The sequence below is a fragment of the Winogradskyella aurantiaca genome, assembly GCF_003362725.1.
Classification (GTDB): domain Bacteria; phylum Bacteroidota; class Bacteroidia; order Flavobacteriales; family Flavobacteriaceae; genus Winogradskyella_A; species Winogradskyella_A aurantiaca.
Genome location: NZ_QKTV01000001.1, coordinates 692,057 through 916,346, shown reverse-complemented (window position 1 = coordinate 916,346; position 224,290 = coordinate 692,057). Strand labels below are relative to the sequence as shown.

General features: G+C 37.4%; 201 protein-coding genes and 2 tRNA genes (1 of these 203 only partly in view). 99 read left to right on the top strand and 104 right to left on the bottom strand.

Annotated features, from left to right (window positions below; genetic code table 11):
* Positions 1-208: 208 nt before the first annotated feature.
* The 4 genes from DN064_RS04175 to DN064_RS04160 all read right to left on the bottom strand — a co-directional run bounded on the left by DN064_RS04175 (position 209) and on the right by DN064_RS04160 (position 7,868).
* The gene (locus tag DN064_RS04175; RefSeq protein WP_115461336.1) at positions 209-2,209 is read right to left on the bottom strand and encodes a putative porin; all 2,001 of its coding nucleotides are present in this window, start codon (positions 2,207-2,209) and stop codon (positions 209-211) included.
* 82 nt (positions 2,210-2,291) lie between these two features.
* The gene (locus DN064_RS04170; protein ID WP_115461335.1) at positions 2,292-3,044 is read right to left on the bottom strand and encodes a hypothetical protein; all 753 of its coding nucleotides are present in this window, start codon (positions 3,042-3,044) and stop codon (positions 2,292-2,294) included.
* 27 nt (positions 3,045-3,071) lie between these two features.
* Entirely contained in the window at positions 3,072-4,568 is a 1,497-nt protein-coding gene (locus DN064_RS04165) for a RagB/SusD family nutrient uptake outer membrane protein (protein WP_115461334.1), read from the bottom strand.
* Between the two features lie 15 nt (positions 4,569-4,583).
* On the bottom strand, positions 4,584-7,868 hold the full coding sequence (locus tag DN064_RS04160; protein WP_115461333.1) for a SusC/RagA family TonB-linked outer membrane protein: 3,285 nt from the start codon (positions 7,866-7,868) through the stop codon (positions 4,584-4,586).
* Between the two features lie 218 nt (positions 7,869-8,086).
* On the opposite strand from DN064_RS04160, the gene DN064_RS04155 reads away from it, so the two are divergent.
* From DN064_RS04155 to DN064_RS04140, 4 genes are all read left to right on the top strand, one after another.
* On the top strand, positions 8,087-8,686 hold the full coding sequence (locus DN064_RS04155; RefSeq protein ID WP_115461332.1) for a ribonuclease HII: 600 nt from the start codon (positions 8,087-8,089) through the stop codon (positions 8,684-8,686).
* A gap of 35 nt (positions 8,687-8,721) precedes the next feature.
* The gene (locus tag DN064_RS04150) at positions 8,722-11,058 is read left to right on the top strand and encodes a hypothetical protein (protein WP_157962229.1); all 2,337 of its coding nucleotides are present in this window, start codon (positions 8,722-8,724) and stop codon (positions 11,056-11,058) included.
* A 72-nt stretch (positions 11,059-11,130) separates the two neighbouring features.
* Positions 11,131-12,180: a nucleoid-associated protein gene (locus tag DN064_RS04145; protein WP_115461330.1), complete on the top strand. Its 1,050-nt coding sequence runs from the start codon at positions 11,131-11,133 to the stop codon at positions 12,178-12,180.
* 53 nt (positions 12,181-12,233) lie between these two features.
* Positions 12,234-13,166, top strand: a complete 933-nt coding sequence (locus DN064_RS04140; RefSeq protein ID WP_115461329.1) for an ion channel — start codon at positions 12,234-12,236, stop codon at positions 13,164-13,166.
* Here DN064_RS04140 and lipB read toward each other — a convergent pair.
* Positions 13,163-13,912: a lipoyl(octanoyl) transferase LipB gene (lipB, locus tag DN064_RS04135; protein ID WP_115461328.1), complete on the bottom strand. Its 750-nt coding sequence runs from the start codon at positions 13,910-13,912 to the stop codon at positions 13,163-13,165. The genes DN064_RS04140 and lipB overlap by 4 nt on opposite strands.
* Positions 13,913-13,929: 17 nt before the next feature.
* Positions 13,930-14,088, bottom strand: a complete 159-nt coding sequence (locus DN064_RS04130; RefSeq protein WP_115461327.1) for a YqaE/Pmp3 family membrane protein — start codon at positions 14,086-14,088, stop codon at positions 13,930-13,932.
* 76 nt (positions 14,089-14,164) lie between these two features.
* Between DN064_RS04130 and DN064_RS04125 the strand changes: the two genes are divergently transcribed.
* The 28 genes from DN064_RS04125 (at position 14,165) to DN064_RS03995 (ending at position 44,365) form a co-directional block, all read left to right on the top strand.
* On the top strand, positions 14,165-15,247 hold the full coding sequence (locus DN064_RS04125; protein WP_232827364.1) for a response regulator transcription factor: 1,083 nt from the start codon (positions 14,165-14,167) through the stop codon (positions 15,245-15,247).
* Positions 15,248-15,354: 107 nt separating this feature from the next.
* Positions 15,355-16,236: a thioredoxin family protein gene (locus DN064_RS14205; RefSeq protein WP_115461326.1), complete on the top strand. Its 882-nt coding sequence runs from the start codon at positions 15,355-15,357 to the stop codon at positions 16,234-16,236.
* 58 nt (positions 16,237-16,294) lie between these two features.
* Positions 16,295-17,986 (top strand): lysine--tRNA ligase, encoded by a 1,692-nt coding sequence (gene lysS / locus DN064_RS04115; RefSeq protein WP_115461325.1) that lies wholly within the window; start codon positions 16,295-16,297, stop codon positions 17,984-17,986.
* Between the two features lie 340 nt (positions 17,987-18,326).
* Positions 18,327-18,770, top strand: a complete 444-nt coding sequence (locus tag DN064_RS04110) for a hypothetical protein (RefSeq protein ID WP_115461324.1) — start codon at positions 18,327-18,329, stop codon at positions 18,768-18,770.
* 172 nt (positions 18,771-18,942) lie between these two features.
* The gene (locus DN064_RS04105) at positions 18,943-19,785 is read left to right on the top strand and encodes a DUF6896 domain-containing protein (RefSeq protein WP_198659400.1); all 843 of its coding nucleotides are present in this window, start codon (positions 18,943-18,945) and stop codon (positions 19,783-19,785) included.
* A gap of 52 nt (positions 19,786-19,837) precedes the next feature.
* Positions 19,838-20,947, top strand: a complete 1,110-nt coding sequence (locus DN064_RS04100) for a serine hydrolase domain-containing protein (RefSeq protein ID WP_115461323.1) — start codon at positions 19,838-19,840, stop codon at positions 20,945-20,947.
* 150 nt (positions 20,948-21,097) lie between these two features.
* Positions 21,098-21,832 carry a DUF6090 family protein gene (locus tag DN064_RS04095; protein ID WP_115461322.1) on the top strand — a complete coding sequence of 245 codons (735 nt, stop codon included), beginning with the start codon at positions 21,098-21,100 and terminating at the stop codon, positions 21,830-21,832.
* Positions 21,833-22,020: 188 nt separating this feature from the next.
* On the top strand, positions 22,021-23,196 hold the full coding sequence (locus tag DN064_RS04090; RefSeq protein WP_115461321.1) for a DmpA family aminopeptidase: 1,176 nt from the start codon (positions 22,021-22,023) through the stop codon (positions 23,194-23,196).
* A 78-nt stretch (positions 23,197-23,274) separates the two neighbouring features.
* Positions 23,275-23,913, top strand: coding sequence for a hypothetical protein (locus tag DN064_RS04085; protein WP_115461320.1), 639 nt, complete (start codon positions 23,275-23,277; stop codon positions 23,911-23,913).
* Between the two features lie 209 nt (positions 23,914-24,122).
* Positions 24,123-24,851 carry a DUF2071 domain-containing protein gene (locus tag DN064_RS04080; RefSeq protein WP_115461319.1) on the top strand — a complete coding sequence of 243 codons (729 nt, stop codon included), beginning with the start codon at positions 24,123-24,125 and terminating at the stop codon, positions 24,849-24,851.
* Position 24,852: 1 nt separating this feature from the next.
* A complete protein-coding gene (locus DN064_RS04075; protein ID WP_115461318.1) occupies positions 24,853-26,616 on the top strand; it encodes a carbamoyltransferase family protein in 1,764 nt (587 codons plus the stop codon).
* A gap of 54 nt (positions 26,617-26,670) precedes the next feature.
* Positions 26,671-27,135 (top strand): hypothetical protein, encoded by a 465-nt coding sequence (locus tag DN064_RS04070; RefSeq protein ID WP_115461317.1) that lies wholly within the window; start codon positions 26,671-26,673, stop codon positions 27,133-27,135.
* Positions 27,136-27,435: 300 nt separating this feature from the next.
* Complete coding sequence (locus DN064_RS04065; RefSeq protein WP_157962228.1) at positions 27,436-28,011, top strand: Crp/Fnr family transcriptional regulator; 576 nt, start codon at positions 27,436-27,438, stop codon at positions 28,009-28,011.
* Positions 28,012-28,085: 74 nt separating this feature from the next.
* A complete protein-coding gene (gene hchA / locus DN064_RS04060) occupies positions 28,086-28,940 on the top strand; it encodes a glyoxalase III HchA (RefSeq protein ID WP_115461315.1) in 855 nt (284 codons plus the stop codon).
* 4 nt (positions 28,941-28,944) lie between these two features.
* On the top strand, positions 28,945-29,577 hold the full coding sequence (locus DN064_RS04055) for a nitroreductase family protein (RefSeq protein ID WP_115461314.1): 633 nt from the start codon (positions 28,945-28,947) through the stop codon (positions 29,575-29,577).
* 161 nt (positions 29,578-29,738) lie between these two features.
* A complete protein-coding gene (locus DN064_RS04050; protein ID WP_115461313.1) occupies positions 29,739-30,527 on the top strand; it encodes a DUF6090 family protein in 789 nt (262 codons plus the stop codon).
* A gap of 276 nt (positions 30,528-30,803) precedes the next feature.
* Complete coding sequence (locus tag DN064_RS04045; RefSeq protein ID WP_232827363.1) at positions 30,804-32,060, top strand: ADP-ribosylglycohydrolase family protein; 1,257 nt, start codon at positions 30,804-30,806, stop codon at positions 32,058-32,060.
* A gap of 79 nt (positions 32,061-32,139) precedes the next feature.
* The gene (locus DN064_RS04040) at positions 32,140-33,072 is read left to right on the top strand and encodes an alpha/beta hydrolase (RefSeq protein WP_115461311.1); all 933 of its coding nucleotides are present in this window, start codon (positions 32,140-32,142) and stop codon (positions 33,070-33,072) included.
* A gap of 157 nt (positions 33,073-33,229) precedes the next feature.
* Positions 33,230-34,240 (top strand): LuxR C-terminal-related transcriptional regulator, encoded by a 1,011-nt coding sequence (locus tag DN064_RS14330; RefSeq protein ID WP_317047357.1) that lies wholly within the window; start codon positions 33,230-33,232, stop codon positions 34,238-34,240.
* A gap of 72 nt (positions 34,241-34,312) precedes the next feature.
* A complete protein-coding gene (locus DN064_RS04030; RefSeq protein WP_115461310.1) occupies positions 34,313-35,998 on the top strand; it encodes an alpha/beta hydrolase-fold protein in 1,686 nt (561 codons plus the stop codon).
* 230 nt (positions 35,999-36,228) lie between these two features.
* Positions 36,229-38,388, top strand: a complete 2,160-nt coding sequence (locus DN064_RS04025) for a prolyl oligopeptidase family serine peptidase (protein ID WP_115461309.1) — start codon at positions 36,229-36,231, stop codon at positions 38,386-38,388.
* Between the two features lie 323 nt (positions 38,389-38,711).
* Positions 38,712-39,452 carry a CPBP family intramembrane glutamic endopeptidase gene (locus DN064_RS04020; protein WP_115461308.1) on the top strand — a complete coding sequence of 247 codons (741 nt, stop codon included), beginning with the start codon at positions 38,712-38,714 and terminating at the stop codon, positions 39,450-39,452.
* Between the two features lie 178 nt (positions 39,453-39,630).
* The gene (locus DN064_RS04015; RefSeq protein WP_115461307.1) at positions 39,631-40,206 is read left to right on the top strand and encodes a helix-turn-helix domain-containing protein; all 576 of its coding nucleotides are present in this window, start codon (positions 39,631-39,633) and stop codon (positions 40,204-40,206) included.
* Positions 40,207-40,372: 166 nt separating this feature from the next.
* Positions 40,373-41,815 carry a TlpA family protein disulfide reductase gene (locus DN064_RS04010; protein WP_115461306.1) on the top strand — a complete coding sequence of 481 codons (1,443 nt, stop codon included), beginning with the start codon at positions 40,373-40,375 and terminating at the stop codon, positions 41,813-41,815.
* A gap of 59 nt (positions 41,816-41,874) precedes the next feature.
* Positions 41,875-42,879 carry a vWA domain-containing protein gene (locus tag DN064_RS04005; RefSeq protein WP_115461305.1) on the top strand — a complete coding sequence of 335 codons (1,005 nt, stop codon included), beginning with the start codon at positions 41,875-41,877 and terminating at the stop codon, positions 42,877-42,879.
* Positions 42,880-42,938: 59 nt separating this feature from the next.
* Complete coding sequence (locus DN064_RS14150; RefSeq protein WP_157962227.1) at positions 42,939-43,079, top strand: hypothetical protein; 141 nt, start codon at positions 42,939-42,941, stop codon at positions 43,077-43,079.
* A gap of 27 nt (positions 43,080-43,106) precedes the next feature.
* Positions 43,107-43,772, top strand: a complete 666-nt coding sequence (locus DN064_RS04000) for an HAD family hydrolase (RefSeq protein WP_115461304.1) — start codon at positions 43,107-43,109, stop codon at positions 43,770-43,772.
* Between the two features lie 11 nt (positions 43,773-43,783).
* Positions 43,784-44,365 carry a pyridoxine/pyridoxamine 5'-phosphate oxidase gene (locus DN064_RS03995; protein WP_115461303.1) on the top strand — a complete coding sequence of 194 codons (582 nt, stop codon included), beginning with the start codon at positions 43,784-43,786 and terminating at the stop codon, positions 44,363-44,365.
* Between the two features lie 17 nt (positions 44,366-44,382).
* Here the strand turns inward: DN064_RS03995 and DN064_RS03990 are convergent, their stop codons facing one another.
* Positions 44,383-44,817 (bottom strand): cupin domain-containing protein, encoded by a 435-nt coding sequence (locus tag DN064_RS03990; protein WP_115461302.1) that lies wholly within the window; start codon positions 44,815-44,817, stop codon positions 44,383-44,385.
* 72 nt (positions 44,818-44,889) lie between these two features.
* Here DN064_RS03990 and DN064_RS03985 point away from each other — a divergent pair, with 72 nt between their 5' ends.
* The 8 genes from DN064_RS03985 to DN064_RS03955 all read left to right on the top strand — a co-directional run bounded on the left by DN064_RS03985 (position 44,890) and on the right by DN064_RS03955 (position 53,023).
* A complete protein-coding gene (locus DN064_RS03985) occupies positions 44,890-45,486 on the top strand; it encodes a TetR/AcrR family transcriptional regulator (RefSeq protein ID WP_115461301.1) in 597 nt (198 codons plus the stop codon).
* 12 nt (positions 45,487-45,498) lie between these two features.
* Complete coding sequence (locus DN064_RS03980) at positions 45,499-46,359, top strand: alpha/beta fold hydrolase (protein WP_115461300.1); 861 nt, start codon at positions 45,499-45,501, stop codon at positions 46,357-46,359.
* A gap of 78 nt (positions 46,360-46,437) precedes the next feature.
* On the top strand, positions 46,438-47,382 hold the full coding sequence (locus DN064_RS03975) for an alpha/beta fold hydrolase (protein ID WP_115461299.1): 945 nt from the start codon (positions 46,438-46,440) through the stop codon (positions 47,380-47,382).
* Between the two features lie 32 nt (positions 47,383-47,414).
* Positions 47,415-48,137 carry a DoxX family protein gene (locus DN064_RS03970; RefSeq protein ID WP_115461298.1) on the top strand — a complete coding sequence of 241 codons (723 nt, stop codon included), beginning with the start codon at positions 47,415-47,417 and terminating at the stop codon, positions 48,135-48,137.
* Positions 48,138-48,144: 7 nt separating this feature from the next.
* A complete protein-coding gene (locus tag DN064_RS03965; protein ID WP_115461297.1) occupies positions 48,145-48,975 on the top strand; it encodes a glycoside hydrolase family 16 protein in 831 nt (276 codons plus the stop codon).
* 14 nt (positions 48,976-48,989) lie between these two features.
* On the top strand, positions 48,990-50,168 hold the full coding sequence (locus DN064_RS03960; protein WP_115461296.1) for an MFS transporter: 1,179 nt from the start codon (positions 48,990-48,992) through the stop codon (positions 50,166-50,168).
* Between the two features lie 255 nt (positions 50,169-50,423).
* Positions 50,424-50,579 carry a hypothetical protein gene (locus DN064_RS14145; protein ID WP_157962226.1) on the top strand — a complete coding sequence of 52 codons (156 nt, stop codon included), beginning with the start codon at positions 50,424-50,426 and terminating at the stop codon, positions 50,577-50,579.
* Positions 50,580-50,647: 68 nt separating this feature from the next.
* Positions 50,648-53,023, top strand: a complete 2,376-nt coding sequence (locus DN064_RS03955) for an arylsulfatase (protein WP_115461295.1) — start codon at positions 50,648-50,650, stop codon at positions 53,021-53,023.
* 72 nt (positions 53,024-53,095) lie between these two features.
* Here the strand turns inward: DN064_RS03955 and DN064_RS03950 are convergent, their stop codons facing one another.
* From DN064_RS03950 to DN064_RS03940, 3 genes are all read right to left on the bottom strand, one after another.
* Entirely contained in the window at positions 53,096-55,498 is a 2,403-nt protein-coding gene (locus DN064_RS03950) for an arylsulfatase (RefSeq protein WP_115461294.1), read from the bottom strand.
* Positions 55,499-55,732: 234 nt separating this feature from the next.
* The gene (gene groL / locus DN064_RS03945; RefSeq protein ID WP_115461293.1) at positions 55,733-57,367 is read right to left on the bottom strand and encodes a chaperonin GroEL; all 1,635 of its coding nucleotides are present in this window, start codon (positions 57,365-57,367) and stop codon (positions 55,733-55,735) included.
* A gap of 71 nt (positions 57,368-57,438) precedes the next feature.
* Positions 57,439-57,714 (bottom strand): co-chaperone GroES, encoded by a 276-nt coding sequence (locus DN064_RS03940; protein WP_115461292.1) that lies wholly within the window; start codon positions 57,712-57,714, stop codon positions 57,439-57,441.
* 202 nt (positions 57,715-57,916) lie between these two features.
* Between DN064_RS03940 and msrA the strand changes: the two genes are divergently transcribed.
* Positions 57,917-58,582, top strand: a complete 666-nt coding sequence (gene msrA, locus DN064_RS03935; protein WP_115461291.1) for a peptide-methionine (S)-S-oxide reductase MsrA — start codon at positions 57,917-57,919, stop codon at positions 58,580-58,582.
* Here msrA and DN064_RS03930 read toward each other — a convergent pair.
* A complete protein-coding gene (locus DN064_RS03930; protein WP_115461290.1) occupies positions 58,579-59,382 on the bottom strand; it encodes a class I SAM-dependent methyltransferase in 804 nt (267 codons plus the stop codon). The two genes, msrA and DN064_RS03930, sit on opposite strands and share 4 nt — an antisense overlap.
* Positions 59,383-59,422: 40 nt before the next feature.
* Here DN064_RS03930 and DN064_RS03925 point away from each other — a divergent pair, with 40 nt between their 5' ends.
* Entirely contained in the window at positions 59,423-60,103 is a 681-nt protein-coding gene (locus DN064_RS03925; RefSeq protein WP_115461289.1) for a hypothetical protein, read from the top strand.
* Positions 60,104-60,242: 139 nt separating this feature from the next.
* Here the strand turns inward: DN064_RS03925 and DN064_RS03920 are convergent, their stop codons facing one another.
* Complete coding sequence (locus DN064_RS03920) at positions 60,243-60,662, bottom strand: (4Fe-4S)-binding protein (RefSeq protein ID WP_115461288.1); 420 nt, start codon at positions 60,660-60,662, stop codon at positions 60,243-60,245.
* A 112-nt stretch (positions 60,663-60,774) separates the two neighbouring features.
* On the opposite strand from DN064_RS03920, the gene kynU reads away from it, so the two are divergent.
* The 8 genes from kynU to DN064_RS03880 are packed head-to-tail and all read left to right on the top strand — an operon-like array spanning position 60,775 to position 68,334.
* Positions 60,775-62,043, top strand: coding sequence for a kynureninase (gene kynU, locus DN064_RS03915; protein WP_115461287.1), 1,269 nt, complete (start codon positions 60,775-60,777; stop codon positions 62,041-62,043).
* Positions 62,044-63,456 (top strand): FAD-dependent oxidoreductase, encoded by a 1,413-nt coding sequence (locus DN064_RS03910; RefSeq protein WP_115461286.1) that lies wholly within the window; start codon positions 62,044-62,046, stop codon positions 63,454-63,456.
* 4 nt (positions 63,457-63,460) lie between these two features.
* Positions 63,461-63,865 carry a RidA family protein gene (locus DN064_RS03905; protein WP_115461380.1) on the top strand — a complete coding sequence of 135 codons (405 nt, stop codon included), beginning with the start codon at positions 63,461-63,463 and terminating at the stop codon, positions 63,863-63,865.
* 1 nt (position 63,866) lies between these two features.
* Positions 63,867-65,306 (top strand): aldehyde dehydrogenase, encoded by a 1,440-nt coding sequence (locus DN064_RS03900; protein ID WP_115461285.1) that lies wholly within the window; start codon positions 63,867-63,869, stop codon positions 65,304-65,306.
* Positions 65,307-66,077: an SDR family oxidoreductase gene (locus DN064_RS03895; RefSeq protein ID WP_115461284.1), complete on the top strand. Its 771-nt coding sequence runs from the start codon at positions 65,307-65,309 to the stop codon at positions 66,075-66,077. It begins immediately after the preceding gene.
* 22 nt (positions 66,078-66,099) lie between these two features.
* Positions 66,100-66,576: a 3-hydroxyanthranilate 3,4-dioxygenase gene (locus DN064_RS03890; protein ID WP_115461283.1), complete on the top strand. Its 477-nt coding sequence runs from the start codon at positions 66,100-66,102 to the stop codon at positions 66,574-66,576.
* Positions 66,577-66,608: 32 nt separating this feature from the next.
* Complete coding sequence (locus DN064_RS03885) at positions 66,609-67,694, top strand: amidohydrolase family protein (RefSeq protein WP_115461282.1); 1,086 nt, start codon at positions 66,609-66,611, stop codon at positions 67,692-67,694.
* A 1-nt stretch (position 67,695) separates the two neighbouring features.
* Positions 67,696-68,334, top strand: coding sequence for an O-methyltransferase (locus DN064_RS03880; protein ID WP_115461281.1), 639 nt, complete (start codon positions 67,696-67,698; stop codon positions 68,332-68,334).
* 2 nt (positions 68,335-68,336) lie between these two features.
* On the opposite strand, the gene DN064_RS03875 is transcribed toward DN064_RS03880, so the two are convergent.
* From DN064_RS03875 to DN064_RS03855, 5 genes are all read right to left on the bottom strand, one after another.
* Positions 68,337-68,627 (bottom strand): Sec-independent protein translocase subunit TatA/TatB, encoded by a 291-nt coding sequence (locus tag DN064_RS03875; RefSeq protein WP_115461280.1) that lies wholly within the window; start codon positions 68,625-68,627, stop codon positions 68,337-68,339.
* 79 nt (positions 68,628-68,706) lie between these two features.
* Positions 68,707-70,995: a M1 family aminopeptidase gene (locus DN064_RS03870; RefSeq protein ID WP_115461379.1), complete on the bottom strand. Its 2,289-nt coding sequence runs from the start codon at positions 70,993-70,995 to the stop codon at positions 68,707-68,709.
* Positions 70,996-71,062: 67 nt separating this feature from the next.
* Positions 71,063-71,572 carry a DUF6702 family protein gene (locus DN064_RS03865; protein ID WP_115461279.1) on the bottom strand — a complete coding sequence of 170 codons (510 nt, stop codon included), beginning with the start codon at positions 71,570-71,572 and terminating at the stop codon, positions 71,063-71,065.
* Positions 71,565-72,377 (bottom strand): carboxypeptidase-like regulatory domain-containing protein, encoded by an 813-nt coding sequence (locus DN064_RS03860; RefSeq protein WP_115461278.1) that lies wholly within the window; start codon positions 72,375-72,377, stop codon positions 71,565-71,567. Before DN064_RS03860 ends, DN064_RS03865 begins: the two co-directional genes overlap by 8 nt.
* A complete protein-coding gene (locus DN064_RS03855) occupies positions 72,367-73,176 on the bottom strand; it encodes a carboxypeptidase-like regulatory domain-containing protein (RefSeq protein WP_115461277.1) in 810 nt (269 codons plus the stop codon). Before DN064_RS03855 ends, DN064_RS03860 begins: the two co-directional genes overlap by 11 nt.
* A gap of 99 nt (positions 73,177-73,275) precedes the next feature.
* On the opposite strand from DN064_RS03855, the gene pepE reads away from it, so the two are divergent.
* Entirely contained in the window at positions 73,276-73,983 is a 708-nt protein-coding gene (pepE, locus tag DN064_RS03850; RefSeq protein ID WP_115461276.1) for a dipeptidase PepE, read from the top strand.
* On the opposite strand, the gene DN064_RS03845 is transcribed toward pepE, so the two are convergent.
* On the bottom strand, positions 73,980-74,402 hold the full coding sequence (locus DN064_RS03845; RefSeq protein WP_115461275.1) for a GNAT family N-acetyltransferase: 423 nt from the start codon (positions 74,400-74,402) through the stop codon (positions 73,980-73,982). The genes pepE and DN064_RS03845 overlap by 4 nt on opposite strands.
* 340 nt (positions 74,403-74,742) lie before the next feature.
* On the opposite strand from DN064_RS03845, the gene gpmI reads away from it, so the two are divergent.
* A complete protein-coding gene (gpmI, locus tag DN064_RS03840) occupies positions 74,743-76,269 on the top strand; it encodes a 2,3-bisphosphoglycerate-independent phosphoglycerate mutase (protein ID WP_115461274.1) in 1,527 nt (508 codons plus the stop codon).
* Positions 76,270-76,300: 31 nt separating this feature from the next.
* A complete protein-coding gene (locus DN064_RS03835; RefSeq protein WP_115461273.1) occupies positions 76,301-76,711 on the top strand; it encodes a BT0820 family HAD-type phosphatase in 411 nt (136 codons plus the stop codon).
* 1 nt (position 76,712) lies between these two features.
* Here DN064_RS03835 and DN064_RS03830 read toward each other — a convergent pair whose 3' ends face one another.
* A complete protein-coding gene (locus tag DN064_RS03830) occupies positions 76,713-77,978 on the bottom strand; it encodes an acetyl-CoA hydrolase/transferase family protein (RefSeq protein ID WP_115461272.1) in 1,266 nt (421 codons plus the stop codon).
* A 132-nt stretch (positions 77,979-78,110) separates the two neighbouring features.
* Here DN064_RS03830 and map point away from each other — a divergent pair, with 132 nt between their 5' ends.
* From map to DN064_RS03815, 3 genes are read left to right on the top strand one after another with little or no spacing between them, the layout of a single operon-like run.
* A complete protein-coding gene (gene map / locus DN064_RS03825; RefSeq protein ID WP_115461271.1) occupies positions 78,111-78,929 on the top strand; it encodes a type I methionyl aminopeptidase in 819 nt (272 codons plus the stop codon).
* Positions 78,926-79,264, top strand: a complete 339-nt coding sequence (locus tag DN064_RS03820) for a cupin domain-containing protein (protein ID WP_115461270.1) — start codon at positions 78,926-78,928, stop codon at positions 79,262-79,264. Before map ends, DN064_RS03820 begins: the two co-directional genes overlap by 4 nt.
* The gene (locus tag DN064_RS03815) at positions 79,252-80,019 is read left to right on the top strand and encodes a class I SAM-dependent methyltransferase (protein ID WP_232827373.1); all 768 of its coding nucleotides are present in this window, start codon (positions 79,252-79,254) and stop codon (positions 80,017-80,019) included. Before DN064_RS03820 ends, DN064_RS03815 begins: the two co-directional genes overlap by 13 nt.
* Here the strand turns inward: DN064_RS03815 and DN064_RS03810 are convergent.
* Together DN064_RS03810 and DN064_RS03805 are read right to left on the bottom strand one after the other, a co-directional pair.
* Positions 80,016-81,002: an FAD:protein FMN transferase gene (locus tag DN064_RS03810; RefSeq protein ID WP_115461268.1), complete on the bottom strand. Its 987-nt coding sequence runs from the start codon at positions 81,000-81,002 to the stop codon at positions 80,016-80,018. The two genes, DN064_RS03815 and DN064_RS03810, sit on opposite strands and share 4 nt — an antisense overlap.
* Position 81,003: 1 nt before the next feature.
* On the bottom strand, positions 81,004-81,381 hold the full coding sequence (locus tag DN064_RS03805; protein ID WP_115461267.1) for a Na(+)-translocating NADH-quinone reductase subunit F: 378 nt from the start codon (positions 81,379-81,381) through the stop codon (positions 81,004-81,006).
* A gap of 85 nt (positions 81,382-81,466) precedes the next feature.
* On the opposite strand from DN064_RS03805, the gene DN064_RS03800 reads away from it, so the two are divergent.
* Both DN064_RS03800 and DN064_RS03795 read left to right on the top strand, forming a co-directional pair.
* Positions 81,467-82,906 (top strand): SLC13 family permease, encoded by a 1,440-nt coding sequence (locus DN064_RS03800; protein WP_115461266.1) that lies wholly within the window; start codon positions 81,467-81,469, stop codon positions 82,904-82,906.
* A 60-nt stretch (positions 82,907-82,966) separates the two neighbouring features.
* Positions 82,967-83,419: a Na(+)-translocating NADH-quinone reductase subunit F gene (locus tag DN064_RS03795; protein WP_115461265.1), complete on the top strand. Its 453-nt coding sequence runs from the start codon at positions 82,967-82,969 to the stop codon at positions 83,417-83,419.
* A gap of 67 nt (positions 83,420-83,486) precedes the next feature.
* Here the strand turns inward: DN064_RS03795 and nqrF are convergent, their stop codons facing one another.
* Genes nqrF through DN064_RS03765 form a run of 6 tightly spaced genes read right to left on the bottom strand, consistent with a single transcriptional unit; the run spans position 83,487 to position 89,547 of the window.
* On the bottom strand, positions 83,487-84,797 hold the full coding sequence (nqrF, locus tag DN064_RS03790; protein ID WP_115461378.1) for an NADH:ubiquinone reductase (Na(+)-transporting) subunit F: 1,311 nt from the start codon (positions 84,795-84,797) through the stop codon (positions 83,487-83,489).
* Between the two features lie 6 nt (positions 84,798-84,803).
* Positions 84,804-85,544, bottom strand: coding sequence for an NADH:ubiquinone reductase (Na(+)-transporting) subunit E (gene nqrE, locus DN064_RS03785; protein WP_115461264.1), 741 nt, complete (start codon positions 85,542-85,544; stop codon positions 84,804-84,806).
* A 33-nt stretch (positions 85,545-85,577) separates the two neighbouring features.
* Positions 85,578-86,222 (bottom strand): NADH:ubiquinone reductase (Na(+)-transporting) subunit D, encoded by a 645-nt coding sequence (locus DN064_RS03780; RefSeq protein WP_115461263.1) that lies wholly within the window; start codon positions 86,220-86,222, stop codon positions 85,578-85,580.
* Positions 86,223-86,225: 3 nt separating this feature from the next.
* Complete coding sequence (locus tag DN064_RS03775) at positions 86,226-87,011, bottom strand: Na(+)-translocating NADH-quinone reductase subunit C (protein WP_115461262.1); 786 nt, start codon at positions 87,009-87,011, stop codon at positions 86,226-86,228.
* Positions 87,012-87,013: 2 nt separating this feature from the next.
* Entirely contained in the window at positions 87,014-88,195 is a 1,182-nt protein-coding gene (locus DN064_RS03770) for an NADH:ubiquinone reductase (Na(+)-transporting) subunit B (protein ID WP_115461261.1), read from the bottom strand.
* Positions 88,195-89,547: a Na(+)-translocating NADH-quinone reductase subunit A gene (locus DN064_RS03765; protein WP_115461260.1), complete on the bottom strand. Its 1,353-nt coding sequence runs from the start codon at positions 89,545-89,547 to the stop codon at positions 88,195-88,197. Before DN064_RS03765 ends, DN064_RS03770 begins: the two co-directional genes overlap by 1 nt.
* 165 nt (positions 89,548-89,712) lie before the next feature.
* Here DN064_RS03765 and DN064_RS03760 point away from each other — a divergent pair, with 165 nt between their 5' ends.
* Positions 89,713-90,963 carry a type IX secretion system plug protein gene (locus tag DN064_RS03760; RefSeq protein ID WP_115461259.1) on the top strand — a complete coding sequence of 417 codons (1,251 nt, stop codon included), beginning with the start codon at positions 89,713-89,715 and terminating at the stop codon, positions 90,961-90,963.
* Positions 90,964-91,168: 205 nt separating this feature from the next.
* Entirely contained in the window at positions 91,169-91,555 is a 387-nt protein-coding gene (gene apaG, locus DN064_RS03755) for a Co2+/Mg2+ efflux protein ApaG (protein WP_115461258.1), read from the top strand.
* Here apaG and DN064_RS03750 read toward each other — a convergent pair.
* Positions 91,548-92,558 carry a DUF6695 family protein gene (locus DN064_RS03750; protein ID WP_157962225.1) on the bottom strand — a complete coding sequence of 337 codons (1,011 nt, stop codon included), beginning with the start codon at positions 92,556-92,558 and terminating at the stop codon, positions 91,548-91,550. The genes apaG and DN064_RS03750 overlap by 8 nt on opposite strands.
* Positions 92,559-92,701: 143 nt before the next feature.
* Here DN064_RS03750 and pruA point away from each other — a divergent pair, with 143 nt between their 5' ends.
* Positions 92,702-94,327: an L-glutamate gamma-semialdehyde dehydrogenase gene (gene pruA, locus DN064_RS03745; protein ID WP_115461256.1), complete on the top strand. Its 1,626-nt coding sequence runs from the start codon at positions 92,702-92,704 to the stop codon at positions 94,325-94,327.
* Positions 94,328-94,362: 35 nt separating this feature from the next.
* Here pruA and rsmG read toward each other — a convergent pair whose 3' ends face one another.
* Entirely contained in the window at positions 94,363-94,989 is a 627-nt protein-coding gene (gene rsmG / locus DN064_RS03740; protein ID WP_115461255.1) for a 16S rRNA (guanine(527)-N(7))-methyltransferase RsmG, read from the bottom strand.
* Between the two features lie 119 nt (positions 94,990-95,108).
* Between rsmG and DN064_RS03735 the strand changes: the two genes are divergently transcribed.
* Positions 95,109-96,206, top strand: coding sequence for a fatty acid desaturase family protein (locus tag DN064_RS03735; RefSeq protein ID WP_115461254.1), 1,098 nt, complete (start codon positions 95,109-95,111; stop codon positions 96,204-96,206).
* Positions 96,207-96,227: 21 nt separating this feature from the next.
* Positions 96,228-97,421 (top strand): pyridoxal phosphate-dependent aminotransferase, encoded by a 1,194-nt coding sequence (locus DN064_RS03730; protein WP_115461253.1) that lies wholly within the window; start codon positions 96,228-96,230, stop codon positions 97,419-97,421.
* Here the strand turns inward: DN064_RS03730 and DN064_RS03725 are convergent.
* From DN064_RS03725 to trkA, 4 genes are all read right to left on the bottom strand, one after another.
* Positions 97,407-97,676: a hypothetical protein gene (locus tag DN064_RS03725; RefSeq protein ID WP_115461252.1), complete on the bottom strand. Its 270-nt coding sequence runs from the start codon at positions 97,674-97,676 to the stop codon at positions 97,407-97,409. The two genes, DN064_RS03730 and DN064_RS03725, sit on opposite strands and share 15 nt — an antisense overlap.
* A gap of 67 nt (positions 97,677-97,743) precedes the next feature.
* Positions 97,744-97,995, bottom strand: coding sequence for a hypothetical protein (locus tag DN064_RS03720; RefSeq protein ID WP_115461251.1), 252 nt, complete (start codon positions 97,993-97,995; stop codon positions 97,744-97,746).
* 107 nt (positions 97,996-98,102) lie between these two features.
* Positions 98,103-99,596 (bottom strand): TrkH family potassium uptake protein, encoded by a 1,494-nt coding sequence (locus tag DN064_RS03715; protein WP_115461250.1) that lies wholly within the window; start codon positions 99,594-99,596, stop codon positions 98,103-98,105.
* A gap of 45 nt (positions 99,597-99,641) precedes the next feature.
* The gene (gene trkA, locus DN064_RS03710) at positions 99,642-100,991 is read right to left on the bottom strand and encodes a Trk system potassium transporter TrkA (RefSeq protein ID WP_115461249.1); all 1,350 of its coding nucleotides are present in this window, start codon (positions 100,989-100,991) and stop codon (positions 99,642-99,644) included.
* Between the two features lie 132 nt (positions 100,992-101,123).
* Here trkA and ubiE point away from each other — a divergent pair, with 132 nt between their 5' ends.
* Both ubiE and porT read left to right on the top strand, forming a co-directional pair.
* Complete coding sequence (ubiE, locus tag DN064_RS03705) at positions 101,124-101,855, top strand: bifunctional demethylmenaquinone methyltransferase/2-methoxy-6-polyprenyl-1,4-benzoquinol methylase UbiE (protein WP_115461248.1); 732 nt, start codon at positions 101,124-101,126, stop codon at positions 101,853-101,855.
* Position 101,856: 1 nt separating this feature from the next.
* The gene (gene porT / locus DN064_RS03700) at positions 101,857-102,567 is read left to right on the top strand and encodes a type IX secretion/gliding motility protein PorT/SprT (protein WP_115461247.1); all 711 of its coding nucleotides are present in this window, start codon (positions 101,857-101,859) and stop codon (positions 102,565-102,567) included.
* Here porT and DN064_RS03695 read toward each other — a convergent pair.
* A complete protein-coding gene (locus DN064_RS03695; protein ID WP_115461246.1) occupies positions 102,560-103,282 on the bottom strand; it encodes a TrmH family RNA methyltransferase in 723 nt (240 codons plus the stop codon). The two genes, porT and DN064_RS03695, sit on opposite strands and share 8 nt — an antisense overlap.
* Before the next feature lie 101 nt (positions 103,283-103,383).
* On the opposite strand from DN064_RS03695, the gene tamL reads away from it, so the two are divergent.
* The 4 genes from tamL (at position 103,384) to DN064_RS03675 (ending at position 108,627) form a co-directional block, all read left to right on the top strand.
* Positions 103,384-105,960, top strand: coding sequence for a translocation and assembly module lipoprotein TamL (gene tamL, locus DN064_RS03690; RefSeq protein ID WP_232827361.1), 2,577 nt, complete (start codon positions 103,384-103,386; stop codon positions 105,958-105,960).
* Between the two features lie 96 nt (positions 105,961-106,056).
* Entirely contained in the window at positions 106,057-107,124 is a 1,068-nt protein-coding gene (fbaA, locus tag DN064_RS03685) for a class II fructose-bisphosphate aldolase (RefSeq protein WP_115461245.1), read from the top strand.
* A gap of 49 nt (positions 107,125-107,173) precedes the next feature.
* On the top strand, positions 107,174-108,034 hold the full coding sequence (gene accD / locus DN064_RS03680; protein ID WP_115461244.1) for an acetyl-CoA carboxylase, carboxyltransferase subunit beta: 861 nt from the start codon (positions 107,174-107,176) through the stop codon (positions 108,032-108,034).
* A 56-nt stretch (positions 108,035-108,090) separates the two neighbouring features.
* Positions 108,091-108,627, top strand: coding sequence for a hypothetical protein (locus tag DN064_RS03675; RefSeq protein ID WP_115461243.1), 537 nt, complete (start codon positions 108,091-108,093; stop codon positions 108,625-108,627).
* Between the two features lie 61 nt (positions 108,628-108,688).
* On the opposite strand, the gene DN064_RS03670 is transcribed toward DN064_RS03675, so the two are convergent.
* Positions 108,689-109,534 carry a hypothetical protein gene (locus tag DN064_RS03670; RefSeq protein WP_115461242.1) on the bottom strand — a complete coding sequence of 282 codons (846 nt, stop codon included), beginning with the start codon at positions 109,532-109,534 and terminating at the stop codon, positions 108,689-108,691.
* A gap of 186 nt (positions 109,535-109,720) precedes the next feature.
* Here DN064_RS03670 and rpsO point away from each other — a divergent pair, with 186 nt between their 5' ends.
* The 4 genes from rpsO to rpe all read left to right on the top strand — a co-directional run bounded on the left by rpsO (position 109,721) and on the right by rpe (position 114,379).
* Complete coding sequence (rpsO, locus tag DN064_RS03665) at positions 109,721-109,990, top strand: 30S ribosomal protein S15 (RefSeq protein WP_115461241.1); 270 nt, start codon at positions 109,721-109,723, stop codon at positions 109,988-109,990.
* 197 nt (positions 109,991-110,187) lie between these two features.
* A complete protein-coding gene (locus DN064_RS03660; RefSeq protein ID WP_115461240.1) occupies positions 110,188-112,437 on the top strand; it encodes a polyribonucleotide nucleotidyltransferase in 2,250 nt (749 codons plus the stop codon).
* A gap of 243 nt (positions 112,438-112,680) precedes the next feature.
* A complete protein-coding gene (locus tag DN064_RS03655; protein ID WP_114300575.1) occupies positions 112,681-113,544 on the top strand; it encodes a sigma-70 family RNA polymerase sigma factor in 864 nt (287 codons plus the stop codon).
* A gap of 172 nt (positions 113,545-113,716) precedes the next feature.
* The gene (rpe, locus tag DN064_RS03650; protein ID WP_115461239.1) at positions 113,717-114,379 is read left to right on the top strand and encodes a ribulose-phosphate 3-epimerase; all 663 of its coding nucleotides are present in this window, start codon (positions 113,717-113,719) and stop codon (positions 114,377-114,379) included.
* Positions 114,380-114,405: 26 nt separating this feature from the next.
* Here the strand turns inward: rpe and DN064_RS03645 are convergent, their stop codons facing one another.
* The 36 genes from DN064_RS03645 to gmd form a co-directional block, all read right to left on the bottom strand.
* Positions 114,406-114,825 (bottom strand): CBS domain-containing protein, encoded by a 420-nt coding sequence (locus DN064_RS03645; RefSeq protein WP_115461238.1) that lies wholly within the window; start codon positions 114,823-114,825, stop codon positions 114,406-114,408.
* 96 nt (positions 114,826-114,921) lie between these two features.
* Positions 114,922-117,240, bottom strand: coding sequence for a GumC family protein (locus tag DN064_RS03640; RefSeq protein WP_115461237.1), 2,319 nt, complete (start codon positions 117,238-117,240; stop codon positions 114,922-114,924).
* Between the two features lie 12 nt (positions 117,241-117,252).
* On the bottom strand, positions 117,253-118,011 hold the full coding sequence (locus tag DN064_RS03635; RefSeq protein WP_115461236.1) for a polysaccharide biosynthesis/export family protein: 759 nt from the start codon (positions 118,009-118,011) through the stop codon (positions 117,253-117,255).
* 77 nt (positions 118,012-118,088) lie between these two features.
* Positions 118,089-119,234, bottom strand: coding sequence for a glycosyltransferase family 4 protein (locus DN064_RS03630; protein WP_115461235.1), 1,146 nt, complete (start codon positions 119,232-119,234; stop codon positions 118,089-118,091).
* A gap of 147 nt (positions 119,235-119,381) precedes the next feature.
* The gene (locus DN064_RS03625; protein WP_115461234.1) at positions 119,382-120,137 is read right to left on the bottom strand and encodes a glycosyltransferase family 2 protein; all 756 of its coding nucleotides are present in this window, start codon (positions 120,135-120,137) and stop codon (positions 119,382-119,384) included.
* Positions 120,134-120,706 carry a WcaF family extracellular polysaccharide biosynthesis acetyltransferase gene (locus DN064_RS03620; RefSeq protein WP_115461233.1) on the bottom strand — a complete coding sequence of 191 codons (573 nt, stop codon included), beginning with the start codon at positions 120,704-120,706 and terminating at the stop codon, positions 120,134-120,136. Before DN064_RS03620 ends, DN064_RS03625 begins: the two co-directional genes overlap by 4 nt.
* Positions 120,706-121,641: a UDP-glucuronic acid decarboxylase family protein gene (locus tag DN064_RS03615; RefSeq protein WP_115461232.1), complete on the bottom strand. Its 936-nt coding sequence runs from the start codon at positions 121,639-121,641 to the stop codon at positions 120,706-120,708. Before DN064_RS03615 ends, DN064_RS03620 begins: the two co-directional genes overlap by 1 nt.
* A gap of 9 nt (positions 121,642-121,650) precedes the next feature.
* Positions 121,651-122,784: a glycosyltransferase family 4 protein gene (locus DN064_RS03610; protein WP_115461231.1), complete on the bottom strand. Its 1,134-nt coding sequence runs from the start codon at positions 122,782-122,784 to the stop codon at positions 121,651-121,653.
* Positions 122,781-123,776: a glycosyltransferase family 4 protein gene (locus DN064_RS03605; protein ID WP_115461230.1), complete on the bottom strand. Its 996-nt coding sequence runs from the start codon at positions 123,774-123,776 to the stop codon at positions 122,781-122,783. The genes DN064_RS03610 and DN064_RS03605 overlap by 4 nt, the downstream gene beginning before the upstream one ends.
* Positions 123,760-125,040 (bottom strand): hypothetical protein, encoded by a 1,281-nt coding sequence (locus DN064_RS03600; protein ID WP_115461229.1) that lies wholly within the window; start codon positions 125,038-125,040, stop codon positions 123,760-123,762. Before DN064_RS03600 ends, DN064_RS03605 begins: the two co-directional genes overlap by 17 nt.
* A 21-nt stretch (positions 125,041-125,061) precedes the next feature.
* Positions 125,062-125,742: a DUF1919 domain-containing protein gene (locus tag DN064_RS03595; protein ID WP_115461228.1), complete on the bottom strand. Its 681-nt coding sequence runs from the start codon at positions 125,740-125,742 to the stop codon at positions 125,062-125,064.
* Positions 125,743-126,453, bottom strand: a complete 711-nt coding sequence (locus DN064_RS14140) for a glycosyltransferase family protein (RefSeq protein ID WP_157962224.1) — start codon at positions 126,451-126,453, stop codon at positions 125,743-125,745. It lies immediately after the preceding gene.
* A 395-nt stretch (positions 126,454-126,848) separates the two neighbouring features.
* Positions 126,849-127,862, bottom strand: a complete 1,014-nt coding sequence (locus tag DN064_RS03585) for a glycosyltransferase family protein (protein ID WP_157962223.1) — start codon at positions 127,860-127,862, stop codon at positions 126,849-126,851.
* Positions 127,863-127,868: 6 nt separating this feature from the next.
* Entirely contained in the window at positions 127,869-128,900 is a 1,032-nt protein-coding gene (locus DN064_RS03580; protein ID WP_157962222.1) for a glycosyltransferase, read from the bottom strand.
* Between the two features lie 10 nt (positions 128,901-128,910).
* Positions 128,911-129,810 (bottom strand): glycosyltransferase family 2 protein, encoded by a 900-nt coding sequence (locus DN064_RS03575; RefSeq protein WP_115461224.1) that lies wholly within the window; start codon positions 129,808-129,810, stop codon positions 128,911-128,913.
* Positions 129,786-130,691: a hypothetical protein gene (locus DN064_RS03570; protein ID WP_115461223.1), complete on the bottom strand. Its 906-nt coding sequence runs from the start codon at positions 130,689-130,691 to the stop codon at positions 129,786-129,788. Before DN064_RS03570 ends, DN064_RS03575 begins: the two co-directional genes overlap by 25 nt.
* A gap of 2 nt (positions 130,692-130,693) precedes the next feature.
* On the bottom strand, positions 130,694-132,196 hold the full coding sequence (locus DN064_RS03565) for an MBOAT family O-acyltransferase (protein ID WP_115461222.1): 1,503 nt from the start codon (positions 132,194-132,196) through the stop codon (positions 130,694-130,696).
* A gap of 42 nt (positions 132,197-132,238) precedes the next feature.
* Positions 132,239-133,186 carry a glycosyltransferase family 2 protein gene (locus DN064_RS03560; protein ID WP_115461221.1) on the bottom strand — a complete coding sequence of 316 codons (948 nt, stop codon included), beginning with the start codon at positions 133,184-133,186 and terminating at the stop codon, positions 132,239-132,241.
* A gap of 18 nt (positions 133,187-133,204) precedes the next feature.
* Positions 133,205-134,053: a sulfotransferase gene (locus DN064_RS03555; RefSeq protein ID WP_157962220.1), complete on the bottom strand. Its 849-nt coding sequence runs from the start codon at positions 134,051-134,053 to the stop codon at positions 133,205-133,207.
* 17 nt (positions 134,054-134,070) lie between these two features.
* Positions 134,071-134,970: a glycosyltransferase family 2 protein gene (locus DN064_RS03550; protein WP_115461219.1), complete on the bottom strand. Its 900-nt coding sequence runs from the start codon at positions 134,968-134,970 to the stop codon at positions 134,071-134,073.
* Positions 134,971-134,980: 10 nt separating this feature from the next.
* Positions 134,981-136,303, bottom strand: coding sequence for a glycosyltransferase family protein (locus DN064_RS03545; protein ID WP_157962219.1), 1,323 nt, complete (start codon positions 136,301-136,303; stop codon positions 134,981-134,983).
* A gap of 15 nt (positions 136,304-136,318) precedes the next feature.
* On the bottom strand, positions 136,319-137,401 hold the full coding sequence (locus tag DN064_RS03540) for a glycosyltransferase family protein (RefSeq protein ID WP_115461217.1): 1,083 nt from the start codon (positions 137,399-137,401) through the stop codon (positions 136,319-136,321).
* 10 nt (positions 137,402-137,411) lie between these two features.
* Positions 137,412-138,476 (bottom strand): NAD-dependent epimerase/dehydratase family protein, encoded by a 1,065-nt coding sequence (locus DN064_RS03535; protein ID WP_115461216.1) that lies wholly within the window; start codon positions 138,474-138,476, stop codon positions 137,412-137,414.
* A 43-nt stretch (positions 138,477-138,519) separates the two neighbouring features.
* Positions 138,520-139,533, bottom strand: a complete 1,014-nt coding sequence (locus tag DN064_RS03530) for a glycosyltransferase family 2 protein (protein ID WP_115461215.1) — start codon at positions 139,531-139,533, stop codon at positions 138,520-138,522.
* Positions 139,523-140,668: a glycosyltransferase gene (locus DN064_RS03525; RefSeq protein ID WP_115461214.1), complete on the bottom strand. Its 1,146-nt coding sequence runs from the start codon at positions 140,666-140,668 to the stop codon at positions 139,523-139,525. The genes DN064_RS03530 and DN064_RS03525 overlap by 11 nt, the downstream gene beginning before the upstream one ends.
* Positions 140,669-140,681: 13 nt before the next feature.
* Positions 140,682-141,890: a UDP-N-acetyl-D-mannosamine dehydrogenase gene (gene wecC / locus DN064_RS03520; protein WP_115461213.1), complete on the bottom strand. Its 1,209-nt coding sequence runs from the start codon at positions 141,888-141,890 to the stop codon at positions 140,682-140,684.
* Positions 141,887-143,008, bottom strand: a complete 1,122-nt coding sequence (wecB, locus tag DN064_RS03515) for a non-hydrolyzing UDP-N-acetylglucosamine 2-epimerase (RefSeq protein WP_115461212.1) — start codon at positions 143,006-143,008, stop codon at positions 141,887-141,889. Before wecB ends, wecC begins: the two co-directional genes overlap by 4 nt.
* Positions 143,005-144,300, bottom strand: coding sequence for a glycosyltransferase family 4 protein (locus tag DN064_RS03510; RefSeq protein WP_115461211.1), 1,296 nt, complete (start codon positions 144,298-144,300; stop codon positions 143,005-143,007). The genes wecB and DN064_RS03510 overlap by 4 nt, the downstream gene beginning before the upstream one ends.
* Positions 144,297-145,475: a glycosyltransferase family 4 protein gene (locus DN064_RS03505; protein WP_157962218.1), complete on the bottom strand. Its 1,179-nt coding sequence runs from the start codon at positions 145,473-145,475 to the stop codon at positions 144,297-144,299. Before DN064_RS03505 ends, DN064_RS03510 begins: the two co-directional genes overlap by 4 nt.
* A gap of 152 nt (positions 145,476-145,627) precedes the next feature.
* Positions 145,628-146,713, bottom strand: a complete 1,086-nt coding sequence (locus DN064_RS03500) for an ATP-grasp domain-containing protein (protein ID WP_115461209.1) — start codon at positions 146,711-146,713, stop codon at positions 145,628-145,630.
* A gap of 20 nt (positions 146,714-146,733) precedes the next feature.
* The gene (locus DN064_RS14135; protein WP_157962217.1) at positions 146,734-147,945 is read right to left on the bottom strand and encodes an ABC transporter ATP-binding protein; all 1,212 of its coding nucleotides are present in this window, start codon (positions 147,943-147,945) and stop codon (positions 146,734-146,736) included.
* A gap of 2 nt (positions 147,946-147,947) precedes the next feature.
* Positions 147,948-148,787, bottom strand: coding sequence for an ABC transporter permease (locus DN064_RS03490; RefSeq protein ID WP_198659398.1), 840 nt, complete (start codon positions 148,785-148,787; stop codon positions 147,948-147,950).
* Positions 148,788-148,796: 9 nt separating this feature from the next.
* Complete coding sequence (locus DN064_RS03485; protein ID WP_115461207.1) at positions 148,797-149,771, bottom strand: NAD-dependent epimerase/dehydratase family protein; 975 nt, start codon at positions 149,769-149,771, stop codon at positions 148,797-148,799.
* 12 nt (positions 149,772-149,783) lie between these two features.
* Positions 149,784-151,175, bottom strand: a complete 1,392-nt coding sequence (locus tag DN064_RS03480; RefSeq protein ID WP_115461206.1) for a nucleotide sugar dehydrogenase — start codon at positions 151,173-151,175, stop codon at positions 149,784-149,786.
* Between the two features lie 9 nt (positions 151,176-151,184).
* The gene (locus DN064_RS03475; protein ID WP_115461205.1) at positions 151,185-152,138 is read right to left on the bottom strand and encodes a GDP-L-fucose synthase family protein; all 954 of its coding nucleotides are present in this window, start codon (positions 152,136-152,138) and stop codon (positions 151,185-151,187) included.
* Positions 152,138-153,253, bottom strand: a complete 1,116-nt coding sequence (gmd, locus tag DN064_RS03470; protein WP_394347473.1) for a GDP-mannose 4,6-dehydratase — start codon at positions 153,251-153,253, stop codon at positions 152,138-152,140. Before gmd ends, DN064_RS03475 begins: the two co-directional genes overlap by 1 nt.
* A gap of 349 nt (positions 153,254-153,602) precedes the next feature.
* Here gmd and DN064_RS03465 point away from each other — a divergent pair, with 349 nt between their 5' ends.
* From DN064_RS03465 to DN064_RS03445, 6 genes are all read left to right on the top strand, one after another.
* A complete protein-coding gene (locus DN064_RS03465; RefSeq protein ID WP_115461203.1) occupies positions 153,603-157,169 on the top strand; it encodes a T9SS type A sorting domain-containing protein in 3,567 nt (1,188 codons plus the stop codon).
* A 408-nt stretch (positions 157,170-157,577) separates the two neighbouring features.
* Positions 157,578-161,159 carry a T9SS type A sorting domain-containing protein gene (locus DN064_RS03460; protein ID WP_115461202.1) on the top strand — a complete coding sequence of 1,194 codons (3,582 nt, stop codon included), beginning with the start codon at positions 157,578-157,580 and terminating at the stop codon, positions 161,157-161,159.
* Positions 161,160-161,335: 176 nt separating this feature from the next.
* On the top strand, positions 161,336-161,500 hold the full coding sequence (locus tag DN064_RS14200; protein WP_198659397.1) for a hypothetical protein: 165 nt from the start codon (positions 161,336-161,338) through the stop codon (positions 161,498-161,500).
* A 14-nt stretch (positions 161,501-161,514) separates the two neighbouring features.
* A complete protein-coding gene (locus tag DN064_RS03455; protein WP_115461201.1) occupies positions 161,515-162,648 on the top strand; it encodes a hypothetical protein in 1,134 nt (377 codons plus the stop codon).
* 1 nt (position 162,649) lies between these two features.
* Complete coding sequence (locus DN064_RS03450; protein ID WP_115461200.1) at positions 162,650-163,675, top strand: nucleotidyltransferase family protein; 1,026 nt, start codon at positions 162,650-162,652, stop codon at positions 163,673-163,675.
* 59 nt (positions 163,676-163,734) lie between these two features.
* Positions 163,735-164,304, top strand: a complete 570-nt coding sequence (locus tag DN064_RS03445) for a hypothetical protein (protein ID WP_157962216.1) — start codon at positions 163,735-163,737, stop codon at positions 164,302-164,304.
* Between the two features lie 13 nt (positions 164,305-164,317).
* Here the strand turns inward: DN064_RS03445 and DN064_RS03440 are convergent, their stop codons facing one another.
* The 16 genes from DN064_RS03440 to mraZ all read right to left on the bottom strand — a co-directional run bounded on the left by DN064_RS03440 (position 164,318) and on the right by mraZ (position 181,270).
* Positions 164,318-165,178 carry a zinc-dependent peptidase gene (locus DN064_RS03440; protein WP_115461198.1) on the bottom strand — a complete coding sequence of 287 codons (861 nt, stop codon included), beginning with the start codon at positions 165,176-165,178 and terminating at the stop codon, positions 164,318-164,320.
* 36 nt (positions 165,179-165,214) lie between these two features.
* Positions 165,215-165,288: transfer RNA gene (locus tag DN064_RS03435), tRNA-Arg, on the bottom strand.
* An 11-nt stretch (positions 165,289-165,299) separates the two neighbouring features.
* Entirely contained in the window at positions 165,300-165,746 is a 447-nt protein-coding gene (locus DN064_RS03430; protein ID WP_115461197.1) for a GatB/YqeY domain-containing protein, read from the bottom strand.
* 109 nt (positions 165,747-165,855) lie between these two features.
* Entirely contained in the window at positions 165,856-167,736 is a 1,881-nt protein-coding gene (gene ftsZ, locus DN064_RS03425; protein WP_115461196.1) for a cell division protein FtsZ, read from the bottom strand.
* A gap of 36 nt (positions 167,737-167,772) precedes the next feature.
* Positions 167,773-169,107 (bottom strand): cell division protein FtsA, encoded by a 1,335-nt coding sequence (ftsA, locus tag DN064_RS03420; RefSeq protein ID WP_115461195.1) that lies wholly within the window; start codon positions 169,105-169,107, stop codon positions 167,773-167,775.
* 3 nt (positions 169,108-169,110) lie between these two features.
* Complete coding sequence (locus DN064_RS03415; RefSeq protein ID WP_115461194.1) at positions 169,111-169,827, bottom strand: cell division protein FtsQ/DivIB; 717 nt, start codon at positions 169,825-169,827, stop codon at positions 169,111-169,113.
* Positions 169,817-171,169, bottom strand: coding sequence for a UDP-N-acetylmuramate--L-alanine ligase (murC, locus tag DN064_RS03410; protein ID WP_115461193.1), 1,353 nt, complete (start codon positions 171,167-171,169; stop codon positions 169,817-169,819). Before murC ends, DN064_RS03415 begins: the two co-directional genes overlap by 11 nt.
* A complete protein-coding gene (gene murG / locus DN064_RS03405) occupies positions 171,169-172,272 on the bottom strand; it encodes an undecaprenyldiphospho-muramoylpentapeptide beta-N-acetylglucosaminyltransferase (RefSeq protein WP_115461192.1) in 1,104 nt (367 codons plus the stop codon). The genes murC and murG overlap by 1 nt, the downstream gene beginning before the upstream one ends.
* A gap of 4 nt (positions 172,273-172,276) precedes the next feature.
* On the bottom strand, positions 172,277-173,464 hold the full coding sequence (locus DN064_RS03400; RefSeq protein WP_115461191.1) for an FtsW/RodA/SpoVE family cell cycle protein: 1,188 nt from the start codon (positions 173,462-173,464) through the stop codon (positions 172,277-172,279).
* A 9-nt stretch (positions 173,465-173,473) separates the two neighbouring features.
* Entirely contained in the window at positions 173,474-174,805 is a 1,332-nt protein-coding gene (gene murD, locus DN064_RS03395) for a UDP-N-acetylmuramoyl-L-alanine--D-glutamate ligase (RefSeq protein WP_115461376.1), read from the bottom strand.
* 38 nt (positions 174,806-174,843) lie between these two features.
* Complete coding sequence (mraY, locus tag DN064_RS03390) at positions 174,844-176,085, bottom strand: phospho-N-acetylmuramoyl-pentapeptide-transferase (protein WP_115461190.1); 1,242 nt, start codon at positions 176,083-176,085, stop codon at positions 174,844-174,846.
* 27 nt (positions 176,086-176,112) lie between these two features.
* On the bottom strand, positions 176,113-177,585 hold the full coding sequence (locus DN064_RS03385) for a UDP-N-acetylmuramoyl-L-alanyl-D-glutamate--2,6-diaminopimelate ligase (protein ID WP_115461189.1): 1,473 nt from the start codon (positions 177,583-177,585) through the stop codon (positions 176,113-176,115).
* Positions 177,582-179,540 (bottom strand): penicillin-binding protein, encoded by a 1,959-nt coding sequence (locus DN064_RS03380; RefSeq protein WP_115461188.1) that lies wholly within the window; start codon positions 179,538-179,540, stop codon positions 177,582-177,584. The genes DN064_RS03385 and DN064_RS03380 overlap by 4 nt, the downstream gene beginning before the upstream one ends.
* A gap of 54 nt (positions 179,541-179,594) precedes the next feature.
* Positions 179,595-179,915, bottom strand: a complete 321-nt coding sequence (locus tag DN064_RS03375; RefSeq protein WP_115461187.1) for an FtsL-like putative cell division protein — start codon at positions 179,913-179,915, stop codon at positions 179,595-179,597.
* Between the two features lies 1 nt (position 179,916).
* Positions 179,917-180,825, bottom strand: coding sequence for a 16S rRNA (cytosine(1402)-N(4))-methyltransferase RsmH (rsmH, locus tag DN064_RS03370; protein WP_198659396.1), 909 nt, complete (start codon positions 180,823-180,825; stop codon positions 179,917-179,919).
* The gene (mraZ, locus tag DN064_RS03365) at positions 180,800-181,270 is read right to left on the bottom strand and encodes a division/cell wall cluster transcriptional repressor MraZ (protein WP_115461186.1); all 471 of its coding nucleotides are present in this window, start codon (positions 181,268-181,270) and stop codon (positions 180,800-180,802) included. Before mraZ ends, rsmH begins: the two co-directional genes overlap by 26 nt.
* A 264-nt stretch (positions 181,271-181,534) precedes the next feature.
* Here mraZ and DN064_RS03360 point away from each other — a divergent pair, with 264 nt between their 5' ends.
* Together DN064_RS03360 and yihA are read left to right on the top strand one after the other, a co-directional pair.
* Positions 181,535-182,299, top strand: a complete 765-nt coding sequence (locus DN064_RS03360) for an alpha/beta fold hydrolase (protein ID WP_115461185.1) — start codon at positions 181,535-181,537, stop codon at positions 182,297-182,299.
* Between the two features lie 30 nt (positions 182,300-182,329).
* Complete coding sequence (gene yihA / locus DN064_RS03355; RefSeq protein ID WP_115461184.1) at positions 182,330-182,944, top strand: ribosome biogenesis GTP-binding protein YihA/YsxC; 615 nt, start codon at positions 182,330-182,332, stop codon at positions 182,942-182,944.
* Here yihA and DN064_RS03350 read toward each other — a convergent pair.
* Positions 182,941-184,041, bottom strand: a complete 1,101-nt coding sequence (locus tag DN064_RS03350; protein WP_115461183.1) for an ABC transporter permease — start codon at positions 184,039-184,041, stop codon at positions 182,941-182,943. The genes yihA and DN064_RS03350 overlap by 4 nt on opposite strands.
* Positions 184,042-184,049: 8 nt before the next feature.
* The gene (locus DN064_RS03345) at positions 184,050-186,218 is read right to left on the bottom strand and encodes a carboxy terminal-processing peptidase (RefSeq protein ID WP_115461374.1); all 2,169 of its coding nucleotides are present in this window, start codon (positions 186,216-186,218) and stop codon (positions 184,050-184,052) included.
* 167 nt (positions 186,219-186,385) lie between these two features.
* Between DN064_RS03345 and surE the strand changes: the two genes are divergently transcribed.
* From surE to DN064_RS03320, 5 genes are read left to right on the top strand one after another with little or no spacing between them, the layout of a single operon-like run.
* Complete coding sequence (surE, locus tag DN064_RS03340; protein ID WP_115461182.1) at positions 186,386-187,159, top strand: 5'/3'-nucleotidase SurE; 774 nt, start codon at positions 186,386-186,388, stop codon at positions 187,157-187,159.
* The gene (locus tag DN064_RS03335) at positions 187,156-187,446 is read left to right on the top strand and encodes a hypothetical protein (protein WP_115461181.1); all 291 of its coding nucleotides are present in this window, start codon (positions 187,156-187,158) and stop codon (positions 187,444-187,446) included. The genes surE and DN064_RS03335 overlap by 4 nt, the downstream gene beginning before the upstream one ends.
* A complete protein-coding gene (gene lpxB / locus DN064_RS03330; RefSeq protein WP_115461180.1) occupies positions 187,443-188,561 on the top strand; it encodes a lipid-A-disaccharide synthase in 1,119 nt (372 codons plus the stop codon). The genes DN064_RS03335 and lpxB overlap by 4 nt, the downstream gene beginning before the upstream one ends.
* Positions 188,558-189,067: a C40 family peptidase gene (locus DN064_RS03325; RefSeq protein ID WP_115461179.1), complete on the top strand. Its 510-nt coding sequence runs from the start codon at positions 188,558-188,560 to the stop codon at positions 189,065-189,067. The genes lpxB and DN064_RS03325 overlap by 4 nt, the downstream gene beginning before the upstream one ends.
* Positions 189,068-189,088: 21 nt before the next feature.
* Positions 189,089-191,119 carry a ComEC/Rec2 family competence protein gene (locus DN064_RS03320; protein WP_115461178.1) on the top strand — a complete coding sequence of 677 codons (2,031 nt, stop codon included), beginning with the start codon at positions 189,089-189,091 and terminating at the stop codon, positions 191,117-191,119.
* A 3-nt stretch (positions 191,120-191,122) separates the two neighbouring features.
* Here the strand turns inward: DN064_RS03320 and DN064_RS03315 are convergent, their stop codons facing one another.
* The 4 genes from DN064_RS03315 to DN064_RS03300 all read right to left on the bottom strand — a co-directional run bounded on the left by DN064_RS03315 (position 191,123) and on the right by DN064_RS03300 (position 197,214).
* Positions 191,123-191,674, bottom strand: coding sequence for a thioredoxin family protein (locus DN064_RS03315; RefSeq protein WP_115461177.1), 552 nt, complete (start codon positions 191,672-191,674; stop codon positions 191,123-191,125).
* 85 nt (positions 191,675-191,759) lie between these two features.
* Positions 191,760-193,523, bottom strand: coding sequence for a peptide MFS transporter (locus DN064_RS03310; RefSeq protein ID WP_115461176.1), 1,764 nt, complete (start codon positions 193,521-193,523; stop codon positions 191,760-191,762).
* A 43-nt stretch (positions 193,524-193,566) separates the two neighbouring features.
* Complete coding sequence (locus DN064_RS03305; RefSeq protein WP_115461175.1) at positions 193,567-194,958, bottom strand: peptide MFS transporter; 1,392 nt, start codon at positions 194,956-194,958, stop codon at positions 193,567-193,569.
* Positions 194,959-194,982: 24 nt separating this feature from the next.
* On the bottom strand, positions 194,983-197,214 hold the full coding sequence (locus tag DN064_RS03300; RefSeq protein WP_115461174.1) for a S9 family peptidase: 2,232 nt from the start codon (positions 197,212-197,214) through the stop codon (positions 194,983-194,985).
* Between the two features lie 147 nt (positions 197,215-197,361).
* Between DN064_RS03300 and DN064_RS03295 the strand changes: the two genes are divergently transcribed.
* Both DN064_RS03295 and DN064_RS03290 read left to right on the top strand, forming a co-directional pair.
* On the top strand, positions 197,362-198,681 hold the full coding sequence (locus DN064_RS03295) for a hydroxymethylglutaryl-CoA reductase, degradative (protein ID WP_115461173.1): 1,320 nt from the start codon (positions 197,362-197,364) through the stop codon (positions 198,679-198,681).
* Positions 198,674-199,579 carry a GYDIA family GHMP kinase gene (locus DN064_RS03290; RefSeq protein WP_115461172.1) on the top strand — a complete coding sequence of 302 codons (906 nt, stop codon included), beginning with the start codon at positions 198,674-198,676 and terminating at the stop codon, positions 199,577-199,579. Before DN064_RS03295 ends, DN064_RS03290 begins: the two co-directional genes overlap by 8 nt.
* Positions 199,580-199,640: 61 nt before the next feature.
* On the opposite strand, the gene DN064_RS03285 is transcribed toward DN064_RS03290, so the two are convergent.
* The 7 genes from DN064_RS03285 to DN064_RS03255 all read right to left on the bottom strand — a co-directional run bounded on the left by DN064_RS03285 (position 199,641) and on the right by DN064_RS03255 (position 207,404).
* Entirely contained in the window at positions 199,641-201,791 is a 2,151-nt protein-coding gene (locus tag DN064_RS03285; protein WP_115461171.1) for a peptidylprolyl isomerase, read from the bottom strand.
* A 97-nt stretch (positions 201,792-201,888) separates the two neighbouring features.
* Positions 201,889-203,178, bottom strand: coding sequence for a hemolysin family protein (locus DN064_RS03280; protein ID WP_115461170.1), 1,290 nt, complete (start codon positions 203,176-203,178; stop codon positions 201,889-201,891).
* Between the two features lie 10 nt (positions 203,179-203,188).
* Positions 203,189-203,374, bottom strand: coding sequence for a hypothetical protein (locus DN064_RS03275; RefSeq protein ID WP_115461169.1), 186 nt, complete (start codon positions 203,372-203,374; stop codon positions 203,189-203,191).
* Positions 203,375-203,400: 26 nt separating this feature from the next.
* Positions 203,401-203,955 carry an LPS export ABC transporter periplasmic protein LptC gene (gene lptC / locus DN064_RS03270; protein WP_115461168.1) on the bottom strand — a complete coding sequence of 185 codons (555 nt, stop codon included), beginning with the start codon at positions 203,953-203,955 and terminating at the stop codon, positions 203,401-203,403.
* On the bottom strand, positions 203,956-205,260 hold the full coding sequence (locus tag DN064_RS03265) for a tetratricopeptide repeat protein (protein WP_232827358.1): 1,305 nt from the start codon (positions 205,258-205,260) through the stop codon (positions 203,956-203,958).
* 96 nt (positions 205,261-205,356) lie between these two features.
* Positions 205,357-206,679 (bottom strand): hypothetical protein, encoded by a 1,323-nt coding sequence (locus DN064_RS03260; RefSeq protein ID WP_115461167.1) that lies wholly within the window; start codon positions 206,677-206,679, stop codon positions 205,357-205,359.
* Entirely contained in the window at positions 206,676-207,404 is a 729-nt protein-coding gene (locus tag DN064_RS03255) for a type III pantothenate kinase (RefSeq protein ID WP_115461166.1), read from the bottom strand. The genes DN064_RS03260 and DN064_RS03255 overlap by 4 nt, the downstream gene beginning before the upstream one ends.
* A gap of 99 nt (positions 207,405-207,503) precedes the next feature.
* On the opposite strand from DN064_RS03255, the gene DN064_RS03250 reads away from it, so the two are divergent.
* Positions 207,504-207,576: transfer RNA gene (locus DN064_RS03250), tRNA-Phe, on the top strand.
* Between the two features lie 40 nt (positions 207,577-207,616).
* On the opposite strand, the gene DN064_RS03245 is transcribed toward DN064_RS03250, so the two are convergent.
* Positions 207,617-208,609 carry an aldose epimerase family protein gene (locus tag DN064_RS03245; protein ID WP_157962215.1) on the bottom strand — a complete coding sequence of 331 codons (993 nt, stop codon included), beginning with the start codon at positions 208,607-208,609 and terminating at the stop codon, positions 207,617-207,619.
* Between the two features lie 8 nt (positions 208,610-208,617).
* Positions 208,618-210,165, bottom strand: a complete 1,548-nt coding sequence (locus DN064_RS03240) for a sugar porter family MFS transporter (RefSeq protein WP_115461164.1) — start codon at positions 210,163-210,165, stop codon at positions 208,618-208,620.
* 345 nt (positions 210,166-210,510) lie between these two features.
* Here DN064_RS03240 and DN064_RS03235 point away from each other — a divergent pair, with 345 nt between their 5' ends.
* Complete coding sequence (locus DN064_RS03235; protein ID WP_115461163.1) at positions 210,511-211,617, top strand: hypothetical protein; 1,107 nt, start codon at positions 210,511-210,513, stop codon at positions 211,615-211,617.
* A 13-nt stretch (positions 211,618-211,630) separates the two neighbouring features.
* On the opposite strand, the gene DN064_RS03230 is transcribed toward DN064_RS03235, so the two are convergent.
* Both DN064_RS03230 and DN064_RS03225 read right to left on the bottom strand, forming a co-directional pair.
* Positions 211,631-213,982 (bottom strand): TonB-dependent receptor, encoded by a 2,352-nt coding sequence (locus DN064_RS03230; protein WP_115461162.1) that lies wholly within the window; start codon positions 213,980-213,982, stop codon positions 211,631-211,633.
* Positions 213,983-214,119: 137 nt separating this feature from the next.
* Positions 214,120-214,956: an AraC family transcriptional regulator gene (locus DN064_RS03225; RefSeq protein ID WP_115461161.1), complete on the bottom strand. Its 837-nt coding sequence runs from the start codon at positions 214,954-214,956 to the stop codon at positions 214,120-214,122.
* Between the two features lie 134 nt (positions 214,957-215,090).
* On the opposite strand from DN064_RS03225, the gene DN064_RS03220 reads away from it, so the two are divergent.
* The 9 genes from DN064_RS03220 to arsS form a co-directional block, all read left to right on the top strand.
* On the top strand, positions 215,091-216,005 hold the full coding sequence (locus DN064_RS03220) for a dihydrodipicolinate synthase family protein (RefSeq protein ID WP_115461160.1): 915 nt from the start codon (positions 215,091-215,093) through the stop codon (positions 216,003-216,005).
* A 10-nt stretch (positions 216,006-216,015) separates the two neighbouring features.
* Positions 216,016-217,599 carry an aldehyde dehydrogenase (NADP(+)) gene (locus tag DN064_RS03215; protein ID WP_115461159.1) on the top strand — a complete coding sequence of 528 codons (1,584 nt, stop codon included), beginning with the start codon at positions 216,016-216,018 and terminating at the stop codon, positions 217,597-217,599.
* On the top strand, positions 217,600-218,607 hold the full coding sequence (locus tag DN064_RS03210) for a 4-hydroxyproline epimerase (protein ID WP_115461158.1): 1,008 nt from the start codon (positions 217,600-217,602) through the stop codon (positions 218,605-218,607). It abuts the gene before it with no gap.
* Positions 218,608-218,611: 4 nt separating this feature from the next.
* Positions 218,612-219,859, top strand: a complete 1,248-nt coding sequence (locus DN064_RS03205; RefSeq protein WP_115461157.1) for an NAD(P)/FAD-dependent oxidoreductase — start codon at positions 218,612-218,614, stop codon at positions 219,857-219,859.
* A gap of 414 nt (positions 219,860-220,273) precedes the next feature.
* Complete coding sequence (locus DN064_RS03200; protein ID WP_115461156.1) at positions 220,274-221,311, top strand: methyltransferase; 1,038 nt, start codon at positions 220,274-220,276, stop codon at positions 221,309-221,311.
* 673 nt (positions 221,312-221,984) lie between these two features.
* Positions 221,985-222,872 carry a helix-turn-helix domain-containing protein gene (locus tag DN064_RS03195; RefSeq protein WP_115461155.1) on the top strand — a complete coding sequence of 296 codons (888 nt, stop codon included), beginning with the start codon at positions 221,985-221,987 and terminating at the stop codon, positions 222,870-222,872.
* Positions 222,873-222,874: 2 nt separating this feature from the next.
* Positions 222,875-223,759, top strand: a complete 885-nt coding sequence (locus DN064_RS03190; protein WP_115461154.1) for a helix-turn-helix domain-containing protein — start codon at positions 222,875-222,877, stop codon at positions 223,757-223,759.
* Positions 223,760-223,865: 106 nt separating this feature from the next.
* Positions 223,866-224,201: an arsenosugar biosynthesis-associated peroxidase-like protein gene (locus DN064_RS03185; RefSeq protein WP_115461153.1), complete on the top strand. Its 336-nt coding sequence runs from the start codon at positions 223,866-223,868 to the stop codon at positions 224,199-224,201.
* A 14-nt stretch (positions 224,202-224,215) separates the two neighbouring features.
* Positions 224,216-224,290 carry the start of an arsenosugar biosynthesis radical SAM (seleno)protein ArsS gene (gene arsS, locus DN064_RS03180; protein WP_115461152.1) on the top strand. The gene runs 981 nt beyond the window's last position, so only the first 75 of its 1,056 coding nucleotides appear in the window; the start codon lies at positions 224,216-224,218; its stop codon lies beyond the right edge, outside the window.

Sequence of the window (224,290 nt, the reverse complement as noted above, 5' to 3'; positions counted from 1 at the left end):
GTTTTTTATTCCTCACAATACTAATCCAAAAAATATTTTACTTTTTTTTCTTAGTACCTCTTCACCACTCAAAGAACTCCCCAAAACAACTACTACCTTCACCGTTTTGAGCGCGCAAATATAGAACACATTTTGTCCTTGGCAAGTAGTTTTAGGAAAAATTTTAGGGAAATTTCAAGATACTAAAATAACCCTCTGGTTCCTAATGTTATAGGAAAAAATTCCAGACCAATCCAAATCTAATTTTAAAGTCACGATACGGATGGTTGGGTGCAGAAAAATAATTAAAACCGGTCCAGGCAAAATTTACGTGCTCTGCCATTAAATAGATTCGAGCCGTCCTTACCTTGACATTTAAGAAGACATCAAACCTTGGAAAATTGCCAATCTCTACTTCATTCTGCGTATAAAACTCTGCTAGAAGTGGATCATAACGATTCATATGATATTTGGTGAAATAATTAAAAATAACACCGGTTTGCAGTGTTAGTGCCTTTCTAAAAATTTCATCTGAAAAGTAAAAGGCATTACGGGTAACAAACTCTGGGACGTTTAGCGCACTGGAACTACTATTTTGATATAGTAAGGTATTCTCTAAACCAAACTTTCCAAACTTAAATTCCTTTTGAGCTTTAATCCTAAAGTATTGTATGGACTCAGAGCTCTGTTCTGGCTTTACCACGCGAACACCACTATCTGTAGTTTCAGCTAAATTAAAATAGGTGTAATTTTGAATGTTGGATATATCAAACAAAACATTAACCCACTTATTAGACACTACCTCGGCAAAAATCTGCTGCGTATTAACATTATCATAATCCGTGGTATTATCCCAGTTATAATTGACGTAGTCACTTTGAAATAAAAGGAAATTAAAATTGGGTCTTCTTGAATTAATATTAAACCCACCAATAAACTTAAAGTCTTCCGAAAATGCATAACTCACATTGGCATCAATAAAACTCCCTTTAAACTCATTAGAAAAGTTAGTTCCAAAGCGTCCACTCAATCCAAGTTTTCCAAAATTATTGGCATAGGAGGCATTAAAATTCAAAAAGTTATTCTTGATGCGATTACCAACGCGCTGACTTTCCAGGATTACAATACTGTTATAACCGTAGTTTAAATCTTTATAGCCAATACTAGCCCTTAGCTGACCAATAGTTTCATTTTGATACGCCGCCCCCACGTTGGTGTAAAAGTCTTCCAAATTGACTCTGTCATAGGTTGAAGTAGTAAATGACGGTCCAAAATAGTCGATAGAATTTCCGGCCTCATTGAACTGATAATACTTGTCTTCATAACCAATTTGATGTGTTAAGGACAAAACATTAACAGAAACGGAATCCACTGATTTAATTAGATCATAAGAATGATCCAAATGAAACCGTCTTCCTACCAGTATATTTTCAGCAGCATTTAAACTCGGATCAAACAAAGCTCTATCTCTAAACTCTGTTTCACCATTGACGAACTTAGGTAAATCTTCATCCTTGAGCCCACCATTCTCTTCATTAAACAAATCCTGATACACCACATGTCCACGCATATGATAACGATCATTCTTTGTTTTATAATTGGTGGTGAATCTAAAATTACCAGTACTTGTTAATGTATTCTGGTAACTACCTAATGATCTTAGACCTTTATAAGCAACTGAAAAGTTCAATTGGCGTGAGGTATTCACAGTGAAAAAAGCATTTAAGGTTTGCCCCTGCTCAAATACTGTCTTCCAATACAATTGTGTAAATGGAGTGGGTACGGAGTAATAATTGATATCCTCTTTCCTATAATAATTAAAGTGTCGCGCCTGCCCTGCAAACAGAGGTAAATTATTTTTTTCACGAAACTGTAGTGTCAAAGAGTTGTAAGACTGCCCTACATTAGCAAACTGCATTAAGCCGTACGTGTCACGTCTTAAATAATTGAATTTGTATTGTTTTTGAATCGTTAGACTTGTGTCTACTGCGGTGGTATCAAGTTCATAGGATTGGTATATGTACTCAGATAACTTGGCAACCTTATCAAACTTCGCTGACTTCTTGGACTTATTAGATGAATCGGCAAGTGCCGGATTAGCCTGAAAGTTTGAAGGCCTACCAGTTAGTTTTTTTTGTGCAAGAGTAATACCTGGCAAACATAGTAGGACAATTAACCAAACGGATCTAAGAGCCTTAATACGCTCAACTATTTGATACAATAGATACATGCTACACCATTAGATACAATTGCGAAAATAAAAAAAGGCCTGCTACAAGCAGACCTTTTTTAAAATATTTAGTAAATATTAATTACTGAATTGTAAACGATGAAGTTGCGCTAGCACCAAAGCTACCGTCTCCATCAACAACTGCTTCACCGTTAACGGTTATAGAGTATTCACCTGGACCGTAGTTACAGCAGATACCATCACCGAAGGAATCAAAGATTGTAAACTCATAGTCACCTGATTCTAAACACCAGTCTAAGGTTAATACACTATTTGGATCGTCATAACCATCACCTGATGCAACAACAGCACCTCCAGTTGCTAATTCCCAGCTAGTTTCACCAGGGTAAGCATCAAAAACAATATTTAATGTAGCTGAATTTAATGGGGGGCATTCCTCGTACTGTACAGAAATTGAAATAGACGATGACGACGGGGTTCCTTGAGTAGTTACAGCCGTACCTGTATCCCCAAACTCAAGTACTAAAGTACCCCCTGCTAAAGGAATATTACTGTCTATAATTCTATATAATAATACCCCAACATTTGTACCAGCAGGAACTGTTACAGAACTTGGAACTTCGTAGGCAGATGGATCAAGCGTAGTTGCTGTTTGATTCACCATAATTTCAAAAGTTCTGTCTGCACCAGTAACATTTCCAGTATACACATTCACCTCAGCAACTCTGTTACCTTCGATTTCAACAAATTCAACAGGTGAACCTGCCTCGAAAGTTACCATATCAGCTGCCGCCAAAGGTGCATCTTCCTCACAGCTTACAACTAAGAAAGCTGTGAGTAAAAGAGCAGTTGTTAGTTTTAATAAATTTTTCATTCGTTAGATTTTAGCTAGTGTTATATATTAATTCTGTCCGTTGATCAATACGTTATCTTGGATCTCACGAGCAGGAATTTCGAACGTAAGTCTATCTTCATTATGCTGAATTGGCTCACCAACAAACGATAAGTGGTTTGCACCTCTTACGATTGTAGCTTGGTTACGCTTCATCGCTAAATAAGATCTACCTTCACCCCATAATTCAAGTCTTGTCTGCTGATAGATTTCATCTTGTAATGCAGCCCCACTTAAACCGTCGATATAAGACGTATCACCGATACGAGAGTCCACTATAGAATGTAGTACCGTTCTAGCCGCCGGATCATTATTAGCTTTTGATAATGCTTCAGCCTCTAATAATAGTAACTCAGCATGTCTCATGTAGTGGTAATCAGCTTTAACCTGAGTAGACGTACCAAATGGTACTCTGTCCTCGTCATATTGCTTGAATAATGGTTGTAAGAAGTTAACACCAGCACCAGTAAAGAACTGATTTCTTCTAATATCATCTGGTCTCATACTTTCGTATAAACCTTGGTCCATAGTCTTACTATCACCTACAGCTGCGTAGCTATAAGAGAAGTAATCTACCTGTCCCCACCATGATACTAAACCAACACCAGTATCAGTATTTAAATCAACACCCCATAACCATCCTGGGTTATTCCAGTTGTTGAATCCACCTAAGATACCAAATTGAGAGTTGTCAGCTGGCATAAGAGTTGTACCAGATTCTACTCTTGCTTCATGAGCTAAAGTAGCAACTTCATCCCATCTTGATCTTTGCTGAGCGATAGCATAAGCTAAGATAGCTTTTGCCACAGGCTGATTGATATTAGCTTTACTTGGTCTTGACCAACCGTCTAATAATTCAATCGCTCTTACAAGATCAGATTCTACTTTGGCATAGATTTCTGCCTGTGTTGATTTTGCCTTTGGAGATGCATCTGGCTGATCGTATAATGGAACAGCTGGCCCTTCTGGATTATAATCATCACAATAGTACGTTACAAGCATTAAGTAAGAGTGTGCTCTTGAGGCTAACGCCTGTCCAAGTAAGGCTCTTACATCTGGGTTCTCTGGATCAGCATCCTGACCACCTAAAGTAGCCATAGCTAAGTTAGCATTAAGAATCTGTCTGTAATAGTACGTCCAAGTCTGGAAGTTATCAGTGAATGTGAAATCCTGGGTGGCTTGCATCTCAGTAATTGAAGCTCTATACCATCCATATACACTATTTGATAACGCCATGTCACTACTTAACATATCTCCAAAGACCTCATAAGCTCTTTGTCCAAAGTCATCATGACCACCGGTACCACCAGAACCAAACGTAAACATAGTACTATAAATACCATCAATTGTTCCAACCGCAAGGTCAGGGTTCAATTCCACAGCTTCGGCCAACGTAGACTCACTTACTAATTCTGTAGGTTGCGTTTCAAGGAAACTATCCCCACAAGAAGACAAACCTAAAACAAGAAGTCCCCCGCCAATAAATTTTAAAACATTTTTTTTCATATCGCTTTTTTTAAGTTAAAATTTCAATCTCGCACCTACAGTAAGCGTTGATAATGGCGCGTAGATTGCTCTACCTGTTGCACCGTTAGCTCTAACTGTTGGATTGTAACCTTTTCTTGCTGTTGTAATCCAAAGATTATCACCAGAAACGTAAAGGTTTAAATTGTCAATACCAGACTTACCTAAAACCTTAGATGGGATGCTGTATCCTATCTGGATATTGTTTAATGCTAAGAAATCTGAACTTGTTACGAATCTATCAGATTCAAAGTTGTTTGCAGCAACAGAACCATTACCTAATCTTGGTACAGACGTAATGTCTCCTGGTTCTTGCCATGCATTTCTAGCATCTACGTGAAGTGTACCCCCACCTGTTGGGAACGTACCTTCAAATAATTCACGGTACTGGTTGTCATAACCGTACCCACCAAATTGGTAAGTGAATTGTAAATTATAAGTAAAGTTATAAATATTACCTGCAAATCTGAATGCACCAGACACATCAGGAATAGCAACTTTGTTTAGGTATAACTGAGTAGCTCTACCGTAAGTTTTTGTAATTGTTCTACGGATGTTAGCACCTGGGTTAGCTAATAAATATGGCTCTAAAGAGAAATCAGGAGTATCGTTTCCTTCTAAAGCTTCACCTGCGTCTAATACGCCGTTATCATTAGCATCATCATAGTACTCATACCACTGTGGGAAACCATCAGCTGGATCTACACCAGCACTCTGACGCATGTAGAAATCGTTGATAGATCTTCCAACAGACCATCCAAATCCACCACCTACATTAAGGAAGTTATTTGGTGTATCAACTGGTAACTGTAATAATTCGTTTTGAATCATAGCACCATTCACAGAGAAATCTAAACTAGCATTAGCAGAGTTTACTACGTGGAATGTTAAATCTACTTCTAAACCAGAGTTTCTAAGTACACCATCATTAACCAATCTGTTAGTAGAACCTGAAGAAGGTTGTACCGTTCTGTTAAAGAATAAGTTTTCAGTATCCTTAGAGAAGTAATCGATACTACCGTCTAACCAGTCACTGAAAGAGAATTCAGCACCAACCTGCCACTGCTTAGCAGTTTCCCAAGTAATATCTGGGTTCGCAATATTACCATCTAATGCGATAGCGAAGTTACCACCAAGGTTGGTTACCTCAAATAAGTTTTCACCAGCATAGTAAGATCCTGTTGCAATGTTAATACCAGCCTCATCACCAGTAGTACCATAAGAACCTTTAACTTTTAAGTATCTTAAGAAGTCACTGTCTAACCAAGACTCATTAGTCATTACCCAAGCAGCACCAAGAGACCAGAATGTCCCCCATCTGTTTTCTGGGATTTGGAACACAGAAGATCCATCACGTCTTATAGAACCTGTGAAGAATATTCTATCATCAAAGTCATAGTTTAAGTTTGCAAAGAAAGACTCAAGGTTTCTTCCTTCTTGGAAACCAACGTTTGGAGCTTGCTGAACAATATACTGTGTCAATTCTAAAGAGAAAGGAGTTACTGCCTTAGTCTTATAACCTTGAATGTACTGGAATGAAATTGAGTTACTTTCGTGAGCCGCTAATAACTCAAAAGAGTGGTTGCCAAAATCTTTCTTATATCTTAAAAGATTAAGGAAGTTAATTGTTTCACTAACGGTATTAGTTTGTGTCAACTCACCACCTGCAGAAAGACCACGACCATAGAATTGGTTCTCCATTGTCTTTCCAATATTGTTACGGAACTGTAAACTCACAGAGTTTTCAAATGTAAATCCTTCAGTGAATTTAATATCAATGTTTCCATTTCCAACAAATTCGTGTCTGTCATAACCATTGTAATCAAGAGTTACGGCACCGTATGGGTTAACCCCATCAGAAGCAGGACGACCTGCACCACCACCAATAGAAATCGCACCATAATCTGGAACGAAGATTCCTAAGAATGGATCAAACTGTCTCTCACCAGTAGCGTTATCTGTAACGAAAGCTGGGTATAACTTTGGAAACTTATCTAAGAATTCGAAAACGTTCTCAGCACCACCTAATGTAGCATTGTTTCTTGACTCTGCATATAAGTAAGATACATTAGCACCTACTTTTAACCATGGCTTAATTTGAGAAGAAACATTACTTCTAAAGTTATATCTTTTAAATGAAGAGTTAACAACAACACCATTGTCATCTAAGAAACCACCAGAAACAAAGTATCTAGTTTTTTCATCTCCACCACCGAAACGTACGTTGGCTTCGTAACGGAAACCATCACGAGTTAAAAGATCTTCAAAATCGTCTGGTGAATATCTTCTTGAAACAGCTGGGTTAAATGTTCCTGTAGCCGGATCAATCAATTGATCACCAGAAGCATTCCAGATGTTATATCTTGTTGGAATTGTACCGGTATCAGAAAATAAGTTAGCGCTAGCCTGAGCATTAGCATCGTCACGGCTAATTCCAGGGTTAAGTATTTCTAACTGGTTTCTGTTAGCTTGCCATACATACCCTAACCACTCTTCTGGAGAATTGATTAACTCGTATCTTGGTACGATTTGCGTGTTAAGACCAGTTCTTACATCTACCTCTACATAACTCTCATTAGCTGAACCTGTTTTAGTTGTAATAAGCACAACCCCGTTAGCACCACGAGAACCGTAAATAGCAGTTGCAGTTGCATCCTTAAGGATAGACGTACTGGCAATATCCGCTGGGTTAATAGCATTTAATGTTTCTTGAGCTGTAATTGGAATACCATCTACTACATATAAAGGAGCGCGGTTACCATTTACAGAACCCAAACCTCTAATTCGTACTGTAGAAACTGTACCCGGTTGTCCAGTAGTGTTAATTACTGTAACCCCGGCAGCCTCACCCGCAAGTGATTGAGTAACATTAGAGAAATTTTTGTTTTCAATATTTTCAGCAGAAACCGTCGTTACCGTACCCGCAAATGATTTCTTTGTTTGCGAACCATAACCAACGATTACAACCTCGTCTAATGCTTCAACATCCTCCTCAAGAGAAACGTCATAAACATCAGCTGCACCAACAGTGACTCTCATAGTTTTGTATCCAACGAAGGAAAACACTAATACTTCACCATTGTTGACCCCGATAGAATATTTTCCATCAAAATCAGTTTGGGTACCTCTAGCAGTACCATCAACCAGCACTGTCACACCTGCCGCAGGAAACCCCGTAGCAACTTCAGTTACAGTACCAGTTACAGTCTTCTCTTGTGCAAAAGAAAACTGCATTACAAACGCCATACATAGCGTTAATAACCATGTTAACTTTAATTTCATAAAACAATTATTTGAGTTAGTCTAGTTGCAAACATCTTAATTAAATATTAAATAAGCAAGTGTTTCTGATAAAAATATGTTAAGCTTTTTGCCGAGTTTGCAGTATATTTCACCATACGTTAACTATATGATTTTTTACGACACTCAATAAGAAGATGAGGTTTTATTAAAATGGTTGCGTCCAAAATTTAAATTATCTAAAAAAGGGGCTTAATAAAATGTTGAAACTAAGATATTCTCAATTTAAATTGGAATGTGGCACTGATGAAGCTGGCCGTGGATGTCTTGCGGGACCTGTTGTAGCCGCAGCGGTAATTTTGCCTAATGATTTTAATAACCCCATTCTCAATGACTCAAAACAACTAAGTGACACCAAACGCCAATTATTAAGGTCTCAAATAGAAGAGCAGGCATTAGCCTGGAATGTTGCCTTTATAGACGAAAACATTATAGACCAAATCAATATCCTACGGGCTTCCATTTCAGCCATGCACAAATCCATAGAAGGACTTCAACCCAAACCAGAGTTTATTGCTGTAGATGGAAACAAGTTTAGGGCTTACAAACAAATACCTTTTAAAACCATTGTAAAAGGTGATTCTAAATATTTGAATATTGCCGCGGCATCAATTCTGGCTAAAACCTACAGAGACGACTTTATGGAATCTATTCATAACGAGTTTCCCGAATATGGCTGGAAGCAGAACAAAGGGTATCCAACAAAATCTCATAGAGCGGCCATTAAAAAATTGGGGGCAAGCAAATACCACCGCCATAGTTTTAAATTATTACCAACACAATTTCGTTTACCCTTGTAACTTTTATATTTGTATAGAATCCATTGCACCCCTTAATGCGTAACTTACTTCTTCTACTTTTTCTCTCTGGTCTTCTGCAAGGCTGTATGGAGTCCGCTTTTAAAAATAAAGCGGAAACAAATTTTCTTCCAGGAACTCCTGTCACTATCATCTCAACTCAAGATTTTCAAAATCTTGATGCGCTTTCAACTAATGCCGCTCTGTTTGGACAAACCATGGGCTACATGGATATGGTGGCCACAATATTAGACTCGGTTGAAATGGATAACCCTCTAATTGCATTCTATGACCAAGACAGCACAAATGCATTTGTTATATCAGGCGCGCCCATTCTGGTAGAAGATTCTCTTGAGACTACTCAAGAAGATATAGAATTAGCAAGATTCAATATTATGAGTTTGGATACTCCTATATATATAAGGAGTCAAGATGATCATATTTTAATTGGTAATGACAGTTTACTGATAGCGGATAAAACCGCCTATAAAAATGAATTATTAAATAAGTTATCGAAGATTGAAACCCCAGATGGTGCCTCTTCCCTTTTACTCAATTCATCTCAAACATTTTTGCCACTTTCATTTATTGATAAATCGCTTACCCTTTTTTCCCCAGAAGATGGTCTGTATCTTACCAATACAACAACAAGGGATCAGATAAAATTTACAGGCTTAGCCAAACAGGATAGTTTATCCTTAGAATTATTTTCTGAACCTCAAATTTCAGAACTACTTAATGTCATTCCTGAAACATCCAACCAATGGCAATTAACTCAGATTCCGGTATCCTGGAACCCTCAAACAGCGTCTAATGCTTTTTCTGAAGAACAAGATTCCATTAATATACTGGCCAGTGCTTGCCTTGAAATGGCATCTGTATCACTTAATGATGGAGATTTGATGATTTTTCATCTTAATGACGCCTCACAAATTGCAGACCAACTAAATCTTCAGGATCCAATTGATACTTATCGCGAAACCAGTATTTATAAATATGAATGGTCGTCAAGACGCACAGGAAATCTTCAAGTATTTATTCCTGAACAGTCTTATGAATTTCTTGCTGTTACCAATAATAATGTCTTTATCTCCAACTCAAAAACATCTTTAGAATCCTGTTTAACCGCCTATTTCAACGAGCGTACCGTATCTAAATCAAATCGCTATAAAGATTTAGCTTCAGAATTACGTACTAAATTTAGCTATATGTCTTATGCTAATGGTTCTACCATTAATACCTTATTTCCGGAAAAGACTACAGCTTATAACACCTCTTTTTTTCAAATTAGTAAAGAGCGTGATTTTATCCATTTAAATGGTCTCGTTGCAAAATATAGCGCTTCCAGACGAGCACTTCCTACAGAGCAATTGGCTTCATTACAATTAGACAAGGAACTTATTACCAGTCCGCAACTAGTAAAGAATCATATTAATGGCGGCATGGACATCCTTGTTCAAGATGTTGAAAACACACTCTATTTAATCTCCAATCAAGGAAAGCTATTGTGGAAGAAAAGGCTTAATGGTCAAGTTCTTGGTGAGGTTGCCCAAATTGATATGTACAAGAATGGACGTTTACAATTGGCCTTCTGTACTCAAAATCGATTGTATGTTTTGGATAGAAACGGAAAAGAGGTAGCACCATTTTCCATTAGGTTCAATGACCCTATTACCCAACCGCTCTCTGTCTTTGATTATGACAATAAAAGAGACTATAGACTTTTGCTTACACAAGGAAGAGAGCTCTTAATGCTAAATACCAAAGGAAAACGCGTTAAAGGTTTTAACTATAAACCCAATTTAAACATAAGCTCACAACCAAAACATTTTAGGGTAGGACGTAGGGATTATATTGTCTTTAAGGCTGGCAAGTCCATGAAAATCCTAAATCGTCGCGGACAAATACGGATAAACAACAAACAGTCCATAGACTTTTCAAATAACGAGATCTTCTTATATCAAAATCAATTTAGTACCACTTCTTCAAACGGCGAACTTGTTCAAATTGACACCAAGGGCAAACTAAAGCGGTCTAGCCTAAACTTACCAGCAGAGCATCAGTTAACTACGACGAGTAAAACTTTGGTCACCCAGACCGAAAACAAGCTGAATATTAAACTCAAATCAGTGGACTTGGATTACGGCATCTATACCCAGCCAAGAATTTACTATTTGAATGACAAAATCTATATCACTACTACCGATCAACAATCGAAAAAAGTCTATCTATTTGACAGTCAAGCGAAACCCATCAAAGGATTTCCGGTTTTTGGAACCTCGTCGGGTGTGTTGGGCAACCTGGACAACAACAGAAATCTAGAGTTTGTTCTACAAACTGATGAGCGTAGCATTAGTATTTTGAGATTGCGCTAAAAGTCCAAAAAAGCTATTCAAATAGGCTTCTATTTTGTAGTATTGCAACCCATTTTATAATCGGAATTTTCCATGATCAAACGACAAAAGGCCACCCTTAAAAAATGCATCATTCATAAGGTTGGAAACAAATTCAATGAAACTAAAAATGCGTTTTCAGAACAGATTCTCAACCTTGACGATGTTACCTACGATCTTCTTTTGCCATTTACCTTAAAGCCTTTTGTAAGCGCCACAGAAAGTTACCGGTTTAACCATCATGCAGATATTAACCTCAACGAAATTAACAGCTACACTCAGTCCCTATTCGAGTCTGATGAGGATTTTATAGAGGTATCAAAGCATATGGTTCTGCATCTATTTGAACAATCCAATTCAGCTCAAATTAAGACCGGAGATGTACTCGTTTGTTTATTTGACAACATTCAATACGAAGATCAATTTGTTGAAGGCCTGGGGATTTTTAAAATTGAAACGAAAACGGAATTCTTTCAAACCTACAGAGAGGACAGTCATTACGACATCGTGGTGCAAAAAGGAATCCAGTCCAAGAAAGTAGATAAAGGCTGTCTTGTATTAAACTATTCAGATGCTGAAGGCAAAATAATCTTTAGTGTTGACAATAATTCTTACGATGCGCAATACTGGATTAAACAGTTTTTAAATATCAAATATCCAGATGATTCCAACCAGCACACCAAGAACTATTTGGAAATGTGTCGTGAATTCTCAAAAGAGGTCTTACAGCCACAATTTGGAGGTCAGGAACAAAGTGACTTTTTGGTTAAAACAGTTGACTATTTCAAAGAAAATGAAATGGTAAATGTGGAAAATTTTAAAGAAGACGTCTTTGAAGAAGAAGATCAAATTGAAATGTTTGAAGCCTTTAAAAAATCCTATGAGTCTGAAAATAAAGTCCTATTACGCAATCATTTTGAAGTCTCAAATCCCGTATTAAGAAAGCAAAAACAGAAGATTAAGACTGAAATAAGTCTGGATACACACATTAAAATCAAGATCGATGTTGACGCACCAGATGCCACTTCAGACTATCTGGAGCGCGGTTATGACGAGGATAAAAAGATGCATTTCTACAAGGTGTATTTTAATGCAGAAACCTAATCCCTCATTCTCTTTCTTTTTAGTTATTTTAGGGATGTTTATTTGAGCGCTATATGGCAACCAAACGAAAATTCCGATTCAATGATTTTGGCCTTGGCACCAAACCAACCAGCAAAGGATACCGTGCGCTTAACAAGGATGGGAGTTTCAACATAAAAAAGGTAAAAGTCCCCTTTTTTAACCGACTCAATTTCTTTCATGAACTGGTAACCCTGTCATGGACTAAATTCTTTGGTTTCGTCTTTGCAGGATACCTGGTTATCAACTTTATTTTTGCCACGCTCTATTACCTAATTGGCATAGAAAACCTAACAGGCATACGCTCTTCAGATCCTACTGAGCAATTTATGGAAGCCTTCTTTTTTAGTGCACAAACCATAACAACACTAGGTTATGGGCAAGTAGCACCCATTGGACTAGCCGCCAATATTGTTGCTGCAACGGAATCTTTGTTAGGGTTATTGTCATTTGCTCTGGCCACAGGACTCATGTATGGAAGATTCTCTAAACCCGTTTCCAATATCACCTACAGCACAAAGGCCGTCATCGCTCCCTATCGCGATATTAATGGTTTTATGTTTCGCGTTTATAATGCCAAACGAAATCAGCTGCTGGAAGTTGAGGCTGAAGTAAGTTTATCCATACAAAGAGAGAATTCCCATTTACGTGACTTTTTTTCTCTGGAACTAGAACGCTCTAGAGTGGTCTTTTTTCCTTCGGTCTGGACGGTAGTCCATCCCATTGATGAGAACAGCCCGCTCTACAATTTAACCGAAAAAGAGTTATTAGATAAAGATGCCGAGTTTATTGCTACCATCAAGGCTTACGATGAATCCTCATTAAACACAGTTCACTCAAGATCATCGTACAAGTCTCATGAACTTAGTTGGGGAGAAAAATTTGTCTATCTAGGACGTATGGAAAATGACAAGCTGTTAATTGATGTCAGTGGTATTGATAATACCGAAAAGGCCGACTTGAATTAAGATATTTTTGGTGTTGCGTCGAGTATTTTCTTAAGATCTTTCTCACTCTTTATAAAGGTAGCTTCAAACAAAGTCTCAAAATGGTTTAAGAGCTTTTCTTTAACCTCTTGTTCATCTACTTTTTCTACACCCAGCTCCACATTTAATGAGGTTACGGCCTTGCCGCGAATACCACAGGGAATTATATTATCAAAGTAGCCCAAATCGGCATTAACGTTTAAAGCAAAGCCATGCATGGTCACCCATCTACTCGCTCGAACGCCCATGGCACAAATCTTCCTGGCAAAGGGAGTTCCAACATCCAGCCACACCCCCGTCTCACCAGGACTGCGCTCGGTTTTTAAGCCATACTCAGCAAGAGTTAAAATGATCATCTCTTCCAGAAAACGCAGGTATTTATGTATATCGGTAAAAAAATTATCCAGATCTAAAATAGGATAGCCTACAATCTGTCCAGGTCCGTGATAGGTTATATCACCCCCGCGATTTATCTTGTAAAATGTCGCGCCCTTAGCTTTCAATTGTTGCTCATTGAGTAACAGATTTTCTAAATCTCCACTCTTTCCTAGGGTATAAACATGAGGGTGCTCCACAAACAAAAAGTGGTTGTTGGTGGGCAGGTTTAAATCTTGCCGTCTATTCTTGATTTTGGTATCCAGAATGTCTTTAAAAAGCACTTCCTGATAATCCCAGGTGTCTTTGTAATCTTTATATCCTAGATCTTCTAAAAATACACTCTTATTCACAGTGCAAAGATACGCTTTTATCGTTCAGGATTGTTTAAGATCACCAGGGCAGCAATAACGCCTGGCACCCAGCCGCAAAGCCAAAGTAAAAATACGATAAGAATAGACCCACAGCCTTTATCTAAAACTGCTAAAGGTGGGCAAAGGATGGACAACAGTACGCGCCAAATACTCATAGGTTTCGTTGATTGAATTTGATGTACCTATAGGTCTCACAAAATAACGTTTTGTTACATTTTATCTACCTTAACGATGTACTATTTATCAGATTTTGTAGATTCGTTTATGCGAAAACTTCTGGCGCTTCTATTCTTAGGTATTGTACTGCAGGTACATGCGCAATACCATTTTTCTGGCTATGTAGATCCTGGTGAAGACGCGCCTTCAGTATACCTGTCTGTCGTTGAAGATTACCGACAATTAAATGGCATTTATAACGATCAGATAATTACCAGAACAACTGCTGACAGCACTGGTTATTTTGAGTTTAAAGGCAACTTGCTAGAAGACGCCAATAGAATCTACAGAATCCATTCAGACTATTGTAATGAGATACAAGATGGCAAAGGTTTTGGAGGGTTCTGCCCCAATAGTTACGCGGTTGTTTTTATAGCCAAGAATACTGATACCTTAAGTTTGCCCTATGGTTTTGAAAAACAGATTTTTTGTGATATTGAATCCAATAATCCTAAAGCTACAGCATTAATAAAGATTGATTCACTTAAGGAAGAAATGCGCTTTGCCTATAGTGAATACCGCAGTGATGCCAATAAAAAACTAAACGACAAAAAGTGGTTTGCTACCCTTCAGGATTTTAGTAAGGCCGCCAATGAACCCCTGGCTGAACTGTATACCTATGCTTATTTATCTGACCGTTCTAATGATATTTATCGGTATTATGTTGAAGATTTAAAAACTAACAACTACTATCAGGACCTACATAATAAGTTGCTCAATTCCTACCCAAACACCAGCTATACAAGGCAATACGCCAGAGAGCTACAGGCAGACCGGTTCATGCTGGCCAGTACCCAAAAACCCAATTCCGAAACACAGAACCTGTTGCTCTATACCTTGTTGGCACTCTCCCTTATTCTTAATACGGTCTTATTATTTAGACTGGTGAAGAAAAAACGACATCGCAGCAAAAATTTAAAAGCACAACTCTCCAAACAAGAACAGGCAGTTCTAGAACTACTTCTCGAAAATAAGAGCAATAAAGACATAGCTGATGCTCTCTTTGTCAGTGTTAGTACTGTTAAAAGCCACACTAACAGTATTTATAAAAAGTTAGAGGTTAACTCAAGAGACGGAGTTAAATCCTTGTTTAACTGACAGTTACAAAATTCAAACCCGGTACTAGTACCAATTTCAAACCCTGATTCTTCTATTTAAGCTAGTGGTTACGCCATTTTTGATTTCAACAATTAAAAATCATAATCATGAAATCAGTACTACTTTTAATGGGTTTATGTTGTCTCCATTTTACCGTCTTTAGCCAAAACCTCAATACCGAAATTAACAATGGCAAGCAAGCCTATCTTTTAGGTAAAATTGATAAATCCGGTTTACAAGGCCCCAACTACAACGGATGGTTTGAGACCAATTATAACAACTACAGCCCAGATGCCAGCACCATTAACAACCTGTCTGGAACCATTGCCGATTATGAAATACTTTTATTCATGGGCACCTGGTGTGGAGATAGCAAGCGTGAAGTACCACGATTTCTCAAGGTTCTAGATGAATTACAGTTCCCTAATAACCAGTTGACTATGGTCGCCCTTAGTAGAGAAGCCGGGCTATACAAACAAAGCCCCCAACACGAAGAAGCTGGCCTTAACATTCACAGGGTCCCAACCTTTATCATCTTTAAAAATGGAAAGGAGATCAACAGAATAGTAGAAGAACCGGTTGAATCAATCGAAAAAGATTTGTTACAAATCGTTTCTACTAATTCTTACGAAGGTCACTACGCAGTAGTTCAGGAGGTTCATACTGTATTGCAAAAAGGTGTCAACAAACTCAAGCGCAAGGAAAACAAGCTGCTAAAAAACTATCAAGACAAGATTAGCAGTATGTATGAGCTTAACACCTACGCTAAAGTCCTTAACAATAGTCAAAAAACCGAAGAAGCTATAGCGGTGCTGGAATTAAACACTAAATTCTTTCCAGACAACCCCAAGGTATTTGTGAATTTATACCAGATGCTCAATAAAGCCAACCGTACAGAGGAGGCATTAGTAGCACTGGAAAAAGCTGTAGAATTGGACCCAAAAAACAAACAATTACAAAGCCGACTCAACCAAATAAAATCACGTTAAACAGAGCGTTACTTTTTTCTTTGAAATAGTGTAATTTTGCAGTTCAAAAATACAGAACATGCAATTGTCGGAGCAAGAACTTGTAAGACGCGAGAAGTTAGAAAAACTAAGAAATCTAGGTATCAACCCCTACCCTGCGGATCTATTCCCTGTAAAGGAATTAAGTACCGATATTAAATCGGAATTTGAGGAAGGTAAAACGGTGACCATTGCGGGTCGCTTAATGAGCCGACGTATTCAAGGGAGTGCTAGTTTTGCTGAATTACAGGATAGTGCTGGTCGCATCCAGGTGTATTTTAACCGTGATGAAATTTGCACAGGTGACGACAAAACCAAATACAACGATGTCTATAAAAAGCTACTGGATATAGGTGACTTTATAGGTATTGAGGGGACACTCTTCACTACTAAAGTTGGTGAAAAAACAGTGATGGTTAAAGACTTTACAGTCTTAAGTAAATCCTTGAAGCCTTTACCCCTGCCCAAACAAGATGCTGAAGGAAACATTTATGATGAGTTCAATGACCCAGAATTGCGCTACCGTCAACGGTATGCAGATTTGGTGGTGAATCCCAATGTGAAGGATGTATTTGTAAAACGCACCAGGTTGTTTAATGCCATGCGTCAGTTTTTTAACGATGCTGGTTACTTTGAGGTAGAAACGCCTATACTTCAGCCCATTCCAGGAGGTGCTGCTGCCAGACCGTTTATTACCCACCATAACACGCTAGACATCCCTTTGTACATGCGTATTGCCAATGAACTCTACCTCAAGCGCTTAATTGTAGGTGGGTTTGATGGGGTGTATGAATTCTCCAAGAATTTTAGAAACGAAGGCATGGACCGCACCCATAATCCAGAGTTTACCGCTATGGAAATCTATGTAGCTTACAAGGACTACAATTGGATGATGGACTTCTGTGAGCAATTGCTGGAGCACTGTGCTGTGGCTGTTAACGGCACTACCAAGGCCACCTTTGGTGATAATGAAATCGACTTTAAGGCGCCTTATAAGCGCGTGACCATGCGGGATTCTATTTTGGAATTCACCGGATTTGATATCTATGGTAAAACTGACGATGAGATTCGATCTGCCGCGAAAAATATGGATATTGAGGTGGATGATACCATGGGGAAAGGCAAGCTGATTGATGAGATCTTTGGTGAAAAATGTGAAGGCAACTACATCCAGCCCACCTTTATCACCGACTATCCAAAAGAGATGAGCCCGCTTTGTAAAGAGCATCGTGATCATCCAGAACTCACTGAGCGTTTTGAGCTTATGGTTTGTGGTAAAGAGATTGCCAATGCTTACTCTGAGTTAAATGATCCTATTGACCAGAAAGAGCGTTTTGAGCATCAACTTAAACTGGCACAAAAGGGTGATGATGAGGCCACAGAATTTATTGACTATGACTTTTTACGCGCCTTAGAATATGGGATGCCGCCAACCTCTGGAATGGGGATTGGTATGGACCGTTTAATCATGTTCCTCACTAATAACCAGAGTATCCAGGAGGTCTTGTTCTTCCCGCAAATGAAACCAGAGAAAAAGCCATTAGCCATTAGTGAGGATGCCAAAGCAGTATTAGCACTGCTTGAGAAGCAATCTAAGATGCTTTTAAGCGACTTAAAAGCAGAAGCTGGACTCTCCAATAAAAAATGGGATAAAGCCATTAAAGACCTAACTAAAAATAATGCCGCTAAAGTTGAAAAAACTGAGGAAGGCTTGTTTGTTGAGGTGGCATAAATCTCATTCTAGAGTAGGTATTTACCTCTGCAGCACATAAGCTTGATAACCGTCTGTGTTATTTCATCTAACCGAATATTATACGCATAATATACGGTTACAAATGGCAATTGTGATTTCTACTGTAATGAGAGATTTCTTCAAACCCTTATATCTATTGGGTTCAACTAGCGTCAGTAGGTTTAGCTATTAATTATTATACTTGTAGGAAATATATAACGTAAATAAACACAATGTGTTTATACAATTGTTGTGCGTCATATGACAATCGACTTAATTGAATAAAAATGGGGATGCTGAAAACCAATTAGAGTAAGCTCGTAACTTAAATTAATTAACAATGAAATCAAAAAGTAGTCTTTTCGTTACCGTAATTTATTTGACGGTATTTTCGTCCTTTTCTGTTTTTGGACAACAAACTTATTCCTACAAAACGGGTGACCCTGCAAATTGGCCTAAAGATCAAGATGCAGTTAGTGCCGCACCAGGAAATCACAAAATTCTTTTAGAAAATGATAAGGTTAGAGTGCTCGAAGTAACCGTGGCACCCGGTGAAGTTGAACCCATTCATCACCATCAGTGGCCTAGTGTTTTATATGTTATGGAAGCCGGATTTTTTATCGATAGAGACTCAGAAGGGAATGTAATAGTCGACAGTAGACAAATACCCGAGCCACTAACCTTTCCTTTGACCATGTATAAGGACCCAGAGGCCCCACATTCTGTAGAAAATCTGAGTAAAACTATAACAATGAGGCTCATACGTGTTGAAATGAAACAATAGAGCCTTCAATTCTGATAAAATACGAACGCACAACAAGGTGTATAGCTCATTGCGGCTGAATTCCTAATCGGAATTCATTGTAATTTCCTATTTTTTGGTTACGGCGGAAAATCATAGCTGATTTCCCGCAACGAGCCATACACAATACCGTTGTGCGTAAGCAGAAGAAACATTGGAACTAACCAGGAAAATACAAGTTTGTAATAATCTGAATAATATTCCAGATTTTAAAACAATCAAATCACTTGAAAGAGGAATTGAATGGAAAATTGTATTTGGCAATAAAATTAAATCCAAAAGAGAAAAAATTGGAAGTCAATGGAAATTTGAACATCCTGAATTCCAAATTGCAGTTCATACAATAGAACCTGAAATAAATATAGTCAAATTAATTACGGACAAAGAAATTGAGAAGCATCAGAAGTTCTTTGAGAAATGTGCAAAAGATTATCGGAATTTGGCAACGAAATTAATAAATGAATTTGCCGATAAACACAATGTGAAGATTGACCCCGAATATCCAATGAACACTTTATGCCACACTGAAAAGTTCGGATATAAACCAGTTGGAGAAATGAATGAATGGAGATATGCCTTTCATGGAATACATTGCGGACTTACTAATAACAAAACTGGACAAAGAATTGAAATTCCTTTAACTTACGGATTGGAATTTGGACAACTTGACCCTTATTTTTTTACTGGATTCATTAAGACGACTAAAGAGTATCAACCTTTACCAGTTGGAATATATTGCGATTATGCAGATGGCTTGAGAATTTTAGAAAAAATGGTGGAAATTGGAAAATTTGAATACGTGAATTCAAATTGGCCAAATCAAAAAGGAATTGTTGTAACTGACAGAGGTAAAGTTAAAGTAGAAGTCTATAATCCAGAAGAGGAAGAAGAAAGCCTACGCACAACAACGTATAAAAATAATGGCGGAGAAATTGCCAAAATAAATAATAATAACAAAAATACAATATGGTCTAAACTGAGAGGTTTGTGGTCTTAAAACCGCCACTATTCTTATACAAGACCGTTAGCGGTAATTAAAATCAACCAATATGAAAAATACAATCATAATATTTCTAATACTTTTTGTTTCTTGTAAATCACCTTCGGACAAAAAAGTCGAAACAAAGGATATTGAACTAGAAAAATTGCGGACAAGTATTGATTCACTATTCAATTCTAATATCGAAGAAAATGAACCTGGAGCAGCTTTACTTGTTTCTTATGACGGTCAAATGATAATCGGAAAGGGTTTTGGATTAAGAAATATAGAAACAAAAGAACCAATTACAAAAAGTACAAATATGAGGATGGGATCTGTCAGTAAGCAATTCACAGCACTTACCATCCTAAAACTTGTTGATGAAGGAAAAATATCATTAAATGATTCTGTTTATTCAATTTTTCCAGTAGAAACTTTTAAGGATGGAACTACAATCGAGCAATTAATAAATCATACTTCTGGAGAAGCAGACGCTGAAGAAGCATTTTTTACAGAATGGGATTCTACAAGAATAGCAGAGAATAAAAATATTTTAGAATGGTATTCTAAAGAAAATCGTACAATCACAAAACCAGGGGAAAAATATCAATACAATAATGGCATATATGAACTCATCCCTAGTATTGTTGAAAAAGTGAGTGGACAAGAATTTGCAGAATTTGCAAAGGAAAAGGTATTCAATAAAGCTGGAATGAATAAAACGAATTTTTTCAATCTTGCAAAACCTATCGCAATTGAAGAAAGAGCATTTTGTTATGAAAAAGACAGTTTAGGTAATTGGAAAAAAATGGATGGTCATTTTCTTAATGGCCTTTTAGGAGCTGGAGGGGTTTATACAAGTGTAGACGATTATTTCCAATATGACCTAGCATTAAGAAATAAAACAATTTTTTCCGAAAAAACTCACGAAATAATATTCAAGCCTAGTTCCACGGAGAAAAAAAATGGAGTTGAAAATTATTATGCAATGGGTTGGCATGTTACTGACAGTACCGCATTGCATGGTGGAGGCTGGTTTGGCACAAACACATTTACGAAAAGGTATTTAGATAAACCTTTAACAATTGCAATATTTATGAATCGAAATACATTATTTGCAAATGGCTTGGTTAAAAAGACGGATTCATTAGTTGTGGATTATATAAAAAACTACCGCTAACACCGTACAAAATTAATTGCTAGTGCAAGCTTGCTTACGAAAATCCTTGCGGATTTTCTATTCGGTTTGTATTTGCCAAATTAGGTGCTTAAAACACGCAACTAATCTTATACAAACACGTTGTGCTTCATTATAAACAACCAATAACCAATGATAAAATTCTTTAGACGAATCCGCCAAAACTTACTTTCCGAAGGCAAAACTGGAAAATATTTTAAATATGCAATTGGAGAAATTCTTCTTGTCGTTATCGGAATTTTAATTGCTCTTCAAGTCAATAATTGGAATGAATCACAGAAGAAGAGGCATCTCAAAAACCAATATAAGACATCATTAAAAATTGATTTGGTAAAAGACACCTTACAGTTAAAGGAAAGAATTAATCAAAACCAAAAAATACTTGAATCCTTTCTTGAAACCGCCGATGAATTCGGGGAAGAAACTTTTAATTCTTCAGATGAAGTAGTTTCAAAATTGATAGAAGTTACATTTACTAACTACAGAACGCTTAACACATACAACTCTAACACCTTTAACCTTTTAATCTCTGGAGGGCATATAAATTTACTAGATAAAGAACTTCAGGAAGCTCTAATGGAACTTAATAGACTTCAGCTTCATGAATTAAAAATATCATCAGTAATTCGAGAAGATTATACGTTGTTTGTATCTAACTTTAGAATTAAACATCCACCGCTAAATTTACCAAATGAATCGTTACTTAGAGTTTTGCAGCAAGATATAGATACTAAACATTTACCTAAAGATCTATTTACTCTTTTTGAAAGAACTGGATATGGGATATACAGATATGTAGAACTTTCCGAAGATGTTTTAAAACAAACTAATTTAGTCTTAAAACTTTTGGAAGACTCTGATGAATAACAACTATTTTGATTAAAAATTATAAGATAACACAACGAAAGCACAACAACGTGTATAGTTCATGCTGCGCAGTTGGTTAAAAGGAAGAGTTGATTTCGTTTCGTATATTCACTACTCGGAAAATTCTAACCGAATTTCCCGCACAAACCATACACGAAACCGTTGTACCACATTAAAAACAAACCAAAATGAGAAGAATATTTATAGTTTCATTATTATCACTTATTTGTTTCCAATCTTATTCTCAAAAACCAAGAGCAAGAGATTTAGGAGTTCCATTTGTTGGTGAAACTGGCGAATTTAATGCTATAACCGATGTGAAAGGTATAGAGGTTGGATACAGTACAATTATTTCTGGAAAAGGAGAAAATGCTTTAAATAAAGGACCTATTAGAACTGGAGTTACCGCCATATTTCCAAGAGGAAAAGCCAATAAATTTAGTCCAGTTTACGCCAACTGGTATAGTCTAAACGGAAATGGGGAAATGACAGGTACAACTTGGGTAACTGAATCAGGTTTTCTTGAAACGCCTATAATGATAACCAATACCAATAGTGTTGGTGAAGTAAGACAAGCTGTACTAAAATGGTTTGTTGATACAGATTGGTATAGCGGAGAGAACTGGTGGTACACCTATCCAGTAGTAGCGGAAACTTATGATGGATTTCTTAATGATATTTATGGATTTCACGTGAAAGAAAGGCACGTTTTAGAAGCAATAGAGAATTCTTCAAGTGGAAAAATTGCTGAAGGAAACGTAGGTGGAGGAACTGGTATGATGTGCTTGGGTTTTAAAGGCGGTACAGGAACTTCATCAAGAGTTTTCAAAATCAAGGATTCAACTTATACAGTCGGAGCAATTGTTCAATCCAATTTTGGAGCCAAAAGAAACCTGTCAATAGCTGGTGTTCCAGTTGGTATCGAACTAAAAGACACTTTAAATTATGAATATAAAGCACCACCCAAATCTAGAAGACAAGAAGGAGATGGTTCTATCATAGTAATTGTTGCAACCGATGTTCCTTTATTACCACATCAACTAAAAAGAATTGCTCAAAGAATTCCTTTAGGCGTTGGCATTGTTGGTGGACGAGGAAGTAATGGTTCCGGAGACATATTTTTAGCATTTTCAACTGCAAATGAAAAAGCGTTTAATCGTGATGAAATGACGACAGTCGAAGCTATGTCAAATGATTTATTGACACCAGTTTTTGAAGCTACAGTTCAAGCAGTAGAAGAAGCAATAATAAATGCTATGGTTGCCGCTGAAACAATGGAAGGAATAAATGGAAATAAGGCTTATGCTATTCCACACCAATTGCTGATTGAAACGCTTGAAAAATACAATCGAATAAAAAAATAACGTGGTACAACATTGTATATGAAATCATAGCTCTCGTGAGGTCGCTACGCTTCATATACTAGACCGTTGGCAAACATTATGAAAAAAATTCTGCAAATAATCATTCTTCTGACCACTGTTTTGATTTTTTCTCAAGAAAAATTTAGTGGAAAATATTGCTCAATACCAATCGGAGAATCTGATGTTGCTTGTATTGATTTTAAAGAAAATAATAAGTTTGAATATTCTGTTTCTGGTTGTTTAGGAACTTCACATATTGGAACTGGAATTTTTGAATTAAAAAACAAAACTTTAAAACTCACATTTGACAAAAAAGAACAACCGACAAAAAGTATAGTTAATATCAAGGAGGTTAAGGCAAATTCTGAAAAGATAGAATTCAAATTTGTAATAAAAGATGAAAATGGATTTTCTCTTTACACAAATGTAGTTGAACAACCTAATATCAAAGCATTTGAAATTTATAAAGAGAAAAATACGATTGAGGTTGAGAAAAAAGATACTAAGGTCAAATATCAAATACTTTCATTGGGCTACGAAATTATTGAATTAGAATTGGAACATAATTCAAACAAATTAATTGAAATTACTATGTTTCCTGTTCAAGCAAAAGTAATTTCAGAAAAAGTGTTTGAGTGGAAATTAACTGAAATCAGTGATGGAGAATTTAAAACTGGACCTAAAATTTGGAACACATATCGAAAAATAAAAAATTAACGATTTGCCAACAATGGCTATAATTCATTGCTACTCTCTTACTTCAATTAAAAAATCTTTTACATTTAATACTCAAAATAGATCTTGAATGATTTCGTTAAGCTGTTTGCTTCGCACCGGTTGAAAAAACGAGCAACGCTGCGCAAACTGCCAACCGCAACGAAATCATAGCCGAGACATTGTACATAATTTAGAACAAACAAAATTAAGTGGGAAGAAGCAAACATAGTAAGATTTTCTTGAAAGCAAACTGGTTAAGATTAGCTTCTGCCAATTACATCATAGACCCTTCAATACTTAATAAGCATCTGCCAAAAGGCACCGAGTTAGAATCTCATAACGGTAAATACTTTATTAGCCTTGTTGCTTTTAGGTATTGCGAAACACGACTTTTGAATGTGCGGATTCCATTTCATCAAGTATTCGAAGAAATTAACTTAAGATTTTATGTAAAACGAGAGATTTCAAGAGGAAAGTGGAGATCGGAAGTGGCATTTACAAAATTGTACTTCCCCAAAAGAGCTCTTACTTTCGTAGCAAGAACCGTCTATAAAGAAAATTATGAAACCGCTAAAATGAAACACTTTTGGCAGAATAATGGAACAGAGCTACTGACCTCCTACGGTCTCAAGAAAAACCAGTGGCATAACATTAAAATTATAAGCAGCATTGACACTCAAACAATAGACTTAAATTCTAATGAACATTTCTTCTCGAAACATTTCTGGGGAACGTCTCAAGTAAACTCCAACTCCGCCACAGTATATAAAATTGAACACCCTGAATGGCGAACTCACAGAGTTCTTGATTACGATATTTCATTTGATTTCGAAAAGGTTTTCGGTGAAGAATTCAAACAACTCAGCCTTCTTCAGCCCAATTCGGTTCATTTGTTCGATGGTTCAGAAATTGTAGTAAATCGAAAATATTTAGTGTAATATGGTTATCGTAGGATTTTCTGGGGCTCTCAATAGCCAATATTATATTGATAAATACAAAATCCGATTTGTTGGACATGATAGTTCAGTAAGCATTTTAGTTGATGGGAAATTAGTGTTTGCGGCAGAAGAAGAGAGGTATAATCTTGACAAACATACAGCAGCAATTCCGCACAATGCTCTCTCCGAGGGACTAGCCTTTTGTAATCTAAAATGGGAGGACATTGACTGCTTTGTCTTTCCTTGGTCTAGTAAAAAATTAGAGCTATTACTGACCGGATTTAACCACCTTATAAGAACACCCATAAAATATTTGCCAAAGACAACTTATGCAGGAATAAGCGTACTAAACGATGCAATGTCTTCGAAAAAGGCTGTAAAGGAAATGGAACGCCTTTTCAATAAGAAGACGAATGCTAAAATCGCTACTGTGGATCATCACATAGCACATGTAGCTAGTAGTTTTCTCTCCTCCACATTCAAGGAAGCAGCTTTTTTATCCATAGATGGATCAGGAGGATTCCTATCCGCTATGTCTGGAGAATGGAAAAATGGGACAATAAAACAGTTTAGCGTAGTCAAATCACCTAATTCGATCGGAATTCTTTATGGTATTTTCACTGAATTTCTAGGATACAGATGTGGATATGATGAATACAAGGTCATGGGAATGGCGGCATACGGCAATCCAAATGAGTACTTGGACAAATTACAATCGTTGCTTATAGATACGGATGACGGTTTTTCGACCAAGTATACTGAGTCAATTTTAAATCTTCCTTATTGCATCAAAAAGCTTGAACAACACTTCGGAATCCAACAACGGAAACCAACAGAAAAGTTGACATCCATTCATTTCAATCTTGCTGCGTCAATTCAAAGTGCTTTGGAAGTTCAACTTTTAAAAATGGTCATTAGACTCAAGGAAAAAACTAGCTGCAAGAACTTATGTCTCAGTGGTGGGGTCTTCCAAAACAGCATGGCGAATGGTAGAATACTTGATAGCAATCTTTTCGAAAAAGTATTCATACCACCTGTACCAGGAGACAATGGAATCTCTCTTGGTGCAGCTTTGTATTATTCATCTCAAATCAATCAGGAAAAAATAGACATAAAGCCAATGGATCTTGGGTTCTCAGGGCCAGAATATACAGGTGCCTCATATTTCAATGAGCTGAAAAGGTTTGAGGATCAAATTATATTTAACAAATCGGATGACATCGTGGAAGAAGCAGCCAATTTACTAGCTTCAAATAAAGTTGTTGCATGGTTTCATGGGAGAATGGAATACGGAGCACGTGCGCTTGGCAATCGAAGTATTCTTGCCTCTCCAATTAATCTGGAGATGAAAGACACGTTGAATGTTTCAATAAAGAATCGTGAAAAGTACCGCCCATTTGCAGCCTCTATCCCCAAAGAGTGCGCTTCTGAGTACTTTGATATTTCTCAGGAATCACCCTACATGCAATTCGTTGTTAAAATCAAAGAAGGCAAAGCCCAAGATCTCAGAGCAATTAATCACTTCGAAACCTGTCGTATTCAAACTGTTTGTCCAGAAACAAATCCAATATTCCATAGTCTTCTCAATAAATTCAGTCAAAAATCAGGACACCCAGTACTATTAAATACATCTTTCAATGGTAAAGATCAACCAATTGTATGTAACCCTGAACAAGCTATACAAACATTTATGAACCTTGGATTGGATGCTTTAATACTAGGGGATTATTTAGTTACTAAATCAACTATGCACAACAAAACCTAAACTGCATTAAAACGCAGCTTAGCCAAACCGTTAGCAAACATTAAAATAAACTAAATGAAATCGATATTAACATTATTATTAATTCTAACAATAGGGTTTTCTACTGATGCTCAAAATCAGAATAGAAAAAAAAGCATGTTGAAAACAGGGAGACCAATTTTAATAATAAATGATACCGTAATTGCAAGTGCTGAGATGTTAAACAAAATATCGTCTAACAAAATCTCTGAACTTAACATTTTTAAAGATCAAAAACTTGGTACTACTAACCTATTTATTGAAAGAGGTAAAAATACTGGAATCATAAAAATTACTGTTAATCAAGAGATTGAAATCAAAACGCAGAGGGAGTTGAATGATTTTTTTGGACTAGCCGAAAACAATGATATTTATGTTAACGGATACTTGATTGAAAATAAAAATCAAAATATATCGTCCGAAAGCATAGTAGAAATTGAATTAATAAAAGCTGATGATTTTAGATTGAAAAAACCTGTTTTAAATATAGAAATAGAATAAAAAACGTTTTACAACACCACCTGTAATGCATTGCTACTCTCTATTTCATTTGAAATTTATTCCTACATTTAATCAATAAACCAAAGCATGATTGTCTGCGTAATGCAACACGCTTCGCTACCGGTTAGAAAACCCAATCACGCCGGAGTGGCGCTACGCTGCGTTGCCAACCGCAACGTCATCATAGCTAAACCGTTGTGCCTAATTTGAGAAATGAAAATATTCCCAACCAAAGAACTAAACTTTAAACCCGTAAAAGACGGTTATACGAGACCGTTGTAAGTAATTCAAGAACTACAATTGCAAAACCTAATCAATAAAATAAAAAAGTCAATTTCCCTTTCTTCACAAGCTGAGGAGTATATCTATTCTATTTCCAAAGAAAAAACGGTGTCGAAAGGAGAAATTTTAATCCGAGAAGGTCAAACTGTAAACAAGACTTTCTTTGTAACACAAGGTAGTCTCCGTTCGTTTTGTATTGACAAGGAAGGCAAGGAGCATACACTGCAATTTGCAATAAAAGATTGGTGGATTAGTGATTTTATAGCAATTTTCAACAATGAGCCTGCTTCACTTACAGTGGAATGTATTTCTGATTCTGCTGTAGTTGAGTTTAACGCTCAAAAATTAAACGAGATCTACCTTCGTTTTCCAGAATTTGAAACCTTTCAAAGAAAAAATTTAGAACGGCATGTGGTTAGTTTGCACAAAAGAATCCTTAACCAATTGCAAATGAATGCTTTGGATAGATACAATTTGTTTCTTGAACAATACCCTAATATTGAACAACACGTTCCTAATTATCACATTGCATCTTATTTAGGAATCACGCAACAAAGTCTGAGTCGAGTGCGAGCCGAAAAAGCAAGAAAGTAGATTTATTACCATAGGGTAATTTTTATCTCAAAATACTCTCCTACTTTTGATATTCAAATCAAAAATACAAAGTTATGCTTAGAAAAATATTGGGTTTTGCTCCAAAATTGGAATCAGACGGATCATACAGTCCATCTAAAATGGCTTTAAAAATGGGAGTATCGGACAAAACAGATTTTGAAAATATCACCTATCAAAAATACCTAGGAAAAAAATCAAAAATTCTGATCATTTTCACAGAGGAGAAGAATCTAAAAATGAAAAACGGTAAATTCTTCTCTACAGGAAATCACCCCGTAGAAGCTTTGTTACCTATGCTTCATTTGAAAAACGCAGGATTCGATTTTGAAATTGCCACCCCAACGGGAAAACCAGTAGTTTTTGAAATGTGGGCTTTCCCGGAAAAAGATGAACAGGTAAAAGCCATCTACAATGAAAATAAAGCAAGCTTTGAAAAACCGCTTAAGCTTTCTGATTTCATCAAGTCTTCATTTGATCAATCAGATTCATATGCTGCTGTTTTTGTACCTGGGGGTCATGGGGCAATGATTGGTATACCGGAGGATAAAAATGTTGCAAAAATCCTAAGATGGGCGCACGAAAGTAATTTATTCACAATAAGTCTTTGCCATGGACCCGGAGCATTCTTAGCAACCACTTTGGATAATCAAGAATTCTTATACAAGGGATATAATATGGCTGTGTTCCCAGATTCAGTCGACAATAAAACGCCAATGTTCGGTTATCTCCCAGGTAAAATGACATATGGACTAAGTGAAAAATTAAAAAATCTCGGTGTTAATTTGATGAATACTAAAATGGATAAAACCGTGTGTGTTGATAAGAAGTTAATTACCGGGTCTAGTCCACTAGCATCTAATGAATTAGGGAAACTTGCAGCGAATACTTTATTGAAAGAATTAGACTAAGAAAATGGAATTACTAGATAAACTTAATTGGCGTTATGCCACAAAGGCCATGAATGGTCAAAAAATACCTCAAGAAAAAATTGATAATATCATAGAAGCGATATCACTGGCACCAACTTCTAGTGGACTACAACCTTTTGAAGTATATGTTATTACTAATCAAGAGGTAAAAGATAAAATTAAGCCAATCGCATGGAATCAGTCTGTTGTTTCCGATTGCTCTCACTTATTGGTCTTTGCGGCTTGGGATACGTATACTGAAGAGAGAATTAACAAGATGTTCGACCTAGTTAATGAGGTTAGGGGGTTTAAAAATGAGGGTTGGGAGAATTATAGACAGATGCTTTTGAAAGGTTATCCTCCTAGAGATCCTGAATTGAATTTCAATCACGCTGCCAAACAAGCTTATATCGCTTTTTCACAAGCGATCGCTGCCGCAGCATTTGAGGAAATTGACGCCACCCCAATGGAAGGTTTTGATGCAAATGCAGTAGATGAAATCTTAAACCTTCAAGATAAAGGGTTAAGAAGTTGTGTTTTGCTTCCCTTGGGATACAGGGACACAGAAAATGATTGGTTAGTCAACCTTAAAAAGGTGAGGAAAAGTAGAGAAGATTTAATTACCGAAGTTAAATAAAAACTACTTACAACAAGGTATAAAAGCAATGGCGGTTTGGGAGTACTCTCAAACCGTTTCTTGCTTTAATTCTCTATCTTGCTAACTGGAAGTAAATGCACATAAATCCGCAACTGCTTTTATACAAACCGTTGTGCTTCATTATGACAAACCACTAACCAATGATTAAATTCTTTAGAAAAATTCGTCAAAAAATGCTGACTGAAAATAAGTTTACTAAATATCTACTTTATGCTATTGGAGAAATTGTACTTGTTGTTATAGGTATTTTGATTGCTTTACAAATTAATATTTCTAATGAAGCCAAAAAAGCAAGAGCTGTAGAGGTTAATTATCTCGAAAATTTAAAAGCAGATTTACTCCTTGAAGCCGAAAACATTAAAGGTTTCAGTGAATATCACTTCGGAAAAGCTGAAAGTTGTGCCTTTTTACTTAACACCACAATACCAAGAACGATGGAGAGTGTAGCCACCTATACTCATCAATATGAAAATGTGTTTTTCTGGTATGACTTTGTACCGAACAATAATACTTTTAAAGAGCTATTAAGTTCTGGAAATCTAAGTTTAATTAAAAATGATGCGATTAAAAATGGATTGCTAGAAATTGACAAATTCTATTCAACAGTTTTAGGTCATGAATACCATATGCGACGAGAATATGAAAAATTCTTATATGACCAGTCTGTAGCAAACACAGAATCGATTATTTTATTTGATAAAAGCGAACCTCGATATGGCTTCCCTAAACGGATATCAGTTGAAGATATTCCAGAATCTCAACATCAACGAGTGATTTCAGATGCACAATGGCTTTACAACAATCAAACCTTCAACAATGGTTTACGACTAGCTATGATGAACAATGGTAATTTGGCAGGAGTCCACAAGGATATGGTTGAAAACGTTAATAGTTTGCTTCAATTAATTGATGAAGAGATTAAAAAATAACGAAAGCACAACAACGCATATAACTAATACCAGCCTTCCTATTCAAAAATTACCTAACTTAGAATCTAACTAATTTTTGTATAGCTTGAGCAAGCTCCAGGGCTGGTACAAGTCATATACAAAACCGTTAAAATGAACATATTTATCAGAACAAACATAATTGTTTCAATTTAGTTATTCGCAACAATCATGAAAGCCTTTGTTAAACTAGTCTTTTGCCTGATTATCATTGTTTCCTGTAGGACCGAAATCAAAAAAAATCAGGTCGCCGAACCTTTGAATAAAGAAAAAAAGGAAGTCATTATTATTTCTCGTTCAACCTATTATAATCAGTTATACGGTTTCTGGTTAGGTCAATCTATAGCAAACTGGACTGGCCTTGTCACTGAAATGGATAAGATTGGTAATATTGGAGAATTAAAGACTGGAGATTTCTATACGCGTGATGACTGGGGTAAACCAGACCAACCCAGTATCTGGGGCCAGGGTGTACCCAGTAATCTATCTCCAACTATTGATTTTGTTTTCAGGGATTCCACTGATGTATGGGGGGCCGATGACGATACCGATATAGAATATATGTATCAATATCTCATGAATAAAAATCAGACAAGCCGCCTAACACCTCAGCAGATACGTGCGGGTTGGTTAAAACATATTAAAGGGGAGGAAGAGAACTATTTATGGGTATCAAATCAAAAGGCATTTGACTTAATGAAACAAGGCGTTCTTCCTCCAGAAACCGGTAGTCCCGAAAAAAATGAACATTATGACATGATCGATGCCCAATTAACTACCGAACTCTTCGGGTTTTTTGCTCCGGGCCGTCCGGACATAGCTATTAAAATTGCCGATCTCCCTGTTAGAACTACTGCCAGCCAAGAAGCGGAATACATTTCAAAATTCTACATTACCATGTATTCATTAGCCTCATTAAACAAAGACAAAACAATAAGTGAACGTATTCACTGGATGGCAGATAAGGCTCGCAATGTACTACCCGATAGCCTGTACCCAGCAAAAATGTTTGATTATTCACGTAAATTATATGAGTTAGGTCTCCCTTGGGAGCAAACCAGGGATTCGATCTACTATCGGTATCAGGTTCAACAAAAAGATGGCTATGATATTACATCTAGAAACTTGTATTGCAATGGTTGCTTCGCTGCAGGGATTAACTTTGCATCAAGTTTGGTAAGCTTGTTTTACGGAGAGGGTGATTTAAAAAAAACCATACAAATAGGAACGCTAGCAGGTTGGGATTCCGATAATCCTACAGCAACATGGGGTGGCTTATTGGGCTTCATGATTGGAAAGAATGGAATTGAAGAGACTTTTGAAAGACAATTTTCTAATCAATTTCATATACACCGAACCAGACAAAACTTCCCTAATGAAGGAATGGATAATTTTGAAAATATGGCCCAGAAGGGTTTAATGGTAACGGATCGTGTTATTATTGAAGAAATTGGAGGAGTCCTGAACGAAGACAAAAATACCTGGGAGATCCCCATTGAGATTAAATATGATTAAATTTAGAAATTCTAACAATCTAATAATGGTATTAGATTGACCGTTAGTGTAATTTTATTTGACAATCTTATCAATTAAATTGAATTTACAAGACGATTACACAAGTCAAGACATTAAGCTTAATCCAGACTATGAGGGTGAAGTAAAAGCTGTTTTGACAGCTTCAAATAAAAACACAGGGAAGAGAAATAGTGTACTGTATCTGCATGGATATATAGATTACTTTTTTCACGCGCACCTGGGTGAAAAGTTCAACGAGAATAATTTTGATTTTTTTGCGCTTGACCTTCGCAAGCATGGCAGGTCTTTGATGCCACACCAGCATCCCAATTATTGTAAAGACCTTAAAGAGTATTTTGAGGAAATTTCAATTGCAATTAAGACAATAAAAACTCAGAATACTTCTTTATTCTTATTGGCCCATTCTACAGGGGGATTAACTGCAAGTTATTACATGAACTATGGAAACGAAAAGGACTTAGTCAGCGGATTGATATTAAACTCACCCTTTTTGGATTTCAACCTGTCAAAGCTCGAAAAAGCTATGAGTCTATTAGTCGCAAGAATCATTGGTAAAGTATCAAATTATGCGAAGATTGAAGGAACCATATCACCTGCATATGCCAAGAGTGTTCATAAAGATCATCATGGCATCTGGGACTTTAATCTGGAATGGAAACCAATTAAAGGATTTCCAACCTACTTTAAATGGTTAGAGGCTATTGCGAAAGCTCAGAAAAAATTAGATAAATCAGATATTCAAGTTCCTACTTTAATTATGCATTCCTCAGGTTCACTGAAGATGAGTAAATATTCAAAAGAGGCAATGTCTCATGATATAGTCTTAAATATTGAAGACATCAAACGCGTTGGAAAAAAATTAGGTGAGAAAGTTACAATGGTACAGATCGATAATGCACAACATGACATTTTCTTATCTCCTAAACCTGTAAGAGATATCGGTTTTGATAAAATGTTCTCCTGGATCAGAAATACTGCTTTTAATAAATAGCTCTAAAACTATTGGATTGCGAAATTTGAATTAAAACCGAGCTATGCCTCGGTTTTATATCATCGGATTTGATTATTTTTATCCGTCATCAAAAAAACATTTCCTATTCTTTATGAGCAGTTTCCCTAGGCGTATTATTCCGTTGATTCTAATCATAATGGGGAATTTCTGTTTTGGACAATATTCCATTTCCGGCTATTTAGACACGCCAAAAAAAAACAAACGCGTCTATCTAAGTTTGTTAAATTTTGACGAACTAACGTCTATTAGTCCCGATCAAATTATAACCTCTACCCTAACTGATAGTTTAGGGTACTTTTCTTTTGGAGGGAGTTTACTTTCAGACAAACACGCCTTGTATCGGATTTATGCCAATGTGGATGAAGATGTGGAAGGTGTGCAAAAATACGATATGCCGGATCTTAAGAACTTCCACAATTTTATCTTCTCCAATAAGGATACCATTGTCTTTGAAAAGAACCAAAAGTTTTGGTTTTCTAGCTATAGCAATACCAATCCAGTTGACAAAGAATGGAATGGCTACGGGTCTTATGTTGATAAACTGCGTGATGAGTTTTCAGATTTTAGCAATCAGGAAATGATCAAGCAAACGACTTCACAATTTTTATCAGAATTAAAATCCTTTACAATTCAGAAAGAAACACACCCGCTAACCACTTTAGTATTGTTAGGAAGTCTACCCCCTAATGTGGTAAAAAATGATTTGAATGATGATCCTGATTTCTACACCAACCTTGAAGGCAATTTAGAAGACTACTATGAAAATTCGTTTTATGCCTTGCAATACAGAAATTATCTTCTGGATCTCTATAAGGCTGAGACCGAAGAAGACTTTTCCTTCTTTAAAAAGACTAGTTACGGTTTAGCCATTATATCCCTTTTGCTTTTGGCCATCATCGTGTTCCTGATCCTTAAATTAAAACAAGCCAAAACCATTGCGCAGGTGCCCGTAGATTTTAGTTTGACCACTCAGGAAGAAAAGGTAGCGGAACTAATGATGGACAACAAAAGCAATAAAGAAATTGCTTCAGAACTCTTTATATCCTTAAACACCGTAAAAACGCATATTCGCAATCTCTACGCAAAGTTAGAAGTGAGTAATCGCACGGAATTTGTAGAGAAATTTAAAAATCACCCCAGGGATTAGCCCCTAAATCACCACCACTTTTCTAGAATCCACAGCCCCTCCCCGATACTTTTGTTCAAAAATATATTAATCATGAGCAAAACATTAATCACACTAAAAACCATGCTATTAGTAACAGCAATAGCATTCAGTCAAACAACACAAACCATTAAAGTTATTGTACCAAACGCAACCGACGAAGTTTATATAATGGGTAATCAGGAGACTTTAGGAAATTGGAATCCTAAGCAAGTTAAAATGGAAAAAACCTCAGATTATGAGCGTAGTATTTCTGTAGAACTTAGCTATCCAGCAGAATTTAAATTCACAAAAGGAGATTGGAATTCTGAAGGGATCATTAAACAATTAAACGACAATCCTAATCTTATTCTTGAAAATGAAGATTCCAAAACAGAAATCGTAATTAAAACTTGGATGGACCATATCGACAGTGATCGTTTAGGGCTGGAATACGATATCGATTTTATTGATTCTAAGTTTTTGGGAAATAAGCATATGATAAAGATTGACTTACCGGAAAACTATTCGCCCGAAAAAAAATATCCTGTCATCTATATCACAGATGGTGGCACAGACAATTTTGATGTGGCGAGGGGGAATATCTTAGCACTTTCTTTATCTAGTTATCAAATCATTCCTGAGTCCATTCTAGTAGGGATTGTTCATAAAAAGCGAAACGAGGAGTTATTTAATTACAAAAGTGGAGAATATTTTACCGAGTACCTGTTTAACGAATTAGTGCCTTATATCGATTCTAAGTATAGCACCTCCGGTTTTAACGTAATGATTGGTCACTCCAATGGCGCAGAATATAATCATCATTTGATGTTAGAGCCCGATTCTCCATTTCGAGGATTTATTTGTTTATCCACATCATTTCTTGGCAAAGGCAGTAAGGCTAGTGAAATGACAGATTTCTTTGAGTCCTATAAAGGCAAGAACATGTACTACTTTGTTGCCAATGCTACAAATGACTCACCGGATAGGATTGAATATGGCGACGAGATTGAAACTCTATTTCAAAATACACCAAATGAGGCCATTACGTTCTTAAAAAATACTTATGAAGCTGATCACGTATCAATTGTGCCACTATCATTGAATGATGCTTTAAAATTTATTTTTAAAGATTTTAGAGATATGAGTAATTATCCAACATTCGCTGACTACAAGAATAATTACAGACTAAATATTGAGGATGCTTATGGTATTGAAGTAGCTTATGATTTAAATGCCTTGGATGTCTATCTGCAAAATTTAATGGACGCGAAAGATGCCAAAGGATTTCAAGACTATTTTGACTTTACAGAAGAACACAAGCTATGGCAGAATCCATTTACGGGTGAACCAATGGGTCTCGACTTAGCCAATCAGGCCAATCAATTGTGCTATGCAAAAATAAATGAGCCATGTATTACAAAATATAACGAAGCTTTTTCGGAAATTTACAAGACCGTTGAAGCCGAAATGTATTATGGCAATCTTGAAAAGGTGATTATTGCTTACAAGGACGAAAAGCGATTTGCTGAAGCCATCGATTTCCTGGAAATGAGCATAGACTTCTTGGCTAATGAAGAAAATCCATTCAACAATAACCGTCAATGGCATCTTCTTAAAATGCAATATTTCCTTGCCGATATCTCTCTTACTAACAACATTAAAATTGCTAAGGGTAAATCTGCTTTGGATTATTGTAAAAACAATTATTTAAAAAACAAACGTTTTTCTAAAGAGGACCTAAACCATCTGGAAGGTTAATAAGAATCTCATACACAGCCCGCAATTAACAACTAATAAAAAAAGTATTGTCAAAAACTTCATAATCAAGTTGTTTGGTATGGAATAAATGGAATCACTTGAGTATTTGACTATTTTACAGTCTCGGGATTCCAATAAGATAGCAGCCCGTCAGAGTCACTCTGGCGGGTTGTTACATTAGAGATGCTATCAAAGTATTTTTTTACATTTAGAATTGTAAAAAAATGCACATGAAACAGATCTCTTTTTGGCAGATATGGCTATTAGCTAGCCTACTATTGGCCGTGCCTACATCAGTTGTAGCGCAGGAAACTGAGCTCACACTTGATGACCTCTTTGCAACCCCAAAACTAACAGGAACAACCCCCTCTGGACCCACGTGGGCACCGGATAGTGAGCACTTTGCCTTTTCATGGAGTGAACCTGGAAATCCTGGACGTGGCCTATGGGTATGTACAAATGATGCTAAGACCCTGCGCCGCATCTCAAAACAAACTAGCCCGTCTGTCCGCGATATGGTTTGGACCAACGCGAATACCATTATCAGTCTGCGCGGGAATCACTTATGGCAGACATCGTTGAGTCAGGGAGAGGACCTTCAGTTAATGCCCATCGAAGCAGGTGCACATAACCTATCGCTATCACCAGACGGTGGTCATGTAACCTATATAACTAATGGTAACCTTTGGTTGGCTGACCTCACTACCAAACAAAATAGCCAGCTTACTGAGATCGGTATCGCTAGCCTGTCGTCCCTACAAAAAGGGCGCTACAGCCGACCAGAACGTGAGATCGGGTCAGGCATCTGGAGCGGACCCACCTACAAGTGGTCCCCAGATGGCCAAACCATTGCGATGCATGTCGTTGACCGCCGCGAGATGCGAAAGGTGCCATTTCCCAATTACCTGGCAGACGAAACCAGTCCCAACGTGGTACGCAGAAGTTACCCAGGCGATCCCAACGAGATTCGTAGGGTTGGTCTGCTCAATGTGGAAAGCGGGAACATCAGGTATCTGGATTTGCCAGATCCACAGGCCAATCAGGTCATTGACTTTAACTGGTCACCCGACGGCGCCCTATTGGTTGATATCGCATCCGACACAGCCGTTGATCGCAAGTTGTACGTTGTTGCACCAGGAGAAAGCCAACCACGCGAGATCTGGAGCGGCATTAGAGAAAGCAGAATGTACACCTCCTTTGGATCTAACTGGCATCCGGATGGAAAAAACGTGGTATTCTTAAGTGATATGGGAGATCGCTACGGCCTATATACCATTGATGCTTCCCCATCCAAAGACCGTCCTCAACTCTTAACAGATCCGTCCTACGATGTGCTGTCCTCCCCAATAATTGCTGGTAATGCCCTGTTCTATGCAGGCAATGGAGTGAATCCCTACGAACAACATGTGTATCGACTAGACGTAAACGGTGGCAAACCTCAACAGATAACGCGTCTCCCGGGACGAAACGTCGGGTACCCATCACCCAATGGCCAACATTTGGTTTTCATGCACAGTAACGATACATCACCAACAGAACTTTACGTGGCAAAGGCAAAGGGGGGTGACGCTACACGAGTAACCAACTCACCCCTGCCGACCTTTACACAGCGTTCATGGGCAGCTGCGGAATACGTTAGTTTCCCGAGCCTCGTAGATAACTATACCTTGCATGCCCGTATTCTGAAACCTAGTAACATGCAATCTGGTAAAAAGTATCCTGTGATTTTTGGCCCTGTGTATTCGAATACAGCCCGTAACCGTTGGGCCGGTAATTACAGCCTTGTTCAGCAGTTATTGGTTAAGAAGGGATATATTGTTATACAGGTGGATTCACGCGGTAGCAACGGCTACGGCCGGGCATTCCGTGAAGAATTTCTGCTGGGCTTTGCTGACCAGGATATAGAAGATTATGCCAGTGCTGTTGCCTATATGGAATCACTGGATTATGTGGATCCTGATCGCATTGGTATCTGGGGCAGTAGTTATGGAGGTACATTGTCCGTTTATTCACTATTGAAAAAGCCTGGTTTGTTTCAGGTAGGCGTAGCGGCCGCCGCAGCTGTTGACCCAATGTTCTTTGGTACGGATGATGTTGCCATAGTTCGTCGCCCACAGACTCATCCGGAGATCTTCGAAAGAAAGGCACTCAACTATGCAGTGAATCTCGAGGATAAACTGTTGTTTATCCACGGAATGCAAGATCATGTGGTACCTTTTAAAACGGTGGCCGTATTATCTGAAGAGCTTATTAAGCAAGGTAAGGACTTCGATTTTGCATTTGCTCCAGGAGCCACACATGGATGGAGCCGCGAACGGTATTACGATCGCTACCTGTTTGATAAGATCATCGCGTACTTTGACCGTTATCTGGCCGTACCGTCTGATTAGTTCAAATAAGATGGCTCTTATTTCAGGGTAATATGAAATGATTGGCAGACCTTTACAAAATCATTTCTTAAAAAGGCTAATAGCTTAGCATGACCGATGCTGTCTCAGTGAGAAATTGGCGTAAATCTTGTTGGTGGAAACAGTTTAGAAATTTTCATTAAAAGCACAATTGAGGTGACTAATTAGTCACCTCTTTCTGTTTTAAAACCTTGTTTCGCATAGATGTCATAAAGATGTCACAGCCATGACGTCATCAATGTCCAAGCCTTGAATATAGCTTTGTATCAAAGATTAAAGCAAGTTTTATTTACAAGTAAAATTAAATGACAGAAACAGCAACTAAATACCGACCATTAACAATAAAGAGGGGAATTCTTGCCATTGTCGTGATGTACATCAGTCAGCTTATAGCAGGAATTATAGTTTCTTATGGATTCAAGATGATATCCTCTACAAGAGAGATACCTCTTGAGATTCTGGGACTAACGTCTGCATTGCTTAGTGGAGTTTTAATATTGACTTTTTTCTGGTGGGATATCCGGAGGTCCAGCAAGCTCTTTTATTCTGAGATAGGGTTGCAAACAAGTACAATTAAAAAACGTGAAGGACTATTTTTGGTTCTAACTGTATTGGTGTCAACACACGTCCTAGCTTGGGTATATAGATCGCAAATCTTACCAATTTTTGGTCAGGAAGGCATTGTTGGAGGCGGATCTAAGATGTTCAGCTTTGTTCAAACCAATGGCGGTACAGTTGAAATGTCGGGATTTTTAATACTAGCCCTTCTTGTTGGTCCTTTAATGGAAGAAGTGGTATTTAGAGGGTATTTACAATCTTCATTGGCTAAGAAAATGCCAGTGTGGGTGGCTATTCTCATAAGTTCCATTGTTTTTACCATAGGCCATAGCCCCATGGTATTATGGCCCATGTATTTTATGTACAGTGTTACCTGGGGTTGGATTTTGATACGAACAGGCGCTTTAAAATGGGCCATTCTAATTCATGTTTTAAGTAATCTGTTCTACACTGTGGTTGGCTTTACAGGCTGGGAAATTCTTGCCTAGGGTCCATGAAATAGATCAATTTAAACGTTTATGCACTAATCTTTGATACCTTTGAAATGGATAATAAAATGGCTTCTTCTTACACTTTTAATTACAAGTTTTTAAAGGATTTAATAGATCACCTAACATTTTGCAAGGAAGAGCGAATAGAAAATAAGACTAAACAACGATATACCTGATGGATAAGAATCAATTAGCAATTCGAATAAAACAATTACGAAAACAAAAAGGCATGTCTCAGGAATTTCTTGCAGATGAATCTGGTTTGAGCTTGAGGACTGTCCAAAGAATTGAAAATGGCGAATCCAATCCTACGGGCGATTCGCTTAAAAAACTTTCAAACGCACTAAATGTCAATCCAGATGAATTAATCGATTGGTCCATTAAAGAGGATCCTAAGTTCTTAACAAATCTCAATCTATCAGCGTTGACCTTTTTAGTTTTTCCCCTGTTGGGTATATTAATACCCTTTGTCCTCTGGATCCCAAAAAAAGGAAAAGTAAAGCGACTCAATCAGTTGGGACGAGAGCTTATTAATTTTCAAATTACATGGACCCTAGCCTTATTTCTAATTCCTATCCTACTTTTTGTAGTATCAAAAATGGAATTAATTGCTGGTTTATCCTTTAGTTCATTTATTGCTTATGTGATTGTATTATACATTTTCAACCTTATATTGATTATGCTAAACACGATTCGTATAGGCAATAATAAATCTGCCATTTACAAGCCTCAGATATCATTTTTAAAATAAGTTTAAAACCTGCTTGATATTAAAATGGTTTTAAAAAAATTATTCAATTAAAGAATTACATTTAGCTAAACAGCCACCTTTTTTTTGTTCAGTCTGTAACAATCAAAGATGCCTAGCGTCTTAAATTATATTCAACCAACGATTAGCTAAACCTCACTATTTTAAAATGAAATTTCTATTTCGTTCCCTCTTAGCCACTATTCTATTGTCCTTTTTCTACTCCTGTCAAAAGACCGAGGAACGCCTTGCTGTTTTTGATCCCACTGGCAAAAGCCTTTTAAATCTTAACAATCAATCAAAGGACACATTAAAGCTAAACATCAGGAACGAGCTTAATCTCACGATGTCAGAGCAACTAATAGATACCCTCGTAGCCCCTGGAAAGGCCATTCAATTGTCCCTCACTACTGAATCCAGAGATTATTATTCAGTAACTATTAATAACCGTCCATACCGACTATTTGCAGAACCCAATACCCTGAACGAGCTTTCCGTTTCCGAAGATTCCAAAGTAAACTTTAGTGGTGATTTTAAAGTCATCAATAAATTTCTTACAACCAGAAGCACAGTATCCGATTGGAACCCCTGGAATAAAGGTTTAAGAGATGAAATTTCAATTGAGGAGCTCATGGCCTCTAATGATTCCGTTCTTAGTTCTCAGCAACAACAGCTAGCTAATTATAAAGGCCTGCCCAAATGGTATACGGAATTCGAACATCTGCGTCTTGAGTACATCAAATCAGGCGCCAATCTTTCTGCTTTGTCGTACAGAGTTAAAGCCTTGTCGAGTACCGATCCTGTTCCTGATAATTTCTTGAATACGACCATAAAGGATCTTCCCATTCAAAACACCAAGTTTAATGGGGTAATCGCTTATATGAATTTTTTACAATCTTATCTTGATTTTAAAATCGATCCACGTATCGAAAACAGTTTATCTGGTGCCGGGAAGGATGAATGGACCAACTATGTTGAAAACACCATCAAAGCTTCAAAAGAGTCTTTGGGAGATTCTAAGATCGGCGATGTGCATCTGGCTAGGTACTTTTCTTTTATCTTTAATTATCTGGACCTTGTCTGGAATGATGAATGGTTAGCTCATCTAAAAGACCCGGAAATCTCAAATTATGTAAAGACCCAGATTCAGGCAAAACCGCTATTAGCGCCCGGGGAATATCTCCCCTACTTTAGCCTACCTGATATGAATTCCAAAGAATATCAGCCTGAGGATTTTAAAGGTAAGGTGCTACTCATCAACTTTTGGGGTACCTGGTGTTCTCCTTGTATTAAAGAGTTTCCATATGAAGATGCCTTAGTAGAACAGTTTAAAGATGAACCGGTGGCCATTGTAAATATCTGTCAGGATTCGGACGAAGACCTGTGGCGCAAAATGGTGAACAAGTATGATCTAAAAACCATCAACCTTTACGCCAACGATGATTGGACTAAAACTTTAGTAAAAGCCTTTGGTTCTCAAGGTCTTCCCCATAGCGTTCTGGTAGACGCCCAGGGAAAGGTTATTAAGAATAAATGTGCGCGAGCAAGTGCCGGTGTGGATGCTCTTATTGAAGATGCCTTGAAAAAAATGAAAGAAAAAGATGTACAATAAAAATCTTGCTTTTTAGTTTTACAAGCATAAACCAGGTATACCCTGCTTAACCAAATCATATGAAAACTACTTATTACCTCTCCTTTGTATGCGCCTTAGGTCTGCTACTTTCTTGTTCCAATGATAACTCAGGTCCAAATTGCCCAGGCCAGGGAACCATAGGCAATGAATCATTGGCTTATACCTATTTTAATACAGGAAACCCTACTGTATCGGGCACACCTGTTAGTGAAGCAGGCAATATTTTTTACGAACCGGCCTTTGCTGAACCTGTGAACAATGGTGTAGATATCGTGATTCCCGGAGTAAGAATACGTACGGATAATAGCAATTTTGAAATAACAAGAATTAAAATTGAGGAGAAAGCACCCAATGAAGAGTGTTATGTGCTTCAAAACGAATTTAACAATGCGCAGACTAGCTTTCAAACCGATATCGCCACGGTATTGGTACTGGACATGAGTGCCTCGCTGTCGGGTAATATTGAGGACTTAAAAACCTACGCTAAGAATTTTGCCAATACAGTAGTTAATAGCTCTGATGATTCTACCGTAGCGGTAGTGTTCTTTTCAGATAGGGATGCCATACAAAGTACAGGTTTCTTCACCTCAGATAATATTGGCCTCCTGGATTTCATCATCGATAATTACTCTAATTTCCAGGAACGTACGGCACTGTATCAGGCGGTTCAAACCGGTATAGAATTGTTAGAAGATCTTGATTTTGATGGTATTAAATCATTGGTAGCCTTTACTGATGGAGGTGATAACGACAGTAACAACCCTACCGAACTTTTAGAACAGATTAATTCTAGTGAGGTAGAAAAATTTGCTATTGGTCTCAGAGGTACTGATTTTCAAGAATCTGGACTAGAAGCAATTGTTAGTGAAAGCAGCAATTTTGTAGTCGCCGATAATATTATTGCTCTCGAGAATATTTTTAGAATCGTTGCCAAAGGTGTCGTATCTATTTATGAGATCCGCTACACTCGATCTGATCAATTACTTTCAGAAGATGAAACTATTGAAATACGTTTTAGCTTTGAAGCACAACGGATCAATTAAGTCCATAGTTCACAGATTCTTGGCATGATTTTTCAATCAAAAATGAAAAAATTAGAGTCATGAAATTAAAAGTATTGTTAGCTGTTGCCCTGTTGGTGGCGCCTGTTTCCCAACTATTAATAAAGAATACCCAATCCACCTGGGATGCCTTGGATAAAAGAGAATTGATGAACTGGATATTTCAAAACCTTCATGATTAAAAGCCATAACCCATCTAAAGCACACGAATGAATCTGGTAGTTTTTGACATCGACGGTACTCTTACCAACAGTGAGCGCCAGCATCAAACGGCTTATGTTGAGACTATGAAATCTTTCGGTATATCTAATATCAACACTGACTGGAAGTCTTATACCCATCATACCGATAGCTTCATTCTTAACGAGAATTATAAAGTCAATTTCAATAACGATTTTGACCTCTCGTTCTTGATGGAATTTGAAGTCAAAATGACCGAGGTAATGGAAAGTCTGGAACCTATTGAGCAAATTTCAGGTGCTCAAAAACTCCTTGATTATTTAAGACTAAAGGACTATGCCATTGCTTTTGCTACGGGATCCATTAAAGCTCCTGCCTTTTTAAAATTGCAACAAGCACAACTCTGGTATGATGAAGCCCTTATCGCTACAGCGAATAACCATTTCACACGAGAGGCTATTGTCAATGATGCTATAGTAAAAGCAAAGTCCTTTTACCAAGCAGAGACTTTTGATGAGATCATATCAATTGGGGATGGTCTGTGGGATCTTCAAACAGCCCGAAACCTCAACTTGCATTTTATTGGGGTGGGTCTTAAACACGAAGCTGTCTTTAAAAGAGAAAACATACCAGTGTACACAAGAGACTGGAAGAATTTTAATTTTGAAGTAGCATTAGAACTTCTAATCAAATAACAAAATAAAGCATGCAGCGCGACACCAATCCCATTTCACTTTTTAAGGCCTGGTATCAGGAGGAATTAGATCAATCATCTTTGTCTATACCTTCAGCGGTTTGCTTATCTACTCAAGGCTTGGATGGCTATCCCAATGCGCGCTTTGTATCCTTTAAGGAAATTATTGACGGATCCTTTGTTATCACTGGTCCACTGAATTCCCGAAAAGGGTTAGAGATACAACAACACCATCAGGTAGCCTTGACCTTTTGGTGGACGACTACTGAACGTCAGGTGCGCATCCAAGGTGTTGCCCAAAAATTATCACCTGAACCAGCAGATAGTTACTTTGAAAAACGAAGCCGGGCCTCTCAAGTGGTCTCTAATATTAGTCAGCAGGGATCTGAAATCAATGATATCGCGCTATTACAGTCCACAGTTAAGACCCAGCTTAAAATCAACGAGCACATCAAACGACCAGAGTCATGGGGAGAATTTGCCATTCAACCCATCCGTATGGAATTCATGCAATTTAAACCTTCAAGATTCCATGAACGATGGCTATTTGAGCGGCATAAAGAGCAATGGCTAATTAATCAACTTCAGCCATAAACGTTTCGTTTCTAGCGTTAACCCTGAATAATCATATCGTAATCAGAAGCCGTCTGAATCACCTTCTGAATTAGCTCTGGAGCAACTGATTTCTCCACAGCATTGGCTTCCGTATCTGGGACACCCAATTCATTAAAAAAGGTTCGAAATCCTTTAGGACTGTGAATATTAATCCATTTACAAGTCTGATTGGTTTTGTTATTAAAGGTATGCAATGTCTTGGGTGGAATGTCAACCGATTCCCCAGCCCTTACGACCTGTGTTTTACCATTGACAAAAAACTCCAGTTCTCCTTCAATAATTAAAAATGATTCTTTGTAAGCATTGTGCAAATGAGGTGGTGGACCTGGGACATTTGGTGGGGTTTCTGCTACCATGAGGTCATAATCACCGGAGGTATCGTGTGGTGTAATTTTATGACCAAGCACCCACATGGTGTTACTTGAATCCATTTTATGAGATATTTGTCTCACAAACTTAATGGTAAACTTTGATGTATCCAAATTTTATGAGATATTTGTCTCATGAGTGATGCTTATCTCCAATCTGGACGAACCAATCAAAAACAGGAAACCCGCAGTAAAATACTGGCCGGGGCAGCTTACTTCCTCAATAAAGGGCTCAGCTTCAACCTTGATGATATTGCCAAGCGCACTGGAATTTCGAGAGCTACTGTCTACAGGTATTTTTCCAACAGCGATATTCTAGCAGCGGAAGCTGGATTGCAAGTGAGCACTAAAAGTCCTGAAGCCATTTTAGAACCTCTGGACCAACAAAATCTGGAAGCTACCATATATGGGATACAGGATTATTACAACCAACTAACACTGGACAATGAGCAGCTCTTTAGAAAATACATTAGTGCGGTATTAGATCCTGCCAATACAAACAGCAAACGTGGTGCTCGGCGTAAAAAAACCTTGAAACTAGCATTGGAAAACACCGACCTCAGTCCAAAAGATCAGGAGAAACTCTCCAACCTTATCACCCTATTTATGGGCGTTGAACCCATGATAATAACCAAAGACGTTTGTGGATTGAACAATGACGAATCTTTGGATTTATTAAAGTGGGGATTAGAATTAGTACTTAAAGGTCTTACATTGAACGAAGAGAACTAACAAGAACAGTCCATGGATGTAAACTTATGGTATTCGGGTACTCAAAGTGCCAATGTACAAGGGCTCAATGTGGTGTACAAACGATCAGGCCAAGGTGAATCGCTAATTTGTATTCATGGCTTTCCATCATCTTCCTGGGACTTTGAACTTCTTTGGCCAGCTCTATCTCAAAGGTTCGACGTGATTGCTCACGATCTTATTGGACTTGGCAAGTCCTCCAAACCTAATCAAACGCTTAGCATTAGTTTGCAAGCCGATGTTATTGAAGATCTGTTAATAGAGCAAGGTATTACTAAGGCGCATATACTAGCACATGATCTGGGAGATACGATTGCTCAAGAATTATTGGCACGTCAGTACCATAAGACCTCCAAAGTCAACTGGCTATCTTGTGTGTTTTTGAATGGAGGCTTGTTTCCTGAAACCCATCGAGCCCTTGTTATTCAGAAGCTACTCTTATCGCCATTAGGCCCTCTTGTGGTTAAGGCTATGTCACTCGCCTCTTTAAAACGAAGTTTCCACAATATTTTCAGCCAGGCCCATCCCCCATCTGATGAGTTTGTGAAGGAGACATGGAATTTAATCATTGAAAACAACGGACGCCGAATGATCCCACGTTTAATCCATTACATTAAAGAGCGACGACGCAACAGAGACCGTTGGGTAAAACCGATGGTGGCGTCAGTAGTTCCTATGCGTCTTATCAATGGCATCGAAGATCCTGTTTCAGGACTGCACGCAGCAGAGCGCTATGCGGAACTAATTCCCGATGCTGATATCGTCTACCTGCAAAATTCTGGTCACTACCCACACATTGAAACCCCTAAGGAAGTCTTAAAGGCATTTTTTGATTTTCATGATGCCTTATTATGATAAGGTCACTTTAATTGTAAAATCAGGGGCCTTGATAAAAATCTGCTATCTTTAGTTGACCACCACAATACATTTGATATGAAGCACCTTAAAAAGATCTTCAAAATTTTAGTACTAAGTCTGGCACTATTAGTACTGGCAGTTGTATTACTTTTTGGGTATAGCGATATTCCTTTAGACGAGCTTAAGAGCCGCTATACCAATGAAGCATCGGCCTTTGTAGATGTGGACGGTATGCAAGTCCATTACAGAGATGAGGGCCCAAAATCAGATAGTATTCCTATCGTCTTAATCCATGGTACTGGAAGTAGTCTACACACCTTTGATGATTGGACTACGGATCTTAAAAGCAAGCATCGCGTTATTCGGATGGACCTGCCTGGTTATGGATTAACCGGCCCCTTTCCTAATCGCGACTATAGTATGGAAAGCTATATAGATTTCATACACGATTTCCTCAATGCCATGAACGTTGACTCATGTATTCTTGGCGGTAATTCGCTGGGTGGAGGCATCTCATGGCGATTCACCCTTGAGCACCCAGACACAGTAGATAAGCTTATTCTCATTGATGCTTCTGGATATCCTGTTAAGGCCCAAAGCCGACCTATCGCCTTTCAACTTGCCGAAATACCAATTATAAAACAGATATTTACTTACATCACTCCGCGTTCCGTGGCCAAATCCAGTATTGAAAATGTCTATGCTGACAAATCAAAGGTTACTGAACCTTTGGTGGACCGGTATTTTGAATTGACCCTTAGAGAGGGCAACCGTCAGGCTTTTGTAGACCGATTAGCCGTAGACCACCAGTCTGATGAATACCTAAACATACCTAACATTCAGCAACCCACATTGATACTTTGGGGTGAAAAGGATGAATTAATCCCAGTAGCTATGGCACAGAATTTTTACAAGGATATACCCAATAATACCTTGCTGATCCTTAAAAACGTAGGACATGTGCCCATGGAGGAAGCCCCTGATGAAAGTCTAGAGGCTGTTTTACTTTTCCTGGATTGATAGTTGTAATTTTAGAAATCAGTTGAGTCGCCATGTCCATTTTTAAATCCTTTAAACTGTTTTACCCTAAGATGCGATCCAATCGCTGGTATTGGTTATTCTACCTCTTTTGCCGGGTATCACTAGCCTATGCATTTATCGTGGCAGGTATGGTAAAAATAGTAGGAGAACGCTTTGCTAATGGCTTGTCCGAATTACATCCTATGGGAGCCTATCTTACGGCTCTTCATGATACTGGATATTACTACACCTTCATTGGTATCGCTCAAGTGATCGCTGCCATCCTGTTATTGATTCCGAGAACTGTTTTATGGGGAGCTTTGGTTTATCTGCCTATCATAATCAACATTTGGATACTGTCTTATGCGGTAAGGTTTGAAGGATCTATTGTTACCTCCCCTTTGATGACCCTGGCAAATCTCTTTATTTTAGTCTGGCACTATGACCGATTGCAATATTTGCTTCCCATCAAAAAACTTAAACCCCTACCCTTTTTTGAAAAACCAGAGCATTATAGCTGGAGATTCCCTTTTGCTTTTACCCTTATTGTGGTAGCTATTTCGGCTAGCACCATAGTCTTTGCCGTTTATGGACATGAAGTGATGCCAAGGAACTCTTTAAGGGACTGTCAGCAGCAATTCACAGGAACCTTGAATGAGGAAGCAGGTTACAGTTTCTGCGATTGCATCCATCAAGAAGGCCATTCTTTAAACCAGTGCTTAGAACTTTACAACAGTCAAAAGAAATCAAACTAAGGATGTCATGAACAAACGGTTAAAAGGTTTTATTTTTATTGGTGTTATTTCTCTAAGTGCATTTATAGCAATGGATAGTAAAGATTCTACATATGATCCCGGATCTAAATGGCAACTCATTTGGTCTGACGAATTTGAACAAGAGCAACTAGATGACAGTAAATGGAACCGACAGGTTGAAAAAGCTGGACGCTTTAATGAGGAATGGCAACGCTATACCGCCAACGAAAAGAATGCCTTTATTAAAGATGGCCGACTGGTTATTAAGGCCATTCATGAAAGCGATGTGCATGGATTGGATCAATATAGCTCAGCCCGATTAAATACTGCTAACAAGTTCTCGTTTAAGTATGGTAAGGTAGCTGCACGAATTAAATTACCCTATAGCATGGGCATATGGCCAGCATTTTGGATGCTGGGTGCCAGTATTGATGAAAATGGTGGAGATACCCCCTGGCCACAATCGGGTGAGATTGATATTCTGGAGCTCTATGGATTTAGAGACGATGCCGTGATAGAAGCCAATATCCACTATGCAAACAAAGATGACCAACATGAAATGATGGGCCCTGTGGAATACCATTTAAAGAAAGGCATCTTTGCAGACGACTTTCATATTTTTGAATTGGAATGGGACAAGAACCAGATTTCCTGGTCTGTAGATGGTGAGGAATTTATTTCAACCCCAATTAATAGCGGTGAACGGGCCGAGTTTCATCAGGAGTTCTTTTTATTGCTAAACATAGCAGTTGGTGGTACCTTTTCAGGTAGACCGGATAAAACCTCTGTTTTTCCTCAGATCATGGAAGTAGATTGGATATGCGTATACCAGAAATAAAAGCCTACTAAGAATTGTCTAAATCACACATACTTCCAACCATTGTCATTGCCCAACTACTATGCACATCCCTGTGGTTTGCTGGTAATGGAGTGATGACAGATTTGGTCACAAATTTTAATTTAGATACCGATGCATTGGGTCACTTAACAGCGGCCGTTCAGTTGGGGTTTATCACGGGCACCTTAGTTTTTGCCCTGTTGACGATTGCTGATCGGTTCTCACCATCAAAAGTCTTTTTAATTAGTGCCATTTTAGGAGCGCTCTGCAACCTGGGCATCTTATGGCAAGCCAATACTCTTACAAGTATTCTTTTATTTCGGTTTTTAACTGGGTTCTTCCTGGCAGGTATTTATCCGGTGGGTATGAAAATTGCCTCGGACTATTATAACAAGGGATTAGGCAGATCATTAGGATTTCTTGTTAGTGCCTTGGTGCTGGGCACTGCCTCGCCTCATTTATTAAAATACCTAAGCGCTAACTTTTCCTGGAACTCGGTAATCATTGGCTGTTCAGTAATGTCCGTTGGAGGAGGATTGGCATTATTTGTATTGGTCCCGAAAGGCCCGTTTATAACAGCAGGGGCTCGAGTCAACTTTCAAGTGATGTTTCAAGTCTTTAAACGCCCCACATTCAAGGCAGCGGCATTTGGCTATTTTGGGCATATGTGGGAACTTTACGCCTTTTGGGCCTTCGTACCTGTACTCCTAAAAACCTACCAATCTTTGCACCCCGAAGTTAACTTCAATGTGGCCTTATGGTCCTTTTTAGTCATTGGTGTTGGTTCGCTATCCTGTGTAGCAGCAGGAATTATGTCGCTAAAATCAGGGACTAAAAAAACTGCTTTTCTGGCCCTTCTCCTGTCCTGTATCTGTTGTCTAATAAGCCCATTGATGATCGACCAGGATCAGCCCCTATTATTCTTGAGCTTTTTAATCATTTGGGGAATGGTGGTTATTGCGGATTCACCACTATTCTCAACACTCGCTGCTCAAACAGCGCCGCCCGAAATTAAGGGAACCGCCTTAACGACTGTGAACAGTATTGGATTTGCCATTACCATCATTAGTATTCAACTCATGTCGTATTTAGATCAATCCTTCAATTCGAACTACATATATATGTTATTGGCTTTAGGACCTATCCTGGGTTTATGGGCTTTATTACAGCGCAGTAATAACAACGCAAACTAGAATATAATTACCGCTAAATTTTTGCACTTTATTCTCAAATACAAGCCTTGATTATAGTCTCCCAATTACCAAGAGAAGATTTACAGGATTTTATAAAGGAATACTATTTTATCCCCGGAAGCCGAGACCAAAAGCATTCCAGTGATTGACAATTGTTCGTATGATCTGGTATGTTTCAAATAGACATATGCTGTACACTACAAAACTAGCAACTAAATAATTACTATTGCAGGCAATAAAGCAACAGCCAAGGTTATGGCCAGTCATTATAAAAAAGATGCTCTGGAAGGCAGTACCCGAGAATTTGTTGGGAGTTATGAAATAGAGCTAGTCAACTCCAAACTCGGATGGCGAATCTCAGCGTTGAAGTTTAATTTAAAATATATGCGCGGCAATCTGGAGTTAAAGTAAGAAGATTCGTAATAGTAGTTGTTTTGAATTTCTTATTTTTAGAAGATTATTAATCAAACACTTACTTTATGAAACTTTTGAAGACCCTGCTATTTGCAGGTATTTTGTTATTAGCTTCTTGTCAACAAACCAAAGAGGAGACGGCAATGGTAGAAACCAAACCCGGTGAAATTGATCGCTCCGTATTGCCAATTCAACCACCAAAACAGAAACAGATCACAGAGATGGATGCTCGCAATGTCGAGAAACCAGATCTGTTCGAAATAAAGGCACCGGAAGGCGCTCCAAATATTGTGGTCGTTTTAATTGATGATATTGGATTTGGAGCTACCAGCACTTATGGAGGAGCTATCAACACCCCTACTTTTGACAGGCTCGCTAACAATGGCCTTAAGTTCAATAGATTTCATACCACTGCCTTATGCTCGCCTACTCGAGCCTCTCTGCTATCCGGCAGAAATCACCATAATGTCAATGTAGGTTCCGTTATGGAAGTCGCCACAGGCTTCTATGGCAACCAGGGCATTAGACCTGATAATGCTAAATACTTTGCTGAAACACTAAAACAAAACGGTTACAGTACGGCCGCATTCGGAAAATGGCACGAAACGGCCACTTGGGAAGTATCGGTTTCAGGGCCGTATACCAGATGGCCTACCAATTCAGGGTTTGACAAATTCTATGGATTTATTGGTGGTGAAACCAACCAATGGGAACCCGTCATTTTCGATGGAGTTACTAAAGTCTCAAAAGCTGAAATGGAGGACTACCACTTTACAACTGATATGACCAACGAAGCCATTGAATGGGTAAAGTTTCAGCAAGCCATGACTCCCGAAAAACCGTTTATGATGTATTATGCTACTGGAGCTACCCATGCGCCACATCACGCCCCTAAGGAATGGATAGAAAAATATAAGGGGAAGTTTGATCAAGGTTGGTTAAAACTAAGAGAAGAAACATTCGAGAGACAGAAAGCGATGGGCGTTGTTCCGCAAAATGCACAGTTGGCACCTATGCCTTCCGGCATTAAAGAATGGGAATCTTTAAGTGCAGATGAAAAGAAACTATTCGCCCTTCAAATGGAAACCTTTGCTGGGTTTGCAGAGCATACCGATAATGAAGTGGGACGCTTGGTGGATGCTATCGATGAGATAGGTGAGCTGGAAAGCACCCTATTTATCTATATCATGGGAGACAACGGGTCCAGTGCTGAGGGTGGTTTAGAAGGTACTTATAACGAGCTAGTGCATTTGAACGGAATCTTTGATGAAGAAACGGTTGAAAGCATGTTAGACCGTGCGGATGATTGGGGTGGTCCAAATTCATTCCCTCACATGTCTGCTGCCTGGGCAGTTGCTACCGATGCCCCATTCAAATGGACCAAACAAGTGGCCGCTGACTTTGGGGGGACACGAAACGGCATGGTAATGCACTGGCCTAATGGGTTTGAATCTAAAGGCGAAATAAGATCGCAATGGCACCATGTGAATGATGTTGCTTCAACTGTTTTGGAAGCAGCCAGTTTACCAACTCCAAAATCCATTAACGGAGTAGAACAAATACCCATGGATGGTGTTAGTATGTTGTATGCTACTGATGATGCTGACGCACCAGACCAACATACTACTCAGTACTTTGAGATGTTTGGAAACCGCGGTATTTATAGCAACGGATGGTTAGCTCGCGTAGTGCATATGGTACCTTGGGAAGGCAAACCAAGAAAACCCTTTTTAGAGGAAGAATGGGAATTGTATAACATAGAAGAAGATTTTAGTCTGGTCAATAATCTAGCAACTGAAAATCCAGAAAAACTTCAAGAGATGATTGATCTTTTTGAATCTGAAGCTATAAGTAACAATATATATCCACTGGACGATCGCTTATATGAACGCTTTAATGCTGCCATTGCAGGACGTCCTGATTTAATGGGTGATCGTAAATCCATTACCTTGGCACAGGGCATGGAAGGCATGCTTGAGAATACCTTCCTGAATGTAAAAAACACGTCCAAAACTATTGAGGCTAATGTATCATTATCCGGACGCGATAAAGGTATAATACTTTGCCAGGGCGGTAAATTTGGTGGTTGGGCGCTTTACATGGACAAGGGTAAGCCGGCCTATACCTATAATTATTTTGGCTTGAACAGCTACACCATCAAAGCGGATAAAGCCATAAAAAATGACAGTGCTAACATCAAATTGGAATTTGAATATGACGGTGGAGGCACCGGAAAAGGAGGAATAGCCAAACTGTATGTGGATGGTGAATTAGTGGCCGAAGGACGTATAGATAAAACACAACCTGCGGTTTTCTCTGCAGATGAAACGGCTGATGTGGGTAGAGACGATGCCACTCAGGTAGCCGATAAGGTATTTAAGGATGCTGAGGACTCAGAATTTACTGGTTATATCAAAGAAGTGATCATTAGTATCGAATAGTCAACTTATTTATTAAAAGAAAAAAGGCCTCTGTTCCCAGAGGCCTTTTTTCTTTAACCTTAATTAACTATCCTATTCTGGGTATGAAATAGTTGATTTCTCGATTGAACCATTAAATTTAAATGGTGCCATATCATAATACATCGTACTCACTGGTGAACCAAGATCTTTACCAAAATCCAGACAGTCATTAGCAGTAAAGGTTAAAGGGGCAATGATTGGAACCGTTCCTTTAGCATATTCTGCACCATTGACAAGTATAGTAACATCAATAGGTGATTGGGCCGTTTCCTTTTGTTTATTTGTAATCACCTCAATCTCTACATCACCTACTGGTAATTTTTTAGAACCTTTGATGACGGTCCTGTCAATCTCAAAAAGATTGTACTCATAAATTAAATACCCGTCTTTTACAAAGCAGCTTAATCCCCCACCAAATCCACCTAAGGCATAAAGTACCCCATTAGCTTTTTTAGGCACATTCACATTCATCGTTACTGTGTTATCAAACTTGCCTAATTTAGGCGCCGCAAACTCAGGCATACGGTCTATATCACCATGAAACACCCAGTCTTTATAAGGTGTTTTTGGAGCGTCTTCCGGATGATAAACCAGCGACCATAACCCCCCGCCAATAGGCAGGTTATCATTCTTTGCTGACTCTACCAAAAACAAACTCTTTAATTCTTGTAGTTTTTCAGGATATTGTTCTGCCAAGTCATTAGATTGTGACCAATCTTCCTCAACATTATATAACTCCCATACATCATTTTCAGGATTCCATTCCATAATACCTTCTGGTAGACCTGGAACCCAAGGAATTCGTGGGCCAAAAGTTCCCGCAAACCACCCTTCATGATAAACCCCTCGACTTGCCATTATATCAAAAAACTGAGTTTGTAATCGTCCTTCAGCGTCAGCATTATTGAAGGAATAGGCTAAACTCACCCCATCAATTGGATCTTGACTTACACCATTTACAACTTTTGGTGGTATTATATCTAACACTTCATATAAGGTAGGTGCAATATCATTTACATGATGAAATTGAGATCTTGGCGTCTTATCAGGTGTTATATTTTTTGGCCAGGACACAGCCATTGGCTGTCTGGTTCCACCAAAATGCGCAGCCACTAATTTAGTGGATTTATAAGGTGTTGAACCTGCCCATGCCCAACCGGCATGGTACATATTATCTGTTTTACCACTTCCTAATACATCTAAACCACCTAGATCATCTAAAGCCTCAATATGCTGGTCAATGGTAGTTGGAATACTATTTTGAGCCAATAATTCACTAATAGTGCCATTCTGTCCTTCAGCAGAAGAACCATTATCACCCCATATATAGAAAATGATTGTATTATCCATTTCACCAAGAGCCTCTATCTCATCGAAAATACGCCCCACATTGTAGTCGGTGTGTTCAGTAAAGCCAGCGTATACTTCCATTAGCTTACTTTGAAATTCACGCTCATTCTTAGGAATATCATCCCAAGCCGCCATTGTTTGATCTCTTTCTGTTAATGCCGTTCCCTCAGGAATCCACCCCATTTCTATTTGACGTTTGTATACCCGTTCCCGGTAGGCATCCCATCCATCATCAAATTTCCCATCGTATTTATCGATCCATTCCTTAGTTACTTGATGAGGACCATGAACCGCCCCAGAGGCCCAATACATAAAGAATGGTTTATCTGGAGCAAATGCTTTTTGTTCTCGCATCCAATGAATAGCATCATCAGCAAGGTCTTCAGTAACATGATAATAGTCGTTACCACCACTAGTCTCAGGATGATCAACTATTGTTGTATTCCTGACAAGACTTGGCTCGTATTGAGAAGCCTCACCCGAAAGAAATCCATAAAAATATTCGAACCCATAACCTGTTGGCCAGCTGTGAAAGGGTCCTTTGGAAGTGGTTTCTTCTGAAGGGGTATTGTGCCATTTACCAAATGCTGCCGTATTGTACCCGTAGTTCTTCAACACTTCAGCAATCGTTGCAGCCGATTTGGGAATTCGTCCTCTGTAACCATCCCAGTCATTCGATATTTCACAAATTTGACCGTTACCAACTGCAGTATGGTTTCTTCCAGTAAGTAAGGAGGAGCGCGTTGGTGAACACATCGCCGTAGAATGAAATCTGTTATAAGTAATTCCATTTTCAGCAACACGAGAAAGGTTTGGAGTATGGATTTCACCGCCAAAGGTATCGGCGGTTCCATTTCCAATGTCATCGATGAGAATTATTACGATGTTGGGAGCATCTGCTGCAATTCGTCGTGGAGCTGGTGTAGGATTGTAAACTGAATTTGCAATAGTAACCCCAGCCTTACTTGATGATTTTTCTTCAGGAAAAGGTAGTACTTCCTGAGCTTGAATATTTGTTCCTAGAAGTGTTGTAAGAATAATTAAAATTATCAATCCTAATACGCTGATAGAATTGGGCTTTGAATGTGGTGTATTTTTGTTCATGCGAAAATATTTTAAGCAAAAAGTTACATTAAGAGGAACTGCATGAAGAATCATTTTCGACGGGTAAAACATATCTGTAGATGAATACACCCTATCCTTATTCCACTCGTTTTCCTTAGTAAAGTTCTATTTACCTATAAGATCGGGGGTATTATTCTAAGTCGCTAAGCATTAATAAATAAAAAAGCCTCTGATAATTCAGAGGCTTTTTTATTTATTAATTAACGTTTGCGCTTACATCATTCCAGGCATACCTCCGCCCCCACCCATTGGTGGCATTGCAGGAGCGTCCTCCTTAATGTCTACTAAAGCACATTCAGTTGTTAGGATCATTCCAGCAACTGAAGCCGCATTTTCTAAAGCAATTCTTGTTACTTTCTTAGGATCAATAATTCCTGCTTTAAGCATATCTACATAAGCTTCAGACTTAGCATCGTAACCAAAGTCTTTTTTACCCTCTAATACTTTATTGATAACAACAGAACCTTCACCTCCGGCATTCTCAACAATAGTTCTCAATGGAGACTCGATTGCTTTATTAACAATTTGCACTCCAGTAGTTTCGTCAAGATTGTCAGTGGTGATTTTTTCAAGTGTATTTTTTGCTCTTACCAAGGCAACACCACCACCAGCAACAATACCTTCTTCAACCGCTGCTCTTGTAGCGTGTAAGGCATCATCAACACGGTCTTTCTTTTCCTTCATCTCAACCTCGGAAGCAGCCCCCACATACAATACGGCAACACCACCGGCTAGTTTAGCCAAACGCTCCTGCATCTTTTCTTTATCATAATCAGACGTTGAAGCTTCGAGCTGTGCTTTTATTTGATTTACCCTTCCTTTAATATCAGAAGCTTTGCCGTTTCCGTTGACAATCGTAGTGTTTTCTTTATCGATTGTCACTGTTTCAGCAGTTCCTAGCATTGAAAGATCTGCATTTTCAAGAGAAAACCCTCTTTCTTCAGAAATAACGGTACCACCTGTTAGGATAGCGATGTCTTCTAACATGGCTTTTCTTCTATCACCAAAACCTGGCGCTTTTACTGCAGCAATCTTTAGTCCACCTCTTAATTTGTTAACTACAAGGGTAGCTAAAGCTTGGCCTTCAACATCCTCTGCAATAATTAATAAAGGACGTCCAGACTGTGCAACCGGTTCTAGAATAGGCAGAATCTCCTGTAAGTTTGAGATTTTCTTATCAAACAATAAGATGTATGGATTCTCAAGATCAGCGATCATTTTATCCGTATCAGTCACAAAATATGGTGACAAATAACCTCTGTCGAACTGCATACCTTCCACAACATCTACGTATGTATCTGTTCCTTTAGCCTCCTCAACAGTAATAACACCTTCTTTGCCAACTTTACCAAAGGCCTCAGCGATTAATTCACCAATAGTGCTATCATTATTAGCTGAAATTGATGCTACCTGTTGAATTTTCTCTGATGAATTTCCAACCTTTTTAGATTGCTTGTCCAGGTCAGCAACAATAGATTCTACTGCCTTATCAATTCCTCTCTTCAAATCCATTGGATTAGCACCAGCGGCCACATTCTTTAAGCCTTCTTTTACAATAGCCTGCGCCAGTACAGTAGCAGTAGTAGTTCCATCACCTGCAAGATCATTAGTTTTAGAAGCCACCTCTTTTACCATTTGCGCCCCCATATTTTCAAGCTCGTCTTCAAGCTCTACTTCTTTTGCAACCGAAACTCCGTCCTTAGTCACTTGTGGACCACCGAAGGACTTTCCGATAATTACGTTTCTTCCTTTAGGACCTAAAGTTACTTTTACTGCATTTGCCAATGCATCTACACCACGTTTTAGACCGTCGCGTGCTTCAATATCAAATTTTATATCTTTTGCCATTTTAGTTTCATTTAGCTGATTCTTATCAGCGTTAGTAGTTAAATGTAATTAATTCGTGAGATGTAATTGACTTAAACAATTGCAAGGATATCGCTCTCGCGCATCATTAAATAGTCCTTTCCCTCTAACTTTAACTCAGTGCCACCATACTTTCCATAAAGTACCGTATCGCCAACTTTAACAGTTAAAGGCTCATCTTTCTTACCATTGCCAATGGCAACAACAATTCCCTTTTGTGGTTTTTCTTTGGCATTATCAGGAATAATAATACCTGAAGCTGTAGTAGTTTCAGCTTCCATAGGTTCTACTAGAACTCTATCCGCTAAAGGTTTAATGTTTACACTCATTTTTCGTGAATTTTTATTTTGGTTAATTAAAATTGTAACAAATCGGGAAACGATGTTCTAAAACTATGCCATGACACCAATACTGACAAAGTTTCAGTTTGGTACCTAAGCAGTAATTATTAGGTTTTTAGCAAAACTTTAAAACCCTTCCTTTTAAGGAATTGTATTTTTACCCGTCTATTGAAAAAGAAAAAACAAAATCATGAAAAATATTCTACTCGCACTTTGTATCAGCCTATTTCTTGGATGTCATAATAATGCCCAGGTCAATGCTAAACAGCAAGCCGTTATTGAGGCGGACCCGGTAGTGGTCCCTCTGGAAAATGGCATGGCACGCGCCTACTTAGCTAGTGGTTGTTTCTGGTGTGTTGAAGCTATTTATGAAAGTGTAAAAGGTGTTGAGGAGGTTATTAGTGGCTATTCTGGTGGTTACACAAATAACCCAACTTATGAAGCTAGTAACACTGGTAGAACTGGGCATGCAGAAGCTGTGGAAGTTATTTACAATCCTGAAGTGGTAAGTTTTGCTTCTCTGGTAGATGTTTATTTCGGATCTCAGAATCCCACCCAGGTTAATGGTCAGGGGCCCGATAGAGGATCTCAATACAGATCTATCATTTTCTATCAAAATGAGACTCAAAAAAAGATCATTCTTGAGAAAAAAAGAGCCTTAGCCAAAGAATTAAATGCAGAAATTGCTGCCGAGGTTTATCCGTTTCAAAAGTTTTGGGTAGCAGAAGACTATCATCAAAATTATGAGCGTTTACACCCCAACCAGCCCTACATTAGAAAGGTGTCCATTCCAAGGTTAAACAGATTCAAGGCTAAATTCCCTGAGCTTTTAAAAGATGCTCCGAACAGCCACTAAGGCTTAGTCGCTTTTATTTCGAAGATCATTGGGTATAGTTGATTCTTCATTTTGTACATGCCGTCCTTAGTTTTTATCAAATCAGGAAAGACATCATAGGGGCTTTCATCATGTTCGCGCAAGAATTCAATATGTAGTCCTGCCTCGGTAAGTGAAGAGATAACGTCTCCAAGTCCATGGTTCCAACCATATTCCTTACTCATCATAACTGAGTCCTCATCCGCGTAGGTACCTTGATACTCTTCATAGATAACTTCGTCCTGATTATAGTGGTATTTGAGTTGTGGTGGGTTGGTTTGATAATCAAACATCCAGAGGATGGGATGAAATTCGACCATATAAAACACCCCCCCAGATTTGAGGCGTTCAAAAATCATTTTTCCCCAGGGTTTAAGATCCGGTAACCACCCAATGACACCATAACTAGTGAAAACTATGTCAAACTGCTCTTTGATAGTTTGGGAGGTCTCCAATACATTACAACATACAAACTCAGCATCCAAATTCAATTCATTGTTTAAGCTCTTAGCTAATCTTATACCTTGATCACTTAAATCTATACCTGTACACTTTGCTCCTAGCCTCGCCCAACTCAAGGTATCCTGTCCAAAATGGCATTGCAAATGCAACAGTGATTTACCCTTGACATCATCCCCCAAGGCCCTTAATTCATAAGACTTAAGAGAGTTAGTGCCTGCTTTAAAAGCTTCCATGGCATACATATCGCTTTTAGCATGTACGTCTACCTTTTCATTCCAGGTATTTCGGTTGGTCTCAAAATAATTATGGTGATCTTCCATGTATGCTTAATTTTGCATAAAATTAAACATCATTTGAAAAATGAAACAACTACTTCTATTCTTTAGCCTATTTGCTTTACTCACTGGATGCAAGTCTGACAAAAATCAAAAGAGTACGGTCGACACAACAGACGTAAAAACAATCCCTGAACGTATAGCGAAAGCGCACGGTATTGACCAGTGGGATCTGGTATCCACAATTGAATTTACTTTCGCAGTAGACAGAGATACCATAAAAGGATCAGGACGATCATGGAAATGGATGCCACAAACTAAAACTGTCTCATTAGTGACCCCCGATGAGTTGATTACTTATAATACCTCAGGGATTGATAGCACGGTTATGGCGGCAGATAGAGCTTTTATCAATGATAAGTTTTGGCTATTAATACCATTTCAGCTTGTTTGGGATAAAGGTGCAAACATTTCGGAGCCCATTTCAGCACAAGCACCGATTAGCGGAACTACCATGGATCAAATTACCATTACCTATCCTAGTCAGGGAGGGTATACTCCAGGCGATGCCTATGATATTTATTTTGATGAGAATTACATCATTAGAGAATGGACTTTTAGAAGAGGAAATGATCCTAAACCAACTTTATCAACCACTTTCGAAGACTATGAAGATTTCAATGGTTTGAAAATTGCAACAAGTCATAAACGCAATGGTGAAGGATGGAATTTAAAATTTCGAGATGTAAGGGTAACATTAGAGTAACTTTAAACTGCACACAAAGTCCTAATTTTACCACCTCAATTGTAAGTTGAATAATAGTTCAACGACCTATAATTATGTACATTCCGCATTTATGCGTCCATATATTTTCACTTAGCGCTTTGTTACCAAAGCGCTTTTTTTATCCCTTAAAGCCCTCGGTTACGTGGGCCCCATCGCAATAAGGTTTATTTTGTGAAGCACCACATCTACAGAATGCAGTTGTTCGATTCTTTGTTTCCTCCGCACCGTCTTTATGAGTGACCTTCAGTGTACCATATACTAGCAGCGGACCGTTTTCCATAACCTCTACTTTAGTCTCCATGGATTGAGCCGTTTGATCTTCCTCCCCATTCATGTAAAACCCTAGAGCCCCACTTGGACATTTTTTTATCCGATCTACTAACTCATCAGTAGTAGCCGCATCAATATTTATCCAGGGACGTTCGTTGGGCTTAAAAACATTTGGTAATCCCTTGACGCAAATTGCTGAGTGAATGCATTTATCAGCTTCCCAGGTAACAGTAACTTCACCATTAGTGTATTCTTTGATCTTTCCCATTATTAAATTAATTTCTTTTAAAGATAGCTAATATTTAAGCCAATTAGAAACTCAATCCCTCTAAGTCTCTCACGATAATTGCTATTTTTGTTGAGATTAAAAACAATTTCGCTTGACCACCTTCCAAACCCATCTAGAATTTGCTTTAACACAGGATAAAAAAGATCCATTAAAGGATTTTAGAAACCAATTTTTCATCCCAAAACACAAGGATGGAAGTGATAGTATTTACTTCTGCGGAAATTCTTTAGGCCTGCAACCAAAACACACCTCAAATTACATACAAGAGGAACTCAATGATTGGGCTTCCTTAGGAGTAGAAGGTCATACTCAAGGTGAACACCCCTGGTTACATTACCACGAGTTTTTGACAGAGCCCATGGCCAAAATCGTTGGAGCAAAACCCATTGAGGTAGTTATCATGAACACCTTAACGGCTAATTTGCATTTATTGATGGCTTCATTTTACAAACCTAGTTCTAAACGTTATAAAATTTTAATTGAGGCCGATGCTTTTCCTTCTGACAAATATGCTGTTGAATCACAATTGCGTCACCACGGTTATGATGATAAAGAAGGACTCTTATTATGGCATTCTAGAGAAGGTGAAGAACTAGCAAGATATGAAGATCTAGAGGCTATTTTAAGTGATCAAGGTGAGGAAATAGCACTTGTCATGATTGGCGGTGTAAACTATTACACTGGGCAGTTTTTTGATTTAAAACGAATTACCAAACTAGGTCATGACTATGGTTGTATGGTTGGATTTGATTGCGCCCACGGGGCAGGAAATGTAGACTTGCAATTGCATGCCTCAGGTGCAGATTTTGCTATTTGGTGTTCCTATAAATATTTGAATTCAGGGCCAGGTAGTTTAAGTGGGGTATTTGTTCATGAACGTCATGCTTATAACAAAGAGCTCAACCGTTTTACGGGTTGGTGGAGTCACAACAAACAAACGCGATTTAAAATGCGCGATGAATTTGATTTGATGCCAGGTGCAGAAGGCTGGCAGTTGAGCAATCCACCCATCTTGTCCATGGCTGCCATTAGGTCCTCATTAGATGTGTTTGAAAGTGCAGGCATGACTAACCTTATTGAAAAATCAAAAAAACTTACCGCTTATTTCCAGTACCTGATTGAAGCGTTGGATAATAGCAGTATAAGAATTATAACACCAAAAGATCCTACTGAACGAGGCTGTCAATTGTCCATACAGGTTAAAAATGCAGATCGAAGTTTACATAAGCAATTGATGGACATGGGGGTTATCAGTGACTGGCGAGAACCTGACGTAATACGCTGTGCACCTGTACCTCTCTATAATTCTTTTGAAGATGTCTTTCAAATGGTCGAACGTCTAAAAAAAGCGCTTAACTAAATGGAAAAACAACAAAATATCTTAATTATTGGAGCGGGACTTTGTGGAAGTTTACTTGCTTTAAGACTCGGTCAACGTGGTTACAACGTCACCGTTTATGAAATGCGTCCAGATATGCGTAAAACCAAAATTTCAGCCGGGCGCTCCATTAATTTAGCATTTTCGGACCGAGGGAACAAGGGTATGAAACTTGTTGGTTTGGAAGACAAGGTAAAAACCCTATGTATCCCTATGAATGGACGTATGTTGCATGATAAGGATGGGAATACATTCCTTTCCAATTACAGTGGCAGAGATCATGAATACATTAACTCAGTTTCCAGAGAAGGTCTTAATGCCCTGTTGTTAGATGAGGCGGAACAGCATGATAACGTTAAGCTACACTTTGATATTAAATGCCATTCGGTGGATTTTGAAAAAACAACTGCCCAATTTGAAAACCTCCAATCCAAAAAATTCTTTGTTGAGGATGCTGATGTAATTATTGCAACAGATGGGGCTGGATCAGCCTTGCGTAAGAGCTATTTTTTAGAACGTAAGTTTCTGTTTAGTTTTTCTCAGAATTGGCTAACACATGGTTATAAAGAGCTCACTATTCTACCGGATGACAAAGGGGGTTACAAAACCTATAAGAATGCACTACATATTTGGCCAAGGGGAGATTACATGCTTATCGCATTACCAAATTTAGATGGTAGTTTTACGGTGACCTTATTTCTGGCATACGACGGCGGTAAGTACAATTTTAATAATCTTACGACACCTGAAATTGTTGTTGAATTCTTTAAAGAGGAATTTGCTGATGCTTTGGAGTTGATGCCTAACCTGGTTGACGATTTCTTCGAAAATCCAACTGCACCACTTGGAACGGTTAAATGCTCGCCCTGGTATTACAAGGGTAACACGCTGTTAATGGGAGATTCAGCGCATGCCATAGTTCCTTTTTATGGTCAGGGAATGAATGCTTCTTTTGAAGATGTTGTAGAATTTGATGCCATTTTAGAGCAGTATGAAGGTGACTGGGAAACCATATTCTCTGAATTTGGAAGAATTAGAAAAAAGGATACTGATGCTATTGCAGATCTGGCCATAGATAATTTTCATGAAATGAAAGACCATGTGGCCAACCCCTTATTTCAAGAAAAACGAAAAATTGAAATGGCATTGGAAAGTAACTTCCCCAAGGACTACTCCTCAAAGTACAGTTTGGTTACATTTAATGAGCATATTGGCTATCGTGAAGCCATGCTTAAAGGCAGGGCTCAAGACAAAGCCATATTAAATCTATTAGCAGATAATAAAATCGCAACCATCTCAGAATCTTCAGAGGAGGATCTAAAAGCCATATTAAAACAAGTAAAATCTGAAACCAAAGCTATTTTGGAAGACGATCAAATTGCAAAACTTCATTAGAACCATGAGTGAAAAGAAAGTAACACCTAGAGGAGCATACCCCCATACTAAACGCGTTGGAGATTTTATTTTTGTTTCTGGTACCAGTTCAAGGCGTGCAGATAACAGTATTGCAGGAGTAGATATTATTGATGAGATGGGAACCAAGCGTCTAAATATTGAAGTACAAACACGCGAAGTTTTAAGGAATATTGAAAAAAACTTAGCTCTAGAAGGGGCCAGCCTAAAAGACGTGGTCGATGTGACCTCATTTTTAGTAAATATGAATGACTTCGCCGGTTATAATAAGGCCTATGCCGATTTCTTCGATAAAGAAACAGGACCAGCCAGAACCACAGTAGCGGTTCATCAGTTACCGCATCCAGACCTAGTTGTCGAAATAAAGGTTATGGCTTATAAAAAACAGTAAATTGAAAATTCAAAACTATATCAATGGTGAGTTTATAAATCCACTAAACGATCAGTGGCTGGACAATTACAATCCTGCCAATGGTCAAGTTTATGGATCCATTCCAAATTCGACTAAAGCGGATGTAGAATTGGCCTATAACAGCGCCAAGAATGCATTTAATCAATGGTCCAATACCACACTTGAAGAACGCAGTCGTATACTGATTAAAATTTCGGAATTACTGGAATCTAATTTAGAAAAGCTAGCCAAGGCCGAGAGTAAGGATAATGGAAAGCCTGTTGCCTTGGCAAAATCAGTTGACATTCCAAGAGCAGCCAGTAATTTCAGATTTTTTGCCAATGCCATTACACAATTCGCCAGTGAGAGTCATGACAGTACTGGTCAAAATGCTATTAATTATACCTTAAGACAACCCATTGGGATTGTTGGATGCATATCCCCCTGGAATTTACCACTGTATTTATTTACTTGGAAGATTGCTCCAGCCTTAGCTGCGGGCAATTGCGTTATCGCTAAACCCAGTGAGGTTACACCCGTAACAGCTTTTTTACTTGGTGATATTTGTAACGAAGCAGGATTACCGAAAGGAGTGATGAACATAATACACGGATTGGGGACATCAGCTGGACAGGCCATTGTAGAGCATCCTGATATCAAAGCAATAAGTTTCACAGGTGGAACCTCTACCGGAGCACATATTGCCCGTACGGCAGCACCGATGTTTAAAAAACTATCCCTTGAGCTTGGTGGTAAAAATCCCAATATCATCTTTGGGGATTGCGATTATGAAAACATGCTTGATACCACGGTAAGATCCTCCTTTGCCAACCAAGGGCAAATCTGTTTATGCGGAAGCCGCATTTTAGTGGAGTCTAGTATATATGAGCAATTCAAAGCAGATTTTGTCGCTAAAGTTAAGAACCTTAAAGTTGGAGATCCATCGGATCCCAACACTAATTTAGGTGCCTTGGTATCTAAACCACACCTTGAAAAGGTTTTGGGATATATTGATAAGGCTAAAGATGAAAATGCCACTATTCTCTCAGGAGGAAACCAACTCTCTATTCCAAATTTTGAAGGTGGTTACTATATGGAGCCAACCGTTATAGAAGTATCCTCTAATGACTGTAATATCAATCAGGAAGAAATTTTTGGACCCGTTGTCAGTATCATGCCTTTTGATTCTGAAGAGCAAGCGTTAAGTCTTGCGAACAGTACTAAATATGGCTTATCGGCCACCTTGTGGACTAATAATTTGAAACGGACTTTGCGCATGTCCAAACGGTTAGAAGCTGGTATTGTTTGGGTCAATACCTGGATGATGAGAGACCTTAGAACACCTTTTGGAGGAATGAAAGACAGCGGTGTTGGACGTGAAGGTGGATTTGAAGCGCTGCGTTTTTTTACAGAACCTAAAAACATATGTTTGAAATATTAAATGGATTTACAACTAACTAATACAAATGCTCTTGTTGGTGGCAGTACCCAAGGAATTGGTAAAGCCACAGCCATCGCCTTGGCGAATGAAGGGGTTAACGTAACCTTAATTGCCAGGAACGAGGATGTACTTAAACAAGTTTTATCTGAACTACCTGGACCCGGGCAACACGGCTATATTGTGGCAGACTTTTCCAAACCTGAAGAATTGACTGAAGCACTATCAAACAACCATAAGTTTCACATACTTGTAAATAATACCGGAGGTCCAAAAAGTGGTCTTATTCACGAGGCAGATTTAGACGAATTTCAAAATGCCTTTAATATGCATGTCATTTGTAATCAGATCCTAGTTAAAGCATGTCTGCCGTTTATGAAGTCTGAAAATTATGGGCGCATAATCAATGTCATCTCTACTTCTGTAAAAGAACCAATCCCGAGCCTAGGTGTGAGTAACACAATAAGAAATGCTGTTGCGAATTGGGCCAAAACGCTCGCTGGAGAATTGGGGCAGTTTGGCATTACGGTCAACAATGTATTACCAGGTTTTACGGATACCGCAAGATTGCATCAAATTATAAAAGCAAAGGCAAAACGAGAAGGTACCTCAGACGCAGAAATGGAAGAAATAATGAAAAATTATGTACCCGTTAAACGCTTTGCACAGCCCGAAGAAACAGCCGATGCCATAGTCTTTTTAGCCAGTAAACGTTCGTCTTATTTGAATGGAATTAATCTGCCCGTAGATGGTGGACGAACCAAATCTTTGTAACTTTAGATAAATAATTTAGCTCATGAGTACCATATTTCCACCCATTAATTTTAAAGCTTGGATTGAAGAAAACCGTCATTTGTTAAAACCACCTGTAGGCAACAAAGTGGTTTGGAAAGATGGAGAATTTATTGTGATGGTTGTTGGAGGCCCTAACAGCCGCACAGATTACCATTACAATGAAACACCAGAATTCTTTTATCAATTAGAGGGAGACATTACCTTGAAGATAATTGATAATGGAGAACCCAAGGATATTGAAATTAAAGAAGGAGAAATCTTTGTATTGCCTGCTAAGGTGCCACATTCACCTCGTCGGGGTCCAAATACTGTTGGCCTCGTTGTAGAATACCCAAGACCCGAAGGAGTAAAAGACAAATTACAATGGTATTCTGATAAGGATGGAAGTTTGGTTTATGAAGAAGAATTTACCCTAGCTAATATTGAAACAGATTTACCTGAAATTTTTGATCGATATAACAATACCATCAAAAAGTAGTTCCGTCCAAAATAAGGATCTCTAAACGCCCTATGAAACAACGTAAATTAAGAATAAACGGACATTCACACCTTCTTCCCTACCCTGAAGAGATTCCTCAATTCATGAAGGATAAGGGTATTTTTTGGGTTGATAAAGACCGTAAATATATGCTTCAGAAGGATTGGAATAGGCCTATTACAGATTCAAGTTTCTTCTTAAATGAAAAACTAGCATGGATGGATCATTTTAAGATTGATCATGCAGTTGTCCTTAATTTATCGCAGCTTTACGGTAATGGTTTACGTTTGGAGGAGATGAAGCAAGCCCTCCGATTTCAGAATGATTTTAATGCACGTATTCAGCATGAACACCCAAGTAAGTTTACTTGTGGATTTGTTGTACATCCTGGATTTGTTAGAGGAGCCTGCTGGGAGATTGAGCGTTGCGTTGAAGTACTAGGAATGCAATTACTTTGCCTGCCCACCCACTACATGGATACTATTGGCACATGGCGTTGTATTTTTGATGAAGAAAATGAACCTATTTTTGAGCTGGCCAACAAGTACAATTTAGCCATCGAAATCCACCCTTATGATGGTGAAAAATTTATAAAACTGGAAAATACTTCCTGGCGTTTTCATTTGATATGGATGTTGGCTCAATGCGCTGATGCCTATCATTTCTTGACCCTCAACGGCTATTATAATAAATATCCGAATATGCGTGTCTGTTTCGCTCATGGAGGACAGTTAGCCCAGATTAATTTAGGTCGACGCATTCAAGGCTTTGATGGCAGACCAGATTTATTTGAGGGTATGGAACACCCTAGAAAAGCCGTCGCGCACGAGAATATTTTCTTTGATACCCTGGTCCACGATACAGGATCTCTGGAACTATTGATCAAAAATCAAACATCTAAACAGGTCATCATGGGGCTTGATGATCCGTACCCCCTTGGTGAAATGGAGAGTGACAAGCAATCTTCCTATCCTGGAAAAATACTAGACCTTGCCATAGAACGAGATATTATAACACGAGAAGAAAGTGAGGACATTTGGCAAGATAATATTCTTCAATGGTTGTGTGGAGACGATCAAAAAGCCAAGGATAAACTAATTAATAGAATTACCTCTTAGTGTGATTATCTCAGAATCTTTAAATGATTATCTAGAGGCACATTCTTCCGCCCCTTCCCAATTGCTTGATGAGTTAGAACGTGAGACTTATCAAAAAGTATTACAGCCCATTATGTTATCTGGTGCTTATCAAGGGAAATTTTTAAGTATTCTATCCAAACTTGTTAACCCTAAGAGTATTCTGGAAATTGGTACTTATACAGGCTATTCCACACTATGCCTTTTAGAGGGTCTTTCAGAAAACGGCATTATACATACTATTGATATAAATGAAGAGCTTTATGGCATTCAACGTAAATACTTTGATAAATCTGGAAGAGGTCATCAAATAGTTCAGCATATTGGGAATGCCCTTGATATCATCCCAGAACTTAACTCCACCTTTGATCTTATATTTATCGATGCTGATAAACCCAATTACCCTAACTACCTCAACTTAATAATTGGAATGCTCAATAAAGGTGGTATTATACTCTCTGACAATGTACTTTGGCATGGAAAGGTTCTCGATCCAGATAAACATACAGACGAATCCACTAAGGCATTGACAAAATTCAATAGAATGATAAAAGAACATCCAGAAATGGAATCAGTAATGTTGCCAGTAAGAGACGGCATAACACTTAGCAGAAAGATTTAAGATTACATTTTTCTCCGGATGGATCCTGTAAGATCATCGATCTCATCCTTGACTTTGTTAATTTCCTGATTGATATCTTGAGTAACTTTTGTATCAATCACGCCCTGATCCTTAGCACTTTTTGTTACTTCATGCTTTATATCATTGGTAGCATCCTTTAGAGTTCGCATGCCCTTACCTAATCCACGCGCAATTTCAGGGATTTTATCAGCACCAAAAAACATCACTACTATAAATAGAATGAAGATGATTTCGGACCCACCAATAAATAAAAACATTGTTCCTGCTAACATGCTGCAAAGATAGCTTGACTTTTCTTAAATAAAAATGCCGACTTAAATAAGTCGGCATTTTTTATATTGAATAAGTGAATTAGTTCTTCACTTGATTTTTAAATTGCTCAAATTCACTTTGCTTGATTTCTCTTGGCCATGAGTTATTAGAGGTATCAACATCCGCAGTTTCTAAATCTGGATCAACTTGAATTGACACAATCTCTTTTTCACTTGCAATTGCTCTACTTACCTCAGTGTCGTTTAGTCTCCATATCTGTGCTGGGAATGTTTCTCTTTTTGTAGTTCCATCTGCATAAGTATACTCAACAATCAATGGCATTACTAGACCTCCTGGCTTATCGTAAGTCACCTGATAGAAATACTTAGGAGACTTTATCTCACCTTGTTGTTCCTCCGAAAAATTGTCCATGATAAACTCCTTCACGGTTGGTAATTCTGCCATATCGCCAGCGCTTGCCTCTTCATAACCTTCGGTACCTTCTTCAACAAAATACACTAGACTGTTTGGATCTATATTATAACGTTCAGCAATTTGCTTTCCTTGTTCTGTTGGATTAGTTGTAACGGCAAATTTCTTTACCTCTTTCACACCAATATCCGTATAATCCGTGCTGTAGAACCATCCTCTCCAGAACCAATCAAGATCCATGGCTGAAGCGTCTTCCATAGTACGGAAGAAATCCTCAGGAGTTGGGTGCTTAAACTTCCAACGATTTGCATATTCTTTAAAAGCATAATCAAACAACTCTCTCCCCATAACCGTCTCTCTTAGGATGTTTAATGCCGTTCCTGGTTTGCCATAAGCGTTATTACCAAACTGGTAGGTATTAAGTCCCTTAGACATGATTGGAGCTATGTAATCTTGATCACCACCCATGTAACGTACAATATTAGCTGCTGGTCCTCTTCGTGATGGATACGCTTTCATATCAGCAGAAAGGGCCTCTGGATGCCACTCACCAAAATCTTGCTCTGCAACGTATTGGCAGAAGGTATCTAGTCCTTCGTCCATCCAAGTCCACTGACGTTCGTCACTATTCACAATCATTGGAAACCAGTTGTGACCAACCTCGTGGATAATTACACTGATCATTCCAAACTTTGTACGTTCTGTATAGTTTCCATTTTTATCCGGTCTTCCAAAATTGTAAGAGATCATTGGATATTCCATACCCATTGGTGCATGAGCAGAAATGGCCTTATGGTAAGGGTAGTCAAATGTCATTCTTGAATACGACTTTAATGTAGATGCTACCGCTCTTGTGGACCATTCACCCCATAATGGGTTACCCTCTTTTGAATACAGGGATACCGCCATAACATCTTTGGTATCAAGTTTCACAGCCATCATATCCCATAAGAATTTTCTAGACGTAGCAAAACCAAAGTCTCTTACCATTTGAGCTGACAGTTTCCAAGTCTTCTTGTCCTTGCTTTTTGATTTTTCTGCGCGCTCTGCTTCTTCTTGTGTAACAATTACAACAGGCTTATCATAAGACTTTTTGGCCTGCTTGTAACGCTTCATCATTTCTTTAGTAAAGACCTCTTCCCTATTAGTCAAATATCCTGTACCGTCCAGAATATGATCTGCAGGAACTGTAATATTTACATCGAAATTTCCAAAGGGTAATGCAAACTCATCACGCCCCCAGAATTGAGAATTTTGCCATCCCTCTACATCATTGTAGACCGCCATTCTTGGATAGAATTGAGATACCACATAGATTCGGTTATCGTTTTCTGGGAAATACTCATAACCAGAGCGACCACCTTCTTTAACATGATCATTGATGTTATACCACCATTTGATAGAAAACGAAAATTTATCTCCTGTTTTCATCGTTTGAGGTAATTCTACACGCATCATAGTCCTATTGATCATGTGCGATAGGTCATTTCCTTTTGTATCCTTAACATGCATGATATTGAACCCTCGTTCTAATGGTTCTCTTAAGTAGCCGTTAGCAGCTCTTGACACTGTTGTTGCAGGTCCAAAACCACTTCCATTAATTAATGGGGATTTTGAATCTGGGGCTCTCATGTTCTGGTCTAACTGCACCCATAAATATTTTAATTCATCTGGCGAGTTATTGGTATAGGTAATAACTTCTTCACCATTAAGTCTTGCTAAATCGTCATCGATTTCGATGTCCATTTTGTAATCAGCTTGTTGCTGATAATAAGCAGGCCCAGGTGCACCTGATCCAGTTCTAAACATGTTAGGAGTTGCGAACTCATCATACAACTGCTTGAACTTATTGTTATTAGTATGACCTGGTTTGCGTTCTTTTTGTTCTTGCTCTTGTGCATTAACACTTACAGCAGAAACTAAAAAGACTGCTAGAAAAAGTTTGAAAATTTTCATGATTGGAATTTCGAATTTTTTTAAAATGATGCCTAAAATAGAAAAATAAGTCAAGTAGACTCGGGAATTAATTAAAGTTTAACACTGCCTCTATATTGGCTTTGTTGAGAATAAAACTCTTATTCTTAGAATTAATTTTTGTTCTTACAATATTCTCTTGTTCTTGATACAAATCACATAATATTTCATTAGAAATTCTCATGTTCTTAATGGTAGCAATATCTTCAATTTCCAGATAGCAGTAAACGATATCATCTTCGTACTTTTTCCCAATAAAAACAAAGTTGTGTTCATTACCATTAATCAGAAATCTCAGTTTATCCTTCAAATAGCGCTGCATGTAGCTTTCAACCATTTCTAATTCATCTTCTATAGCTAAAACAATATTGTCATCATATCGTTTTTGTAATAAGGCTTCAAAATCATCAATAAATATTTGTGTTATGATTTGAACCGAATTTTGGGATGGTACATGTTCAACTCTAGTTACACTCACATAATACTCATGCTTAGAGGATACTGCGGTGAATAAAACAAACCCAATTACAATTAAAATTAATCTTGAAATCTTAGTCATTCTTTTTCTTTTCTTCAATTTCTCTAACTTCTTTGACTCCTTCTCTTAGTGCCGCATTCTCTTTAAATATTATGAGTTTCTCGTTAAAAAAATCAATCATACTTATAGGGTCACCTAAATCGCAAAGTCGAGAAAAGCCCTCGCTTTCCGAGCAAAAGTAAAAATATTCAACTTTCAAGTCTTCGTCTAAGGATTGTTTTTCAAACAAGAGCGCCTCATAATTGTCTCGAAATCGCAGAAGGCAAACAGCATCCTTCTCAATACGAATATTACTCTTTAGACGTTTGGTCCGGCCCGAAATCCAGTTTAAAATTGGATTGAGTGGCACAATACCACCTCCAGTAGTGGCCTCATTGAGTCGCCGCTCTTGTTGAGTTTTAGGCTTTCCGGTGTAGCCAGGAATCCCTAAATCATAAAAGTTGATTTCTTTCTCAACTTTAAAATTCTCAAGATCAGATGTTAAGCTCCCAGTTAAAATCTTACCTACTACAACTTCATCCAACTCATTAATTTTCTCCTTAAGCTTTACTATCAGCACATTTTGATTGAGTATTCTGTTATCAATTAATACTTCCTTTTGCTCATATCTTAAGCTTGAAAACGTCAGCGTATCTCCTAACCGGGCAAGGATAGAAAAACTACCATCTGTATCTGTAATGGTAAATTTTAGTGCTGTTTTGTTTAGGACATGTATCCCATCTACATCTTCATTACCAATTACAACCCCAGAAATAGTGCGTTCTTGCCCAAGCAAGGACCAAGAAATACAAATAAAAAAAATGGAAATTAAAGTCTTAATCTTCAATTAAACTAGGGTCTAAGAAAAGTACACTTTCTTGATAAAGGAGTTCTAATAATTCTAATTCGCGCTCTTCTTGCCATAATTCAGCACGGACTCCTTTTTCCTCAACGTAAACCAAAAACTCTCCTGAGCGAGCCCTTGGAACTTTAAAGTAAGTTTCCAAAAACTCTGCATCATATCTGGTTTCAAGAGTACCAGTTGGAATTTCTGCCAAGCTTTTATCAAGCTTTTTCTTCTTAAAAGGCTTAATCATTAAGCCAACAAGGTTAATAAGATTCAAGCCATTTTCCATTGAAGGCAATTGATCTCTAACGGCAGCATTGTCTACTTTTGTAGCGTCGTCAGCGGCAAGACGGTACTTTTCTGTATCCTGAACTCCAGTATAAATAGAGTCCATATCTACGTTATAAGTTCTTACTGAATTTAAATCCGCATTTAAACTCCCGGATAAATCGTAAGGTAAAATAACTACCTCATCGAGCTTGTTCACATCTTCAACCAGCATTGCCGTCATCTTTTTAGAATCCATTATTCTTTGACTGACTATAATAGAAAAGTCCTTAAACTGAAGGGCACTAAATTCTAGCACATCATTAATTCTAGCCTCAATTGTAAATCTACCGTTTTCATCTGTAACAGTCCCCTGTTTTGAGCTAGTATTAAATACAGTAATACCTTCAAGTTCATTGGATTTAACATAAACGCGACCACTGATCTCCTGCCGTTCATCCTGTGCAGTAAGCACAATACTGATAAAAAAGAAGCAATAAGTAATAAGACGGATTTTCATAGCAGACTTCATGATGTTGTGAATTTCGGAACATCTAATCTTTTACACATAGTTACAGGAGGTAAATTTTTGTTAAACTCTCCAATACTTTAAATTTACAAAAATTTAGATTTGAAACAGCTTATTGTTGCCAGCACCTCGACACTTCATGGGGAATCTTATTTGGAATATTTGCTTCCAGAACTTGAAAATCTATTCCTTAACACCAATGAAATTCTTTTCATTCCCTATGCCAGACCAGGAGGCATATCACATGATAGTTATACCCAGATAGCTCAGTCAGCATTTACCAAAATAAATAAAACGGTTACCGGCATTCATAGCATCGAAGACCCTATTTCAGCAATTAAGACCGCCAAGGGGATCTTTACCGGTGGCGGTAATACCTTTGTTTTAGTGAAGCAATTACATCAACTTGATTTGATGGCTCACCTTAAACATACCATTGAGGAGGGCATTCCATATTTGGGCACTAGTGCTGGTAGTAATATTTGTGGTCTCAATATGAAGACCACCAATGATATGCCAATAGTTTATCCCCCTAGTTTTAAGACCTTAGGAATTTTGCCATTCAACATAAATCCGCATTATTTAGATCCAGACCCATCTAGTATTCACATGGGTGAAACCCGAGAAAAACGAATACAGGAATTTCACAGTCAAAATGATATTTCTGTTATCGGCTTACGCGAAGGAAGTTGGATTAAGGTCTCTGAAGATGACTTAATTTTAAAAGGCCATCACAGTGCACGGGTGTTTAAAGCGAATCAACCTTCCTACGAAGTTCCCACAGGCACCAATTTTAAAATGGAGAATTAGAGTTTACTTAAAAAATGGTAGCCTAAAATTTCAAAGCCCTGGTTGTAATAAAATTTATGGGAGGCATAGTTGTTTACATAGGTATTTAATTCCAAACTTTTAAAACCCTTAGACTTTACATAGTCTTTAATCCAATAGACAAATTGTTCGCCTAGTCCCTGCCCTCGATACTCTGGCAGTATATAAACATGATCCATTTCAACAGATTTACCAATATAATGTCGCGTACAGAACCATAAACCTGTAACCCCAACTATAGTTTTATTGGTCCAAACTACTGCACACTCATAATTTTGATTTATCATTTCTGAAAACCGCTGCTCAAGAATTTCTACCCCTATCTTTCCCTCGTTTAATTCATAAACTAAGGGTATAACTTTATTAATGTGCTTAGGATCTAATATTTGAAAGTCAAACATTTTATTATTTTAAGTTAAAATTTACAATAAAAAAAGCGCCCAATCTTATGGACGCTTTTTTTCTAACTAACTAACTCAAATAATTACCTTATTTAGGAAATATATGTGAAAAATCAAAACACTAACGAATGTCTGATTTCTATACAAATAGACGCCAAAACTTTGAATTTGTTACAATCAAAATCTATTCATAACATAAGTTTAACTGTTTGTAAACAAATCTGTTAATACATTACTAAAGAATTAGCCTCTTTAAGGGCTCGTTTAGTAATTCTTTTTTAATCTCAAATAATGCAATCTTAAACGCTGATGTTATATTTTTGAATAAAAGTTGTAGATAATGAACAAAAAAGTAATCTTAATGATACTGGATGGCTGGGGTAAATCACCCGATCCAGAGGTCTCAGCCATAGATCATGCCAATACCCAATTCATTGACAGTCTCTATACAAAATATCCAAGTGCCAGTCTGCGAACAGATGGCTTAAACGTGGGATTACCAGAAGGGCAAATGGGAAATAGTGAAGTAGGTCATATGAATCTTGGTGCAGGACGTATTGTCTATCAGGATTTAGTAAAAATAAATTTAGCTGTCAAGGACAGATCAATAGGTACCATGCCTGAATTAAAAAATGCATTTGACTATGCCAAGGCTAATAACAAAAAGGTACATTTTCTCGGTCTGGTCAGTGATGGAGGAGTGCATTCTCATATCAATCACTTATTTGGACTATTGGATGCTGCTAAAGAACAGCAAGTAGACGATGTCTTTGTTCATGCTTTTACTGATGGCAGGGATGTAGACCCTAAATCAGGGTATGGCTTCATATCAGAGCTACAAGATAAATTATCGGAGACTGGTGGTCATTTAGCTACCGTTACTGGACGTTATTATGCCATGGATCGTGATAAACGTTGGGAGCGTGTTAAACTTGCCTATGATGCTATTGTAAATGGGCAGGGCACGGTTTCAAAAGATGTTTTAAAATCCATTCAGGATAGTTACGAAAATGATGTTACTGATGAATTTATTAAACCAATAGTGATTCATGGCAGTGATGATCAGCCACAAGCAACAGTTGATGAAGGGGATGTAATTATATTTTTCAATTTTAGAACAGACCGTGGACGCCAGCTAACACAAGTCTTGTCTCAAAATGACTTTCATGAACAGAATATGCATAAATTGAAGTTGTATTATGTGACCATGACTAATTATGATGACAATTTTGAAGGTATTGAAGTCATCTTTAAAAAGGATAACTTAACTGAAACCCTTGGTGAAGTATTAGAGAAAAATAATAAAAGACAAATTAGAATAGCAGAGACCGAAAAATACCCACATGTTACATTTTTCTTTTCAGGAGGAAGAGAAACCGAATTTGAAGGTGAAACACGTATTCTTAGAAACTCTCCAAAAGTAGCTACATACGATCTAAAACCAGAAATGAGTGCCTATGAGCTAAGAGATGCGTTGGTTCCGGAATTGGAAAATGAATCAGCTGATTTTGTATGTCTAAATTTTGCCAATGGTGATATGGTTGGTCATACAGGGGTAATGGAAGCGGCCATTAAAGCATGTGAAGCTGTTGATGCCTGTGTTCGCGACGTTGTTACTGCCGCTTTGGAACATAATTACACAACGTTGTTAATCGCTGATCACGGTAACTGTGAAACTATGGTAAACCCTGATGGATCACCTCACACCGCCCACACCACTAACCCTGTCCCTATTATTTTAATCGACAAGGATTTAAAACAAATAAATGATGGTATTCTTGGGGACCTGGCCCCAACCATTTTGGATTTGATGGGAATTCCTAAGCCTGATATTATGACGCAGCATTCTTTAATTTCTGAAGCCTAAACTGCTATATTTGTTTTTTTAAGCTCCTTTTATGCAGTTTCAAAACCGATTAATAATAGCTGTAGATTTTGATGGCACCATTGTAGAAGATGCTTATCCTGATATTGGTAAGCCTAAATTATTTGCATTTGAAACTCTAAAACGGTTTAGAGAAGATGGTCATCGTCTGATCCTATGGACCTATAGAAACGGGCAACGGTTGGATGAGGCTGTAAAATTTTGTGAACAAAATGGCATCGTTTTCTATGCCGTTAACTGCAGTTACCCAGAGGAACAATTTGATGAATCTAAATCACGAAAGATCAACGCTGATCTGTTTATCGATGACCGAAATATTGGAGGTATTCTTGGATGGGGCGAAATCTATCAAATTGTTACCAACGAGGTTCCAGAGCATCGTAAACTTAAGCCCAGAAAAGGATTTCTGGGTTGGTTTAAATAACTTACATTAATTTGAAATATTCTCGATCTATTTGTTCTCTATGATCTGGGTGGGCTATATTGACTAAAGCTTTCACGCGTTCTTTAATGGTCTTTCCATACAAGTTAGCAATACCATATTCTGTTACCACATAATGGATGTGTGCTCTAGTTGTTACTACACCTGCACCAGTTTTTAAAGAAGGAACAATACGACTTACCCCTTTTCTTGTTGCTGAGGGTAATGCAATTATAGCCTTACCACCTTCACTTAAGGAGGCCCCACGAATAAAATCCATTTGACCACCTACCCCTGAATACATTCTACTTCCAAAAGAATCGGCACACACCTGTCCTGTGACATCAACCTCAATCGCAGAGTTAATGGCCACCATTCTCGGGTTTTGTTTTATTACACTAACATCGTTTACATAATCCGATGATCGCAGTTCTACAAAAGGATTATTGTCCACGTAATCATAAAGTCGCTTAGACCCCATTAAAAAAGTTGCCAATGCTCTACCAGGGTCAATTCCCTTGTAGTTACCATTAATCACGTCTTTTAGAATTAGGTCTATAACACCATCCGAGAACATCTCGGTATGTAGACCGAGGTCTTTATGGTTATGTAATCTCGACAAAACAGCATCAGGAATATTACCAATACCCATCTGAAGAGTACTTCTATCCTCAATAAGTCCGGCAACAAAATCGCCAATTTTAGTTTCAATTTCATTGGGCACAATAGGAGCATGAGAAGGAATTGGCTCATCACATTCAACAAAGGCATCTACTTCAGTAACGTGAATAATTCCGTCACCAAAAGTTCTTGGCATCTGTTTGTTAACCTGAGCAATCACATAACTTGCATTCTCAATTGCTGCAAGCGTCGCTTCAACCGAAACACCAAGAGAGCAATACCCATGCTTATCAGGGACAGATACATGTATAAGAGCAACTTGAATATCTACAATATTGCGTTTAAACAACAACGGTAATTCACTCAAAAACACGGGAGTATAAGATCCGTTGCCAGCCTTTAGGGTATGCCTTACATTTCTGCCGATAAAGAATGAATTTACATGAAAACTCTTGGCATACTTAGGGTCTGCATAAGGAGCCTCACCTTCAGTATGCAATTGGCATATTTCAACATTTTCCAACTCTTCATGTCTTTCGACTAGGGCTTTTATCAATACCTGTGGGGCGGCTGCCGCAGCCTGCAAGTATACTTTATCATTTGATTTTACCACTTTGAGCGCTTCTGCTGCACTTACTGTTTTAAACATGATTTTCCTATTTGAATAGAAGCAAAATTACGGTCAATTTTAGAGGAAAAAACTGCCTAATGTCATGTTTTGAGGAATTAATTCAAGTCCTTTTAATTATCTATCTTTGGGCACATTTTTAAGGTAATTCTTATGATTATTCCTAAGTCGTTAGAGGAGATTGAATTAATGCGAAAAAGTGCTCTGGTTGTTTCTAAAACCCTGGGGATGTTAGCCAAGGAGGTTAAACCAGGTATAACCACCAATAAACTAGACGCTTTAGCAGAAGAATTTATTAGGTCACAAGGTGCCTTGCCGGGCTTTAAAGGACTCTACGACTGTCCTTCTACCCTACTGTGCAGTGTCAATGAGGCGGTGGTCCATGGTTTACCAACAGATAGGCCGCTTGAAGAAGGTGATATTGTTTCTATTGATTGTGGTGCCCTTATGAATGAATTTTATGGGGATCATGCCTATACCTTCGAAATTGGCGAAGTCGACCCGGCAACCAAAGAACTTATTCAGGTTACCAAAGAATCACTCTATATTGGCATTCGTCAATTTAAATCTGGTAACAGGGTTGGTGACGTTGGTTACGCCATTCAAAATTACTGTGAGTCCAATGGTTATGGGGTGGTGAGAGAACTAGTTGGTCATGGTTTAGGAAGAAAGATGCATGAAGATCCTGAAATGCCTAATTATGGCAGACGCGGTCGTGGAAAAAAATTCATTGAAGGGATGGTTGTAGCTATTGAACCCATGATCAATCTTGGCACTCATAAAGTAAAGCAACTTAAAGATGGTTGGACCATTGTTACTCAAGACGCAAAACCAAGCGTGCATTTTGAACATGATGTAGCACTCATTAATGGAAAACCAGAATTGCTTTCGACTTTCGCTTATGTACATGAAGCCTTAGGAATTACTTCTGATGAAGAAGATGAGTTTAGAGCTTTACCCTTGAGCTTATGAGTTTAAAAAAAACTATAGAGACCATACCTCAAATCGAAGTCATTGACGGTTATAAAGCCAGATTTGTTCATTCAGAAACCATGACTATGGTATTTTGGGAAGTTGAAAGTGGCGCTAGTATTCCAATTCATTCACACCCTCATGAGCAATTATCTCAAATCACCGAAGGGGAATTTGAAATGTACATTGTAGGCGAAACCCTAATTTTAAAACCAGGATCTGTTCTGATTATTCCACCTCATATTGAGCATGGCGGGAAAGCTCTAAGCCCTTGTAAAATTACAGACACATTCAATCCTGTAAGAGACGATTATAAAGCCCTATCAGAATCTTGATTAAGTTTTTCCTTAAGTACATTCCAAGACCCATTCTAATACGGCTAAGTTATATAGCCATGCCGGTTTATGCTCAGCTGCTGAAGGGAAGCAGGTATACAGATCCCATTGACGGAAAATCGTTCAAGAAATTTCTCAGTTATGGTTACGGCACAACTAGGCCCAACGTACTGTCACCCTCTACATTATCCCTTGAAAGGCATAGATTGCTTTGGTTATACCTAAAGAATAAGACCTCTTTCTTTAAGGATTCCCTAAAAGTGTTGCACTTTGCCCCTGAACAAGCGTTTTATAAACGATTTAGAGACCTAAAAAACATCAATTATACCACTACTGACCTTAACTCACCATTAGCAGACGTAAAGGCTGACATCTGTGATCTACCATTTGAGGATAACAGCTATGATGTGATTTTATGCAATCATGTTCTTGAACACATTCCAGACGATACTAAGGCCATGTCTGAATTATTGCGCATCTTAAAGCCTGGTGGTTGGGGTATACTCCAAATCCCTCAGGATCTTTCTAGAGCTACTACTTTTGAAGATGACAGCATCACAGATAAAGAAGAGCGCTCTAAAGTTTTTGGACAATATGACCATGTTCGTGTCTATGGACGCGATTATTTTGATAAACTACGTTCTATTGGATTTGAAGTGGAAGCTATTGATTACACAGCTGAATTACCCCCCGAACAAGTAGATAGCTACCGATTGGCGCAAGGAGAACTCATTCCCCTAGTAAAAAAACCCTAATCTTCTGGGAAGCCATTCAAAGCAATGGTTGATAAGGTGTCGTCCCCATCATACACTATAAAATAGACTTTTAATTCAGGGTGAAAACCTAAGAATTCCTTTGTTCTTTCGACTCCCATGGCTTGAAAAGCAGTGGCATATCCATCTGCAAGCATACAATCTGGAGCGATTACTGATACACTTAATACATTGGTCTTTGTTGGATAACCAGTTTCCGTATCGATAATATGTGCATAACGATTTCCGTCTTCATCAATCTTAAACTTTCTATAGACCCCTGAAGTGGCCATTCCACTATTTGAAATTGAAATGACTTTTGAATAGGATTGCGAACCATCAAAGTTAGGATCGTCCACCCCAATTAACCATGAATTTCCACTTTGTATATTTGAGCCTCCAATACTCATATCTCCACCAATATCCACCAGATAATTGACAATGCCTTTAGACTTTAAATACTCAGCAACCACATCAATTGCATAGCCTTTAGCGATGGCGTTAAAGTCCAAATAAACACTGTCTGGTCTGATAAATCGTTCTTCAAGCATTAATACTTTATCAAAGCCAACAAAGTTCATTAATCCTGAAATGGTACTACTATCTGTTAGAAACTTGTTTTCATCCGGACCAAAATTCCAGGCATTAACTACATTTCCTATGGTCGGGTCAAAAACACCTTTAGTCTCTTTATAGATTTTCTTAGAAGCCTTAAAAACCTTCTTAAAATGCTCGTCTACTTCAACCGGCTCGTTTCGATTAAACTTGGATATATCGGAATCTGGCCAATATGTAGACAAGGATCCATTAATTATATTGAATATGCTATCAATGGCCTCATCATATCTTTTATCATTCTCTTCATAGTAAGTAACATTGAAATAGGTACCAAAAATAGGACCACTGTATTTAATGTTTTCTGGTTCCTTTTCACAAGAAACCAAAGCTAATAATGCCAAAACGACTACTAAATATTGTCTAGCCATACTAATTTAAGTTCATTTCAATTACCTGAATTCCATTGTATTCAATGAGGTATTCTTCGTTTAAATAAATGGGCAACTCTTCCCCATTTGGGTTTCCTAGTCCAACACCTGCATAAAGCACCTTAGCATCCTTATCAAAGGCGTGTTTTTTAAATGTCTCCATCCAAACCACATCATAGTTATTTGGGTTTTCTGGTAACATAACAGCCCTCACAATCACAAAAAAGTATTGGTTATTCTTATCAATACAAACAAACTGAGGGTGTTTTTTTAACTTGCTGTTGACAGCAATAAACTCGAACCCTCGGGATTCCAAATCCTTGCCCACGTGATTCATTGCCAAATTATGCAGTTCTTGTTTGGAAAGTGCTTTACTCATCTCCCACAAAGTTAATAGCTAAGTCTTGTTTTTTGAAACAACATTCAAATTAAAATATTATAAAATATAATTACATTTAGTCTCAATGAAGGCATACCCATTTACAAAGCGCATAGGTCTCATTTTAGGACCTCTTCTTTTTATCATCTTACAAGCTTCTCAACTAGAATTAATCTCTAACTCAGCAGACACCGTTATTGCCGTAGCAGTTTGGATGTTAATTTGGTGGATATCTGAGGCTGTATCCATTTCAGTGACCGCATTACTTCCTCTGGTTTTATTTCCGCTATTTAAAGTAATGTCAATGGCCGAAGTTGGTGCTAATTATGGTAGCCCAATAGTTTTTTTATTCTTTGGAGGCTTTGTATTGGCTCTAGCCCTTGAAAAGGTGAATCTGCACAAACGCATTGCCCTAACCATTATCAACTGGACGGGAAATTCTCCAAACAAAGTTATTCTAGGCTTTATGCTAGCAACGGCTCTTATGAGTATGTGGATAAGTAATACAGCTTCAACTGTAGTAATGCTACCAATAGCCTTATCAGTCATACAATTATTAATTGATGATGAGGATGGATTTACAAAGGCCGATAAAAACTTTGCTTTGAGCATTATGCTTGGAATTGCCTTTTCTGCCAATGCAGGGGGCATTGCCACAGTAATTGGCACACCTCCAAACTCCGTATTAGTCGGATTGCTCGAAAATGAATATCAGATTGAGATTTCCTTTCTAAGATGGATGTTATTTGGTCTGCCACTGTCCACCGTCTTAGTTTTTCTAATCTATGTAGTACTTGTAAAATGGTTATTCCCTTGTAACCAAATTCAGTTCAACGCATCCAAGGATGTTATTTCGAATGAACTAAAGAAATTAGGGAAACTGACCAAAAAAGAAAAGCACGTACTCAGAGTATTTGCATTAATTGTAACCCTTTGGATTTTTAGAACTCTTATTAACTCTCTTCTTCCTGGATTAGGATTATCAGATACTATGATTAGTGTTTTTGGCGCTATTATACTATTTGGTGTCCCCCATAATTATAAGAAAGGTGACTTTATATTGGAATGGAACGACACTCAAAAACTTGCCTGGGGTATTCTCATATTATTTGGTGGAGGCTTAGCCCTTGCCAAGGGAATGTCGGCAACAGGTATAGTAGATCTTGTAGCCAACGAAATTGCCGCAAATAATTTTGGGGTATTACTAACTGCAAGCCTATTAATAGTTTTAATGCTATTCATGACGGAGCTTATGAGTAATGTGGCCCTCACTGCTGTTCTTGCACCCGTTGTTGCAGGTATAGCGATTGGTCTGGACATTCCTATTCTTTATTTATTAATTCCGGTTACGGTTGCCAGTAGTTGTGCATTTATGCTGCCAATGGCAACACCACCCAATGCCATAGTATTCGCTAGTGGCTATGTGGAAGTTAAACAGATGGCACGGGCAGGGATTGTTTTAAATTTAATCTCCGTTGGATTGCTGATTTTAGCTTTTCAATTTATCATACCTTTGATTTTTTAACGAATTAATTATGAGAGTATTAGCTCATATTTTGTAATTTCATAATTGAAAAAGAAAAATATGAGGACTATAAAACGGTTTGAAACTGCCATTGAAAAGCTCTACATCGCCTTTCACAACAAGCATTTAAATCCTGAAGATTGCACCCAGTGTGCCGTTGGAAATATTCTTGATAGGCGCGATTTCTGGAAACATCTTTCCGACGATCATGGCTCTTTAGCTCTCAATTACGTGGGTAAATTTCACGAGTTTCGAAGAAAGACATTCAACGGCTACCTTCCATCTGAATTACTGAAGATTGAGTATGCCTTTTTAACGGGCTGTGGTTATGAGTTACCCTATAGGTACGATCATTCCAAACCCAAAAACCCAACAGACTCGGACGTTTTATTTAATGGTCTTTGTGCAGTGGTAGAAACCCTTTGCGAATTAGATGGTCTTGAAAATATAATGGATCATCAAAAGCTATTTGATATTAATACGGTTTCCCTAAAGGAAGCGTCCTTAATATAACAACCTATAAAAAGAAAAAAGCCGATGCTAAATAAACATCGGCTTTTTTGATTTATATAAGATTTGTTTATCCTCCAAAATCATCGAATCTAATGTGCTCATCAGGGATTCCAAAATCTTCACCCATCTTTTGCACAGCTTGATTCATAAGTGGTGGTCCACAGAAGTACAATTCAATATCTTCTGGGGCATCGTGGTCGTTTAAATAATTATCAATAACACAATTATGAATAAACCCAACGAATCCATCACCAGCCTCATCATTAATATCCGATTTAACCTTCCAGTTATCTTCTTCTAAAGGCTCTGATAAGGCCATGTAGAACTTAAAGTTAGGAAAGTCTTTCTCTAAGGCTCTAAAGTGCTCTATATAGAACAACTCTCGTTTAGATCTACCACCATACCAATAGGTAACCTTACGACCGGTCTTTAGGGTCTTAAATAAGTGGTATAAGTGAGAACGCATTGGTGCCATACCAGCTCCACCACCAACATATAACATTTCGCTTTCAGACTCATTAATAAAGAATTCACCATAAGGACCTGAAATAGTTACCTTATCACCAGGTTTTTGAGCAAAGATGTAAGAGGAGGCAATACCTGGATTAACATCCATCCATTTGTTCTTAGCGCGATCCCATGGTGGAGTAGCAATACGCACATTAAGCATGATCTCACGTCCTTCAGCAGGATAAGAGGCCATAGAATAGGCACGTTCTACCGTTTCACCATTTTTCATGGTCAATGGCCACAATCCAAATTTATCCCACTCGGCTTGAAACTTATCAGGGGTTTCATGCTCTTCAGGGTGAGCCGTAATGTCAATATCAGCGTATTTGATCTCACACGGTGGAATTTCAATTTGAATATATCCACCTGCTTTATAATTCATTTCCTCAGGAATTTCAACCACGAATTCTTTGATAAAAGAGGCAACGTTGAAGTTTCTAACAACGGTAGCTTCCCATTTCTTAATTCCAAAGACTTCTTCTGGAATGGTAATTTCCATGTCCTGTTTTACCTTTACCTGACAAGCTAGTCTGGCTCCGTGTTGCAATTCTTTTCTTGAAAAGTGAGGGGTCTCAGTTGGAAGAGCTTCACCTCCACCAGCTAAAACATGACATTCACATTGAATACAAGTTCCACCTCCACCACAAGCAGATGGCAAAAAGATCTTGTTTCCTCCTAATGTAGATAACAATGTATCACCTGAGGCCACTTCAATTTCTCTCTCCCCGTTAATTTTAATCTTAACCGGTCCTGAAGGAGATAACTTTTGCTTGACAAATAGTAATAAGGTTACTAGTAAAAGTGTCAATACTAAAAACGCTGCAACCGTTGCTACAATGGTTCCAACTGTATTTGCGACAAGTAATATCATTTGTTAATTAATTTCTTTTGTTGTTGTGTTTTCTGCAATTTCTATGGTCTCCTCATTATCAACTTTTGGAGTCTCGATCATTTCTACCTCAACTGCTTTATCCTCTTTTTTAGAAGCACCTTCATCACCTCCAGTTAACATTCCACCAAAGCTCATAAATCCAATGGCCATAAGACCTGTGATTATAAATGTTATCCCTAGTCCTCTAAGTGGTGCTGGTACATTTGAGTATCTGATCTTTTCACGAATGGCCGCAATTGCTAAAATCGCCAGGAACCATCCGATACCTGAACCAATACCATAATTTAAGGCTAAACCAAAGGTGGCTATTTCTCTAGACTGCATAAATAGTGAGCCACCTAAAATCGCACAGTTCACAGCAATTAATGGTAAGAATATACCAAGTGAGTTGTACAGTGATGGAGAAAACTTTTCTACTATAATTTCAACCAATTGTACCATAGTTGCAATGGTTGCAATAAACATTATAAATGAAAGGAAACTCAAATCGTATGACGCAAATTCAGGCCCTAACCATTTTAAAGCACCTGGTTGTAAAATGTATTGATCCAACAACCAATTTAATGGTACCGTAATAGCTAATACGAATATAACGGCAGCTCCAAGACCCACAGCTGTTGATACCTTTTTAGAAACGGCCAGGTATGAACACATTCCAAGGAATGTTGCAAATACCATGTTGTCTATAAAAATTGACTTAAAAAATAACTCTATATGTTCCATAATATCTCGTTACCAGAGAAAACTATCTCTAAATTAGTCTTCGATTAATGCTTTATTTCTACTTCTTTGAACCCATATAAGAATTCCAACAACTATCAGAGCCATTGGCGATAACAACATAAACCCGTTGTTTTCATATCCAATAGCATACAATCCTGTTTTTTCAATTGGGTCACCTAATACTTTAAATCCTAATAGGGTACCTGATCCTAACAATTCTCTAAAAAAACCAACAATAATTAGGATAACACCATAACCTAAGGCATTTCCAATACCGTCAAGAAATGATCTCCATATACCGTTCCCAAGAGCAAAGGCCTCAAATCGCCCCATAATGATACAGTTGGTGATTATCAAACCAACAAAGACTGATAATGTTTTACTTAATTCATAAGCAAAGGCTTTTAAAACCAAATCAACTATAATCACTAAAAAGGCAACTACAACCAGCTGAACGATAATTCTTATTTTTGAAGGAATAATATTTCGCATTAATGAAATTACCACATTTCCGACTCCCATCACAAAGAGTACGGAAATGGACATTACAATTGACGCCTTTAATTCTGCTGTAATTGCTAAAGCCGAACAGATACCCAATACCTGAATGGTAATTGGATTGTTATCTGCTAATGGATCTAAAATTAACTTACTGTCCTTTTTTGATAATAATCCCATAGCTTATTTTTTTAGGTTTTGGAAGAAAGGCACATACAGCCTAAGGTCACTTTTAATCATGGCGGTAACACCATCGCCAGTAATAGTTGCACCAGCTAAGGCATCAACTTTAAAATCTGTTTTACGTTGATTAGTTGGATCGGCATTTCCTTTAGCAACAGTTACTCCTTGGAAATTTCCAGATTCGTCCATTAAATGTTCACCGATAAAATCATCCATAAAATAGCGCTCTTTAATATTAGCACCTAATCCTGGAGTTTCACCCTTATGATCAAAATACGCACCTTGAACAACCATATTCTCATCCAAGCCTACATATCCCCAGATAGCATCCCATAGACCTTTGCCATAAATTGGAGCGATGTAAATCTTTTCTCCATCCTTTTCTCCGATGAATAAAGGCATTCTTCTGGCCTTACCGTCTTTGGCGTTCGATTTCTCTTTTTTAATATCAATCAAATAGGGTTCATCACCGTTCTCATCAAGATATTCTTGACGGGTTTGTTGTTTTATAATTTCCCCATCTTCAACTGTAAGAACAAGTTGTTCAACTATATTAGCATCAAAAGCCTCTGGCGCTTTATCAGTTGAAATAAAAACAGCACTTGTTTCGTCATTGTCATTAATACCCATTGCGTAAAGGATATTTTGCTGTTTTTCTAAACGCTTGTTCTCGTCTATTCTTCCACTTAAGGCTGAGGCCGCATAAGCTAATAATGATCCTACAATTGCAACCATTACTACTGCAAAAATAATTGTATACGAGTTCTTGTCTGTTCTATTTTCCATCCTTAGGCAACTTTAGCTTTTAGACGTTTCATTCTTCTTTTTACATTTCCTTGGACCACGTAATGGTCAATTGTTGGTGCAAATACGTTCATTAAAAGAATCGCTAAGAACACACCTTCTGGGTAGGCCGGGTTAAATACGCGGATCATAATTGATATGAACCCTATTAAAAACCCGTAAATCCATTTTCCTCTATTAGTTTGGGACGCTGTAACCGGATCAGTTGCCATATACACGGCACCAAATAAAATACTTCCAATGATAAGATGTTGCCAGAACGGTACACTCATTAAGCCGTAAAACTTACTTGACTCTCCAATCCAACCAGCATCAGCCACTCCGTTAAATATAAGACCCATGGCTAAGGCTCCAATTACCGTACTCAGCATAATTCTCCAACTACCGACCTTAGTGAAAATCAAGAATAAACCACCTGCAATAATTAGTAGTTTGGATGTTTCACCAACAGATCCAGGTATGAATCCCATAAACATGTCGTATAAACTGTATCCTAACTCCGTATTTTGAGCATAGGCCCCTAATAGAGTTTCCCCTGATATAGCATCCGCTGTACCTGCTCTTTCAACAGCACCATGTACCCAAACCTTATCACCTGACATCCATGTTGGATATGCAAAAAACAAAAAGGCTCTGATTGTTAGGGCTGGGTTTAAAATATTCATTCCGGTTCCACCGAAAACTTCTTTTCCAATAACAACACCAAAGGCAACAGCAACAGCTAGCATCCATAAGGGTAAATCAATTGGAACAATAAGTGGCACCAACATCCCTGTAACCAAATACCCTTCTTCTACTTCGTGACCTTTAATAACTGCAAAAAGGAATTCTATTGCTAAACCTACCCCATATGATACCACCACAAGTGGCAATACTTTTATGAGTCCTATATAGAAAGCATCCCAGGAAAGAAAATCAACCGGTGTTCCAAGTGCAGCAAAATGCTGATAACCCGCGTTAAACATTCCAAAAATCAAACAAGGTACCAAAGCCATAATAACTGTATTCATGGTACGCTTTAAATCGTCAGCTGCCTTAATGTGTGTACCACCATGGGTGGTTTCGTTTGGCAGATATAAAAAAGTATGTATGGCATTAAAGGCTGGAGCCATCTTAGTGCCCTTGTACTTTTCTTTTAATTGATGTAGTGTCTCTTTCAAAGCCATTATCCTATTTCTTTAAGCATTAAGTCTAATCCTTCTCTTATAATTTGTTGGTGTGGTTGTTTTGAAACACACACAAACTCTGTCAAAGCGAAATCTTCTGGTGCTACCTCGTACATTCCAAGTGCTTCCATTTCATCTAGATCCTTGTACTTACATGCCTTTAAAATCTGCATTGGATAAATATCTAGAGGAAAAACCTCTTCATAAGTCCCAGTAGTTACAAAGGCTCTGTGTTCGCCATTTGTATTGGTATTTAAATCAAATTTCTTATTTGGTGTTAACCAAGAAAACGTCAATGCTCTGGACGTTGATATCTTATTAAAGATAGGCTTATTCCATCCAAAAAACTCATAGTCGTCACCTTCTGGAATAACAGTCACAACATTACTGTAATAGTCCAAATAACCATCAGGACCAATATGTTTACCCGATAAAACATTACCAGAAATAATACGGTCGTTTGATCCTTTTTCAATGCCATTATCATAAACCATAGTGGCTATTTCTGACCCTATTTTAGTTCTAAAATATCTTGGTTTTTTAACCGAAGAACCTGCAAAGGCAATCACTCTTTCAGCATTGAATTTACCTGTTAGTACTAATTCGCCAATGATAACCAAATCCTGTGCATTAACAGTCCAAACTACTTCACCCTTATTTATTGGATCCACTTTGTTGATAAGAGTTCCTACGTTACCCGATGGGTGTGGACCCGATACTTTATGAAGTTCAACGCCGTTTAGCGAAGCCAAGGGAGAATTAGATTTTTTACCAACGGAAACATGTACCGCTCCTGACGTTAACTTCGAAAGGACATCAATAGCCGCTTGCAGTTCTTTTTCCTTACCTTCAAGAGTATAATCCAGATCAGCCGCAAGGGGTGCACTTGCATAACCACTTACAAAAATACCTTTTGGAGTGTTAGCAGGATTTGCAACAACATCATAAGGTCTTTGCTTAATAAATGGCCAACATCCTGACTCTAAGAGATAGGCTTTTACCTTCTCCGCATCAGAATTTAAATCTAAGGCTCCGTGCTCAACATAAGTCTGAGTCTTGTCGGCCTGAATCTTTATAGCATCAATTCTTCTCTTTGGCCCACGTTGAATTTCGATCACCTCTCCAGAAACAGGAGAAACAAATTTCATATCTTCATTTTCCTTATTGAAAAATAAAGTTGCTCCAGCTTTAATCTTGGTACCTGCTTTAGCTACTAATTTTGGGGTGATACTGTGGAAATCTTCAGGTCTAACACAATAAAAATTACTGATAATGGCATTTTCAGTAGTTTTCTCAGCTTGTCCAACTAAGTTGATGTTTAAACCTTTCTTAATTTTTATGTCTTTTGACATGTGTAGTAAAGATTTAGTTATCTAAAAAAAACGCTGCAAATCTACGAATAAATGGACAAAATTGAATCAGTTCAAATGCATCTTTTTTATTTATACCAATTATAAATAGAGCTGATTATATTAGGTATAGATTTTGTTTATCTTTAAAATCTCATCTTTAGTTCTATGCTCAAAAAACTACTAATTGGACTCCTTTTCGTTTTGCACACTCCTATCGTTTTTTCTCAGGTGTTTGAAACAAGCCCACCAGATCATATTAAAACCATAACATTTAAAGGAAATACGCCTGAAAGTCAGCTGCCAGTTATTCGTTTAGGGGACCCCTTAGTGTTAGAATTTGATGCCTTAAATGCAAAAGAAGAAGATTTCTATTACATCATTCAGCATTGTAATTATGACTGGACTCCTTCAATTCTTGCTAAGACGGAATACTTAAGAGGTATTGATAATCAAAGAATTTCTACTTATGAAAATTCGTTTAATACATATGAGATATATTCTCATTATACATTAACCATCCCCAATACCTTGACCAGAGGTTTCCTTAAAAGTGGGAATTATATGATCTTTATTTATGACGACTTTGGTGAACTCATGTTCTCAAGGAAATTTATGATCTATGAAGATATTGCCAGTGTAGGTGCGGTTGTTAAGAGAACGCGCGATATGAATACAATTCAAGAACGTCAAACGGTGAACTTCGTTATAAATAGTGGCAGGATCAATTTTAATAATCCAATGGAAACCGTAAAAGCGCTTGTCGTACAAAATAACAATCTTAATACGGCTATAATTAATCTAAAACCACAATATATCCTTGGAAACGAACTTGAATACCGGTACAGTGAAGAATCGGCATTTTGGGGTGGTAATGAATACCTTTATTTCGAAAACAGAGATGTGCGCGTTGGAAACGTGGGAATTCAATTCATAGATTTAAAAGACATTTACAATAGCTATCTATTTACACAAGAGCCTCGAAAGGGTCGTGAGTACACCTATAACCCTGATATTAATGGTAACTTTAAAATCACCGTAATCGACTCTAGAGATACTAGAACAGAGGCCGATTATACCATGGTTCACTTTTCCTTGAGGATGCCAGAACTTCCTCCGAATGAAGCTGTATTCATTTATGGAAATTATAATAGTTACGCCATTGACAACTCAAATCGAATGATTTATAATTCTGACCGTGGCATGTATGAATGTAGTATGAAATTAAAGCAAGGCTTTTACAACTATAAATACGTGATTGTTGACTCTGAAGGCTACCTTAATGAAGGCGGTATAAGCGGTAACTATTGGCAAACGGAGAACAACTATAAAATATTAGTTTATTATAGAGATCTAGGAGCGCGATTTGATAGACTCGTTGGATTTGGGGAAACAACCTCCGTTAATATTACCAATTAATAATATGAAGTGTTATGGTTAAAATAATGCCCTCATTACTTAATGGACTCTTCACCAGAAAAAAACCTTAAGTTGTATTTGGTACTTATTTATCATCTAAAACCTATCTTAAAGTTAAAATTTACCGAAATTTTAGTACCATCTAACCGAGAAGCTCCCTTTAGATGCTATTTTTATCTTACTTTTATCAGATACAGTACGTGATATGGTTACCCAAATTACAAGTGGCATAAAAATATCTGTAGAGACAAGCTTTGAAGGCACCTTCTTTAAGAACTATAAGGTACATTTTGCTTTTGGTTATGAAATTACCATTGAAAACCAAAGCAAGTTAGCTGTTCAGCTTGATTCGAGATTTTGGTCTATTTACGATGCTCTAAATAATATTGAAACAGTTGAAGGTGATGGAGTAATTGGCCAACAACCAATTATTTATCCAGGATCTCAACACACCTATAATTCTGGATGCTTATTGGTATCCCCGTTTGGAGCCATGGAAGGTCACTACAATATGGTCGGTCTCGATACCGGCGATTCGTTCAAAGTTCAAATCCCAAGATTTGAATTATCGGCGCCTTTTGCACTCAACTAGCGTCTTTCTCTAAAATATCAAATCTATAAATTCGGTCGTTCTGTTTCACATGGAAGTACAGACAATTAGAATCATGCATGAATACATATGATTGTTCTATATGGAATGTGGGATCTGAAATCTTATATTTTGCACTTACATCCGTTCTACCCGAATCCGAAATTCTTTTAAAGCCATATATTGCCCTACTTCCTATATCCTGCAAAAGAAACCAAGCACCTGACCCAATACCAGATAGCCACTGCGCCTCCCTTTCTGGTTTGGCCATTTTTTCTTGACTAACACCATTCAATTTAACTCGTGTTAACCTATCGAAAAATAAACTAGCATTAAGTTTAATTCTACTAGATTTAAAATCTGAGATCTCCCCATTACCTGTTATCTCATATACTTTTTGACCAGTATTTGCAATAACCACATTACTTACGGAACTCGGACTAAACCATTGTGACTGTTTCAGTTTATTGACAACATCCTTGTCCCTCACAGAACTTATTAAGGCTTCCGTAACAAACCTTACGCAATTCGTAGCCTGAGATTTAAAGGCGCCGTAGTGGATAAACTTTCGATTCTGAAGTGTAGTTACATACGTTTTTATACTCCTGTAATCCACCACATCACAAACAGAGGCAATGAGTTTTCCTTCTCCATGTGTAAGTTCCCTACTAAGAGCAAGCACCTTTAAAATTTCATCAAGATTCATTATCCGATCCTCTTGAATATCTGCCACCATTTTAAAATTTAACTCACTATCCGTATTAGCGCTTCGAACCCTTCCATAAGGTTCTGGTGTTATATATCTACCAAAATCAAAATACTCTAAAAGACCGGTTCCTTTGTTAATCACGACCATAGCGGCATGGCCTGCCCTTACATAACCTTTCCTTCCAATCCCTACATAGGGTAACAATGGGGAATACCATTCGCTTGAAACACGCACAATAGTTTCAGGAAAGGCTAATACCAGAACAAAGGCTTGATTATGATCATTAAAAGTTGGCACCACCTAGAATTTAAATTAAGAGTCTCCTAACAGCATAGAAACTTACAAAAAATTGACTTTTGATTAACGCTTAGCTAGTCTATAAAATCAACCATTTGTTGTAAATTTGCACCACTAAAAACTAAACATAAAAATATAATAGAATGGGAAAAGGATTCTTCAATGTGCCAGTTGCCGTAAATGAACCTGTAAAGTCATATGCACCTGGAACACCTGAACGCACCGAAGTTCTGGAAGCCTACAAATCACTTTACAACTCCACGACAGATGTACCATTATATATCAATGGTAAGGACATCACTACAGGTAATACCAGAACCATGTCTCCCCCACATGATCATAAACACATTTTAGGTCAATACCATCTAGCTGCGAAATCTCATGTTGAGCAGGCAATCACTACTGCTCTTGAAGCTAGAAAAACCTGGTCTGTGCTACCATGGGAACAGCGTGCAGCCATTTTCTTAAAAGCAGCCGAATTAATAGCTGGTCCTTACCGGGCAAGAATAAACGCAGCTACTATGCTGGCTCAGTCTAAAACAATTCATCAAGCAGAGATTGATGCAGCTTGTGAATTAATAGACTTCTTAAGATTTAATGTTCAGTTCATGACTGACATATATATGGAACAACCAGAAAGTAATGGTGACGCATGGAATAGAGTCGAGTACCGTCCACTTGAGGGCTTCACATACGCTGTTACTCCTTTCAACTTTACAGCTATAGCCGGAAATCTACCAGCATGTATGGCTTTGATGGGAAACGTTGTTGTATGGAAACCAAGTGATAGCCAGGTGTTTTCTGCAAAGGTGGTTATGGACGTGTTTAAAGAAGCGGGAGTTCCTGATGGTGTTATAAACGTGGTTTTTGGTGATCCTGTAATGATTACTGAAACTGTGTTATCTAGTCCTGATTTTTCTGGACTCCATTTCACAGGATCCACTTATATTTTTAAAGAACTTTGGAAGCAAATTGGTAATAATATTCATAGTTATAAAACCTATCCTAGAATTGTAGGAGAAACAGGTGGTAAAGATTTTATTGTTGCTCATTCTTCTGCCAATGCTAAACAAGTTGCTACTGCAATTACCAGAGGTGCTTTTGAATTTCAGGGGCAGAAGTGTAGTGCCGCCTCTCGCGCTTATATTCCAGAAAGCTTATGGGAAGATGTCAAAAACTTCGTAGTTGAAGATGTCAATTCCTTTAAAATGGGATCGCCTGAAGACATGAGCAATTTTGTTACTGCAGTTATTCACGAAGGCTCATTTGATAAGCTAGCTAAATATATCGATCAAGCCAAAGCCGATTCTGACGCTGAAATTTTAGTAGGGGGCAATTACGATAAGTCAACGGGATATTTCATTGAACCTACAGTAATTTTAACTACAAACTCAAAATATGAAACCATGTGTACAGAATTATTTGGGCCAGTGATTACGATTTATGTATACCCAGATAATGAATACTCAGAAACTTTAGCATTAGTTGATGAAACAAGTGAATATGCATTAACTGGTGCTATTTTAGCAACAGACCGCTATGCTATTGACGAGGCTACTGTGGCATTACAAAATTCTGCTGGAAACTTTTACATAAATGACAAACCAACCGGAGCTGTTGTGGGACAACAGCCATTTGGAGGTGCAAGAGCGTCTGGAACTAATGATAAAGCTGGAAGTGCTCAGAATTTATTACGATGGGTTTCACCAAGATTAATTAAAGAAACGTTTGTTACACCTGTCGACTACAGGTATCCGTTCTTGGGTTAATCAAAAAAAACAAAAGGCACCAAATGGTGCCTTTTTTATTTCTTCTTTAATGGAATGTGAACCACTGACTTCGTCTCAAAAAAAGCTTCATTAAAATAGTCATTAAGTGGATAAATAGTTGCGTTGGGAAACCTTTTAAGTTCTTCCTTAAGATCTCCACCTTTCAAATACAGAATACCGTTTCTTAGGTCGTGCTTACTTTTTTTGCTCACCTTACCCTTTGTCCAATTATAGAAAGTATTCATTTGTGTCACTGCTCGGCTTACGATAAAATCAAATTCTCCATTAACCTTTTCTGCACGTTGATGTGAGGCGGTTAGATTGGTTAATCCTATGGCGTCTTTAACACCATTGACTACCCTTATCTTTTTACCAATGCTATCTACCAGGTGAAAATGTACTTCAGGAAATAAAATAGCCAAGGGGATTCCTGGAAATCCACCTCCTGTCCCAATATCCAAAATTTTAGTTCCTGGCAAAAAACTCAAAACTTTGGCAATACCAAGAGAATGTAAGACGTGCCTTAAATATAGTTCATCAATATCCTTTCTAGAAATAACATTAATCTTAGCATTCCACTCCATGTAAAGTGCATGCAGTGATTCAAATGCCTGCACTTGTTCTTCGTCAATATTTGGGAAGTATTTGTGTACTAATTCCATAGCGTTTTCTGGCGATAAAAATACTGTTTTTTAATTCTTAATAAATTCTGTTAAAGCAAGTCAAGACCATTTCAATAATGGTTATCTTTGAATTTTCAAAATTTAAACCCTAAATTCTTATGGCGTCTCAGACCCTTTCATTTTCAAGAGTAGATTCTGCTAAGTTTTTTAGAACCCTCAATAAACGCGTAAATAATTACTTCAAAGAAAATAATATAAAGCGCACAGGGAATTGGCAACTATGGGTAAAAACAGTAATTATGTTTGCTATATTTCTCACCCCATATTTTTTATTATTAACACTCAATATCCCAACATGGGGTCAGTTATTGTTAACCATTGTTATGGGAATCGGTATGGCCGGTGTTGGTATGAATGTAATGCATGATGGTAATCACGGCTCCTTCTCAAATAAAGAATGGGTGAACCGAATTATGGGAAGTTCTATATATATATTAGCAGGAAATGTATATAATTGGCAAGTGCAGCATAATGTTTTGCATCATACTTATACCAATATTCATGGTCATGATGAGGATTTAGAAGCCGGTCGGATTTTGCGTTTCTCTGAACACTCTGAGTGGAGAAAACACCACAGATTTCAACATTTATATTCGATCTTACTATATGGTTTACTAACCATTAATTGGGCCATAACCACTGATTTTCTTCAAATGCGCAGATATATGAAACGCAAACTTTCTTATGGGAAATTGCCTAGTCCTGTAGCTAATTGGAGTAAACTAGTAATTACAAAAATGATATACTTATCCATGTGGATCGTGCTGCCGGTTTTATTAACTGATATCCCCTGGTATAAGGTATTACTCGGATTTTTCATAATGCATTACGTAGCTGGCTTAATTTTAAGCGTCGTCTTTCAGTTGGCGCACGTGATGGACGAAGCCGAGATGCCCGTACCTGAAAAAGATGGTACGATGAAAAATACCTGGGCTATTCATCAGCTTAAAACCACAGTAAATTTTGGCGCTAAGAACTGGTTAGTAAATTGGTATACTGGTGGCTTAAACCATCAGGTAGAGCACCATATTTTTCCTCACATCAGTCATATCCATTATGGCAAAATTGCAAAGATAGTGAAGGAGACTGCGAAGGAATTTAACCTGCCTTATAAGGAATATAAAAGTACACGCAAAGCAGTCATCGCCCATTTCAAGTTTTTAAGAGAAATGGGGATTAAACCCGCCGTTGCTTAAACACATACTAATATCAATTCAATGAATCATCTTTCTGATAGAATTAATAATCTATCAACTTCAGCTACATTGGCCATGGCTGCTAAAGCCAGAGAATTAAAAAATCAAGGTAAAGACGTCATAGGCCTAAGTTTAGGTGAACCTGATTTTAACACTCCTGACTTTGTAAAAGATGCAGCTATAACTGCTATTAATGAAAACTACAACAGTTACACTCCTGTCGACGGTTATGCTGATTTAAAACAGGCAATAATCACCAAGTTTAAACGTGATAATAATTTGAACTATGATCCTTCTCAAATACTAGTGTCAACTGGAGCTAAACAGTCTTTAGCTAACATTGCAGCTGTAATGTTAAACGAGGGTGATGAGGTCATTCTACCCTGTCCTTATTGGGTTAGTTATAGTGATATAGTTAAATTAAACGGAGGGGTCCCTGTGGAGGTTACCACAGATATTAGCACTGATTTTAAGATGACCCCACAACAATTGGAGAATGCCATTACACCTAAAACCAAGATGCTTTGGTATAGTTCTCCTTGTAATCCAAGTGGTTCTATTTACAGTGAAAAAGAACTTCGTGGAATAGCCGAGGTCCTTGAAAAGTATCCAAACATTTATGTGGTTTCTGATGAAATCTACGAGCATATTAACTATGTTGGGGGTCACTTTGGGATGGCTCAAATCCAAAGCATGTACGATCGTACTATTACAGTTAATGGTGTTTCTAAAGCATTTGCCATGACTGGATGGAGAATTGGATATATTGGTGCGCCGGACTGGATTGCAAGAGCTTGTAATAAAATGCAGGGGCAGGTGACTAGTGGCGCCAACTGTATTGCTCAACGCGCCGTAATCACCGCTTTAAATGAACCTCCCTCAAGAGTACAATACATGATCGATGAATTTAAGAATCGAAGAGAGTTGATTCTTGGTTTATTAAAAGACATTCCAGGATTTAAAGCTAACAATCCTGAAGGGGCTTTCTATGTCTTTCCAGATATTAGCTATTATTTTGGAAAAACAATTGCAGGCAAACAAATAAAAAACGCTTCAGACTTCGCCATGCTTTTACTTGAAGAGGCTCTTGTAGCAACTGTAACTGGAGAAGCCTTTGGTAACCCAAACTGCATACGTATTTCTTATGCTGCTTCCGAAGAACAGATAAGGGAGGCTGCACAAAGAATCAAGACGTTATTGTCATATGGCCTTTAGCTGTGTAAGCACAAAGCACATTAGAACCAGAAAGATTATTGCTGTTAGAGCAAAGACTTTAGCAGATCTAATCTGATTTTCTGTTTTCATCTTCTTCCTTATATCTCTGAGCGTTTTAGAGCTTGCTTTTGGAAGATTGTAACCTTTGGCGCTTCTTTTAGAATTAGATACAAGTGTCCACTTACGCTTACTTCTTTTTTTAAGAAGTAATGCATTGTTCCTAAGAACTACATTCATAGTATGTGAAGCACTCATGGTGTAATTATTTAATAAAAAAGGGGCGCTGTTAAGCACCCCTTTTGAAATCTTAACTTGTTTTCTATTATAAAATAAGAGAAAAGAAAATTGCAAAAACAGCTAACTTAAGTATTACAGCTGCATGATTAATGCGAATAAATCTGGAAAACTTTAAATGCTGGCGCATTCCAAAAACTGATTTTAAATTCGCATCTGCATAAGTCTCATCTACATTCTTTTTGTAGGCTGACTTTAATAATCTCTCAGAATTGAATTCAAAAGGAGAACTCGAATCCGAGAGGGGAACGGTGTCTTCAAAAGTTAATGTTGTTTCCATTTTAAATGTTTTTTGTTTTTAATTGATTACACAGATAAGACGTTCAACACTTTAAAATGTTACAGTGGTAATTCTATAAACGTCTAAAAACCAATAAATAGGGATGATCAGCGCTTTCTCCAGAAGAAGGGGGTAAGAAGTATTAATACGGTAAACAATTCAAGACGCCCGAGTAACATCATAAATGCGGCCCACCATTTTCCTAGTTGTGGTAGTGCGGCATAATTGTTGACTGGACCAAAGTCACCGAGTGCTGGACCAACATTACCAAGACTAGAAGCCGACAATCCAATAGCCGATTCAAAATCAATCTGAAACATTGAAAATACCAACCCACCTATAATAAATAGTAGCATGTAGAGAATGAAAAATGCCAGTATATTAAATACAATGTCTTTAGAAACGGATTTACCGTTATATCTAACGGGTAAAATTGCATTAGGATGCAGCGATCGGTTAAACTCTAAAAAACCATTTTTTATAAGCACTAAATGTCTAACCACCTTAACACCACCCGCTGTACTTCCCGCTGATCCACCGAGAAACATAAGTCCAAAAAAGAAAACTGTAAGAAATGGGGTCCATGCTGTATAATCTGCCGAAACAAACCCAGTGGTAGTAACAATTGCAAGAACTTGAAATAAACCATGGCGCACTGCACTCTCCAATTGACCTAACACCATGGGATGGTCTACTGTTGATTGAGTGATATCTGCTCGAAAATAAATTAGTAACGCCGCTACTATGGTAAAGATGGTAATAAACTTAAAATATAATTTAAACTCCTCATCTTTAAAAATCTTTTGGACCTTCCCCTTAAATGCAAAATAACTCAGTACAAAATTGGTTCCAGCAAGAAACATAAATAGCATCACTATATATTGAATAACTGGAGTATCATTCCAATGTGCAACACTTGCATTCTTAGTTGAGAATCCACCAGTTGACAGAGTACTCATAGCATGGTTAATGGCATCAAAAAAAGACATTCCTGCTACTTTTAAAAGAATAGTTTCGGCGGCAGTATATCCAAAATATATAAGCCATAACCTTTTAGCTGTGTCTGTTATTCGAGGATGCAATTTATCGCCTCCAGGCCCTGGAGCCTCTGCCGCAAATAGCTGCATACCCCCAATTCCAAGAAGCGGTAAAATAGCAATAGCTAAAACAATAATCCCCATACCACCGATCCAATGGGTTAAACTTCTCCAAAAGAGCACTCCCTTTGGAATGACCTCAATATCATTTAAGATACTTGCTCCAGTAGTAGTATAACCAGACATGGTTTCAAAAAAAGCATTGGTAAATGAGGGAATAGCCCCAGTAATTACATAAGGAAGTGTACCGGATAGCGACATGATTATCCACCCAAAGGCAACCACAATATATCCTTCCTTCTTGTTCATTTCTTTACGATGGTTTCTTGTACTAACCATCATAAAAATTCCTGTCAATAAAGTAACGATACCAGCCAAAAAGATCTCAAGTGTAACGCCATCTCTATAAATAAGACTCACAAGACCTGCTAAAAGCATGAAACCTCCATTAAACAATAACAGCAGGCCTAAAAAGTGAAATATAATTTTGTAATTGAGTCTCATGAATTGGCAATCATGATTCGAATGTAAGGGATTCCATTGTAAAAATTAAGCAAAGAATGCTTCAACTTCAGAAATTGATCGTGGTAAACAACAGACCACTACCCTATCGCCAGCTTCAATTCTAAAATCACCCAACGGGATCAGGCCTTCTTCATTCCTGATAACACCACCAAAAATAGCTGACTTTGGGAAATCTAAATCCTTGATACGTTTATTGGTGATCTTTGATTTAGGTTTGACAACAAACTCCAATAGTTCGGCATTCATGTTGGTTAGCTTAGTCATGGCAACCACCTCACCTTTTCTAATGTATCTAAAAATACTATTGGCAGCCAGGAGTTTTTTGTTAATCAGGGTATCAATTCCAATAGATTGGGACAATTGGAAGTAGTCCATATTTTCAACTAAGGCAATTGTTTTCTTCACTCCTTTATTTTTAGCCAATAAACAGGACATGATGTTTGTTTCAGAATTTCCGGTTACTGATATAAAGGCATCCATATCTGAAATATTTTCTTCTTCCAGAATTTCAACATTTCGTCCGTCTCCACAAATAACAAGAGCATTGGGCAATTCGTCGGCTAATTCTTCGGCAACAGTCTTTCTGCTTTCTACAAGTTTTACATTAAACTTACTAGCGCACAAATCTTTGGCGGTTTTATAGCCTATCTTACTTCCACCTAAAATCATGACATTCTTAATACCAACCTTTACCTTACCCGAAAGATCAAACAATTCTTTGTCACCACCTTTAGAAGTCATAAATACAACCTTATCACCTTCCTTAAATTGGGTATCTCCTCTAGGTATAATGGTGTATTGTGTCGCATAACGTTGTATTGCGATAGGTATAAAGTGTAAATCAGAATACAGTTCTGCCGCTTCCTTAACGGTTTTACCAACAAAACTAGCAGTTCTAGACAGTCTAAGACCTAGCATCGTTAGCGCCCCACCTTCAAACTCGTAAGTGTCGTTAAACCCGTATTGATTTAATAAAAGTTCAATTTCCGCCGAGGCCAATGACTCTGGAGAAATTAACTCATCAATACCCAAATCAGAAAATCCAACGGCATCTTTATGATCAATAAATTCGGTATTTGCAATTCTAGCAATTGTGCGTTTGGCTCCTAATTGCTTAGCCATAACACTAGCCGTTATATTGGTAGTCTCTGAAGAGGTCACCGCAATAAACAGTTCCGTGGAATCGATTCTAGCGTCCTTTAATAAGGAAATAGAAGTAGCGTCGCCTTTTATAGTTTTTATATCCAAATGCTCGCCAGCATAAGTAAGGCTTTCTTTGCGGTTATCTATAAGGGTGATTTCCTGAGATTCATAAGATAGGAGCTTCGCTAAATGAAATCCTACCTCTCCTGCTCCAGCAATGATTATTTTCATTTCAAACTATCTTGAAAAAACATACAAATATACATTTTATTTAAAGTTAAAATTATGCATTAAACTAATTATAATGTAGGGTTAAGTACTTCATCACGAGTCATATTATGGTATATTTGCCAAAAATTTTGAATGGCTAAGAAAGTTACTCCATATAAAGAAAGTCAGAAGAACAAGAAAGAACAGGTAACTGAAATGTTTGATACCATTTCAGAAGAATATGATGGTCTAAACCGTGTTATTTCCTTTGGCATAGACATTAAATGGAGGCAAAAGGTTGTTGATCTTGTCTCTTCAGTGAAACCACAAAAAGTTCTTGATGTAGCAACAGGAACTGGGGATTTAGCAATTAATCTTGTTGAGACTGGTGCGGAAGAAATTATTGGCTTAGATATAAGTCCTGGAATGTTGGACATCGGTAGAAATAAGGTTAGCAAGAAATCCTTGGATCAAAAGATATCGATGGTCATTGGCGATTCCGAAAAACTACCATTTGATGATGATACTTTTGATGCGATCACTGTCGCGTTTGGCATTAGGAATTTTATGAATTTAGATAAAGGACTATCTGAAATACTAAGGGTATTAAAACCTAACGGCTTATTTGTAATTCTTGAAACCTCGGTCCCTACCAAGCCATTTTTTAAACAAGGTTACCAAATTTACAGTAAATACATACTTCCTAATATTGGAAGACTCTTTTCAAAGGATAAAAAGGCATATTCCTATTTGAGCGAATCTGCATCTGTATTTCCTCATGGTGAGGAATTAAACAATATTTTAAGTAATATTGGGTTTATAAACGTTAAAGATTTACCACAAACATTTGGTGTTGCCTCCATTTATACCGCCTCAAAAGCCTAATATGAAGCATTTTATTTGTCTTATTCTTATATGTTTCTCTCTTAGTTCCTCAGCGCAACTATTCAGCAAAGAAAAGCTTAAAAACAAAGAAAATCTTGACAAAGAGACCCTTTCGTGGGGATATTACTTAGGATTTAATAGCTATGACTTTAAGTTTACCTATGAGGAAGATCTGAATGATATTCTGGTGGATAATACAGCAGGATTCCAGCTAGGTCTAATTGGAGATTTAAGGTTGAATGACTATTTGAATTTGCGCTTGGAACCAGGTGTTTTTTTTATTACCCGTACATTAAAATACGATGAAAGTTATTTTGAAGGTGAAGATTTTAACGACTCTGATTTAATAAGAGAGGTCAAATCTACGTACGTCCATTTCCCATTATTGTTAAAGGCATCAACTAAACGAATAAATAATTTTAAACCCTTTATTATTGGTGGCCTATCTATGGCTATCAATTTATCCAGTAATGAAGATAACCCTGATGACAACAGTGCTGGTCAATTTAGGATGACTAGTAATACCTACTTCTATGAAGTAGGATTTGGAATTGACTTTTATCTGCCTTATTTCAAATTCACCCCATCCATTAGAGGAATCTTTGCCATCAATGACGAATTAATTCGGGATAATGATCCTAACAGCCCCTGGACAGGCAATGTTAATTCTATGAAAACAAGAGGGATTTTTATTAACCTGGCCTTTAGATAGATCTCTTGATCTCTGCCAAACAGATGGCCGTCGCAGTAGCCACATTTAAACTTTCAGTTTCAATCACCTTAACATACTGGGGAATGGTAATCTTATTAGTAACCAATGCTTCTAATGATTGAGAGATTCCGTTCGATTCATTGCCCATTAACAAAATCCCTTGCATAGTAAAGTGAGTTTGATAAATGGATACACCCTTTAAATAGGTTCCATAAATAGGATTGGAATAGGATCTTAAATAATCTTCCAGATTCAAGTAGTGTATATTGATTCGGGATAAAGATCCCATTGAAGCCTGCACAACTTTAGAGTTATAGCAATCAACTGTTTGGTGGCTACAAATAATCTCAGTCACCCCAAACCAATCACAGAGTCTAATAATTGTTCCCAAATTTCCAGGATCTTTTATATCATCCAATGCCACAATAAGACCAGACTCATCCACAATGGTTTCTTTGGGAATCTCGAATATTGCAAGCGCCTTATTTGGGGTCTTAAGCTGAGAAATACGTCTGAGGTCACTTTCTGAAATAACTGAAACCTGCTCACGTTTAAATAATTCAGGATCTGTACTGTAGATTGAACGACATTTAAAATCTGAATTTAAAAATTCGATAATCCCTTTTCTTCCTTCAACCGTAAATAACTTCAGTTGGGTCCGGTTTTTTTTAAGACTAAGACCTTTAATTAACTTGATCTGATTCTTTGATAACATTAAAATGTCGTTACTTTTGTTTATGCATAAACACGAGCAAATTAGTATATTTTGGAATATTTTTTGCCCAATAGTGTTATTATCAGCAAATAATTGCCAAATTGAGATTTACTAGTTTTCGAAATTTACTTCAACGAAAAATATTTGACCTCCACTTAAGCTTATTTAGTGTTGGCATAGGAATAGTTCTCTTTTCTTGTAATGCTGTGAAACGGGTACCTGAATCTGAGTATTTGATCTCAAAAAATACCGTCATTGTAGATAGTAATGTTGTTAAGAACAAGACTGTTAAAAATCTAATTATTCAAAAGGAGAATGGAAAAATTGGCCTAATCAACATGCCGTTTAAACTGCACGTATACAATCTAGCTAGACCAAATATAGATTCTATCATTCAAGCCAAGGTATATGATAATGAAAAGAAGATGAAGCGCAGAACGAGTATTTATTCAAGAAAACAACTTGAAAATATGCTCCAATCTAAACGAAACTTTAATTCATGGCTAAAAAAGGTTGGCGAGGCTCCTGTAATTCTAGATGAAGCCCAAATAGAAAAAACCCTCCAGAACTTTAGAGCTTATTACTTTAAGAAAGGGTGGTTAGATAATGAGGTTAATTATTTGGTGACAAAAGACTCCACGCAGCGAGCCCAGGTAACTTATATAATAACAAAAAACAATCCTTACACACTAGACTCATTAAAATTAAGTATTGCAACTCCTGTGATTGAAACTATTTTCAAAAAACACAGAGAGGCTAGTCTTCTTGTACCAGGAGATCAATATAATGAAGACACCTATACCGAGGAACGTGAGCGTATTACCACCTTAATGCGTAATTCAGGTGTATATTATTTTGGGCAAGACAATGTATTTTTTGAATTGGATACTATTGGTAAGACCAATACCTTCGATGCGGAATTATTTATTACCAATAGACTAGTAAGGGATAAAGATTCCTCAAGAATAGAGCCTTTTAAAGTTTATAAAATAAAAAATATCAACATCTATACCGATGTAAAGATTAACCAGCGTGATAACAGAATAATTAAAGACTCGACCCAATTTAAAGGCTATAAATTATACAGTTATGACCGCATGAAATTTAAGCCAAAAGCTTTAACCGATGCTGTATTTATCACTGATTCTTCAGTCTACAGAGATATAGATCGAACCCGAACTTTGCGATACTTGAATCAACTCCAAATGTTCAGATACCCGAGCATCGAGTACATTGAAAACAAGGAGGACACCACATTAACCGCAAATATTTACCTGGCGCCAAAAAAGAAATACTCCTTGTTTTTTGAACCGGAAATCACCACAAGTAATATCCAGAATATTGGAATAGCCTTTAACACTGGTTTAAAAATAAGAAATGTCTTTAAAGGCGCCGAGTCATTGGATTTTTCCTTGTTAGGAAGTATCGGTTCTTCAACATCAGAGAATAGAAATCCAGATGATCCCTTCTTCAATGTCAATGAATTTGGTGGAAACATTGGGCTGACGGTTCCACGATTTTTACTGCCTTTTAATACTGATAGTATTGTACCTAAATACATGTCGCCAACAACACGCATCAATCTTACTGGTACTGGGCAAACCAATATTGGATTAGACAAACAGTCATGGTCAGGAATATTAACTTATGATTGGTTCCCATCCGAATCGGTAACTAATTCATTAGATCTAATAAACGCTCAATATGTAAGAAACCTAAATCCAAATGAATATTTTAATGTTTATACAACATCCTACAATCGATTGAATCAAATCGCAAAAGATATTGGTTACATTGATGATGATGAAAATTTGAGTATACCAGATGGTGCCAACATGTTTATTGAGGATGTAATAAACGAGGATACAATACTAGAACCAGGGGATCCGGAATATATTGATGTATTAAATATTGAAAGTCGTAAACAAAGACTGACTGAAAATAACCTTATCGTCTCAACCACCTTCCGATATCGTAAAGATAACAGAGAGGGGTTAACAGATAATACCTTTTACATTTTCAGATCTAACATAGAGTTGGCTGGTAATTTGTTGCAAGGATTATCCAGTCTTTTCAATGGCCCAAGAAATGCTGATGGAAGATATGAGGTTTTTGGGGTGGCCTTTTCGCAGTATGTAAAAACCGAATTAGATTTTGTAAAATATTGGGGCTTTGGCGGGAAAAATGTCTTGGCTGCCAGAAGCTTTGTTGGTATAGCCATCCCCTACGGAAATTCCACCAGTATTCCATTTGCAAAAAGTTTCTTTGCTGGGGGGCCTAATGATAATAGGGCATGGGCGGCATATAGCCTTGGTCCGGGAAGTGTTAATAATGGTGAGGAATTTAATGAAGCTAATTTCAAATTGCATTTTAGTTTGGAACAACGCTTTAATTTATTTGGAAGTTTTGATGGTGCCGTTTTTGTTGATGTCGGTAACATTTGGAATGTTCTTGATGATACAGAAGAACCAGGTGCAACTCTTACTGGAATTGCCTCTCTAAAAGACATAGCCGTTGGATCTGGATTAGGTCTTAGATATGACTTTGATTTCTTCGTCGCAAGACTTGATACCGGCTTTAAAACCTACAATCCCGCCAGAGAAATGAGCAAGCGTTGGTTTACAGATTTTAACTTTTCCAATGCCGTACTTAATATTGGTATCAACTATCCTTTTTAAGAGATTTCTTCATAATGGAAATACAACAATAGTCATATCCCCATTCGCTGAAAATCGTTATTTTTGACTTTTATTTAACAAAAAAATTGTCAACTAATGAGTCATTCAATTAAGCCCGGCGTTGCAACGGGTTACGAGGTTCAAAATATTTTCAAACTTGCCAAAGAAAAAGGGTTTGCATTGCCAGCTGTAAATGTCATTGGTTCAAATACTATCAATGGTGTTTTAGAGACTGCACGCGATTTAAATTCACCTGTTATCATTCAATTTTCTAATGGTGGTGCACAGTTTAATGCAGGCAAAGGAATGAATAATGAGGGACAAGCGTCTGCTATAGCTGGCGCCATAGCTGGGGCACATCATGTTCATCACATGTCTGAAGCATATGGAGTTCCTGTGATTTTACATACCGATCACTGCGCGAAAAAACTTCTTCCTTGGATAGACGGCCTCTTAGATGCGAGTGAAGCTCATTTTGAAAAAACAGGCAAACCACTTTTTAGTAGTCACATGATTGACTTATCTGAGGAACCTATTGAAGAAAATATTGCCATTTGCAAAACTTACCTTGAGCGCATGAAAAAAATGGGTATGACCTTAGAAATAGAATTAGGGATTACTGGTGGTGAGGAAGATGGTGTAGACAACAGTGATGTTGATGATTCTAAACTATACACACAACCTGAAGAGGTAGCATATGCCTATGAAGAATTAAGTAAAGTTAGTGATCAGTTTACTATAGCTGCCGCTTTTGGAAATGTGCATGGGGTTTACAAACCTGGCAATGTTAAACTAACACCGAAGATCTTAAAGAATTCTCAAGATTATATTAGTGAAAGGTATAATGTTGAACATAACCATATAGACTTTGTATTCCACGGAGGTTCTGGATCTACAGTTGAAGAAATTCGTGAGGGAATTAGCTATGGCGTTATAAAAATGAATATCGATACAGATTTACAGTACGCCTTTATGAGTGGAATTCGTGACTATATGGATGAGAAATCAGCCTATTTGCAAGGACAAATAGGGAATCCTGAAGGTGACGATGTACCAAATAAGAAATTCTACGACCCAAGAGTATGGCTGCGAAAAGGTGAACAGACATTCGTCGAACGTCTTAAAAAGGCATTCGAAGATCTCAACAACATCAATACTCTTTAATTCTGTTTAATCTTAGCATCAAATTAGAGATTAATTAAAGCACACAACTATGGCCTGGTTTAAAAGAAAAGACAAAGGAATCCAAACTACTACCGAAGAGAAAAAAGACACTCCCAAAGGACTGTGGTATAAATCCCCAACTGGTAAAATAATTGACACCAAGGAACTTGAGCAAAACCATTATGTAAGTCCTGAGGATGGTTACCATGTTAGAATTGGTAGTAAAGAATACTTTGAAATATTGTTTGATGACAACCAGTTTGAAGAATTAAATGCTGATTTGTCTTCAAAAGATCCATTAAAGTTTGTGGACACAAAAAAATATCCGGACCGTCTAAAGGCTGCCCATAAGAAAACTCATCTTAAAGATGCAGTACGTACAGCCGTTGGGAAATCTATGGGTAAGGATTTGGTAATTGCTTGTATGGATTTTGCTTTTATTGGTGGTTCTATGGGAAGTGTTGTTGGTGAAAAGATTGCGAGAGCTGCAGATTATTCCTTAAAAAACAACATTCCTTTTATGATTATCAGTAAATCGGGAGGAGCAAGAATGATGGAGGCTGCTTTATCGCTTATGCAATTAGCAAAAACTTCTGCCAAATTAGCACAATTAGCAGAAGCTAAAATCCCGTATATTTCTTTATGTACAGATCCAACAACGGGTGGTACAACAGCTTCTTTTGCCATGCTTGGTGATATAAATATCGCTGAACCTGGTGCCTTAATTGGATTTGCAGGCCCAAGGGTTGTAAGAGATACTACTGGAAAAGAGCTACCAGAAGGATTTCAGACCTCTGAATTTCTTTTGGAACATGGATTTTTGGACTTCATTACACATAGAAAGAATCTAAAAACACAAATAAATTTATATCTCGATTTAATTTTAAACCAACCCTTGAGAATAGCTTAAAGTGTTGATTTAAAATGATTTTCATAATATTGTAAGAGGAACCCAAATCTATAATCATGAATTATTTATTCAAAAATCTAGGAATTGTTTTGTTAGTCACATTGTTCTTTTCGTGTGACGAAATTGATGAACTAACAGAACTCAGATTAACTGAAGATTTCTCAACAACAGTTACAGTTAATTTACCCGATGACTCTATGGGAATCCCACAGAGTATCTCTGAAACAACTACAATAAGTCTTTCTGACAGCCCAGAAATAGAGGATTACCTGAATCTCATTCAAGATGTGACTATTAATTCTCTTACTTACGAGATTAATAATTACAGTGGAATAGAAAATGGCACCATTACCGAGGCTTCAGTTACTTTTAATGGAGAGTCTATAGGGGTTAGTGACATTAACTTACCCAATTCTGATTCTAATAACACAGTCTATGAAATTGAGAACACAGACCTTTTAACCGCTATTGGCAATGCACTTGAAAATAACAATGAAATTAGTATTGGTATTACTGGAACAGTAAACGGAACGCCTGTACAATTTGACATTATTATTACTCTTGAGACTACTGTTACTGTAGACCTTGTTTAAAAAAGAGAAGCGAGTAAACTAAGATTCACTCGCTTCAAACCAACCAACTTAAACTAACGTTCTAATTGAGCGTTATAGGAATTTCTTGACCGTTATTAAAGGTGAATGTCGCATTGTTATCACAACCGCCATCACCAAAGTCAAACACACCTCCAAAATTTGTGCGTTGTACTTCAAAGGAACCTGAAACAAAGTAGATACAAACAACTTCTCTTCTAAGAGGTTCAATCACCTCGTATGTATGCGTATTGCCGTTAACGAATGTTGTCGTCCAGTTCCCAGTAACTTCGTATACATTATCACTAAACAAACCACTTCCAGCACCTTCAATCCACTCTCTTATTTTTGTCCCGGTTCTTGAGGCTTGCATGCCATTTGGCCAAGTCACTGTAACGTCAAGATTATGTGTAAACATTGGATTACCATTCTCATTACTGCGTTCCCTTAGAATGGTTCTATTAGCTTCAATACCTTTTGCATTAAAGAAGAAATTGATTAAAACGTAGTTAATAAGCAGTTCCTGCGCTTCGGGATCTCTAGTGTACGTAACAACAATCTGACCTCTTAATAAATGATCTCTCACCAAACAGCCCTCATTACCAAAATCGATTACTAATTCTCTATAGTTTTGTTGTGTCGTTAATTGCACAGTTACACACTCCGGTAATGAAGGAGGTTGAGAAATTCTACCAGCATCATTGGTTTCGTAGGTTTCATAAGTGTCAATTACCAAATCGGCCAACACACTGTCCAACTCGTCAATTTCAGTAGAGTTGATAATCTCTGAGGTATCATCAATTAATGCATTGTCTTCATTAGTATCAATCGTATCTGAACAGGAGGTCGGCATTAGAACTAGACCCGCAACAATAACTAAGGATAGAAATTTTCTTTGATAAGGATTCATGATTTAATATTTTTTGAGTTAATGTGGTTATAAGACTGCTGATCAGAGAAATGGTTTAATACTGAAGAAAAAATCATTATTAATCTTTTTAGTAATTATCTAAAGTCCATCTAATTAAAATACTTATATTTGCCGCCTGAAAGAAAGACTTTCAGTATACATAATAATCATTGAAATAATATTGGAATGTATTTAACAAAAGAGACAAAAGAAGAAATCTTCGCTAAACACGGGAAAGGAAAAAACGATACCGGTTCTGCCGAAGGTCAAATCGCGTTATTTACTCACCGAATTAATCACCTGACTGGGCACCTTAAACAAAATCGTAAAGATTATAATACAGAGCGTGCCCTTGTGAAATTGGTAGGTAAGAGACGTGCCTTACTAGATTACTTAACTAAAGTAGATATCTTAAGATATCGTGCCATTGTTAAGGAGTTAGGCTTAAGAAAATAATACGAAACCACGCCCTTGTGCGTGGTTTTTTTATACATTAACTCATTCAGAAGAGTATAACAGCTGAACTTTAAAATTAAGCAGCGTTCTAAATAGTTTTAGAACATAAGTTTTTCATTGGTCTCATCACTACACAACAACACAACGACCATTGTTTAACAAGTCTCATACAGTAATTGAGACAGAAAAAAAAATTAATGATTCCACAAACATTTAAAGAGGTCATTGACCTTGGTGACGGTAGAGAAATTTCTATTGAAACCGGAAAACTAGCAAAACAAGCACATGGTAGTGTGGTTGTTCAATCAGGCAAATGTATGTTATTATGTACAGTTGTCTCAAACTACCATCAAGCTGATGTTGACTTTTTACCTCTAACTGTCGATTATAGAGAGAAATTTGCAGCAGCAGGAAGATACCCTGGAGGATTTTTTAAGCGTGAAGCCAGACCAAGCGATGGCGAGGTATTGACCATGCGTTTAGTAGACCGTGTTCTTAGACCTTTATTCCCTAAAGACTACCATGCTGAAACACAGGTAATGATTCAACTAATGTCTCATGATGAGAACGTGATGCCAGATGCCATGGCCGGATTAGCTGCCTCTGCCGCAATTCAGCTTTCAGATTTCCCATTTGAATGCGCCATATCAGAAGTACGCGTTGGACGTGTAAACGGTGAATTCATAATTAATCCAACCAGAGCACAACTAGAAGAATCAGATATCGATATGATGATTGGTGCTTCTGCTGACTCGGTGATGATGGTTGAGGGTGAAATGGATGAGATTAGTGAAGAGGAAATGACAGAAGCCATTAAGGCAGCTCATGAAGCTATTAAAGTACAATGTGCTGCTCAGTTAAGATTGGCTGAAGCTGTAGGTAAAAAAGCAACTAGAGAATACGAACCTGAAGTCGAGGACGAAGAATTAGCGGCCAAGATACATGATTTGGTTTATGATAAAACCTATGACATTGCTAAGCAAGGGTCGAGTAAGCAAGAGCGCGGACTAGCATTTAGCGAAATTAAAGAAGCTGTATTTGAATCTTTTTCTGAAGAAGAGCAAGAAGAACTTGGTAAGCTGATTCATAAATATGTAGCAAAGGCTCAGAAAAAAGCGGTACGAGACTTAACACTTAACGAAGGCTTACGTCTGGACGGTAGACAAACCACTGATATCAGACCGATTTGGTGTGAGGTGGATTACTTACCATCTACGCATGGTTCGTCAATTTTCACAAGAGGTGAAACTCAAGCCTTGGCAACAGTGACTCTAGGAACTTCTAGAGACGCCAATATTATTGACATGCCATCTTATGAAGGTGAAGAGCGTTTCTATTTGCATTACAACTTCCCTCCATTTTCAACTGGAGAAGCGCGTCCTATAAGAGGAACTTCTAGACGTGAAGTTGGTCACGGAAACCTTGCGCAACGCGCGCTTAAAGGAATGGTTCCAGATGACTGTCCATACACTGTAAGAGTTGTATCTGAAGTATTAGAATCAAACGGATCGTCTTCGATGGCGACTGTTTGTGCCGGTACAATGGCGTTAATGGATGCTGGTATTCAAATTAGCAAACCAGTCTCAGGAATTGCTATGGGATTAATTTCAGAAGGAGATAAGTATGCTGTACTATCTGATATTTTAGGTGATGAAGATCATCTTGGTGATATGGACTTTAAAGTTACAGGAACCAAAGATGGTATTACTGCATGCCAAATGGATATAAAAGTTAAAGGCTTATCATATGAAATTCTTGTAAATGCTTTAATGCAAGCAAAAGATGGAAGGCTTCATATATTAGGAAAACTAACTGATACCATCGCTGAACCAAATGAAGATGTGAAAGCTCATGCACCTAAAATGGTAACCGCGATTCTTCCAAATGATCTTATTGGTGCCTTTATTGGACCTGGTGGAAAAGTTATTCAAGAACTTCAGAAGGAGACAGGAACAACCATTGTTATTAATGAAGATCCTGTTACTGAGGAAGGAATTGTTGAAATTCTTGGAACGGACCAAGCCGGCATTGATGCGGTTCTAGCTAGTATTGATTCTTTAATGTTCAAACCAGAAAAAGGAAGTGTTTACGAGGTTAAGGTTATTAAAATTCTTGACTTTGGCGCAGTTGTAGAGTACACGGAAGCACCAGGAAATGAAGTGTTGTTACATGTAAGCGAGCTGGCGTGGGAACGCACCGAGAACGTTACTGATGTTGTAAATATGGGTGATGTTTTTGATGTTAAGTATTTTGGAGTAGATCCTAGAACGCGTAAAGAAAAGGTTTCACGTAAAGCAATTTTACCAAAACCAGAAGGCTGGGAAGATCGCCCAAGAAATAATAACAAAAATGGTAATAGAGGTCGCGATAATCGAGGTAGAGATAATAGAAACCGAGATAATAGAAGGGACCAAAGAAAACCAAGAGAAGATCAAAAAGAAGATTAAAAAGAAGATTAAAAAGAAGATTAATTGAGATAATAAAAAAGAGCCTATATCAAATTTTGAATAGGCTCTTTTATTTTATACAGGATATATTTCTATTTTTCAACGATTTAATCCGAATCTTATCCATTTATATGAAGAAATTGTAAAGAAAGAGTGTAAATTTTGTAACATTTTCTTTAGATTTACCGTATAACCACCAGGCAGCAGACAGTTGCTCAAATCATTGTAGAAATCAAATAGTACATGAGACAACTAAAAATTACGAAGCAGGTTACCAACAGGGAGACTGCATCGTTAGATAAATATTTGCAGGAAATTGGTAAGGTAGATCTTATCACGGCTGATGAAGAGGTGGAATTGGCTCAAAGAATTAAAGCGGGTGACCAAATTGCACTTGAAAAATTAACAAAAGCCAATTTAAGATTCGTTGTTTCCGTAGCAAAGCAATATCAGAATCAAGGTTTAACCCTTCCGGATTTGATTAACGAGGGTAACCTAGGATTGATTAAAGCAGCACAACGTTTCGATGAAACTCGAGGATTTAAGTTCATCTCGTATGCTGTATGGTGGATTAGACAGTCGATTCTTCAGGCTTTAGCAGAACAATCACGTATTGTTAGATTACCTTTAAATAAAATTGGATCTATCAATAAGATCAATAAGACCTTTGCATTTTTAGAGCAAAGTCATGAACGTCCCCCAAGTGCTGAAGAGATTGCCAAGGAATTGGATATGACTATTAATGACGTTAAAGAATCAATGAAGAATTCTGGTCGTCATGTATCTATGGATGCTCCATTGGTTGAAGGAGAAGATTCAAATCTTTACGATGTATTGAGAAGTGGTGAATCTCCAAATCCAGATAAGGAATTGTTGCATGAGTCTTTGCGCACAGAAATTGAGCGTGCTCTTGAAACTTTGACTCCTCGAGAAGCAGATGTTATTCGTCTTTATTTTGGTTTAGGAAATCAACATCCAATGACCTTAGAAGAAATCGGAGAGACTTTTGACCTTACTCGAGAACGTGTAAGACAAATAAAAGAAAAAGCAATAAGACGTTTAAAGCATACGTCTAGAAGTAAAATTCTAAAGACATATTTAGGTTAGTAGCTTATTTACGACCTATATAAGGCAACAACAGTTACAAAACATAACTGTTCGTTTTTTGATTGATGAAAGAACCCACGGCTGATTACCGTGGGTTCGCTTTTATACTAATTCTTCTAATTTTGATTGGACGATTTTAATTAATTTTGCAAGCAACTTTTAAATAGGATTTATGGCATCAAAACTTATTGCTCCATCAATATTGGCAGCAGACTTCGGAAACCTTCAAAGAGATGTTGAAATGGTGAATTCCAGTGAAGCTGACTGGTTTCATATTGACATCATGGATGGAGTTTTTGTACCTAATATTTCTTTCGGAATGCCGGTACTAAAAGCCATTGCAGAGCATGCTTCCAAAACTATTGATGTTCACTTAATGATTGTAGATCCTGACAGATATATTAAGACTTTCGCAGATTTAGGTAGTAACAATCTCACCGTACACTTCGAAGCATGCACCCATTTGCACCGAACTGTTCAGGCTATAAAAAATGAGGGTATGAAGGCTGGGGTAGCTTTAAATCCCCATACCAACATTAATGGGCTAGAAGATATTATTACAGATTTGGATTTGGTATGTCTAATGAGTGTGAATCCCGGATTTGGTGGACAATCGTTTATTGAAAATACTTACCAAAAGATTGAAGCCCTAAAGGAACTGATTGATAAAAAAAATGCCGCTACTTTAATTGAAATTGATGGCGGTGTAAATGACAGAAATGCAAAAAAATTAGTTGATGCAGGTGCCGATGTTTTAGTTGCTGGAAGTTTTGTTTTTAAAAGTGAAGATCAGGCAGCGACAATTTCAAACTTAAAGTCCATTGTCAATACCTGATCTAACTAATCTGCTTTAGTAATCAATCAAATAAAACGCAACATATAATTTATGAGGTCGGTGGTTGTAACTATCCCAACCAAATAATCGTTTTCTATTACAGGTAAAGCGTGAAATTCTTCTTTTGCAAGTATTTTGGCAACCTCTTTAATGGTAGTATCAGCGGTAACAGTAGTTACGTTTTTGACCATTACCTGCTCAATACTAAACATGTTGTATACCAATGTATCAACCTCTGTTTCGCTTTCATCCACAGCATCGGCAAAGCTAATTCTAAGTAAATCCGAATAACTCAACATTCCAATAATAACTTCCTCAGAAACAACCGGAATATGTCTAATTTTATGACGTTTAAACAACATTTCCGCGCGTTCTAGATCATCTCCTCTACTTAGGGCAATAATATCTTTGGTCATTATTTCAGACACTGGTACATCTCGTCTCATAATTCCGGTCTTTAATTCAATACTAAAATTAAAGGAGATATAGCTGAAAAACCATGACTTTTATCAGCGCATAATTAGAATTAAAATAATATCTTATTAAGCCTGACTACCATAGCCATAGCCGTAACCATAGTTATAAGAATAACCATAGCCCTTACTAGCACCTACACCATTTAACACATAAGCCATATTCTTAAGTTTACCAGACTCATAAAGCTCTTTTGAAAAAGCCAGTAAACTCTTATCTGTGAAGTTTGCTCTAGCAATATAAATGGTGGCATCTGCTAATTTTGAGATTAGCATAGTGTCTGTAACTAGTATTGTTGGTGCTGTATCTACAATGATATAATCGTACTCAACTCTAGCTTCCTCAATTAGTTTTTCAAAACGACCGTTCGTTAATAGCTGGGCTGGGTTTGGAGGTATACTTCCTGAAAGTAAAATACTATGATTAGAATGCTTATCAAAAGCCTGAATCAAACCATCTCTCCAATCAAAGTCTAAATCATGCAAATAATTTGAAAGCCCTGCCTGATGCTTATCTGAGTCTATCAATGAATGTACTTGAGGGTTCCTTAAGTCAGCACCTATTAAGAGAACTTTTTTATTTATACTAGACAAGGCCAAAGATAAGTTCATACTAACATAGGTTTTGCCTTCACCCTTAATTGTAGACGTGCAAAAAATAACCTGCCCTTCTTTATTCTCACGCAAAGGCAAAAGGAAATCAACATTTGCAGATAATATTCTAAATGCCTCCGCCAATATTGAGCGATCATTTGGATTATTGAAAATCGTATTCTTGGACTTTCTAGTGTCTGGTATTTCACCAACTAATGGTATTTCAGGGTTTGCTTCTATAATATCGCTTTTATCATATAATTTGGTATCTAGTAGAAACACCAAATACAGTATTCCTGCTGGGATTCCAAATCCGATTAGAATAGCGATAAAAACAGCATTTTTTCCACCCAGACCTGATTTTATTTCCTTTGAAAGTGGTGCTTCAATCACTTTAATAGATGATTCGATATTTGCAATATTGATCAAAGCTTCTTCTCTTTTTTGAAATAAGAACAGATATAAGGTTTCTTTTATACTCTGCTGTCGCTCAATATTTCTAAATAGCCGTTCCTTTTCAGGAAGGGAAGCAAATTGCTGATTTATTTTATCATCCCGACTCTCTAATTGTTCTTTTAACAATGTCAATTGATCAATTGAAGATCTAACTGTTTCAAAAATATTTGCTCTTAAATCTGCTAAACTTTGATTTAATCTAACAATTTCAGGATTATTAGGACCACCACTCTTTACCAATCTTATCCTTTCAAAAATCATGGTATTATACTCCATTATAAGAGTATTCAGATTTAGTTCTTCTGAGTTAAAACTATTAGGCAATAAAGTCAGTTCTTCTGTTTCACTATCTAGTTGTTTAATTATAAACTCCAATAAACTTAACTGACTATTCAATTTAAACAGTTCTTCTTCCGATTGAATTGCTGAAGAAACGCCTCTTTGCAAATCAGCCTCTGGTGAAATAAATCTGTTATCAATCTTAAAATCTTGCTTGTTAATTTCAATGGTATCTAATTCTTCAACTAAAATTTTAAATCGTTCATCAATAAAATCAAGCGTGTTTTCAAGAACTGCTTTCCTATCGTTTCTACCATCCTCTTTTACAACTTCATGTAGCGTATTTAAAACCTCCTCCATACGAAGTCCATTTTCACCTTTAAGAGTTAATTGTAGAACGTCACTTGATCGGCCAGTTATCTCCACATTCAAAGAATTCTTAAGCTGATTGGTAGCCGCTTCCATAGGTACCATCTTTAATTCATAGGTCTTCCCAATGAAGCGCACTATAGTTTCTTTATCAAAGACATGAATATCAAATGGGAGCGTGTGAGAGATAGATCGGGAACTGTAATTGGGCAATTCCAATAACAACTCATCATCAAAATTCAATATGTCAATCCCCTTGGCGTGAATAGAGAACTTAAATGTATTCCATTTGACATCTTTGTTTTTTATCCGCTTATCAATCTTGAAAGGAACACTAGCAATTTCAGTAGTGAGCACATTGCCTTGGTCAAACCATCGGTATGTAAGATTGGTACGGTCAACGACCTTTTCCAATACATCGTATGATTTAATAAGTTCAATTTCGTTATCTAGGTTGATATTTCTTCTGTTAAAAATAAAAGCCGCTGAAGGTAACTCTAGCCCCTTACTTTTATCGAGAATCTTTATTTTCGATACTGTCTGAAACTCTTTCTTGGTATAACGTAACTTAAGAAATATTAAAGAAATAACAATAACAAGAGATAATAGGAAGAAATACCAATACCTCAAATATTTTTTGATTTCTTTTTTTATTTGACTAACCTGATGAGATGTTGATTTATTTTTCATAAATCTTGGCTATTAATTAGCTGAAAGTAGAGCGATAATACCAATTGCAAAGGTTGCAAACCCTAACAAGGCAGTTAAACTTGGAATATAACCAGCTCGTTTTACCTCAGGCCCGTTTTGTTTAATGTAGATAATGTCGTTTGGTTTTATAAAATAATAAGGACTAGAGGTAATATCCATTGAAGTTAAGTCTAAATGGGTGACTCGCCTCATCCCATCAACCTCACGAATTAGTAAAACATCTTCTCTAACACCGTTTAATGTTAAATCCCCAGCAAGACCTAAGGCTTGAATAATGGTCAAATTTTGATCTGTAAAATTAATTGTCCCAGGGCTTCCTACCGAACCTAGAACTGTAAATTTAGCATTCATTAAACGAACTCTAACAGTAGGATCTTTTATATGATTACCATCAATTAACATTGATGTTAACTCTTTTTCTAATTGCTCCGTTGTGAGCCCTTCAACCGTGATTGTACCAAGTATAGGAAAGTTAATTTCAAAATCTTTATTCACCACATAGCCATCAAAAACTTGATTTTGATTGTTATTTTGTCCTGTATTAGGCAATTGAAAGTTATAGGGAGCAGCAACCTCCATCTGTAAAGCACTAACTTTAATATTTAAGATGTCATTAGGCTGAATAGTTGCATCTTCATAAACTAAAGGTTCCGACTCATAGGTGGCACTATCCTGAAAATAATGAACATCTTTTTTAGTAGCACAGGACGCCAGACTCAGGATGATAAGGGCCATTAAAAGTAACCTCATAGTGAAGATATGAATTGAAACAAATATAGCTGCTATTCTACAACTTACAAAAGAATAGGAAAAGGCTTTTGACCTTCTTAACTAAAGCGTTTGATCAATTTAGACCTGTAACGTAATCTTCTAGTTTTATACTTAAACCGTTTCGCCCAAAAATAAATGAAGAAGGCGTAGTAAAAAAGGCTTCCAAAGACAAGAAGTAGAATTAATTGGGAGTGTATGTCTAAGTCCTTACCCAAAATCACCATACATACAATGGCAAAATTAACAGCAACAATTGAAAGTGTTGTTTTTCCATGTGAAAAACCCAATTGCAAAAATCGATGGTGCAAATGGTTTTTATCAGCTATGAAAGGACTTTTCTTGTAGATAAAAGCTCGGACTATAAATATTCTAAGGGTGTCCAAAAGTGGAAAAAACACAATGGATAGCGCAAGGACTGGTGCATAAGCTTCAAATGATTCTACATTAAGTAGCTGAACTTGCCCTATAAATCGAACCACAAAAAAAGCTATTAAAAAACCTACTAACATGGAACCAGTATCTCCCATGAACAATTTGCGTCTTTTTGAAAAATTAAGTCTTAAAAATGGAATAAGGGATCCAACTAGGCCAACTGCTAATGTCGCAATACTTATATCACCTAAACTCATAAAAATAACCGCAAAACAGGCACTAGCAAAAAGACCCAAAGTACCAGCAAGGCCATCTACACCATCTATTAAATTATAACCATTAATAATTACTAAATAAACAAATAACGTAAATATAACTGATACCCAATAAGGCATAATCGCAACGCCAAAGATTCCTGATAATCCAACTATTCGAGTATCAGTAAAAATTATTAGTAACAACGCAACAATCAACTGACCAATAAACTTCTTTCTAGGAGATAGAATTAACAAGTCATCTTTTAATCCTAAAAAAAACAGAAAGGTCATACCTCCTAAGATTAGTAGTAAAACCTTGGTATCCAACAAGGCCCCAATCAGAGTTATGACAACCACCATACTCATATAGATTCCAATACCACCTAAAGTAGGAACATTTGAAGAATGAGTACTTCTCTCGTCTGGCTCATCCATAAGGTGTTTAGCTTCTGCTACCCTTAGAATAGCTGGAAAAGAGCTAAACGAAACTATAAAGGCGAGTGAGAAAGTAATTAATAACCATAAATACTTGTAATCTAGCGGATTAAAATATTCTAACAGGCTTTGAATCATGTGGTTAGGCCTTTAGTTACGGTCTTATTAAGACTGATTGAGAACACAAATTAAACGTAATTAATTGGCAAAAACAAGTTATCTGATAATTTTAAGAATTGCTCACAATCAATAAATTAACATTTTAATAACAATATAAATAGTACATTATTTAATGAACCATTGCGGAACTTTTTGAATATTTTTCTTCAAGAGTATCAAAAACGGAAATCGCATGTTGTTTCCTTTCAAGGCTAAATAGTCCTCTTTGCTTTTTTCAATAATATTTCTTATCGATTTATTACTTTCCCCACCAACTCGCATTAATACGAATACTTCAGGGATATAATTATATGTATGACCTGGCTTATTAAAAATACGTAAGATAAAATCATAGTCAGCTGCAATTTTAAACTTGGTATCAAATAAACCGTAAGAGGCATAGATCTGATTCCTTAAAAATAAAGTAGGATGTGGGGGCATCCATCCCCGGTTTAATAGATTCTTATGGAATTTTGAAGATTTCCAATACCGTTTTGTCTTTGCTAAGTCCCTATGATCCACATATTTTAAGTCTCCGTAAACACCATCGGGGTTATTTTTTTGAAAGTTTTCAATAATTAAACTAATTGTATCAGGGGAATTTAAAACATCATCCGAATGAACAAATCCTATAATGTCACCAGAAGCCCTATCAATTCCTTTATTTAAAGCGTCATAAATCCCATTGTCAGGTTCAGAGACTACTGATACATTCGTATGAATAGTGGCATGATCTTCAACAATACTCACAGTTTGATCCGTTGAACCCCCATCAATAATTAGGTGCTCAATATCATCATAAGACTGAGAAGCCACTGAATCCAAACACGATTTAATTGTAAATTCGCTGTTGAAGGTCGCTGTAATAAGAGAAACTTTCACTTTTCAGTATTAATTCTACGTTCATTGACTTTTACAGCTGGTACCCCTTTGTAAATACCATAAGAGTCCATGGACTGGGAAACCACAGACCCTGCTGTCAGCACAGCATGCGGACCTACAATAACACCCTGGGTTACAACAGATTTTGCACCTATCCATGAACCGCTTTTTATTTGAATTGGTTTTACAATTAGGTCAAAGGTTGGTTTCTTATAATTATGATTGCCACTCAATATTAGTGCCCCTTGAGAAATACATACATTATCCCCAATATCCACAATTGCTAAACAATCAATCCATACCCCCTCCCCTAGCCAACTATTGTCTCCAACTACAAGAAACCAAGGATACTTAATATTAACATGTGGTTTGATCACTACATTCTTACCTATCCTTGCACCATACTTACGTAGAATAAAAATCTTTATAGTATTAAACGGAAACCATCCATTATTAAGGAAGATTAAATTACAGAAATACCAGGTCAACCTTTTAAAACGTGATCCCGGGTCATACCAAGAATTGTCATATTTGGATAGATCTACGTCTAAATTTGATTGACTCTCCACTAAATTACCTTTTCAAAGTACTCGATTGTTTTTAATAACCCTTCTTCTAACTGAATCTTTGGTGTCCAACCACCTAATTTTTCCTTGGCAAGGGAAATATCTGGACGTCTTTGCATGGGGTCGTCCTGAGGTAATGGTTGAAATACAAGCTTGGACTTGGAGTTAGTTAATTGGAGTATTTTTTTAGCTAACTCAACCATGGTAAACTCTCCTGGATTTCCAATATTAACTGGTCCCCAAAATCCTTGCTCAGAATTCATCATCCTTATCATACCTTCAATTAGATCATCAACATATTGAAAACTTCGTGTTTGAGTACCATCACCAAAAACAGTTATATCTTCACCCCTTAAGGCCTGAACAATGAAGTTAGAAACCACACGTCCATCCTGAGGATTCATTCTAGGTCCATAGGTATTAAATATTCTAACAATCTTTATATCAACATCATTTTGATTCTTATAATCCATAAATAATGTCTCAGCGCATCTTTTACCTTCGTCGTAACAAGATCTACTTCCAATGGGATTCACATGGCCCCAATAAGATTCTGGCTGGGGGTGAACTTTGGGATCTCCATAAACTTCTGAGGTGGATGCCTGGAGAATCTTTGCTTTCACTCGTTTTGCCAGCCCCAACATATTTATGGCGCCCATTACGGAGGTTTTGATAGTTTTAATTGGGTTGTACTGGTAATGGACGGGTGAAGCCGGACAAGCCAGATTATAGATTTCATCCACTTCAATCATGTAAGGATTGGTTACATCGTGTCTAACCAATTCGAAAAAATGGTGATCCATTAGATGTTCGATGTTCCTTTTTGATCCAGTAAAATAGTTATCAAGACATATTACCTCATTACCTTCGTTAAGCAGTCGTTCACATAAATGTGAACCTACAAAACCTGCTCCGCCAGTGACTAAAATTCGTTTCATATTATTTAATTAGGGCAAAAATAAATTTTTATTTGCATCAATAACGCTATTATCATTAATGAATTCGTTCGCAAATAAGAAAGCGTTTTTGGATAATTTTTCATATTGAGAAAGAGTTATTTGGGTAATTTGCTCTAATACTCCCACTATCGTTTCCTCTTTATCTATATCAAGATCCCAACCTACTTTCTTATCTTTTAAATTTTGCCATGGTGTTTTATTAGAAATAATTACTGGTAATCCAACTGATAATGCTTCCAATATTGCATGCCCAAAATTCTCACCCTCAGATAACATAATGAAAAAATTATAAGCACTCATTATATGAGGAATTTGTTCGCTATCAGCTATTCCTTTATACTGTATATTAATATGAGTGGGCATCCCATTTATTATGCCAAGACACTGGGCCCAATATTCCTGATCGTAAATAGAACCATAGATATCAAGAGCTAAAGGATATTTAACCTTAGAAATGGCCTTTAACATTCTTAATGTTCCTTTTTCTCTGGCTATTCTTGCAACATTCACCAATTTTACTGGCACCTCCAATCCCTCATAATGAAATTGCTTTTCAATTTTTCTAGCAAGATTAGGCGCAATTTTAACTCTTACATCTTTTCCTATCCACTGCCTAACTCTCTCTGCTTCGGTCTCATTGGTAGCGTGTAATACCGCATTATTATAAAAACCGAATACTCTAGCTGCCATCAAGAAAAATTTTTTCTTGAAAGGTTTCACAGAAAAAGCTTGCTCATTCAACATTCCTCTTGCCGAAACTATGACATTGGGATGTTTTTTTAAGATTAATAACGGTAAAATGGAAAAATTCCAGCTATAGATTCCATTGATAAGGACAAAATCAAAATGTTTTGATTTAAGAACCTTTGATATACCTGAACGATTAGTGCGATTTGAAGATAAATAATACACCTTTAATCCAGGCTTTAAATCAACCCATTGATCAGATTCAATTCCCTCGTAAGGCGTAATCTCGCAATAATCAGTATTTCTTGTAAGAACATAAAAGTCTATTTCAGAACTTAGGTGATCTATTAGGTTAGAATAACTTCGAACAGGCCCTCCTGACTTTGTACCAGGTAAAAACCAATCAATTGATATGAGAACTGAAGTTTTACTCATAGCTGATTAACTTCATTATAAATGTTCGCATATAGTTTTGATATTCTTGACATTTGAAATCTCTCAACATTCTTCAATCCCTTTTGAATTAAATCCTCACGATAAACCGAATCTTTGATAATTTTATTGACTGCATTCCTAATTTGATCGATATTAAGAGGATCAACCAAACATGCGCTATTTCCAGCAACTTCTTTCATAGCACCAAAATTTGATGTTATAACAGGTCGGCCAATTCCCTGTGCTTCAATAATAGGCATTCCAAAACCTTCGTAAAGTGATGGAAAACACAAAAGATCCGACCGTTTGTAACAATTAATTACATCACTAAAACTTAAAGAGCTAAAGTTTTCATAGTTTAGGTTGTATTCCTCTAGCAGTTTGCCTTGATTTTCGGTTAATTTTCCAATAATAATCAGTTCAACACTCATCCCTTTAATTGCATTTAATGATCTTTCCAGATTCTTATTTTGTTTTGTTCCTAAAAGCAGAATCTTGGGTTTACTTTCATTAAAATTCTTATTCAGATTTGGTGTGATCATCTTATTAACTGGATTAGGGATTACACGAATCTTGTGAGCTTGATTTGGAATTAGCTTAGACAATTCTATTTTAGTAAACTCCGATATTACTGTGATGACCGACACCTTCATTGCTGGCCATTTAAACCAGAAATATCTTTTAAGCATTCTTTTTAAAGCATTTCCCTTCAAAGCAGAATTAACATCGTGCACGGTTAGAACTGACTTTTTCCCTAATTTTAAACAGATGTAGTTGATATCACCAGTAACATGATATACCACGTTTTTATTTTTTTGTATACTCAATAAATTTCCCAATAAGGACTTTAAAGAAGCCCCTGGATAAGGCATCTCAATGCAATCCACTTTAAAGCCCTTGCTAAGCTCATCTGCAATAGAGTTAAAAAGCCCTTCAATACTATGATATTGAGGCTGTCTCTTTCTGAAAATATAATTAATGTGAAGTTTCAATACTAAAATTCCAATTTAAAAAGCGACGTGCAGCCCAAAAAAATGCAAAAACCACTATCAACGATTTTATTAAATGATTCAACACCACTACCAATTCTGTTTCGGCTTTAACCACCTGAAGAAAAACAAGCGGCATAAATGCAACTATTAAGTTATTTTTTATTGCTATTCGTGATAACCAAAGCCAGATCCTAACAAGAATAAATCCCCATAAACCCATAAAAATAGCACCCCAAAAATTACCGTAATTAGCATAAGACTCACCAATAATACTAATACCCATTGATGTATTCTCCCCTAACAATAAGCCAGTATAGCGTTCAAAGTTTTCCTGACCCCCTGCCTTCTTTTTATTAGGATTTAGAAAACGTGGCAAAATAGAAGCAAAAAATGCCTCTTTAACAGTGCTTCCACCTGCATATCCAACATTCTTAGGTACATGATCAATTATGGCACTTATAATCCACCCTTGATTAAGTCTGATATTATTGGATTCTGTGCTATCCTCATCTTCATAGGTTCCTTCTAAAAAAATAGCATCCACGATAAGTGAATAAAACAATTCGAACTTGTTTCCTGAATATCCATTCCATACTTGCGCTCTATATGCAGCTTTTATAGTTTGCAAAGTGGTAAGAGACATAAGACCAGCAAAAACTATTAAGATTACTGTTTTCTTAGTTGGCTTGTACTTAACAGCCCAAAACAAAAAGAAAAAGACCGACCACAAGACAAGATCATGGAATAAGGCATTACGAATTGAATTAATTAACAAATAAACCAAGGCCCCATAAAAAATTTGTTTGAGTCTTTTGTCCTCAGAAAAAAATAGAATTATGGCACCAGCATATTTAAAATTACTAACGATAAAAACAAAAAAACCAAGAGAGCCTGGAACAAAACCAGATAGTAAATCAAATACGACTCCTATCAGAAATATTAATAATCCATAATTCTTAAATCTTTTAAGCTCAACGACCGCATCTCTCAAATAAATTCGTTTTCTAAGGCCTAGTAAAGAAACCAGAGAAAATAAAATATAGGCCGGAGAAACAAAGGACATATAGCGATCTTGGTCGACGTACATGTAATATTTAAAATGAAAGCTAGGGGAATTATACTCGATAATGGGACCAACTATCCATTGCAGTCCAGCGATCAAAAGCATTAATTCTATAATTGGTACGCTCTTCCCTATTTCTAGCAATAATCTAATTGCTACAAAGCTTACCATTGCCAATCCCAAATAACTCCACATATCCATCGCTAGAAATATTCAAACAAATTAAGCAATTCGTAATAATGCTTTGGTCCAACTGTATAAAGAAAACTGTACATCTCCTGTTTTAATCCAATGATATAAATCAAAATAATATTGGCAAATTCTATACAAGTCTACGCCGTCAGGCACCCTTCCATTATCATTCTTATTTATTTTAATATGATTTTTGTGGTCATAATTATTCGTTCCAAAGGATATTTTATGCTCATAACTAAGCTCGTGAAAAGACTTGAAATCTTGATCTGCCCCCCCATCCCGATCACAGAATTTAATAATAAAATCTTCCTTAGCCTCATAGGCCAATAGCCTTTTAACCCGTCGTTCCCATTTTTCTCCTGCTATGGCTTCATTCTCATAATGCATAAAGTGAATCTCCACATCATTGAGTAAGCCTACTGGATAATCAATGTCGTTATCGGTCCATTTAGACCTGTCTACGAAATACAATGAAAATGATAAATAATTTTCCAAATCACCTACCAATTTCACAAAGTCAGACCCATAAACAAATAGGCCGATAAATGGGGTGTTAAAAGGCTGTTTCAATCGCTTATAAATTTCACCTCCAAAACAATTATTGGCAACTATTGGTGGAATAGCCCCCCCATTAAGAAAATCAATATCTTTTTTTGAAGTAATCCGTTTTAAGGGCTGTCTTAGCCTCCAAATTATCTTATCTATCATCTAGTCTTTAATCATGGCTAAATAAAGTTTATCATACTCATTTTCAGCGAAATATTCCTCTTTTTTCCTTAGTTCAAAATTAAATCGATTTGTAACGTCATTTAAATCCGGTAAATCAGAAAAATTAAACGACTGTACCAACCCAGAATCATAAGGTTTAACTCCAAGCATTTTGTCTGAATACATTACGCATAAATTTAAAGCCAAATATTCAAACAACTTATTTGATGCATTAAACTTATAATTATCTGTTTTGGCCTTGTATAAAATTAGTCCTATATCGTATCCCAATAAGATAGCAGGTATATTATCATATTCGATTCCGTCTCTAAAAAAAGTTATATAGGACGAATTCAAATTAGATAAATATTGTACCGTATCTTCATGTAGGTTATAAGCGTATATATCTAATAATGCATTTCCTTCCTGAGAATTCACCCAATCACAAAATTCCTTTATATATGTATCTTGTAATGATAAGGACCCAACATATACAAATTTTAAAGGAAACGTATGCCTTATTCTTTTGTCTGGGTTTACAGCCCAGGATTTAGGTGGATAATTAGCTAAGACTTTTAGATTTGAAGATTCAATGTTTGGATGATCCTCATGGAAGAGTTCTAGTCTTTTATTATTGGTTTGAGAAATCCAATCAGCAGCCTTAAACAAATGTGACTTTTCATATTTATGGTATAGTTTGACAACCTTCATACCGTTTTCATACCAAGCCGGACCAGCATATTCATGAAAATGGATGTATAGCTTAAATGATCCTTTAAATAACAATTTATATAAATAAATTGGGAATGCTGAGTAACTCTCATAGTATAGAATGTGCGTAGGTCGGTATTTTAGAAGACCAAAAAAAGTAACACAATTAAAATAAAAATACTTAAATAGTCTATTTAATTGCAAATCCCTTTGCGTAGTGAAGGGAGTCCTATAAATTTTAGTCCTATCATTCTTTTTATAAGAAATACGGCCTTGAGTATTGGTGCTAGTCCAAACCCGAATTGACAGATCATTACGTAGGGAAAAGTAGTTCAATAAATTTGTAATAGGGGGGTAATACTCAACCGGTAAAAAATGTACTATCGCTACCTTTTTCATACCATTACCTTAGACAACAATCCCGAAAGAATAGATTCATAATCGTAACCTGAAGTGGTCGCTCTTTTATGCCCCCTATTAGATAAGGCTTCCAATTCGTCTTTGTTATTTAAATAGTATTTTACTTTTTGTGCCATTTCATCAAGGCTATCATAAAAAATAACTTCATCGTCTGAATAGAATGATTCAATTTCTGAGTTTCTTTCAGTGAGCAATGCCGTACCAATAGCTGGAATTTCAAAAGTTCTTGTAGTATGCAATTCAGGAAATCTTTTTGACAATAATCCCAAAGCAATTTTAGATCCCCCTATTAAATGAACGTAATCTTCCCCCAGCAACACATTTCCAACAAAATTCAAAGATGTATTGCCTTGATTCTTCTGTACAAACCTATCCCATTTATAACCAGCAAGTTTCACAGGAATCTCGTTGTCGATGAGTTTTTGAACAATATTATACCTGTGCAATTCACCCAATCCTATAAAGACTACACCATCTGATTTATTTGAATAACTAATCTTATTCTGATGCAATTCTTTTGAATAACCCTGCGAAACCATCAATAGTTTACTTTCATCAATTAGATCAAGGTAAAATTTCTGTTCATGGAATTTTGTAGAAATTACAAAATCATAGTAAGGCAGCGATTTAATAAACAACCTCGATTTATTTGAATAAAAGGCCATATCAGGTGTGAAATGTACTAATGTCTTACAAATAGATTTAAGAACTCTTGTTGTAGTTGGTTTAATATAAGTTCCCTTATCCACCCATATAAGATCATAGTTCTCACCTTTGGTTTGAGATAAGATAGTAGTATTTATTTTTTGAACTAATACACCAAAATTAAACCTAAAGGACATTGTGCGCCAAAATCGTGTGACTTGATCCATTAATACTCGGGTATCAATGACATCAAACTTAGAATGATGTGAGAGCTTCTGAAGCATTTCACCACGCATACGAGAAGTGCTCCCGTTGTTGTATTGTCCAATGTATAATACTTTCAAACTGACTTAAAATTCCATTTCTAATTCTCTAACATATCTTTCTACCCCGAAAAGATCCACTAATCGCTGTCTAATCTCCTTCCTTTCTTTTTCAGTAAGCACAATCAGATTATTTAGTAGCAGTTTTAGCAATTTCATTTCCCATCCCGTTTCTTTTTCCACTAAAAACTTGTTAAGGTTTAAAGCGGTATTAATCTCACCTGTACCGCCTTTATTGAAGCTTATAAATGGAATACCTCTAGACCAACTCTCAAGTCCAATCCTACCAAGAGGTTCGTTATCATTAAGGTGAAGCACCACATCCAAATCATTATACATTTTATCTTGGTCAGTTACAAATCCCTCAAATATAATTGTAGGGTATGTGCTAGAATTGAAATGATTATAAAAATCGAAGGTTGATGATTCTTCTATAACTATATCCCCGTAGAACTTAAAAACGAAACTATTAATTTGACCTCCCACTTTTAAGAAATCAAATAACTGATTGTAATTGGAAATTCCCTTTGTCTGTGAAACACGTCCAATTATTCCAATAGTTGGTAGTGTCTTGATTTCGTTATTGGAAAGAGGAACATCTCTTTTTGTACTAATTGGATCATAAATCTGAATATGATTGTAAGACTTAAGGTGTGATGAAATAAAAGCTGAAATGCTTACTAATCGTAGATTAGGCGGTATAGAACCTAATCGTTCTTTCTTACAGTCTTCTAAGAGTCTTATATGAAGAATGATTTTCTTTGATTTCAAGATTTTCGCAGCAAGTTTCGCATATTTTATATGTCCGCCTTCATTGATATATAGCGAGGAGTACTTTTTAAAAATAAACAATAATAGAATCTTTACGTACAATAATGATAAGTTATCAAATCCTTTTATGTCATGCTTGTCTTGAGTGATTAACTTGTTATAAAAACTGGAGTCTTTAGGCACAAAAACCAAATACTTATTCTTCGTAAAGGAAAGAAAATCATAAAGCACCTGTTCACTTCCATAAAAATTTCCGGATGGGCTAACTATTATTGTTTTAGATATCAATTTCAATAATTTAAAATGCTGATTTCAAGACTTCTAACCATGATCTATTGCATGATTTTCTTATTTGATTTACCTTTATTATACTTTTTTGATTTATCAAAAGTCTTATTAAATCTCTTGAGAGCCTATGATTGTACTTATTAATCGCTAGTCTTCTTTCATTTTCCTCAAGAGGGCATAAATCTGAACCTAGCATTTGCATTACTATTCGATAGTTATTTACAAGGTAACTATTGGTAACCATACCTTTTTTATACTCCTGATTTTCATGTTCTCTCCAAAAGACAAGATCTGGAACAATTTTTAGAATATCATGTTGCTGGGCTATTCTAAACCAAAATTCTGTGTCTCCTACATATCGTTCTCCTGTAAAACCGCCCAAAGCTTCAAAGATATCCTTTCTTATAATAGTATTAGTGGGTGGCGCGCCCATAACCCCTCGCATAACAAATTCTCTATAATAAGATTCTTTAGGAGAAAGTAGAAAAGGATATGGTTTTACGTCTTCCACCACCTTTTGTGATATACCTAGCGCAGCGCTAGGAAAGGAATCCATTGAGTCAACCATAATCTCTAATCCATTAGGATATATAATGTCATCCGCATCCAAATATTTTAAATATTGTCCTTTTGCCAACGATGCCGCCTTATTCCTATTTGGGTAATCCCCAAGGTTGACTTCATTTATAAACACTTTTATGCGTTTATCAATTTGAGCATAATTCTGAGCAATTTCTACTGATCGATCATGTGATTGATCATCAACGATGATCATCTCCCAATTTTGATAGGTTGAATTTAAAACGCTCTTGATACAATCCTCTAGGTATTTTTCCCGATTATAAACAGTAGTAAGTACCGAAACTTTTGGGAACATACGGTGATTTATTTTCTGTGTTGCTGAATCCATTCTGCTATAATTTTTGATACAGTTTCTCCAGAGGATTTATACAAATGAATACCGTCATGAAACACAAAGTTCTCATGCCTTTCAGTTAAATCTAAATAGCCGTTTGACTTAGCTATAATTTTAGTTATTCTAGTATCAAAGTCATGCATTAACTTGTTCTCAGCAGCTAGCATTTCTTCTGATACTGGTAACCTAACCAAATACACCTCTCCAAATTCTTGAAGATATTCGATCATTTCACCTAATACTCTTAATCTATATTTCGAAAAAAAATACTTTCCTTCGTTGGATTCTATCCAACTATCCAGATTTCTCTTTCTATTATTAATCAAACTAATACTATCGATTTTGGCAAACACCTCAAGCCAACCATTATCATGCAAATAATACCATTGTTGTTGTTTTTCAATAAGATCCCCAAATCTCCCATTATAAGCTCGCAAAAGGTAAAATGGATTTGGGTTCAAATTTACATATGACACTTTATTTAAAAAGCCTGTATTCTCTCTAAATACCGAACTATCATTTGGATCTAAACGTTTAGATGAAATACTCCATGGATCAATGGTAATAATATAGGTGCCTTTCCCTCCCCTCTTATTCAACTTCTTCTTAATGCTGTTAAAATACACATCCCCAAATGGACTTGTTCCAACTGTAAATGAATAATTAAACATACTAGTGCCTAGAACTTCATCAATGACAGTAGGCTGCAATCCTTGAGCAGCTTTGGATGTACCAAGAATAAGATCACTTTGTTTTGATGTTGTAAATCTCAAATAATAAGGATCTGAATGCCCATCTGCCCACGAGAAAACCCAAACCAACAACAAACAAATAAGTCCGGAAAACACTAATACAAGGGAAATAAAACGCTTCATTATTAAAACTGAAAATATATAAACTCCTGAGGTTCTCCGTTAGAATACATAATTATAATTAAAACAATTAACAAATAAAATCCCCAACGTAAAAAGGTCGTTTTCAAGAACCCACACTTCTGGATGGCATACTTTTGATTGCGGCCAAACCATTCAATAACGTTAAATACTACTAACAATACAATCATAAAGAGCAGTTCTTGAATTGCAGGGCTTAGATAGGTTAAAGTAAATAGTCTTATGCTATTATTCAAAAATAACTCTGAACTTGGCAATTCGAAAAAACCTAAAGAAAAGATCTTCGAATATAAGTGCAATGCATGACTCAATGTATCAGCTCTAAACATGATCCAAATAAGCACCACCATCAAAAATGTAACAACTATACTAACAAGCTCTCTTAACTTTGGAAAAATTCGATCAGTAGCAACAATTTGAATATTTCTCCTATTTCTTGAAGTTAGTAATAAGGGTAAAAAGCAAAATGCGTTTATTGCCCCCCAGAAGATGAAAGTCCAATTGGCCCCATGCCAAAAACCACTTACCACAAAGACAATTATTGTATTCCTTACAGCTAAGAATCTGCCCCCTCTACTTCCACCTAGCGGAATGTATAAGTAATCTCTAAACCAAGTAGATAAACTTATGTGCCATCGCCTCCAAAACTCTGCTATATCCCTTGAAAAATAAGGAAAGGCGAAATTTTGCTTCAAATCAAATCCAAAAAGCCTAGCTGTACCGATGGCGATATCTGAATACCCTGAAAAATCACCATAAATCTGAAACGCAAAGAAAATAGAACCCAGAAAGATGGTACTTCCATTGTAGGTTTCTGAATTACCAAAAATTTCATTCACGTAAATCGCACAGTTATCCGCAATAACAACCTTCTTAAACAACCCCCATAATATCTGCCTCATTCCATCTACAGCGTCGCGATATATAAATTTTCTTTGCTTATAAAATTGGGGCAATAAATTAGACGCCCGCTCAATAGGACCCGCGACAAGCTGCGGAAAGAAGCTTACAAATGATGCAAAAGCAACAAAATTCTTAGTTGGTTTAAGAGTACCTCTATAAACATCAATTGTATAGCTCAAGGTTTGAAAAGTATAAAAGCTGATTCCAACAGGAAGAATAATATTCAAGCTCGTCAATGATAAGGAATGACCAAAAAAACTGAAGGCATCAATAAAACTATCTACAAAAAAATTGTAATACTTAAAGAAAGCCAGAAAGCCAATATTTACAATAATACTTAAGGCTAGCAACCCTCTTTTTTGCCCTTTCATATTGGCTCTAATAATCGATATACCAATAAAATAATCCAATATGGTGCTAAATGCGATCAAAGCCAGAAAACGCCAATCCCACCAACCATAAAACACATAGCTCGCTAAAAGAATTAAGATATTTTGCACTTTGATTGATTTGTTAAAAACAAACCAATAAAGCCCGAAAACTATCGGTAGAAAAATGGCAAAATCAAGTGAATTAAAAAGCATCTTTGTCTGTCTAATGGAGTATCAATTACAAAATTTTCATAATTAAAAAGCCTTAATAAATTGATAGAATGCCTTGATGCTAGGGTATTTAGATAATATGAACTTCATGTATTGCAGCCTTTGTTTTTTATTCAATCTCGGTCTCATGTAGGTGTAAGACAGCAACCAAAAATCGGCTTGTTTCTGTTTTCTCCTTTTGCTATTTCGTGCCTTAACTTGCGCATCTACGTAACTATCCACAATGTCATTCACCCTTTGAAACGTATCAAGTGCCACACCATTAAGGTAAGTAAGATTAGTTGCATTATTATCATGCCTTCGATACATCGCGAGAACTTGATTCGTATGGGCTATTTCGTAATGGTTCGCTATTCGAATCCACATCTCACGATCTTCCATACAATCAAGTCGCCTATCGAAAACCCCAATTTTCTCGTAAACGTTTCTTTTAACAACCATTGAAGGTGTTTGGATAAGTTGTTCTACATAGAGTTGATCAAGAATATTTTCAATAACGCCATCTTCTTGTTTAAGCATCCCTGTTAAACCAGTCCATTTATTAGCCGCGTCTATGTAAATCGAACGGCAAAAAGCCGCTCCTACTTGTGGATGCCGCTCAAAAATATGAGCCATGATTTCATAAAACCCTTCCCTTACCATATCATCACCATGCAATTGATGCACAAGGTATCCTCTGCTAGCTTGCAACCCAGATTCATAATTGCGTACCTTCCCTACATTTTGCTTCTGTCTTATAAATTTCACCCGCCCATTGCCATGCTTCTTAATTATAGCTTCAGGATCATCTTTAGTAGAGCAATCATCAACAACAATAATCTCCATTTGCTCTGGCCCAGGATCTTGAGACAATACAGACTCCAAAGTATATCTCAAATAATTAGCGCAATTATAAGTAGGTATAACTACGCTCCATAGAGGACGATTAAGGTCTTTCTCAACTGGCTTAATATATGTTACATGACTTTCCAAACAGACTAATTGTTACGATTAATTACTTACTGTGAATCCCCATTTTTTTATATCGATTCCATAATGCTCATATAACTGGCTCATGTCTTGCTGTAATTCTTTTTTAATAAACTTACTTTCTTTTTCAGACAAAAGTTTTTGTCTGCTCGGAAAAGAAATGATTAGAATTTTTTTTAGAACTTTCTTCAATAATTCAATACGATACAAACCCATTCGATCAAAAAATAGATCAATTTTCATTTTTTTTCTATTCACAGGTTGCGTTTTATTCTGGTACGCCGAGAGCTTTAAATTAATTTTAAACTTACCAGCTCCAACAAAATCAAATACTTTATTACTAAGGCTTATTGGATCTTTTTTTAACTCATCAAAATCAACCACAAGTATGTTTTTTTCAGCAAATTCTGCCACATATTGTTGCAACTGCATGTAGTATTTGGATGTATTAATTAGATGCGGAGACGTAATTTTATATTTCCAACTTAAATCATTTTGCATGAAGTTGTAATGGGACCTTATTCTATCGAATGGATTTCTCACAATCATTATAAAAAAGGGATCCAAGCCATACTCCTTTATTCTATTAGGTACGCCTGTTACAGTAGGATATTTTGCATATCCAGTAGATCCATCTAAAACGTATTTATGTTTGGGGGGATTAAAATCAAAAAAACTTTCATAGGACCTATTAGCTTTCTGATAATCTGAATAGTACTCTGAAAAGTACTGTGGTTCTTTGATGTTACATGGGCATATTTCGGGATGTTGTGCTAGGTAATCGTATAACTTAGAAGTCCCACACTTCATAGAACCTATTAACATTATCGGACGTACTTGATTCATTTTCATATGAGTAAAGGCATTCAATGAATAGATGTTTGAGCCTAATTAGGTTTTATTTTACTTTTCAACCAATAGAAGGGTTTGGTAATACGGTTTCCTAACCGCCAATTGCCAGAAGCTCTTAATATATTCACTTTTTCATTCGCTATAACCATTTTTAGTGCATTGTCCATTGTTTCATCTATGAATTCTTTTTGATATGCTTCCGGAATACGAGGATTCAAATAATAGGCAGCTCTTATAAATGCTTTTGCCAAGTTTTTTGAATTTGCAGTATAATTATCTGAGGACATATGATAATTACATAGTACTTCATCCAGCCACAGGTATGATGAACCCTTTAAGGCGACAATCACATTAAACACCCAATCTTCACAACGATACCTATAGTCTTCAGGGAATGGTATCTCGTTCTCAGACCATAAATCTCGTTTGTATAATACAGCATGAGGCGGAAAAGCAACGCCATTGTGCCACCCAAACAATAATTGCCTTAGTGGTTTTTCTTTTATAATTTCGAATGGATAATAAGCGTACTTGTTGTTCTTTTCGTAATAATATTGATGATCGCATACACAAATAGAAAACCCTTCATTAGTTATTAACGCTCCAATTTGTTTCGTTAATTTTTCAGGTAACAGCGTATCATCCCCGTCCAAAAAGTTTATGTATCTACCTTCTGCTATTTGAAAACCCGTGTTTCGAGCAGCAGATACACCAGCGTTCTTTTTATATATATATTTAAATCTTTGATCCTCAGAAGTTTGTTTGCTTATAATTTCCCGACTCTTATCTTGTGATCCATCATCCACAACGATACACTCCCAATTAGAATAAGTCTGATCTAAAACACTTTGTAGGGTTCTACCAATGTACTTTTCCTGATTATAACAGGTTACGATAATTGAAACTAAAGGACTGACTTTTGTTTTTTCTAACATCTAAAATTGATTATTGCAAACTATCATTTGTTAATACCTTATCAAACTGATGAGCTAAAGTTTTTGTCAGTTGTTTTCTATCGAACTCAGCAAATTTATTACTGTAATCTAACTCTATTTTCCCTTCTCGCCATTTCAAATATGCATTTATGAGTACGTCTCTTACCTTCTCAATATTCTTAAGACCTGAGACTTCACCACATTTTAAACGGTTAATCAACCAACTATCCCCCCCGTCTTCATCCACTATGGCAATCATCCACTTATTAGCATTTAGATAGTCATAAATCTTTCCTGAAATAACATCAGAACCCTCACCTGAAATGCTTTGGATAAGAATCAAGGCATCTGAATTTGTCATTAGATCAAAACTCTCTTTTCTGGAAACCACACCAGTTATTTTAATATTATTTTGTGAATTGTAACTTTCAATCAATTCACGAAATTCATCTACATATCCAATTATTCTTAATTCAACCGCCTCACTAAATTCTTTATTGGTACAAGCCAACTTGAACCCCTCTAAAAAAAACTCTGGATCCCTAATGCCCGCGGTTAGCCTTCCTATATAACTAATTACGAATTTGTCCTTTTGCACTTTATCTTTTCTCCTAACTGCATTAGAAACTTCAAATCCATTAGTAATAGTGGTAGTCTTACCTGAAATAAACGGATATCTTCTTACATACTCCTTTTCAGTCAACGGACTTGTAAAGACCACTAGTGATGCATGTTTTAAATATTTTGTTTCCCGCTGCTTTAGAGTGATTTTTTCTTTTTCATCATCTGTTCTCCAGAGTACCCCATAGGTTAAAGGGTCCCGTAAATCCATCACATAAGGTAACTTCAAAAGTCTAGAAGACCAATAACCAACTGTAAGATCTTGCCAAGCCGGACCTGTTGCCCAAATCAATTGAAAGTCTTTAGACAAGTTTAATCGTAATATTCGAAGAACTGCTCTAACTTCCCATTCTTTTTCCCCTAGGGTTAGCTGAAATGGAAGATACAGCAATCTTGATAAAATTTTGACTTTACCAGTTACCTGATTGAGTAATCGATCAAAATAAGAGATGAGTTTAAATTCTTCAAGTTTTGTCTTTATAGATTGTAATCTATAAACTCGAGTTTTTGGATGTAATTCCTTAAGCTTATAGGCATCACTTTTTTCAACATAATAGTTGATATAATCAACTTGACTAATTACTTGAGGGTAATAACCATAAGAACTTATATGCTTTACAAATTGAAAAGGTCGTTCTGTTCCACTATAGTTTATCGGTGGAAAGGCATAGGCCACCATGATAATATTTTTTGGGTCTCTCTTTCTCCCCACTTAAATCTATTGATGTTATTTCTTTCTCTCTATAGCTTTCTTCATTTCATCAATGTACATCTTTGAAATGGTGTCTACCCCCCATTCTTCAATGGCAAGCTCTTGATTCTTTTCACCCAGATCGGTTTTTGATAATGTTACGGCTTTTTCAATTGCTTGTTTTAAACTTAATTCATAACCTTCTATAAATGTAGGATTTCCAGTTTCATTTAATAATTCTCCAATATCACCACCATTTCTTCCAACAACGACTTTTGAAAAAGTGAAAGCCAGGGTTATGTTTCCAGAATTTAGCTCCTTTTGTCTGGGTATGAGCATAAAATCAGCTGAATTAATATATAAGTGTGCATCCTCCTCCTTGATAAACCCCTTTTCTATTTGTAACGTTTTATTCCTCTTAGCAAACCATCTATCCAATTTCCACACCCACTCTCTCAATCGGATGTAGCCTATTTTCCTTCTGGATACTTTCCAACTTGGGGATAAGAGGATTTTATTTTCAGTAGGGATGAAGGAAAAAGCTTTTTTTATAAATTCTTTCTCTTGCTCAAAAACTGTCCCAAAAACTAACATCACAAACTTATCATCACCAATTTTTAGCTGTTTGCGAGCGCTCGATTTAGTAGATGAATTGGGTATTGCAGCATAATTTTGATGCGGTATAACAACATGGTGAATGTCCTTATGTTCTGGATACCACTCCTTAAATTGCTTTATACTATAATTGGCAAAATGAACAACAGTATCGCTGTAAGAACTAACCATTTTATATAAATTCAAGAAATCTTGATCATGCCTTCTATGTGGATATTGAACGTGTCTCGTATAAATAATGGTAGAATGCTCTTTCCAATATTTTAAACAGGTCTCAATTTTATTGAATAATTCAGCAGGAAAAGGCTCCGTTCTAAAAACATATTTCTGCACATCATAGGATAAAAATTCAGGCCAATGCAAGTGAACAACATCATAGTCGTTCTCGCATCTCCAGAACTCTTTATAATTGTAAACAACTTCTGCATGCTTTTCAAGACCTAGTTTCAAGTCCTCCATAAATCGGTTGCCCTGAAGAACAAAATTGGCAAATAATATCTTCATGTTTGATGTACTATTTTATCACTAAATTTCCTTCTGCTATCTCCCTCTTTTTAACTGCCTCATAAACGCGTCTCATCCCCTCTTCGATAGAAATTTTTGGCTCCCATCCCAAATTCTCTCTCACCCAGGTCATATCACAATAGCGACTGTGAACTCCTACAGGTTTATCTAGAAGTGGTTTAATCTCAGGTTCATAGTCAGCGAACTTTGTAAATATTTTTATTAAGTCCCTAAAACTAGTGAGAATCCCTTGTCCAATATTTATAGCTGTACCATCGTGAATTTTGTCCATAGCCACTTCAATACAATCCAAAACATCATCAATGTGTACAAAGTCTCTACCTTGATGACCTGACCCCCACACTTCAAAAGGTTCTTCTTTGAACACTGCTCGTCTCGCAATCGCTGGGGTTGGATATGAATAATCCTGATCCTCACCATATCCTGAGAATGGTCGTATGCAAGTAATGCTTACATCATAATGTTTTGCAGTTATTTGTGCTAAAAACTCACCTGTAAGCTTTGTCCATCCATAAGTCATATCAGGCTGGCCCATCCTAGTAAAATCTATATCGGACTCTTTCAATTGAATAGTGTTATCTTCTGTTTGTAAATCTATCGGATAGGCAGCACTTGAACTAGGGTAAAGAACTCGATCCGGTTTATGCCGACTCACCCAGTAAAAGAACTCCGCATCAATTGACAAATCCAAGGCTACTTGAATAGGATCTCCATCGATCATTGCCCTTCCCCCGACGATCGCTGCAAAGTGATATACGTTGGAAAACTTTGTGAGATTTAAATTGAGCTGTTCCTTTATATAGTTTGGCTGATGTACCAAATTTTTCAAGGTAACTCTAAAATCCTCTTCAATAAAAAAGAGGCGACGATCTTCTCCATACACTTCGACAGCACCATTCTTGTTTTGCAATTCATGATCTAGCCAAGTCTTAGGGTGTTTACCGACAGATAAATTATCAATGAACAGAATGTAATCATTAGTATTCTTGTAAAGGCGTTTTACCATATTACGGCCAACAAAACCACAACCACCGGATATTAAATGTATTTTCATTAGATAGGACTAATTTATATTGTAATATTAAATTTATTTCAGATTATGAATTGCTAAGAATTTTGTTCTTTATTGAAATCAATCTATTGGTAATAGCATTTCTCCCAAAGGCATTAAAAAAATTCAAATCAAACAGACCATAGCGTTTTTTTAATCCCTCAGGATATTTAAAAATCGAAGTCAACACCAGCATTTTGGGCTTTAAGCCTTTAAGACTTAAGACCTGAAAATATAAATATTTTTGCTCAAAAAGATCCTTCGTAATTTTATCAATATCTCGATTTTTTCTCAACCAACTCATGACACTTTTCCAACGCTCTAGGCGAAACTTGTCCATGTCCTGTACACTAGTTGATCGTTGTTGATCATGTACCCCACGAATACAAGTTGCTTCGTTTAACTCACCTGGAAAAAAATTAGCCGTAAGACTCATCTTAATAAAAAGATCCACATCTTGCTGCAATTTTAATGCTGTATTAAAAATTCCAGATTTATTAAATACTTCTTTTTTTATTGTTAAACCGTCTATCCCCCATGAGCCTTCAACTTTTCTTGGATGCTCAGAAATAAATACTAAAGGTACTTCTGATGGTTTCACAACATCCGAGAAAGTCAACACTTCTTGATTCACTGTATTTAAAAAGATCTCCTTAGATTGATCGCTATAATAATGAATACCCATACAGTTGTAGACCCCATCCGCCTCTGGATGCTTCTCAAATATTACTTTGTCCTTTTCGTACCTATTTGGAAGTAAATAATTATCCGCATCTGCGAATGTGATATAATCACATTTAGCTAATGATAACCCATAATTTCTCGTGGCACCGCATCCATGATTCTCATTATCTGGATGTTGAAAAGCTTTTACTTTACTATACTCCTTAGCTAATTGCAAACACAGTTTCCATGATTCATCTGGAGATTTATCCTCTACAAGAATTATTTCTTTAACAACATCATGAGACTCCGCACTCTCAACCGCCTTTCTTAAAAAAGGTTCGGCGTTGTATACCGGAATAACAATAGAAACTTCAAATTTTTGATTAGAGTTCACTAATTATATCATTTATGGTTGCTAAATGGTTCTCCATAGTATATTTAGAAGTAATTTTTTCTTTTCCTTTAAATCCGAACTCTTTAACCAAAGCTCTGTCATTTGCCATTTTAATCATGGCATCTGCCATTGCATCAATATCATTTTCCTTAACTAATAATCCAGTTTCTTCATGCTCAACAACGTCAGGAATTCCAGCATGAAAAGTGGAAACAACCGGCAATCCTGCTGCCATAGCTTCAATTATACCAACTGGGGTACCTTCGCTATCACCATTATGCGCCACTAAAGAATGTTGAACAAAAAGAAATGCTGTGCGCAAGTGCTCAATAATATACTTTCTTTCCAAGCTTCCTAACAAAAGAACACTATCTTCCAAACCTAAACTCTTCACCAAGTTTTGACTAACATCAAACAATTCGCCATCACCAATCATTTTTAATTTTAGGTTTGGTAATTTTTCCAAGACCTTCTTAAATGCCAAAATAGTTAGGTAAGGCGCTTTTTTATAGGTGTGTCGTCCAACAGAAATTAAATAATCTGATTCATAATCAACAGCTACCTCAGTATAGTCTGGATGAGGACCATATGTATTTAAAACAATCTTATAATCAGGACATCCTATGTCCTGTAAAGCCAAAGACATTGCCCTAGAAACCGCTATTATTTTGTATGCGTTTTCAAACATGTATTTATAACCCTGTTTGAATCTCTCGATGGTTCGGAAACTTGAAGCATCAATACCGTGAAAATGAACAATTAAGGGAATCTGCAACTTCACACAAATTGGAGCAATAAAACTACCCGCAGTTCCGTATTCTGCCAACACAGTACTTATATTATTGTCTCGAATATAACGTTCAATTAAGGCCTCCTTTGTAAGCTTTGCCTTGTTTTTAAGATCGATTTTGAAATAAAGATGATGTGGCAATATTTTTTTAAGCCTATCAGTAATTCCAAGTTTCGGTTTATACACTTCCAGAAGACTTTGCCCTGCCTCATTTTTAAAATCTAAATCCCAGCCATACAAATAATAAATCGTACCATTTAATCGGTCGATATGGGCCCTTATAAAAGTTTCCGTTAGGCCTATCCTTGTAGGGGAAACAATTAGTATATTTTTAGTTATGGACAAGTTTATCTATTTACTATTGAGAAACGCCGCAAAAATCTAGAACAACTTTTGTAGTTGTATTATTTTCTAAGTTTCTGAATTCGTTATGAGCCACCAAATAGGCTACAATATCTGCTTTATCAAAAGCCTGCTGGTAGGGCGTAAGCTTAAACACTGAATGAGAGGTAATATTCGGTTCCACAAAGTAGATCTCATCCTCATTATTTGTGTTCTGTAATATTTTCTGAGCTACATATTTAGCTGGTGATTCTCGCAAGTCATCGATATTAGGCTTAAAAGCCAAGCCCATCAAGGCCACTTTGGGTTTTATACCATTGTCAATTCTATACTGAAGAATTGCGTTTTGTATTTTTTCAGCTACCCAAAACGCCTTGTAATTATTCACCTCTCTTGCTTTGGCGATTATTTGAGATTCAAAAGGAAACTCAGAAACTATAAAATAAGGATCTACCGCAATACAGTGGCCTCCAACCCCACAACCTGGATTTAATATATTAACTCTTGGATGCTTGTTAGCTAAACGGATAAGTTCCCAAACATTAATGTTCGCTTTGTCACAAATAATAGATAATTCATTGGCAAAAGCAATCTGAGAATCTCTTGATGCATTTTCTACTAACTTACACATTTCAGCCGTTCGGGCATTAGTACCAAACAATTCACCCTTAACAAATTTGGAATAAAACGACATGGCCCTTTCAGTTGAAGTATTATCTACACCACCTATTACACGATCATTATTCACCAATTCTTCCATAATATTTCCTGGAAGAACCCTTTCAGGACAATAGGCCATTTTAATACTCCCATTAAGTTCTGGTCTGCTCTCAAGAATTAGCTGTAACATTTTATCAGTGGTCCCTACGGGTGAAGTAGATTCAATAATAACTAAATCGTCTTCTTTTAGAAGCGGAATTATAGCTTCCACAGCATTTTGTACAAATGAAATGTCGGGTTCAAAATTATTGACAAATGGAGTGGGAACTACCACCAAATAAACATCTGCCATCTTTATGAACGTATTAGCCTCTAATAACTTATTCGCTACTGATGTTTGAACATGCTGTAAAAGATCGGTCTCAACAATATGTATTTGCCCTTTATTAATAGTATCAACAACCTTTTCATTAACATCCATTCCAAAGACTTGAATATTATTTGAAGCTAATAAGGCTGCTGTAGGCAACCCAATATATCCTAAACCCACTACACTTACTATCATATACCAAATTGTATTTTTAATTCCTTAATAATTTTTTCAGAAGCCTTACCATCACCATATGGATTATGCTTATTGCTCATTGACAAATATTTAGAGTCATTATCCAATAACATACTCAACTCTGATACAATCTTTTTTCTGTCTGTACCTACAAGAATCACTGTCCCTGCCTCTACTGCTTCTGGTCGTTCTGTCGTATCTCTCATTACTAGTACCGGCTTGCCTAAGCTAGGCGCTTCCTCTTGAACACCACCGCTATCCGTCAATATGATATGCGCCTTATTCATTAGCCATATAAATTCCTTGTAATCTAATGGTTCAATCAAGGAAATATTAGGTTGATTAGATAATCTTTCATAGACAACATCTTTTACGTTGGGATTTAAGTGTACCGGATACACTACATGCACATCTTTTCGCCTACTTATTTCCAAGATTGCATCGCAAATGGACATAAATCCATCCCCGTGGTTTTCGCGTCTATGACCTGTTACGAGAATTATTTTCTTATCTCTATTAACACCTCTTAAAATATCATCACCCGAGTAACCTTCCATTTTAAGTTTTTTAACCCCCATGAGCAAAGCATCTATAACAGTATTCCCTGTAATGAAAATAGATGAAGAAGAAGTTCCTTCTTGAATCAAATTTTCAGCAGAGGTTGTTGTTGGTGCAAAGTGAAAATCCGTCAATTTATCGGTAAGTTGCCTATTCATTTCCTCAGGGAATGGCGACCATTTATTATACGTTCTAAGCCCTGCCTCCACATGTCCGATTTTTGCTCCAAAATAAAATGAAGCTAAACTAGCAGCAAGCGTGGTCGTTGTGTCACCGTGGACTAAAACCACATGTGGTTGAGTTTTCTCTAAAACAGGCTTCAACTCATTAATAACAGAGGCTGTAATGGAATTTAAAGACTGATTCGCTTTCATGATATCCAGATTGTAATCGTAGGATAAGTCAAAAAAATCAAGCACCTGAAACAACATTTCTTTGTGCTGTCCTGTTAAACAAACGGTGACATTAAATAATTCTGGATATTCCTTTAACTCATGAATGACAGGCGCCATTTTAATAGCCTCAGGCCTTGTGCCAAAAACAAACAAAACATTCTTCATTTGTTGTTTCTTTTTATCAATTGAAATACAGTTCTTAAACGTGCCCTTGGGCGCACAAATAAACGTAATTTCAACCAATTAGACTCAAAACTTATTTTAAATCTTGAATAAATTGAAGGTTTACGTGCATCCCCATAATAGAGTCGTTCCTTAGGTAGATTTATAAACCAAGGAATCCGAAGATAAGCCGTTGAATTTGTTGCATATGACCATAACAATTTAGCCCATTTACTGCTAGTGACCTCACTGCTGAATTCATCTATAATTTTAATCCGTGCATTTTTGCTCAATTGAGAATATATATCGGGATTGTTAATCAATTTTTGTAAACAACCTAGATAATCATCCTCCAAAGAATTTAGTACAAATCCATTTTTACCTTCATCAATAATTTCATGAATTCCCCCTTGTCCAACATAACATACCGGGACTAATCCACAGGCCATTGCTTCCATTAAAGCAATTGGCATTCCTTCATAATCGCTCATCAAAGTAAACACGTGGTGCTTTGATACTTCCGAAAGTATTTTTTCTGGGGGTATCACACCACCATAAGTAACTTTATGACCTTTTTCATCGGAAATACGAGATACAACTTTATCTTTTTCCTCTCCAGAACCATATATAGTAAATTCCAATCTTGGGTCGGCTTGCGATGTTTTAATAAACCTTTCAACCAAACGTTCTATCTGTTTTGCCTCCTTAACCAGTCTTCCAGCATATACAATTTTCAGGCTCGAATCTAATTCCTTGTTAAATTCTATTTGAGGTAGTCTTGTTCCACAAGGAATAACCGAGCATTGTAGATTTGATTTAGGGTTGAAATATTTTTTTTTAATATAGTCAGACACGGCAACAAATTCTGTAAGCCGTCCTTTACTTGATCGATCACCGAAATTATATATTACCGAATCATAGAACTGATCATGTGAGTGTAAAACTCCAACTACTGGAATGTTACTTTTATTTAAATATCTGGCACTATATAGCGCTGGAATTACGAGATTAGCGACTAACATGTCAAAGGATTTCGCTTTGACAACTTGCAATAATAATTTTAGCTGATCCTCAATAAAAGGGAATTTAGTTCTTGAAATTAAATGATATGGTAAGTTATTCGCCTTAAAAAAATTAATTGTTGGACAGGTCTCTAGAGATTCCTTATATACAAATAAGACTTCAACATCCATCCCATGTATTACCCTGAGATCAGGAATAAGTCTTTGGATCCAAGCATTTGGACCTGAAGCGACTAACCCAGGGGTATCATAGGCGCAAAACAAGATTCTCATTGCCTTAATCCTTTCTCAACCAATTTAAGGTGAGTATCGGCCATTTTTTGAACTGAAAACTCGCTTGAAATTCGTTTTTTGTTATAATCTCCGATGTCTTGCTTTAATTTCGGATCTCTTAAAATACCCAGTACTTTATCTGAAAATGTTTTATAGTCATTTGGAGGGACTAAAACGTGTTTTTTGTATTTAAGTCCTAGGGCTTGTTCCATACCAGAAATATGAGTACCAACTACTGTTTTTCCTCTTTCCATACATTCCAGAACACCATTTGGACAACCCTCTAAATTTGAACTAAAAACACAAAAATCCATAGCCTCTATAAGCTCTTGAACATTTTTTAATGAACCCGTAAAAGCTATATGATCCGATAATTTAAGATCAAAAGCTAAAAGGCGGAGTTGATCATAAGTTCGCGCTTTGCGACCAGCGAGTATCAAAAAAGGCAACTGTTCCTCAGCTTGACGACATGACCTAATCACCTCTGACCAGGCTCTTATTAAGGTATCGTGATCTTTTCGCTCTGTAATATTGGCTATCATTGCAACTAATGGTCGACCAGGGTCAACACCTAGTTTTTTATGCCAATCAATTTTCTGAATATCACCCATGTATGGAATAACACCATTGTTTATAACTGTTATTCTCCCCTCTGTTAAGCCATAGGCTTTAATTAAAGCGTTTTTACCCTCAAATGAATTGGACACAATAGATGGCACTTTATTGATAAGGTTCTTCTCATGTGAAGTGCCATAAAGGTTTCTTCCTTCCTCCCGTTGATTCCAAAAAGCAAACCGTGCTCCAGAAAAACTCCAAATTTGAGCTACGACCTTGTTGGATTCCGCCACATAAGGAATAAGTACATCTGGCTTTTCTTTCTTAAGCAACTTAATTAATCGGTAATAATTAAACACCTTTTTTAATTTGCCTGAATGATGTTTAAATGGAAACACAATAATCTCAATCCCCTTACTTTCCAGTTTTTGCCTAAATTCTTGCCCATCTTCTAAAGCAAGAAATTTTACATGTCTCGAAACATTAGTTTTCAAGTAATCGGCCAAAATTAATGCCTGGCGCTCTGCGCCGCCAAAAGGACCGACGGTGTTAACCACAAAAATGTATCTAAGATTGGAAAGCATTGAACGATCGTCGACTGAAATATTACCTGTATTCACTTAACCTAAAAATTCTTCGGAGTATATAATTGATTAAATCACCCATTTAACAAAAATTAATCAAACTTGTAAAATTAAATTTTCCCGCAGTTCTCAAAGTTTTTCTTCACAATTAGCGCTATGACAATTTGAGATTTTCTTGATATCTGCTCCTAGTGTTCGATACTTTCTAAAAAATCTTCCAACTGAGCTACTTCAGGCCACATTTGACCACTTTTCCAAATTAAAGTACCGTCAACATCTTGCTCCCAATGTCCTGGACAATTATGTACTGCCCAATTTGCAAAGGTATAGCTTATTTCACATATAATAGGTTCCGAGTTTTTATACAGACCATCAATAGCACAACTCTGCATCTGCAGTTTTTTTGCCACTTCAAATGCCAATTTGACAAAGCGAACATCAATGTTTTGGTATTCAAAATCTATGTTACCTGAACCGCTAGCACGAAAATCATTTGGCCTATTAAATCTACGAAAAGCAAATGCTCTATTTCCAATAACTGTTACTCTTGTGTCAAATTCATTGCCAGGAAGGAACTCTTGAACTAATAAATAGTTTTTATGAAAAGCAAAACTCTTATTAGGATTAACGGTAACTTTTTGACCGAAGAATGCCCTCCCATTTTTCAGCGTTTTCAAAGCAGCCCGGAATCTTAAGTAATAGCCTAAACTAAAATTATCAAGTTTGAAAAGGGATTCTTCTGATAAATCAAATACCCCATGAGAAAACAACTTTTGAGCCCAATCTAATAACTTAGATGAGGATTTTATTAATTTAACATTTTTTGAGCCGGCACCATTATAAAGTTTTAATACGAGCGGATAAGTTGCTTCGTTTTCCACCCATTCCGACAAACTATCATAATCATACCAAATCCATGTTTTAGGTATGGGCATATTATGTGTCTCGAGCAAATACGCTTGAGCAATTTTATCGTCGTAGTGCCAACTGGTCATTAGGTTTGGAAAGCATGGAATTTTCAGATAATTTTCAATTACAGGAAATATCCTTAACGCTATATCTCTCATATTAGATAAATGTGCCCAACGCCACATAAAAGCATCAACACCTTTTAACTCTTCAAAAAGATACGGCGACTTGACATCAACAATTTTTACCTCATGCCCCTTTGCTTTTAAGATAGATATCCACTTATCAGACGAGCAGTCTGAATCTCTTGAATTACCAACACCCGCATATCCATCTGGACAAATGGCAACCGTAAGTTTGTTCAAAGTTTCCTATATTTTATTGTTTACAATGTTTTCCATTTGGCTGGAAAAATAATATTAGATCCACTTGGAAAATGCGATTTCACAGAAATCGTCAACGCATTATCAACTCTTAAATATGGAGTCATCATGTCACCGGAATAAACAATAATTGTCACTGCGTGTTTTCCTGTGTTTAAGTAAAGGTTTGGAATATTAACCTCGACTTCTGGATTTGAATTTTCTGAACAATCCAGAATATATCCCTTACCACCATTTCCAATGATATCAATAACTGGTACTAACTCAGGGTTCCAAATTATAATTTGTAAATGTAAGCTATCAATATCAACATGTTTCTGAAAGGTCAGCTTAAAACGAATATCCTGTCCATGACTTAGATCAAGCGTTTCGCCAAAATTTGCGCTTGCTTCAACTGTCTCACCAGTAAATTTCAGTAGACTAACATTTTGTCCACCGCTGACACTCACCTTTGATTTCTTAACTAGATTATAGTATTGGTCTATTCCCAGACCAATATCATTTGTTTTACAGATAGCTTTGCCCGATGACATAACCAAGACTTCATTGGCTATTCTAAATATTTGAGGCATAGAATGCGAGACAAAGATTACAGCCGAACTGTCCAATAATTTGGAAATTTTATTCAAACATTTTAATCTAAATGCAACATCACCAACCGCCAGTACTTCATCAATAATCAAGATATCTGGCTTCATTTGGGCAGCAATAGAAAATCCCAATCTCACCTTCATACCAGAGCTGTAATTCTGTACTGGCATATCAATAAACTCCTCTATTTCTGAGAACTCTATAATTTCATGAATCTTATCGTCTATCTCCTTTCTAGTAAATCCTAAAATGGCGGCATTATTGTAAATGTTTTCTCTTCCAGTTAATATTGGGTTAAAACCAGCCCCTAATTCTATTAGAGCACCTACTCTGCCATTCATGGTAACCTGCCCTTCATCTGGGTTTATGAGCCCATTGAGGATTTTCAATAAGGTAGATTTACCAGCCCCATTATGCCCTATTAAGCCAAGACATTCTCCTCTACGCAGCTCAAAACTCACGTCTTTAACCGCCCAAAACTCTTTTGGTCTAAGTTGACCCTCCTTCTCATCATTCTGAAAACGAAAAAACAAGTCCTTGACACCGTACCAAAGACTAGTTTTAAGATCTTTACAGAATTTCTTCGATAACCCTTCTACCTTAACTAATACTTCACCGGCCATACTTATGCACTTATTCGTTCAACTATTATTGGAATAGCTAACCTATATATTGTTAAACTAAATAGCAAAAGTATGCCACCTATGAATATCAATATTAGAAAATACTCTAAAAAGGGAGGATGCTGCCCCACCAACAAGGCTCTAAGAGTTGTAAGTAGTGGTGTAAAGGGGTTATAGACCATCATAACTCTCATAATACCACTTTTTGGGATGCCATACACTACTGGAGTCAAATACATTAACAAAGATAGCCCCATCGAGACTAATCTAGAAATATCATTATATAGTAACCCTAAAGGAGTTAAAAACAATCCTATTGCTGTACCAAAAAGAACCAAACCAAGGACTGCAATTGGAAACATAAGGAGTGACCAATTAAAACCAACGCCCAAAACAAAAACCAGTACAAACAGCAATAGAATTTTCACACTACTATTAAAAACCAGTTTATAAACCCCTGACAGTATTAACGCTTCTTTTGGGAAATTAATTTTGGACAATATTGTTCTCGATGCATTGGTGCTTTGGGTTGGCGCATTTATAGATTCTACCAAGATCGACCATAATAATGTCCCTGAAAACGCATAAACAGGATAGGGCATACCGGTATCTGAAATTGCAATTGTTCCGCTGTTTTTTAGAACCATCCAAATTGCTGCGTTAGCAACAGGAGTTATAAATAGCCATAAAAGACCTAAGTACGACTGACGATATTGAGCTTTTATATCTCTTTTTGCAAACTGAAGCGCAATAAAATTAGATGAAAACAGATCTCTAATTGATGCCCTCATTAAGGTGAAAAACCCGTCCTTGCTTGACTTTCTGTATATCCTTTGTTCCAACAATAAAATCTATTTAGTTGATTTTTGATAATACGATGTATACCAATCAACGAATCGTCCTAAACCAACTTCAATATTTGTTTCTGGACTATAGTTGAAATCCTTACGAGATTCCTCAATATCCGCACAAGTCATCAAAACATCACCTGGTTGCATGGGATACATTTTTAAGTTGGCCTTTTTCCCAATCGATTTTTCTAAGGTATTAATGAAATCTATCAAACGTACTGGTGCATTATTGCCAAGATTGTAGACCTTATAGTTGTCATCGATATGATCAAGTTTATCAATCAAATTAATAATCCCATCAATAACATCATCAATGTATGTGAAGTCTCTACTTAAATTGCCTTCATTGAACACCTGAATTTCCTCTCCTTGATATATTTTATTCGTAAACGAAAAATAAGCCATATCTGGACGTCCCATAGGACCATATACCGTGAAAAAGCGAAGTCCAATAGATTTTATACCATATAACTGAGAATAGCTATAGGCCATTAATTCATTTGATTTTTTAGTTGCAGCATATAAGGATTCAGGTTTATCGGTGTTTTGGTTCTCACTAAATGGGACTTCAACATTATTACCATACACTGAACTAGAAGATGCGAATAATAATTTATCAACCTTGTAATTTCTACAAGCTTCTAAAATATTGACAAAGCCAATCAGATTGCTATTTACATATTTATGAGGTTTTTCAATACTAAACCTCACCCCTGCTTGTGCAGCAAGATTAATAACTAAATCAAACTTAGTAGAATCAAATAATTCAAAAAGTTCGTCACGATCAACGATATTTATATTGAAGAATGAATAATTGGAGTAACCATATAAAATTTCGATTCGATCAAATTTGAGTTTGGTGTCATAGTAATTATTCATTGAATCTATTCCAACTACCTCAAATCCCATCTTCAATAAAGCCTTTGAAAGATGAAAACCAATGAAACCAGCAGATCCTGTTATTAGTACTTTCATAAATGTCACTTTTTATGACCCTATGGCATAATATTCAAATCCAATCTCAGTCAATATATCGGAGTCAAGTAATTTTCTACCATCAAAAATAAATGCTGGCTTCTTCATTGAATCATAGATCCGTTGCCAGTCCAACAATTTAAACTCATCCCATTCAGTAAGAACAGCAATGGCATGCGCATTTTTGCAAGCTTCGTAAACATCTTCTTCACCAGTTAGCAACATTGCATTTTGATCTGCCTCTCTTGACCCCAAATAATCAAGATCCGCCAACATTTGTTCCTGTGACACCTTTGGATCGTATACCGAAATCTCAGCACGTTCATCCATTAATTGGTCAGCTACATAAATTGCGGCTGACTCTCGCGTATCATTAGTGTCTTTTTTGAATGCCCATCCTAAAAAGGCGATTTTCTTTCCACTGATGGTATTATATAGGGTCGATACAATCTTTCGTGCAAATCGGTTTCTTTGATGATTATTCATAATAATAACCTGTTCCCAATAATCAGCAACTTCATTTAAACCTAGTGATTTGGATATGTAAACCATATTTAAAATATCCTTCTGGAAACAAGATCCCCCAAAACCTACAGAAGCCTTTAAAAACTTAGGACCAATTCTGGAATCCATTCCAATAGCCTTAGCCACTTCATTGACGTCTGCCCCTGTAGCTTCACATAGCTCCGATATGGCATTGATAGATGACACGCGTTGCGCAAGAAAAGCGTTGGCCGTCAGTTTAGAAAGCTCAGATGACCAAAGATTTGTAGTAATAATTCGATTACTATCAACCCAAGAGCCATAAATATCCGCTAAGGCCTTCACTGCTTCTTGGCCTTCAGCCGTAGGTGTTCCCCCAATAAGCACGCGATCTGGTTCCAATAAATCACTTACCGCTGTTCCTTCTGCCAGGAATTCGGGATTTGATAAAATTTGATACCTGACACCATTTCCGGTATTGTCCAGAATACTCTTAATGGCTTCGGCTGTTTTTACAGGCAGAGTGGATTTTTCTACAACGATTTTATCAGATTTAGCCACGCGAGCTATTTGACGAGCGCATAGTTCAACATACTTTAAATCAGATGCCATTCCTTTACCTGTTCCATAGGTTTTGGTTGGGGTGTTCACCGAAATAAATACCATTTCTGCTGCATCGATCGCGTCATCCACCTCTGTAGAAAAAAACAGATTTCTCCCTCGGGCCTCTTTTACAATTGCATCCAACCCTGGTTCATATATTGGTAGTCGACTCAAATCCTCATCATTCCAATCAGCAATTCGCTGTTCATTCAAATCAACAACAGTTACCTTTATGTGCGGATTTTTTTGTGCAATAACCGCCATAGTAGGTCCACCAACGTATCCCGCGCCAATACAGCAAATGTTCGTTACTTTCATTAGTTCGTTTTAGCTAATTTTTACTGTTTTAAAAGTATTCTGATTATTTAAAAACCACTCATAGGTTTTATTAATACCGTCTTTTAAGTCGATGCGATGTTGCCAACCAAGGGCATTAATCTTAGAAACATCCATCAGTTTTCTTGGAGTTCCATCTGGTTTCGAATCGTCCCAAACAATAGTTCCTTTATGCCCAACAACCTCTTGTATCATTAAAGCCAATGCCTTTATACTCAGATCAACCCCCGTTCCAACGTTATATAAATTATCTGGTAACGTATTTGTCAAAGCAAACTCAACTGCCAATGCCAAATCATTGACATGAAGAAATTCCCGCATAGGTTCACCTGAGCCCCATAGTGTAACTGTCGCATTATTGTTTTCCTTCGCCTCATTAAATTTCCTAATCATTGCGGGCAATACATGGGAGGTCTCTAAATCAAAATTATCATTAGGACCATAAAGGTTAGTTGGCATCAAACTCACAAAATCCCTGTTGTATTGAACTCTCGCTGCCTCACACGCCTTAACCCCAGCAATCTTAGCTATTGCATACCATTGATTTGTTGGTTCAAGGGAAGCCGTTAATAAAGCGTTTTCATTTAAGGGTTGCGGGGCTAATTTGGGATAAATACAAGAACTACCAAGAAATATAAATTTCTCAACATCATATTTAATAGAAGCCTCTATTAAGTTGTTTTGAATGAGAAGATTATCCATAAGAAACTGATAAGGATAATCGTTATTTGCAAGTATACCTCCCACTCGTGCTGCTGCATCAATGACAATCTGCGGTTTATTCTCTTTAAAGAACTGGATGACATCATCTTGATTTTTAAGATCTAATTCACCTCTGCTTTTTCCAATGAGATTCTTAAACCCCTTTCTTTCGAGAAGACTCCAAATAGCCGAACCTACCATGCCGCGATGGCCTGCAATATATATTCTAGCTTGCCTATCCATCACTCAAAATAATTAAGCGTTTCAAATCCACCTTCTTTTAAATACTGATCTCGCTTCATTAGCTTTAAATCACTTTGCATCATATCGTCAACAAGGTCTTTGAGTTCGTATTCCGGAATCCATCCTAATTTGTTTTTCGCTTTAGAAGGATCCCCAATTAATAAATCCACCTCAGTTGGTCTGTAATATTTAGGATCTACAGATAACACCTCTTTACCAATTTCCAATTGATAATCCGGATTACCACACGACTTCACATATGCTTTTTCCTCCTTTCCGGACCCTTTAAATTCTAATTCTACACCAACGTACGTAAAACTCATTCTCACAAAATCTCTTACCGAAGTTGTCTTGCCCGTGGCAATCACCCAATCTTCAGGTTCATCCGCTTGTAATATCATCCACATCATTCTCACATAATCCTTGGCATGACCCCAATCTCGTTTAGCATCCAAATTCCCTAGGTACATTTTGTTTTGCTGACCTAAAGCAATTCTGGATACTGCTCTGGTGATTTTCCTGGTTACAAATGTTTCTCCACGAATTGGCGATTCATGGTTAAACAAAATCCCATTACAAGCATACATATTATAAGCCTCTCGATAATTAACAGTAATCCAATAGGCGTACATTTTAGCCACCGCATAGGGCGATCTTGGATAAAATGGTGTGGTCTCAGATTGTGGCACCTCCTGAACCTTACCATAAAGCTCAGAGGTTGAGGCTTGATAAATACGCGTGGTTGATTCCATGCCCAACATCCTAACCGCTTCAAGTATTCTTAACGTCCCTAATCCATCTGTATTACCAGTGTATTCTGGAATTTCAAACGAGACACGTACATGACTCATTGCTGCCAGGTTGTAGATCTCAATGGGTTTTATTGTTTGGATCAAACGAATGAGATTGGTACTATCAGTTAAGTCCCCGTAATGCAGAAAAAACCGCGTATCCTTTTCATGGGGGTCCTGATACAAATGATCAATCCGGTCTGTATTGAATAAAGACGACCGTCTTTTCACACCGTGAACTTCGTATCCTTTCTTGAGTAAAAATTCTGCTAAATAAGCTCCATCCTGACCGGTAATTCCGGTAATTAAAGCAACTTTTTTCATAATCATCTAAGATAGTGTATCCTGTGGAGAAAAAACCATCTTATCCTTTGGCTTTTTGAGGTGTTATTTTGGGCGAAAATACAATATTTATTAATAAAACCAAGGTGTTCAAAATTGATATTTGAGCCTCAAAAAATCTCGTAATTCGCAAGAAAATGATCTTATAATTACAATATCCTTAACAAGTTATCAGAAAAAAATGTCTAAAGCCGTAAAAACGACATTTTATCGAGAATCATTGGGCATCTACCGCCTTAACAGAAAAAAATATTAACTTTGATTTAGTAGGTGAATTCAACTCTTATGAGAGTAATTATGATACCTGCTTATATTTTGAAACAAATCAATCATGAAGTCATATTACTTATTTGTATGTTTTTTGTTAATTAGCTTTTGGTCTTTTTCGCAATCAGAGCTTGTTGTAATTTCTAGGCAAAATGTATCATCCGGATCATCACCAACAGGTAATGCCACTGGAGTTAGTTCTCAAGGACTCACCAGAGGAGCTGGAATACAAAAAAGCGGATCAGACCCTAATCATACGTCCAATGGCTGGAATACCACTGACCTTTCTGGGGCAGAAGCTTCAAATGATTACATTGAATGGTCTATATCTGCTTTACCAACGTTCACAGTCGATTTAGACGAATTAAACATAAGAGTATACAGAAGTAGCAATGGTCCTGGATCCTACCAGATTCTATATAGTCTTGATGGCTTTGCAACACCAGGAGTAGCTTTATCAGCTGAAAAATTATTGCCCGCAACTACCTTTGTAAATGATACTTACTCTGGCCTAAATATTACATCCCCTGAAGGAGGAACCATCACTTTTAGACTTTTTGCCTGGAACGCGAACAATGAAAATGGTCAGTTTAGAATTAATTATTGGCCAAGCCTTAATGGACTCGGTATTACCGACGCCTGTGCCAATCTCATAGGTGAGGCCACTTCAACATCATCAAACAGTTTTGAATCGGATATTATAGAAAGTCCAACGTTTACATACGAGGAGAATATTAACTACATGGACTACGACGATACCTCAGGATTGACGCCCGCCAATGCGCTACAAATAGGGGAATTCACCATAAGAGATGGCGGTGCTACTAGTCCGGATTCTGATGCGCTACCCACTGGCCTTACTGACATTTCCTTTAGCATTACCAATCCAGGTTATATTGCCGCCATTGCCATTTATGATGATGGAAGTTTGGTAAGTGAAGTAACTACCATTACTGATATAACAACGTTTTCTAATTTAAACAGCCCAACAGGGATCGAAGCTCCAGATGACGGAGAGAATACCTTTGAAGTCTATGCTACGTTTACCTCAGCCGTGGAAGATAATGGCCAATTTCAACTGACAATAAATTCTGCAACCAATCCTACTTCAGGTAGTTCATTATTCGAATTTTCAAATGCCGGAGGTGCTTCTACCTCTGTAGCCGGTGATAACAACAAAATTGAGGTTGTCGCCAGCGTCTTCGTATACAGTCAAAATACCACGGATGTCAATCAATTTGAACCCATGGTTCCTGCCGTTGAAATATTAGCGGAGGATACCAATTTCAATTTAGATGTGGACTATTCAGATACGGTTTCTTTATCTACTAATGGAACATTTGATCCATCAGCCATAACTTCCATTAATGCTGTAAACGGGATTGCCACGTTTTCTGATTTGAGATTTGAGGAGAAAGGAACCAATTTTACGATTTCTGCATTTGCAACAGGAATTCTTAATACACCAAGTGCCTCTTTTGATGTCTTTGACCCTTATCTGGTGCTTGCTATACAGGATTTTGACGGCAGTGGACCTGTGTGGAATTACTCCAATAATCTCCCCTTCTATGATAATGGATGGGGCAGTGGCTATTATGGTCTTATTGATGCATCCCAAGCATCACCAATTGATTGGCCATTTTTCTCGGGAACTATTCTTGGCGAAAATGATAACGGAACCAATGGATGGGCAAGACTCACATTTAACGATGTAGATGTTACTGGATTTGATAACTTAAAAATAGTTTTTGATTGGCAGGTGAAGGGCTATACTGCCACTTCAGATGATGTGAGATATAGGGTGAAAATTAATAATACCCAACAAACAGTTGTCAATCTGTTTGATGGTGCTAATGGCATTCCAGATGCTGAGGGAAGAGTTGTTATTGACATACCTGATGGTACCACCAATGTAGGCTTTTGGATTGAGACTCGTAATAATGATACTTCAGGGTTTTCAGCCCTTGATAATTTTAGGGTGGTCTCTGAATTTGATGGACTCATCTATAGAAATAATACCTGGTTCCCTAGTGCACCAACTTCTGAAACCGGTGCTCTTGATGCTATCATAAATAGCGGAACCTATACTGTGGATGCCCCCGTAGAAGTAAACAACTTGACTGTGGACCCAGGCTCTTTTGTTGAAATCGACCCCGGACAGACACTCCGCACCAATAGTTCCCTCACTAATAACGGTACACTGACACTTAATTCATCGTCATCTGCCTACTCAAGTATTGTACCTGCGGCAGTTGCCGTAAACGGCACAGTTAACTACAATAGATACGTAAACATTGCAGGATCCGGTGGCAGTGGTGGCAACGACCTCGTGTCCATTCCATTGATGCCTGATAGCGGTCAGACTTTTGATGAGTTACTTAGCCTAGGCAGTCCAACAACTAATGCAGACAAGCTAGCAACCAATGGTTCTGTTTATGTCTTTGGACCTTTTAATAACACTAACAACAGTTACGTCAATTTTGCTACAACCGGAACCGATGCCCTTAGCAGAGGAATTGGCTATAGAATGGCCACTACCACCGGCGAGACTTTAACTTTTTCTGGCGATATCTTTACAGGTGACATTATTGGAATACCAATTTCCACACCTGCTGGTGGGTCGCAATGGAACCTGATGGGCAACCCTTACCCCAGCTATTTGGACTCGCAAGCATTTCTTGACGCCAATGAAGCGGCCCTGGAGCCCAGCGCTGCCAGTATCTACGGCTATAATAATGGCACCTTCCCTGGAGCGGGAACCATAGGAAATTTTACAATTATCAATCGTGTTTCCAACCCTTCGATAAACCTAGCTCCTGGTCAGGCATTTTTTGTAGCCTCCCCAGGAATACCAGGTTCCAGTGGTACTATTGATTTTACCAGTGGTATGAGAACCGTCACAGGGGATGATGACTTTATTCTTGGTTTTACTGAATCTAACAATGAGAATCCAAACTTTAAACTAAGTCTGAGATCCAGCAGTAATGTTAGAATTACAGATATATATTTCCATGAAAATGGCTCTCTAGGCCTGGATCCAGGTTATGATTCCGCAACGTTTGGCAACAGCATTGGCAACTTCGACCTCTACACACATCTTGTTGAAGAAAATGCAGGACTGCCCATGATGGTGCAGACGCTCAACTCGATTCACATAGAAAATGTCCGAATACCTTTGGGCGTTCATGCCTCTCAGGGCCAGCAATTGACCTTTAAATCCTCTTATTCGAATTTGCCATCGGATATCGAGGTGATCTTGGAAGATACCTTCAACAATTCCTTTATAAGGCTCAATGCAGGAGACTATGTCCTTACACTGAACAATAGTGTATCTGGAACTGGTAGGTTCTATTTGAATTTTGGATCCAATGCGTTGAGCACTACAGAACGAGACTTACTTAATCTACAGGTATATGGAGACTATGACAAACTAATCCATATTGATGGTCAATTAGAATCTGCTACGAAAGCATTAGTATATGATTTGCAAGGCAGACTGGTTATTCAGCGAGAATTAGTAATTAACAACACACGCCAAACTATTGACGCTTCTCAGTTAGATAGTGGAATTTACTTGGTAAAAATTGACAATGGAATCTCTGAACATTCGGTAAAAATTATTTTGAAATAAAACAAAGATTTATACCTATTTATAAAGTGAATTAATGAAATGGAAAAGCTTGACTTTCGCAACATAAATGCTAATAGATTATAAGTGAAATTTAACAAGTGGCTTCAATTTAAAAACAACAATCTAAAGCATAGAATTTTTACATTCAAAGACAGTTCATCCGAAGGTTGTTTAGAACTGTAGATTTTCTCTTAATATTTTGTTATTTTTTGTTATTTTCGCCGGGATTAATTATGGCTCTGGCAGGGGAATTTAACCTGTTTGAAAGCTGAATTATAGGAAGTTAAGGCTTCTGTACCATTTTGTTTTTTGTTTTTAAGTAAAATTAAAATGCATGGGTCATGTAGGTGCATTAATCAGATGGTATTTATTAACGCGATTTGCTTTATTAATTCAGAATAAATACAAATGATAAAAAAACTCTTGTTGGCTGCACTTATTATGTTTAGTGCCTTTGTAAGTGCCCAAACCAATTTAGTAGTAATAGATAGATCCAATATAACAACGGGATCTACAGATACAGGAAATACAGCAGGTGTTAGTTCTGTAGGGTTTACAAGAGGTTCAGGAATAGGTCAAGCCAGCGGTGGAAACCATACCTCTAACAGTTGGAACGCAACTGATGCAGCATCAGCAGAAGCAGCAGGTGAGTATATCCAATGGTCCATTACTGCATTACCAACTTATACAATTACCATTAGTGATCTGGACATTAGAGTTCGACGAAATAATAATGGACCTCAAGCATGGCAAATCTTTTATAGCTTTGATGGCTTTGCTACTGCGGGGATTCCTTTTACAAATGAGGAGGTCACCCCTTCTTCGGCTACCAATTTCTTTTTTGATTCGGGGAATACACCAAGCTTACCTTTGATTAATCCAACAGAGGGAGGTACCATAACCTTCAGATTATATGCCTGGAACTCAAATACCAATGGGGGATGGTTCCGAATTGCCAATGGAGCTGGCTCTGGATGGGCAGATTTGGGTATTGCTTCACCTGGAGCGCGAATTGTTGGTACAGCTGTAACAAGTTCAACTAATAGTACGGACTCAGACATTGTTACCAATGGGGGTGAAACGGATAATATTGATTATATTTCTTTTGATGCTACATCTGGATTAACAACCGCTAATGCCGTGCAAATCGGCTCCTTTACCATTCGCGATGGAGGTGCTGCTGGTTCCGATACCGATAGTGACCCAACGATTTTATCAGACATTACATTTACAGTGACTAATCCCAGCTTTATCGCCGCACTAGCCATATTTAACGGTGGAGTATCAATGGGCGAAGTGACAAGTGTAACGGACTTAACAGAATTCACAAATCTAAATGGTGGCTCTGGAATCTCTGCACCCGATAACGGCACTAAGAGTTTTGACGTATACGCCACTTTTACATCCTCTGTCACGGATAACGAACAAATTCAACTCTCTGTGAATTCGGCAATAACGCCATCTTCAGGAAGCTCTCTTTTTGAGTTTGGTGATGCTGGTGGAGCGCAAACTTCCATTACAGGAGATGCTAATAGGCTTGAGGTAGACGCAACAAGTTTTATTTACAATCAAAATGCCACAGACGTCAACCAGTTTGAACCAATGGTACCGGCTGTAGAAATATATGCCGTGGATAGTAACAGTAATCTTGATTTAGATTATACAGATACAGTTTCATTCTTTACTTCAGGAACATTTGATCCGTCAGCTACCACATCGACCAGTGCAACAAACGGGGTTGCCACCTTCTCTAATTTGGCTTTTTCTGAAAAAGGAACAGGGTTTACAATCACTGCTTTTGCTACTGGCTTTATCAATACACCAAGTGCATTCTTTGATGTTTTAAATCCCTATTTAGCTCTATGGATTCAAGATTTTGATGGCAGTGGTCCAGAATGGAATGTGACTTACAATCGTCCCTTTTATGACAATGGATGGGGAGTTAGTGGCTTTTATGGTCCAATCGACATAGCTTCGGCATCTCCAATTGACTGGCCGTTTTTCTCAGGTACTATACTTGGAGAAAACGATAATGGATCAACTGGATGGGCCAGATTAACATTCGATAATGTAGATGTGACTGGCTTCTCAAATATCAAGATAGTCTTTGATTGGCAAGTGAAAGGCTATACAGCCACTAGAGATGATGTGAGGTATAGAGTAAGAATCAATGGGACGCAACAAACTGTCGTTAACCTGTTTGATGGTGCTAACGGTATTCCTGATGCTGAGGGAAGAGTTGTTATTGACTTACCTGACGGCACCACTAATGTGGGCTTTTGGATTGAGTCTCGAAATGCTGATGTTTCAGGGTATTCGGCCTTTGATAATTTTAGAGTTGTCTCAGAATTCGATGGACTTATTTACAGGGATGGTACTTGGTTCCCAAGCCCTCCCACCTCTGGTACTGGGACAGAAGATGTTATAGTTAATAGCGGCACCTATACCGTAGATGCACCCATAGAAGTAAATGACTTTACGATTGAACCTGGTTCTTCTGTTGAAATCGATCCTGGGCAGACACTCCGCACCAATGGTACCCTTACCAATAACGGAACACTGACGCTTAATTCATCCTCATCTGCCTATTCAAGTATTCTACCTGCATTAGTCGGGGCCAACGGCACGGTTAATTACAACAGATTCGTAAACATCGTTGGATCAGGTAGCAGTGGAGGTAACGATCTCGTGTCCATTCCGTTAATGCCAGATAATGGGCAGACTTTTGATGAGTATATTGGTCTTGGTAGTCCTACAACCAATGCAGATAAGCTAGCTACCAATGGATCTGTTTATGCCTTTGCTCCGTTTAACAATACAACCAATAGTTACGAGAATTTTGCTACTAGCGGAACGGATGCCCTTAGTAGAGGAGTCGGTTATAGAGTAGCCACTACCACCGGTGAGACCCTAACCTTTTCCGGTGATATATTTACAGGGGACTTAACGGGAGTCCCTATATCCACACCCGTGGGCGGGTCTCAATGGAACCTATTGGGTAACCCCTACCCCAGTTATTTGGATTCGCAAGCGTTTCTTGCGGCCAATGCAGCTGCTCTTGAACCATTTGCTGTTAGTATTTATGGTTATAATAACGGTACGTTCCCTGGAGCGGGAACCGCAGGCAATTTCACCATTATCAATTTTATCTCCAACCCAACAATAAATCTTGCGCCAGGTCAAGCATTTTTTGTAGCCGCCCCTGGAACACCTGGTTCTAGTGGTACTATTGATTTTACAAGTAGCATGAGAACCTTAACTGGGGACGACGATTTTATTCTTGGTTTTACCGAATCAAATCTTGAGAATCTAAATTTTAAATTGAGCCTAAGTTCTGGCAGCAATGTTAAGATCACTGACATCTATTTCCATGAAAATGGTTCCTTAGGATTGGACCCCGGCTATGACGGCACAACGTTTGGCAATAGTATAGGCAACTTTGACCTTTATTCACATCTCATTGAAGAAAATGCTGGATTCCCTATGATGGTTCAAACGCTAAATTCTATTCACATAGAAAATATTAGAATACCACTAGGGGTTCATGCGGGCCAGGGACAGCAAATTAGATTTGCTGCAGACTATTCAAACTTACCATCAGACATTGAAGTTATTTTAGAGGATGCAGAAACTAACACGTTTACCAGGTTAGGTTCAAGTGACTACGTTATTACAAGCAATAGTGCTTTATCAGGTACGGGTAGATTCTATCTGAATTTTGGATCAAATTCCTTAAGCACCCCGGAAAGAGACCTGAAGAATCTTCATATATACGGGGATAATAGCAAGCAAATTTATGTTGATGGTCAGCTGGAATTAGATACTAAAGCTTTAGTCTATGATTTGCAAGGACGCCTTGTTATAAAGCGAGACTTGAATACTAGTAAGACTAGGCAAACCATCAATGGTACACAGCTAAATAGCGGTATCTATTTAGTAAAACTGAACAACGGTATATCAGAACACACGGTTAAAATAATATTGAAATAAAATTTTTATTGTCAAACTAAAATTATTTTAAAGATTAGGCCTAAAAATTAGTAATACACCAAGAAAGCGTAATTATTTGTTGTTGTATTTAGATTATTACCAATCCCTTGCAATTATTAGGTCAAAATATGTCGGTTTTATAATAGTTTATTATTTTTGACAGGAATAAAAGCTCCATGAAAAATCAGAAAAAAGGCATAACACGTAAGGAAGCCATCAAAAAAATGGGTAAATATGCAGCCATTACAGCGGTTGGAACCTATACCATATTGAACCCTTTAAAAGCACAGGTAACATCTCCACCAGATCCAGGAGGAGATCCTTTAGGAGTAGGAGGTTAGTTTATTAGTTTAAAATGATTCATGGTCCAGATATTGTAAATTCTTTTGGATCCCATTTTTTATTATGGTTTGCTAAAACCAACACCTATTCTATAATTGACACTGATTTTCAGGAAATCCTGAATGTATATCTGACTTCCAAATCCCAGTCGTCTTTCATAAAATCATTGCAGGTTGAAACAGGTTTTTCCACTACCTTCTTAAAAAGCCAATACCAAAGAATTGAGGACTACCTGACCACCTGTCACACCTTAACCGATTCTGATACCAAATCCCCTGATTTAATTGAAATTGAACCCTTGGCCAATTCTAAATACTATCAAATTGGGTCAAAAGTATTAGAAATTCAATACAACGATCAGCGTATTCAACAGTTATTCCACCCGTTAATTGCCCATTTGCACATAAATAACGACTTATCCCAGCCAGATGAACATGTGCGTATAAAACTGGCTGAAAAAAAGCTTATTATGAGCCTTAATGATACGCTGACTATCCAATGCCAAACTTCAGACTACCATAAAATTCAAGGCAAATTAATCATGCAAGTAATAAACCTACTTCATGAAACCACAGATCAAGATTGGGTTGGTTTACTACATGCTTCCGCCGTTTCTAAACATAAACTGGGCATATTATTCACAGGGTCTTCGGGAAGTGGGAAAAGTACACTTGTAAGTTTGCTAGTTAGTCATGGTTTTGAGCTCATAGCAGATGATACGGTACCACTAAGAGCAGATGATTCTAGGTTATATCATAATCCTGGAGCCGTTTCGGTAAAAGCCTCTGCTCTTTCGCTTGTTTCTAAATACTGGCCTAATGAGAGCAGCTATACAAAAGGATTAAGGTCTAAAAGTAAGGGTGCTATCACGTACATTCCCATGCACAAAGACTTTGTTAAAAGCGGCGCCGATTGCAAATACCTTATTAAAGTAAATTATCAACCTAACATAGAAACAGAATTCACTGAAGTTGGACTGGAAGAGGTTATCCAAGAAGTGATTAGGGAATCTTGGATTTCACCTAATGCTGAGCATGCACATGTGTTTTTTAATTGGTTAGATAAATTACGTTTCTTCAACTTAAATTACAGTAATTTTAAAGAGGTAATTCCTATCCTAGAACAATTAACTGAATCCGATAGATGAAATGAAAGATATTTATGTTCTTATTGGAAGAATACTGAGTCCTACTTATAATAACGTACTTCTCTCCAATGAACTCATCGATTTTTCTTCTTGGGAGGACTTGGTTAAAATCTCAAGTGAGCAATTACTGTTACCATCTATATTCTGGTCCCTCCGAAAAAAAGAATTAATCGATTTTCTCCCAGAGGACTTAACGTCATTCTTAACTGAGATTCATGATATCAATTCCAATCGAAATACGAGCATTTCTGCACAATTAAACTCCATAGCAAAACTATTTAAGGACAATAACATTAACTATGTGTTATTAAAAGGGGCAGCATTTATAACACTCTTTCCAAACTTGGATAAAGGGATAAGAATGATTGGTGATATTGATATACTCATCAAACCTGATCAATTAGATGAAGCTGTAGAATTAATGAAGCACAATGGTTACCAAACAGGTGCCACATTCAACTATGAAGTTAAAAACTTCAGACATGCTCCTAGGATGATATGCCCGGATGAAATTGCCGCAGTAGAATTACATTCCTCCATAATTAATCCTGGAAAACAGGATATCTTGTCCACTAAGGACATTTTTAACCAGAAAGAAGAATTTGAAGGGTTTCAATTACCTTCAAAGGATCACTTAATTATTAGCACCATACTCTCATCACAAATTAATAGCCACGGACGCTATTACTACAGTCTGCACATGAAGCAGATCTATGATATCATTTTTTATGGACTACCAAACAACAGTAGTTTAATAACGAGCATTATAAAAGAGCGTTTATTTCATTTTTTCTTAACAACAGCCGCTTACCTTTTTAAAGACTTCGACTATTTAAAAGAGTACAATTTTTACTCTAAGCACTTGAAATGGATTAAACTGAGATTTATACATCCCAGAATATTCGGTTTATTGTTGAAAATAAAATGGTTTTTTTTCAATATTAGAGAAAGAATTACCATATTCTTAAACAATAGCTCGTATAGAAGGCATGTCTTTAAAAATAAGATATTTCCATTTTTTAATTAGGTTATTTTTAACAGAATATGCTATTTTTGGTTTTGTCTTTTGGGCAAACAAATTTATCTATGAAAAAATTTACGATCATCATCCTACTTATAACAGGATTTGTAGGTAATAGTCAGCGAGCAGTTTTCGATGATTGGTTTATTGCAGGTGGATTTAACGCTGTCAATTCATTAGGAACATTAAATCCATTTGAAAGTCCCGGAGACTGGATGTTTAAAAATCCGTTCACCGTTTCTGCAGAACGTCAATTTGCGCGCGACTTTAATTTTGAATTTGCTTTAAACCTTAATGGCATCAACCAGGGAGAACGTTTTGACCCTGTTCCAGCAACAAGTGATTTTACATACATCTCATTTGACACCAATGTTAGGTATAACTTTGGAAGATTAATCTTTCGCCGTGGTTATGATAAAATAGATTTCTCTGCCATTGGGGGAGCTGGATTTTTTAGGATTGACGGCTCCAACCTATCATTTAATCTTGGGGGAGCAGCTCTTTTTTGGCTGAACGAAAACAACACCTTCGGACTTCGACTTCAGGTTGTAGGTAAATTTGCCCTTAATAATGACTCCAGTGGTTTTGAGAATAACCACTATCAATATGGGCTGCACGCTGTTTGGCGTTTATAATGCTTCCTTTAATTTAACCACCGTACCTACTGAAGTTTAACATGCGTTCTACGTAGTGGTATATGTCTGGGAATCGCCTCTGGAACTCAGAAGGAGTTTCAAAATAACATTCGATTAATACCGCAATAAATTCCACCTCATTGTTGAAAGCATATGCTCTAAAGTAACTGGTTTGGACCAAGTTTTGTCTCAATTCCTCATGGCTCTTCAGAAAATTCTTGAGGCTATGGAAACCTTCATTATATATCTGTGAACTAATATCAGAACTAAAATGGCATTTAATATGGAGAACATGACTTAATTCATGAATACCAAGGTTTAAATTGTCATTACTAATATCATATCCATTTAAAAAATCAGGCCAGGAAAAGACTAGCGTTTTATAGGCTGGGCTATACTCACCCTTATGCAGATCACCACCTCCCAACTCTGAATGATATGGTCCAGGGTACAAGATAATATTCTCCAGATTTGGAAGTGAATAGTCTCTAAAGCCAAATGAAATCATTACAGCAGTAGCTGTAACTAAGACTCGCATTTCATCTGTTAAAACAAGTGCCTCTCGAGGATGAAACAAAAACTGTTCCTTCAAGTTTGCTACCCTATGCCTAAAGCGTTTCTGTTGTTTTAGGTTAAGAGAAGTATAAAAAGAAAATTTGGTTTCCAAAACAGCAATCTCACGCGGTTTTAGTTTCTTTCTAAGAAGAATTGAATAGAGGAAAAAAGGACGATGAATTCGTTCGGCAAACTGCTGCTCTGCAAATATCCACAAACGACTGAAAACCACTAAGAACATTCCCAAAAAAAAGAGAATCAAGAACACCGTTCTTAATATGGGGTTCATTTCCTGAAGAACAATAGAGAAATACATCATAAAAAAAGGTTCGTAAATATAACGAACCCTATTTTGTGACCTCGAAGGGATTCGAACCCCCAACCCTCAGAGCCGAAATCTGATATTCTATCCAGTTGAACTACGAGGCCATTATTTGTGCTTAGGCTAATTTAGATTTAACTATTGCGGCAATAGTTTTGCCATCGGTTTTACCAGCAAGTTCTTTATTAGCTAAACCCATAACCTTGCCCATATCTTTCATACTATTGGCTCCAACTTGGTCGATTATTTTTGTAATAACGCCCTGTACTTCCTCCTCACTCATTTGTTCTGGAAGAAATTGAGAAATAACTTCGGCTTGTAATAATTCTGGTTCAGCCAGGTCGGATCGATTTTGCTGAGCAAATATCTCCGCACTATCCTTCCGCTGCTTAACTAATTTTGATAGAATTTTTATCTCATCAGCTTCCGTTAATTCCGCCCCACTTCCAGAAGTTTGAGCCAATAAAATCTCAGATTTAATAGCTCTTAATGCCTGAAGTGCCATTTGGTCTTTATCTTTCATAGCTACTTTCATAGCAGTCATTACATCCGATTGTAAACCCATTGTATAAATTTATAAGAGCACGAAGATAGTAAAGAAATGCAGTTTATAAAACTTAAAAAGCCCTGACAAATTAAGATTTATCAGGGCTGACATATACATTTTATATACGCTAATCTACATTGTCATGTAAGAACGAATTATTGCTACGTAATTGCAAGTCGTCGTTATCATCCGTTCCTAAAGACATTCTAGAATTACTAGTTTCAGAGGAATGTTGGGTATTTTCCAGATTTACACCTTGTCGTTTATAAGCTGGCTCTTTCTCAATCTCGTCAATCTTAGCATTATTGAATTTATAATTAAAATCCTTCATCATTCTCCTGCGCTCATCAGCTCTGGCCTTCATTAATTCTGAAATTGGTGTATTAAAAGGGTCAATCTCTTCTGGTTCATTAGACGTCTCTTCAACTGGAAGGGTTTTCTTTTCAAAAACCACCTCCTCCTGAACCTTAGTCTCAGGACTCGAAGCTGAATTCAAAGATGATTCAAACGTTTCATAGTCCTCTAAAGTATACCGTTTTTCACCTTCTTCATTAGCCTCAGTAATAGGAATAATTTCTACAGGCTCATTAACGGACATATCTTTAACATCTTCGTCTAATTGAAACAGGATCTTCTCATCAGAAGATTCCTCCTCATTACTTTTAGAAATAGGCAGATCGAAAGTTAAGGTTATCTGTTCTTCTGCATCTTTCACGTCTTTTGTTTCATTAAGCTCGACTTGATTGGTAGATATTATGAAATCTTCAACTGGCTCGATTATATCCAATACTTCATCGTAAATGACATTCATATTTCTTAACTCATCAGTTGTAGTAATAAGTTCATCTTCAGCTTCTTCTATATCCTCCTCAAGTGTATGAATGATCTTTTCAGATTCAGTTTCCAAAACAATATCAGGTGTGATTATAGCAGGTTCAGCCTCAATTTTGCGCTCGTCTGAATTCTCTTCTTCTAGAGAGTGTATAACCTTTTTAGCTTCAGTATTTGACAATTCGTTTTGTTGATCTTGATCAAAACCAGTAGCTATTATTGTTACTGAGATAGATTCTTCTAATGCTTCATCTTCACCTACCCCCATTATAATATTGGCACCATAACCAGCTTCATCCTGAATATGATCATTAATTTCGCCTATTTCATCAATGGTAATCTCCTGAGATCCAGAAACGATTAATAAAAGCACATTTTTAGCACCGGTGATTTTATTGTCGTTAAGTAATGGAGAATCAAGAGCCTTCATTATGGCCTCCTGGGCTCTAGTTTGTCCGGAAGCAGTTGCAGACCCCATTATGGCAGTGCCACTATTACTCAACACTGTTTTAGCATCTCTCAAGTCAATATTCTGAGTATAGTGATGTGTAATTACTTCTGCAATTCCCCGAGAAGCTGTAGCAAGGACCTCGTCTGCTTTTGAGAACCCTGCCTTAAATCCAAGATTTCCGTACACCTCACGAAGTTTATTATTATTAATTACAATTAAAGAATCTACATGTTGCCTAAGGTTATCGATACCGCGTTGCGCCTGATGGTTTCTCATTTTCCCTTCAAACTGAAATGGCATAGTTACAATTCCAACAGTTAAAATGTCTAGTTCCTTAGCCATCTTAGCAATAATTGGTGCTGCTCCTGTACCTGTACCACCACCCATGCCAGCGGTAATAAATACCATCTTAGTATTTGTGTCCAGCATGCGTCTAATATCCTCTAAACTCTCCACTGCAGCCTGCTCACCAACATCAGGATTAGCGCCAGCACCTAGACCTTCAGTTAAATTTACACCTAATTGAATTTTATTGGGAACGCCACTATTTTGTAAAGCCTGTGCATCGGTATTGCAAATAACAAAATCAACACCTTTAATTCCTTGATGAAACATGTGATTGATAGCATTACTTCCACCACCGCCAACACCAATGACTTTAATAACATTAGATTGGTTTTTTGGAAGATCAAATGCGATATTCTCAAAATCGTTATTGTTGCTCATATTGACTGATAATTATGGGGTTTTTGGACTAATTAATTATTCTGCGTTATCTAAAAATTCTTTTACTCGTTCTGTTAATTTATCTAAGAATGACTTGCGTTCTTTTGTGGTTTCTGTAGCCAAATTCAATTCATCAACAACGTCCGTTTCATTAGAATCTGATTCAGCAAGTTCACTCTCTTGATTAGTAAGCTCTTTCTGCTCTCGTTCTTTTCGTTTTAAGCCATCCATAACTAAACCAACTGCTGTGGCATATAAAGGACTGGCTATTTCTTCATCACTATCACCGGCAATATGCTCATTAGGGTAACCAATTCTAGTATCCATTCCAGTGATGTACTCTACTAACTGTTTTAAGTGTTTAACCTGGCTTCCACCGCCCGTTAAAACAATTCCAGCAATTAGTTTTTTCTTTTGCTCCTCATGTCCATAGTTCTTGATTTCAACATAAACCTGTTCGATGATCTCAACAACACGAGCATGGATAATTTTTGAAAGATTTTTTAAGGTGATTTCTTTGGGGTCACGTCCTCTAAGTCCGGGGATAGAGACAATTTCATTGTCTTTATTTTCCCCTGGCCAGGCTGATCCAAATTTTATTTTCAGAAGTTCAGCTTGTTTTTCAATTATAGAACAGCCCTCTTTAATATCCTCTGTAATCACATTACCACCAAAAGGTATAACCGCTGTATGTCTTATAATACCATCTTTGAAAACGGCCAAATCAGTAGTACCCCCACCAATATCTATAAGAGCTACTCCTGCCTCTTTCTCCTCTTGACTAAGCACTGCATTAGCTGATGCCAAAGGTTCCAAGGTTATGCCTTCAAGATCTAATCCAGAACTTTTAACACATCGCCCAATATTTCTAATAGAAGATACCTGACCAACTACCACATGAAAATTAGCTTCTAAACGGCCACCATACATTCCAATAGGCTCCTTAATTTCTGCTTGTCCGTCGACTTTAAACTCTTGAGGTAATACATGAATAATTTCCTCTCCAGGTAGCATCACTAATTTATGGACCTGGTTAATCAATCGGTCAATATCCGATGCATCAATTACCTGATCAGAATTTGGTCTGGTTATGTAATCACTGTGTTGAAGACTTCTAATGTGTTGTCCTGCAATACCAACAGTCACTTCTTCAATTTGTTCCGATGCACCTGCCTCGGCCTCTTGAACCGCCTGTTGAATGGATTGGATCGTTTGTGTAATATTGTTTACCACACCCCGGTGAACCCCTAAACTTTTGGATTTTCCAAGACCTAAAATCTCTACTTTGCCATATTCATTTTTACGGCCTATCATAGCAACAATCTTTGTTGTTCCTATGTCTAACCCTACGGCAATTGACTGTTTATCCATGACTTACTTTTTGGTACAAATCACTTGACTTGTAAACCTTAGATTTAATTTGCTGTAACTATCAATTATATTGTCCTTAAGAGCTTTCTGGTAAAAGGCTTTAAGGTTGTTAAATTTTGTTTGTAACGCTGTGGTATCACCAAGTTCAATAATTATGTTGTTGGTTCTTAACCTGAGTTTAAAATCCGAGTTAGAGTTTTGATGAATTTCTGTAATGTGTTCTTTTAAAAACTCATCTTGGTCTATATGTTTGGCAATCACATACACCCCCTTTAAATCCGATTTGTTTATGTTACCTGTAACTAATGGAACTCTTGCTGAATAATTTTCGGATAATGGCATCCACGATCCCATTTCGTCAATGTAAAAATTCTCAGAAAGCACTCTAGCCAGAGGTTTTTTCTGTTCTATTTCAGCATAAATTTCACCATCTACTGACATGTAAACGTCTGCTGTTTTGATCATTTCGTTAGACTTTAGGGCAGCCTCTAACTCGTTCAAATCTATAATTCTTTTGGCCTTATCTGTAACCCCCTCTTGATTTTGTATTAACAATTTACTAACAGAAGATTGGGTAATAAACATGGTGTTTTCACCATAAAATTCAACATGAATATCAGTTACATTACGATCTCTGTTCTTCCAATTGGAAAATGCAAAAAGTGTGGATGAAATAAGCACCAAAAAGATCAGTTTTAGTATGTTGAATCTAGACTTCACTTAGTAAGGCCTTTTTAATTTTTCCCACTTCCTCTCCTATATCACCAGCCCCCATAGTAACAAAGACTCTGGGCATTGAAGTTATAATATCTTCTATCATTTGTTCCTTGGTACAAAGTCGTTTATTCTGATTTTCGATTTTACTCAGTAACCAACTAGAACTCACGCCTTCAATGGGTAATTCCCTTGCTGGATAAATATCCAATACTATGAGCTCATCAAACTGCGATAAAGCCTGTGCAAAATCATCAGCAAAATCACGAGTTCGCGAGAACAAATGCGGTTGAAAAACAGCAGTTATTTGTTCATCTGGATACATTTCACGCAAGGCATTATACACTGCATTAATCTCTTCAGGATGGTGTGCATAATCATCCACATAAACCAAATCATTAGTTTTTATATGCGTCGTAAACCTTCTTTTAACCCCTTTAAAAGATGCTATACCCTTGGCGAGCTGCGGCTGAGGGAGGCCATATTCTGCAGTCATCGCCAAGGCTATTATTGCATTCGACAAATTATGTCTACCAGGTAGGTTAAATTTGAATTGTTCGAATAAACCAGTTGGAGTCTTAAAGTCAAAGACATAAGATCCATCTACTATTCTAATATTTTGAGCACTGTAATCAGCGTTATCTTCTATTCCATACGTTATCCCGTCAATAGGAAGTCCGTTTTTAACAAATAATCTTCCTTGAGGTTTGATACACTTGGTAAATTCCAGAAAGGATGCCTTTATGGCTTCATCACTCCCGTAAATATCTAAATGGTCAGCGTCCATGGAGGTGATACAAGCATAATCTGGGGACAGGTTTAAGAAGGAGCGATCAAATTCATCGGCCTCCACAACCGAAATATCGCTTCCATTTAGAATTAAATTAGAGTCATAATTCTCACTAATACCTCCTAGAAAAGCTGAAAAGGATACATCACACACCTTTAATAAATGTGCTAGAATTGAAGTTGTGGTTGTTTTTCCATGGGTTCCTGCAACAGCAAAACAAAACGTTTGACGTGTTACCTCACCCAGAATAAAAGCCCTTTTATGAACCTGAAACTTGTTGTCTTTAAAGAAATTAAATTCCAAATGAGAATCAGGGATGGCAGGTGTATAAACAATGAGTGTTGTATTTGGGTCTTTAAAACTAACTGGGATGGATTCAATAGCATCTTTAAAATGAACCTCAATTCCTAAATTAATAAGGTTTCTGGTAATGTCCGTCTCTGTTCGGTCATATCCTGCTACGATCTTACCTGTCGAATGGAAATACAGGGCCAGGGCACTCATACCAATTCCCCCTATTCCAATAAAATATATATGACTAAACCTACCGAGCTCCACTACCTTAATAATTTTTCGATTTCATCAACAATGTCTTTTGTTGCTCCTGTCTTAGCTAAAAGCCTTATGTTGTCAGAAAGTTGTTTCCTTAAATCTTCGGATTCCAAAAGATTCGAAAATATATCTTCAAAAGTTTCGTCTAACTCTGATTCCGATATGTAAATAGCTGCAGATTTATCTGCAATAGCCTTGGCATTTTTGGTCTGATGATCCTCAGCAACATTAGGCGATGGAATGAATAAAACAGGTTTACCAATAACACATAGTTCTGATACCGAAATGGCTCCAGATCTAGAAATTATAATATCAGCCGCCGCATAAGCGGTCTTCATATCGTCAATAAAAGGCATGACAGACACCCCTTCCATTTGATTGTATTTCCTGTAATCATCGTAATAAAAAGAGCCACATTGCCACAGCAATTCAATTTGCTTTTCACTGATGAAAGAGAGGTGCTCTTCAATTAATTGATTTATTCGCCTGGATCCTAAACTACCTCCTAAAACAAGCAAACAATGTTTTCCATGAGACAGTTTTAAGGCATCCTTGGCCTGAACAGAAGTCATTTCATTATAAGCCAGATCCTGACGAATTGGATTTCCTGTCAATATCACCTTATCTTTTGGAAAATATGCTTCCAACCCTTCATAGGCCACACAAATAACATTGGCTTTCTTAGCTAAAAGTTTATTGGTTATTCCTGGGAACGAATTCTGCTCCTGAATTAATGCCGGAATCCCATTCCTTATCGCAACCTGCAGTAAAGGCCCACTAGCAAAACCACCTGTACCAATAGCGACATTTGGTTTAAAGCTTTTGATTATGGATCTTGACCTCCATAAACTTGAAACCAACTTAAATGGAAACATCAAGTTCTTTAGGCTTAGTTTTCGCTGAAGACCAGATATCCAGAGGCCTTCAATTTTGTATCCTGCCTTAGGTACTTTCTCCATCTCCATACGATCACTGGCACCAACAAATAAAAACTCAGCATTAGAATAGCGCCGTTTAAGCTCATTGGCTATTGCAATGGCCGGATAGATATGGCCTCCAGTTCCCCCACCAGATAAAATAAAGCGATATGTACCGTTACCTGAACTCAATAATTTAAATCGTTTCTGATAATATTTCTAAGGGGTTTTCATCCGATTGTTCCGCCTCTTTTATTTCTTGTCGTTTAGCACTTACACTAAGTACAATTCCAATTGCCATACAGGTCATCCAAATAGAGGTTCCACCACTACTAATGAGTGGCAACGTTTGCCCTGTTACCGGGAACAATTCAACAGCTACAGCCATATTAATTAATGCCTGAAATACTATGGGTAACCCAACACCTAATACCAATAATTTCCCAAACACTGTTTCCGCATTCTGAGCAACGATAACAAGCCTAAATAATAACCAGGAATACATGATAAGAAGGAAGAGACCACCAAAAATCCCATACTCTTCTATAATAATGGCAAATATGAAATCGGAGGATGACTGCGGTAAAAAGTTCTTCTGAATACTTTTTCCTGGACCAACTGGTGTGATACCTGTTGCAATAGCAATCTTCGCACGTTCTATTTGGTAATCTTCTACGGTCTCTGAATCATCTGCAAAGCTTTCGATCCTGCTCATCCAGGTATCGACGCGATTAGGCATAGCCTCAGGGAATGACTTAGCCACCAGAATAAAAAAGACTAACCCCATTAATCCGGTGCCCAATATTAAAAGTAAATACCTGATGGGATACCCCCCAATAAAAGCTAAAAGCATCACCATAGTGAAAATGATAGCCGTTGTTGAAAAATTAGCGGGTAGGATGAGCGCTAACACCAAAAAAACCGGCACCCATAAAGGAAGAATTGTTTCCTTAAAAGAAACAGTCTTAGTACTTATTTTAGACAAATATCGCGCCACATACACCATAAGAACCAGAGCAGCTAAGGTGGATGTTTGAAAGGACATCCCAATAATTGGGATTTGTATCCATCTACTTGCATTGGCACCGTCTATAGTGGTCCCCTGAAGAACCGTAATGATCAACAAGACTAGTACAATAGGCAGCATAACCATTGAAAGCCCTCTAAAATATTTATAAGGTACCTTGTGCATGGCAAACATAATCGCAAAGCCTAATAACAGGTGCATAAAATGCTTAACGAAATAAGAAAAAGTATTGCCCGCACCACTAGTGTAAGCCAAATTACTAGCAGCACTATAGACTGGTAAAAATGAAAAAATTGCCAACAGAGTTGCAATGGCCCATATGAGCCGATCACCCTTTATTTGTTGGAATAGGTTCATCGTGTCCTTTTATAGATTTCTTACTGCTTCTTTAAACTGTCTTCCGCGATCCTCATAATTGTCAAACAAATCAAAGCTTGCACACCCTGGTGATAGCAAGACGTTGTCTCCTGATTCTGCAATTTTGTATGCGATTTTAACCGCCTCACTCATAAACTGTGTTTCCACAATAATATCAACCATGTTACCAAAGGTTTGCAGAAGTTTCTTATTGTCCACACCAAGACAAATGATTGCTTTTACCTTCTCGTTGACGAACGGAAAGAGTTCCTTATAGTCATTTCCCTTGTCTTCACCTCCTACAATCCACACCGTAGGAGCATCCATACTCTCTAATGCAAAGTAGGTCGCATTAACATTAGTGGCTTTAGAATCATTTATGTACTGTACCTTATTAATGCGGAGTACCTGTTCTAATCGATGTTCCACACCCTGAAAGTTTTCTAAACTTTCCCTAATGGTTTGTTTTCTAATTTTAAGTAAGTTGGCTACGGTAGATGCCGCCATGGCATTCTTAACATTGTGTTTCCCGTCCAAAGCTAGATTTGTTGTTGGCATAATTATCTGGTTATTAGCTATCGTTATAATAATTTTATTGTCTTTAAAATAAGCCCCTTCATTCAGTTCATTTGTTAATGAAAAGGGCATTTTCTTTGATTGAATATTGAATTTTGGAAGCCACTTAGAGATGACCGGATCATCAGCGTCATAAATAAAATAGTCTTCTTCGGTCTGGTTTTGGGCTATTTTAAATTTTGAAGCGATGTACTTTTCAAACTGATAATCGTAGCGATCCAGATGATCTGGAGTTATATTGGTTAATACTGCGATATGAGGCCTGAATTCAAACGTACCGTCTAACTGGAAACTACTTACTTCAATGACATAATTGGCTAAGTTGTTTTCAGCTACAGATTTAGCAAAACTATCCCCGATGTTTCCTACCAATCCAACTTCCATTTCATTCTTTAAAATGTGGTGTGTTAAAGATGCTGTGGTTGTTTTGCCATTACTTCCTGTAATTGCTACCAAATTGGCTTTAGTGTATTTTGAAGCAAATTCAATTTCGGAAATCACTGGAATCCTCCTGGATTTTAATGACTTAACCAATGGGACATTATCAGGTATTCCGGGACTTTTCATTACCAAGTCAGCCGTCATAATACGATCAATATCATGCTTCTCTTGCTCCCATTCAATCTCATGATGTTTAAGAACGTTTTTGAATGACTCCTTTATGAGTCCTTTATCAGAAACCAAGACCTTAAAGCCTTTTTGTTTTCCAAGAATTGCAGTACCTACTCCACTTTCTCCTCCGCCAAGAACCACTAAGCACTGCATCTCTTTCATTCCTTCTTTTTAATTCCTAGTTATCAACACTACCGTACCTTTAAGGTGACAATAGTTATAATGGCTAGTAATATCCCAACAATCCAAAATCGAGTTACAATTTTGCTCTCGTGATATCCTAACTTCTGATAATGATGATGCAAAGGGGACATTTTAAAAATTCGCCTTCCTTCACCGTATTTTTTACGTGTATACTTGAAATAACTTACCTGCAGGACTACCGAGAGATTCTCAGCTAGAAAAATTCCACATAGCAAAGGAATCAGCCATTCTTTTCTAACAGCAATCGCAATCACTGCGATTATCCCGCCAATTGTTAAACTACCTGTGTCCCCCATGAAAACTTGAGCTGGATAGGTATTGTACCAAAGAAACCCAATCAATGCTCCAACAAAGGCAGTGATGTAAATTGTAATCTCCTCCGCTCGTGGTATATACATGATATTCAGGTATTCAGACAAAATGATATTACCAGAAACAAAGGCAAAAATTCCTAGCGTCAGTACAATAATTGCGGAGGACCCAGCAGCCAATCCGTCTATACCATCAGTAAGGTTAGCACCATTAGAAACAGCAGTAATAATGAAAATTGCCGCAAGAATAAATACTACCCATGAATATGCTTTTAAGGCTGGATCAATCCATGTAATGAGATCAGCATAATCAAATTCATTGTTCTTAACAAAAGGAATGGTGGTCTTGGTAGATTTGATCTCATCTCCAAACAATTTGGATCGTGCTATTCTGGGATCTTCCTCAAGGAGTCTTTGCTGCTCAACTAAAGGCAACTTTTCTTTCATGGTTACATCACCACTAAAAAACAATGTTGCACCAACTATAATACCAAGCCCCACTTGACCAAGAACCTTGAATTTTCCTTTAAGTCCTTCTTTATCGTTTTTAAACTTCTTAATGTAATCATCTACAAAACCAATGGTTCCCATCCATAGAGTTGTAACAAGAAGTAGGATGATATAAATATTGTCCAGTTTCGCCATTAGAAGTACCGGAATAACTGTAGCCATTATAATGATAAGACCACCCATTGTTGGTGTCCCTGCTTTTTCAACCTGACCTTCTAATCCAAGATCCCTTATAGTTTCACCGACTTGCTTCTTTCTTAGAAAATTGATGATTCGCTTTCCATAAATTGTTGAAATCAATAATGATAAAATTATTGCCACTGCCGCCCTGAAGGTGGTGTATCCAAATAGAGATGCCCCCGGAAATTGGAATTTTTGTTCTAAATATTGAAACAGGTAGTACAGCATTGATTGTTTAGTTCTTTGTTGCTTTAATTAATTCTCTGAATTTCTTAGTTCGTTTAATAATTCGTTTACAATTTGAAAATCATCAAAGTGCGATCGCACTCCATTAATCTCCTGATAGTCTTCATGGCCCTTACCGGCAATGAGAATTATATCGTTTGGATTAGCCATTTTACAAGCCGCTTTTATAGCCTGCTTACGATCAACAATCGATAAGGTTTTCTTGTTATCCTGAGGCTCAACTCCATTCTCCATTTGATCAATAATTGACTGAGGATCCTCAGACCGAGGATTATCACTCGTAAAAATGACTTGCGTACTTAAGGCGGCAGAGACCTGCCCCATTTTGGGTCTTTTATCAGCATCCCGGTCTCCACCACAACCAACAACAGTAATTAGAGCTTCATTGTTGGTCCTGATCGTATTTATAGTTTGTAATACATTTTTAAGAGCATCAGGTGTGTGGGCATAATCGACTACTGCCGTTATGCCCTCATTTGAAACCATGTATTGGAATCGACCACTGACGCTCTCTAACTCACTAATAATTCTGAGACTATCTTCTTGGGGCAATCCAAGCAGATCAGATGCTGCATAAATTGCCAATATGTTATACGCATTAAAATCACCAACTAATTTTGTCCAAACTTCATTTTCGTCGAGCTTCAAAAGCAACCCACTAAATTGGTTCTCAAGAACCTTTGCTCTGTAGTCGGCATAATTCTTTAAAGCATAGGTATACTTTCTTGATTGGGTGTTCTGAAGCATCACCAATCCATTTTTGTCATCAGTATTTACTAGCGAGAATGCGCTTTTTGGGAGCTTATCGAAAAGCTCCTTTTTAGCATCTCTATAAGCAGCAAAAGTCTTGTGATAGTCCAAATGATCATGAGATAAATTGGTGAATATGGCCCCTTCAAAAACAAGACCTGAAGTACGTTTTTGATGAATGCCATGTGAACTGGCTTCCATAAAGCAGTATTCAACACCAGCCTCATTCATTTTCTTCAGATAGTAATTAATGGACAGGGAATCTGGAGTAGTATGAGTGGCGTCAAATTCCTTATCATCAACCATAATCTTAACTGTTGAAAGCAGTCCTACTTTATAACCTGCTTTTTTAAACAACTGATACAATAAAGATGTAACTGTTGTTTTTCCATTGGTTCCTGTAACACCAACCAGCTTCAGATTCTGAGAAGGATTCTCATAATAATTGGCAGCCAAATATGCCAGTGCTTCGTTACAACTTACCACTTGCACATAGGTGATATTCTCTTTAATTATTTCAGGAAGGCGTTCACATATAATGGCTGATGCGCCAGATGTAATGGCTTTTTCAATGTAGTCATGACCATCTACCTGAGTTCCAACAATGGCCACAAAGACATCATTAGAGCTTACTTTACGCGAATCGAATTCTACTTTAGCAACCTCTAAATTCGTTGAGCCTGTTACGGCCTCGATATTTACCTTATACAATAAGTCCTTTAACAACTTCATGAGGCCTCTAACACTACAGTTTGATTAGACTTTAGTTTTTTATTCTTTGCAACAGATTGTTTCTTTATGACCCCACTCCCTTTCAATTCAACATTTACCTCGACGTCCATATTTTCCAGCAGTGACAACGCATCCATGGCTGACATACCTCTTAGATCGGGCATGATGGTTTTGTACTTATTGGCATAGGCCATATAGGCATCATAATCCTCATCATTTTGCCCATCATCAAATTCTAAGCTTTTTAATTCATCTATAATGGGAGTATCTGTGTAGATTTTTTGGGCAATTCTTTTGAAGACGGGACCAGATACATCGGCGCCATAATAACCCACTTCAGTACTTGGTTTATGAATGACTACGATACAACTGTACTTTGGATTATCGGCAGGGAAATACCCAGCAAATGAAGAAATATATCTTGGGTTATCTGCCCAGTCAGCCATTGCGTATTCCACTCGTGCTGTGCCAGTTTTTCCGGCCATAGAAAAAGTTGGTGAATACAACCGTTCACCTGTTCCCCTAATCACGACATTCTTAAGAATATCTTGCATTTCATACAAAGTCTCATCTGAACATATTTTCTCAACCAGTACCTCCTTATCAAATACCTCAATGTCCTTATCAAACTCCTTAACGGCTTTTATAAATCTTGGTTTAATTAATTCCCCATCATTGGCAATAGCATTATAAAACGCTAAGGTTTGCAATGGTGTAAGGAGCAGGTTATAACCATAGGCTATCGACGGTAATGCATTTTTACTCCAGTTTTTATCACCCGGTTTGGGGATATTTGGGATTCCTTCGCCTTTTAAGGATACACCAAGTGGTTGGTTAAGTTTCCAGGATTCAAGCCTGTTTATAAATTTATTAGGGTCTCCCGCATAATTATCATCAATGATGGTTGCCAGTCCAATATTAGAGGAGACCTCTAAGGCCCGAGCAGCTGAAATCTCACCATATCCCCCTCTTCGGGAATCATGAATGTATCTGCCATAAAAACGCTTTCTTCCTTTTTTGGTATCTACTACTGAAGAGGTATCAATCAAACCATCTTCAAGGACCGCCATCAGTGCCATGACCTTAAATGTAGATCCTGGTTCATGGGATTCCCAAACAGCATAGTTGCGTTTTTCGTAATAAGAACCTTTATCTGTCTTGGCAAGATTGGATATAGCCTTAATCTCGCCAGTTTTAACATCCATAACAACCACACAGCCATGTTCTGCTTCATACTTCTCTAATTGCCCTAAAAGCGAATGATGAGCAATATCCTGGATATTTACATCTATAGTTGTATAAACATCCAATCCATCTTTAGGTTCCACTTCATTCGCATCACTTATAGGTTTCCATTGACCATTTCCAATTTTTTGTTTAAGTCGCTGACCATTTACACCTCTAAGGTATTTCATGCCAAAAGCCCCATCTATACCGGCCCTTGAAACATTACCTTCTTCATCAAAACGCTCATAACCTATCGATCTTTCAGCTATACCGCCCATGGGATGTTCTCTTCGGGTGGTTTGCTCAACAATAAGCCCTCCTTTTATCGCCCCATATTTGAGTAATGGAAAATTTCTAAAACGGATGTAATTATAGTAACTAATGTTTCGCGCTAAAAGAAAGTACCGGTTTTTGTTTTTCCTTGCCTTTCTAATACTCGATTCATGGACCATTGCTGGCTTTCCAGTAAAGACAGATAAGGAATCACACAAGGCTTTGATGTTAGCCTCAAATACCTTTTGCTTTGCCTGAATAGCGTCCAATCGAATATCGTATTTTGGAATCGAGGTTGCTAACAGACTACCATCCGCCGAGTATACATTACCTCGATTGGCGGGTATCTCAACATTTTTTATAGTGCGTTTTTGGGCAAGCGACCTGTACTTATCTCCATTGAGGTATTGGATACTACAAATCTTAAACACCACCGCAAGGGCGAACACAAACATGCATCCTGAAACAAAATACAAACGGTTTAATATGTTTTGATCTGTGGTTGCCAACTAATTATTCTGTGAATTAATTCTAATTTTCTTAGGTGGAATTTCCGAAATCACAATTCCTTTACTTTCTACTTTTTTTATAATGGTTGACTCCATTTTCAGGCGCATCAATTTTGATCTTCCATCTACAAAAGCAGATCTGAGCTCTTTAACATCATTACTCAGCTTTGCTATTTCATATACTTTCTGGTCAGCGCTATGAGCACTAGCAATCATTACAATTGCCAATCCAGAAATAAAAAGGATTACCCTCCAGTTTTTAAACGAATCATCACTGATTAGAAATTTTCCCTTTAAAATGCTGTAGATGTTTTTCTTCATACTAGATGCGCTCTGCTATCCTCAATTTGGCACTACGTGCCCGGTTATTAATTTTAATTTCTTCCTGGTCTGGCACAATTAGTTTTCCAACCTTTTTGAAAGGCACTTCATAATTCCCAAACATGTCTCTTTCTGGTTCTCCATCAAACATGCCGTTTCTAATGAATCGCTTCACCAATCGATCTTCTAAAGAATGATAAGAGATGATACTAAGACGACCACCCTCATCGAGCAATTGAACCGACTGCCCTAACAGTTCTTTCAAAGCTTCAATCTCCTGATTGACTTCAATACGTATGGCTTGATAAATCTGAGCCAAAATCTTATTCTCTCTTTTTGGAGGTAAAAACCTTCTGAGAATCTCTTTTAGTTGCGTACTTGTTCGTATAGGCTCTTTTTCGCGGAATTGAACAATGGTTCTTGCCATAGCTGGAGCCTGTCTTAATTCTCCATACTGAAATAAAACAGCTCGTATCTCCCCTTCACTGTACTCATTAATGACATTGAAAGCAGAGAGCTGATTAGAACGATCCATCCTCATATCAAGATCAGCTTCAAACCGGATCGAAAAACCACGTTCAGCTACATCAAACTGATGCGAGGAAACTCCAAAATCAGCAAGTATCCCATCTACTTTCTTAACTCCGTGAAACCTCAAAAATTGCTTGATATACCTAAAATTTTCAGGAATTAACACAAATCGGTCGTCATCAATAGCATTGGCCTGAGCATCCTCATCTTGATCAAAGGCGAAAAGTCTTCCGTCTGCTCCTAGAGCTTGTAAAATAGCCCTACTATGACCTCCCCCTCCAAAAGTTACATCCACATAAACCCCGCCTGGTTTGATAGCCAGACCTTCAACTGTTTCGTTTAACAATACAGGGTTATGGTAGCTCATGGTCAATATCATCCTGTCCCATTACTTCTTCGGCCAAGTCCGCAAAATCTATGGTGGCATCATCAATGGCCTGTTCGTATTTATCCTTATCCCAAATTTCAACTATGTTCACAGCAGAAGCCATTACAATATTTTTTGTAATACCGGAAAATGCCAACAAATCTTTTGGAATCAATAATCGTCCCGAAGCATCCACCTCAAGGATCTTAACACCTGCAGTGAACCTTCTTATAAAATCATTGTTCTTTTTGTTGAATCTATTGAGTTTATTAACTCGTTTCATCAATACCTCCCACTCAGACATTGGATATAGCTCAAGACAAGGTTGAAACACTGCACGTTTTAAAACAAACCCCTTATCTACAACAGGCGAAAGTTGTTTTTTGAGAGGAGCAGGGATCATTAAACGCCCTTTAGCATCTGCTTTACATTCGTATGTCCCAATTAAAGTGTTCAATGTTAGTAGATTAATCCTCGCCCGATTATAAAATCAAATATATCGAAAAATTACCCACATTATACCACTTTCTCCCACATTTGTTGATAAGTTTTCCACCCATCTCCTAATTGCCAACATCCAATTGCTTTTTATTCATTTAAAAAAAGCATGTTTTTTTAAGGAAAATTGTCAGCATTAAGGCCTTACAGAGAATATTAGAATGGACTTGTTTTCTAAAGGATTTAGTTATATTTGTTTTTAACAATAACCACAGACCTCTACATGAAGCACCTTCTTAAGCAGGAAAATGACTTTAGTTATATTGAATTAGGTGAAGGCACCCCAATCATAGTATTACACGGTCTTATGGGTGGATTAAGTAATTTCGATTCCGTAACCCAATTCTTTAGTAGTAATGGCTATAAAGTACTAATTCCAGAGCTACCTATCTACACTATGTCTTTATTAAAGACCAATGTGAAAAACTTCGCCATCTATCTCAAAGATTTTATTGAACACAAAGGATTTGATGAGGTGATTTTATTAGGAAATTCCCTTGGTGGCCATATAGGTTTGTATCACACTAAAATGTTTCCCGAAAAGGTAAAGGCCTTGATCATAACAGGTAGTTCGGGATTATATGAAAGTGCAATGGGCAGCGGTTATACAAAACGCAGTGATTACGAGGTTATTAAGAAAAAAGCACAAGATGTATTTTATGATCCAGCCGTAGCCACAAAAGAAATTGTTGATGAGGTCTATGCATCTGTGAATGATCGAAATAAGCTTGCTAAAACTTTAGCGATTGCCAAGAGTGCTATTCGACAAAATATGGGCAAAGATCTTCCCAAGATGCACACTCCAACCTGTATTATTTGGGGCAAGAATGACACTGTAACACCGCCTGAAGTGGCCGAAGAGTTTCATGAAAAACTCCCAAATTCAGACTTGTTCTGGATCGACAAATGTGGTCATGCTGCCATGATGGAGCATCCAGATGAATTTAATGTTATTCTAAAATCCTGGTTAGATTCTAAGGGGTTTTAACCGACTATCTTACTTATAAAATTAGAACGCATGGAAATCAAATCGGCTGAGTTTGTAATGAGCAACTCAGATGTTTCTAAATGCCCTTCTCAACCGATACCTGAATATGCCTTTATTGGCCGTTCAAATGTTGGGAAATCCTCATTGATTAATATGCTTACCAGTAGAAAGAATCTGGCCAAAACTTCCGGAAAGCCAGGAAAAACTCAGTTGATCAACCATTTTATAATCAACAAAAACTGGTATCTAGTGGATCTTCCTGGTTATGGTTATGCAAGGGTATCAAAATCCTCAAAAAAAGAGTTTCAAAAGTTTATCACTAACTACTTTGAACAACGTAAGCAATTGGTCAATGCATTTGTGCTTGTAGATATCAGGCATGAGCCTCAAACCATAGACTTGAATTTCATGATGTACCTAGGTGAGCAAGGGATTCCTTTTGGCATCATATTTACAAAGGCAGATAAACTCAAACCTGAAGCCATTGAAAGGAATATTGAAATATATAAAGCTAAATTATTAGAAACTTGGGAATCGCTTCCACCGTACTTTATTACCTCGTCGTCAAAATACGTGGGCAAGGAGGAGTTATTAAATTTCATTGATGATACTAACAAAGAAATTACGCAATTACAGAGACCCTAAGTCTTAACATCAAATGCATCTCTAAGTGCATTTCCTAAAAGCATAAAGGACATCACAAGAAGCATAATACAAACTCCAGGAATTATAGCTAGATATGGTTGTCCCAAAATGATATAGTTGTAATGATCACGAATCATACTTCCCCAACTTGCAACAGGAGGTTGGGCACCAATACCAAGAAAACTTAAACCACTTTCAATTAAAATAGCAGCGGCAAAATTGGCCGCACAGATAACAATTATAGGCGCCATAATATTTGGAAGTATGTGTTTACTAATAATTCTAAAATCCTTGAAACCAAGTGCTCTGGCCGCTGTGACATACTGCATTTCTTTTACAGACATGATCTGACCTCTTACTATCCTTGCAACTTCAACCCACATTGTTAAACCCACAGCTATAAATACTTGCCAGAATCCTTTGCCCAAAGCTAGAGTTATGGCAATAACCAATAACAAGGTTGGAATGGACCAAGTAACATTTATAACCCACATAATTATTGCATCCCACTTTCCTCCATAATACCCAGCAATACTGCCCATCAACAGGCCTAAAACAAGGGATATAAATACTGCAATAAACCCAATACCGAAGGATATTCTAGATCCGATTAAAACACGACTTAAATAATCTCTTCCATATTTATCAGTTCCAAACCAGAATCGCTTTGTTTTAATTAAATCTGTAGCAAGTACCTTATATTCAGACAGGTTAATGGACTTTTCATCCTGAATACCTAAATCACTAAACTCAGTATAGTATAATACGTCCCCTACTGATCGATAACTGTCAATTGGCACTTCTGTAACCGTACTCGTTGAACCCAAAAATAACTTTGATAATAGGGATTGGGAGTCTAAGTCTACAACCTCAGTGGAGCCGGGCATAGTTAAAATATCTACCGTAAACCCAGGTGGTTTGGAATGAATTGATAAATGCATTTGATTAGCATTAGAACTACTGTCGGGTGCTAATACATAAGCAAACAGCGCTGCAAGTCCCACCAAACAAATAATTGCAAAGCTAAAAACGCCCCAAAAATTTTGTTTGAATTTTTGAAGCGCTATACTGGTAAGTGAACCCGAAGGCACAGTCATTCTTAATATTATTCTTTTACTGTAGTAGCAAGGTTATTTTTGATCTTGTAGGTCATTTTTAAGTCTTGTAAGACATTAATTGCCTCATCAACATAAACATCTCGACTTAAAGCTTTATGCCAACGACCTCTCTTTTCCTTTAAGACTGTATCCTGTTCCATTAAAGCAATTTCGTAGGGTAGCGATTCAAAGGTTAGGTTATTTTGATACTCCGTAATTTTATCAAAGCGCTTAGCATAGTTCTCGTTAGCTTCAAGTCGCGCCTTATAATCATCATATTTCAATGAGAATTCATTATTCTCTCTTATATCGTTAATCCACTTAGCGTTTTCATCAATTAGTTTTAATTGCTCGTTATCCGCCATACGGGCGCGACTCTTTTCAATTGTTGCCTCGTAATCAAAGTAGTTTTCCCACTCTTCATATTCGGCAGCATCAATCTTATCCCAAGCCATAGGACTGTCATAAGTACGCTCACCAATTCCAATATACATGTAACGATCCGGTACAACAATATCACTTTTAACCCCTTCCAGTTGGGTTGAACCACCATTAATTCTGTAATATTTCTGGGTTGTAAATTTAAGTGCACCCATATCGCCACCAGAGCTATTTCTAACCATTCTGTTTAGATCCAACACCTGCTGAACCGTGCCCTTACCATAGGTTTGTTCACTTCCTAAAACAATAGCTCGTTTATAATCTTGCATAGCCGCAGCCAATATTTCTGACGCAGAAGCAGATAATTCATTGACCAATATTACTAATGGACCGTCCCAAAGGATAGAATTATCCTTATTGCTTAGGACTTCTTTAGGCTCACCAGTGGTTTTTACCTGAACAACTGGACCGTTTTTAATAAATAGCCCAGCCATATCAACAACTGTTTGTAACGACCCTCCGCCATTATCTCTCAAATCTATGACAAGTCCTTGCATGCCTTGTTCCTTCAGACGTTCAATCTCTTTCTTCACATCTGACGCGGCATTACGCTTATTGTAATCTTTTAAGTCTGCATAAAAGCCCGGTAGATTAATAACTCCATAATTCTTTCCTTCCTTTTCAACAATAGAAGATTTGGCATAGGTCTCCTCTATTTGTACCACATCCCGTGTAATTGTAATATCTGATATTTCACCATCAACCTTTCGCACAGTTAAGGTGACTTTGGTTCCTTTTGGGCCTTTTATAAACTTAATAGCATCGTCCAATCGCATACCAACTACATTTACAGGCTCAACTTCATCTTCCTGACGCACTTTGAGGATTTGATCTCCAACTTTAAGATCATTCTGTCTCCAGGCTGGTCCACCGCTAATGATTTCATTAACAGTTATAACATCCATTCGCTTTTGAAGACGTGCACCTATGCCTTCGAATTGACCCGTCATTCTTACATCAAAACGTTCTTTTTCTTGTGGTGCAAAATAAAATGTGTGTGGATCAAATTCTTCAACAATAGCGTTGATATAGACGGCAAACCAATCATTACGCTGCCTCTCATCTATAAATGTATAAAGCTCTTCTAAAGAGCGCTTGGTCGTTTCTCTGGCTTCAGCCTCGTAATCAGCTTCGCTTTTCATATTTTCAGCAACCGCTTTTTCTTGGTTGGCTGAGGTGGCAAATCCAGGGTTTTCTTCTAATGAATTTCTCAAGTTCAGAGCATCATCATAATTGGCAATGGTTGAAAATTTTAGTTGTTGTCTCCAACGCTCTTTCATTTCGCGCTTGTTCTTTACAAACTCCAACGCCTCATAGTCAGTAGAAAATGTTTCATTCTTAGAATAGTCAAACGGTTTATCTAAAATTTCCACATAACGCCCCTTTGACTCTTCTATTCTTTGAAGCAACCTGTCATGAGTCAAATTAAAGAATGTAAGATCATAGGTTTTTATTTGATCATCAATCTTCAACTTATAGGCTTCAAATTCTTTAATATCCGATTTGTAGAAATAGCGTTTAAACGGATCCAGTTGTTCCAGGTAATCATAGAATACCTTTTCAGAAAACTCATCATTCAAATCCTTTGGAGAAAAATGCCCTTGTTCTAAAACATAGGATATCAATTGAACTAGTAGTTTATCTCTATCAGGATTGTCAAAAGTTTTGGTAGTAAAACTGCATGAAGCAAACGCTATCAGCATTGCCAGCAACATAAATTTAAATTTCCCTTTCATCATAGTTCTCGTTCTTAATAGGTTAAGTAAAAGGCTTAATTCCACTAAAATAGAGGAAAAAACCATGCTACAAAAAATATGCGCTACTAATTTTGTGTTAAACCAAGGCCCTTCCTTACATCCTAATGAATTTAGTAATTTAGCCCTGACTTAAAACTAAGTGAATTATGTCTCAACGCCCCTTAATTTTAGTAACTAACGATGATGGTATAACCGCTCCGGGATTACGGAAGCTAATTTCCATCATGAACACCCTTGGAGAGGTTGTAGTAGTAGCCCCTGATAGCCCTCAAAGTGCTATGGGTCATGCCATTACCATCAATTCCACACTATACCTTGAGGCCGTTACTATAGATGATGGACCACAAAAAGAATACAGTTGTTCAGGAACTCCTGCTGACTGTGTTAAACTTGCTGTCAATGAGATTTTAGACAGGCGTCCAGACCTATGTGTTTCAGGAATTAATCACGGATCCAACTCCTCCATAAACGTCATTTATTCCGGAACTATGAGTGCTGCTCTTGAAGCAGGAATTGAAAGTATCCCAGCCGTAGGTTTTTCGCTTTTAGACTATAGCTGGTCAGCGAATTTTGACGCTTGTGAGGCCTTTGTTAAAAAAATTGCCACCAACGTTTTAAAAAATGGCCTCCAGGATGGTGTGGTCTTAAACGTCAATATTCCAAAACTGGATAAAGACCATATAAAAGGTATTAAGGTGTGTCGTCAGGCAAGAGCCAATTGGAAAGAGGAATTCGACAAACGTACCAATCCCATGGGGCGCGATTACTACTGGTTAACTGGGAAGTTTATAAATATGGATCACGGTGAAGACACTGACGAATGGGCCCTTGAAAATGGTTATGTTTCCGTGGTTCCTGTTCAATTTGATTTAACCGCTCACCATAGCATACAACAACTAAACACCTGGGATCTCAAATGATAAGAAAAGAAATTTTCAAAGGCTTTCTTGTAGGCTTAATAGCCACAATTTTTGGACTCGTCTTCGCCATCCAGATCTTTGGTAGTTCAGATGACTATACTTTAGTTGTTAAGCAAGCTATTCAGCAAGGCTTTCTTGGAAAACTCATGAGTATCGGGGCCCTACTAAATCTTGGAGCCTTCTTTATTTTTTTGAAGAAAAAACAAGATCATCGGGCAAGAGGAGTGCTTATTGCTACCATATTAGTACTGCTATTCACTCTTGTCATTAAATATTTTAGTGAATGAAATATTACCTCCTTGCTGGTGAAGCCTCTGGTGACCTTCACGGTTCCAATTTAATGAAGGCACTGCTCAAAGCGGATCCTGAAGCCAATTTTAGGTTCTGGGGTGGAGATCTAATGCAAAACGTTGGTGGCACATTGGTACTGCACTACAAAGAGCGATCGTTTATGGGCTTTTTAGAAGTTCTCATGAATCTGGGCAAAATTCTTGGACTTATCAAATCTTGTAAAAAAGACATTGCCAGTTTTAAGCCTGATGTAATCATCTTTATTGACAATTCAGGTTTTAACTTACGAATTGCCGAATGGGCTAAGAAGGAAGGTTTCCGCACAAATTACTACATATCACCTCAGGTTTGGGCATCACGCGCCGGACGTGTAGAAAAGATTAAGCGCGATATTGATGCCATGTATGTCATTCTACCCTTTGAAAAGGCTTTTTATGATAAATACAATTACGAGGTGACTTTTGTTGGACATCCATTAATTGATGCTATTGCCGAATTCAAAACAGAAAAACAAGATCAATTTCGAGCTAAACACAATCTGGACGAACGACCCATTATTGCTTTATTACCCGGCAGTAGGAAACAAGAGATCAATAAGATGCTAGGGGTCATGCTGGAAATGGTAGATCTATACAAGAATTATCAATTTGTAATTGCCGGTGCACCAAGCCAAAGTCATGAGTTTTACGAATCCATTATTGGATCTCAAGATGTGAAATTTGTTACGAATGCCACCTATGCTTTGCTGGAACAATCCCATGCAGCCCTGGTAACTTCTGGGACAGCTACCTTAGAGACTGCCTTATTTAAAGTACCACAAGTGGTCTGTTATAAAGCCAATGCCATTTCTTATTACATTGCTAAAAAAATCATTACCCTTGACTATATTTCTCTAGTCAATCTTATAATGGACAAAGAAATTGTAACCGAGCTTATACAGCACGACCTAAACAAAACAAGGCTTCAAAAAGAATTAGAGGCAATTTTAAATACTAACAAACGCCCCGAAATGTTAGCCAATTATGATCAACTCATCGCAAAACTAGGTGGAGAAGGTGCCAGTAAGAATGCGGCAGAACATATTGTGGCCCGATTAAAAGCCCCTAAATGATCAAACAACTTGGATTCCTCCTACTTTTGTTGGCAGCACTCCAGAGCTGCTCATCTTCTAAATCAAAAGTCAACAGTAGTTCCAGTGGAAATCTTCCTGTTAAAAAAGAACGTAGTATAAGTAAAGAGACTGCTGCCGTCATTAAATCTGCCAAACGCTATAAGGGCACTCGGTACAAATACGGTGGAGATTCCAAACGCGGCATGGACTGTTCAGGCTTGATCTACGTTTCGTTTGAAGACAACAATATTAGCGTGCCCAGAACGACCTCAAAACTGCGCTCATTTGGCAACTGGGTGGATCTTAAAGATGTAAAATCCGGGGATCTAGTATTCTTCGCCACTAAAAAAAACAGCCGAAAAGTTAACCATGTTGGGATTGTTACCGAGGTGCAGAATGGAGATTTGAGTTTTATCCATGCCTCCACTTCAAAAGGGGTTATTGAGTCCAGGCTTTCAGAACGCTATTGGTATTTTGCTTTTGTACAAGCTAGACGTGTGATGTAGGATTTTTAGTAACTTTAAGATGTGAAGTTGCTGAATTTCAATATTGTACACCTAGCTGTGTCTCTTATTCTTGGAATAGTTATTCAGAATTACTTGCAATTTCCATTTAAAGTATTGCTTGGTTCTGGCTGTATATCAGTATTGGCAGTCATCATATTCAACTTTAGATCATACAAAAGTAGGCTTGTAGATCATTTCTATTCTTTGGCTGTAGCAATAGTATTCTTCGTCATAGGTGCTGTATCATTCGCCATAAATTCTCCTCAGAATATTACACACCACTATACAAAGTATGATTGGTCCGGCAGTCAGCAACTAGTTTTAAAAATTGAAAAGCGGATTAAACCTGGAACTTATCATGATAAATATTACGCCCAGCTGATGGAATTAAATGGGCAGGTAACCACTGGTCGTCTCCTAATCAATATTGAAAAAGATTCCATTTTAAAGCAAGTTCCCGTTGATGCTATAATCCTCAGCACTAGTAAAATTCAGGAAATTCGATCACCACTAAACCCACATCAATTTGACTATGCCAAATACTTAAAAAACCATCATATCTACCATCAGGTATATTTGAATTCGAATAGTTATATCGTCGCCTCCGAATCTCCAACCACCATCTATGGATATACCGATAAACTAAGACGCCGTATTAACACTAAACTTAATGAGGTCGGATTTAACTCAGAGACCATTCAGATGATCAACGCCTTAATTTTAGGTCAAAAACAAGACATTGATCCTGATATTTACAATAGCTATATCAATGTAGGTACCGTTCATATTTTAGCAGTATCGGGTTTACATGTTGGAATTATTCTGTTAATACTTACCTGGCTATTCAAGCCCTTTCTTTACCTAAAATATGGACGCCTCATACGAGTAAGCTTAATCCTAGTGCTTCTTTGGGGTTTTGCCTTTGTTGCCGGATTATCCCCCTCTGTTACGAGATCCGTCACCATGTTTAGCCTAGTAAGCTTTGCTATGCATCTCAAACGCGAAACCAATATTTTCAATACTCTCATTACGTCTGCATTTATCCTGTTGTTGATCAATCCTAATATCCTATTTGAGGTTGGTTTTCAATTGAGCTACTCCGCCGTTTTAAGTATTGTATTATTTCAACCCCTCATTTGTTCGATCTGGAAGCCAAAATATAAGCTTTCTATCTATCTATGGCAGATATTTGGAGTAACCTTGGCAGCCCAACTAGGAGTTGCTCCACTTAGTCTCTATTATTTCCATCAATTCCCTGGCCTCTTTTTTGTTTCCAATCTGGTTGTAGTACCTCTGTTAGGGTTAATATTAGGATTGGGCCTTCTGGTAATTATCCTTAGTTTATTCAATGTTATTCCAGCTTTTTTAGTTGAGGTATTTGAACAGATAATACATCAGCTTAATAGTTTTATTGCATGGGTAGCACAGTTCGAATCCTTTTTACTTAAAGACATTCCTTTTGATAGGACTCAACTAGCCCTGTGTATTATGCTGATAAGCTCTTTGTATTGGGTACTAAAATCCAAACAATTTAGATGGATTAGTATTTTTTTGACTCTAGTTATTTGCTTCCAACTTTATAATGTTCACCTCAACCAAAGGGAAACATCAGATTTATTTATCATCTTTAACAAAAGCCGACATAGTGTTGTTGGAAAGCAAATAAATCAATCATTGATCGTTCACAGCTCATTGCCTGATTCTGTCTTACGAAGGGAAAAATTTATTAAAAACTATAAGGTAAGCGAACGCATTCAGGAATTAGAAACAAAAGTTTCAGAATTTGTTTACCAACATCAATCCACAAAAGTTCTGGCAATTGATAGCGCAGGGGTTTATAAAGATTTATCATTTAAACCCGATGTTGTGCTTTTAAGCCATTCCCCTAAAATTAATTTGGAACGAATGATTAAAGCTCTTAAACCTAAATCCATAGTAGCAGATGGTAGTAATTACAAATCTTATGTCAATCGTTGGGAACGAACCTGTAATAAACAAAACACCACCTTTCACTATACCGCAAAAGATGGTGCTTTTATCTTGTTGGACTAGGTCTTATTTTTCTACAAAAGATGGAGTAAACTTCTCGTAATAGGCGTTAAAGCCTTCTTGTGTCATCCCTTTATAGTCCTCAGAGTTAAAGAGTTTTAAATACAACTCAATCTGCTGTGGTCCTTGATAGCCTTTTATCCCGGCTATATAGTTGGCCTTATCGTCTAGAAATACAATCGTTGGAAAGGCAGAGATACGTAAGAATCTGGAAAACTCATGTGACGCATTACGACGTTTAGCTTTAGCTGGATCGTAATTGGGATTGGAAAAAGTTTTATCCTTAAAAATTACCGTCTCATCACCTTCTGCATTAAACTTCACCGCGTAATAATTAGCATTGATATAGTTTATAACATCTGGGTTTTTAAAGGTATTTCTATCCAGCATTTTACATGGACCACACCAGGTGGTGTAAACATCCATCATAATGGCTCTTGGTTCCTTTTTTTGAAGTGCTACGGCCTCTTCTACCGACAGCCAATTGATCTCTTGAGCAATAAGACTTGAGGTCGATAGACAGACTACTAAAACAAGTAAATTAATAGCTTTCATCATGTTCGATTTGTGGGTGAATCTGTGTCAAACTTACAAATAAACCCTTCTAAATCTAAGAAATAGAGCCAATTATAACAAAATTTTATTAGCGGATTCCGTGCATTAAACGCTTTAAAAGCGGATGTAACACTAAGGAAACCAGACCTAAAGCAATAGGCACTATGGTGAAAATCAAAAAGAATGTAGATAAGCTATAATCCTTTGTTATTTGCTCAATATCACCACCAACATAATGTGCTAATTTGTTACCAATAGCTATAGCTAGATAATAAACTCCAAACATAAAGGCGATCATTCTAGCTGGAATCAACTTACTCAAATAGGACAATCCCATTGGAGACAAACACAACTCCCCAAGTGTATGGAACAAATACGCAAACACGAGCCAAGCCATACTTAAGCTAGCGCTTTCCGCTCCAGAGGGTACGTTTCTCGCACCAAAGGCTAAGAAGGCAAAACCGATACCTAAAAGGAATAAGCCAAGAAAATACTTCACCGATGCCGGTGGGTTGTATCTGCTGTCCCACCATTTGGTAAACAACGGAGCAAACATAATGATGTAAAGTGAGTTCAAAATTGCAAACCATGTCACCGGGACCTCAGAATTCTCAGTTTGGAATTCAGTATACAATTTATACCCAACAATGGCCCAAACTATTACAAAGCTGAATCCGAGAATTATATTCGATAATCCTATTCGGTTAAAGGTCTTTCTAAATAAACTCCATAACACATAGGTAATGATCCCTAGTGGTACTACCGTTACCAATAGATCAACAATCTTAAAGGTCATTGCCGCTCCGCCTTCCAGAAGTCTATTGGTAAAATCTCTGGTATAAAGTGGTAAGGATCCCGCAGCCTGTTCAAAGGCAGCCCAGAAGAACACCGTGAAAAGACAGAAAATAGCAAAGGCTATCATTCGGTCTCTTTCGATTCTTGTGTAGCGCGGTATTCTAACAATGAGTAATAGAATAAAGGTGATAGCTGCTAGTAACGCAAAGAATAGAGATTCACCGATTCCCGCAACCGTGAAATTCAAAGCCTGAATATCCCCAATCTTACTCAGCGGATCATTAAAAATAAAGATCAGTGCCGATACAATGAATACACCCATCAACACATAATCTATAGTTGTAAACGGGTTTAATACCTCCGTAACTTTTGACGATTCTTCGGAAGAATCTTTAACGGCTTCAGCCCTCTTTGGTTCGGGTTTACTGCCTATATCACCAAAAAGTGGCTGCGCAAAATAAAATTGCAACATCCCTAAAAGCATAAATATACCAGCCAAACCAAAGCCATAGCTCCAGCCAATTTTTTCACCAACCCAACCACACAACATTATTCCAATGAAAGCACCAGCATTAACCCCCATATAGAAGATGTTATAGGCACCGTCTTTCTTATCATCGTGCCCTTCGTACATTTTGGAGATAATGGAGGTCATATTGGGTTTAAAAAACCCGTTACCAACAATTAAAAGGGTGATACCTATATATAATGAGGTTGGTGTTTCAACCGCCATGGAGGCATGACCTAAGGTCATTAATAAAGCACCAATGACCACGGCCATTCGATAACCTATTTTGTTATCTGCTAACCACCCACCTAACAAAGGTGTTAAGTAAACAAATAAAGCATAGGTTCCTAAAAGTGACAGTGCTGCAGGTGTATCCCAACCCCAGCCCGGGTTATCGCCAATTAAAGCACCAGTTAAAAAAATGACCAAAATGGCGCGCATCCCATAATAGGAAAAGCGTTCCCACATTTCAGTAAAAAATAGTACAAACAACCCCGCAGGATGGCCTAATACCTTATTCTCAAAGAAATTCTCTGTTGAAGTATTCATATGTTGATTAGTTAGTTAGACTTATTTAAGGATTGATAAAATCCTAGCCATCAGCAAGCTCAAAACCTTCAGCCTCCTCATTGGTCATGTCTCGTTCCTTGTCTTCCGCACCATGCGTAAGTGTCTCCAGTTTCTTTCTAAAGAGCAATACAAGGAATCCAAAGGTCACACAGAAAACGGCGATTCCTGTAAATATGGTAAACTCCCCAAGTTGTTCAGAAGCCTCTCCTAGTAGACCAGCCAACTTATTTCCAAAACCAGTCATTGCAAAATACACCCCCATCATTAAAGACGAATACTTAAGTGGTGCCAATTTAGTGATATAAGATAAGGCTACCGGTGAGATACATAATTCACCCACAGTGTGGAATAAATATGCTAATACCAACCAGTACATAGCTGAAGCACCATTAGATTCATATTGACCAGCGGCAGCTGTCATAAAAAAGAAGCCAGTACCCATAATGATAAGTCCAATAATCATCTTAAAAAGCGAGGTTGATGTTTTACCCTTAAGTTTGCGGCTCGCCCAATAAGCTGCTACTGACGTTCCAAGGAAAATGATAAACATAGCGTTTAACGACTGGAACCAAGAAGCGGGAACCTCCCACCCCATAAGCATTCTGTTTGTTTTTTCGGAAGCATAGATATTCATTAATCCACCTGCTTGCTCAAAGGCACCCCAGAAAACAATCACTAATAAAAATGAGATGAAGAGTACAATGACCCTATCCTTTTCAATTTTAGTAAGGGGCTTTTTCATAGCTTCTTTCTCTTGCTTATTCTCAGAAGCACCTAGGAAATTTCCAACTTGCTTCAAATACTTTTGTCCCGCCAGGTATTGAATTAAACCAGCAGCCATTCCAATTCCTGCTAAACCAAATCCATAATGCCAACCATGAACTTCCCCAACATATCCTACGATTAAACTGGATAAGAAGGCACCTAGGTTAATTCCAATATAAAATATGGTAAAGCCTTTATCTCTTCTAATATCTCCTTGCTTGTATAAGCCACCAACCATTGTTGAAATATTTGGTTTCAGCATTCCAACACCAGCAATGATTAACCCCAGACCTGTATAAAAAGCCCAAAGCTCTTCAACGGCTAAAATACTGTGTCCAGCAACTAGTAAAATACCACCATACAGTACGGATTTCTTTTGTCCTAAGAACTTATCAGCAATCCAACCACCTGGTATAGATGCCACGTAAACAAGCATAGTGTACCATCCATAAAGGGCTAATGCTTCACCATTGGTCCATCCAAGACCTGCATTGTCTGAGGTAGTTTGCGCTACTAAATACAGTACTAAAATGGCACGCATACCATAGTAGGAAAAACGCTCCCACATTTCTGTGAAGAATAAAACATATAATCCTACTGGATGCCCAAAAAGTTCTTTTTGGTGTGGTAATTTGACTGTTGTCGACATAATTATTTTGAGTTATTTAGTTAGTTATCCTTTAATTTGAGAGTTAGGCGTTGAGGGTTCCTCAGCTCTTTCAATCTTATCGCCAAGGGTGTCCTCAATAAAATTGGTCATTTTCTTATACAAGTGCAACCTAGTGTTGCCACCATAAATACCATGGTTTTTATCCGGATAAACCATCCACTCAAACTGCTTATCAGCTTGAATGAGAGCTTCAACCATTCGCATCGTATTTTGTAAATGAACATTGTCATCGCCAGAACCATGTACTAAAAGGAAGTCCCCTTTTAATTTGTCAACATGGTTTATAGGTGAGTTTTCATCATAACCGCTTGGATTTTCCTGAGGAGTGGTCATGTAACGTTCGGTATAAATAGTATCGTAAAATCTCCAGCTGGTTACGGGTGCTACTGCAATGGCCATTTTAAAAGTATCATTTCCTTTAAATAGTGCATTACTACTCATAAAACCACCATAGCTCCAACCCCAGATACCGATGCGGGTCTCGTCTATATACGGCAACTCACCAAGTTGTTTTGCTGCGGCAATCTGATCTTCCACTTCGTATTTACCCAATTCATTTTGAGTTACTTTTTTAAACTCAGCACCTTTAAAACCGGTTCCACGACCATCCACACACACAACGATATATCCTTGTTGGGCCAGCATTTGATACCAGTAATCATTGGTACCGTTCCAGCGATTAGCAACCGACTGAGATCCTGGACCTGAATATTGATACATGAACAGCGGGTATTCCTTATTGGCATCAAAGTCAGCTGGCTTGATCATCCACATATTAAGATCGTTCCCATTAACATTAATGATACTGAATTCCTTTTTTGATGTTTTGAATTCTGCCACTTTATTGGCTAAAGCATCATTATCAACAATGCTTTTAATGACGTTACCATCCTTAGCACTGTTTAAAGTGTATTCTGGAGGGGACGTGGCACTTGAGAAATTGTTTATAAAGTAGCTGTAATCGGCACTAAACGAAGCGTAGTTGGTACCAACGGTTTTAGTAAGTTTGGTCTTTTTCTTGCCATTAATTTTGATACTGTAAACGGATCTGTTGATGGAACCGTCCTCTGTAGATTGATAGAATACTGTTTTGTTATCCTCGTCAAAACCGTAATAACTAGTCACCTCCCAAGGTCCCTTTGTCACCTGATTGATCAGTTTTCCATTGGAATTGTAATGGTATATATGGTTAAATCCATCTTTCTCGCTAGTCCATATAAAGCTATTATCCTTTAAAAAGGTTAAATCAAAGGTAACATCCACATAGGCTTTGTCGGTTTCGGCCAGTACATTTTTGGAACTATTGTCACTGGTATTAATGAACCAAAGGTCCAATTCATTTTGATGACGATTCATGTACTGAGTACTTAAAACATCAGCCTCGTTGGTCCATTTAATACGAGGTATGTAAAAGTCATTATAGGTCTTACCAACGTTTAACTCGCTTAGCTTATTAGATTCGAGGTCATACAAATGCAGGGACACCTTAGAATTGGCCTCACCCGCTTTAGGATACTTAAAAACTTGTTGTGTCTGATACAACTGCTGACCATAAACATCCATTGAGAATTCTGGAACCTCAGATTCATCAAATCTGATAAACGCAATTTTATTACTGTCACTATTCCAATCAAAAGCCCGAACAAAACTAAATTCTTCTTCATAAACCCAATCCGTAATACCATTAATGATGGAGTTCTTTTTTCCATCGGTGGTTAATTGAGTTACCTCCCCAGAGGTCAGATCTTTTACATACAGGTTATTCTCAAAACCGTAAGCTACTTTGGTAGCATCTGGTGAAAACGTTGGTTCCTGCACCATATCCTCAGATAGTTTGGAAAGCTGCTTAGAGCTGAAATCGTAGATGTAATATTCGCCCAAGGATGACCTTCTGAAAATAGACTCGGACTTAGTGGTTAAAATCACTTTCGATTCGTCATCACTGAAGGTATAGTTCATAAAATAGCTAATACCTTCAAGATCACTTGACGACAACAAAGTATTTACTTTTTCAAGTGTTTTATAATCGTAAATATCTATTGAAGAAGTCCGGGTAGCTCTATCGAAATTAAGAACAGAATACTGCTGTCCATTTTCCATGGAATGCAATGACTGCATACCTTCGGTTCTAAAGGCGCCGCCCCAAATGTCTTCTAATGTGATGTTTTTTTGCTGAGCTGAAAGTAGGGTAATAAAAAGAAAGCCTGAGAAGGCTAACACTCGTTTTAAAGTCATGAAATGAGTTTTTGATAAATCCTGCCAAGTTTACTAAAAATTATGCAATTTTCCTTTAATATTAACAGATTATACGTATTAGATTAGAGGAGTTGAAGCCTGTTCTTTGCATTAATCTTATCTTTGCCTCTTAAAGTAAAATCGCCTATGGAATCCCCTATCTCAGGATTTTCTAAACTTACCAAAACTGAAAAAATTAACTGGATCTTGGACCAGTATTTTACAGACCAAAAAGAAGCCAAAGAGCTGATTACCAATTACTGGAATACGGATAAAAAGCTTCAAAAACTACATGATGAATTTATAGAAAACACCATAACCAACTTCTATTTACCACTGGGTGTTGCGCCAAATTTCTTAATCAATGATAGGATGTATACCATCCCTATGGCCATTGAAGAAAGTTCAGTTGTAGCAGCGGCGAGTAAATCGGCGAAATTCTGGTTGGAACGCGGTGGGTTTAAAACAACCGTGGTTTCAACGGAAAAAATTGGCCAGGTCCATTTTGTATTTCAAGGGGAGACCCAGGAATTAAAGGATTATTTTAATTGGGTAAAGCCTCGTCTAATCTCTGATAGCGCTTCAATTACCAAAAATATGGAGGCTCGAGGCGGAGGTATTCTTGATATTGAACTTCGTGATAAAACAGTTGAACTGGAGAACTATTACCAGCTCCATGCCACTTTTGAGACGCTTGATGCCATGGGTGCCAACTTTATCAACTCCTGCCTTGAACAATTTGCCACCACTTTTAAAGATGAAGTAGCTAATTATAATGGAGAGAAGAGTTCTCTTGAAGGTATGGACGTGGTCATGAGCATCCTATCCAACTATGTACCTAACTGTATAGTTAAAGCGGAGGTGTCCTGCCCTGTTAATGAATTGCAGAGTAAGGACATTAAAGATCCGCAATTGTTTGCTAAAAACTTTAAGCGCGCTGTTGACATAGCTAAAAGTGAAACCTTTAGAGCAGTGACGCATAATAAAGGTATCATGAATGGCATTGACGCAGTTGTAATTGCTACCGGAAACGATTTTAGAGCTATTGAGGCGGGGGTTCATGCCTACGCTAGCAAGGATGGATCCTATTCCAGTTTAACCCACTGCTCCATTGATGGCAATACCTTTAAATTTTGGATTGAAATCCCCTTAGCGCTAGGTACGGTTGGAGGCTTGACAAAACTGCATCCCTTGGTCAAATTTTGCATGCATATGCTTAAAGACCCGTCTGCCAAAGATTTGATGCAAATAGTTGCTGTTGCCGGACTGGCACAGAATTTTGCAGCCCTAAAATCACTTACAACTACTGGTATTCAACAAGGTCATATGAAGATGCATCTTCTCAACATCCTCAATCAATTTGAGGCCACGGAAGATGAAAAAAGAACACTTGTAGACTATTTTAAGAGCAACGTTGTTTCTCACAGTGAAGTGGTGACCCAACTAAACATACTACGTAATGCCTGAGTTTTACAGTCATGGTAAATTATTGCTAACTTCTGAGTATGCGGTTCTGGACGGGGCATTAGCACTAGCCATACCTACCAAACCTGGGCAATCTCTTGAGGTAACAGCTATTGAGTCCAACACTCTGAAATGGAAAAGTTTTAATCACAATAACAACGTCTGGTTTGAAACTGAATTCAAGGTCTCAGATGATAATTTATCGCTTACAAAAACATCAGATTCAGCCATTGCAGAACGGCTTAAGAATATCTTTGAAGCGGCTAATAAGCTTTCAAAATCAAAACTAGATTTAGGTGGTTGCAAGGTTGAAACGCATTTAGAGTTTGACAGACAGTGGGGTCTAGGAACAAGTTCGACCTTGATTAATAATATTGCCAATTGGCTTCAAGTAGATGCCTTTGCACTCTTAGATACAACCTTCGGTGGTAGCGGTTACGATATTGCTTGTGCACAGAACGATAACCCTATTCTGTATAAGTTGAATCCTAACGGAATAGAGGTGCAAGCCACTCAACTCAACTGGCCGTTTACTGAGCAGTTATACTTTGTATATCTCAATCAAAAACAGAATAGCAGAACAGGAATTGCCGATTATAAAGCAAGACAGCAATCCAACTCAAATACCATCGACGAATTGAGTAGTATAACTAGAGCCCTTCTCGATAGTAATTCCTTAACTGAGTTTGAGAGGCTTATAAAAAATCATAACCAAATTATTAGTCGGCTTATAGGTCAAGAGCCGGTATCAGGACTATTTAGGGATTTTAATGGTTCACTCAAGAATCTAGGTGCCTGGGGTGGTGACTTTATTTTGGTCAGTTCTCAAACAGACCCCACCTCCTACTTCGATGAAAGAGGGTATCATATCGTTATCCCATTTAAAGAAATGATATTATAAAAAAACACCCCATCTATTAAAGACAGGGTGATTTTAATTTATGTTAAGTTATACTAGTTTCCTAGTATACTGTTTTAGCTCTATTATCTTCAATCTCTGCTGCTTCTTGAAGTGCGGTATACACTTTAGAATTAACCGTTGCCTTTAAGCTGTTTGACAATCTGCTGGCAATGGCTGCATAGTTATCCAATTCGTCCGCATCGTTTATCTTAGTAATCTCAACTAGATAAATCCCTTTATCTCCAGCAATTGGCTTAGAAATAGCTCCTTCAGCCAATCCAAATGCCGAACCAATTACTTTTGGTTCTACACCTGCACCAGATAAGGTAGTACTGCTCAAAGACACTGCTGAGGCACTTCTTACAGACTGGCCCTGACCATTTGCAATCTCACTTAACGTGGTTCCAGTAATTTTTTCTTTGATTAATTCAGCTTTCTTCTCTTTTCTGATTTCAGCCAAGACAGGGGTTGTAGCATTCTCAACCTTCATCAAACCTTTGTCATTAATAGCTCCAAGTTTTGCAACAATGAAACCAACACCAGAAATTGAAAAACGTTTGGTATCACCCAACTCAGTTTCTTCATCAAAAGCCCATCTAACCACTTGTCTCTGACTTCCTAATCCTGGAACATTTTCATCTAACTCTTCAAAAGCTGCTCTTCTAATATTCTTTTCATATTCAGTAGCTAATTCTTCAAAATTGCCATTCTCAAGAGCAATTTCAAATTTAGATACAGAATTAAACACATCATCAATGGTTTGTTCAGATGGTTCTATTTGGGTAGCTACAGTGGCCATTTTAATAGCTGAGTTGATGCTCATCTGATCTAAGATCTCAATCACGTGGAATCCAAAAGAAGTCTCAACTACGTCCATGTCCCCAACCTTATTATCAAACGAAAACGCTGAAAATTCAGGAGCAAAAGGTGAGTTATAAGCAAATTCTAATACACCTTCATTCTCATTGGTTACCAAATCAGAGGATAAATCAAGAAGATCTACAAACTTAGAACGGTTTCCTTTAAGCACATTTAATATACTATCGGCTTTTGCCTTGGCTTCTTCCGGTGTTTCGGTTACCGTTGGCAACGCTCTTGTAGATCCTATATAAGGTATCAAGATATGTCTAACCTTAACAGAATCTGGCTTTTCTTCCTTAGCCAAAATCTTTGTTAGCTTGTAATATCCAGATTCTTCGTATGGCCCATAATACTCACTAACAGGCACATTAAAAATAGTGTCCTTAATGGTTGTTGACAGATCAGCAGATCTAAGGAATCTATCGTTGTATCTGATGTCTGAATTAGAATTTACAAAAGCTTCAATATTATCCGTATTATCAAACCCAAGAACCGTATCAGTTGCCTTAATAGCTTCTACATATTCTATTTTATCATGTTTTAAGGCGATCAAATCTGCTTGAATCTGAGCCCTGTCAGCTTCAGAAGCCTCCTCTCTAAATTCAACAAAAGTTATATCTCTAGATGCCTCTACCTGGTACTTATCAGCATGTAATTGCATATATGCCTTAATGTCTTCTTTACTTACTTGGACTAAACTATCAGGAATTGTTGTGTATGGAATCTGCACGTACTGAAGGTTCACAGTTTTAGCTTCAGAAAGATACTCTTCCTTAGCCTCAGTTAAGGTAGCCGAAAGCCCAGCCTTAATTAGATTATAGTAAGTGGTTTGTAAGGAATTACTAGCTAGGTTTTGTTCGTTGTTAGTCCATTCATCATAGTTAATCATAAACGTCCCTAATGGTGCTCTTTCTGGGCTAATCTCTTTCAGATTGGATATGAAGGCATTCAATCTGTTAACATCAAAAATGCTATCCTGATTCTGGAACTCTGGATAAAATGAAAAACTAGTCTCTAATAGCTCACGCATTTGATCGCGCTCAACGCTCAACCCAAGTGTTTCGTACTCACTGTTAAGGATGATTCGTCTTAGTTCCTGATTGTACACATTATTCATGGTTTGGATCGAGGTACTTCCAGGACCCATACGACGCTGCATGTTTTCAACATTAAACATGAACTCATCTCTTTTAATATCTTCACCATTAACGGTAGCAATAACATCAAGGTTACCACCAGTTAAAGCATCAGAATTTTTAAAAAGATCCCCAATAACAAATGAAAACAATGCTAAGGCAATCACTAGGATTAGAATAACAGAACGTTGTCTGATTTTATTTAAAACTGCCATCTTCTTTCTTTACGGTATTAAAAATAAGTGTGCGAAAATAAGGTTTTATTCTAAAAAATGAAAGGTAAATAGCTGTTTTTAAAAGGGAAAACCAGCCCTATTCATTGTCCATCACTCGAAGTAAGATGACATCAATTTTGGTAGATGAAACAGCCTCAATTTTAAACTTGAAATTTTCAATAATAATTTCGTCTCCTTCTTCAGGTATTCCTTCAGTTTCATTGACAATTAAACCACCAAGTGTCTCGTATTGCTCACTTTCGGGAAGCTGCAATTTATAGGTTTCATTAATGTGGTCTACCTCAAGTCGTGCTGAAAATTTAAAAGTATTCTCAGAGAGTTGCTCCTCTGTAAGCTCCACACTGTCATGCTCATCTTCAATTTCACCAAAGAGCTCTTCAATAATATCTTCAACAGTCATAATTCCAGAAGTTCCACCATACTCATCAATAACAATAGCCATGCTGCGACGCTTTTTGGTCAAAATATTTAAAACATCTTTGATGAGAATGGTTTCAGGTACAAAACTCACTGGAATCAAAATAGATTTGATGCTTTTTGGCCTGTTAAACAATGCAAAGGAATGTACATATCCAAGAATATCATCAAGTGAATCTTTATACACTACTATTTTAGTGTGCCCAGTTTCAATAAAAAGGTTGGACAAATTTTTTATCGAATCTGAGATATCAATAGCTGTTATCTCTGTTCTTGGCACCATTACCTCACGGGCTTTGACTTCACTAAATTCTAAAGCATTTTGGAAAATCTGAATCTCGCTATCTACTTCGTCCTGTTCAGTCACTGATTGCATTTGCTCACTTATGTAATTCCCGAGTTCTACCTTAGAAAAGGCTGATTCTACCGAATCACCTTCCGTTTTAAAAAACACTTTAAGAACCACATCTGAAACCCAAATAACGAATTCTGAAATAAAGGTAAAGAGCAGATAAAATATATATGCTGGAAAGGCTAAAATTTTAATAAAGGTATTGGCATAAATCTGAAAAAAAACCTTTGGTAAAAACTCTGCAGTAAAGAGAATGATCACTGTGGAAATCACTGTTTGAGACAACAACCTTAAATCAGTTAAAAGGTAGTTTAACACAGAACTACTCGTTGGTAGTAAATCCTGAAACCAATCGACCAGTACCTGACCCATTGTAAAACCATATATAACCAATGCCACATTATTTCCAATAAGCATTGTAGCTATAAACTTTGATGGCTTAGCTGTTAATCTAGTCAAGATCTTGCCAAGGAAATCTCCTTGTTTCTTCTCTAATTCAATATGGATCTTATTGGAAGACACATAGGCTATCTCCATTCCTGAAAAGAATGCTGAAAGCAATAAGGAAACTATTATAATGAGAAAGCTTGTGCCCAATCTTTAAGACTTAGTTTCGATCCTGAAATTTCTTTCGGAAGCGCTTTCTAAAGAAAAACATGAATAACGATAAGGCCGCAAAAAAGAGCGACATATAAGCTCGATTTCTTTCGGCACCCCATTTTTCAATGGCATCGTATGAAAATAAGACCACAAAGATCAAATACACATACTGAAAGAATTGTAGGAATTTCATAAATACAGGAATTAAAACAAATATAATTAATTATCCACTTCAACCTCACCAGAAAGCTCCAGCATCTCTTTAAGCTTTAACTCACGGTCTGCATCAAATATGCGCCCGTTAATATCTGAAGAACTAGTTCGCAACCTAAAGGATTGATTAGTGAATAGCCATTCGCGTTTCTGATCATAATACATTTGTGGAGTAAGAAGGGTATCAAAGCTATGGGTGGCAATAATAACATTTCCCCGTAAGTCAATTAGACCCGTATCATTGTAGTAAATAGCATAATCTGCAAAGACTTTACTCTTGTTATTATCCTTGTCATAGAGGATGAGTTCTATACCCTCTGGAAACTCTGAGTAACCAAATGAGCGGTTGGAATAATCTAGCATCTTAGAGCTTAATAAATTAGCTACTAACCTGGAAGAATCCGTGTATTTTAGATTAATAGTATCAGCCTCACCAACAGGGGCATTTTCCAAAACCCCAATTTGCTGGACTTTTTGAAAGTTGTCTTGGCATGAAAAAAATATAGTCACGCAAAATAGCGTGACTATAAGTTTTATGGTATGTAATTTTTGTAAAAGCAATTAGTTCGTAGTCACTGTTACAACACTATTTATCCAGCAACCTATTTTAATCTCATCACCCTTTTGGTAAGTAGATGAAAATACATCACTCTTTGACGGTGCCTTAGCAATATAATTATCCGCATACTGTCTTGATGTTTTCTTCAAACGTGGATCTACGCGTCCTGCCTTAAGCGCTTCTTCAGCAGCTTTCCAGAAAACGGCACGTTTAGTAAACTGATCGGTTCCACAGTTATTGGCACTCTTAGCATACATGATGGCAATCTTTATATGCGGACTACCGTCTGAAGGATTTAGACGTAAGGCCTTAGAGTAGTAACTTCTCGCTTTTCCAAAAGACCCTCTCTGATAGTACTTATCACCAAGACGTTTGTTAATCTTAGCTTTCTTCAAATCATCCGTCTCAAGTTCTATGGATTGCTTATAATACTTTTCAGCCTCAGCTGGATTTCCTTCCTTTTCCTTAAGTATTCCAATATAGTAGGCGGTAGAAGCATTTGGCTCGATTGAATTCTTTTGTTCAACGACTTTAATAAACAATGGATCGTCTGTACATTCCTTAGAATACAATTTATCAATAGCACGTTGCAACCACTTTGTATCGTTCTTCTTGTTTTCAAAGTCCTTCTCGTAAAGCGGAACTAGTACCTCACAATTTGCGCGATCCCCTAGAAGTTTGTCTATACTACCAGAAATCTTATCGAAGTTGGTTAAATAACTAGTAGCACTTTTCTTCTGACTTTTTTCTCTTTTTGATAAGGCTTGCCCACCTTCTTCTTTAGCATTAAGCTTGTTCAAAGTTTCAGAAGACTTGGCAATCTCAGCCTCAATCTTATCATTAACATCATCGTACTTATCAAATAAAGCTTGAGGCTCCATTTTCTTAGCATCATACAATTTAACAGCAAGTGAGAAATAGGTATATAGCCATTTTGGATTTCTAAAGTTTGGTAAGTCCTGGGTAAACCCATCATCAAACATTTTGTATAACTGCTCATGATTTAGACCTAGTTCTTTTTGAAAATCGTAGCTCAATTGTGCTTTTTCACCTAGGTATTTCCCTTTTGGGTATTTACTAGCATAATGCTCATGGTACTGATCTAACAACAATAAATTGTCCTTAATAAATGCAACTTTCTCAGCACCTGTACTATTGTTAATCTTATGTTTTAAGATGGCTTTACCTCTTACATAAATGGCACGATTAAACTTTGGGCACTCTTGTCTTACAGCCATCCAGGGCTCATAAGCATCATCATATTTCTTATTCTTGGCATAGGAATCGAAAATCGACAAATTGTTCATGCAATTTTCGTTCTGCTGTGCGATCCCTAGATTAAAAGTAATCAGGGCGATTAGTGTCATTAAAGAAATTTTCATCTTCATGGTTACTTTCATTTATTATTTATACTTCGAACGTTTGAACCATCGATCGTTCAAAGATAGTCCAATATTAAAAGAGAAGAAATCTTCCCTTACCAAATTATTATTTGTTGTACCGCGTTGTCCGTATTCAAACCCGATATTAACATCACTAAAGTTAGAACCGTTTTGACTAGGCAGTAATGGTAAACTCATACCAAAAGATATGCCAAACTCACGTATTGACTCGCCATTAAGGACCAAACCAGTATTTTCTGTTCTAAATCCAGCCCGGTAGACGACACGTTGAAAATAGCCTCTAAAGGCGTTATATCTAGGAATTATAAAACCTCCCACTGCAAATCCATGAGAGTTTTCAAATTCAGAAATGTCAATATCAAAAATTGGATTATTGAATTGACTGTTACTAAGAGTTGTATATTCTGCTCCTACAAACCAGTGTCTCGGTTGTCCAATACCAGCACCAATAGCCAGCCTGGATGGTAATGCCAAATCCGTAACTTCTAGGTCCTGTTCTGCAAGATCGACCTCGATAACATTAGTGACTACTTCCACTTCTGAAAGCGTATTAACACTAACACTTGCCAAGGTTCTCTGGTTATCCGAACGCAAATTGGTTTCAGGGGCATAGGAGGCCGAAGCAATGACTTCAAACTTATTATTAATTTTAGTTCTGTACGAAGCTCCAAAATTATAACCAACCCCTCTGAGGTCTGATCTGTTGGTCTCTAATGTTTGAAATTGCACGGGACGGCCGTTGGAATATAAATACCGTAGTGCTGTATTTTCAATAAACCCGAAACTGTAATTGATATCTAGTCCAACACTAAAGTTATCTGAAAATTTGTAAGCTAAACCAGCAAAGACTTTGTCAACACCACCATCACCTTCAAATCTACTTTGGATATCCCCGTCGCTATTAAATCCTTGAAGACGGTAACCAACAGATGAATATGGGGTTGTCCCTCCTGCAAGACCTAGTCTGCCAATAGGAAAATTAAACGCAAAATAGTCAAACGACCCTCTGTCTACAGAAACAGAACCATCTCCATCCGTTAGGCTCACTGCCGAATAGCTCCCCCCTACTGCATATTTAACAGGACGACTTTCCCCTGCAAATGGCTCTGCATCTACATTTTTAGAAACGTAGGACGCAGGATTCCTTAGGTTCATATGAATACTATCCATGTAAACACTAATACCACCCATACTTTTATTCTCAACTGTTCCTCTTAAGTTAAGACTCCCGAGACCATAAAAAGAATATGGAGAAACTGTTTGTTGTGCACTTAGTCCAAAACTCAGTATTGTAATTAAAATTACAACGACGCGTTTGATCATGTTAAGGTATTATAATCCAGAAGGTAATTTAAACCTGTCAACAGAAAATTTGAATTCGCAAATATGCTATTTTTTAATTGGTCTGACAAGAATTTACTATCGCCACCTGTTAAAATAACTGTTAAATGTGAATAGCGCGCTCTGTAAGCCTCAATAACCCCATCAATTTCTTTTATAGTACCCAGAACCACACCACTATGCATTGACTCTTGGGTGGAGTCTCCGGTGAGGTCTTTAGGCACCTTTTTTTCTAATAAGGGCAATTTAGCTGTAAAATTGTGAAGTGACTCATAACGTATTCTTAAACCTGGAGAAATGGCACCACCATGATATACCTTGTTATGGTTCACAAAATCATAAGTAATACAGGTGCCTGCATCAATAATCAAACAATTAGTTTCGGGAAACATACCCATTGCAGCACTCACTAAGGCTATACGATCCACACCTAAGGTTTCAGGGGTACTGTAATTATTTTTAAACGGAAGGTTGGATTCGGCCGATAACTGATGTATAGGCAAAAAATCTAACATCTGGGTCATGGTCATAGAATCTAAATGACCAACATTAGAAATAATTCCAGCTGTGATATCTGAGTTGCTCAATAAGGATTTTATGTCATCAACTATTGATTTGGTTTCAATACGCCCTGTTTCAACCAGATTGTCGTTATTAAAAACCCCAAATTTAGTAGTGGTATTCCCTACATCTAAAACAAGCTTCATAGCGATGGAAAATCACAAATTTAAAAATTCAAATTTTAGGTCTTTGATTTTGCTAGAATTAAAATTGAATATATATTTGCATCCGCTAATAAAGCAACGGGTGCCTTAGCTCAGTTGGTAGAGCAAAGGACTGAAAATCCTTGTGTCCCTGGTTCGATTCCTGGAGGCACCACTTGAAGCGCCAAAACCCACTCATTCGAGTGGGTTTTTTGTTATGTAATAGTTTTAAATTTAAAGCTTGTTACATGCTGGTACCTATCGTTTGGCTCAAGAATAGCACTCGGAAAAATGGCATTGTTTATAGCATCTGGGAAATTCTGGGTCTCAAAACATATGGCCGGAATCGTTGAAAATTCAGCACCACCCAGATACTCCAATTTTTCTAAGCGCTCTGGAGTATAAACAACCATTCCCTTTTGATTGGTATAGACTTCCATTTCAATCCCAGTTTTATCAGAAATAAGCCTTGCCTTTAGGCCATTTCCTTCCTCCAGAACAAAGGTGTCATCGAATCCATTAAAATTCAATTCTTGGATCGCTTTCATTTTTCGTCGATCATAAGGCGTTCCTTTTGCCGTAAAAAGGCGACCTGTTGGCACGTTCAATTGATCAGTTTCCAAAACATGATTACTATTGATCTGAAGTTCATGATTGAGCACAGAACCTTGTCCATCCAAATTGAAGTAGCTATGATTGGTAAGGTTAATTATAGTACGTTTATCCGTTTTGGCAGTATACCGTATTTCTAAGGCATTATCCTCTAACAATGTATAGCGTAAATTAATCTCTAAATTCCCGGGATAGCCCTCTTCCCCATCGACACTTTTGTAAAACAATTCGATATAAGATTTTACACCCTGTGATATGTCTTTTAAGGACCACATCTTTTTATCAAAGCCTAAACTTCCACCATGTAGATGTACATTCGAACTAGAGGCCAAGGGGTAAAAATGATTATCTAAATTGAACCCACCATTAGAAATCCTTCCAGCACAACGTCCTACAACACTCCCTAAATAGTAACCCAAGGACCAATATTCCGGAGACAAGTACTCCTCAATATTCGCTAACCCGATAACCACATTGGTCATACCACCATCCTTATTTGGCACCTCCAAAGATCTTATAGTCGCTCCAAGATTTAAGACTTCAAGACTTAAACCATTGGCATTACTAATCCTATAAAATTTAATTCTTGTGGACACGTCTAAAATCAGGCTTTTACAAAATCTTGTTCAATTTCCTCAAGTGACTTTCCTTTGGTTTCTGGCAGAAACTTTAACATAATAAAGAAACCAACTAAAGCGATAGCGCCAAAAATAAAGAAGCTGGCGGCATTGCCAAGATTGGATAATTCCCATGGGAATATGAACTGCACTAGCCAGCTTGCAAAACCGTTAATGGAGGCTATAAAACCAATGGCAGCACCTCGATATAAATTTGGAAATAATTCAGACAGCATGACCCACATAACTGGTCCAAGTGAAAATGCAAAGCAAGCTACAAATCCTAGTATTCCAATAAGAACCAGTAATGCGTTGACTGAAATTGCGGCCTCCATTATCTCCCCATCATTAGAGCTATAGACTTTATTGCCTAAAAGATCTTTTAAAGCATTTTTAAAGTCAATATCACTTGAATACTCCTTATCTTCAATGCTACTAAGCAGTTGTTTCTCTTGAAAACTTAAACTCTCAATGTCAGATTTGCTCAACTTATAAGTAGCCTGATTAAACCCATAGGAGCACAAAAGTAAACTCACAGCTATTCCACAAATCCCAAACAGCATTAATGGCCGGCGTCCCATACGATCAATCAGTACCATGGCCACAATAGTGAATAACACGGTTGTTAAACTCAACCATATGCCTGAAGCAAAGGCTGCATCAGTACCAATTCCTGTCTGCTTAAAAATAGAGGTAGCATAAAAGTAAATGGCATTAATACCCGTAATTTGTTGTAACAGACCTATAATAAGACCAACGGTCATTACATATTTCAAAGCAGGAGAAAATAAGTCTTTAATCCTAACCTTAGTTTTGGTATTGACCTCTTGCTCGTTTAAACTTTGGACAATGGTCGTAATTTCTTCCTTGGCATGTTCCACCCCATGCATCTCCTTGAGGATGACTTCAGCTTCATCGTAGTTCCCTTTTATAGCAAGCCAACGGGGACTGCGAGGCACAAAAAACAATAAGAAAAAATACAAGACGGCTGGTAACAATTCCACCCCTAACATCCATCTCCAGACATTACTCTCAGTAAGAAAATCTGAGTTTCCAGAGGTATAGCCTTTATTGAAAAAATAGTTACTCAAGAAGGCTGCGAAAAAACCTAATACAATATTCAGTTGCTGAACAGACACCAATTTTCCCCGGTTCTCTGCGGTTGAAATTTCAGCGATATAAGCTGGGGCTATTACCAGGGCTGCACCAAAGGCTATTCCCCCAATGAACCGGGCCATCCATAACATATGGTACCCAACTGCAAAGGCTGATAAGACTGCTGACAAAGCATAAGTAAAGGCCACATAAAGAAGAAGTTTTTTTCGGCCATACTTATCACTAAAAGCTCCTATAAAAAACATAGAAATAAAGGCGGCGGCAGAGGGCGCACTAACGGCCCATCCATTTTGAATATCATTTAAATTAAACTCAGGTCCTGCATAGGCCATGACTCCTGAGATGATTCCAGCATCAAATCCAAATAAAAAGCCTCCTAAGGAGACAACTAGCGCGACAAATAGAGTTTTGTTCTTCATTCTACTAAGCTAACAAAGATTAATCTAAACTTTAGTGACCTTAATATGAAACTTCACCCTTTTGATTCAATAGAAATAATTTCCTACATTTATAAGAAACGGTTTAATCAATTGAAATACATCTTACTTTTTGTAAAATTAATACTCGCTTCTGCGTTAAACGCCTAGGATTCTAAAGAAGAAGAACGACTTGTTTTTATTGGAAAGCACATTAATACGGAACGTATAGTCAGCACCGACACTTTACCCAGAATAACCGGACAATGGATACGAAATCAAGATACCATTATAGAAATTTCAAAACCTTTTTACTGGTCCGGTCATTACAAGTCTACTTTTAAGATCATGGATATCGTTAGAGGTTCTTACGAAAAGGACTCAATAACTATCGAATTCTACAGACACACAAACCCCATTTATAAATCAAGCAAGGTCTATTGTATAGATGTCTCATTCGTTGAGGGACAAGATCATCAAGTAATTAAAATGTATAGTAGGGTTTACCGAACTAAAAACAAAAATTGGGCAGTACCGTATTCAAGGTACTGGCATCGCCTTAGCTCCGATCTTAAAAACAGAAGCATTACAATTAAACCAGAAAATGTAAATTTTGTGAGCTATAAAAGTTACCCAATGCAAGTTCAAAGAAAAATATTCGACAATCCCAGATATTATAACTACTCGATTATCTCAGACTTCGATTACTATATTCAATATCAGTTTCCAAACCCTTATTTTAAACATACTAAGGATTCTATTCTAACGATTTACGGTTATTACGCAGAGGATTTTGCGAGATTATCAAAGCAAAGAGAAACTTATTTTATAATAAATAGAAAAGAAACTGATTCCTTATTTAACCAACAAAAAGCAAGGCCTCCAACAAAACCCCTATCAGTTAGTGAAGAGCAAAGGTTCTATTTCGAACAGGGGACTAGGGAGCTTAAAAAAGGTTATAAAGGATGGGCCTATTCGTCGTTTAATGGGACAGCAAAAAAAGACCCAGATAGTCCACTTGGAAAATTAGCTCAGTTTAAGGCTGATTCCATTATAAATACTAATAGATCACGATTAATCGATAGTATGCAGGGCGATTGGCAGCTTTCAGAACAACATCTCGTTAAAAACTTTAAGTCAGATTTTATGATGAATGTTAATCGCATTCAAATTGAAGGTGAACGAATGACTTTTATGTCGAGGTTGCCAAATAATTCGGGCATAGAACTACCAATTAAAACGGAGCCCATAAAATTCAATGATTTTTTTATTGAAACTTATGATTTAAACGAAATTCTTCTTCCCGATGGAAGTCTTTGGTTGGTATATGCCTCAAAAAAGACATTACATTTTGTTTATTCAGGACAGGTCTTTAATGAGCATAAACGTTCCCAATACATACAGTCTCAAGGAGCATTTTTTTCCTACAAGTTCATTAAAGAAACCAAGAAATAAGTCCTTTTCTAATCTAAAAATCAAACACAATCCCTAAACTAGGAATGGGCTGGCTATTGTCCTGTTCCAATTCTACCAGTGTCCTTGGAGGAATAATAGTACCGTTCTCATCTCTATTTAAGCCATACAATGGTGGGGATGGTGCATTTTGTGCCAGGATGTTCTGAACTTCAAAAAACAGGTTTAATGAGGAGCGTTTAAAATTCCACTTCTTGTCTATGCGGATATCCAATTGACTAAAAACGCCCAGTTTTTGCTCATCCAGTCGACTGTAGTCTAGAACAATATTTGGATAGGTGATGGTAGTTGCCTCAATATCTGTTGGAACAAAAGGAGTTTGACCAGCAAAACGGTATCTGGAACTAACCTCCCAATTGCGCTTGAGTTTATAACCGCCAACAAAAGAAATCAAGTGACGGCTGTCCCATACAGAAGGCACAAATACATCCCTGTTAAAGCTTGTAAACTCACTAAAGAAATAGGTGTATGAGAAAATCCCAAAGAAATTACGCGTTAGCTTTTGCTGAAACTGGAACTCCAAACCATAACTTCTACCACGACCTACAGTGGCTATTGGCTCACTTCCCAACACCTCAAAGTCCGCTCCTTTATTGGCTAATGACACCTCATCTCTTATGGATACAGGGTAGTCATCATAAGCCTTATAGAACCCTTCGACTGAAATTGCCGCAGAGGGATTTAGGAAATATTCGACCCCAAGCACGTAGTGATCACTTAAGGTGTACTTAGCATCACTGTTGACTAAACTCCCGTCATTATCCCTAAATCCTAAAATGGTATACGGAGGAATCTTGTAATAGCGCCCAATTGACCCATTCAATCTCCAATTTTCAATAAATTCATAAGAGAGACTCAATCTTGGGGAAAAGGTATCTAGCAGATTGCTATTTTCTAAAAAGGTATCAGCATCCATTCTAAAACCAAAGGATACATCGAGTTTGTTGTTAAAGAAGGTATTTGTAACGTTCCCAAAGAACCCATACTTAACAAAGTCAATCTCCGAATTAAAAAAGTCATCAGCCACCAAATTTCTAGTACGGTTTTGATAATCGGAATACTGAAGGTTGAGACCAGTGTTCACTTTCCAATCTTTAAAAAACTTAGTTAAGGCATAACGCAGTTTGGTTTCTGTCTCTCTAGAATCATTAATAAAGAAGGGATTTTCTTGAGTTCTAGGGTTCTCATATCTCGTGAACTCATTATTTAGCATGTTCTGGCTAAGTGTGGTTTGCATAAAACCAGTGCCATTTTTAAACCTGTTTTTCCATGTAAGACCAATGGCATTGGTTCGCTGATTTATAAAAGGAGCTTGCTCTAACTGTGCCTGTTCAACAGGGTCAAATTCCTCAGACGAGGCTGCCACACTAAACTCATCGATAGATCCTAAACCAATGAGACTAATACTATTGTAGGCATTAATTTCGTGACGCACCTTATATTGATAATCCCAATAATTAGGACGGAAAGGCAAACCAATTAACTCAAATAAAAACTGTAAATAACTGCGTCTTACTGATGCAAGCACTGTGGTCTTAGATTCTTCTTTCTGACCCTTAAATAAGGGACCTTCTAAGGTTAAGGCCGCCTCACTAGCGCTTATTCTGAAATTCCCATTGAAGTTTCTAGGGTTCCCATTTCGCTGATCAAATTGCAACACCCCAGATAACGGATTGTCGTACTGGGCTCCAAAGGCAGAACTGGACAAGGTAACATCACTTATAAAAGATACGTTAACCATACCCACAGGTCCACCCGCACTTCCCTGAGTACTAAAGTGATTAATATTAGGCACCTCCATCCCATCTAGATAGTAGACGGTTTCATTGGCTGCACCCCCTCGAATAATGAGGTCGTTTCTAAAACCACCAACTGAAGGGCTAACCCCTGGAAGCGTTTGCGCCACCTGAACCACATCGTTATTACTTCCTGGATAATTAGCAATCTCATTGGCCGATAATGATTGGGTAGACAAGGGTGTTTCTTTAGGTCTACTTATTTTATCGCTGCTTGAAATAACCACCACATCCAAAGTTTCTGCTGACTCCTTAAGTATAAAATCGTAGGAGGGATTTCCTTTTGATTTTACGAGGATATTATATTTGGTCTGGGTTTCATACCCCAAATAACTCACAATCAAATTATAAGAACCAGGTTCAATTCCAGTAACAAGGTAACGTCCATCAATATCTGTCTGTGCACCCTTAATAGTATTCTCTAATAATACCGAAGCACCAGCAACTGGAATGTTTTTTTCATCCAACACACGACCAAAGATCTCACCCGTATTTTGAGCTTTCAAAATCCAAGGACTAAAAATCAGAAGAATAGCAATAAATGACTTCATTGTCTAACACTTTATCTATTTTGTTTGACAAAACTACATTTTCGTTAAACGAAATCAATAAAGCTTTTGTTAAACAATACTTAATTAATTACATGACGCTGCTTTGAAATGGGTTACTAACACCAAAACTTTAGTTGCTATGCTCTCATTTGTCCTGGGGTACAACCTTTTATACGCTTAAAGGTTTTATTGAAATTAGACACACTCCCAAATCCACAGTCGTAGGCAATTTGAGACATGGACCTTTCTGGATGAAGACGCATTGCTTTTACCACCATCTCAATACGGTATTCATTTAAAAACTGGTAATACGTTTTATTCGTACGTTTCTTGAAATACTTACAAAAAGCGGTTTTAGTCATATGTGCTACCTCAGCAACACGGTCCAGACTAATCTCACTATCATAATAGCTCATCGTAAAATCAAACACTTGACGTAAACGCTCACCTTGTTTTAAACTTAATTGCGCCTGTATTCTTCCTGAGGCCAATTCTCGAAACTGACTTTGTTGAATTGCGTTAATCATCTGCAGAAGAATAATCAGACGCTCAAGCTTAGTGGCACTTTTTAACTGATGAAACAGTTTGTGCAAAACCTCCAAATCACTTATAACCTGTAAACCCAGCTGGCTACTTTTAAAAAAACCTTGCAAAATCTCTGTCTCCGATAGATGAAAAAAATCAACCCCAAAAGCGGTTTGGGTAAAAAATAAAGATTGCATAAAGGACTTTTCGGGTAAATCCAGATCGCTTTTAAACAGGTGAGGCACATTACCACCTATAACAAACACATCCCCTTCGGAATAAGCGTTAATAGCTTCTGAGACGATTAAAGTTCCTGAGCCCTTAACTATGTAGCTTATCTGTAGTTCTTCATGCTGATGCAACTGATCATAAAACAACCACTCATGGTCTTCCTGGTATATCAACCCAGACGGTTCTGGTTTGGGAATAGTAAATGGTAGTACTTTCAAATTATCTTCAAATAATACTCTAAAATAATTATAATATTAATTATTTTGGATAATATTAGAGCGTTTCTAGATAATAACGAAGCATCTTTCATCTTAGAACCACCTTATTTTTATGCTTCTAAAACTACAATCAAATGACATTCGAATGGAAAGGCGTTATGCCAGCTGTAACAACCAAGTTCACTACCGAAGACGAAATTGACCTGACATCTTTTAAACATAATTTACAAGCACAACTCAAAGCAGGAGTCCATGGTTTTGTTCTTGGTGGAACTCTAGGAGAAGCCAGCACTCTATTAAATCATGAAAAAGAAGCACTTACCAAAGTAGCACTTGAGGTTGCAAATGGTGAGATTCCCGTACTTATGAATATTGCCGAACAGTCCACCAAAGGCGCTATTGAAGCAGCTCAGAAAGCGGAGGCTGATGGCGTTTCTGGTCTAATGATGCTCCCCCCTATGCGCTACAATGCCGGACCTGAGGAAACCATTACCTATTTTAAAGAAGTTGCCAAAGAGACCTCTTTACCTATAATGGTCTATAACAATCCTGTGGATTATAAAATTGAAGTAACTCTGGACATGTTTGAATCGCTTTTAGATTGCCCCAATATTGAAGCGGTAAAAGAATCCACTAGAGATATCTCCAACATTACACGTATTAAAAACCGATTTGGAGAACGCCTAAAAATCCTGTGTGGGGTTGACACTTTGGCTCTTGAAAGTTTGCTTATGGGAGCTGATGGATGGGTAGCCGGTTTAGTATGTGCCTTTCCGGCTGAAACTGTAGCTATCTATGAGTTGCAACGGGTAGGTCGCATAGCCGAAGCGATTGCTATTTATCGCTGGTTTTTACCCTTGTTAGAACTAGATATTCACCCTAAATTAGTACAAAATATTAAGTTAGCAGAAGTGGCGACTGGCATTGGAACCGAACCCGTTCGAGCTCCTCGTTTGCCTCTTAGTGGTGCGGAACGGGAGCGTGTTTTAAAAATCATTGACGACGGAGTTAGCACACGACCAGAACTTCCAAACTATCAGAACTTATAAAAATACGATCATGATCACCGGAAATAACTATATAGGATCAAATCTATCAGATAAAGGCACAAAGACCTTTTTTACTTTTAACCCCATAACCGACTCCGAAAATAGTTGGCAAATGATTGAAGCTTCGGAATCAGAAGTAGAAGCCGCCATTGAACTTGCTGCAGATGCTGCAGCTGATTTTGCTAAAGTTTCAGGGGCAGATAAGGCAGAATTTCTAAATGCTATCGCTGATGAGATAATGGCTCTTGGCGATGAGCTTATTTCTACCTACTGTGCAGAAACAGGTCTACCGGAAGGAAGGGCCAAGGGAGAACGAGGTCGCACTGTATTTCAGCTACGCAGCTTTGCCAATCTTGTTGCCGAAGGATCCTGGGTAGAGGCCTCTATAGATACGGCTATTCCCGATAGAACACCAGCTCCCAAACCCGATCTGAGAAAAATGAATATTCCACTGGGACCTGTTGTCGTGTTCGGGGCTAGTAATTTTCCTTTGGCTTATTCAACCGCTGGTGGTGATACTACTGCAGCTCTAGCTGCAGGATGCCCAGTAATTGTAAAATCGCACCCTATGCATGCAGGCACAGGAGAACTCGTAGCATCAGCTATTATTAAAGCTGCTAAAGACACACAAATGCCTGATGGAATCTTCTCTAACCTTAACAGTGCAGGAATTGAAGTTGGAGTACAATTGGTGAAACATCCCTTTGTTAAAGCAGTAGGTTTTACTGGAAGTATCCGTGGTGGTCGTGCCTTATTGGATCTGGCAGCTCAGCGCGAGGAACCTATTCCGGTATTTGCTGAAATGGGTAGTATTAATCCCGTGGTAATTTTACCTGAAGCCTTAAACCAGAGAACTGCTGAAATCGCTAAAACATATGCCGGCTCCATTACCTTAGGTAGCGGCCAGTTTTGCACAAATCCGGGGCTAATTCTGGGTTTAAAAAGCGCGGAACTTGATACGTTTATAGAAAGCTTAGGAACAGAAATAACACAACTGGAAAGTAGTGTGATGCTACATCCAGACATACATAGTGCCTATGAATCCAATAAAGAAACTGCTCTGGATGGTCCTGAAGTGACTACGGTAGCGGCCTTGGCAAAAGAGGTGCCTGTCAACTATTCACAACAAGCCATTGCCACGGTTAATGGTTCGGAGTTTCTCATTAATCCAACGCTACATCAGGAAGTGTTCGGACCTTTTTCTATGGTGGTGCAATGTCAGGATACTGAAGAAATGGAACTTATACTTCTTAATCTTGAAGGCCAGTTGACCGGAACACTTATTGCCGAAGAAACTGAATTGGAAGCTTATGAAGGTGTTATTGATTCTTTACAAAACCGCGTAGGTCGCCTCATTTATAATGGAGTCCCTACAGGTGTAGAAGTTTGCCCTTCTATGGTTCATGGTGGCCCCTACCCTGCCTCCACCGACTCACGATTTACCGCCGTAGGCATTCATTCCATAAAACGTTGGGTACGACCATTTAGCTATCAAAATTGGCCTGACGCCCTACTGCCCGATGCCTTAAAAAATGGGAATCCATTAGGTATTGAAAGATTAGTCGATGGTGAAACTACCAAAAAGGTTTTGTAAATGCGAACTGAGTTCAAGTGCATTGATGCTCACACCTGCGGTAACCCTGTTAGGGTGGTTACCTCTGGTCATCCACCACTAGTGGGGGCTAATATGAGTGAAAAACGTCAGCATTTTATAAAAGACTACGATTGGATACGCAAGGGGTTAATGTACGAGCCGCGTGGACATGACATGATGAGTGGTAGCTTTTTATTTCCCCCACATGATCCAGAGAATGATTTTGCCATTCTTTTTATTGAAACTTCAGGCTGTTTACCCATGTGTGGTCATGGGACAATAGGCACCATTACCATCGCCATTGAAGAAGGACTGATTACACCTAAAACACCCGGCAAAATAAGAATGGAGGCTCCAGCAGGTCTCATTGAAATTGACTATCAGGAAAACAATGGAAAGGTGGATTGGGTTAAATTGACCAACGTACCCAGTTTTTTAGCCGAAGTAGGGTTAGGTATACCTATTAAAGACTTGGGGGAAATCAAGTTTGATGTTGCTTATGGTGGCAATTTTTACGCCATTGTGGATCCCCAGGAAAATTTTAAAGGATTAGATCACTATACCGCAGCTGAGATTATTAGATTCTCACAAGAAGCCAGAAAGACCATCAATGCCAAGTACCCTAATCACTTTATTCACCCCGAGAATGCTACCATCAAAGATGTAAGTCATATGCTTTGGACGGGCGCAGCTATTAACCCTTCTTCTTCTGGACGTAATGCCGTGTTTTATGGAGACAAAGCGATTGATCGCAGCCCTTGCGGTACAGGCACCTCAGCCCGTATGGCACAATTATATGCCAAAGGTCAATTAAAGCATAAAGAAGATTATATTCATGAAAGTTTTATAGGCTCTACCTTTACTGGACGAATTGAACAAGTAGTGCATATTGGATCCAATCAAGCCATTGTCCCCAGTATCAAAGGCTGGGCTAAGGTGTATGGTTACAATACTATAATAATTGATAACGACGACGACCCTTATGCCCATGGGTTTCAAGTAATATAGCAGTATGGGGAAAAATGTAGGTATTATTGGTGGTGGCATTATAGGATTGTGCTGCGCCTATTATTTGGAAAAGGAAGGTCATCAGGTAACCGTAATAGACAAGTGCAACTTTAACAAAGGGGCCTCCTACGTTAATGCCGGATATATCACCCCAAGTCATATTATTCCATTATCAGCACCAGGGGTTATAAGCAAGGGGCTCAAATGGATGCTCAATCCTGTCAGCCCTTTTTATATGAAACCGCGATTGGATCTTGATTTTTTAAAATGGACCTGGAAGTTCAAATCCTTTGCTACCAAAACACATGTAGAACGTTCCATCAAACCCCTCCTGGACATTAATATTTTAAGTCGTGAACTTTATCAGGACCTGAAAACCAGTGGAGATTTTGACTTCCATTACCAGCATGATGGGCTTCTTATGGCCTATAAGACGGATAAGATGGGTGAAGAAGAATGGAAAGTGGGTCGGCGCGCTATCGAGGAAGGTCTTGAAGTATCCCTGCTATCCCCAAAGGACCTAAGGCAAATTGAACCCAATGCCCAGCTCAATGTTAAGGGAGCTGTTTATTTTAAGTCTGATGCTCAAATGACGCCTACTGAATTTATGCCACAGCTGCTTAATCACCTACAATTAAAAGGTGTTTCCATTAAAGCAGAGGAAACGGTTCAAGATATCACAACTCAAGCTAATAAAGTTAGATCTATAACAACGGAAAAAGGGCAATATAAATTTGACGAAGTGGTCTTAGCCTCAGGGGCCTGGACCCAAAAACTAGCCCATCAATTAGGCTTAAAAATCTGGCTACAGGCTGGAAAAGGCTATAGTATTAATGTTAATCGACCAACAGGGATTAGCCTTCCCACCATTTTCTGCGAGGCCAAAGCAGCGGTTTCACCAATGAATGGGTTTACACGATTTGCGGGTACCATGGAAATTGGAGGCATTAATCATGACATCAGTAAAGTGCGGGTTAAGGCAATTGCGAAAGCAGCAGAAAGTTATTATCACAATCTTAGTATTACTGATGCAGAAATTGAAGCAGCCAACTGTGGTCTTAGACCAGTTTCTCCGGATGGTCTGCCATATATTGGAAGAGTCCCGTCTTTAAACAATATCACCATAGCAACTGGACATGCCATGATGGGTTGGAGCATGGGGCCAGCAACTGGAAAACTCGTAACCGAAATCATCTCAGACCAACCCAATTCCATAGCCATAAATGCCTTTCTACCAGACCGTAAGATGTAGGAAGATTACAAGTCGCTTATAAATATTTAGCATTTCATTGTCAATTTAGGACACGCCCTGTCATATCCTCTATTGACCCCTCAACATACCTTTGTACCAGATATAATTATCATCCGTTTTTGCCTCACAAAATAAGGGGAGGAGTAAGAACGTTTCTAATAGGTGTATTAGAGGTTACTTAGATTGAGGTTAATAGCAGTTCCCTTCTCCCCTTTGTTTTTTTTCATAGCTCTAAATAAATAAAGACGTCCAATGCGGACGTCTTTGCTTTTTTAACAATCCTGTTCTTGGTTAAAACACATTAATTCAATTAATTTCATACATTTAAGGAAGTTAAACATCAGATCCTCTTTGATCTAAGCCGCAATTTTAGCATCCACTACAACCTTCTTGACTAACTAAATCAATTAAAGTATGAATGCTACAAACGGCACCCCTGTTGACCCCTCGAAAATTATGCAAATTGGCATGGGCTTTTGGGCCTCTAAAACTCTATTAACAGCTGTCAACCTTGGTTTGTTTACCCATTTGGCCAATGGACCATTATCAGGAGAGGCTATTAAAACCAAATTAGATTTGCACAACCGGTCCTTATTTGATTTTCTGGATACCCTGGTAGCCTTAGGTTTCCTGAAACGGAGCGGATTAAAAAAAGAAGCTGTGTACAGTAATGACGCAGATGCAGATTTGTTTTTAGATAAAAACAAACCCAGTTATATAGGTGGCATTTTAGAGATGTCGAATAACAGATTATATCCCTTTTGGAACGATCTGGAAACATGCTTAAAAACAGGCGAACCACAAAATGAATCCAAGAATGGCAGTAAACCATTGTTTGAAGCTTTATATGCTGATGAGGACCGACTCAAGGAATTTATTCACGGCATGGGAGGTGTACAGGCTGGAAATTTTATGAAGCTAGCCCATGAATTTGACTTTTCCAACTACCAAACCCTATGTGATGCTGGTGGTTCTGGAGCTAATTTATCCATTCACGTAGCCAGAAACAATCCTCATATGAATTGTATTTCATTTGATCTTCCCCCTGTTGGCCCTATTGCTCAAAAGAATGTGGACACCTTTGGTTTTAGCGACCGTATAGCCGTTCAATCAGGCGACTTCTTTGCAGACGAACTACCAAATGCCGATGTAATTACCATGGGTAATATTCTGCACGACTGGGGAGAGGAAGACAAAATCATGTTAATTACTAAGGCTTACAGAGCCCTCCCTGAAGGAGGTGCCTTAATTGTTATCGAGAACATTATAGATAATGACAGAAAAAATAATGCCTTCGGATTAATGATGTCTTTAAACATGGCTATTGAAACTAATGAAGGTTTCGATTTTACAGCGGCTGATTTTGATCAATGGGCCAAAGATGTGGGGTTCAAACAGACAAGCATTATGCCGTTGACAGGTCCGTCAAGTGCGGTAATTGCAATTAAGTAACTATCTGTCGAGAAAGTGGCTGTTAACAATTGAAAAAGGCACCTCCCCAGGTGCCTTTTCGTCAATTAAAAAACATTAACCACTTAATCAATCATTTAACCAAATTACTTGATTATCTAAATCCTACCCCAAAGATAGGGCGACCCACTTGATACCCATATGACATCTGGTGTCATAAATGTTAAAAAAACTGAAATTCAAGCTTTTAACACTTTATTCTGAATATCAGACGTGTCTTGTCATATTGCAATTTACCTACCTAAAATACCTTTGTATTGATGATTTAGTCATCCCATTTTTTGCCTCAAAACACTGAGAGGGGTGTGAACAAAATTCTAATAGGTGTATTAGAGGTTACTTAGATTGAGGTTAATAGCAGTTCAATACATCCCTCTCTTTTTCATAAAACAATTTGAGTTGGGCGTCTTTTTTAAAGGCGCCTTTTTTTAGTCTAAAAAGTTATTCAAACACATTTTAAACGCAGAAAAGGCACCTCCCCAGGTGCCTTTTCCATCAATTAAAAAACATTAACCACTTAATCAATCATTTAACCAAACTACTTGATTATCTAAATCTTATACCAAAGGTACGTCTATAAGCCTCAAATGAATATGACAGCTAATGTCCAAATGTTATAAATAAATCCTAATTTTAGTGCGCACCTATTTGAGCTATGAAGAAATACACATCCTTAGGCGAGATTATTCAAGCGTTTCGGAAGTATCATAATATGTCGCAATCTGAATTGGCTTCCAAGCTTGATGTTGACATACGTTCCATCATTCGCTGGGAAAAAAATGAAACTCTTGTTAATTCGGAGAAGGAACAGGTATTGACCGAGGTTACCTTTATTCCTTATCAAGTAATTAGAAACCTCAATACCTCCAATTCTATTGCCACTTTCTACGACTTTGATCTAAGAAAATATTCCTTAAGTGCTATTTCTAGTGAATTACCTGATGCCGATTGGATTGGAGCCAAGATTGATGTCCCAACCTCCCGATTGAGAACCATAGAAACCAAGGAGGACATTGAAAATATCATACGGTTTACAAAACTTCAAAAAAACCCCTTAAAAAATACGGACCGCGACCTTATTGCCGAAGCTGCTCGGCAGTTTCCAGATATGAATTTAATTATTCTCGACCAATCAGGAAATTACTCGGGACATAGTGTCTATTTTCCCTTAAGCTTGGATACTTATGATAAAATAAGAGATAGAAGTATTCAGGAATCAGATTTAAGGCGTAATGATCTGGTGAACTATAAAACACAGAAAACTCCGGTGTTTTATTGCCATAGTATTACAGCAGATTCCAATGAGAATTTTTTCTACATCATAGGTGCTGTTTTAAAATTCTACCGTGATGTGGCGCCAGACAACTACTTGTATGCACTATTAACCTCCAGATATGACTCTTTTGATATGAGTAAGCAACTAGGAATAAAAAGTGTTTGGAAAGATTACGACATTAAAGAGAAGTACAATCTTTTAGGGGTGCCGCGTTTAGTTGAAGGTGATTTTAACTTGTTTTTTAGAAATTTGAGGGATTCAATTTAATTATGATGAAACAATACAAATCATTAGGCCATATTATCAAAGACTTTAGGCGTTTTGAAGGGGTCTCCCAATCGGATTTAGCCTCACAATTGGACATTGATATTCGTTCAATTATACGATGGGAAAAAAATGAAACGCTGGTTAAACCCGAAAAGGAAAAACTATTAGTTAAAATCACATTCATCCCTTATCAAGTTATTAGAAATCTAAATACCATACGTCCAATAGCTACCTTCTATGATTTCACCTTAAGAAAATATTCCCTTACCACTATATCAAACGAGTTACCCGAAGCCGAATGGATTGGCTCCAAAATTGATGTTCCTACAGATCGCCTTAAACCTATTAATTCTCAAGAAGATATAGATAATATAATCAGATATGTAGAGCTTCAACATTACCCAGATAAAACCACAAATCGCAATCTCTTGAAGTCAGCAGCAGAACTACTACCCGAATTGAATGTTATTATTTTTGATGAAGATGGCAACTACTCAGGACATTGTGCTTGTTTACCAATCTCCAAAAGATCTTATGAAAAACTACGAAATAAGACAATTAAAGAAAATAACCTTTTAACTTCTGATCTTGTAAATTATCAAACACAACAAGAACCTATATTTTTTTGTCATAGTATAACAGCAGATTGCAATGAAAATTTCTTTTTCATATTGGGTGCTCTATTGAAATTTCACCGTGATAAAGCACCTTTAAATAGTCTCTATGCAGTAATTTCTTCACGTTACGATTCTCATGAGATTATTGATCAACTGCATATCCATCAGGTATGGGAGGATAAAGCTGCAAAAGAACGTTATAACATGTTGGATGTTCCGCGTTTAGTCGAAGGGAATTTAGATGAATTCTTCGAAGATTTAGGGCAATAGAGGTTTGAATCCCGGAGTTATCTATATGCCTCTATGAAATTTTTAACAAGTTGCTGCGACAAAAAGACGTAATATTGATACTTAATCAATGTAATTCATAATAAGAATGGCTAAAACCTACTACGACCCAGCAGACTTAAGAAAATTTGGTAAAATCACAGAATGGAATGAAGAACTTGGAACAAAGTTTTTTGATTATTACAATTCTGTCTTTGAAGAAGGCCATCTTAGCGCCAGAGAAAAATCCTTAATTGCATTGGCCGTAGCCCATACTATACAATGCCCTTATTGTATTGATGCCTACACAGGCGATGGATTGCAACGTGGAATCACTAAAGAAGAAATGATGGAATCCCTTCATGTTGCTGGAGCTATACGCGGCGGGGCGTCATTGGTACATGGGGTACAGATGATGAATAAGGTGAACAAGCTGGAAATGTAGATTATTGAAAATGTATGCTGAGTAAATCTCTCAAACGGCGTGAAAGCGAGCTCGCTAACACCAAACGACAACTTGAAATTCTGTCCAAT

Bases quoted from the DNA above. Each gene is read 5' to 3' on its own strand.
- DN064_RS03400 (WP_115461191.1), bottom strand. From the start codon at position 173,464: ATGAACCTATTCCAACAAATAAAGGGTGATCGGCTCATATGGGCCATT.
- DN064_RS03975 (WP_115461299.1), top strand. From the start codon at position 46,438: ATGAAGCACCTTAAAAAGATCTTCAAAATTTTAGTACTAAGTCTGGCA.
- ubiE (WP_115461248.1), top strand. From the start codon at position 101,124: ATGGCTAAGAAAGTTACTCCATATAAAGAAAGTCAGAAGAACAAGAAA.
- DN064_RS04090 (WP_115461321.1), top strand. From the start codon at position 22,021: ATGAGAAGAATATTTATAGTTTCATTATTATCACTTATTTGTTTCCAA.
- DN064_RS03190 (WP_115461154.1), top strand. From the start codon at position 222,875: ATGATGAAACAATACAAATCATTAGGCCATATTATCAAAGACTTTAGG.
- DN064_RS03305 (WP_115461175.1), bottom strand. From the start codon at position 194,958: ATGTCGACAACAGTCAAATTACCACACCAAAAAGAACTTTTTGGGCAT.
- DN064_RS03780 (WP_115461263.1), bottom strand. From the start codon at position 86,222: ATGGGATTATTATCAAAAAAGGACAGTAAGTTAATTTTAGATCCATTA.
- DN064_RS03890 (WP_115461283.1), top strand. From the start codon at position 66,100: ATGAGTACCATATTTCCACCCATTAATTTTAAAGCTTGGATTGAAGAA.
- DN064_RS04160 (WP_115461333.1), bottom strand. From the start codon at position 7,868: ATGAAATTAAAGTTAACATGGTTATTAACGCTATGTATGGCGTTTGTA.
- DN064_RS03345 (WP_115461374.1), bottom strand. From the start codon at position 186,218: ATGAAAGGGAAATTTAAATTTATGTTGCTGGCAATGCTGATAGCGTTT.
- lpxB (WP_115461180.1), top strand. From the start codon at position 187,443: ATGAAATATTACCTCCTTGCTGGTGAAGCCTCTGGTGACCTTCACGGT.
- DN064_RS04140 (WP_115461329.1), top strand. From the start codon at position 12,234: ATGGCAACCAAACGAAAATTCCGATTCAATGATTTTGGCCTTGGCACC.
- DN064_RS03855 (WP_115461277.1), bottom strand. From the start codon at position 73,176: ATGAAGTCTGCTATGAAAATCCGTCTTATTACTTATTGCTTCTTTTTT.
- apaG (WP_115461258.1), top strand. From the start codon at position 91,169: ATGGTTACCCAAATTACAAGTGGCATAAAAATATCTGTAGAGACAAGC.
- DN064_RS14140 (WP_157962224.1), bottom strand. From the start codon at position 126,453: ATGAAGGTTGTCAAACTATACCATAAATATGAAAAGTCACATTTGTTT.
- DN064_RS03725 (WP_115461252.1), bottom strand. From the start codon at position 97,676: ATGAGTGCTTCACATACTATGAATGTAGTTCTTAGGAACAATGCATTA.
- rpe (WP_115461239.1), top strand. From the start codon at position 113,717: ATGGCATCAAAACTTATTGCTCCATCAATATTGGCAGCAGACTTCGGA.
- DN064_RS03600 (WP_115461229.1), bottom strand. From the start codon at position 125,040: ATGGATATGTGGAGTTATTTGGGATTGGCAATGGTAAGCTTTGTAGCA.
- mraY (WP_115461190.1), bottom strand. From the start codon at position 176,085: ATGCTGTACTACCTGTTTCAATATTTAGAACAAAAATTCCAATTTCCG.
- DN064_RS04020 (WP_115461308.1), top strand. From the start codon at position 38,712: ATGACAGAAACAGCAACTAAATACCGACCATTAACAATAAAGAGGGGA.
- DN064_RS03760 (WP_115461259.1), top strand. From the start codon at position 89,713: ATGCTCAAAAAACTACTAATTGGACTCCTTTTCGTTTTGCACACTCCT.
- DN064_RS03930 (WP_115461290.1), bottom strand. From the start codon at position 59,382: ATGGAAGATCACCATAATTATTTTGAGACCAACCGAAATACCTGGAAT.
- DN064_RS03920 (WP_115461288.1), bottom strand. From the start codon at position 60,662: ATGGGAAAGATCAAAGAATACACTAATGGTGAAGTTACTGTTACCTGG.
- DN064_RS03730 (WP_115461253.1), top strand. From the start codon at position 96,228: ATGAATCATCTTTCTGATAGAATTAATAATCTATCAACTTCAGCTACA.
- DN064_RS03210 (WP_115461158.1), top strand. From the start codon at position 217,600: ATGCGAACTGAGTTCAAGTGCATTGATGCTCACACCTGCGGTAACCCT.
- DN064_RS03575 (WP_115461224.1), bottom strand. From the start codon at position 129,810: ATGGATTCAGCAACACAGAAAATAAATCACCGTATGTTCCCAAAAGTT.
- pruA (WP_115461256.1), top strand. From the start codon at position 92,702: ATGGGAAAAGGATTCTTCAATGTGCCAGTTGCCGTAAATGAACCTGTA.
- rsmH (WP_198659396.1), bottom strand. From the start codon at position 180,825: ATGATATTGACCATGAGCTACCATAACCCTGTATTGTTAAACGAAACA.
- DN064_RS03480 (WP_115461206.1), bottom strand. From the start codon at position 151,175: ATGAAAGTAACGAACATTTGCTGTATTGGCGCGGGATACGTTGGTGGA.
- surE (WP_115461182.1), top strand. From the start codon at position 186,386: ATGTCTCAACGCCCCTTAATTTTAGTAACTAACGATGATGGTATAACC.
- DN064_RS03350 (WP_115461183.1), bottom strand. From the start codon at position 184,041: ATGACTGTGCCTTCGGGTTCACTTACCAGTATAGCGCTTCAAAAATTC.
- DN064_RS03640 (WP_115461237.1), bottom strand. From the start codon at position 117,240: ATGAAAAATAAATCAACATCTCATCAGGTTAGTCAAATAAAAAAAGAA.
- DN064_RS03230 (WP_115461162.1), bottom strand. From the start codon at position 213,982: ATGAAGTCATTTATTGCTATTCTTCTGATTTTTAGTCCTTGGATTTTG.
- DN064_RS03770 (WP_115461261.1), bottom strand. From the start codon at position 88,195: ATGGCTTTGAAAGAGACACTACATCAATTAAAAGAAAAGTACAAGGGC.
- DN064_RS03940 (WP_115461292.1), bottom strand. From the start codon at position 57,714: ATGAGTGTAAACATTAAACCTTTAGCGGATAGAGTTCTAGTAGAACCT.
- DN064_RS03290 (WP_115461172.1), top strand. From the start codon at position 198,674: ATGCCTGAGTTTTACAGTCATGGTAAATTATTGCTAACTTCTGAGTAT.
- DN064_RS04125 (WP_232827364.1), top strand. From the start codon at position 14,165: ATGTACTATTTATCAGATTTTGTAGATTCGTTTATGCGAAAACTTCTG.
- ftsZ (WP_115461196.1), bottom strand. From the start codon at position 167,736: ATGAGCAACAATAACGATTTTGAGAATATCGCATTTGATCTTCCAAAA.
- DN064_RS04085 (WP_115461320.1), top strand. From the start codon at position 23,275: ATGAAAAAAATTCTGCAAATAATCATTCTTCTGACCACTGTTTTGATT.
- DN064_RS14330 (WP_317047357.1), top strand. From the start codon at position 33,230: ATGGGGAATTTCTGTTTTGGACAATATTCCATTTCCGGCTATTTAGAC.
- DN064_RS04170 (WP_115461335.1), bottom strand. From the start codon at position 3,044: ATGAAAAATTTATTAAAACTAACAACTGCTCTTTTACTCACAGCTTTC.
- DN064_RS03875 (WP_115461280.1), bottom strand. From the start codon at position 68,627: ATGTTAGCAGGAACAATGTTTTTATTTATTGGTGGGTCCGAAATCATC.
- DN064_RS03660 (WP_115461240.1), top strand. From the start codon at position 110,188: ATGATTCCACAAACATTTAAAGAGGTCATTGACCTTGGTGACGGTAGA.
- DN064_RS03185 (WP_115461153.1), top strand. From the start codon at position 223,866: ATGGCTAAAACCTACTACGACCCAGCAGACTTAAGAAAATTTGGTAAA.
- DN064_RS03550 (WP_115461219.1), bottom strand. From the start codon at position 134,970: ATGTTAGAAAAAACAAAAGTCAGTCCTTTAGTTTCAATTATCGTAACC.
- DN064_RS03995 (WP_115461303.1), top strand. From the start codon at position 43,784: ATGCAGCGCGACACCAATCCCATTTCACTTTTTAAGGCCTGGTATCAG.
- DN064_RS03810 (WP_115461268.1), bottom strand. From the start codon at position 81,002: ATGGCTAGACAATATTTAGTAGTCGTTTTGGCATTATTAGCTTTGGTT.
- DN064_RS03670 (WP_115461242.1), bottom strand. From the start codon at position 109,534: ATGAATCCTTATCAAAGAAAATTTCTATCCTTAGTTATTGTTGCGGGT.
- groL (WP_115461293.1), bottom strand. From the start codon at position 57,367: ATGGCAAAAGATATAAAATTTGATATTGAAGCACGCGACGGTCTAAAA.
- DN064_RS03985 (WP_115461301.1), top strand. From the start codon at position 44,890: ATGAGTGATGCTTATCTCCAATCTGGACGAACCAATCAAAAACAGGAA.
- DN064_RS03965 (WP_115461297.1), top strand. From the start codon at position 48,145: ATGAACAAACGGTTAAAAGGTTTTATTTTTATTGGTGTTATTTCTCTA.
- DN064_RS03310 (WP_115461176.1), bottom strand. From the start codon at position 193,523: ATGAATACTTCAACAGAGAATTTCTTTGAGAATAAGGTATTAGGCCAT.
- DN064_RS03955 (WP_115461295.1), top strand. From the start codon at position 50,648: ATGAAACTTTTGAAGACCCTGCTATTTGCAGGTATTTTGTTATTAGCT.
- DN064_RS03235 (WP_115461163.1), top strand. From the start codon at position 210,511: ATGGATATCGTTAGAGGTTCTTACGAAAAGGACTCAATAACTATCGAA.
- rsmG (WP_115461255.1), bottom strand. From the start codon at position 94,989: ATGGAATTAGTACACAAATACTTCCCAAATATTGACGAAGAACAAGTG.
- DN064_RS03655 (WP_114300575.1), top strand. From the start codon at position 112,681: ATGAGACAACTAAAAATTACGAAGCAGGTTACCAACAGGGAGACTGCA.
- DN064_RS04030 (WP_115461310.1), top strand. From the start codon at position 34,313: ATGAGCAAAACATTAATCACACTAAAAACCATGCTATTAGTAACAGCA.
- DN064_RS04100 (WP_115461323.1), top strand. From the start codon at position 19,838: ATGAAAAATACAATCATAATATTTCTAATACTTTTTGTTTCTTGTAAA.
- DN064_RS03645 (WP_115461238.1), bottom strand. From the start codon at position 114,825: ATGAGACGAGATGTACCAGTGTCTGAAATAATGACCAAAGATATTATT.
- DN064_RS14150 (WP_157962227.1), top strand. From the start codon at position 42,939: ATGAAATTAAAAGTATTGTTAGCTGTTGCCCTGTTGGTGGCGCCTGTT.
- DN064_RS04070 (WP_115461317.1), top strand. From the start codon at position 26,671: ATGAAATCGATATTAACATTATTATTAATTCTAACAATAGGGTTTTCT.
- DN064_RS03830 (WP_115461272.1), bottom strand. From the start codon at position 77,978: ATGTTTAAAACAGTAAGTGCAGCAGAAGCGCTCAAAGTGGTAAAATCA.
- DN064_RS03540 (WP_115461217.1), bottom strand. From the start codon at position 137,401: ATGAAGATATTATTTGCCAATTTTGTTCTTCAGGGCAACCGATTTATG.
- DN064_RS04095 (WP_115461322.1), top strand. From the start codon at position 21,098: ATGATAAAATTCTTTAGACGAATCCGCCAAAACTTACTTTCCGAAGGC.
- ftsA (WP_115461195.1), bottom strand. From the start codon at position 169,107: ATGGATAAACAGTCAATTGCCGTAGGGTTAGACATAGGAACAACAAAG.
- DN064_RS03950 (WP_115461294.1), bottom strand. From the start codon at position 55,498: ATGAACAAAAATACACCACATTCAAAGCCCAATTCTATCAGCGTATTA.
- DN064_RS03595 (WP_115461228.1), bottom strand. From the start codon at position 125,742: ATGATAGATAAGATAATTTGGAGGCTAAGACAGCCCTTAAAACGGATT.
- DN064_RS03460 (WP_115461202.1), top strand. From the start codon at position 157,578: ATGATAAAAAAACTCTTGTTGGCTGCACTTATTATGTTTAGTGCCTTT.
- DN064_RS03265 (WP_232827358.1), bottom strand. From the start codon at position 205,260: ATGAACAATTTGTCGATTTTCGATTCCTATGCCAAGAATAAGAAATAT.
- hchA (WP_115461315.1), top strand. From the start codon at position 28,086: ATGCTTAGAAAAATATTGGGTTTTGCTCCAAAATTGGAATCAGACGGA.
- DN064_RS03240 (WP_115461164.1), bottom strand. From the start codon at position 210,165: ATGAAGAACAAAACTCTATTTGTCGCGCTAGTTGTCTCCTTAGGAGGC.
- DN064_RS04075 (WP_115461318.1), top strand. From the start codon at position 24,853: ATGGTTATCGTAGGATTTTCTGGGGCTCTCAATAGCCAATATTATATT.
- DN064_RS03455 (WP_115461201.1), top strand. From the start codon at position 161,515: ATGATTCATGGTCCAGATATTGTAAATTCTTTTGGATCCCATTTTTTA.
- DN064_RS03565 (WP_115461222.1), bottom strand. From the start codon at position 132,196: ATGCTTTTTAATTCACTTGATTTTGCCATTTTTCTACCGATAGTTTTC.
- DN064_RS04175 (WP_115461336.1), bottom strand. From the start codon at position 2,209: ATGTATCTATTGTATCAAATAGTTGAGCGTATTAAGGCTCTTAGATCC.
- DN064_RS03805 (WP_115461267.1), bottom strand. From the start codon at position 81,381: ATGAGTAAAGCACTTTCCAAACAAGAACTGCATAATTTGGCAATGAAT.
- DN064_RS04150 (WP_157962229.1), top strand. From the start codon at position 8,722: ATGCGTAACTTACTTCTTCTACTTTTTCTCTCTGGTCTTCTGCAAGGC.
- DN064_RS03220 (WP_115461160.1), top strand. From the start codon at position 215,091: ATGACATTCGAATGGAAAGGCGTTATGCCAGCTGTAACAACCAAGTTC.
- DN064_RS03675 (WP_115461243.1), top strand. From the start codon at position 108,091: ATGAATTATTTATTCAAAAATCTAGGAATTGTTTTGTTAGTCACATTG.
- rpsO (WP_115461241.1), top strand. From the start codon at position 109,721: ATGTATTTAACAAAAGAGACAAAAGAAGAAATCTTCGCTAAACACGGG.
- DN064_RS03255 (WP_115461166.1), bottom strand. From the start codon at position 207,404: ATGAAGCTTGTTTTAGATGTAGGGAATACCACTACTAAATTTGGGGTT.
- DN064_RS03835 (WP_115461273.1), top strand. From the start codon at position 76,301: ATGCAGTTTCAAAACCGATTAATAATAGCTGTAGATTTTGATGGCACC.
- DN064_RS03275 (WP_115461169.1), bottom strand. From the start codon at position 203,374: ATGAAATTCCTACAATTCTTTCAGTATGTGTATTTGATCTTTGTGGTC.
- gmd (WP_394347473.1), bottom strand. From the start codon at position 153,253: ATGAAAAAAGTTGCTTTAATTACCGGAATTACCGGTCAGGATGGAGCT.
- map (WP_115461271.1), top strand. From the start codon at position 78,111: ATGATTATTCCTAAGTCGTTAGAGGAGATTGAATTAATGCGAAAAAGT.
- DN064_RS03715 (WP_115461250.1), bottom strand. From the start codon at position 99,596: ATGAGACTCAATTACAAAATTATATTTCACTTTTTAGGCCTGCTGTTA.
- DN064_RS03905 (WP_115461380.1), top strand. From the start codon at position 63,461: ATGAGTGAAAAGAAAGTAACACCTAGAGGAGCATACCCCCATACTAAA.
- DN064_RS04165 (WP_115461334.1), bottom strand. From the start codon at position 4,568: ATGAAAAAAAATGTTTTAAAATTTATTGGCGGGGGACTTCTTGTTTTA.
- DN064_RS03315 (WP_115461177.1), bottom strand. From the start codon at position 191,674: ATGATGAAAGCTATTAATTTACTTGTTTTAGTAGTCTGTCTATCGACC.
- DN064_RS04155 (WP_115461332.1), top strand. From the start codon at position 8,087: ATGTTGAAACTAAGATATTCTCAATTTAAATTGGAATGTGGCACTGAT.
- DN064_RS03475 (WP_115461205.1), bottom strand. From the start codon at position 152,138: ATGGATAGGCAAGCTAGAATATATATTGCAGGCCATCGCGGCATGGTA.
- DN064_RS03380 (WP_115461188.1), bottom strand. From the start codon at position 179,540: ATGTTTGTGTTCGCCCTTGCGGTGGTGTTTAAGATTTGTAGTATCCAA.
- DN064_RS03335 (WP_115461181.1), top strand. From the start codon at position 187,156: ATGATAAGAAAAGAAATTTTCAAAGGCTTTCTTGTAGGCTTAATAGCC.
- DN064_RS04145 (WP_115461330.1), top strand. From the start codon at position 11,131: ATGATCAAACGACAAAAGGCCACCCTTAAAAAATGCATCATTCATAAG.
- DN064_RS03980 (WP_115461300.1), top strand. From the start codon at position 45,499: ATGGATGTAAACTTATGGTATTCGGGTACTCAAAGTGCCAATGTACAA.
- DN064_RS03775 (WP_115461262.1), bottom strand. From the start codon at position 87,011: ATGGAAAATAGAACAGACAAGAACTCGTATACAATTATTTTTGCAGTA.
- DN064_RS03910 (WP_115461286.1), top strand. From the start codon at position 62,044: ATGGAAAAACAACAAAATATCTTAATTATTGGAGCGGGACTTTGTGGA.
- DN064_RS03970 (WP_115461298.1), top strand. From the start codon at position 47,415: ATGTCCATTTTTAAATCCTTTAAACTGTTTTACCCTAAGATGCGATCC.
- DN064_RS03445 (WP_157962216.1), top strand. From the start codon at position 163,735: ATGAAAAAATTTACGATCATCATCCTACTTATAACAGGATTTGTAGGT.
- accD (WP_115461244.1), top strand. From the start codon at position 107,174: ATGGCCTGGTTTAAAAGAAAAGACAAAGGAATCCAAACTACTACCGAA.
- DN064_RS04010 (WP_115461306.1), top strand. From the start codon at position 40,373: ATGAAATTTCTATTTCGTTCCCTCTTAGCCACTATTCTATTGTCCTTT.
- wecC (WP_115461213.1), bottom strand. From the start codon at position 141,890: ATGATAGTAAGTGTAGTGGGTTTAGGATATATTGGGTTGCCTACAGCA.
- DN064_RS04015 (WP_115461307.1), top strand. From the start codon at position 39,631: ATGGATAAGAATCAATTAGCAATTCGAATAAAACAATTACGAAAACAA.
- DN064_RS03285 (WP_115461171.1), bottom strand. From the start codon at position 201,791: ATGGCAGTTTTAAATAAAATCAGACAACGTTCTGTTATTCTAATCCTA.
- DN064_RS03205 (WP_115461157.1), top strand. From the start codon at position 218,612: ATGGGGAAAAATGTAGGTATTATTGGTGGTGGCATTATAGGATTGTGC.
- DN064_RS03925 (WP_115461289.1), top strand. From the start codon at position 59,423: ATGAAACAACTACTTCTATTCTTTAGCCTATTTGCTTTACTCACTGGA.
- DN064_RS03195 (WP_115461155.1), top strand. From the start codon at position 221,985: ATGAAGAAATACACATCCTTAGGCGAGATTATTCAAGCGTTTCGGAAG.
- fbaA (WP_115461245.1), top strand. From the start codon at position 106,057: ATGAGTCATTCAATTAAGCCCGGCGTTGCAACGGGTTACGAGGTTCAA.
- trkA (WP_115461249.1), bottom strand. From the start codon at position 100,991: ATGAAAATAATCATTGCTGGAGCAGGAGAGGTAGGATTTCATTTAGCG.
- DN064_RS03570 (WP_115461223.1), bottom strand. From the start codon at position 130,691: ATGAAGCGTTTTATTTCCCTTGTATTAGTGTTTTCCGGACTTATTTGT.
- DN064_RS04025 (WP_115461309.1), top strand. From the start codon at position 36,229: ATGAAACAGATCTCTTTTTGGCAGATATGGCTATTAGCTAGCCTACTA.
- DN064_RS04055 (WP_115461314.1), top strand. From the start codon at position 28,945: ATGGAATTACTAGATAAACTTAATTGGCGTTATGCCACAAAGGCCATG.
- DN064_RS03895 (WP_115461284.1), top strand. From the start codon at position 65,307: ATGGATTTACAACTAACTAATACAAATGCTCTTGTTGGTGGCAGTACC.
- lysS (WP_115461325.1), top strand. From the start codon at position 16,295: ATGCAATTGTCGGAGCAAGAACTTGTAAGACGCGAGAAGTTAGAAAAA.
- DN064_RS03695 (WP_115461246.1), bottom strand. From the start codon at position 103,282: ATGTTATCAAAGAATCAGATCAAGTTAATTAAAGGTCTTAGTCTTAAA.
- DN064_RS03795 (WP_115461265.1), top strand. From the start codon at position 82,967: ATGAGGACTATAAAACGGTTTGAAACTGCCATTGAAAAGCTCTACATC.
- DN064_RS03485 (WP_115461207.1), bottom strand. From the start codon at position 149,771: ATGAAAGTACTAATAACAGGATCTGCTGGTTTCATTGGTTTTCATCTT.
- DN064_RS03610 (WP_115461231.1), bottom strand. From the start codon at position 122,784: ATGAGTAAAACTTCAGTTCTCATATCAATTGATTGGTTTTTACCTGGT.
- DN064_RS03375 (WP_115461187.1), bottom strand. From the start codon at position 179,915: ATGAAGAAAAACATCTACAGCATTTTAAAGGGAAAATTTCTAATCAGT.
- DN064_RS03630 (WP_115461235.1), bottom strand. From the start codon at position 119,234: ATGATTCAAAGCCTGTTAGAATATTTTAATCCGCTAGATTACAAGTAT.
- DN064_RS14135 (WP_157962217.1), bottom strand. From the start codon at position 147,945: ATGGCCGGTGAAGTATTAGTTAAGGTAGAAGGGTTATCGAAGAAATTC.
- DN064_RS03215 (WP_115461159.1), top strand. From the start codon at position 216,016: ATGATCACCGGAAATAACTATATAGGATCAAATCTATCAGATAAAGGC.
- DN064_RS04130 (WP_115461327.1), bottom strand. From the start codon at position 14,088: ATGAGTATTTGGCGCGTACTGTTGTCCATCCTTTGCCCACCTTTAGCA.
- DN064_RS04005 (WP_115461305.1), top strand. From the start codon at position 41,875: ATGAAAACTACTTATTACCTCTCCTTTGTATGCGCCTTAGGTCTGCTA.
- DN064_RS03465 (WP_115461203.1), top strand. From the start codon at position 153,603: ATGAAGTCATATTACTTATTTGTATGTTTTTTGTTAATTAGCTTTTGG.
- DN064_RS03450 (WP_115461200.1), top strand. From the start codon at position 162,650: ATGAAAGATATTTATGTTCTTATTGGAAGAATACTGAGTCCTACTTAT.
- DN064_RS03865 (WP_115461279.1), bottom strand. From the start codon at position 71,572: ATGACTAAGATTTCAAGATTAATTTTAATTGTAATTGGGTTTGTTTTA.
- DN064_RS03990 (WP_115461302.1), bottom strand. From the start codon at position 44,817: ATGGATTCAAGTAACACCATGTGGGTGCTTGGTCATAAAATTACACCA.
- DN064_RS03870 (WP_115461379.1), bottom strand. From the start codon at position 70,995: ATGAAAATTTTCAAACTTTTTCTAGCAGTCTTTTTAGTTTCTGCTGTA.
- msrA (WP_115461291.1), top strand. From the start codon at position 57,917: ATGAAAAATATTCTACTCGCACTTTGTATCAGCCTATTTCTTGGATGT.
- DN064_RS03385 (WP_115461189.1), bottom strand. From the start codon at position 177,585: ATGAAGTTGTTAAAGGACTTATTGTATAAGGTAAATATCGAGGCCGTA.
- DN064_RS03720 (WP_115461251.1), bottom strand. From the start codon at position 97,995: ATGGAAACAACATTAACTTTTGAAGACACCGTTCCCCTCTCGGATTCG.
- DN064_RS04000 (WP_115461304.1), top strand. From the start codon at position 43,107: ATGAATCTGGTAGTTTTTGACATCGACGGTACTCTTACCAACAGTGAG.
- wecB (WP_115461212.1), bottom strand. From the start codon at position 143,008: ATGAAGAATGTTTTGTTTGTTTTTGGCACAAGGCCTGAGGCTATTAAA.
- DN064_RS03440 (WP_115461198.1), bottom strand. From the start codon at position 165,178: ATGATGTATTTCTCTATTGTTCTTCAGGAAATGAACCCCATATTAAGA.
- DN064_RS03295 (WP_115461173.1), top strand. From the start codon at position 197,362: ATGGAATCCCCTATCTCAGGATTTTCTAAACTTACCAAAACTGAAAAA.
- DN064_RS03765 (WP_115461260.1), bottom strand. From the start codon at position 89,547: ATGTCAAAAGACATAAAAATTAAGAAAGGTTTAAACATCAACTTAGTT.
- DN064_RS03800 (WP_115461266.1), top strand. From the start codon at position 81,467: ATGAAGGCATACCCATTTACAAAGCGCATAGGTCTCATTTTAGGACCT.
- gpmI (WP_115461274.1), top strand. From the start codon at position 74,743: ATGAACAAAAAAGTAATCTTAATGATACTGGATGGCTGGGGTAAATCA.
- DN064_RS04050 (WP_115461313.1), top strand. From the start codon at position 29,739: ATGATTAAATTCTTTAGAAAAATTCGTCAAAAAATGCTGACTGAAAAT.
- DN064_RS14145 (WP_157962226.1), top strand. From the start codon at position 50,424: ATGGCCAGTCATTATAAAAAAGATGCTCTGGAAGGCAGTACCCGAGAA.
- yihA (WP_115461184.1), top strand. From the start codon at position 182,330: ATGGAAATCAAATCGGCTGAGTTTGTAATGAGCAACTCAGATGTTTCT.
- porT (WP_115461247.1), top strand. From the start codon at position 101,857: ATGAAGCATTTTATTTGTCTTATTCTTATATGTTTCTCTCTTAGTTCC.
- DN064_RS03885 (WP_115461282.1), top strand. From the start codon at position 66,609: ATGAAACAACGTAAATTAAGAATAAACGGACATTCACACCTTCTTCCC.
- DN064_RS03635 (WP_115461236.1), bottom strand. From the start codon at position 118,011: ATGAGGTTACTTTTAATGGCCCTTATCATCCTGAGTCTGGCGTCCTGT.
- murD (WP_115461376.1), bottom strand. From the start codon at position 174,805: ATGCAGTGCTTAGTGGTTCTTGGCGGAGGAGAAAGTGGAGTAGGTACT.
- DN064_RS03820 (WP_115461270.1), top strand. From the start codon at position 78,926: ATGAGTTTAAAAAAAACTATAGAGACCATACCTCAAATCGAAGTCATT.
- nqrE (WP_115461264.1), bottom strand. From the start codon at position 85,544: ATGGAACATATAGAGTTATTTTTTAAGTCAATTTTTATAGACAACATG.
- DN064_RS03200 (WP_115461156.1), top strand. From the start codon at position 220,274: ATGAATGCTACAAACGGCACCCCTGTTGACCCCTCGAAAATTATGCAA.
- DN064_RS03260 (WP_115461167.1), bottom strand. From the start codon at position 206,679: ATGATCAAACGCGTCGTTGTAATTTTAATTACAATACTGAGTTTTGGA.
- DN064_RS14205 (WP_115461326.1), top strand. From the start codon at position 15,355: ATGAAATCAGTACTACTTTTAATGGGTTTATGTTGTCTCCATTTTACC.
- DN064_RS03735 (WP_115461254.1), top strand. From the start codon at position 95,109: ATGGCGTCTCAGACCCTTTCATTTTCAAGAGTAGATTCTGCTAAGTTT.
- DN064_RS03845 (WP_115461275.1), bottom strand. From the start codon at position 74,402: ATGTTTGACTTTCAAATATTAGATCCTAAGCACATTAATAAAGTTATA.
- DN064_RS03535 (WP_115461216.1), bottom strand. From the start codon at position 138,476: ATGAAAATACATTTAATATCCGGTGGTTGTGGTTTTGTTGGCCGTAAT.
- DN064_RS03615 (WP_115461232.1), bottom strand. From the start codon at position 121,641: ATGAAACGAATTTTAGTCACTGGCGGAGCAGGTTTTGTAGGTTCACAT.
- DN064_RS03430 (WP_115461197.1), bottom strand. From the start codon at position 165,746: ATGGGTTTACAATCGGATGTAATGACTGCTATGAAAGTAGCTATGAAA.
- DN064_RS14200 (WP_198659397.1), top strand. From the start codon at position 161,336: ATGAAAAATCAGAAAAAAGGCATAACACGTAAGGAAGCCATCAAAAAA.
- DN064_RS03325 (WP_115461179.1), top strand. From the start codon at position 188,558: ATGATCAAACAACTTGGATTCCTCCTACTTTTGTTGGCAGCACTCCAG.
- DN064_RS03510 (WP_115461211.1), bottom strand. From the start codon at position 144,300: ATGAGAATCTTGTTTTGCGCCTATGATACCCCTGGGTTAGTCGCTTCA.
- DN064_RS03300 (WP_115461174.1), bottom strand. From the start codon at position 197,214: ATGACTTTAAAACGAGTGTTAGCCTTCTCAGGCTTTCTTTTTATTACC.
- DN064_RS04110 (WP_115461324.1), top strand. From the start codon at position 18,327: ATGAAATCAAAAAGTAGTCTTTTCGTTACCGTAATTTATTTGACGGTA.
- DN064_RS03360 (WP_115461185.1), top strand. From the start codon at position 181,535: ATGAAGCACCTTCTTAAGCAGGAAAATGACTTTAGTTATATTGAATTA.